Origin of the sequence: Aquimarina sp. AD1, assembly GCF_003443695.1 — a bacterium.
GTDB lineage: Bacteria > Bacteroidota > Bacteroidia > Flavobacteriales > Flavobacteriaceae > Aquimarina > Aquimarina latercula.
The window spans coordinates 3,266,200-3,496,885 of record NZ_CP031966.1 but is presented as its reverse complement, the minus strand read 5'-3'; the positions used below and the strand labels follow the sequence as shown (position 1 = coordinate 3,496,885).

196 protein-coding genes, 1 tRNA gene and 1 riboswitch (1 of these 198 cut by a window edge) are annotated in these 230,686 nt (G+C 32.4%); of the genes, 109 read left to right on the top strand and 88 right to left on the bottom strand.

Annotated features, from left to right (window positions below):
* The first annotated feature begins 117 nt into the window (after nucleotides 1–117).
* Complete coding sequence (locus tag D1815_RS15140) at nucleotides 118–1,503, top strand: S41 family peptidase (protein ID WP_118387958.1); 1,386 nt, start codon at nucleotides 118–120, stop codon at nucleotides 1,501–1,503.
* Nucleotides 1,504–1,519: 16 nt separating this feature from the next.
* Here D1815_RS15140 and D1815_RS15135 read toward each other — a convergent pair whose 3' ends face one another.
* The 3 genes from D1815_RS15135 to D1815_RS15125 all read right to left on the bottom strand — a co-directional run bounded on the left by D1815_RS15135 (nucleotide 1,520) and on the right by D1815_RS15125 (nucleotide 4,169).
* Complete coding sequence (locus tag D1815_RS15135; protein WP_027394790.1) at nucleotides 1,520–1,996, bottom strand: regulatory protein RecX; 477 nt, start codon at nucleotides 1,994–1,996, stop codon at nucleotides 1,520–1,522.
* Nucleotides 1,997–2,052: 56 nt separating this feature from the next.
* The gene (locus tag D1815_RS15130; RefSeq protein ID WP_027394791.1) at nucleotides 2,053–3,591 is read right to left on the bottom strand and encodes an Rne/Rng family ribonuclease; all 1,539 of its coding nucleotides are present in this window, start codon (nucleotides 3,589–3,591) and stop codon (nucleotides 2,053–2,055) included.
* A gap of 287 nt (nucleotides 3,592–3,878) precedes the next feature.
* The gene (locus D1815_RS15125; RefSeq protein ID WP_024768281.1) at nucleotides 3,879–4,169 is read right to left on the bottom strand and encodes an HU family DNA-binding protein; all 291 of its coding nucleotides are present in this window, start codon (nucleotides 4,167–4,169) and stop codon (nucleotides 3,879–3,881) included.
* 131 nt (nucleotides 4,170–4,300) lie between these two features.
* On the opposite strand from D1815_RS15125, the gene mutY reads away from it, so the two are divergent.
* From mutY to D1815_RS15100, 5 genes are all read left to right on the top strand, one after another.
* Nucleotides 4,301–5,353, top strand: coding sequence for an A/G-specific adenine glycosylase (gene mutY / locus D1815_RS15120; protein ID WP_118387956.1), 1,053 nt, complete (start codon nucleotides 4,301–4,303; stop codon nucleotides 5,351–5,353).
* A gap of 43 nt (nucleotides 5,354–5,396) precedes the next feature.
* On the top strand, nucleotides 5,397–5,861 hold the full coding sequence (locus D1815_RS15115) for a single-stranded DNA-binding protein (RefSeq protein ID WP_118387954.1): 465 nt from the start codon (nucleotides 5,397–5,399) through the stop codon (nucleotides 5,859–5,861).
* Nucleotides 5,862–5,885: 24 nt separating this feature from the next.
* The gene (locus tag D1815_RS15110) at nucleotides 5,886–7,211 is read left to right on the top strand and encodes a gliding motility-associated protein GldE (protein ID WP_162897367.1); all 1,326 of its coding nucleotides are present in this window, start codon (nucleotides 5,886–5,888) and stop codon (nucleotides 7,209–7,211) included.
* Nucleotides 7,201–7,779 carry a gliding motility lipoprotein GldD gene (gene gldD, locus D1815_RS15105; protein ID WP_118387952.1) on the top strand — a complete coding sequence of 193 codons (579 nt, stop codon included), beginning with the start codon at nucleotides 7,201–7,203 and terminating at the stop codon, nucleotides 7,777–7,779. Before D1815_RS15110 ends, gldD begins: the two co-directional genes overlap by 11 nt.
* A gap of 76 nt (nucleotides 7,780–7,855) precedes the next feature.
* The gene (locus tag D1815_RS15100) at nucleotides 7,856–8,731 is read left to right on the top strand and encodes a DMT family transporter (protein WP_118387950.1); all 876 of its coding nucleotides are present in this window, start codon (nucleotides 7,856–7,858) and stop codon (nucleotides 8,729–8,731) included.
* Between the two features lie 48 nt (nucleotides 8,732–8,779).
* Here the strand turns inward: D1815_RS15100 and D1815_RS15095 are convergent, their stop codons facing one another.
* Nucleotides 8,780–10,846 carry a pitrilysin family protein gene (locus D1815_RS15095; RefSeq protein ID WP_118390023.1) on the bottom strand — a complete coding sequence of 689 codons (2,067 nt, stop codon included), beginning with the start codon at nucleotides 10,844–10,846 and terminating at the stop codon, nucleotides 8,780–8,782.
* A gap of 17 nt (nucleotides 10,847–10,863) precedes the next feature.
* Entirely contained in the window at nucleotides 10,864–12,189 is a 1,326-nt protein-coding gene (locus tag D1815_RS15090; protein ID WP_027394798.1) for a pitrilysin family protein, read from the bottom strand.
* A gap of 170 nt (nucleotides 12,190–12,359) precedes the next feature.
* On the opposite strand from D1815_RS15090, the gene D1815_RS15085 reads away from it, so the two are divergent.
* The 7 genes from D1815_RS15085 (at nucleotide 12,360) to D1815_RS15055 (ending at nucleotide 20,120) form a co-directional block, all read left to right on the top strand.
* A complete protein-coding gene (locus D1815_RS15085; protein ID WP_118387948.1) occupies nucleotides 12,360–12,833 on the top strand; it encodes a DUF4199 domain-containing protein in 474 nt (157 codons plus the stop codon).
* Between the two features lie 96 nt (nucleotides 12,834–12,929).
* Nucleotides 12,930–13,622, top strand: a complete 693-nt coding sequence (gene rplU / locus D1815_RS15080; protein ID WP_027394800.1) for a 50S ribosomal protein L21 — start codon at nucleotides 12,930–12,932, stop codon at nucleotides 13,620–13,622.
* A 36-nt stretch (nucleotides 13,623–13,658) separates the two neighbouring features.
* A complete protein-coding gene (gene rpmA, locus D1815_RS15075; RefSeq protein WP_027394801.1) occupies nucleotides 13,659–13,919 on the top strand; it encodes a 50S ribosomal protein L27 in 261 nt (86 codons plus the stop codon).
* 93 nt (nucleotides 13,920–14,012) lie between these two features.
* Entirely contained in the window at nucleotides 14,013–14,348 is a 336-nt protein-coding gene (locus D1815_RS15070) for a hypothetical protein (protein ID WP_027394802.1), read from the top strand.
* A gap of 109 nt (nucleotides 14,349–14,457) precedes the next feature.
* A complete protein-coding gene (locus tag D1815_RS15065; protein WP_118387946.1) occupies nucleotides 14,458–16,047 on the top strand; it encodes a tetratricopeptide repeat protein in 1,590 nt (529 codons plus the stop codon).
* Between the two features lie 177 nt (nucleotides 16,048–16,224).
* Entirely contained in the window at nucleotides 16,225–19,092 is a 2,868-nt protein-coding gene (locus tag D1815_RS15060; protein WP_118387944.1) for a TonB-dependent receptor, read from the top strand.
* A 17-nt stretch (nucleotides 19,093–19,109) separates the two neighbouring features.
* Complete coding sequence (locus D1815_RS15055) at nucleotides 19,110–20,120, top strand: phytase (protein ID WP_118387942.1); 1,011 nt, start codon at nucleotides 19,110–19,112, stop codon at nucleotides 20,118–20,120.
* 116 nt (nucleotides 20,121–20,236) lie between these two features.
* On the opposite strand, the gene ahcY is transcribed toward D1815_RS15055, so the two are convergent.
* Nucleotides 20,237–21,553 carry an adenosylhomocysteinase gene (gene ahcY, locus D1815_RS15050; protein ID WP_027394806.1) on the bottom strand — a complete coding sequence of 439 codons (1,317 nt, stop codon included), beginning with the start codon at nucleotides 21,551–21,553 and terminating at the stop codon, nucleotides 20,237–20,239.
* Nucleotides 21,554–21,691: 138 nt separating this feature from the next.
* Between ahcY and D1815_RS15045 the strand changes: the two genes are divergently transcribed.
* The 8 genes from D1815_RS15045 to D1815_RS15010 all read left to right on the top strand — a co-directional run bounded on the left by D1815_RS15045 (nucleotide 21,692) and on the right by D1815_RS15010 (nucleotide 27,787).
* Nucleotides 21,692–22,321: a 4'-phosphopantetheinyl transferase superfamily protein gene (locus tag D1815_RS15045; protein ID WP_027394807.1), complete on the top strand. Its 630-nt coding sequence runs from the start codon at nucleotides 21,692–21,694 to the stop codon at nucleotides 22,319–22,321.
* A gap of 34 nt (nucleotides 22,322–22,355) precedes the next feature.
* Nucleotides 22,356–22,616: a hypothetical protein gene (locus tag D1815_RS15040; RefSeq protein ID WP_027394808.1), complete on the top strand. Its 261-nt coding sequence runs from the start codon at nucleotides 22,356–22,358 to the stop codon at nucleotides 22,614–22,616.
* Complete coding sequence (gene pnuC / locus D1815_RS15035) at nucleotides 22,600–23,232, top strand: nicotinamide riboside transporter PnuC (RefSeq protein WP_118387940.1); 633 nt, start codon at nucleotides 22,600–22,602, stop codon at nucleotides 23,230–23,232. The genes D1815_RS15040 and pnuC overlap by 17 nt, the downstream gene beginning before the upstream one ends.
* Nucleotides 23,193–23,762: an AAA family ATPase gene (locus tag D1815_RS15030; protein ID WP_027394810.1), complete on the top strand. Its 570-nt coding sequence runs from the start codon at nucleotides 23,193–23,195 to the stop codon at nucleotides 23,760–23,762. Before pnuC ends, D1815_RS15030 begins: the two co-directional genes overlap by 40 nt.
* Nucleotides 23,759–25,324, top strand: coding sequence for a DUF4301 family protein (locus D1815_RS15025; protein ID WP_118387938.1), 1,566 nt, complete (start codon nucleotides 23,759–23,761; stop codon nucleotides 25,322–25,324). The genes D1815_RS15030 and D1815_RS15025 overlap by 4 nt, the downstream gene beginning before the upstream one ends.
* Nucleotides 25,321–25,722 (top strand): alternative ribosome rescue aminoacyl-tRNA hydrolase ArfB, encoded by a 402-nt coding sequence (gene arfB / locus D1815_RS15020; RefSeq protein ID WP_027394812.1) that lies wholly within the window; start codon nucleotides 25,321–25,323, stop codon nucleotides 25,720–25,722. Before D1815_RS15025 ends, arfB begins: the two co-directional genes overlap by 4 nt.
* A 199-nt stretch (nucleotides 25,723–25,921) precedes the next feature.
* Entirely contained in the window at nucleotides 25,922–26,251 is a 330-nt protein-coding gene (locus D1815_RS15015; RefSeq protein WP_027394813.1) for a hypothetical protein, read from the top strand.
* Nucleotides 26,252–26,434: 183 nt separating this feature from the next.
* Complete coding sequence (locus tag D1815_RS15010) at nucleotides 26,435–27,787, top strand: sigma-54 dependent transcriptional regulator (RefSeq protein WP_027394814.1); 1,353 nt, start codon at nucleotides 26,435–26,437, stop codon at nucleotides 27,785–27,787.
* On the opposite strand, the gene D1815_RS15005 is transcribed toward D1815_RS15010, so the two are convergent.
* Nucleotides 27,784–30,219 carry a hybrid sensor histidine kinase/response regulator gene (locus D1815_RS15005; protein ID WP_108804855.1) on the bottom strand — a complete coding sequence of 812 codons (2,436 nt, stop codon included), beginning with the start codon at nucleotides 30,217–30,219 and terminating at the stop codon, nucleotides 27,784–27,786. The two genes, D1815_RS15010 and D1815_RS15005, sit on opposite strands and share 4 nt — an antisense overlap.
* A 317-nt stretch (nucleotides 30,220–30,536) precedes the next feature.
* Between D1815_RS15005 and D1815_RS15000 the strand changes: the two genes are divergently transcribed.
* The 9 genes from D1815_RS15000 (at nucleotide 30,537) to moeB (ending at nucleotide 40,126) form a co-directional block, all read left to right on the top strand.
* Nucleotides 30,537–32,720, top strand: coding sequence for a TonB-dependent receptor (locus D1815_RS15000; protein ID WP_118387934.1), 2,184 nt, complete (start codon nucleotides 30,537–30,539; stop codon nucleotides 32,718–32,720).
* Between the two features lie 63 nt (nucleotides 32,721–32,783).
* A riboswitch (TPP riboswitch) is annotated at nucleotides 32,784–32,881 on the top strand.
* A gap of 83 nt (nucleotides 32,882–32,964) precedes the next feature.
* Nucleotides 32,965–33,165 (top strand): sulfur carrier protein ThiS, encoded by a 201-nt coding sequence (thiS, locus tag D1815_RS14995; protein ID WP_027394817.1) that lies wholly within the window; start codon nucleotides 32,965–32,967, stop codon nucleotides 33,163–33,165.
* A 45-nt stretch (nucleotides 33,166–33,210) separates the two neighbouring features.
* Complete coding sequence (thiC, locus tag D1815_RS14990) at nucleotides 33,211–35,070, top strand: phosphomethylpyrimidine synthase ThiC (RefSeq protein WP_027394818.1); 1,860 nt, start codon at nucleotides 33,211–33,213, stop codon at nucleotides 35,068–35,070.
* A 76-nt stretch (nucleotides 35,071–35,146) separates the two neighbouring features.
* Nucleotides 35,147–35,755 (top strand): thiamine phosphate synthase, encoded by a 609-nt coding sequence (locus D1815_RS14985; RefSeq protein WP_118387932.1) that lies wholly within the window; start codon nucleotides 35,147–35,149, stop codon nucleotides 35,753–35,755.
* A gap of 7 nt (nucleotides 35,756–35,762) precedes the next feature.
* On the top strand, nucleotides 35,763–36,518 hold the full coding sequence (locus tag D1815_RS14980; protein ID WP_118387930.1) for a hydroxymethylpyrimidine/phosphomethylpyrimidine kinase: 756 nt from the start codon (nucleotides 35,763–35,765) through the stop codon (nucleotides 36,516–36,518).
* Between the two features lie 6 nt (nucleotides 36,519–36,524).
* On the top strand, nucleotides 36,525–37,151 hold the full coding sequence (locus D1815_RS14975; RefSeq protein ID WP_118387928.1) for a thiamine phosphate synthase: 627 nt from the start codon (nucleotides 36,525–36,527) through the stop codon (nucleotides 37,149–37,151).
* Between the two features lie 7 nt (nucleotides 37,152–37,158).
* Nucleotides 37,159–37,929 carry a thiazole synthase gene (locus tag D1815_RS14970; RefSeq protein ID WP_027394822.1) on the top strand — a complete coding sequence of 257 codons (771 nt, stop codon included), beginning with the start codon at nucleotides 37,159–37,161 and terminating at the stop codon, nucleotides 37,927–37,929.
* Entirely contained in the window at nucleotides 37,922–39,034 is a 1,113-nt protein-coding gene (thiH, locus tag D1815_RS14965) for a 2-iminoacetate synthase ThiH (RefSeq protein ID WP_118387926.1), read from the top strand. Before D1815_RS14970 ends, thiH begins: the two co-directional genes overlap by 8 nt.
* 30 nt (nucleotides 39,035–39,064) lie before the next feature.
* Nucleotides 39,065–40,126 (top strand): molybdopterin-synthase adenylyltransferase MoeB, encoded by a 1,062-nt coding sequence (gene moeB, locus D1815_RS14960; protein ID WP_027394824.1) that lies wholly within the window; start codon nucleotides 39,065–39,067, stop codon nucleotides 40,124–40,126.
* Here the strand turns inward: moeB and D1815_RS14955 are convergent.
* A complete protein-coding gene (locus D1815_RS14955) occupies nucleotides 40,123–40,557 on the bottom strand; it encodes a hypothetical protein (RefSeq protein WP_027394825.1) in 435 nt (144 codons plus the stop codon). The two genes, moeB and D1815_RS14955, sit on opposite strands and share 4 nt — an antisense overlap.
* Nucleotides 40,558–40,726: 169 nt before the next feature.
* On the opposite strand from D1815_RS14955, the gene greA reads away from it, so the two are divergent.
* From greA to D1815_RS14940, 3 genes are all read left to right on the top strand, one after another.
* Nucleotides 40,727–41,203, top strand: coding sequence for a transcription elongation factor GreA (greA, locus tag D1815_RS14950; protein WP_027394826.1), 477 nt, complete (start codon nucleotides 40,727–40,729; stop codon nucleotides 41,201–41,203).
* Between the two features lie 120 nt (nucleotides 41,204–41,323).
* Complete coding sequence (locus tag D1815_RS14945) at nucleotides 41,324–41,713, top strand: HIT family protein (RefSeq protein WP_118387924.1); 390 nt, start codon at nucleotides 41,324–41,326, stop codon at nucleotides 41,711–41,713.
* 1 nt (nucleotide 41,714) lies between these two features.
* Nucleotides 41,715–42,131, top strand: a complete 417-nt coding sequence (locus D1815_RS14940; RefSeq protein WP_118387922.1) for a thioesterase family protein — start codon at nucleotides 41,715–41,717, stop codon at nucleotides 42,129–42,131.
* Between the two features lie 7 nt (nucleotides 42,132–42,138).
* Here the strand turns inward: D1815_RS14940 and D1815_RS14935 are convergent, their stop codons facing one another.
* Nucleotides 42,139–42,498: a hypothetical protein gene (locus D1815_RS14935; RefSeq protein ID WP_027394829.1), complete on the bottom strand. Its 360-nt coding sequence runs from the start codon at nucleotides 42,496–42,498 to the stop codon at nucleotides 42,139–42,141.
* A 37-nt stretch (nucleotides 42,499–42,535) separates the two neighbouring features.
* Entirely contained in the window at nucleotides 42,536–43,750 is a 1,215-nt protein-coding gene (locus D1815_RS14930) for a HAMP domain-containing sensor histidine kinase (RefSeq protein WP_027394830.1), read from the bottom strand.
* A 136-nt stretch (nucleotides 43,751–43,886) separates the two neighbouring features.
* Between D1815_RS14930 and D1815_RS14925 the strand changes: the two genes are divergently transcribed.
* From D1815_RS14925 to upp, 4 genes are all read left to right on the top strand, one after another.
* Entirely contained in the window at nucleotides 43,887–44,762 is an 876-nt protein-coding gene (locus tag D1815_RS14925) for a flavin reductase family protein (RefSeq protein ID WP_118387920.1), read from the top strand.
* Between the two features lie 8 nt (nucleotides 44,763–44,770).
* A complete protein-coding gene (locus D1815_RS14920; protein WP_027394832.1) occupies nucleotides 44,771–45,145 on the top strand; it encodes a DUF3127 domain-containing protein in 375 nt (124 codons plus the stop codon).
* 243 nt (nucleotides 45,146–45,388) lie between these two features.
* Nucleotides 45,389–46,027, top strand: a complete 639-nt coding sequence (aat, locus tag D1815_RS14915; RefSeq protein ID WP_118390021.1) for a leucyl/phenylalanyl-tRNA--protein transferase — start codon at nucleotides 45,389–45,391, stop codon at nucleotides 46,025–46,027.
* 27 nt (nucleotides 46,028–46,054) lie between these two features.
* A complete protein-coding gene (gene upp, locus D1815_RS14910; protein ID WP_118387918.1) occupies nucleotides 46,055–46,708 on the top strand; it encodes a uracil phosphoribosyltransferase in 654 nt (217 codons plus the stop codon).
* 5 nt (nucleotides 46,709–46,713) lie between these two features.
* Here the strand turns inward: upp and D1815_RS14905 are convergent, their stop codons facing one another.
* Together D1815_RS14905 and D1815_RS14900 are read right to left on the bottom strand one after the other, a co-directional pair.
* Complete coding sequence (locus D1815_RS14905; protein ID WP_027394835.1) at nucleotides 46,714–47,124, bottom strand: ACT domain-containing protein; 411 nt, start codon at nucleotides 47,122–47,124, stop codon at nucleotides 46,714–46,716.
* Nucleotides 47,125–47,127: 3 nt separating this feature from the next.
* On the bottom strand, nucleotides 47,128–47,691 hold the full coding sequence (locus D1815_RS14900) for a DNA-3-methyladenine glycosylase I (protein WP_118387915.1): 564 nt from the start codon (nucleotides 47,689–47,691) through the stop codon (nucleotides 47,128–47,130).
* A 236-nt stretch (nucleotides 47,692–47,927) separates the two neighbouring features.
* On the opposite strand from D1815_RS14900, the gene D1815_RS14895 reads away from it, so the two are divergent.
* A complete protein-coding gene (locus D1815_RS14895; protein ID WP_199726704.1) occupies nucleotides 47,928–48,539 on the top strand; it encodes a thioredoxin family protein in 612 nt (203 codons plus the stop codon).
* Between the two features lies 1 nt (nucleotide 48,540).
* Here D1815_RS14895 and D1815_RS14890 read toward each other — a convergent pair whose 3' ends face one another.
* The 7 genes from D1815_RS14890 to D1815_RS14860 form a co-directional block, all read right to left on the bottom strand.
* Nucleotides 48,541–49,245, bottom strand: coding sequence for a hypothetical protein (locus tag D1815_RS14890; RefSeq protein WP_162144510.1), 705 nt, complete (start codon nucleotides 49,243–49,245; stop codon nucleotides 48,541–48,543).
* A gap of 33 nt (nucleotides 49,246–49,278) precedes the next feature.
* On the bottom strand, nucleotides 49,279–49,986 hold the full coding sequence (gene truB / locus D1815_RS14885) for a tRNA pseudouridine(55) synthase TruB (RefSeq protein WP_118387913.1): 708 nt from the start codon (nucleotides 49,984–49,986) through the stop codon (nucleotides 49,279–49,281).
* A gap of 9 nt (nucleotides 49,987–49,995) precedes the next feature.
* On the bottom strand, nucleotides 49,996–50,790 hold the full coding sequence (locus D1815_RS14880; protein ID WP_027394840.1) for an undecaprenyl-diphosphate phosphatase: 795 nt from the start codon (nucleotides 50,788–50,790) through the stop codon (nucleotides 49,996–49,998).
* Between the two features lie 62 nt (nucleotides 50,791–50,852).
* Nucleotides 50,853–51,116, bottom strand: a complete 264-nt coding sequence (locus tag D1815_RS14875; protein ID WP_027394841.1) for a DUF3098 domain-containing protein — start codon at nucleotides 51,114–51,116, stop codon at nucleotides 50,853–50,855.
* Nucleotides 51,100–51,504, bottom strand: a complete 405-nt coding sequence (locus tag D1815_RS14870) for a hypothetical protein (RefSeq protein WP_118387911.1) — start codon at nucleotides 51,502–51,504, stop codon at nucleotides 51,100–51,102. The genes D1815_RS14875 and D1815_RS14870 overlap by 17 nt, the downstream gene beginning before the upstream one ends.
* A gap of 5 nt (nucleotides 51,505–51,509) precedes the next feature.
* The gene (gene lgt / locus D1815_RS14865; protein ID WP_118387909.1) at nucleotides 51,510–52,343 is read right to left on the bottom strand and encodes a prolipoprotein diacylglyceryl transferase; all 834 of its coding nucleotides are present in this window, start codon (nucleotides 52,341–52,343) and stop codon (nucleotides 51,510–51,512) included.
* An 11-nt stretch (nucleotides 52,344–52,354) separates the two neighbouring features.
* A complete protein-coding gene (locus D1815_RS14860) occupies nucleotides 52,355–53,233 on the bottom strand; it encodes an ABC transporter permease (RefSeq protein WP_027394844.1) in 879 nt (292 codons plus the stop codon).
* Between the two features lie 308 nt (nucleotides 53,234–53,541).
* On the opposite strand from D1815_RS14860, the gene D1815_RS23705 reads away from it, so the two are divergent.
* From D1815_RS23705 to D1815_RS14830, 7 genes are all read left to right on the top strand, one after another.
* Nucleotides 53,542–53,679: a hypothetical protein gene (locus tag D1815_RS23705; RefSeq protein WP_155839740.1), complete on the top strand. Its 138-nt coding sequence runs from the start codon at nucleotides 53,542–53,544 to the stop codon at nucleotides 53,677–53,679.
* Between the two features lie 161 nt (nucleotides 53,680–53,840).
* Entirely contained in the window at nucleotides 53,841–54,773 is a 933-nt protein-coding gene (locus D1815_RS14855; RefSeq protein ID WP_118387907.1) for a ketopantoate reductase family protein, read from the top strand.
* 59 nt (nucleotides 54,774–54,832) lie between these two features.
* Nucleotides 54,833–57,646 carry a leucine--tRNA ligase gene (gene leuS, locus D1815_RS14850; protein ID WP_118387905.1) on the top strand — a complete coding sequence of 938 codons (2,814 nt, stop codon included), beginning with the start codon at nucleotides 54,833–54,835 and terminating at the stop codon, nucleotides 57,644–57,646.
* A 90-nt stretch (nucleotides 57,647–57,736) separates the two neighbouring features.
* Nucleotides 57,737–58,018 carry a SemiSWEET transporter gene (locus D1815_RS14845; protein WP_233557452.1) on the top strand — a complete coding sequence of 94 codons (282 nt, stop codon included), beginning with the start codon at nucleotides 57,737–57,739 and terminating at the stop codon, nucleotides 58,016–58,018.
* Between the two features lie 133 nt (nucleotides 58,019–58,151).
* The gene (gene ald / locus D1815_RS14840; protein WP_118387903.1) at nucleotides 58,152–59,267 is read left to right on the top strand and encodes an alanine dehydrogenase; all 1,116 of its coding nucleotides are present in this window, start codon (nucleotides 58,152–58,154) and stop codon (nucleotides 59,265–59,267) included.
* A 105-nt stretch (nucleotides 59,268–59,372) separates the two neighbouring features.
* Nucleotides 59,373–60,065, top strand: coding sequence for a zinc metallopeptidase (locus D1815_RS14835; RefSeq protein ID WP_118387901.1), 693 nt, complete (start codon nucleotides 59,373–59,375; stop codon nucleotides 60,063–60,065).
* Between the two features lie 77 nt (nucleotides 60,066–60,142).
* Complete coding sequence (locus D1815_RS14830; protein ID WP_118387899.1) at nucleotides 60,143–61,561, top strand: FAD-dependent oxidoreductase; 1,419 nt, start codon at nucleotides 60,143–60,145, stop codon at nucleotides 61,559–61,561.
* Here D1815_RS14830 and D1815_RS14825 read toward each other — a convergent pair.
* The 3 genes from D1815_RS14825 to D1815_RS14815 all read right to left on the bottom strand — a co-directional run bounded on the left by D1815_RS14825 (nucleotide 61,550) and on the right by D1815_RS14815 (nucleotide 64,800).
* On the bottom strand, nucleotides 61,550–62,893 hold the full coding sequence (locus tag D1815_RS14825; RefSeq protein WP_118387897.1) for a glycosyltransferase family 39 protein: 1,344 nt from the start codon (nucleotides 62,891–62,893) through the stop codon (nucleotides 61,550–61,552). The two genes, D1815_RS14830 and D1815_RS14825, sit on opposite strands and share 12 nt — an antisense overlap.
* Nucleotides 62,890–63,360, bottom strand: a complete 471-nt coding sequence (locus D1815_RS14820; protein WP_027394851.1) for an Lrp/AsnC ligand binding domain-containing protein — start codon at nucleotides 63,358–63,360, stop codon at nucleotides 62,890–62,892. The genes D1815_RS14825 and D1815_RS14820 overlap by 4 nt, the downstream gene beginning before the upstream one ends.
* Before the next feature lie 69 nt (nucleotides 63,361–63,429).
* Nucleotides 63,430–64,800, bottom strand: coding sequence for a saccharopine dehydrogenase family protein (locus D1815_RS14815; RefSeq protein ID WP_118387895.1), 1,371 nt, complete (start codon nucleotides 64,798–64,800; stop codon nucleotides 63,430–63,432).
* A gap of 153 nt (nucleotides 64,801–64,953) precedes the next feature.
* On the opposite strand from D1815_RS14815, the gene D1815_RS14810 reads away from it, so the two are divergent.
* Both D1815_RS14810 and pckA read left to right on the top strand, forming a co-directional pair.
* Nucleotides 64,954–65,337, top strand: a complete 384-nt coding sequence (locus D1815_RS14810) for a DUF423 domain-containing protein (RefSeq protein ID WP_027394853.1) — start codon at nucleotides 64,954–64,956, stop codon at nucleotides 65,335–65,337.
* 67 nt (nucleotides 65,338–65,404) lie between these two features.
* A complete protein-coding gene (gene pckA / locus D1815_RS14805; RefSeq protein WP_027394854.1) occupies nucleotides 65,405–67,021 on the top strand; it encodes a phosphoenolpyruvate carboxykinase (ATP) in 1,617 nt (538 codons plus the stop codon).
* Between the two features lie 105 nt (nucleotides 67,022–67,126).
* Here the strand turns inward: pckA and D1815_RS14800 are convergent, their stop codons facing one another.
* Entirely contained in the window at nucleotides 67,127–67,873 is a 747-nt protein-coding gene (locus D1815_RS14800) for a uroporphyrinogen-III synthase (protein WP_027394855.1), read from the bottom strand.
* Nucleotides 67,874–67,908: 35 nt separating this feature from the next.
* Nucleotides 67,909–68,562, bottom strand: coding sequence for a DUF4271 domain-containing protein (locus tag D1815_RS14795; RefSeq protein ID WP_027394856.1), 654 nt, complete (start codon nucleotides 68,560–68,562; stop codon nucleotides 67,909–67,911).
* A gap of 176 nt (nucleotides 68,563–68,738) precedes the next feature.
* Between D1815_RS14795 and D1815_RS14790 the strand changes: the two genes are divergently transcribed.
* Genes D1815_RS14790 through D1815_RS14780 form a run of 3 tightly spaced genes read left to right on the top strand, consistent with a single transcriptional unit; the run spans nucleotide 68,739 to nucleotide 71,352 of the window.
* Nucleotides 68,739–69,470 carry a polyprenol monophosphomannose synthase gene (locus tag D1815_RS14790; protein ID WP_118387893.1) on the top strand — a complete coding sequence of 244 codons (732 nt, stop codon included), beginning with the start codon at nucleotides 68,739–68,741 and terminating at the stop codon, nucleotides 69,468–69,470.
* 2 nt (nucleotides 69,471–69,472) lie between these two features.
* A complete protein-coding gene (locus tag D1815_RS14785; protein ID WP_118387891.1) occupies nucleotides 69,473–70,813 on the top strand; it encodes a dihydroorotase in 1,341 nt (446 codons plus the stop codon).
* A complete protein-coding gene (locus tag D1815_RS14780) occupies nucleotides 70,810–71,352 on the top strand; it encodes a DUF4296 domain-containing protein (RefSeq protein WP_027394859.1) in 543 nt (180 codons plus the stop codon). Before D1815_RS14785 ends, D1815_RS14780 begins: the two co-directional genes overlap by 4 nt.
* On the opposite strand, the gene D1815_RS14775 is transcribed toward D1815_RS14780, so the two are convergent.
* On the bottom strand, nucleotides 71,321–72,331 hold the full coding sequence (locus D1815_RS14775) for an NAD-dependent epimerase/dehydratase family protein (protein ID WP_118387889.1): 1,011 nt from the start codon (nucleotides 72,329–72,331) through the stop codon (nucleotides 71,321–71,323). The genes D1815_RS14780 and D1815_RS14775 overlap by 32 nt on opposite strands.
* Before the next feature lie 109 nt (nucleotides 72,332–72,440).
* Entirely contained in the window at nucleotides 72,441–75,353 is a 2,913-nt protein-coding gene (locus D1815_RS14770) for a CHAT domain-containing tetratricopeptide repeat protein (RefSeq protein ID WP_118387887.1), read from the bottom strand.
* Between the two features lie 243 nt (nucleotides 75,354–75,596).
* Here D1815_RS14770 and D1815_RS14765 point away from each other — a divergent pair, with 243 nt between their 5' ends.
* The 3 genes from D1815_RS14765 to tyrS all read left to right on the top strand — a co-directional run bounded on the left by D1815_RS14765 (nucleotide 75,597) and on the right by tyrS (nucleotide 78,301).
* Nucleotides 75,597–76,178 (top strand): RNA polymerase sigma factor, encoded by a 582-nt coding sequence (locus tag D1815_RS14765; protein WP_027394862.1) that lies wholly within the window; start codon nucleotides 75,597–75,599, stop codon nucleotides 76,176–76,178.
* A gap of 4 nt (nucleotides 76,179–76,182) precedes the next feature.
* Nucleotides 76,183–76,929 (top strand): tetratricopeptide repeat protein, encoded by a 747-nt coding sequence (locus D1815_RS14760; protein ID WP_118387885.1) that lies wholly within the window; start codon nucleotides 76,183–76,185, stop codon nucleotides 76,927–76,929.
* Nucleotides 76,930–77,005: 76 nt separating this feature from the next.
* A complete protein-coding gene (gene tyrS / locus D1815_RS14755; protein ID WP_027394864.1) occupies nucleotides 77,006–78,301 on the top strand; it encodes a tyrosine--tRNA ligase in 1,296 nt (431 codons plus the stop codon).
* A gap of 133 nt (nucleotides 78,302–78,434) precedes the next feature.
* Here tyrS and D1815_RS14750 read toward each other — a convergent pair whose 3' ends face one another.
* The 3 genes from D1815_RS14750 to D1815_RS14740 form a co-directional block, all read right to left on the bottom strand.
* On the bottom strand, nucleotides 78,435–78,884 hold the full coding sequence (locus tag D1815_RS14750) for a YHS domain-containing (seleno)protein (RefSeq protein ID WP_118387883.1): 450 nt from the start codon (nucleotides 78,882–78,884) through the stop codon (nucleotides 78,435–78,437).
* Nucleotides 78,885–79,128: 244 nt separating this feature from the next.
* Nucleotides 79,129–80,109 carry an acyl transferase gene (locus tag D1815_RS14745; RefSeq protein ID WP_118387881.1) on the bottom strand — a complete coding sequence of 327 codons (981 nt, stop codon included), beginning with the start codon at nucleotides 80,107–80,109 and terminating at the stop codon, nucleotides 79,129–79,131.
* A 126-nt stretch (nucleotides 80,110–80,235) separates the two neighbouring features.
* Nucleotides 80,236–80,565, bottom strand: a complete 330-nt coding sequence (locus D1815_RS14740; RefSeq protein ID WP_118387879.1) for a T9SS type A sorting domain-containing protein — start codon at nucleotides 80,563–80,565, stop codon at nucleotides 80,236–80,238.
* A 303-nt stretch (nucleotides 80,566–80,868) separates the two neighbouring features.
* On the opposite strand from D1815_RS14740, the gene D1815_RS14735 reads away from it, so the two are divergent.
* Complete coding sequence (locus D1815_RS14735) at nucleotides 80,869–82,275, top strand: MATE family efflux transporter (RefSeq protein WP_027394868.1); 1,407 nt, start codon at nucleotides 80,869–80,871, stop codon at nucleotides 82,273–82,275.
* 75 nt (nucleotides 82,276–82,350) lie between these two features.
* On the opposite strand, the gene D1815_RS14730 is transcribed toward D1815_RS14735, so the two are convergent.
* From D1815_RS14730 to D1815_RS14710, 5 genes are all read right to left on the bottom strand, one after another.
* Nucleotides 82,351–84,270, bottom strand: a complete 1,920-nt coding sequence (locus tag D1815_RS14730; protein WP_118387877.1) for a hypothetical protein — start codon at nucleotides 84,268–84,270, stop codon at nucleotides 82,351–82,353.
* Between the two features lie 26 nt (nucleotides 84,271–84,296).
* Nucleotides 84,297–87,146, bottom strand: a complete 2,850-nt coding sequence (locus tag D1815_RS14725; protein ID WP_118387875.1) for a TonB-dependent receptor — start codon at nucleotides 87,144–87,146, stop codon at nucleotides 84,297–84,299.
* 1,013 nt (nucleotides 87,147–88,159) lie between these two features.
* Nucleotides 88,160–89,323, bottom strand: a complete 1,164-nt coding sequence (locus D1815_RS14720) for a hypothetical protein (protein WP_027394871.1) — start codon at nucleotides 89,321–89,323, stop codon at nucleotides 88,160–88,162.
* A gap of 44 nt (nucleotides 89,324–89,367) precedes the next feature.
* Nucleotides 89,368–92,223: a TonB-dependent receptor gene (locus D1815_RS14715; protein ID WP_118387873.1), complete on the bottom strand. Its 2,856-nt coding sequence runs from the start codon at nucleotides 92,221–92,223 to the stop codon at nucleotides 89,368–89,370.
* Between the two features lie 382 nt (nucleotides 92,224–92,605).
* Nucleotides 92,606–92,965, bottom strand: coding sequence for a toxin-antitoxin system YwqK family antitoxin (locus D1815_RS14710; RefSeq protein ID WP_027394873.1), 360 nt, complete (start codon nucleotides 92,963–92,965; stop codon nucleotides 92,606–92,608).
* Nucleotides 92,966–93,482: 517 nt separating this feature from the next.
* Here D1815_RS14710 and D1815_RS14705 point away from each other — a divergent pair.
* From D1815_RS14705 to D1815_RS14695, 3 genes are all read left to right on the top strand, one after another.
* Nucleotides 93,483–95,870 (top strand): inorganic phosphate transporter, encoded by a 2,388-nt coding sequence (locus tag D1815_RS14705; protein WP_118387870.1) that lies wholly within the window; start codon nucleotides 93,483–93,485, stop codon nucleotides 95,868–95,870.
* A gap of 142 nt (nucleotides 95,871–96,012) precedes the next feature.
* Nucleotides 96,013–96,696, top strand: a complete 684-nt coding sequence (locus D1815_RS14700) for a response regulator transcription factor (RefSeq protein WP_027394875.1) — start codon at nucleotides 96,013–96,015, stop codon at nucleotides 96,694–96,696.
* Nucleotides 96,696–97,775, top strand: a complete 1,080-nt coding sequence (locus tag D1815_RS14695; RefSeq protein ID WP_027394876.1) for a cell wall metabolism sensor histidine kinase WalK — start codon at nucleotides 96,696–96,698, stop codon at nucleotides 97,773–97,775. The genes D1815_RS14700 and D1815_RS14695 overlap by 1 nt, the downstream gene beginning before the upstream one ends.
* Here D1815_RS14695 and D1815_RS14690 read toward each other — a convergent pair.
* Entirely contained in the window at nucleotides 97,713–98,768 is a 1,056-nt protein-coding gene (locus tag D1815_RS14690; protein ID WP_027394877.1) for a glycosyltransferase, read from the bottom strand. The genes D1815_RS14695 and D1815_RS14690 overlap by 63 nt on opposite strands.
* A gap of 307 nt (nucleotides 98,769–99,075) precedes the next feature.
* Between D1815_RS14690 and trmB the strand changes: the two genes are divergently transcribed.
* From trmB to D1815_RS14675, 3 genes are read left to right on the top strand one after another with little or no spacing between them, the layout of a single operon-like run.
* Nucleotides 99,076–99,750: a tRNA (guanosine(46)-N7)-methyltransferase TrmB gene (gene trmB, locus D1815_RS14685; RefSeq protein WP_027394878.1), complete on the top strand. Its 675-nt coding sequence runs from the start codon at nucleotides 99,076–99,078 to the stop codon at nucleotides 99,748–99,750.
* A 13-nt stretch (nucleotides 99,751–99,763) separates the two neighbouring features.
* On the top strand, nucleotides 99,764–100,399 hold the full coding sequence (locus D1815_RS14680; protein ID WP_027394879.1) for a LysE family translocator: 636 nt from the start codon (nucleotides 99,764–99,766) through the stop codon (nucleotides 100,397–100,399).
* Nucleotides 100,389–100,721, top strand: a complete 333-nt coding sequence (locus tag D1815_RS14675) for an MGMT family protein (RefSeq protein ID WP_027394880.1) — start codon at nucleotides 100,389–100,391, stop codon at nucleotides 100,719–100,721. Before D1815_RS14680 ends, D1815_RS14675 begins: the two co-directional genes overlap by 11 nt.
* A 22-nt stretch (nucleotides 100,722–100,743) precedes the next feature.
* Here D1815_RS14675 and D1815_RS14670 read toward each other — a convergent pair whose 3' ends face one another.
* Nucleotides 100,744–101,574 (bottom strand): outer membrane beta-barrel protein, encoded by an 831-nt coding sequence (locus D1815_RS14670; RefSeq protein WP_118387868.1) that lies wholly within the window; start codon nucleotides 101,572–101,574, stop codon nucleotides 100,744–100,746.
* Between the two features lie 196 nt (nucleotides 101,575–101,770).
* On the opposite strand from D1815_RS14670, the gene D1815_RS14665 reads away from it, so the two are divergent.
* The 3 genes from D1815_RS14665 (at nucleotide 101,771) to D1815_RS14655 (ending at nucleotide 103,812) form a co-directional block, all read left to right on the top strand.
* On the top strand, nucleotides 101,771–102,913 hold the full coding sequence (locus D1815_RS14665; protein WP_118387866.1) for an Mrp/NBP35 family ATP-binding protein: 1,143 nt from the start codon (nucleotides 101,771–101,773) through the stop codon (nucleotides 102,911–102,913).
* Between the two features lie 3 nt (nucleotides 102,914–102,916).
* Nucleotides 102,917–103,156 (top strand): NifU family protein, encoded by a 240-nt coding sequence (locus D1815_RS14660; protein WP_027394883.1) that lies wholly within the window; start codon nucleotides 102,917–102,919, stop codon nucleotides 103,154–103,156.
* Between the two features lie 101 nt (nucleotides 103,157–103,257).
* On the top strand, nucleotides 103,258–103,812 hold the full coding sequence (locus D1815_RS14655) for a hypothetical protein (RefSeq protein WP_118387864.1): 555 nt from the start codon (nucleotides 103,258–103,260) through the stop codon (nucleotides 103,810–103,812).
* Here the strand turns inward: D1815_RS14655 and D1815_RS14650 are convergent.
* The 12 genes from D1815_RS14650 to D1815_RS14590 all read right to left on the bottom strand — a co-directional run bounded on the left by D1815_RS14650 (nucleotide 103,809) and on the right by D1815_RS14590 (nucleotide 120,043).
* Nucleotides 103,809–104,936: an acyltransferase family protein gene (locus D1815_RS14650; RefSeq protein WP_199726715.1), complete on the bottom strand. Its 1,128-nt coding sequence runs from the start codon at nucleotides 104,934–104,936 to the stop codon at nucleotides 103,809–103,811. The two genes, D1815_RS14655 and D1815_RS14650, sit on opposite strands and share 4 nt — an antisense overlap.
* Before the next feature lie 109 nt (nucleotides 104,937–105,045).
* Nucleotides 105,046–106,224: an AraC family transcriptional regulator gene (locus D1815_RS14645; protein ID WP_118387862.1), complete on the bottom strand. Its 1,179-nt coding sequence runs from the start codon at nucleotides 106,222–106,224 to the stop codon at nucleotides 105,046–105,048.
* Between the two features lie 11 nt (nucleotides 106,225–106,235).
* Entirely contained in the window at nucleotides 106,236–107,132 is an 897-nt protein-coding gene (locus tag D1815_RS14640; protein WP_118387860.1) for a metallophosphoesterase family protein, read from the bottom strand.
* Between the two features lie 64 nt (nucleotides 107,133–107,196).
* On the bottom strand, nucleotides 107,197–107,631 hold the full coding sequence (locus tag D1815_RS14635; protein WP_118387858.1) for a hypothetical protein: 435 nt from the start codon (nucleotides 107,629–107,631) through the stop codon (nucleotides 107,197–107,199).
* A gap of 110 nt (nucleotides 107,632–107,741) precedes the next feature.
* Nucleotides 107,742–109,367 (bottom strand): hypothetical protein, encoded by a 1,626-nt coding sequence (locus tag D1815_RS14630; protein WP_118387856.1) that lies wholly within the window; start codon nucleotides 109,365–109,367, stop codon nucleotides 107,742–107,744.
* Between the two features lie 21 nt (nucleotides 109,368–109,388).
* The gene (locus tag D1815_RS14625) at nucleotides 109,389–110,537 is read right to left on the bottom strand and encodes an NAD(P)/FAD-dependent oxidoreductase (RefSeq protein ID WP_158594420.1); all 1,149 of its coding nucleotides are present in this window, start codon (nucleotides 110,535–110,537) and stop codon (nucleotides 109,389–109,391) included.
* On the bottom strand, nucleotides 110,537–110,980 hold the full coding sequence (locus tag D1815_RS14620; protein WP_108804918.1) for a hypothetical protein: 444 nt from the start codon (nucleotides 110,978–110,980) through the stop codon (nucleotides 110,537–110,539). Before D1815_RS14620 ends, D1815_RS14625 begins: the two co-directional genes overlap by 1 nt.
* A 6-nt stretch (nucleotides 110,981–110,986) precedes the next feature.
* A complete protein-coding gene (locus tag D1815_RS14615; RefSeq protein WP_118387853.1) occupies nucleotides 110,987–113,200 on the bottom strand; it encodes a LodA/GoxA family CTQ-dependent oxidase in 2,214 nt (737 codons plus the stop codon).
* A 16-nt stretch (nucleotides 113,201–113,216) separates the two neighbouring features.
* A complete protein-coding gene (locus D1815_RS14610) occupies nucleotides 113,217–115,472 on the bottom strand; it encodes a tyrosinase family protein (RefSeq protein ID WP_118387851.1) in 2,256 nt (751 codons plus the stop codon).
* 912 nt (nucleotides 115,473–116,384) lie between these two features.
* Nucleotides 116,385–116,702, bottom strand: coding sequence for a thioredoxin (trxA, locus tag D1815_RS14600; RefSeq protein ID WP_027394894.1), 318 nt, complete (start codon nucleotides 116,700–116,702; stop codon nucleotides 116,385–116,387).
* A gap of 180 nt (nucleotides 116,703–116,882) precedes the next feature.
* The gene (locus tag D1815_RS14595) at nucleotides 116,883–118,112 is read right to left on the bottom strand and encodes a multiheme c-type cytochrome (RefSeq protein ID WP_118387847.1); all 1,230 of its coding nucleotides are present in this window, start codon (nucleotides 118,110–118,112) and stop codon (nucleotides 116,883–116,885) included.
* Between the two features lie 50 nt (nucleotides 118,113–118,162).
* Nucleotides 118,163–120,043 carry a tetratricopeptide repeat protein gene (locus D1815_RS14590; RefSeq protein ID WP_118387845.1) on the bottom strand — a complete coding sequence of 627 codons (1,881 nt, stop codon included), beginning with the start codon at nucleotides 120,041–120,043 and terminating at the stop codon, nucleotides 118,163–118,165.
* Between the two features lie 311 nt (nucleotides 120,044–120,354).
* Between D1815_RS14590 and D1815_RS14585 the strand changes: the two genes are divergently transcribed.
* Nucleotides 120,355–121,902: a thiol-activated cytolysin family protein gene (locus D1815_RS14585; RefSeq protein WP_118387843.1), complete on the top strand. Its 1,548-nt coding sequence runs from the start codon at nucleotides 120,355–120,357 to the stop codon at nucleotides 121,900–121,902.
* 134 nt (nucleotides 121,903–122,036) lie between these two features.
* Here the strand turns inward: D1815_RS14585 and D1815_RS14580 are convergent, their stop codons facing one another.
* The 3 genes from D1815_RS14580 to D1815_RS14570 form a co-directional block, all read right to left on the bottom strand.
* The gene (locus tag D1815_RS14580; protein WP_233557521.1) at nucleotides 122,037–123,413 is read right to left on the bottom strand and encodes a hypothetical protein; all 1,377 of its coding nucleotides are present in this window, start codon (nucleotides 123,411–123,413) and stop codon (nucleotides 122,037–122,039) included.
* A 425-nt stretch (nucleotides 123,414–123,838) separates the two neighbouring features.
* The gene (dnaE, locus tag D1815_RS14575; protein ID WP_118387841.1) at nucleotides 123,839–128,224 is read right to left on the bottom strand and encodes a DNA polymerase III subunit alpha; all 4,386 of its coding nucleotides are present in this window, start codon (nucleotides 128,222–128,224) and stop codon (nucleotides 123,839–123,841) included.
* 249 nt (nucleotides 128,225–128,473) lie between these two features.
* Nucleotides 128,474–129,364, bottom strand: a complete 891-nt coding sequence (locus tag D1815_RS14570; protein ID WP_027394898.1) for a DUF6252 family protein — start codon at nucleotides 129,362–129,364, stop codon at nucleotides 128,474–128,476.
* 363 nt (nucleotides 129,365–129,727) lie between these two features.
* Here D1815_RS14570 and D1815_RS14565 point away from each other — a divergent pair, with 363 nt between their 5' ends.
* The 3 genes from D1815_RS14565 to D1815_RS14555 are packed head-to-tail and all read left to right on the top strand — an operon-like array spanning nucleotide 129,728 to nucleotide 131,514.
* Nucleotides 129,728–130,258 carry a 30S ribosomal protein S16 gene (locus D1815_RS14565; RefSeq protein WP_027394899.1) on the top strand — a complete coding sequence of 177 codons (531 nt, stop codon included), beginning with the start codon at nucleotides 129,728–129,730 and terminating at the stop codon, nucleotides 130,256–130,258.
* A gap of 14 nt (nucleotides 130,259–130,272) precedes the next feature.
* On the top strand, nucleotides 130,273–130,797 hold the full coding sequence (gene rimM, locus D1815_RS14560) for a ribosome maturation factor RimM (RefSeq protein ID WP_118387839.1): 525 nt from the start codon (nucleotides 130,273–130,275) through the stop codon (nucleotides 130,795–130,797).
* 3 nt (nucleotides 130,798–130,800) lie between these two features.
* A complete protein-coding gene (locus tag D1815_RS14555; RefSeq protein WP_118387837.1) occupies nucleotides 130,801–131,514 on the top strand; it encodes a tRNA1(Val) (adenine(37)-N6)-methyltransferase in 714 nt (237 codons plus the stop codon).
* A 107-nt stretch (nucleotides 131,515–131,621) separates the two neighbouring features.
* Here the strand turns inward: D1815_RS14555 and D1815_RS14550 are convergent, their stop codons facing one another.
* A complete protein-coding gene (locus D1815_RS14550) occupies nucleotides 131,622–131,933 on the bottom strand; it encodes a hypothetical protein (RefSeq protein ID WP_118387835.1) in 312 nt (103 codons plus the stop codon).
* A gap of 389 nt (nucleotides 131,934–132,322) precedes the next feature.
* Here D1815_RS14550 and D1815_RS14545 point away from each other — a divergent pair, with 389 nt between their 5' ends.
* From D1815_RS14545 to D1815_RS14525, 5 genes are all read left to right on the top strand, one after another.
* Nucleotides 132,323–133,501 (top strand): acyl-CoA dehydrogenase family protein, encoded by a 1,179-nt coding sequence (locus D1815_RS14545; RefSeq protein ID WP_027394903.1) that lies wholly within the window; start codon nucleotides 132,323–132,325, stop codon nucleotides 133,499–133,501.
* Nucleotides 133,502–133,587: 86 nt separating this feature from the next.
* Nucleotides 133,588–134,265, top strand: a complete 678-nt coding sequence (locus tag D1815_RS14540; RefSeq protein ID WP_118387833.1) for a glycerophosphodiester phosphodiesterase family protein — start codon at nucleotides 133,588–133,590, stop codon at nucleotides 134,263–134,265.
* Nucleotides 134,265–135,473, top strand: a complete 1,209-nt coding sequence (locus D1815_RS14535) for an NAD(P)/FAD-dependent oxidoreductase (protein ID WP_118387831.1) — start codon at nucleotides 134,265–134,267, stop codon at nucleotides 135,471–135,473. Before D1815_RS14540 ends, D1815_RS14535 begins: the two co-directional genes overlap by 1 nt.
* Before the next feature lie 2 nt (nucleotides 135,474–135,475).
* The gene (locus tag D1815_RS14530) at nucleotides 135,476–136,033 is read left to right on the top strand and encodes a DUF1697 domain-containing protein (RefSeq protein WP_118387829.1); all 558 of its coding nucleotides are present in this window, start codon (nucleotides 135,476–135,478) and stop codon (nucleotides 136,031–136,033) included.
* Between the two features lie 74 nt (nucleotides 136,034–136,107).
* Nucleotides 136,108–136,890, top strand: coding sequence for a hypothetical protein (locus D1815_RS14525; RefSeq protein WP_027394907.1), 783 nt, complete (start codon nucleotides 136,108–136,110; stop codon nucleotides 136,888–136,890).
* Nucleotides 136,891–136,982: 92 nt separating this feature from the next.
* Here the strand turns inward: D1815_RS14525 and D1815_RS14520 are convergent, their stop codons facing one another.
* Together D1815_RS14520 and D1815_RS14515 are read right to left on the bottom strand one after the other, a co-directional pair.
* Nucleotides 136,983–137,540 (bottom strand): TetR/AcrR family transcriptional regulator, encoded by a 558-nt coding sequence (locus tag D1815_RS14520; protein ID WP_027394908.1) that lies wholly within the window; start codon nucleotides 137,538–137,540, stop codon nucleotides 136,983–136,985.
* Between the two features lie 27 nt (nucleotides 137,541–137,567).
* Nucleotides 137,568–138,041 (bottom strand): TspO/MBR family protein, encoded by a 474-nt coding sequence (locus D1815_RS14515; protein ID WP_118387827.1) that lies wholly within the window; start codon nucleotides 138,039–138,041, stop codon nucleotides 137,568–137,570.
* Between the two features lie 100 nt (nucleotides 138,042–138,141).
* Here D1815_RS14515 and D1815_RS14510 point away from each other — a divergent pair, with 100 nt between their 5' ends.
* Genes D1815_RS14510 through D1815_RS14500 form a run of 3 tightly spaced genes read left to right on the top strand, consistent with a single transcriptional unit; the run spans nucleotide 138,142 to nucleotide 141,134 of the window.
* Entirely contained in the window at nucleotides 138,142–139,227 is a 1,086-nt protein-coding gene (locus tag D1815_RS14510) for a diphosphomevalonate/mevalonate 3,5-bisphosphate decarboxylase family protein (RefSeq protein ID WP_118387825.1), read from the top strand.
* A gap of 47 nt (nucleotides 139,228–139,274) precedes the next feature.
* Nucleotides 139,275–140,210 carry a mevalonate kinase gene (locus tag D1815_RS14505; RefSeq protein WP_027394911.1) on the top strand — a complete coding sequence of 312 codons (936 nt, stop codon included), beginning with the start codon at nucleotides 139,275–139,277 and terminating at the stop codon, nucleotides 140,208–140,210.
* A 15-nt stretch (nucleotides 140,211–140,225) separates the two neighbouring features.
* Nucleotides 140,226–141,134, top strand: a complete 909-nt coding sequence (locus D1815_RS14500) for a geranylgeranylglycerol-phosphate geranylgeranyltransferase (protein ID WP_027394912.1) — start codon at nucleotides 140,226–140,228, stop codon at nucleotides 141,132–141,134.
* A 67-nt stretch (nucleotides 141,135–141,201) separates the two neighbouring features.
* Here D1815_RS14500 and D1815_RS14495 read toward each other — a convergent pair whose 3' ends face one another.
* On the bottom strand, nucleotides 141,202–141,546 hold the full coding sequence (locus D1815_RS14495) for a hypothetical protein (protein WP_051336268.1): 345 nt from the start codon (nucleotides 141,544–141,546) through the stop codon (nucleotides 141,202–141,204).
* A 456-nt stretch (nucleotides 141,547–142,002) separates the two neighbouring features.
* On the opposite strand from D1815_RS14495, the gene D1815_RS14490 reads away from it, so the two are divergent.
* Genes D1815_RS14490 through D1815_RS14480 form a run of 3 tightly spaced genes read left to right on the top strand, consistent with a single transcriptional unit; the run spans nucleotide 142,003 to nucleotide 144,612 of the window.
* Nucleotides 142,003–142,959 (top strand): carbon-nitrogen hydrolase family protein, encoded by a 957-nt coding sequence (locus D1815_RS14490; RefSeq protein ID WP_118387823.1) that lies wholly within the window; start codon nucleotides 142,003–142,005, stop codon nucleotides 142,957–142,959.
* A gap of 48 nt (nucleotides 142,960–143,007) precedes the next feature.
* The gene (locus D1815_RS14485; protein ID WP_108804982.1) at nucleotides 143,008–143,847 is read left to right on the top strand and encodes a pseudouridine synthase; all 840 of its coding nucleotides are present in this window, start codon (nucleotides 143,008–143,010) and stop codon (nucleotides 143,845–143,847) included.
* 30 nt (nucleotides 143,848–143,877) lie between these two features.
* Nucleotides 143,878–144,612: a protein phosphatase 2C domain-containing protein gene (locus D1815_RS14480; RefSeq protein ID WP_118387821.1), complete on the top strand. Its 735-nt coding sequence runs from the start codon at nucleotides 143,878–143,880 to the stop codon at nucleotides 144,610–144,612.
* Here D1815_RS14480 and D1815_RS14475 read toward each other — a convergent pair whose 3' ends face one another.
* The 6 genes from D1815_RS14475 to D1815_RS14450 are packed head-to-tail and all read right to left on the bottom strand — an operon-like array spanning nucleotide 144,613 to nucleotide 149,911.
* Nucleotides 144,613–145,440 carry an alpha/beta hydrolase gene (locus D1815_RS14475; RefSeq protein ID WP_051336269.1) on the bottom strand — a complete coding sequence of 276 codons (828 nt, stop codon included), beginning with the start codon at nucleotides 145,438–145,440 and terminating at the stop codon, nucleotides 144,613–144,615.
* Complete coding sequence (locus D1815_RS14470) at nucleotides 145,430–145,873, bottom strand: hypothetical protein (RefSeq protein WP_027394916.1); 444 nt, start codon at nucleotides 145,871–145,873, stop codon at nucleotides 145,430–145,432. The genes D1815_RS14475 and D1815_RS14470 overlap by 11 nt, the downstream gene beginning before the upstream one ends.
* Nucleotides 145,870–147,249, bottom strand: a complete 1,380-nt coding sequence (locus D1815_RS14465; protein WP_118387819.1) for a mannosyltransferase — start codon at nucleotides 147,247–147,249, stop codon at nucleotides 145,870–145,872. The genes D1815_RS14470 and D1815_RS14465 overlap by 4 nt, the downstream gene beginning before the upstream one ends.
* Nucleotides 147,249–148,721 (bottom strand): cellulose synthase family protein, encoded by a 1,473-nt coding sequence (locus tag D1815_RS14460; protein WP_027394918.1) that lies wholly within the window; start codon nucleotides 148,719–148,721, stop codon nucleotides 147,249–147,251. Before D1815_RS14460 ends, D1815_RS14465 begins: the two co-directional genes overlap by 1 nt.
* Nucleotides 148,721–149,413, bottom strand: coding sequence for a glycosyltransferase family 2 protein (locus tag D1815_RS14455; RefSeq protein ID WP_027394919.1), 693 nt, complete (start codon nucleotides 149,411–149,413; stop codon nucleotides 148,721–148,723). Before D1815_RS14455 ends, D1815_RS14460 begins: the two co-directional genes overlap by 1 nt.
* The gene (locus D1815_RS14450; RefSeq protein ID WP_118387817.1) at nucleotides 149,414–149,911 is read right to left on the bottom strand and encodes a toxin-antitoxin system YwqK family antitoxin; all 498 of its coding nucleotides are present in this window, start codon (nucleotides 149,909–149,911) and stop codon (nucleotides 149,414–149,416) included.
* Nucleotides 149,912–150,139: 228 nt separating this feature from the next.
* Between D1815_RS14450 and D1815_RS14445 the strand changes: the two genes are divergently transcribed.
* Nucleotides 150,140–151,411: a sensor histidine kinase KdpD gene (locus D1815_RS14445; RefSeq protein ID WP_027394921.1), complete on the top strand. Its 1,272-nt coding sequence runs from the start codon at nucleotides 150,140–150,142 to the stop codon at nucleotides 151,409–151,411.
* A 285-nt stretch (nucleotides 151,412–151,696) separates the two neighbouring features.
* Entirely contained in the window at nucleotides 151,697–152,974 is a 1,278-nt protein-coding gene (locus tag D1815_RS14440; protein ID WP_118387815.1) for a sensor histidine kinase KdpD, read from the top strand.
* Between the two features lie 75 nt (nucleotides 152,975–153,049).
* Here D1815_RS14440 and D1815_RS14435 read toward each other — a convergent pair whose 3' ends face one another.
* Together D1815_RS14435 and D1815_RS14430 are read right to left on the bottom strand one after the other, a co-directional pair.
* Nucleotides 153,050–154,687, bottom strand: coding sequence for a 4Fe-4S dicluster domain-containing protein (locus tag D1815_RS14435; protein ID WP_118387813.1), 1,638 nt, complete (start codon nucleotides 154,685–154,687; stop codon nucleotides 153,050–153,052).
* A gap of 3 nt (nucleotides 154,688–154,690) precedes the next feature.
* A complete protein-coding gene (locus D1815_RS14430; protein ID WP_118387811.1) occupies nucleotides 154,691–155,992 on the bottom strand; it encodes an NAD(P)/FAD-dependent oxidoreductase in 1,302 nt (433 codons plus the stop codon).
* A gap of 309 nt (nucleotides 155,993–156,301) precedes the next feature.
* Here D1815_RS14430 and D1815_RS14425 point away from each other — a divergent pair, with 309 nt between their 5' ends.
* The 9 genes from D1815_RS14425 (at nucleotide 156,302) to D1815_RS14385 (ending at nucleotide 164,576) form a co-directional block, all read left to right on the top strand.
* Nucleotides 156,302–157,012 (top strand): DUF547 domain-containing protein, encoded by a 711-nt coding sequence (locus D1815_RS14425; RefSeq protein ID WP_118387809.1) that lies wholly within the window; start codon nucleotides 156,302–156,304, stop codon nucleotides 157,010–157,012.
* A 71-nt stretch (nucleotides 157,013–157,083) separates the two neighbouring features.
* A complete protein-coding gene (locus D1815_RS14420; RefSeq protein ID WP_027394926.1) occupies nucleotides 157,084–158,004 on the top strand; it encodes a hypothetical protein in 921 nt (306 codons plus the stop codon).
* Between the two features lie 86 nt (nucleotides 158,005–158,090).
* On the top strand, nucleotides 158,091–159,089 hold the full coding sequence (locus D1815_RS14415) for a glycoside hydrolase (protein WP_118387807.1): 999 nt from the start codon (nucleotides 158,091–158,093) through the stop codon (nucleotides 159,087–159,089).
* Nucleotides 159,090–159,183: 94 nt separating this feature from the next.
* Nucleotides 159,184–159,813: a hypothetical protein gene (locus tag D1815_RS14410; protein WP_118387805.1), complete on the top strand. Its 630-nt coding sequence runs from the start codon at nucleotides 159,184–159,186 to the stop codon at nucleotides 159,811–159,813.
* 68 nt (nucleotides 159,814–159,881) lie between these two features.
* Complete coding sequence (locus D1815_RS14405; protein WP_118387803.1) at nucleotides 159,882–161,144, top strand: POTRA domain-containing protein; 1,263 nt, start codon at nucleotides 159,882–159,884, stop codon at nucleotides 161,142–161,144.
* A 58-nt stretch (nucleotides 161,145–161,202) separates the two neighbouring features.
* A complete protein-coding gene (locus D1815_RS14400) occupies nucleotides 161,203–162,465 on the top strand; it encodes a POTRA domain-containing protein (RefSeq protein ID WP_118387801.1) in 1,263 nt (420 codons plus the stop codon).
* An 89-nt stretch (nucleotides 162,466–162,554) separates the two neighbouring features.
* Nucleotides 162,555–163,115 carry a TetR/AcrR family transcriptional regulator gene (locus D1815_RS14395; RefSeq protein WP_118387799.1) on the top strand — a complete coding sequence of 187 codons (561 nt, stop codon included), beginning with the start codon at nucleotides 162,555–162,557 and terminating at the stop codon, nucleotides 163,113–163,115.
* A 54-nt stretch (nucleotides 163,116–163,169) separates the two neighbouring features.
* Nucleotides 163,170–163,580 carry a nuclear transport factor 2 family protein gene (locus D1815_RS14390; RefSeq protein ID WP_199726716.1) on the top strand — a complete coding sequence of 137 codons (411 nt, stop codon included), beginning with the start codon at nucleotides 163,170–163,172 and terminating at the stop codon, nucleotides 163,578–163,580.
* A gap of 18 nt (nucleotides 163,581–163,598) precedes the next feature.
* On the top strand, nucleotides 163,599–164,576 hold the full coding sequence (locus D1815_RS14385; RefSeq protein WP_118387795.1) for an alpha/beta fold hydrolase: 978 nt from the start codon (nucleotides 163,599–163,601) through the stop codon (nucleotides 164,574–164,576).
* Nucleotides 164,577–164,808: 232 nt separating this feature from the next.
* Here the strand turns inward: D1815_RS14385 and D1815_RS14380 are convergent, their stop codons facing one another.
* From D1815_RS14380 to D1815_RS14340, 9 genes are all read right to left on the bottom strand, one after another.
* Entirely contained in the window at nucleotides 164,809–165,414 is a 606-nt protein-coding gene (locus tag D1815_RS14380) for an FMN-dependent NADH-azoreductase (protein WP_118387793.1), read from the bottom strand.
* 4 nt (nucleotides 165,415–165,418) lie between these two features.
* Nucleotides 165,419–166,288: an NAD(P)-dependent oxidoreductase gene (locus tag D1815_RS14375; RefSeq protein WP_118387791.1), complete on the bottom strand. Its 870-nt coding sequence runs from the start codon at nucleotides 166,286–166,288 to the stop codon at nucleotides 165,419–165,421.
* A 92-nt stretch (nucleotides 166,289–166,380) separates the two neighbouring features.
* On the bottom strand, nucleotides 166,381–167,247 hold the full coding sequence (locus D1815_RS14370; protein WP_118387789.1) for a helix-turn-helix transcriptional regulator: 867 nt from the start codon (nucleotides 167,245–167,247) through the stop codon (nucleotides 166,381–166,383).
* 75 nt (nucleotides 167,248–167,322) lie between these two features.
* Nucleotides 167,323–167,898, bottom strand: coding sequence for a YceI family protein (locus D1815_RS14365; protein ID WP_027394937.1), 576 nt, complete (start codon nucleotides 167,896–167,898; stop codon nucleotides 167,323–167,325).
* Nucleotide 167,899: 1 nt separating this feature from the next.
* On the bottom strand, nucleotides 167,900–168,388 hold the full coding sequence (locus tag D1815_RS14360; protein ID WP_118387787.1) for a hypothetical protein: 489 nt from the start codon (nucleotides 168,386–168,388) through the stop codon (nucleotides 167,900–167,902).
* Between the two features lie 7 nt (nucleotides 168,389–168,395).
* Nucleotides 168,396–168,797 (bottom strand): hypothetical protein, encoded by a 402-nt coding sequence (locus D1815_RS14355; RefSeq protein WP_118387785.1) that lies wholly within the window; start codon nucleotides 168,795–168,797, stop codon nucleotides 168,396–168,398.
* A 123-nt stretch (nucleotides 168,798–168,920) separates the two neighbouring features.
* Nucleotides 168,921–170,036 (bottom strand): AraC family transcriptional regulator, encoded by a 1,116-nt coding sequence (locus D1815_RS14350; protein ID WP_118387783.1) that lies wholly within the window; start codon nucleotides 170,034–170,036, stop codon nucleotides 168,921–168,923.
* Nucleotides 170,037–170,060: 24 nt separating this feature from the next.
* On the bottom strand, nucleotides 170,061–170,771 hold the full coding sequence (locus tag D1815_RS14345; RefSeq protein ID WP_118387781.1) for a TIGR04283 family arsenosugar biosynthesis glycosyltransferase: 711 nt from the start codon (nucleotides 170,769–170,771) through the stop codon (nucleotides 170,061–170,063).
* Nucleotides 170,772–170,798: 27 nt separating this feature from the next.
* Complete coding sequence (locus D1815_RS14340; protein WP_035086196.1) at nucleotides 170,799–171,512, bottom strand: DUF547 domain-containing protein; 714 nt, start codon at nucleotides 171,510–171,512, stop codon at nucleotides 170,799–170,801.
* Nucleotides 171,513–171,744: 232 nt separating this feature from the next.
* On the opposite strand from D1815_RS14340, the gene D1815_RS14335 reads away from it, so the two are divergent.
* The gene (locus D1815_RS14335) at nucleotides 171,745–172,965 is read left to right on the top strand and encodes an NADH:flavin oxidoreductase/NADH oxidase family protein (protein WP_118387779.1); all 1,221 of its coding nucleotides are present in this window, start codon (nucleotides 171,745–171,747) and stop codon (nucleotides 172,963–172,965) included.
* Between the two features lie 54 nt (nucleotides 172,966–173,019).
* Here D1815_RS14335 and arsM read toward each other — a convergent pair whose 3' ends face one another.
* From arsM to D1815_RS14300, 7 genes are all read right to left on the bottom strand, one after another.
* Nucleotides 173,020–173,988, bottom strand: a complete 969-nt coding sequence (gene arsM, locus D1815_RS14330) for an arsenosugar biosynthesis arsenite methyltransferase ArsM (RefSeq protein ID WP_027394943.1) — start codon at nucleotides 173,986–173,988, stop codon at nucleotides 173,020–173,022.
* Nucleotides 173,989–174,017: 29 nt separating this feature from the next.
* A complete protein-coding gene (locus D1815_RS14325) occupies nucleotides 174,018–174,830 on the bottom strand; it encodes a purine-nucleoside phosphorylase (protein WP_118387777.1) in 813 nt (270 codons plus the stop codon).
* Nucleotides 174,827–175,438: a TIGR04282 family arsenosugar biosynthesis glycosyltransferase gene (locus D1815_RS14320; RefSeq protein ID WP_027394945.1), complete on the bottom strand. Its 612-nt coding sequence runs from the start codon at nucleotides 175,436–175,438 to the stop codon at nucleotides 174,827–174,829. The genes D1815_RS14325 and D1815_RS14320 overlap by 4 nt, the downstream gene beginning before the upstream one ends.
* Nucleotides 175,438–175,938 (bottom strand): rhodanese-like domain-containing protein, encoded by a 501-nt coding sequence (locus tag D1815_RS14315; RefSeq protein WP_027394946.1) that lies wholly within the window; start codon nucleotides 175,936–175,938, stop codon nucleotides 175,438–175,440. The genes D1815_RS14320 and D1815_RS14315 overlap by 1 nt, the downstream gene beginning before the upstream one ends.
* A 109-nt stretch (nucleotides 175,939–176,047) precedes the next feature.
* Nucleotides 176,048–176,734, bottom strand: coding sequence for a DUF2064 domain-containing protein (locus D1815_RS14310; RefSeq protein WP_027394947.1), 687 nt, complete (start codon nucleotides 176,732–176,734; stop codon nucleotides 176,048–176,050).
* 2 nt (nucleotides 176,735–176,736) lie between these two features.
* Nucleotides 176,737–177,792 (bottom strand): arsenosugar biosynthesis radical SAM (seleno)protein ArsS, encoded by a 1,056-nt coding sequence (gene arsS / locus D1815_RS14305; protein WP_118387775.1) that lies wholly within the window; start codon nucleotides 177,790–177,792, stop codon nucleotides 176,737–176,739.
* A 60-nt stretch (nucleotides 177,793–177,852) separates the two neighbouring features.
* The gene (locus D1815_RS14300) at nucleotides 177,853–178,188 is read right to left on the bottom strand and encodes an arsenosugar biosynthesis-associated peroxidase-like protein (RefSeq protein ID WP_027394949.1); all 336 of its coding nucleotides are present in this window, start codon (nucleotides 178,186–178,188) and stop codon (nucleotides 177,853–177,855) included.
* Between the two features lie 719 nt (nucleotides 178,189–178,907).
* Between D1815_RS14300 and bglX the strand changes: the two genes are divergently transcribed.
* The 4 genes from bglX (at nucleotide 178,908) to D1815_RS14280 (ending at nucleotide 187,394) form a co-directional block, all read left to right on the top strand.
* The gene (gene bglX, locus D1815_RS14295; protein WP_051336335.1) at nucleotides 178,908–181,157 is read left to right on the top strand and encodes a beta-glucosidase BglX; all 2,250 of its coding nucleotides are present in this window, start codon (nucleotides 178,908–178,910) and stop codon (nucleotides 181,155–181,157) included.
* Nucleotides 181,158–181,160: 3 nt separating this feature from the next.
* Complete coding sequence (locus D1815_RS14290) at nucleotides 181,161–183,434, top strand: glycoside hydrolase family 3 N-terminal domain-containing protein (protein WP_118390015.1); 2,274 nt, start codon at nucleotides 181,161–181,163, stop codon at nucleotides 183,432–183,434.
* A 138-nt stretch (nucleotides 183,435–183,572) separates the two neighbouring features.
* Nucleotides 183,573–186,359, top strand: coding sequence for a LuxR C-terminal-related transcriptional regulator (locus D1815_RS14285; protein WP_118387773.1), 2,787 nt, complete (start codon nucleotides 183,573–183,575; stop codon nucleotides 186,357–186,359).
* 21 nt (nucleotides 186,360–186,380) lie between these two features.
* Nucleotides 186,381–187,394, top strand: coding sequence for a LacI family DNA-binding transcriptional regulator (locus tag D1815_RS14280; protein WP_027394953.1), 1,014 nt, complete (start codon nucleotides 186,381–186,383; stop codon nucleotides 187,392–187,394).
* A gap of 2 nt (nucleotides 187,395–187,396) precedes the next feature.
* Here D1815_RS14280 and D1815_RS14275 read toward each other — a convergent pair whose 3' ends face one another.
* Together D1815_RS14275 and D1815_RS14270 are read right to left on the bottom strand one after the other, a co-directional pair.
* Nucleotides 187,397–189,448, bottom strand: coding sequence for a glycoside hydrolase family 65 protein (locus D1815_RS14275; RefSeq protein ID WP_118387771.1), 2,052 nt, complete (start codon nucleotides 189,446–189,448; stop codon nucleotides 187,397–187,399).
* Nucleotides 189,449–189,644: 196 nt separating this feature from the next.
* Entirely contained in the window at nucleotides 189,645–190,676 is a 1,032-nt protein-coding gene (locus D1815_RS14270; RefSeq protein ID WP_118387769.1) for a LacI family DNA-binding transcriptional regulator, read from the bottom strand.
* Between the two features lie 701 nt (nucleotides 190,677–191,377).
* Between D1815_RS14270 and D1815_RS14265 the strand changes: the two genes are divergently transcribed.
* The 8 genes from D1815_RS14265 (at nucleotide 191,378) to D1815_RS14230 (ending at nucleotide 210,306) form a co-directional block, all read left to right on the top strand.
* Nucleotides 191,378–193,054, top strand: coding sequence for an alpha-glucosidase (locus D1815_RS14265; protein WP_118387767.1), 1,677 nt, complete (start codon nucleotides 191,378–191,380; stop codon nucleotides 193,052–193,054).
* A 288-nt stretch (nucleotides 193,055–193,342) separates the two neighbouring features.
* The gene (locus tag D1815_RS14260) at nucleotides 193,343–196,444 is read left to right on the top strand and encodes a SusC/RagA family TonB-linked outer membrane protein (protein ID WP_027394957.1); all 3,102 of its coding nucleotides are present in this window, start codon (nucleotides 193,343–193,345) and stop codon (nucleotides 196,442–196,444) included.
* A gap of 11 nt (nucleotides 196,445–196,455) precedes the next feature.
* Nucleotides 196,456–197,994: a RagB/SusD family nutrient uptake outer membrane protein gene (locus D1815_RS14255; RefSeq protein WP_199726765.1), complete on the top strand. Its 1,539-nt coding sequence runs from the start codon at nucleotides 196,456–196,458 to the stop codon at nucleotides 197,992–197,994.
* Between the two features lie 89 nt (nucleotides 197,995–198,083).
* Nucleotides 198,084–201,395, top strand: a complete 3,312-nt coding sequence (locus D1815_RS14250) for a VCBS repeat-containing protein (protein WP_162897366.1) — start codon at nucleotides 198,084–198,086, stop codon at nucleotides 201,393–201,395.
* A gap of 1 nt (nucleotide 201,396) precedes the next feature.
* Complete coding sequence (locus tag D1815_RS14245; RefSeq protein WP_118387765.1) at nucleotides 201,397–204,723, top strand: VCBS repeat-containing protein; 3,327 nt, start codon at nucleotides 201,397–201,399, stop codon at nucleotides 204,721–204,723.
* 22 nt (nucleotides 204,724–204,745) lie between these two features.
* Entirely contained in the window at nucleotides 204,746–208,012 is a 3,267-nt protein-coding gene (locus tag D1815_RS14240) for a VCBS repeat-containing protein (protein ID WP_118387763.1), read from the top strand.
* Nucleotides 207,996–209,393 carry a vanadium-dependent haloperoxidase gene (locus tag D1815_RS14235; RefSeq protein WP_118390011.1) on the top strand — a complete coding sequence of 466 codons (1,398 nt, stop codon included), beginning with the start codon at nucleotides 207,996–207,998 and terminating at the stop codon, nucleotides 209,391–209,393. Before D1815_RS14240 ends, D1815_RS14235 begins: the two co-directional genes overlap by 17 nt.
* A gap of 1 nt (nucleotide 209,394) precedes the next feature.
* Nucleotides 209,395–210,306, top strand: coding sequence for a hypothetical protein (locus D1815_RS14230; protein ID WP_118387761.1), 912 nt, complete (start codon nucleotides 209,395–209,397; stop codon nucleotides 210,304–210,306).
* Nucleotides 210,307–210,321: 15 nt separating this feature from the next.
* On the opposite strand, the gene D1815_RS14225 is transcribed toward D1815_RS14230, so the two are convergent.
* Both D1815_RS14225 and D1815_RS14220 read right to left on the bottom strand, forming a co-directional pair.
* On the bottom strand, nucleotides 210,322–211,245 hold the full coding sequence (locus tag D1815_RS14225; RefSeq protein WP_118387759.1) for a phosphatase PAP2 family protein: 924 nt from the start codon (nucleotides 211,243–211,245) through the stop codon (nucleotides 210,322–210,324).
* A 129-nt stretch (nucleotides 211,246–211,374) separates the two neighbouring features.
* Nucleotides 211,375–211,447 (bottom strand) — tRNA-Phe (locus D1815_RS14220).
* 197 nt (nucleotides 211,448–211,644) lie between these two features.
* On the opposite strand from D1815_RS14220, the gene D1815_RS14215 reads away from it, so the two are divergent.
* From D1815_RS14215 to D1815_RS14185, 7 genes are all read left to right on the top strand, one after another.
* On the top strand, nucleotides 211,645–212,376 hold the full coding sequence (locus tag D1815_RS14215; protein WP_118387757.1) for a type III pantothenate kinase: 732 nt from the start codon (nucleotides 211,645–211,647) through the stop codon (nucleotides 212,374–212,376).
* Nucleotides 212,373–213,620, top strand: a complete 1,248-nt coding sequence (locus D1815_RS14210) for a hypothetical protein (RefSeq protein WP_118387755.1) — start codon at nucleotides 212,373–212,375, stop codon at nucleotides 213,618–213,620. The genes D1815_RS14215 and D1815_RS14210 overlap by 4 nt, the downstream gene beginning before the upstream one ends.
* A gap of 16 nt (nucleotides 213,621–213,636) precedes the next feature.
* Complete coding sequence (locus tag D1815_RS14205) at nucleotides 213,637–215,010, top strand: lipopolysaccharide assembly protein LapB (protein ID WP_027394974.1); 1,374 nt, start codon at nucleotides 213,637–213,639, stop codon at nucleotides 215,008–215,010.
* Complete coding sequence (lptC, locus tag D1815_RS14200) at nucleotides 215,010–215,567, top strand: LPS export ABC transporter periplasmic protein LptC (RefSeq protein ID WP_118387752.1); 558 nt, start codon at nucleotides 215,010–215,012, stop codon at nucleotides 215,565–215,567. Before D1815_RS14205 ends, lptC begins: the two co-directional genes overlap by 1 nt.
* Nucleotides 215,568–215,577: 10 nt before the next feature.
* On the top strand, nucleotides 215,578–215,775 hold the full coding sequence (locus tag D1815_RS14195) for a hypothetical protein (RefSeq protein ID WP_081415691.1): 198 nt from the start codon (nucleotides 215,578–215,580) through the stop codon (nucleotides 215,773–215,775).
* Entirely contained in the window at nucleotides 215,775–217,043 is a 1,269-nt protein-coding gene (locus D1815_RS14190) for a hemolysin family protein (RefSeq protein ID WP_118387750.1), read from the top strand. Before D1815_RS14195 ends, D1815_RS14190 begins: the two co-directional genes overlap by 1 nt.
* A 289-nt stretch (nucleotides 217,044–217,332) precedes the next feature.
* Entirely contained in the window at nucleotides 217,333–219,408 is a 2,076-nt protein-coding gene (locus tag D1815_RS14185; RefSeq protein WP_118387748.1) for a peptidylprolyl isomerase, read from the top strand.
* 92 nt (nucleotides 219,409–219,500) lie between these two features.
* On the opposite strand, the gene galE is transcribed toward D1815_RS14185, so the two are convergent.
* The 5 genes from galE to D1815_RS14160 all read right to left on the bottom strand — a co-directional run.
* The gene (gene galE / locus D1815_RS14180) at nucleotides 219,501–220,517 is read right to left on the bottom strand and encodes a UDP-glucose 4-epimerase GalE (protein WP_118387746.1); all 1,017 of its coding nucleotides are present in this window, start codon (nucleotides 220,515–220,517) and stop codon (nucleotides 219,501–219,503) included.
* Nucleotides 220,518–220,610: 93 nt separating this feature from the next.
* Nucleotides 220,611–222,257 (bottom strand): solute:sodium symporter family transporter, encoded by a 1,647-nt coding sequence (locus D1815_RS14175; protein WP_108805035.1) that lies wholly within the window; start codon nucleotides 222,255–222,257, stop codon nucleotides 220,611–220,613.
* A 48-nt stretch (nucleotides 222,258–222,305) separates the two neighbouring features.
* A complete protein-coding gene (gene glpK / locus D1815_RS14170) occupies nucleotides 222,306–225,485 on the bottom strand; it encodes a glycerol kinase GlpK (RefSeq protein ID WP_118387744.1) in 3,180 nt (1,059 codons plus the stop codon).
* 223 nt (nucleotides 225,486–225,708) lie between these two features.
* Nucleotides 225,709–227,475, bottom strand: coding sequence for a glycoside hydrolase family 36 protein (locus D1815_RS14165; RefSeq protein WP_118387742.1), 1,767 nt, complete (start codon nucleotides 227,473–227,475; stop codon nucleotides 225,709–225,711).
* Nucleotides 227,476–227,504: 29 nt separating this feature from the next.
* A protein-coding gene (locus tag D1815_RS14160; protein WP_118387740.1) for a VCBS repeat-containing protein crosses the window boundary here: on the bottom strand, nucleotides 227,505–230,686 show its 3' portion. 181 nt of this gene lie beyond the right edge of the window; only the last 3,182 of its 3,363 coding nucleotides appear in the window; its start codon lies off the right edge, out of view — the gene reads right to left on this strand; the stop codon is at nucleotides 227,505–227,507.

Below are 230,686 nucleotides of genomic sequence, written 5' to 3'. Positions count from 1 at the left end.
TCTAGTTTTGAATCAAATCAAAGGTTGGATCAATTTATTTTGATTCAGGGATTAATCTGATGCAACTGATTGATTGTTTAATTGTCAATAGTGATATAATTCTTAAAATGTGATGTTATGATTTTAGATTTTTTTAAAAAGTATTTCTTAGTATTAATTATGGTTTTTTTAATTGGATGTAAATCAGATGATGATACTCCAGTAATTGAAGAAGATACTATAAATGGGTTTTGGTTAGCAGAAGATAAAGGGTATGTGATTGAGTTTACAGATGATCAAGACATCCTTTATAATGTAAATACTTCTGGTTGTTCAATTGCGGATGATAATTTTAAAATAGAAGAATTAGCAGGTCTTCAATTAGAGGTGCTAAATAATAATGAACTGATTGGGAGATCAGAATTAATAGCCTCAGATATTAAATTTATAAGGTTAGAGAATCAAAATGAATTTTGTTTAGCTGATCAGATTTCGGAGACTGATGATCCAAAAGTTAATTATGATCATTTCTGGAATATTTTTAATGATTATTATGCTTTTTTTGAAACTAGAAATGTGGATTGGTCGCAATACGAGGATTTAGGTGAACAAGTAACTTCCGAAAATTTTTATCAGATTATTGGGGAACTAGTTTTATTGCTAAATGATGGTCATGTTGCAATTGATGATGAAGAAAATAATATTAGTATAGATGCTGGTTTACCCAATTTATTAGAGCGATTAAATGCAGGATTAACAGGGGATTTAATTATAGATTCTGATGAAACTTATAATGTGCTTTATAATCAACGGTTAGAGATTATCGGGTTAAAATACCTTGGTGGAGAATATAAACTAGATGAGAGTGGAAATATTGCTTGGGGTATGATTAATAATAATGTTGGTTATATAAATGTTTTAGGAATGCAAGGCTATAGTGATGATGAAAGTACAGAATTACAGGTTTTGAATATTGTTCTGGATGAAATGATGGATGATTTTAAAAACTCTGGAGTTTCTAAACTAATAATAGATGTTCGTTTTAATGGAGGAGGCTATGATATGGTATCTGTAGAGATAGCATCTAGATTTATGGATCAAGAAAGATCTGCATTTTCTAAGAAAGCTAGGTTAGGAGATAGTTTTACCGAAACGACTTCCGTTTCGGTTAGTCCTAAAGGAGATTTTCAGTACACTGATGAGATTATTTTACTAACAAGTCCATTAACTGCTAGTGCTGCAGAAATTTTTACTCTATGCCTGAAAGATTTATCATACGTTACTATTGTAGGTGATAACACGAATGGAGTTTTTTCTGATATTTTGGTTCACGCATTACCAAACGGAGCATTTGTCGGATTATCTAATGAAATATATAGTGATGCGCAAGGAGTAATATACGAGTCAATTGGAGTAGGACCTCTTGAAGTAAACAGAGTTCCTCTATTCGCAAATGATGATTATTTAGAAGAAAAAGATAGTGGTATAGATAAAGCTGTAGAAATATTAAGTAATCGGAACTAAGTGGTGTTTTTTGTGATTAAAAAAGCTCATTAATTTTCTCAAAAACTAATTGGTTTTCCCACCCTCTATAGAGGAGATAATCAATTAGTTTTTTTCTTTTTTTGAAGGTGTCCGAATCTGTTATTGAATTAAATTTCTTTTCTGCCAAATCATGAAAAGTTTCCAGGTATTCATTTTCAGAGATTTCTTTTAACGCTACTTTAGTACAGTATTCGGATATTTGTCTGAATTTTAATTCTCTAATAATTCGTTGTTTACCCCATTTCTTAATTCGGAATTTTCCTCTTGCAAAACTTTTAGCAAAACGTTCTTCATTAAGAAAATTATGTTCCAAAAGGTGTAGAATGATCTTTTCTTTTGCCTCAGGAATCAGTTTCATAGTATTAAGTTTTTGAGAAACATCCTTATGACAACGATCTTGATAAGCACAGTAGTGCTCCATCTTTTTAATTGCTTCTGTAACGGTAATTGATTCGGGTGTTTTATGGTACATTATTACAAATATAATAAACAAAAAAACCCAGCCTACAATGTAAGCTGGGTTTCATTTTATTTTATCATTTCTCCGTCTTTATCGTGGAAATGATATTCTAAATACGTGTAAGCGTCTCTAGGTATAATTTTTACCCATCTTTTATGGTCCATGAACCATTTAGATCGGGCGGATGGAAATCCTTTAGTTAAAAAAGCTGCAATAAAAGGATGCGCGCTAAGCGTTAACTTTTTATGTTCTTTTTTAATTAATTTTTCTAAATCGACCTTTATTTTATCTACTAAAACTATTGGCGCCTCAACTTCGCCATTTCCTCCGTTAGGGTTTTCCTCACGGGTTTTGATATTCATTTCTGGTCGTACACGCTGTCGCGTTATTTGAATCAGGCCAAACTTACTTGGCGGTAAAATTTTATGCTTTGCCCTGTCGTCTTTCATCTCTTCACGTAAGTGGTTGAAAAGTGTTCTGCGGTTATCAGCATTATTCATGTCTATAAAATCGACTACAATAATACCTCCCATATCCCTAAGACGTAGTTGGCGTGCTACTTCGGATGCACTGATTAGGTTGACTTCTAGTGCAGTGTCTTCTTGGTTTTTGGCTTTGTTAGATCGATTTCCACTATTTACGTCAATGACGTGCATTGCCTCAGTGTGTTCGATTACAAGATAGGCTCCCTTACTCATGGATACCGTTTTACCAAAACTTGTTTTGATTTGTCGTTCGATACCATGTTTTTCAAAAACAGGTACTTTAGACGTGTGTAACTTTACGATAGATTCTTTTTTTGGTGCAATTTCTTGCAGATAATCTTTGATTTGGTTGTAGAGATCTTCTTCATCTACAACGATCGAAGTGAAGGTGTCATTAAAAACATCTCTTAATATAGAGGATGCTCTATTCATTTCACCTAAAATTTTTGATGGATGGGGTGCTTTGTATAATTTTTTACACATAGACTCCCAGCGACCCACCAAGTTTTGCAAATCTCTGTCTAGTTCTGCTACTTTCTTGCCTTCTGCTACAGTACGAACAATAATTCCAAAACCTTTTGGCTTAATACTTTTTACCAGTCTTTTTAGACGTTCTTTTTCTTCTGATGATTCTATTTTCTGAGAAATAGATACTCTGTTAGAAAAAGGTACTAATACAATATATCTACCGGCAATCGAAAGCTCTGAGCTAATTCGAGGGCCTTTTGTAGAAATAGGTTCTTTTACTATTTGTACTAATAGCGATTGATTTGATTTTAACACATCGGTTATTACTCCGTGTTTATCAATATCGTTCTCAAAAGGAAAATTCTTAAGAGAATAATCTTTTAATTTACCTGTGCTTACACGTTTAATGAATTTAAGTAAAGAAGATACTTGAGGGCCCAGATCGTGGTAATGCAGAAATGCATCTTTTTCATAACCCACATTTACAAATGCAGCGTTAAGACCTGGAACAGCTTTGCGGATTTTGGCAATAAAAATATCACCTACTGCAAAATTGCTGTCGTCTTCTTCCTTATGTAATTCAATTAGTTTTCCATCTTTTAATAAGGCAAAATCAGTAGAGGAACCAGATCTAATGATCAATTCTTTGTTCACTCTGATTAGATTTTTATCCACCTCGATATATTCGAGACAGATGGATTAAACAAATTTTTTCACAGGAATTTTATAATTCCGTTGAAATAAAGTCTTATAAAGGTAGTGATATAAGATACTTTATTTCGATTTCAAAGAACATTCTTAAATAGAAAAAGTAGTTAGAAAACTACTTTTTCTTATGGCGATTAGCTCTTCTTCTCTTTTTACGCTTGTGCGTAGCTACCTTGTGTCTTTTACGTTTTTTACCACTTGGCATAGTGCGTCTATTTATTGATTATTAATTGTTACTTAACTTCTACGTTAGTTTTTACACCTTCCACAAATACTTTTGCCGGTTTAAAGGCAGGAATATTATGTGCAGGTATTTTGATTGTAGTGTTTTTAGAAATGTTACGGCCAGTTTTTTCAGCTCTTGTTTTGATGATAAAGCTACCAAAACCTCTAAGGTATACATTATCACCGCTCTCTAAAGAACTTTTTACTTCTTCCATAAAGGTTTCAACAGTTGCCTGAACATCTCCTTTTTCAATTCCTAGTTTTTCTGAAATTTTTGCTACAATATCTGCTTTAGTCATTATATTACCTATTTAGGGGTTTTTAAATTTTCAAGGGGGCAAATATAGCAATTTAAAATCCAAAATATCAATACTTAAGATGAAATTATCATCTTTTAAAGGTTTAATTTTACAAAACTTACAATTTTCACATGATTTTTTATAAAAAACTCATTACGTGGTACTTACAAAACAAAAGATCGATGCCATGGCGAGAAACAATCGATCCATATCACATTTGGTTAAGCGAAATCATACTTCAACAGACGCGAGTTGCACAAGGATTACCATATTATTTGTCATTTACCGATCAGTATCCTACTGTTTTTGATTTAGCAAATGCAGAAGAAGAACAAGTGCTAAAACTATGGCAAGGATTAGGTTATTATTCTAGAGCCAGAAATTTACATGCTACTGCGAAATATATAGCAAATGAGCTTAATGGTATTTTTCCTTCTAACTATAATGATTTATTAAAACTAAAAGGTGTGGGTGATTATACCGCCAGTGCTATAGCTTCGATATGTTATAATGAAGTGGTTCCTGTGGTAGATGGTAATGTATATCGCGTTTTATCTAGATATTTTAATATTAACACTCCTATTAATAGTACTCAAGGAATTAAAGAGTTTAAGAAAATTGCTTTTGAGTTAATTGATCCAGAGCAACCCGCTACCTATAATCAGGCGATTATGGAATTTGGAGCGTTGCAGTGTAAGCCACAAAATCCATATTGTATCGTTTGTCCATTAAATGATAGTTGTGAGTCATTAAATAAAGGAACAGTTACATCATTACCGGTTAAATTGAAAAAAACTAAAGTCAAGAAAAGATATTTCAATTACCTGATATTTTCTGTCAGTGATCAATATACTATTATTAAACAACGAACAGGCAAAGGCATCTGGCAGAATTTATACGAGTTTCCACTGATAGAAAGCGAGAATGACGTAGACCTTGATTATATAAAAGAACATGTTCTGTTTAAAAGTTTATTAGGAGATTTATCTTATGATATCACTTGCTATGAAGAAACATTTAAAATACATAAACTTTCGCACCAGCACTTATATACTCGATTTTATATCATAAAAACCAACAAAAAGCCCAAAATCAATACTGAACTAGAGCAGGTTAAAATAGATAATATTCGCGAATATCCAGTTCCTATATTATTAGGTAATTTTATAGATAGCTTTTTTTAGGTATGATGCTTTTTTATTACATTTACTATAAATAATAAAGGATATGTCTGGAACGTTGAATAAGGTAATGCTTATTGGTCATACAGGAGATGAAGTAAAGATGCATTATTTTGAAGGAGGAAACTGTATTGGCAGATTTCCGCTGGCAACTAATGATTCTTATGTAAACAAAACCACTGGAGAGAGAGTTACTTCTACAGAATGGCACAATATTGTGGTGCGTAATAAAGCAGCTGAAATCTGTGAAAAATATTTAAAGAAAGGAGATAAAGTATATATTGAAGGTCGTCTTAAAACTAGAAAATGGCAAGATGAACAAGGAAAAGATCGATATAATACAGAGATACAGTGTACCGATTTTACATTTTTGACTCCAAAAACGGAAGGACAACAATCCGAAACAACTGCAAGCAGTCAGCCGGTAAGTAATGCAAACCCTTCAGTAGGTACAACACAATCGATATCATCCCCATCTACAGAAATGGAAGAAGATGATCTTCCGTTTTAATATGTTTAACTAAACCGCTATAATTTGGATCCTGATCCCGAACCTTTATTTGTTTTATTTGTTGCTTTTGATTCCATGCAGGCAATTAATTTACTTGCCCTTATTTTACTATTGATTTGTTCTGCTTTAATCTCGGGTAGTGAGGTTTCTTTATTTTCGCTTACTCCCTCAGATCTTAAAATAGAAGGAGAAGAAGAAACTGCAAATCAAAAGATAATATCAAAGTTATTAAGTAGGCCAAAGAAATTGTTAGCTACAATATTAGTGGCTAATAATTTTATAAATATTGCTATTGTATTACTCTTTGATGCTTTAGGAGAGATTTATTTTAAAGATCTTGATATCATTTGGTGGGGTTGGATGGATGTAAGATTTGTTGTAGAGGTAATTATTGTAGCATTCCTTATTTTATTATTTGGAGAAATTTTACCAAAGATATATGCGAGTAGAAATAAAGTGAAATTTGCCAATTTTATGGCAAGACCATTAAGAATTTTGGACTGGGTTATTACTCCGATTAGTTTACCAATGAGAGGTGTGACGATACGAATTCATAATAAATTAGGTAAGCAGAAATCTAATATCAGTGTTGATCAATTATCACAAGCGTTGGAGTTAACCTCAGACACCGATACTACTTCTGAGGAGAAGAAAATTTTAGAAGGTATTGTTTCTTTTGGTAATACTGATACTAAACAGGTAATGAAACCTAGGATAGATATTTTTGCCTTAAATCGCGATATGAAATATACCGAGGTTATTCCTGAAATTATAGAAAAAGGATATTCTCGTATTCCAGTATATGAAGATAGTATTGACAAAGTTATTGGTATTCTTTATGTAAAGGATTTATTGCCTTATATCAATCATAAAGATTATAATTGGGTAGATCTTGTAAGAGAACCTTATTTTGTTCCGGAAAACAAAAAGTTAGATGATTTGCTTAATGATTTTAAGAATAAAAAGAATCATTTGGCAATTGTAGTAGACGAATATGGTGGAACAAGTGGTTTGATTTCTTTAGAGGATATTATTGAAGAAATAGTTGGGGATATTAGTGATGAATTTGATGATGAAGATTTAATATTTTCTAAGTTAGATGATCTCAATTATGTGTTCGAAGGAAGAACTTCTTTAAAAGATTTTTATAAAGTATTGAAGTTGGAAGATCAAACAGTTTTTGAGAGTAAAAAAGGGGATGCAGAAACGATTGCAGGATTGCTATTGGAGATATCCGGAAGCTTTCCTAAAAGAGGAGATGTAATTGTATTAGAAGAATATGTTTTTAAAATAGAATCTCTAGATAATAAACGTATCAAAAGGATTAAATTAACGATTAATGAAGAGTAAAATATATAATTTTTTTGTGATTGCAGTTGCAAGTGCTTTATGTTCTTGTGGTGGAGATGTTTTACCAAAGCCTAAAGGAATGTTACGGTTGGCTTATCCAACACCAAAATATGAAAAGGCTTCACTAGATTGTTCGTATACTTTTGAGAAGAATAATATTGCAAATTTTAAAAAAGCTAAAAACAATAAAGAATGTTGGTATAATATAGATTACCCGAAGCTGAATGCAACTATTTATGTTTCGTATTACAATGTGGATAAGAACTTAGATTCGTTATTAAGAGATGCACAAAACTTAACACAAGAACACCATATTAAAGCTGATGGAATAGATCAAAAAGATTTTATTCTACGAGAAAAAAAAGTTTATGGAAGCATTTTTGAGGTTACAGGAAATGCTGCTTCTTCTTGCCAATTTTATGTAACAGATAGTCTTAATCATTTTGTTTCTGGTTCAGTGTACTTTAAAGTAAAACCAAATTATGATTCCATTCTTCCTGCAGCGAAATATTTAAGAAATGATGTTGTTCATTTTATGGAAACAATTCAATGGGAAGAAGAACGCTAAACGTTCGTTAATTTTTCTACATAAAAGAGTATCGCTTGTTTAATTTTATTGATTTTTGCAGCTTATAAAATGATCGATGCAAAACTCAAAACTAAAATGGATATATCTTGCGATACTTTCGCTAGTATGGGGTAGTTCGTTTATATTAATTAAGAAGTCGTTGATAGGTCTTACTCCTATGCAGTTAGGGGCTTTAAGGACTCTGTTCGCAGCAATTTTTTTATTCCTGATTGGTTTCAGAAGTATGAAAACCATTAAGAAAGGAGAATGGAAGTGGATTGTTATTTCTGGTTTTTTAGGGACATTTATTCCGGCATTTTTATTTGCTTTTGCAGAAACGGAAATAGATAGTGGTATTGCTTCTGTTCTTAATTCTACAACTCCGCTTGTTACCTTAATATTAGGGGTGCTGCTATTCTCGATTCGATTTAGTAGAAATCAATTAATTGGTGTTGTCGTTGGGTTAATTGGATGTTTGGCTCTTATTTGGGAAGGAGCTTCTATAAATCCTAATCAGAATTATTGGTACGCAGCGTTAGTGCTTTGTGCTTCGGTTTGTTATGCAACCAATGTGAATATTATAAAACGTTATATGCAAGAAATTTCTCCTATGGCGATAGCTAATGGTAATTTTATTGTGTTAGTAATTCCTTCTCTTGTAGTGTTATATTATTCTGATTTTTTTAATAATACGGTAATAAGTAATCCAGAAGTACATACGAGTTTGATGTATATTTCTATTCTTGCAGTAGTGGGAACCGGAATTGCTAAGGTTTTATTCAATAAATTAGTTCAAATGAGTAGTCCTGTTTTTGCCACTTCGGTAACGTATACAATTCCGATAGTAGCTTTAATGTGGGGGTTGCTGGATGGCGAAGAATTTTCTTTTTATCAAGTAATTGCTGCTGGGATAATAATTTTAGGAGTATATATCGCTAATCGAAAAAAATAAAGGCCCGTTTATTAGAACGGACCTTTATAAATAAGTGAGTTATAGATTTTATTTAAAATCTTCTTCTGTTACTCCTTCGTTAATTTTAATTTCTGAAACATTAAAATCAAACTTCTGTGGACCAGCAGATATTGACATTGTATGAGGGAATTTGATTCCATTAACTTCTTTGTAGTTGCTATATCCAATTGTAGAAGGTATTTTTTGACCTCCTTGTTCCTGGATTACAATATCTTTTATTTTTAATCCTGTTTCTGTATCGAAATAAGAGGTTCTCTTATCGCTTATTTTAACTTTATAAGCTTTACCATTTTCGTAAGGTTCAAGACCTTCTAGTTTAGCATCTGTATTTTTTAGTTCCGGGAAAGGGTATATTTCTTTTTTTGCATCAGCAATCTGAGCTTCTGTATAGTCAATTTTTTGACCTTGAGCCATAGCATATCCTTTAGTACCGTCGAACACATTTTTGTTTACAGAGTTGCCTCCAAATAATATATCAGTAAGCGTTTGGTTTTTCGAAGTAACTTTAGATATCATCTGTAGTGTTGCTCCTCCCATAGATGCTTCGGCTGTAGTGAAGGTAGATTGTACTGCTGTCAATTTATCTTTACCGCCAATAGCTTTTAAATAATTATCTAAAACTGACTGGGCAGTAACTCCCTCTGGGGTAGCTGCATTGTAATCAGGTTTTTCAGTTTTGTTTCCATATTTGTCAAAATATAGAACAGGAATTTTCTTTCCTTCGAAGCTAATTTTTTCTAGGTTTTCTAGAACATCACTTCCTTTACCAACTAATACAATTCTAGCTTTGTCTAGATTAAAATATTTGTTAGCAATCCTTTTAATATCAGCTTTGCTAACTGCGTTGATTTTTGCAATAAAAGTTTCGTAAAAATCTTTTGGAAGATTTTGAGTTTTGATATCAATACTTCTTGCTGCTATTGTTCTATCATTTTCGGAAGCTAGAATAAAGTCTCCTAAGAATTTTGCTTTCGCATTTTTTAATACTTCGTCATCTACATCTTCAGTTCTGATTCTTTTAATTTCTTTTAGAGTTTCTACAACAGCACTATCTGTTACCATATTTCTTACTTTAGCTGTAGCTCTAAATAGCGTTTTAAAGTTTTTGTTTCTTGGTAATGTAGATCGTCCTCCATATGTGTACCCGTGCTCTTCTCTTAGGTTCATATTGATATAACTACCAAATGACCCTCCTAAAACATAGTTAGCTACCAATGCAGCGTGATGATCTTCGTCAGCCATCTTTAGATTAGAAACGCTCATTACAGCCATTTCTGTTTGTACAGCATTCGGCATATCGATAAAATTGATCTGTCTGTATTGCGCGTCTTTAACTTCTGGCATTCCAAAAGAAGGAGCTTTTCCAGCTTTCCAAGAAGTAAAATTCTTTTCTACTAATTCTTTAGCTTTATCATTACTGATGTCTCCACTAATTACCATATATGCATTTGCAGGGACAAAGTTGTTTCTGTAGTATGTTTCTACATCTGCTAAGGTGATATTATTAATTGTTTTTTCTGTAATATACTCTCCAGCTGGGTGATTTTTTCCGTAACCAAGAACGCTTCTTACTCGATCAGCAACCGCTTCTGCACTATTTTCTCCTGATTTAACACCTTCGATAAGTTTTTTCTTTTCAAGGTCTAGTTCCTCTTGCGTAAAGTTTGGATTTAAGGAAGCTTTTGCAAAAAGTTCGATGATTCGATCAGAATATTTAGATAAAGATTGCGCAAATCCACCTGATGCTCCAGTATTGATGAAAGCACCAAGAAAATCGACTTCCTCGTTAAAAGCATCTTTGCTAATTTTTTTAGTCCCTTTTCCCATTATTTGGGATACAATTCCTTCGATTCCTGCTTTATCGCCTTCGGCATTTGGTGGGTTATCTAATGATAAGCTAACTGTGATTCTTGGTAGTTTTTTGTTTTCTACAACAAGAACGGTAAGTCCATTGCCCATTTTAAATGTATATGGCTCTCCTAAATTTATAACAGGAGTAGGTCCTGATTTTGGCATTTTTGATCGATCTATCTGTGCTTGAGCACTTATTGCAACCAATAAAAAAGCTATGATAAAGGTTATATTTTTTTTCATTTCTGTATTCATTTATATTATTTGCTTGACTCCGGTAAGTAGTCAAGATTAAGACGTTGATTTTTATTCAGATATTTCTTAGCAACATTTTGAATGTCTTCTCTGGTAATTGATCTGTAGATTTCAATTTCTTTATTGATAAGATTAGTATCGTCATAAAGCATGTTGTAACGAGCCAGTGAATTTGCAATTCCTTCGATACTGGAGTTAGAGTTTACGAAGTTATTTTCAAATTGATTCTGAAGTTTTTTGAATTCTCTTTCAGAAATTAGTTCATTTTGTAACTTTTCGATTTCGCTATCCATTTCTGCTAGAAGTTTATCTAAACTAACGTCCCCAAGAGGTAAAGCACCCATTAGGTAAGTACCATAGTCTTCTTGAGAATCCGTAAAGGCAATTACCTGTAATGCCATTTTTTTATCCTCTACCATGTTTTTCTGCATTCTAGAGCTGTTTCCTCCTGTTAAAATAGTAGAAATATAATCTAATACATAGGCATCTTTTTCAGTTTGCTTAGGTGTTCTGTAAACTAATACTTTTGCAGGGATTTGGATGTTTGCATCTTTTTCTACCGCAGTGATTTCTGATGTGATAGGATCTTCTACTATTGTCGTTCTTGTTATTTTTTCTCCATTATTTTTAATAGATCCAAAATAATCCGAAATCATTTTCTTAGCATCTTCAATTTGGATATCTCCGGCTACTACTAAGGTTGCATTATTTGGATTATAGTATTTTTTATTAAAAGCTACGAATTCATCAAGTTTAGCAGCATCAAGGTCTTCCATACTTCCGATCACAGATTGACCATAAGGGTGTTTTTTGAATAGATATTTATTTATACCTGTCTTGTAAATAATTTTACCATATGGTGCATTATCTATTCGTTGTCTTTTTTCTTCCTTTACTACTTCATTCTGGGTGTCTACTCCAATTTTATTGATTACAGGATGTAGCATACGTTCAGACTCCATCCATAACCCTAGTTCTAGGTTGTTAGAAGGTAATGTTTCGTAGTAATAAGTTCTATCCTGAGTAGTGTTAGCGTTGTTTCTTCCACCGTTTGCAGAAACGATATCAAACCACTTTCCTCTTTCTATGTTTTCTGTCCCTTCGAATAATAGGTGTTCGAAAAAATGAGCAAAACCAGTTCTTCCTTTTTCTTCATCTTTTGCTCCTACATGATACATAACACCTACAGTTACTACAGGTGCTTTATTTTCTTGATGTAAAATTACATGTAGACCATTATCTAAGTCATATTCTGTAAATTCTACTTCCTGCGCACTTCCGGAAATTCCAATCAAGAGCGCACAAGCGATTGTGTAAAGTTTATTTTTCATTAGTAATAATTTTGTTTATTGAATTTTTGCAAAGATCGCATTTTGTTATGATTTTAACGAAAAAGAATTTTATCGACCTAAAGTACTTGTTTTTAATAAATTAACAGTTCTTTAAGCCAAAGAATGACTAATTATCCATAAATTTCTGTTAAATCTAAATAATAAAAATTATGAAAAAGTCTACAATTCCCGTTAGATATGGTTCTTTAATCGCAGTAGGGCTGATTGCGTATTTTCTAATTTTATCATTATTTGGGGTGCAAACAAATCCCGTTTTTAGTTTAGGTAATGGAATAATTGTTGCTTTTGGATTGTATAAAGCTATGAAAGATTATAAACTCGAAAAGAGAAGCGAATTTGAATATCAAAAAGGCTTTATGGCTGGATTGTTCACAGGGTTCAATGCTACTCTTATTTTTACTATTTTCTTTGCTATTTATGTTACCAATATAAATACTAATTTTCTTCCAGAAATGCTAGCTAATTGGAGTTCGCATTACCATGTGGGTGTAGGAATAGTAGTGTTTGTAGCAGCTATTATGGGTTTTGCAACTACCTTTGTCTTAACATTGTCTTTTATGCAATTATTAAAAGAAAGCTGGAACATAAAAAAAACTCATAATTCTCCTCCTATAAAAGCGTAAAATATTTGTCAGTTAATTAATTAGCAGTATATTTGCATCCGCTTATTTTAGATAAGTGATAGTTCTTTATATAAAAAATTAATTAAACGTTACGCTATGTACGCAATTGTAGAGATAGCAGGGCAGCAATTTAAAGTTGCAAAAGACCAAAAAGTTTTTGTTCATCGTTTAGCAGGAGAAGAAGGAGATAAAGTTTCTTTTGACAAAGTACTTCTTACTGCAGATGGAGACAAAGTTACTTTAGGCGCCCCGGCTATAGATGGAGCTCAAGTAGGAGCAAAAATCACAAGACACCTTAGAGGTGATAAAGTTATTGTTTTTAAGAAAAAGAGACGTAAAGGATACCGTGTTAAAAATGGTCACCGTCAATCTCTTACTGAAATCGTAATTGAAAGTATAGTTGCTTCTGGAGCTAAAAAAGCTGCACCAAAGAAAGAAGCTAAGAAAGCTGCACCAAAAACTGAAAAGAAAGTAGAAGCTAAAGTTGCTGCTCCTAAAAAGGAAGAAGCACCAAAGAAAGCTGCTCCTAAGAAATCAGCTAAAGCGGATGATCTAAAAAAGATTGAAGGTATCGGACCAAAAATAGCTGAAACTTTAAAGGCTAATGGAATCGTTACTTTTGCTGATCTTTCTAAAGCAGATCCTAAGCAAATTGCAGAGTTCATTAAAGACGTACGTGGAAATCACGTTCCTGATACTTGGCCTAAGCAAGCTGAAATGGCTGCTGATGGTAAGTGGGACGAGTTAAAAGAATGGCAAGATAAATTAGACGGCGGGATTGAAAAATAATTTCCGTTATTATTAACGATATAAAACCTTAAGAAAATGGCTCATAAAAAAGGAGTTGGTAGTTCTAAGAATGGTAGAGAATCAGAATCGAAACGTTTAGGTGTTAAGATTTTTGGTGGACAAGCTGCCATAGCCGGTAACATCATTGTAAGACAAAGAGGTACGGCACACAAACCAGGTGAGAATGTTTATGCTGGTAAAGACCACACATTACACGCAAGAGTAGATGGTGTAGTTAAATTCACTAAGAAAAAAGATAATAAATCTTATGTTTCTATAGTTCCTTTTGAAGCATAAGAATATTTTCCTTTGTAATAAAGATGAAGCCCTTTTCAAATTAATTTGAAAAGGGCTTTTTATTTAAACTATAACTCTTAAACTATAACTCTTATGAAATTATCAAAGCATAAAATTTTGTTCTTTTTTGTTTTTCTATTAATCACAAGCATAGGAATATCCCAGGAAATACCAAAATACGATTATTTAGAAATCATCGTAGTCCAAAAAGCTAATAATAGTGGGCGAGTTAAAAGGGTGAAAGTACAAGAGCAAAGATCATTGGAAGGTAAGCAGATTACGATTAAGGAAATCGAAGATTTAGAAGGGACTTCTGATTTGTTAAACTATATGAATGCTGCTAATTGGGAGTTCGTAGATCGTCAATCTGTGGTGTCCGAAGAAAATGATCCCGTATGGATGAGTTATATTTTCCGAAAGAGGAAATAAAAGACTAAGGTGTAACATAAAAATAATATCTAAATAACATTCTATAATAGGTGTATCACTAGATTTATAAGATTTTTACTTTTTAGTAAGAGTTTTGTAATAGATTGTTATGAGACAAGAATTGTCATGGTTACTTATATGTATATTGTTAATCATTTCTTTTTGTAAAGTTGTTGCACAGGTTGATAATAGTTTAGAAAAAGATAAGAAACAGATTAATGATGCATTGCAGGTTTTAAGAGTAGAGTTAAGAACTGCACAGAAAAAAGGATCACCTATTAGTATTGCTGAGAAGTATTTTCTTTTAGGTAGCTTTTATCAAAATGCAAGAGTATATGATGAAGCTTTAGAACAATATAATAAGGCTCTAGTTTTAATTGAAGAGAAAGACACTCTTTTTGTCCTTCTGAAAAACGAGATAGGTAACATATATCTCTCTACAAAAAATTTTCCTAAAGCCAAGCAGTATTTTAATCAGAGCAAATTAATATCCTCTAAATTCGGATATAAAAAAGGAGTAGCTATTGCTAAAAGATTGCTAGGGTCTTGTTTTGAAAAAGAAGGCGATTACCTTAGCGCTTTGCAATATCAAAAAGAGAGTCTTAAAATATTCTCGGAACTTCAGAATATTGAAGGTGTTGCTGTTGTAAATGAAAACTTAGGAAGTATATACGAAGATTTAGAACAGTATGATGTAGCTTATGAATATTTTAAAAAGTCAAATGAGTACTTTGAAAAAATGGATAAGGCTGGAAAAATCAGTGTTTTTAATAATCTAGGAGATATATGTAGAAAAACTGGAAATTATAGTAAGGCTATCGAATATACCAATAAAGCGCATCAATGGGCACTGTATTTTCATGATAAATATCAAATTAAAAGCGCTCACAAGGATCTTTCTAAAACTTATAACCTTATGGGAGATTTTAAAAAAGCTTTTGATCATCTTTCCAAAAGTGAAAAAATTAATGAAGAGCTTATTCTGTCTGAAAACATTAATCAACTAAATACACTTCAGGTAATTTATGAAACCAAACGAAAAGAAGCTCAAATAAGTACATTATTGCAACAAAAAGAAATTAGTCGTGCTAATCAAAATCTGTTATTAGTTAGTTTAGCTGCTATTATGTTAATTGTAAGTGTCCTATATATTTATTATCGAAAGAAAGGGAAAGAGAGCTTAAAAATTCAGGAGTTTGAACAAAGAACTTTGAAAGCAGAATTAGAGAAGAAGGAGTTTGAAGAAAAAAACTTACAAAGGGAAATTCACTTAAAGACATCTACATTATCCAGATATAGCCTTCATTTGTCTCAGAAAAATAAAATTTTATCTGATTTGTCTTCTACCCTATCTAATATAGCGGATAGAAAAGGGATAGATGTAAATACCAATATAAAACGTATAGTAAAAGAGATTAATTTCAACTTAAAGCAAGAAAGAGAATGGGACGAATTCCATAATTTTTTTAAAGAGATTCATCCAGATTTTATTAAGAGATTATCCCAGTTATCTGAAGACAAACTATCACCTTCAGAATTGCGTTTAGGGATGTTATTACGACTCAATTTATCTTCAAAAGAAATTGCTTCCATTCTTAGAGTTACTCCAGATAGTGTAAGAGTAGCTCGTTATCGATTACGAAAAAAATTACCTATCAATCAGAAAGAAGAGTTGGTTAATTTTATGATTGCTTTGTAATAAAAACCAGAAAAATACACTGTTCTTTTAGTCTATGTTATTGTAATGTAAATAAATCTTAATTGTTGCCTTGTTGTTTATCGTTATTAAGAAAAATGTTTATCCTTTGTTGCTTTACGTTTTTAAAGTAAAACATTGTGTAGTAGTAGTTTTATAGTGATTTTAAAACACTAACAAATGACACCAATCAAATTACTAAAATTAGTATCTGTAACGCTCATTTTCTTTTTGAGTATACATTTTGTACATGCTCAGAAAGGTTCTGTTAAAGGAATTATTACCGATGAGAATGGAATTTCCATGCCAGGAGCTTCTATTATAATTAATTCGATAAACAAAGCAACCATTTCTGATTTTGACGGAAAGTTTACACTTATAAATATAGAGGAAGGTAGTTATATGATCTTAGTGAAATATCTTGGATATGCTGATTTACAAAAAAAAGTAAATGTCTCTTCTTCTCGAACTACTTTTGTCTCTTTATCACTACAAGCAGAAGGTGTTCAATTAGATGATGTTACTATTTCGGCTTATGGAAATAGCGGGCAAGCAAGAGCTTTAAATACGCAGAAGAATAATATTAATATTACTAATGTAGTATCAACGGATCAAATAGGAAAATTTCCTGATGCTAACATTGGAGATGCGGTAAAGCGTATTCCAGGGATAACTATGCAGGTAGATCAAGGAGAGGCACGAAATATTATTGTAAGAGGTTTATCTCCTCAGTTAAATTCTGTAACATTAAATGGAAGTAGAATCCCTTCTGCAGAAGGTGATAATAGAAATGTACAAATGGATTTAATACCGTCCGATATGATTCAAACCATAGAGGTTAATAAGGCAGTAACTCCCGATATGGAGGCGGATGCTTTAGGAGGGTCTGTTAATCTAGTAACTAGAACAGCTCCACAAGGGTTTAGGCTTTCTGCTACCTTGGGTTCAGGAATTAATTTCATTACAGATAAAAGAATATTAAATGGTTCCTTTTTAGTTGGAGATCGATCTAAAAACAAAAAGTTTGGATGGATGTTATCAGCATCAATTAACGATAATGATTTTGGGTCTGACAATATCGAGGCGCAATGGACAGATGAGTTTGAGTTTTATACAGGTGTCGATGATGCTGATGGCGAACCAATATTAGATGAGGTTTCTGTAAATCCGTATACTAATGAATTTCAGATAAGAACATATCTCGTTCAGAGAATTAGAAGAAGTTTTGCAGCAAATTTTGATTACGAATTTGATAATAACAATTCGATGTATCTGAAAACAATCTATAACTGGCGCGATGATAGAGAAAATAGGTTTCGTTTAGAGCATCAAATGTTAGATGCGGAAGATATCGAAGCAGGCGATTTTGAGGTGGTAAATGGAAATCTTACCCGTTTTCCTGTCGAAGTAGCGCGACAAACGAAAGGCGGAATAGATAATAATAGGAGTAAAAATCGAAGATTAGAAGATCAGCGTATGCAGAATTATAGTTTAGGTGGAGATCATTTGTTTGGGAATGTTAAGATAGATTGGATGGCCTCATTTGCTAAAGCATCGGAGGAAAGGCTTAATGAAAGATATGCGGAATATCAATCAGAATATAGTATAATTAATGATAACTCTGATCCAGAATTTCCGATATATACGCCTGTTAATAGTGCTGATGCTAATGATGTATCTGCTTTTGAATTTGGTGAGATTACCGAAGAAAATCAATATACAGAAGAGCAAGATATTAACTTCTTTGTAAATGCTGAATTATCCTCTGATTTTTTTGGTAATGGTAATGGAACTATAAAGTTTGGAATACGAAGTAGATTGAAAAGTAAATTAAGAGATAATGACTTTTTTGAATTTGATTTAGAAGGAAGTGTTCCTACGTTGGGAAATGTTCCTACCCGTAGTTATAGTGATCCTGATTTTCTTGCTGGAAGTCAATACCAAGCTGGATTATATGCAGATGAAAGATGGTTGGGAAGCCTTAGTCTTGTAGATGGAGAATCGGTTCCTGATGAGTTTTTAAGAGCTAATTATGATGTAGAAGAAGATGTGTTGGCAGGATATCTTATGGCGAATCAAAAGCTTTCAGAAAAGTTTAGCGTATTGGCAGGTATTAGATTAGAACATACCAAAATTAATGCTACTGGAAATCAAATTGAAGATGAAGAAAATAGAGTGGGTGAAGTAACAGAAGAGCAATCATATATAAATGTGTTGCCAGGAATACATTTGAAATATGATCTTAATTCGCAAACCGTTTTTAGATTTGCTTGGACCAATACATTAGCAAGACCCAATTATGTTGATTTAGTGCCGTCTCTTGATGTATTATTTGGGGATGAGGAGATTGTTACAGGTAACCCTGATCTTGACCCAACTACTTCTATGAATTTTGATGTAATGGCTGAACATTATTTTAAATCAGTTGGAATATTATCTGGAGGTTTATTTTACAAAAAAATAGATAATTTTATTTATACTTTTAGAGGAGAAACTGAGGATGATCGATTTGGTACAGGTACAGAGGGGTTTGATATTTTTCAGCCACTTAATGGAGAAAAGGCTTCTATTTTTGGAGCAGAGTTATCTATTCAACGTCAACTAGATTTTTTACCTGGTTTTGCTAAGAATTTTAGTGTATATCTTAATTACACATTTCTTACTTCTAGTGCAGATGGAATCCGAAATGAAGATGGAGAAGAACGATCAGATCTCGATCTTCCGAATACATCACCAAATATGTTTAACGGATCTTTAGGATATAACAACAATAAGCTAAGCTTACGATTGTCTGCCAATTTTTCTGATGCATATATAGATGAGATAGGTGGAAACTCTTTTGAAGACAGGTATTATGATAAACAGTTTTTTCTGGATTTTAATGTAAGCTATGCAATTACGAAGAATTTAAGTGTTTATGCAGATTTAAATAATATTACCAATCAACCACTACGTTTTTATCAGGGAATATCAGAAAGAACAATGCAGGCAGAATATTACGAAAGACGCCTTACTTTTGGTTTGAAATATGATCTTTTTAAGAAATAATACAGATACTTTATTTTATGAAAATTTATAGACTAATTCTTGTAGTGAGTGCTTCACTTATTATTTCGTGCGATAAAAAAGAACCGTTAATCAAACCAGATTTGATTACAGAAAAAGTGTTATATGATACTGATGACCCTGCAATATGGGTTCATCCAACTGATCCTTCGAAAAGTATAATTTTTGGAACCGATAAAGATACTAATGGGGCTATTTATGCCTTTGATTTAGATGGGAAGGTAATTCCTGAAAAAGTGATCAGAAATATAAAATACCCAAATAATATCGATTTGGAATATGGATTTAGGTTAAATGATTCTACTACAACAGATATTATTGTTTTTACTGAAAGAGAAAAAAATCAAATCCGCTTATTTTCGGTTCCTGATATGAAACCACTTGATGATGGTGGTTTTCCTGTTTTTGAAGATGAAAAAAATCTAGAGTTAAGAAGGCCTATGGGAATAGGTTTGTATAAAAATCCGGATAACCTTAGTGTTACCGCAATTGTAAGCAGGAAATCAGGCCCCGAAAATGATTACCTCTACCAATATCAATTGGTAAGTGATAGTTTGGGAGTACACGCTAAGTTAGTTAGGAAATTTGGAAAGTTTAGTAAGCAAAAGGAGATAGAAGCAATAGCTGTAGACGATGAGCTTGGGTTTGTGTATTATTCTGATGAAGGTGTAGGTATTAGAAAATATTATGCAGACGTTAAGATGGGAAATGAAGAATTAGCTTTTTTTGGAGGTGAATTTTTTAAAGAAGATATTGAAGGTATTGCGATTGCTTCCAAAGAAAATGGTCAGGGTTTTTTAATTGTGTCTGATCAGCAAAAGGGACAATTTAATGTTTTCTCTAGAAAAGATAATAGCTATATTAAGGCTATAAATTTAGGAACTACGGCAACAGATGGGTGTGATGTAGTTACAATTCCCTTGGGTACTACTTTTACAAAGGGTCTTTTTGTTGCAATGAATGAGCAAAAGGATTTTTATTTCTACGATTTAAGTAGATTGGGGTTGTAAACTATTTATAGTTTAAGCTGATAAAAAAACTCCTTGTCTAAAACAAGGAGTTTTTTATAATATATTCCTGCTAAAAACTTAAATTCAATTTTAAGTAGAGGAATTATTATCTGATTTTAGTATCTGTAATGTTCAGGTTTAAAAGGACCTTCAACAGTTACACCAATATATTCAGCTTGATCGTTTCTTAATTCTGTTAATTCTACTCCGATCTTTTCTAAGTGTAATTTTGCTACTTTTTCATCTAAATGTTTTGGTAGCATATATACTTCATTCTTGTAGCTTTCACTGTTTTTCCAAAGCTCAATTTGTGCTAATGTTTGGTTTGTGAATGAATTACTCATTACAAAACTTGGATGACCAGTAGCACAACCAAGGTTTACTAAACGGCCTTCTGCAAGAATGATTACATCATTTCCGTTTACATTATACTTGTCAACCTGAGGTTTGATGGTATCTTTAGTGTGGCCATACTTTTCGTTTAACCAGGCCATATCGATTTCATTATCAAAATGCCCAATGTTACAAACAATAGCTTTGTCTTTTAAGGCTTCAAAATGTTGCCCTTGAACGATATCTTTATTTCCAGTAGTAGTAATAACAATATCACTATTTCCAATAACCGTTTCTAGTTTCTTTACTTCAAAACCGTCCATAGCAGCTTGTAATGCGCAGATAGGATCAATTTCGGTAACAGTAACTATACTTCCTGCACCTTTAAAAGAAGCTGCAGTACCTTTACCAACATCACCATAACCACAAACAGTAACTCGTTTTCCTGCTAGCATCACATCGGTTGCTCTTCTTATTGCATCTACTGCACTTTCTTTACATCCGTATTTGTTATCAAATTTAGATTTAGTAACAGAGTCATTTACATTGATAGCGGGCATTGGTAATGTTCCGTTTTTTACTCTTTCGTATAATCTATGAACACCTGTTGTAGTTTCTTCTGATAAACCTTTAATTCCTTCAGCTAATTCCGGATAACGATCTAATACCATATTTGTTAAATCACCACCATCATCAAGAATCATATTTAATGGTTTGCGATCTTCTCCAAAGAATAAAGTTTGCTCAATACACCAGTCAAATTCTTCCTCGTTCATGCCTTTCCAAGCATATACAGGGATCCCTGCATCAGCAATAGCAGCGGCAGCTTGATCTTGTGTAGAAAATATGTTACAAGAACTCCAAGTAACCTCTGCACCAAGAGCTTGTAATGTTTCTATTAACACAGCAGTTTGGATAGTCATATGAAGACATCCTGCGATACGAGAACCTTTAAGAGGTTGTTCGTCTTTATACTCTTCTCTAAGGGACATAAGACCTGGCATCTCAGCTTCTGCTAGTTCGATTTCTTTTCTTCCCCAGGCAGCTAATGAAATGTCTTTAACTTTGTAAGGAACATAAGGTACTGTTTTGGTACTCATAGTATCTGTTTTATGTTTATGAAGTGCAATAATTTTAGTATTTCGCACTAAATTATTCTAAATTCGTCTCCTGAAAATCAAGATACTGATGTCCTGAATTTCAGTTTGCAAAGGTACATAATAACTTTAAGAATTCACATGCCTCTTTACAAAACTATAACAGTAGATGATAGTACTAATATATTGATTTGGAAGATAGAAGAGTCTTTTGAAACGCTGTCGGAAGGAATTAAGTTAACAGATCATTGTCAGAATCGCGTTGATAATATGAAATCTGATATGCATAGAAGAGGGTTTATGAGTGTCCGTCATTTATTAGCAGTTTTTGGATACAATGATCACGATTTATATTATGATGATTTTGGTAAGCCACATCTAAAAGATGGAAAGCAAATTTCAATAACACATTCTTACGAGTATGCAGGAATTATTATAAGCGATAAACTTGTGGGTATTGATATTGAAAAACAACGCGAAAAAATTCTTAGAATTGCTCATAAGTTTGTAGATTCTGAACAAGATTTTGTAAATCAACAAGAGGACAAAACCCGAGTGTTGACCGTTATTTGGGGAGCAAAAGAATCCTTATATAAATTATATGGTACTGCAGGGTTGAGTTTTGAGCAAAATATACACATCATGCCATTTGATCTAAATATGCCTTTTACTGCAGGCAGTATTCATTATAATGAAACGATTAGTCATTATGATATAACTTTTTTAGAATTTGATGGGTTTACCTGTGTATATGCTTTGCCCTATGTCTGAGTATAAGAACTAGAATTTTTGAAAATTTGACAAGATGCAGATATCAATAGAGTTAACACTTACCCCTTTACAAAATGATTTTGAAGAACACATTATTAAGTTTATAAAAAGACTTAGAGATTCAAAATTTATAGTATTAGAAAATCCTTTGAGTACTCAGGTATATGGAGGTTATGATGAGGTAATGCCGTTTTTAACTAAAGAAATTAGGAAAGCCTTTGGGGATATGGAGCATGTTTTGGTTTATATGAAAATGGTGAAAAGTAATAGAAGTGACTATGAGCCAAATTTTTGATTTCCTTTTCGGACAATATTCGGAATATTCTACACTAGATATTTCTTTAGAAGTTATTGCAGTATTATTCGGGATAGCAAGTGTTTTTTTTGCTTGGTTTAATAAAATATGGGTATATCCTACCGGATTAATCAGTACTTCTATTTATGTATATTTACTTTTAAAATGGTCGTTATTGGGTGATATGATGATCAATGCATATTATTTTGTGATGAGTATATATGGTTGGTATATATGGACAAAGAAAATAGATGAAACAAATACAACTCCCATTTCTAGAGCAACTTCTACAGAAAAGAAAATAGAATTTTTAATTTTTATTGGTACTTTAATTTTTGTATTTGTTGTTTATAGAACATTTGATAAATGGAATGATTGGACCGCATATGTAGACACATTGACAACAGCAATATTTTTTGTTGGGATGTGGTTGATGGCAAGAAGAAAAATAGAGAATTGGATTTTTTGGATTATAGGAGATATTATTTCTATTCCTTTGTACTTTTATAAAGGGTTTACTTTTACCAGTTTTCAGTATGTGATATTTACATTTATGGCAATTCAAGGATATTTAGCATGGAAGAAAAGCTTAGACAAGAACCCAGTGACTGTATAAGAATTGTATTATTTGGCCCTGAATCAACGGGTAAAACTACTTTATCCAGACAATTGGCAAATCATTATAATGTTTCTTGGGTGCCAGAATATATGAGAATATATCTTCAAGATAAATGGAATAGACTTAAAGAAGTTTGTGTCTATGAAGATTTGATTCCCATTGCTACGGGACAAATGAAGTTAGAAAATCAAATGATTAAAAAAGATGATCCAATAATCTTTTGTGACACAAATCTTTTGGAGATTAAAGTCTATTCTGAGGCTTATTATGATGGATTGGTCCCAGAAGTTATAGAGAAATTTTCGCTAGAAAACACATATGATTTGTATCTTTTAACTTATATTGACACTCCTTGGGTTCCGGATGATTTAAGGGATAAGCCGGATCAGAGAGAAGAGATGTTTTTGAATTTCAAAGAATCTTTAGAAGAAAATAATTGTAATTATGTTACATTAAAAGGAGATCCAGATACTCGTTTTAAGAAAGCAAAAGTTATCATTGACCAATTAATAAAAGAAGCAAAGTGAATATTACGGATAAGGATATTAAACTAATAAGATCAAAAGAATTAACTGTAGAAAAAGTATTATCTCAGATAGAGACATTTAAGAACGAAATTCCTTTTGTAGCCTTAAGAAGCGCAGCTAGTTTAGATAATGGAATTTTAAAATTTTCTGAGCACTATCAATCTGAGTTAACTAAATTATATGAGTCAAGATCTGCTAATCTAAATACAACCAAATTTGTTCCTGCTTCTGGAGCCGCAACGAGAATGTTTAAGGAATTGTTCAAGTTTTTAGATAATTATGAGTATCAAAAAGAAAGTTTAAATTCATATACCAATCATGAGAAAGCTAATGCAATTCGGCTTTTTTTAATAGGACTAGAGAAGTTTCCTTTCTATGATATCGTTATGCAAAAAGTGAAAAGTGCTTACCCTAATTTTGCATCACTCTCAGAAGGGCGACAGCTTCATATTTTTGTGGAAATGATGTTGAAGGAAAAAGGATTGAATTTTGGGGTATATCCAAAAGGGTTGTTGCCATTTCATAAATATACGAATAGCATATCGACTTCTTTTGAGGAACATTTGTTTGAAGCTGCTGGATATAATAAAAATATGAATGGTGATTCTAAATTACATTTTACCATTTCTAAAGAACATTTAGACGCTTTTAAAGATGAATTCGAGAGAATTAAGAAAAAAGTAGAAGCAGAGACTGATACAAATTTTATAATTACATATTCTTTTCAAAAATCAGAAACAGATACGATTGCAGTAGATGAAAATAATGAACCATTTAGAAAAGAAGATGGCTCGTTGTTGTTTAGACCAGGAGGGCATGGAGCCTTAATAGAAAATCTGAATGATTTAGATTCTGATATTATATATATTAAAAATATTGATAATGTCGTGGTTAGGAAATATCAAGACGAAGTGTCTGGGTATAAAAAGGTATTGGCTGGTAAGTTAATTGAGATTCAGGATGAAGCGTTTAGAATATTAAATGCAATTGATAAAGAAGCTCCTACAGAAGCGGAATTAAAGGATATCAAGAAGTTTTTGGTGGAACAGCTTAATGTGAGATTGCCTTTGGATTTTGATAAGTTTTCAGAAAATTATAAACTTCAATTTTTAAAAGAATCATTAGATAGGCCTATTAGAGTTTGTGGTATGGTAATTAACGAAGGAGAACCTGGTGGAGGGCCTTTTTGGATTAAAAAAGAAAATGGAAGACTGGTTTTACAAATTATCGAAACACCTCAGATAAACTCCGAGGACAATAGACAGCAGGATATTTTAAAAAGTGCTACTCATTTTAATCCAGTAGATTTAGTTTGTGGCGTTCGCGATTATAAAGGGAATAAATTTAATTTATTGAATTTTGTAGACCCAGATGCTGGATTCATAACGACAAAATCACTTAATGGTAAGGTTTTAAAAGCATTAGAGTTACCAGGTTTGTGGAATGGAGCTATGGCAAATTGGATTAGTGTTTTTGTAGAAGTTCCGCTAACTACTTTTAATCCTGTTAAAACCGTAAATGATTTATTAAAGTCAGCACATCAAGTAAAACTTTTCTCGTGAACACTGCTATCATAATTAATGAATTAAAATTTAAAGCGGTTAGAAGTTCTGGCGCAGGAGGCCAGCATGTTAATAAGGTGTCTTCTAAAGTTGAGCTTGTTTTTAATATTTTGGATTCTAAAGGGTTGACTGATGAAGAAAAATTAAGAATTACTCAAAAGTTGACTTCAAGAATTACCAAATCTGGTGAGCTCATTTTAAATTGTGGGGATACTAGAAGTCAACATAGAAATAAAGAACTTGTAATTAGTAGATGTTTGGATATTTTAAAAGCAAGCTTGCTTGCTCCTAAACCAAGAAAACGGTCTAAACCCACTAAATCTTCTATTAAAAAACGATTAGAAAGCAAAAAAAGACAAGCTTTAAAAAAGTCTAATCGTAGAAAACCACTGTTGTAATAATAATCGTATTAAAAGTGTGTAAAATTTCTACACTTTTGTGTGGATTTTACAAATTTCTACAGTTTTTTATTTTCGCAGAAAATACTTAAACACCTGTAATATAGTATTTTAAATCATTTTCTTTTGCTATTTATTTTTTGGAACAATTATTCCTATTTATAATACCGTAAGACCAGTTTTTACAATAATTATAAAAATGAAAAATTTACAAATGATCATCGCGATAGTAGTTAGCATTATATCAGCACAAGGAGTGATAGCTCAAGATGAGTTGGCTGAAAATGACGGATGGGAATTTATGGATTATGAATATGAAGTACAGGAGTATGCAGAGATCGAAATTGTAGAATTACCAATGTCAATTCAAGATGCTGCTGCAAGAGATTTTGAAAACTTACGTATACACAAAGCCTACATTTCAAAGGATAATACTTATAAAATTATTCTTAAAGGTAAAGATAACTACACTAAAGTTGTATTTGCTAGCGCTAATGGCGAATGGATAAAGCCAGACGACAAATCTTAAATCTAGGGGTAGAAAAGGATATCGTTTTGCAACCAAAAGACGATATAAAGTTGTTTAGTGCTAAAAAGAGACCCAATCCCAAGGGTCTCTTTTTTATTTTTTACGTTTCTTTGATGTAGAGAATTATTAAATGTTTTTAATGTTTAATTTTATGTAATACATTTAGAATTAAATGATGTCAATATGTCCAAATTACTGATTGTTGAAGATGATGTTGCTTTTTGTACAATGCTTAAAACTTTTTTGCAGAAAAAAGGATATGATGTATCTACTTCATTTTCTGGTAGCGAAGCAGTTTTGCAAATTCAAGAGCATACATTTGATGTTGTACTCACTGATGTAAGGTTGCCGGATAGAGATGGAATTACCTTATTAGAAGATATTAGAGCGAAAAACCCAAAGACTCAAGTTGTAGTTATGACGGGTTATGCAGAAATTAATATGGCAGTTAGTGCTATTAAGCAAGGTGCTTTTGACTATGTTTCTAAGCCATTTAATCCAGATAAGATACTTCAGATTATAGAAAATGCTTTAAAAGCTGATACTAAGGAGCTAGAACCAAATAGAAATAAAGATTCTAAGAAGAACGATGTAGTTATTGCTAATAATAATTCTTTTGTAAAGGGAATTAGTGATGCTTCTAAAAAATTAAATGAATACGTTGCATTGGTAGCACCTACGCGTATGTCTGTGCTAGTTATAGGGGATAGTGGTACAGGAAAAGAATATGTGGCAAGTAGTATCCATAAAGCTAGTAAAAGATCGGATAAACCTTTTGTTCCTGTAGATTGTGGTGCAATTCCGAAAGAAATAGCTTCAAGTGAATTTTTTGGTCATATTAAAGGATCTTTTACAGGGGCAGTAAATGACAAAGTAGGACATTTTGAAGCTGCTAATGGAGGTACTCTGTTTTTAGATGAAATAGGTAATCTTAGTTATGAATTGCAAGTTCAGCTACTTCGGGCGTTACAAGAACGAAAAATCAAGCCAGTAGGTAGTAATAAGGAAATAGAGGTGGATATTAGGGTTATTGCTGCTACTAATGAAGATCTAAGTAACGCTGTTAAAGAAGGAGAATTTAGAGAAGATCTGTACCATCGACTAAATGAATTTTCGATAAAAGTCCCTCCATTAAAAGATAGAATAGAAGATTTGATGCTTTTTGCGAATTATTTTTTAGAAGAATCTAATGTAGAACTAGATAAGCATGTAGTAGGTTTTGCGGATGAGGTATTGGATACTTTTAAAAAATACGATTGGCCAGGAAACTTAAGGGAGTTGAAAAATATTGTAAAGAGATCAGTTTTGCTATCTCAAAATGAGATGATAACTATGGATATACTACCTAGTGATATAGCGTATGCTTCTCATAATTCTAAACAAACGTACGGTTTGTTTAAAAATCAGAATGAACAGGAGTTGATTTTGGATGCTTTAGAAAAAGCAAATGGCAATAAGGCTAAAGCAGCACGTATGTTGGATATCGATAGAAAAACACTATACAATAAGTTAAAACAATACGATATAAGTCTTTAGTTTTTGACTTTTAATTTATTGATTAAATCTTCTATTTTGTGTATTCCTTCTTCCGTAAGTGAAAGTATTTTATTAGGTGTGAACTCGTAATCGTCTTGATGTTCTAAAGTGTTTAAAATAGGAACAATTTCCCTTGCTTTTATTTGCTTAAACATGGGTAACATTTTATGAGCTAATCTTTTAATTTGTTCAAAGTCTTCATTACTAATGGCAGATTTTAATTCTGTTATGTGATCTATTGTGCTATTGCAGAAAGTTTCTAAAATAGCATATAGAGATTCTGAATCTCCTTGAGCAAAAAGCATTAGATCGTTTAATGAGTAATTGGCGTCTTTTTCTTGATCAGACGTGTTATTTTCATACCCAAGATCTACATCGATGGTTTTAATTTTTAAAACACCTGCGATTAAATCTATTAAAGCTTGTGGAGCATATGGTTTACGAAGGCTTCCAGAAAAACCTGCATCTTCATATTCTGATAAAGAAATTGCAGTTCTACCTGATAACGCAATAATTGGTAAATCGTTATATTTAGAATTATTCTGAATTTCTTTTAGTAGTTCAAAACCATCCATTTTAGGCATTTGTATATCGGTCAGAATTAGATCGTACTCGTTTTTGTTTAAAAGCTCCAATGCATCTATTCCATGTTCTGCTATATCATACGACAACCCTATTAGTGATACTACCTCACTAGTTAAATCTAATTGACTAAGATCATCATCAACGATAAGCACTTTTTTATTAGTGAAATGCTGAATTTCTACAGATTCATTGTCTTCTTCTGTAATTTGAGTTTTAGCAAGTTCAATAGGTATACAAAATATAAAATTACTTCCTTTTTCAACTTCACTCTCTAACTTGATTTTTCCATTAAGTAGTTTGATTATTTTTTTGGTAATTGCTAGACCTAAACCAAAACCACCATATTTTTTTTCCGTATCGTCATCTCCTTGGGAGAATTCTTCGAAAATGTATTTCTGTTGTTCCTTAGTAATTCCAATACCGGTATCTTTTACAGAAATTACAAGCTCCTTTTCCGCAAGACCGTTTTCAGTTATTTTACCATCTATAGTAATTGAACCTTGATCAGTAAACTTATAGGCGTTGTTTAATAAGTTAGTGAGAATTTGTTTGATTCTAAATGGATCTCCTAAGTACTGCTTGTTTAGACTTTTATCCACGTTTATAAAAACCTCTAGGTTTTTAGTATCGTTCACAGGGATGATACTGGTAATAGTATTTTCTATTAACTTTTTAGGAGAAAAAGGTAATTCTTCTATAACCATTCTACCAGCCTCAAGTTTAGATAGATCCAAGAGATCATTTACTAAATGAAGAATATAATCAGAGGATTTTTTTAGATGTCCTAAATAGTGTTTTTGTTTATTAGTTAACCCTGTTTTTTCTAATAAATCGGAATACCCAATAACTGTATTTAAAGGAGAGCGAAGATCGTGAGTCACTGTGTTTATTAACGATTCTCTAGTTTTTAGTAAAGTTTCTTTATAGGTCTTTTCTGCTTCTAATTCGTTTCGATATTTCTGACTCTTTGATACATCTTTGGTGATCAAAAAGAGAAAAGTAATAGCGATTATTAAGCTAATTGCAGTAATAATTATAATGAATTGAGCAGTTTTATCAAGAATATTATTAGATCGTTCTAGTTTCGCCACATATTCCTTTCGCTCATTATCTTCTATAGCAGCCATCAAATCTCGAAGCTGTCGAGTAATAATTTGATCGTTCTTTAAGAGTTTATTTTCTCTAGCTTTGATCTGTCTTTGGTATCTTCTTTCTTTTTCCTCAGCATCCGAAAGTGCCTGATAAATAGATCTGGCAATAGAATCAATAGTTTGATTGGTTAAACGCTCTTCATTATCTTTTCTTGTATATTCTAACCAAGCTATGATAGCCTCTTTTTTTTGAGGACTATATTTTCTAAAGCGTTTATCATAATCGGTATAATTCCCAAAATTCTCATTCTTCTTTAGTTGGTCCATTACATTTTCCTGCAACCCTTTTTCTTTACTTTGCTCATATATTGCAATAAGTTTCTCAAAGTTTTGGTTTTTATTGTCAATTAAAACCTTAATGCTGTCAATTTTTCTGGATTGTAATGTGTCAAGAGACATTGTACTAACTCTATCTATGGTACTTATAATAGAATCAATTTTTGTTTTATAATTTTTGAATTTCTCTGTATCTGAGGTTTGGATGATATTTCTTGTTAGACTTTCTGCCTCGTAAAGACCGGTTATGGCTTCGCCAACTAAGAAAAGTTTTTCATTGTTATCATTTTTAATTTTAGTGATTTCAGAATAATTGCTAAACTGCCTGTAGATCACCCAAAAAGCAATTACTGCAAGTACAATTGCCAGTGTGTAACCAGCAATTATTTTTAACGTAATAGAACGTTTTGTATTTTTCATACTATACTAACTTCAAAAAAACAGAAGCATTGTTTTTATCTTTAATAAAGTTACAATAAATCAATTAAACATAGTACTTTTGCGGCAAAATCTCAAAGGGGTGCAACGTCTTAAAAAATAATTTTTTTAGACAAAGCTGAGATCATACCCGATGAACCTGGGCAGGTAATGCTGCCAAGGGACGCTAGAAGTTATTAATGTCCTTGGATAATAGTACTTTAGGGAATAATAATTATGCTTTTTATGCAGTGTAATTATATTAAACTAATTTTAATCGTTGAATAATTACTCCTTTTATTCGTATCAATATTTTACGAATGAAAAACATATTGTTTTATCTCATCATCTTTTTATTGAGCCTACAGATCTCAGCTCAGGAAAAGCAAAAAGATTCCATAACCAATAAAGTTGAAAAACTGGATGAAGTTCTAGTTAAATCTGTTCGTGTTGATGCAGATTCACCAATAACACATTCTAATCTTTCTAAAGAAGAATTGGCTACTCGTAATCTTGGTCAGGATATACCAATATTACTTAACTATTTGCCAGGCGTTGTAACTACCACGGATGCAGGAGCAGGAGTCGGGTATACATATATTAGAGTGAGAGGTAGTGATGCATCCCGAGTAAATGTTACTTTAAATGGAATTCCTTTTAATGATGCGGAGAGTCAAGGTACCTTTTGGGTTAACCTACCTGATTTTGCATCTTCTGTAGAAAACTTACAACTTCAGCGTGGAGTTGGAACTTCTACCAATGGTTCTGGAGCCTTTGGAGCTAGTTTAAATCTACTAACGGATGCTGTTTCCGAAAATGCAAATGCAGAAATTTCTAATTCATTTGGATCTTTTGGTACAAGAAGGCATAATCTTAAGTTTAGTACTGGATTGCTCAAGGATCATATAGAAATTGCGGGTCGTTTATCGGCAATTGCATCTGATGGATATGTCGATAGAGCATCATCGGATTTGAAATCATATTTTTTACAAGGTTCTTATGTAGATGAAAATACATTAATTAAGGCAGTTGCTTTTGGAGGGCATGAAATTACATATCAATCTTGGTTCGGAATAGATGAAGCAACTCTAGAAAGTGATCGTACTTTTAATCCTGCAGGTCAATATACAGATGAGGACGGAAATACACGTTTTTATGATAACGAAGTAGATAACTATAAACAAGATCATTATCAATTACACTGGAACCAGAAATATAATAATTATTGGTCTACTAATGTGGGACTTAATTATACGTATGGTAGAGGGTTTTTTGAGCAGTACAAGGAGGATGAAGATTTTGCTGATTATGACTTTACTCCTATTGTTATCGGTGGTGAAACTATCAATACTACAGATTTAGTTCGTCGTCGATGGTTAGACAATGATTTTTATGTAATTAATGCCACCGCTAATTATAAGAATAATAATTTGGATGTTGATTTTGGTGCATTTTATAGTTTTTATGATGGTGATCATTTTGGAGAAGTAATTTGGGCACAAAATGCTGGAGGATCAGAAATCAGGGATAACTATTATTTCGGTAATGGAAAGAAAAATGAGTTTACCATTTTTGGGAAAACTACCTATAGAGTTAACAATAAATGGAGCGCATTTGTAGATTTACAAGGACGTTTTGTAGGGTATAAAACAACTGGTTTAACATCCGATCGAGTTCCATTAGAAGTAGATGAAGACTATGATTTCTTTAATCCAAAATTGGGAACTACATACCAAATCAATGCTTCTAATCAATTATATGCATCTTATGCAAGAGCGAATCGAGAGCCAAGAAGAAGCGATTTTGAAAATGGAATTAACAAGGCAGAAAAACTTAATGATATCGAATTAGGTTGGAGGTTTAATAAAAAGAGAACGATAGTAAATGCTAATTTATATTACATGTGGTATAAAGATCAATTAGTACTTACCGGAGCATTGGATGATGTAGGAGCACCTATAAGAGCTACAAGTGGAGAGAGTTATCGTTTAGGGATAGAAATTGATGCCGATATAACTATTACGGACAAATTTATTGTAAAGCCTAATATAGCTATTAGTACCAATAAAAATAAAGATTTTGTAACTTCTAGAGATGGTAGTTTAGTAAATTTAGGAAACACTAATATTTCTTATTCTCCAAATATAGTAGCAGGGAGTATGTTTATATATCAACCTGTAAAAAACCTTCAACTTGGATTTCTTTCTAAATTTGTTGGAGAACAATATATGGGTAATATAGATAGTGAAACCTCTAAATTGGATAGCTTCTTTATAAATGACCTAAACGTAGTATATGAGATCAAAAACATACCAGTTTTTAAATCTATTGTGCTAACAGGTTTAGTGAATAATATTTTTGATGCAGAATATGTGTCTAATGGGTATTTCTTCACTTTTGATGATGATTTTAGTAATCCAGGAACAGTTACAACGGTTGAAGGAGCAGGATTCTATCCACAAGCTGGAATTAACTTTTTACTCGGAGCAACATTAAAATTTTAAGTTAAAAAACCTAGAAAACTAATATTTCTTAGTATAGTTTTCTGGGTTTTATTATTTTTATCAAATGAACTTTAGGGGTGACTTCTTATTATGGAGTCTGAGAAATACCCTTTGAACCTGATGCAGTTAGTACTGACGAAGGGAAAAGTTAATCTCATTTCTTATATGATAAGATATATAAGAATATGATTTTCTTCTCAAAGAACAGGTTTTACCTAAAGTTTATGGATTTAAATCTAAATAAATGACCATAAACGTTAATAATCAAAAGCAAATTATTTCAGAAAATAGTTCGATAGATTTTCTATTAGAAGAGCTATCACTTTCTAAAAACGGAATTGCTATTGCTATTAATAATCAAATCATAACCAAAGATACTTGGAGTGATACCATCGTTAAGGTAAATGATAATGTTACCATCATTCGTGCTACACAAGGAGGATAAATAAAATACTAACTAGGCTTACTAAAAAGTTAAAACGACTTACTTATGAAGAAAAAAGATACTGCACCACAGGAGGGGAAAATAACAACAACTCCTTTTCCAAGTTCTAAGAAGATCTACGTAAATGGAAATATCCATCCAAAGATTAAAGTGGCCATGCGAGAAATAGAGTTAAGTGATACCGTAGATTCGATGACTCGTAAGAAAACACCCAATGAATCAGTAGTAGTATATGATACCAGTGGGCCATATACCGATCCGAGCAAAGAAATTAATGTGCATGAAGGGATTGAGCGTATTAGAGAACAATGGATTTTGGATCGTGGAGATGTAGAAGAATTGGATAATTTTTCTTCAGAATATTGTAATCAACGTCTAAATGATGCAAGTTTAGATCATCTTAGGTTTAACCATTTAAGAAAGCCTAAGAGAGCAAAAGCAGGAAAGAATGTTTCCCAAATGTATTATGCTAAGCAAGGAATCATAACTCCTGAAATGGAATATGTTGCTATCCGAGAAAATCAAAAAATTGAAGAAGCTACCAGAATTGCTAATCAACATCCAGGTCAAGATTTTGGAGCAAGTATTCCTAAAAAAATTACAGCAGAGTTTGTAAGAGAAGAAGTAGCTAGAGGAAGAGCAGTAATCCCTTCTAATATAAATCATCCAGAAGCAGAACCAATGATCTTGGGGCGTAATTTTTTGGTAAAGATAAATGCCAATATTGGTAACTCTGCTACAACTTCTAGTATAGAAGAAGAAGTAGAAAAAGCGGTTTGGGCTTGCCGTTGGGGAGCTGATAATATTATGGATCTTTCTACAGGTCAGAATATTCACGAAACACGAGAATGGATCGTTCGTAATTCTCCAGTACCAATTGGTACAGTGCCTATTTATCAAGCTTTAGAAAAGGTAAATGGAAAAGCAGAAGACCTTACTTGGGAGATTTTTAGAGATACTTTGATAGAGCAAGCAGAACAAGGAGTGGATTATTTTACAATACATGCGGGTGTACGTTTAGCATATGTTCCTATGACAGCAAAAAGAGTTACAGGAATTGTTTCTCGAGGAGGTTCAATTATGGCAAAATGGTGTTTAGCACATCATAAAGAAAGTTTTTTATATACTCATTTTGAAGAAATTTGTGAGATTATGAAATCCTACGATGTAGCCTTCTCTTTAGGAGATGGTTTACGTCCAGGGAGTATAGCTGATGCTAATGACGAAGCACAATTTGCAGAATTAGAAACGCTAGGTGAATTAACAAAGATTGCCTGGAAACACGATGTACAAACTTTTATAGAAGGACCAGGGCACGTTCCTATGCATATGATTAAACAAAATATGGATAAGCAATTAGAAGCTTGTGGAGAAGCACCTTTTTATACATTAGGTCCTTTAACAACTGACATTGCACCAGGATATGATCATATAACATCAGGAATCGGTGCAGCAATGATCGGTTGGTATGGTACAGCCATGTTATGTTATGTAACTCCTAAAGAACATTTAGGTTTGCCTAATAAAGAAGATGTTCGCGTTGGTGTGATTACCTATAAGTTAGCAGCTCACGCGGCTGATTTGGCAAAAGGACATCCAGGAGCACAACATAGGGATGACGCATTGAGTAAAGCCCGATTCGAATTCCGTTGGGAAGATCAATTCAATTTAGCTCTAGATCCAGAAAGAGCCAGAGAATATCATGATGAGACATTACCGGCAGAAGGAGCAAAGATTGCTCATTTTTGTAGTATGTGTGGTCCAAAATTTTGTTCTATGAAAATCTCACAAGAAGTACGTGATTATGCTGCTCAAAAAGAAATTGATGATCAGAAAGCTCTAGAAGAAGGAATGCAGGAGAAAGCAGAGGAGTTTAAAGAAAAGGGAAGCGAAGTATATCTATAAGTATAAGTTGTCGGGCATTGAGTTTCTGTAATTATGATACTCAATGCTTGATGTCCAATTACCTGACACCAAAAAGATGATTATAGTATTAACATCAGAAAAACCAATTCCTAACGAAGCCAATCAGATTAATCAATTATTTAAAGCTGGTTTAGAAATATTACATCTTCGTAAACCGACTTTTACGATTGATGGATATCGATCTTTGTTAGATTTAATAGAGGCTAAATATCATAATAGAATAATGACGCATCAGTTTCCCGAGCTTACTCAAGAATATAAATTAAGAGGGATTCATTTACAAGAGCAAGCACGTATTGATCTAGAAGATGCATTAGAAGTTACTATTAAAGTTTATACTAATAAAGGGTTTTCTGTGACAAGTTCTTTTCATTCTAAAGAGGATATTGAAGCATGTAAAGCAGATTTCGAATATGTTTTATTAAGTCCGGTTTTTGGATCAATTTCTAAAGCAGGTTATGAAGGGAAAGGTTTTGATGTAAATGACTTGAATCATACCATTATCGGAATGGGAGGAATTAATGAAACTACTTTACAAAAAACCTATGATTTAGGATTTAAAGGAGTTGGTGTTTTAGGTGGTATTTGGAATACTGAAGATCCTATAAATAGTTTTTCTAAAATACAGGAAGCAAATAATATAGTGTTAAAAGACACGATTTAGATTCTATATGCAAAATCGTCCTAATGTACTTACAATTGCCGGTTTTGACCCTTCTTCGGGAGCAGGATTAACAGCAGATATTAAAACTTTTGAAGCTTTAAAATGTTATGGAATAGCAGTTTGTACGGCAAATACTATTCAGAATGACAAAGATTTTGAGGCATGTCATTGGATCGAAGAACAAATTATAAAGGATCAGATAGAAGTTTTATTGAAAAGATTTAAGATTGATTATGTAAAAATCGGAATTATCCAAAATTGGAAAGTACTTCTTGATATTATTGACTTTCTATTAGAGAAGAATAGTAATATGAAAATTGTCTTAGATCCAGTTTTAAAATCAAGTTCGGCTTATGATTTTCATGAGCTTTCAATTGTAGCACCTGAATTCGAAGAGATATTAGATAAAATATATCTTTTGACTCCAAATTATAGTGAAATTAATGCTTTTTATCCTGATAAAACTATTGAAGAAACGATACAACATATTTCTAATAAAACGAATGTATTGCTAAAAGGAGGCCATCGAGAAGAAATGCTGGGAAAAGACGAATTATTTACCAAGCAGGGAACTTACTTTGTATTAAATCCTAAAAACAAAAACATAACTGAAAAACATGGAAGTGGTTGTGTATTATCATCAGCTATAACAGCATATTTATCTCAAGGTTTTCCGTTATTAAAATCCTGTTATAGAGGAAAGCAGTACATAGAAAAAGTACTAAGTTCTAACACCTCGCTTTTGGCGTATCATAAATTCTAAAATATAATGACTACACTACAATATATCTCTCAAGGCAAATCTCCACAAGAACATTTACAACATATTGGGGAAGCATGTGAAGCTGGTGTTCGATGGGTACAATTACGTTTAAAGGATATGGATCCTGCTACGGTATTAAATACGGCTTTAAAATGTAGAGAAATCTGTGATCAATATGCAGCTGTTATGATTGTTAATGATAGCGTAAGCATAGCAAAAGCTTCTCAAGCTGATGGTGTGCATTTGGGATTAGAAGATATGAATCCTAAAGAGGCGAGAACTATTTTAGGAGATAATTTTATTATCGGAGGTACCGCTAATACATTACAAGATTGTATAAAACATAAGGAAGATGGAGTGGATTATATAGGACTAGGACCTTTTAGACATACCGATACCAAAAAAAAGTTAAGTCCAGTATTGGGGTTAGATGGATATCAAAAAATTATTTCAGAATTAGATGATCATAATACGCCAATAGTTGCAATTGGAGGTGTTGAGCAGAATGACATAGATCAAATTTTAGATACTGGAGTAAACGGAATTGCTGTCTCAGGAATGCTTACAAAGCAAGATGATTTAGAAGAAAGAATAAAAAATATAAAAAAGCTAATGGCTATAACCGAAAGCTAAAAACACAATGGATACATTAAAAATTGCAGACAAACAGTTTTCGTCTAGGTTGTTTACCGGAACAGGGAAATTTAGTTCATCGGATCAGATGAGAGAAGCATTAGTAGTTTCTGAGAGTGAGTTGATAACTGTGGCACTTAAGAGAGTTGATGTTACAAATGAAGATGATGATATACTGACTCATTTAGATCATCCAAGAATTAATTTATTACCAAATACTTCTGGAGTTAGAGATGCTAAAGAAGCTGTTTTTGCTGCTCAGTTGGCAAGAGAAGCTCTAGAGACGAATTGGATTAAATTAGAGATTCATCCGGATCCAAAATATTTATTGCCAGATGCTATTGAAACATTAAAAGCGGCAGAAGAGCTCGTAAGACTTGGTTTTGTTGTGATGCCTTATATACATGCAGATCCTGTTTTATGTAAACGATTAGAAGAAGTAGGTACGCAATGTGTAATGCCCTTAGGAGCGCCAATAGGAAGTAATAAAGGATTAAAGACATTGGATTTTTTAGAAATAATCATAGATCAGAGTAATGTTCCTGTAATAGTAGATGCTGGTATAGGTAGTCCATCTCATGCAGCTCATGCAATGGAAATCGGTGCTGATGCAGTCTTAGTAAATACAGCTATTGCTGTTTCGGAAGACCCAGTAGCGATGGCTAAAGCTTTTAAAATGTCGGTTGAAGCAGGTAGGTTGGCATATAAAGCTAAATTGGCTCCAATCAAAAAGCACGCAGAAGCAAGTAGCCCTTTAACAAGTTTTTTGAATGACTAGTTTCAAACACATATTTGACCAATATGATTGGGACTCCGTCTTATCCGATATTCTTAGGAAAACTGAACGGGATGTTCAGAAAGCTTTAGATGCAAATAATAGGACTATTGAGGATTTTAAAGCTTTAATTTCTCCAGCTGCTAAACCATATTTGGAACAAATGGCACAATTGAGTTATCAGGTTACAAAGAAACGGTTCGGAAATACCATACAAATGTATGCGCCCATGTATCTAAGTAATGAATGCCAAAATATTTGTACGTACTGTGGTTTTAGTATGACTAATAAAATACCTCGTAGAACTTTATCTGATCAGGAAATATTGAAAGAGGTAGCTTTTCTAAAATCAAAAGGGTATGATCATATTCTTTTAGTTACAGGAGAAGCAAATAGAACCGTAGGTGTAGCATATATTGATAATGCTATTAAACTAATACAATCTAAATTTGCTAATATCACTATAGAAGTACAACCATTAGATCAAGAAGATTATGAGTTGTTGATTGATAGTGGTTTATATGCGGTTTTAGTATATCAAGAAACATATCATAAAGGAGAGTATAAAAAACATCATCCGAAAGGAAGAAAATCAAATTTTGATTATCGATTAGAGACTCCAGATAGATTGGGACGCGCAGGAATTCATAAAATAGGTCTAGGTGCTTTATTTGGTTTAGAAGATTGGAGAGCTGATAGTTTTTTTACTGCTTTACATCTGCAGTATTTACAGAAGACGTATTGGAAGACCAAATATTCTATATCATTTCCCAGGTTGAGACCTCATAGTGGTGGATTAGAACCAAAAGTTGAAATGACAGATGCTGATTTAGTGCAGTTAATCTGTGCATTCCGTTTATTGGATGAGGATGTAGAGTTATCTATGTCTACTAGAGAAGGTGAAATTTTTCGAGAAAATATTGTGAATCTAGGGATTACTTCTATTAGTGCAGAGTCTAAGACAAATCCTGGAGGCTATGCCGTAGAACCTCAATCACTAGAACAGTTTGAAATTTCTGACGAACGTTCTACGGAAGAAGTAGTAATGATGTTAAAATCTAAAGGGTTGGAGGTAGTTTGGAAAGATTGGGCTCATAATTGGAAATAAATTGTAATACCTTTATAGTTTGTTCGTAAAATGCTAGATAAAGAAGAAAAAATACAATATAGCCGTCATATTTTATTAAATGAGATAGGTTTAGAAGGCCAAGAAAAATTAAAGTCAGCTAAGGTTTTAGTGATTGGCGCAGGAGGATTGGGCTGCCCTATTTTACAGTATCTTACTGCTGCCGGTGTTGGCACTATTGGGATTATAGATAACGACGTTGTTGACCAAACAAATCTTCAAAGACAAGTTTTATATACGGTAGATGATATTGGAAAATCAAAAGCTAAGGTAGCTTCAGAAAAATTATCAAAACTAAATCCTTTTGTGTTTTTTAAAGTATATGAAGAGAAATTGGATAATGATAATGCATTAGAACTTTTTTCCGAGTATGATATTATCGTAGACGGAAGTGATAATTTTCCAACTAGGTATTTAGTAAACGACGCGTGTGTGATTACTGATAAGCCGTTAGTATTTGGTTCTATATTTAAATTTCAAGGACAAGTTTCTGTATTGAATTATGAAAATGGTCCTACATATCGATGCTTATTTCCTAACCCTCCAGAAGAAGGTGCTGTTCCAAATTGTTCGGATATAGGAGTTTTGGGAATATTACCCGGAATTATAGGCAACCTTCAAGCAAATGAAACTATTAAAATAATCGTTGGTATAGGAGAAGTTTTAAAAGGGAAATTACTCTATTTTGACGCCCTTACCTTACAACAGCAAATATTAAGCTTTAATAAAAATGAAAATATCTATATAGATCAATTGGTTGACGACTATGATTTTTTCTGTGGTATTAAATCAAATACTTTCAAGGAAATTTCTGCTACCGAACTAAAGAAAAATTTAGAAAACTATCAAATTCTAGATGTTAGGTCTCAAAAAGAATTTGAGCATTATAATATTGGAGGTATTCATATCCCTTTAGATACGATATCCACCAAAACTTCTGAGCTAAACAATAAAAAATCAATTGTAGTTTGCTGTCAATCTGGTTTACGTAGTAAAAAAGCGATCGAAATTATCCGTGAGTATAGGGATGACCTTCATTTAATTAATCTAAAAGATGGTTTGTCCACCTATTAATTAGAAACGACTAAAATATTTCCTTCTCTTCTAATTTGATATCTTAAAAGAGGAAACCCTCCTTCTCCTTCTAATTGTTGTCCATTAATAATTTCATAAGCATTATCATTTCCACAATTAGATTCAGCTCTAATCCCTGTTACGCTTAATGCAGAGCAGCTACTAGGAGTGATATTAGGATCACTCAATTCAAAAGCAGAATACAAAGTGTTATCTATATTATAAATAATAACTCCTTTTATCCCTACTCCTTCAATTCTGATTACTTCGAAGTTTCCAGGAAATTTAAGCTCGTTAAATTGTGGCAAGTCTAAATTTACCGTATGATTAAAACCAATAGAAGGGAGATTAGGATTATTAGAACGCCCATCATCGTTACTACAGGAGAGAATAAATACTGAAATAAAAACTACTAATATTATCTTTTTCATTTTTTGTTGTATTAATAATAAAGAAAGATATTCTTTACTAATCCAAGTGCAATTTTTTAAATGACCAAATTAAGTAAAAATGTGATTCGGTATTATTTTTTATTATATTTGTTTATAGTTAAAGTCCCATAGCCGTGGGATTTTTTGTATTTATATAAACGATGAAGTTATGAGCAAAGTATCTTATTACACTGCAGAAGGGCTAAAAAAGTTAAGAGACGAATTAAATAACCTTAAAGATATAGAGAGACCAAAGGCGTCGCAGGCTATTGCAGAAGCTCGTGATAAAGGGGATTTAAGTGAAAATGCTGAGTATGATGCGGCCAAAGAAGCACAAGGGTTACTAGAGATGAGAATTTCTAAATTAGAAGCAACATTATCTGGAGCGCGTTTAATTGATGAATCTCAATTAGACACCTCAAAAGCATTAATACACTCTACAGTTAAAATTAAAAACCAAACGAATGGCGCACAAATGACATATAAGTTAGTTGCGCAGAGTGAGGCTGATCTTAAAACAGGTAAGATATCTGTTGATTCGCCTATTGGAAAAGGTCTTTTAGGAAAAAGTGTGGGAGAAGTAGCAGAAATTCAAGTCCCTAATGGGATTATGAAATTTGATGTTGTAGAAATTACACGAGAGTAAAATATTACAGGTAGTTACGAAAACCTTTCTTAAAAAAATGAGAAAGGTTTTTTTATGACCTTTATTTTGCCAGAAATATCCTATATTCCGTTTTAATAAACCAACTAAAAGTTTTAACGGATGTCTACCCTGTTCACTAAGATTATTAATGGCGAAATACCCTCTTATAAAGTCGCTGAGGATGAGCATTTTTATGCTTTTTTGGATATAAATCCAAATGCAAAAGGGCATACCTTATGTATTCCTAAAAAAGAAGAAAACAGAATATTTGATCTCGATGAAGAAACTTATATCGAATTAATGCGTTTTTCTCGAAAAGTAGCTAAGGCAATTGAAAAATCTGTTGTTTGTAAGAGAGTTGGTATTGCAGTAGTAGGTCTAGAAGTACCCCATGTTCACGTTCATTTAATACCGATTAATGAAATGAAAGAGATGACTTTTCAATCGAAAGTAGCCATGACCAAAGATGAATTTGAAATATTAGCCGAAAAGATTCAATCGAATTTATAAAATGAGTACTACTTCAGAATTTAAATTGTCGCTACAATTAAGAATTGATTGGAGTGAAATGGATACGTATCAGCATGTAAATAATGTGAATTTCATGAAGTATATGCAAAGTGCTCGCGTTCAGTTTTGGGAAGTTTCTGGATTGGCCAAATTACATACCGAAACTAAGAAAGGACCGATGCTTGTTTCTACAAAATGTGATTTTAAAAACCCACTTTTCTTTCCTGGAAATGTATTGATTAAAACCAGAGTAACGTTTATAAAAAACTCTAGTTTTGGATTGTATCATGAACTTTATAACGATAATGAAGTATTATGCGCTATAGGTAATGATGTAGCCGTTTGTTTTGATTTTAATATAGATAAGACTTTTAGTATCCCAGATGAATTACGAGAAGTAATGAGTCAATATGAGTAATACAATATTACATTTGAAAAAGTTCTGGACGTAGAAGAAATATACCTAATACAACTCCTATAACAATTACTAAAGTAACTATTAGGTAAAATAACCCAGTAAATTTAATTCCTGATGGTTTTAGGTTAATGGTTTTTTTGTGATAATTATATACTCTTTCGATATCATCTGTCCAACGTCCTGGAAAAATAGTAGTTTCACATTTTTTGCAATCCATGCTTTCAATAACTTCTTTCTTAGTTTTGACAAAAAGTTTAGAAAATGATTTCTTTTGCTTAAATGAAAGTAATAAGCTTTCTGTAGAATAACATTCAGGACAATTATTATTTAGAACAGTTTCTTTTAAAACAATATACTCGGTTTTCACTTTATAAGGTTTGTAGCTTATAACGTTTATAAGAGAATTATGTTATACTAACAGTATCAGATTTACTTAATGTAATCTGAAAAGTAGTGCCCTTGCCTATTTCCGATCTTAAAACTCTAATTTTACCAGAGTGATAATCCTCAATGATTCTTTTAGCTAGCGAAAGACCAAGTCCCCAACCTCTAGTTTTAGAAGTATAACCAGGTTCAAATATTTTAGTAAACTTACTTTTAGGAATTCCCTTTCCCGTATCTGTAATTCTAATGTATACTCGTTTGGAGTCCTCTGATAAATCAATATTTAAATCCCCTTTACCGCGCATGGCATCAATTGCATTTTTAACTAAATTTTCAATAGTCCAGCTATATAACTGAGAGTTTAAATGAACCGGAATTGGTTTTTCAAGTAAATTAATTGAAAAATTAATCAACTTAGAACTTCGAGATTGTAGATAAGTATATGCTTCACTCGTTTCTTGTACAATGTCTACTTCTTCTAATTTGGGAATAGATCCAATTTTAGAAAAACGCTCTGTAATAACTTTTAATCTAGAAATATCTTTTTCTATTTCTACTATATATTCGGGATTAACATGTTCTACTTTTAAAATTTCATTCCATCCAACTAAAGAAGAAAGAGGTGTTCCAATTTGATGAGCAGTTTCTTTAGCCATACCTGCCCAGAGCTTATTTTGTTCGCTAGCTTTAGAGGTGGTAAAGAAGAAATAAATAACACCAATTAATAGAAAGATTATTAAAGCAATTGCTATTGGGTAATATTTTAATTTATTAAGAATAGAAGAATTTCCATAATACACATATTGCACCGTTCCTTTAAGATCTAATACTATCGGCTCATTTTCAGATTTCATTCGTGCTAAATAATCAACGAGTTCTTCTTCAGTAACATTGTCTGGCAGGTTAAGTGTGGTACTTGCGATATTTATTTCTCCTGATGGACTTTTAATAAAATCACCTTCAGAATTTGTAATTATTGTTGGAATAGTAGTGTTGGTACGATTAATAAGGTTAGATAATTCTAAATATTCATCTAGACTTAAATCACTAGATCCGTCTATTCCAGAGCTACTTAATGCCTTAAACGACTGCGCCCAAACTTGCATTTTAATATTTTCATCCTTTTTTAATCGTTGAAGAAATAAAGATGTGTTCCATAGTACAAGACCTGTAATTACAAGAACCGCAAATATTATAAAGTAACTAGCTAGATTACGTTCATCAGAAAAATTCATAAAAAATGTGTTACCAAACTCTAAATATAAACGTTTTAAAACTAATTTATTGTTTCTAAACTAAGGTAAGTAAAACCAATCGATTGAAGCCTAAGAGCTATAAAGTTTAAGTATCTTTGTGTAATAGATTTTATTTATGATACGTATAGATCCCTCAGAAGTTTCCACAGGAAAATTACATGGAATGATGCTTGGAGCAATTGGCCCTAGGCCTATCGCTTTTGCAAGTACTATCGATGAAGATGGTAATCCTAACCTTTCGCCGTTTAGTTTTTTTAATGTTTTTAGTGCTAATCCGCCAATTCTTATTTTTTCGCCTGCAAGAAGAGTAAGAGATAATTCGACTAAGCATACTTTAGAAAATAGCATAGCTTCAAAGGAAGTGGTTATCAATATTGTTAATTATGATATTGTTCAGCAAATGTCATTGTCTAGCACTGAGTATCCTGAAGGTGTAAATGAGTTCGATAAAGCTGGTTTAACGATGTTGCCATCCGAAAAGATAAAATCGTTTAGAGTAGCAGAAGCTCCTGTTCAGTTTGAGTGTAAAGTGAATGAGATAGTTTCTTTGGGGAATGAAGGAGGTGCTGGGAACCTTGTTATTTGCGAAGTGTTACTAATGCATATTAAAAAAGAGATACTTGATAATGATGGTAAGATTGATCAATATAAAATTGATCAAGTTGCTCGTATGGGTGGTAATTGGTACACAAGAGCCAATATGGGTATGTTTGAGGTTCCAAAACCTTTAAGTACCATCGGTATAGGTATAGATGCTTTGCCCGATAATGTAAAAAATAGTACTGTGTTTACTGGAAATGATTTAGGAAAATTAGGTAATGTACAGAGAATACCTACAAATGTTGAGGTTCAAGATTTTGTTAATAACAATACTGATATTAAGGATAAAATTCAGGATGCTAACCTAATAGAAATTCATAAATTTGCACAGCAGTATTTAGATATGGATGATATTTATACTGCCTGGAATATTTTAGCAGCAATACAATAATTAAAAAGATGGAAGTACAAGGTAAAGTAAAGATGGTCGGTGAGACACAAACTTTTGGAAACAATGGTTTCAGAAAGCGTGAGATAGTGGTTACTACAGAAGAACAATATCCGCAACATATAATGGTAGAGTTTGTTCAGGATAAATGTGATTTATTAAACAGCTTTCAGGTAGGTCAAGATGTAAAAATAAGTATCAATTTGCGTGGTCGTGAATGGGTGAATCCTCAAGGAGAAACTAAATATTTTAACTCAATCCAAGGATGGAGAATAGAAAACTTACAGGCAGCTGCTCCTTCTGGTTCAGCTCCTATGCCACCAGCAGATGCGTTTGAACCTGCAACAAACCTTAAGGAAGAAGATCATGATGATTTACCATTTTAGGTAAATCAATACATATAGATTAGCACTAGGCTTGTCCTAGTACCTAGTATAAAAGTAAAAAGTCCGATACATTAGTATCGGACTTTTCATATTGTGGTTTTAGGTTAACCTTTTAATAAAACTCAAAAAAGCAATGATGAACAAAATTTATCTTAAAAGGTTCTAACAAATATTGCGATTTTTTTGGTCAATTCAAACAACTAATTGATATTTAACGTTGTAGAAACGTTAGAGCATTCAGATTTGTATATACTTAATGATTCCATAGATTTTCCACCCGTATCTGCGACTAATAAAGACGGGTTATTGGCGGTAGGAGGAGATCTTTCTATCCCTAGATTGTTACACGCATACTATAATGGTATTTTTCCTTGGTATGATGATGATCAACCAATTTTATGGTTTAGTCCTGACCCCAGAATGGTTCTTTTTCCGGAAGATCTTAAAATTAGTAAAAGTATGAGAAAACTACTTCGAAAGAATTCCTTCGAAGTTACTTTTAATAAAAACTTTGACCAAGTAATTAGTAATTGTGCAACTATAAGTCGTCCTGATCAATTAGGTACTTGGATAACATCAGATATGAAACATGCATACACATTACTTCATCAGGAAGGTTACGCAGTTTCTACAGAAGTATGGCAAGGGTCCGAATTAGTAGGTGGTTTATATGGTATATGGTTAGAAGACAAAAAAATATTTAGTGGAGAGAGTATGTTTTCTAAAGTAAGTAATGCATCTAAATATGGGTTTATTAAGTTAATTGAGTTTTTACAGATAAAAGGAGTGCAATTGGTAGATTGTCAGGTTCACACGGATCATTTAGAAAGTTTAGGAGCAAAAGAAATCCCAAGAGATGCTTTTATGGAATATTTAAAGTAGTTTTATATCTATTAAATTTTACTTAGTATGATTATTCACAATCTTGAAACAGAAAATTCTATTTTAAATCAATTTATTGGTGAAATTAGGGATCAAGTGATCCAAAAAGATAGGATGCGTTTTAGAAAAAATATAGAGCGCATAGGAGAAGTTTTAGGTTATGAGTTAAGTAAAACTTTAGAATTCACTACAAAGAGTGTTCAAACGCCACTAGGCAATAGAGAAATTTCTGTACCAGAAAAAGCATTGGTTTTATGTTCTATTTTACGAGCAGGTTTGCCCTTACATCAGGGACTGCTTAATTATTTTGATACTGCAGAAAATGCATTTATATCTGCTTATAGAGATCATGTTGATGATACTGATGATTTTGAAGTGATTGTTAATTATCTAGCATCTCCTTCTTTAGAAAATAAAACACTGTTATTAGCGGATCCTATGCTTGCCACAGGAAAAACATTAGAGAACACTATAAACGCTATGAAAAGTCATGGAGAACCAAAGCAAATTCATATCATATCTGTTATTGGCTCTCGCAAGGGTGTAGAATATATTAAGGATGTTTTTCCAAAAAATACGCATCTTTGGATCGCTGCCATAGATGAAGAATTAAATAGTAAAGGTTATATTATTCCTGGATTAGGCGATTCTGGGGATCTATCATACGGAGTGAAATTATAGAGTAATCAGTTTTTATTCGGATAGTTTTGCGATAATCTTTTAAGAATCTCAATTGTTTTTTCTGCATCCTTCGTGTTAACGAAAATGTGATCGTGATAATAACCTGCGATCACGTTGCAACTTATTTCATTAGCTGCTAATTCTGCAGAAAAAATTGCAGTAAACCCAATTGCATCAAGAGAAGAAAGAATTTTTAGTGTTATCCAAGAGGCAATAAATTCGTATTTTAAGTTAAGATTATCAGCTGTTTCGCGTTTTAAAACTAGTGTAATTCCTTTTTGTTCTTTGAACTCACAGATAATATCTTTTCTTTCAATTAAATCTGTTGTTTTTACTGTTGTAAAAACATACACTCCAGGTTGTAGTTCTGGAGTCATTTTTTGAATCAGTGTGGTTAAATTCTTTTCGCCAGCCATTTTTTAAACTTCATTGTATCTAAAACAATCTACAGTGTGATCATTTACCATTCCGATGGCTTGCATAAATGCGTAAATAACCGTTGATCCAACAAACTTGAAACCGCGTTTTTTTAAATCTTTACTAATAATATCAGAAATTTCGGTGGTAGCAGGGCATTCTTTATGATGGTTCCTTTTATTTACAATAGGTTTGCTGTCTATAAATCCCCAGATATAAGAGTCAAAACTTCCGAACTCTTCTTGGATTTTCATGAAATTTTGAGCATTGGTAATTGCGGAATTTACTTTTAGTTTATTTCTAATAATCCCTGCATTTTGAAGCAATTCTTCTTTTTTAGACTCATTATATTGGGCTACGATTTTATAATCAAAGTTGTCAAAAGCAACTCTAAAATTTTCTCGTTTTCTAAGAATGGTAATCCAGCTTAATCCAGCTTGAAATGTTTCTAAAACTAAAAATTCAAATAGAAGACGCTCATCGTGTAGAGGAACTCCCCATTCATTATCGTGATAGGATTCATATAAAGAATCTCCAATACACCAACCACATCTATGTTTTTCCATGATTTGATTTTTGATTTTTTAAAAATACATTATTCTAGTATATATTTTGAATTGATAGGAAATTGTTTTTTTATGAATTCAAAGTTGTCATTTACTGAAAAAGATAATTTTATCTAAATAATAAATGAAGCATAAAATGTATTTTTGAAAAGCTATTTGGTTATTCGTTATAGCACACTATTTGTAAGTTTTAAGCTTTTATATCGTCCTATTGTGTAAGATATAAGCAAATAATCATGGATACAACTACAATGACAATAAATGAATTAATAGAAGGAGGAATAGAGAACTCCTATTCTTATCAAGAATATAGAAATATAGTGAGCAGTTTGTTAGCTGAAGGAAAATCAACCGGACATGAACAATCTGATGCACTTACTAATTATAGTATGTTAAATGATCGTAGAATGAAACGATTAGATAAGACTATAAAAATTAATGAAACCATAGCCAATACAGTTTCAAAAGCGGAAACAAATATTACTTGGTTAGTACTAACAGAAGGTTGGTGTGGTGATGCTGCGCAATCCTTACCAGTAATCAATAAGCTTTCTGAGATGAATGAAGGGATTGATCTTAGGATTGTATCCAGAGATGATAATGATGAGTTAATGAATAATTTTCTAACTAATGGTGGAAAATCCATACCTAAGTTAATAGCATACAATAAGGATACCAAAGAAGTAGTTAGTACTTGGGGACCAAGACCATCTGTTGCTACTAAAATGGTAAACGATTATAAAGAGAAGCATGGAGGTTTAGATCCACAATTTAAACAAGATTTACAAGTTTGGTATAATAAGGATAAAGGACAAAATGTGGCAGAAGATTTGGTGAAATTATTATAGTTTACCCTCCATAATTGAAGTAATAGGTAATAAATCCTTTTTGTTCTTTTAAATCTGAAGAAGAAAATAGAGCATCTTGCGCATAGTCCAAAGCATTGTCAAAAAGACATTCATTCCTAGTAGTGGATTTCTTTTTGTCAATTTTTGCATCAGTTACATAACCGTTTTGGTTCACCTCAATTTTTACAACAACTTTTCCGCTTCCATTACAGGTATAAATCGGATTAGGGATATCCTTTTTTTCTCTTCCTTTTAAGGTAAAGGTAACGGAGCTATTTCGATTGTTTACCTCTTCAGTAATTGGTTTTTCTTCTTTTTTTGCCTCAGGAACTTCTTCAGTTGTGATGTCTTCTTCAATTGCCTCTTGTCCTTCGGTAAGTTGATCACTGTTGGAGGTTTCTTCTGTTGCTTCTGCAGTTTCGGTAAGGGATTTTATTCTTTGTTCGAAATCTTCAGAATCCTCAAAATCTTCATTAAAGGCATCATGAGTCCTTTTAGAAGCTATCAATTGTCGATCTTCTTCTTGGGGAATTTCTGGTTCTTCTTCTTTGGTAAGTTCTTCCATTAATTCTTCTGGAATTTCCATAAGAATCTCAGATTGTTCCTTTTTCTTGTTGACCATGTTGATATTATAGAGTGTCAAAACGAAAATACCCATCAACATTGATGTGATTATTAAGGCTTTATGTCTTTCTATAAATTCCATAGGTATCTATAACTACTTTTCTGTTACAATATTTTATGCGGTTTCAATTTCTGTACGTAGCTGTTTCTCAAATGTTTCTGGACTGATAGCATCATGTACCGAGAATTCACCTATTTTAGTTCTTCTTAAAACACTTAGGTGACCACCACTTTTCAATGCTTTTCCAAAATCGTGTGCTAATGATCTAATGTATGTTCCCTTTCCGCAAATTACTTTAAAATCTACTTCGGGTAATTCTATTCTTGTAATTTCAAATTCTGTAATTGTAATTTTTCTAGATGCGATTGTTACTTCTTCTCCTTCTCGAGCATATTCATAGAGTCGTTTTCCATCTTTTTTTAAAGCAGAAAAAACAGGAGGATATTGTTCGATTTCACCAATAAATTGTTTTGTGGTGGTGTGTATTATTTCCTCCGAAATATGATCTATAGGAAAAGTTTGATCAACTTCTGTTTCTAAATCATAAGAAGGAGTGGTTGCTCCTAGCGTAATAGTTCCAGTATATTCCTTGGTTTGCCCCATAAATTCTTGTATTCTTTTTGTGAATTTACCGGTACATATAATAAGTAATCCAGAAGCAAGAGGATCTAAAGTTCCTGCATGTCCTACCTTTATTTTCTTAATCCCAAAATTTTTACGAATTAACCAACGAAGTTTGTTAACAACCTGAAAGGATGTCCATTGTAAAGGTTTGTCGATCAAAAGGACTTGACCGTCTTTATAATCTTGTTCGGTTAACATTATTGGGGGCTATTTAATAAAACCAAAAATGATGGCTACAACGCCAACAATAACACAATATAAGGCAAAATATGATAATTTACTCTTTTTTACTAAAGAAATCATCCAAGTACAGGCAAAAAGGCCTGATATAAATGCAGCAATGAACCCAAGAATTAAAGGTGTATTGTTTTCTGCAGAAAAATTTAAATCTCCACTCAGTAAGTCTTTTCCAATTTTACCAAAAATTAATGGAATTACCATTAAGAAGGAAAATCGAGCCGCTTTTGTTTTGTCATTACCAAGTAATACAGAAGTAGAAATGGTAGCACCGCTTCGGGAAATTCCAGGTAGCATAGCAATCGCTTGCGCGATTCCTATAACAAATGCATTAGATGTAGTAACTATCTTATTAGTATCCTTAGCTTTATCAGCTAGCCATAAAAGGATTGCGGTAATAATTAACATAAAACCTACTAGAAGAATATTTCCTCCGAAAAGTTGTTCCAATTGTTCTTCAAAAAATAAACCAACTAATACTGCGGGAATCATTGATACTATAATTCTTAAAGAAAACATGGTTTCATCATTCCTTTTGAATTGTAGAAGACCTTTGATAATTTGAAAAATATCTTTTCTAAATATAACAATAGTACTAAGCGCAGTTGCAAAATGTAAGACTACTGTAAACAGTAATGATTCTTCTGGGACACTTTCATCACCAAGAATAGCTTTGCCAAGTTCTAAATGGCCACTAGAAGAAACAGGTAAGAATTCTGTAAGCCCTTGAATAACACCTAAAATAATCGCATCAATAGTTTCCATAAGGAACAATTTGTAAATTTCGATGCAAATATATAATTACCAGAATAGAAATTGTTTGTTTGTTAGTTTTTCTTCTTGTCAGGATTCAATAAAATAGCGTAGACCTCAATTCCGAAACCAATTAAAACGACCATAGGAGCTAATCGGATTCTTCTAAAACTATAGATGTCAGGATTAAAAACGTTGGGATCGTCACTTCCTCCTCCTGCCATAAGAATAAATCCTAGTGCAATTACTGCAATTCCGATAGCCATTACTACATAGTTCTTTTTACCAAAAACAAAATCCGGTTTGTGCACTGAAGTATTGTTAGAATGTTTGCTCATGAATGTCGTTGTTAATTTCATTAAAAATTACCTGATCATCAATCATTAGTTTAGCTATATGTCCCATGATCTTGTCAGGTGTAAATATAGTCCATCTATGAATAGGATACAAAACCACTTTTTTATTTAGTATTTGATCTTGTAACTTTTCTATAGTTAATCCATATTCTAATCCACGATTGATATAATAGTAATGAGGATCGTTTTCTAAAGTGATGGCAATATCAAAACCACTTCGTTCTTCTATTTTTGAAACAACTCCTGTTATTTTTATTACATCATCTGGTTGTACATTTTGTATAGGTTTAAAGGTTTGAAAAGCAATTGTTATAAAGACTATAAAAAGAACAAAAGCACAAGCAAACCAAATTTTCCCTAATTTTTTCATACGCTTTAAGTTTGAGAAGCAACTACTTCTCTTTTGTTGATTTTCAAAATAATTAATATTGCACCAGTAATAATAAATGGAATACTAAGCATTTGTCCCATGTTTAATACCATACTATCCTCAAAAGCTACCTGATTCTCTTTAGAAAATTCTATGATGAATCTAGCAGAAAACATTAAAATCAAAAATATGCCAAATACAACTCCATTTTGGTTAAAGAATATTTTCTTTTTATTTATAAACCACAGAATTACAAAAATAGTTAGAAAAGAAAAGGCTTCGTACAATTGAGTAGGGTGTCTAGCGATTAAATCATCTTTCATAAAAACAACTCCATAATTACTATTGGTTGGTTTGCCATAGATTTCTGAATTCATAAAGTTGCCAAATCTAATAAAAGCACATCCAATAGGAATTACAATGGCTATTTTATCCATAATCCATAAAAAAGGTAGTTTGGTCTTTTTTATAAAAATTGTAATGGCGATTAAAATTCCAATTGCACCACCATGGCTAGCAAGACCTGTAAAACCAGTAAAATTCCAACCATTGGAGGATATTTTAAATGGGAGGAAAATTTCTAAAGGGTGTTGCGAGAAATATTCAAAATCGTAAAATAAACAATGTCCTAATCTTGCACCTACTAGCGTGCCAATAAATATATAGTTAGCAAGTGTATCCAGGTTTTTTAAAGAAATGTTTTCTGTAATAAATACTTTTTTTAGAATTCGGTAGCTTAATAGCAGTCCTATTACAAATAACAATCCATAATATTTTAATGGAAAAACACCAAAAAGAGTTGTGATTTCTGGGTCAACGTTCCAATAAATTGGTTTCATGAATTTACTCTTTAATAATATAATTCATCAGTTCTCAGATTTAGGAAACGTTGGGTAGCAAAAAAAGTACTAATCCAGGTAATTAAAATTCCAATCCCAAAAACTCCTCCGAACAAACCTATCAATAATATTTTATCACTAAGCAATGTTAGTTCCGGAAAAGCCTTGTCTAAATAATATAAAACTACAGCAACACCAATTAGAGCAACAATAGCACCTATCATTCCTAAACGAACACTTTTCCAGACAAAAGGTTTGCGTATAAATCTTTTCGTGGCTCCTACCATCTGCATAGTCTTAATAATAAATCGTTTAGAATAAACGGAAAGTCGTATAGAACTATTAATTAAAAGTACTGCGATAAAAGTAAAAATCCCACTAATTAGTAATACCCAAAAGCTTATTTTCTTGATATTATCATTTAACAAAGAAATTAGAGGCTTATCATATGTTACTTCGTCAACAAAATCTTTTTTGGTAATAGTAGTAGTAATTTCATCAATTTTTACTTGATCTACAAAGTCAGCTTTAAGATAAACATCAATTGAATTTTGTAAAGGATTATAACCAAGAAAATCCATAAAATTCTCTCCTATATCTTTGCTGTGCTCTTCGGCCGCTTCTTCCTTAGAAATGTAGGTAGTTGATTTTGTGTATTCTGCAAGTGCTAAACTTTTTTCCATCTGTTTTATCTCTACTTCTTTTGCAGTATCTTTTAAATAAATGGTAAGTGCAATTTTTTCTTTAAAGTGATCAGCTACTTTTTTAGTGTTTAATACCAAAAGCCCTAATAAACCTAAAAGGAAAAGTACCAGAGAGATACTAATCACCACAGAGAAGTAAGAGGATATTAGTCTACGCTTCTGATATTTTTCGAAAGATGAGCCCATAGAGATTTGTTTTGCAGGTAAAAATAATAAATTAATCCTGTTACTAAAATAGGATCTCGGTATTAAGAGGTGTAATTAATTTTTACTATTTGGATAACGAATAATAAGAGTAAAAATTTTTCGGTTTCAACTATATGTTTGTCTAAAATGTCTTTTGGATACTAAAACTCTGTCAGGTTATTTTATTTTGTTTCGTAATTCCACAGATTTAAGTAGAACTTCAACATTAAATAAACCAAAACGCTCAATTGTTAATATGTGATAAGATTGGGTGTTAAATTTATAATTCACTAAAACTTAAAACCATTATGAAAAAAGACATCAAAACGTTAAAGCTTAAAAAAACAAAGATTTCTTTACTTAATTTAAATAAGATTAAAGGAGGAGGAATTAGTCTAGCAAGTCGCAGAGCACTCTGCCATACTACTGCTTCTCAACTTTGTTAAAGTAAAGTTTTTTATTAAGTGATAAAATGGTGGTAATTGATATTATCGCCATTTTCTTTTTTTGAAATCTTAATAAAGAGTATATTCCGTACAAAGGAATTTTAATAATGGTCTAATGCTTAAATTAGGGATTGCCTCATTTGATCAAATAATCCATAAATATGCATACAGTAATTATTGGTGTTGGTGGTGTTGGAGGATATTTCGGAGGTAAAATATCTCATTCTGGACAAAAAGTATCTATGATTGCTAGAGGAACCCATCTTCAAGCAATACTTAATAATGGATTAAAGATTAAAAGTATTGATGGCGATTTCGAAACTAAGCCTTTTCTTGTAACGGATGATATCAAAAAAGTTGATAAGGCGGATCTGATATTGATCTGTACTAAATCTTGGCAGGTTATAGAAGCTGCAGAACTTATTAAGCCAATGCTAAAAGAAGATACTATTGTAATTCCCCTTCAAAATGGCGCAGATAATGCTGAAAAAGTAATGTCTGTCATTGATCCAAAATATGTTTTGGGAGGGTTGTGTAAGATTTATAGCAAAATTGAATCTCCTGGAGTTATTTCACATTTCGGTCATGCTCCAGAGGTAATTTTTGGAGAATTAAATGAAAATACTTCGGAGCGTTTATTAAAAGTAAAAGAAGTTTTTGATAAAGCAGGGTTTAAGAATAAAGTTTCAGAGAATATTCAAGGAGATATCTGGAGTAAATTTATGTTCATTGCTACCGTTAGTGGTTTAGGAGCATTAACTAGAGCGACAATAGGAGAAATGTATGCGCATCCAGAATTGAATAAAATGCTTAGAAATACTGCTCTGGAGATATATCAAGTCGCTCTAAAAAAAGAAGTTGCAATGCCACCAAACATTGTAGAAGGAATTATGAATTTTATTGGTAAACAGCCATATACTGCAACAGCCTCTACACAGCGGGATATTATGGAGGGTAAGTCTTCAGAGTTAGATAATTTTAATGGATTTATTGTAAAAGAAGGTAAAAAACTAGGCGTAGAGACACCTACAAACGCATTTGTTTATAGTTGTTTACAACCAATGGAAGCAAAAGCTAGAAAGGCTAAAAACTAAGATAAAAAAGTATACTTAACTCGCATAAAATCGTAAATTTGCGGTCTTAATTTCAGATCATGAGTTACGATTTTAATACGATTGAAGCCAGATGGCAAGCCTATTGGGCAGAGAATGGAACGTTTAAAGCTGAAAATAACAGCGATAAACCAAAATATTATGTACTTGATATGTTCCCTTATCCGTCAGGAGCTGGACTTCATGTTGGGCATCCATTAGGATATATTGCTAGTGATATCTATGCTCGATATAAACGTCACAAAGGTTTCAATGTATTACATCCGCAAGGATATGACTCATTTGGGTTGCCAGCAGAGCAATATGCTATCCAGACTGGGCAACATCCTGCAATCACTACCAAGGATAATATTGCTAGATATCGTCAACAATTAGATAAAATTGGTTTTTCTTTTGATTGGAGTCGAGAAGTTAAAACGAGTGATCCTACATTTTATAAATGGACACAGTGGATTTTTATTCAGCTTTTTAATTCTTGGTATGATAATGATGCTGATAAGGCAAGGTCAGTTTCTGAATTAGAACAATTGTTTTCCGAAGAAGGAAATACAAATATTAATGCAGTATGTGATGATGATGTGATTGTTTTCACGTCTGAAGGTTGGAATGCTTTTTCATCTAAAGAAAAACAAGAAGTATTATTAAAATATAGATTAACCTATCTTGCCGAAACAGAGGTGAACTGGTGTCCGCAATTAGGAACAGTGTTAGCAAATGACGAAATCATTAATGGAGTTTCTGAACGTGGTGGTTATCCGGTGATCCGCAAAAAGATGACGCAATGGAGTATGCGTATTTCTGCATATGCACAACGTTTAATTGACGGATTAAATACGATTGATTGGCCGCAGCCTCTAAAAGATTCTCAAACAAATTGGATTGGTCGTTCAGAAGGAGCAAGTGTAACCTTTAATGTAAAAGATCATGATGAGGTGATTGATGTGTTTACTACGCGTCCTGACACTATTTTTGGTGTTAGTTTTATGACATTGGCTCCAGAACATGAATTAGTTGCTAAAATTACTACTCCAGAACAAAAAGCCGAAATTGAAGCTTATATAGAAGCTACAGCAAAACGTAGTGAACGTGATCGTATGGCTGATGTAAAAACAATCAGTGGGGTTTTTACAGGTGCTTACGCAGAGCATCCATTTACAAAAGAACCTGTGCCAATCTGGATTGGCGATTACGTGTTAGCAGGATATGGTACAGGAGCTGTAATGGCTGTACCTTGTGGAGATCAACGTGATTATGATTTTGCAAAACACTTTGATATTGATATTCCTAATATTTTTGAAGGAGTAGATATTTCTGAAGAAGCGTTTGCGGATAAAGACAATACCATCATTGCTAATTCTGATTTCTTAAATGGATTAAAGTATAAAAAAGCAGTAAAAACTGCGATTTACGAATTAGAAAAGTTAGGTCAAGGAAAAGGTAAAATTAATTATAGATTGCGTGATGCAGTATTTAGTCGTCAGCGATATTGGGGAGAGCCGTTTCCGGTGTATTATGTAGACAGTATGCCGCAAATGATTGAGCTAAAACATTTACCAATAGAATTACCTGAAGTAGAAAAATATTTACCAACCGAAACAGGTGAACCGCCATTAGGTAGAGCAGATGTTTGGGCTTGGGATACTACTAAAAATGAAGTCGTATCTAATGATTTTATAGATCATGATACAGTTTTTCCTTTGGAGTTAAATACTATGCCGGGTTGGGCGGGAAGTTCGTATTATTTTAATAGATATATGGACCCTAATAACGAAGATGAGGTTTTTTCACAAGATGCAATTAACTACTGGAAAGAAGTAGATCTATATATAGGAGGAAGTGAGCACGCAACTGGTCACTTATTATATGCGCGTTTCTGGCAGAAATTTTTATTTGATAGAGGAATTGTTCCTGTGGATGAATTTGCGAAGAAGCTAATCAACCAAGGAATGATTTTGGGCACTAGTGCTATTGTTTATAGGATCAGTGGCACGAATAAATATGTTTCCAAAGGATTGAAAGATCAGTACGATGTAGAGGAACTTAGAGTGGATGTTAATATGATAAATGCATCTGATGAGTTATTGCCTGAGGATTTAAAAAATTGGCAACCGCAATTTAAGGATGCAGAATTTGAACTTGAAAATGGTAAGTACATTGTCGGGAGAGAGGTAGAAAAAATGTCCAAAAGATGGTTTAATGTAGTAAATCCGGATGGTGTTTGCGATCAATATGGAGCCGATAGTTTACGATTATACGAAATGTTCTTAGGGCCATTAGAGCAAGCAAAACCTTGGAATACAGCAGGAATTACTGGTGTACATGGATTTTTAAAGAAATTATGGAAACTATACCATAATGGAGATGCTTTTGGTGTAACGGATGCAGAACCTACAAAGGATAATTTAAAGACCTTACATAAAACCATTAAAAAGGTAGAAGAAGATATAGAGAACTTTTCTTTTAATACTTCGGTAAGTACCTTTATGATTGCAGTAAATGAATTAACTGCTCAGAAATGTAATAGCAAAGAAATTTTAGAACCATTATTGATACTAGTTTCTCCATATGCTCCGCATATAGCAGAAGAATTATGGAATAAATTAGGTCATAATGAATCTATAGCTACAGCTGCTTTTCCAATTTTTGAGGAAAAACATTTGGTAGAAAGCACAAAACAATATCCTATATCCTTTAATGGTAAGATGCGTTTTACAATGGAACTTCCTTTGGATTTAAGTAAAGAGGATATTGAAGCTGCAGTTATGGCACACGAAAAAACACAACAACAATTGGATGGACGAACACCTAAAAAAGTGATCGTAGTGCCAGGTAAGATTGTAAATGTTGTTGGGTAGTTCTTAGAAAGAAATTTATGTCAGTCTGAACCTATCGAAGACTTTTATGTTGTAACACTTCGACAGGTTCAGTGTGACTATAATAAGTTTATGACTTTTTTAGTAACAGATATGATCAACTCGGTAGAAATTCTTGGATTTGTTGCAGCAACTTTGACTACAGCTGCTTTTTTGCCACAAGTGTATAAAACCTGGAAGACTAAATCTGCAGAAAGTTTATCACTGTCGATGTTATTAATTTTTGTGATCGGAGTATCATGTTGGTTGGGTTATGGTCTTTTGATAAAAAGTTTACCTATAATTTTATGTAATCTGATTACTTTGATATCAGGCTTTTTATTACTCTATTTTAAAATTCGCTATAAAAACTAAAGAAAACTACCAATCCTGATTGTTTTTTAACAAGTTTTGCTAAGTTTTGTTAAATTACGGATAAGATATTTTTTAAGTGTATTTTATTGGTTTATTTCAAGAAAACTTCTATTTTCGACCCAAAAATAAGAATATGATAATTGGTGTTCCTAAGGAAATCAAGAATAACGAGAACAGAGTAGGTGTTACACCTGCTGGTACGATGGCGCTCGTTGGACATGGTCACACTGTTTTCATTCAGCAAAATGCTGGTCTTCAGAGTGGTTTTAGTGATGAAGAATATATTGAAGCTGGTGCAAAAATATTACCTACTATAGAAGAGGTGTATGCAACGGCAGAAATGATTATAAAGGTGAAGGAGCCTATAGAACCAGAATATAAATTGATCAAGAAAGATCAGTTATTATTCACATATTTCCATTTCGCATCAAGTGAGCCTTTAACAAAAGCTATGATTGAGAGTGGATCCGTTTGTATCTCTTACGAAACAGTAGAAGATCCTGATCGTAGTTTGCCATTACTTACACCGATGAGTGAAGTAGCGGGACGTATGTCGATCCAACAAGGAGCTAAATATTTGGAGAAACCATTAAAAGGAAGAGGAATTCTTCTTGGTGGTGTGCCTGGAGTTGCTCCAGCTAAGGTATTAGTTCTTGGTGGTGGTGTAGTAGGTACTCAAGCAGCTAAGATGGCAGCAGGAATGGGAGCTGATGTTACTATTCTTGATATTAGTATGAAAAGGTTACGTTATCTTGATGATGTAATGCCAGCTAACGTAAATACTGAATTCTCAAACGAATATACAGTTCGTAAACATATAAAAACGTCTGATTTAATTATTGGAGGTGTATTAATACCAGGAGCAAAAGCACCTAAGCTTATCACTCGTGATATGCTTAAAGATATGCGAACAGGAACGGTATTGGTAGATGTAGCTGTAGATCAAGGCGGGTGTTTTGAAACTACAAAACCAACTACACATCAAGATCCAGTTTATATTATAGATGATGTGGTGCATTATTCTGTAGCAAATATGCCAGGAGCAGTACCTTATACGTCAACTTTGGCACTTACAAATGTAACTTTGTCATATGCTATCCAATTAGCAAATAAAGGTTGGAAAGCAGCTTGTGCAGATAACGAACCTCTTAAAAAAGGATTAAATGTAATCAATGGAGATGTTGTGTATCCTGCTATTTCAGAAGCATTTAACCTTCCTCTGGAAGATGTAAATAACTATTTAAGTTAAACTCGACTTATTGGCTAACTCAAGTTTATTTAACTGAAAACCTCGTCTTTATGGCGAGGTTTTTGCTTTTATTGTTGTAAATTTAATAACAAAAAGTTTTTAATTATGATGGGATATTATGTAATAGCAGGGGTTATCTTCTTAGTAAGTTCTTATGTTAGTAATAAGCTAAAAAGTAAATTCAAGCATTATTCTAATGTACACTTACAAAATGGAATGAGTGGGGCTGAGATTGCTCAAAAAATGTTGGATGATAATGGGATACGTGATGTAAAGGTTATTTCGACTAAAGGACAATTAACGGATCACTATAATCCGAGAAATAAAACAGTTAATTTAAGTGAGGTAGTGTATAGCCAAAGAAATGCAGCCGCTGCAGCCGTAGCAGCTCATGAGGTGGGTCATGCAGTGCAACATGCAACAGCATATAGTTGGCTTACAATGAGGTCTAAGATTGTTCCAGCTGTAGGTATTGCTAGTAAGTTGTCGAACCTTGTTATCATGGTTGGTTTAGGATTATCTTTTACAGGTTCTTTACTTGGAAATACAATCTTTCTAATTGGTATTATTTTGTTTGCAGTGACTACATTATTCACTTTTATTACACTTCCGGTGGAGTATGATGCTAGTAATCGTGCTTTAGCTTGGTTAGAAGATAATAGAATGGTTAATCAAGAAGAATATAATGGTGCAAAAGATGCATTAAAATGGGCGGCAAGAACTTATTTAGTAGCTGCTTTAGGATCCTTAGCTACATTACTTTATTTTATATCCATGTTTTTAGGTAGAAGAGATTAGGGAATATAGAAAGATATTAGCCTTTGTCTTGTTTTTATTTCAGTATCTTTTGGCACTAATTTTATATATAAAATAAATTGGTTAAAAAGGTAATTATCATTGGTGCTGGACCAGCAGGATTAAGCGCTGCGTATACGCTAAGTAAAAATGATATAGATGTGGTGGTTTTTGAGGCATCTCCTAATATTGGAGGAATGTCTAGAAGTTTTGATCTTTGGGGACAAAGAGTAGACTTAGGGCCGCATAGGTTCTTTTCTAAAGAACCTAAAATCAATAATTTTTTTGATGAAATAATAAAAGAAGATTATACATTGGTAAGTCGTCTTACACGTATATATTACAAAAAACGTTTTTTTGATTACCCTCTTAAATTGTTAAATGTACTGAGTAATCTATCAATTGCTACCATTTTTAGTATTCTATTTTATTATGGAAAACAGCGCATATTCCCAATTAGAAATCCGGAAACCTTCGAAAAATGGGTTACTAATCGTTTTGGAAAAAAGCTATATACTATTTTCTTTAAATATTATACAGAAAAATTATGGGGTATACCCTGCTCTAAAATTGATGCCGATTGGGCTGCGCAACGAATAAAAGGACTCTCTTTGTTTGAAGCGGTATGGAACGCTTTTAAAGGAAATAAAGGAAATAAACATAAAACTTTGGTGGATGAGTTTTCATATCCGAAAAATGGTACAGGTACTCTGTATGAGCGTTCAGCAAGTTATGTCGAAGATAACGGTGGAGTTATACATAAAAATAAACCTGTTCAGAGTATTGTTATAGAGAATAATCAGTGTAAAGGAGTAATAACAGTAGATGGAGAGAAACACGAAGCCGATTATATAATATCATCTATGCCGCTAACCTCTTTGCTCAAAGGAATAGGTTCTGTTCCGAAGTCGGTTTTAGACGCCTCTAATAAGTTATATTTTAGAAACACAATTTTGGTGTATTTAGAGATAGATAGAGATGATTTATTTGAGGATAATTGGATTTACGTGCATTCTCCAGAAGTTAGACATGGGAGAATTACCAATTTTAGGAATTGGTGTCCAAGTTTAAATAAAGGTAAAAACAGCACTATTCTGTGTTTAGAATTTTGGGCTTTTGATGCAGACCCAATATGGAAAGAAAAGGATCAATATCTTAGCGATATAGCTATCAAAGAGCTGAAAACTCTAAAATTAATAGGAGAGACAGAAATAATAGAAAATACCAAGATTGTACGAGTTCCTAAATGTTATCCTGTATACGAAATAGGATATCGTGAGCATCTTGATGTTATAGAAGATTATCTTATTGGGATAGACAAATTAACTCCAATAGGTAGATATGGTGCTTTTAAATATAATAATCAGGATCATTCTATTTTAATGGGAATCCTAGCAGCAGAGAATATCGTAAACAACACCAAAATTGATTTATGGAAAATTAATACAGATACAGAATATCAGGAAGATGGCGAAGTTAAGGATGTATTAATTCAATAATTTCTTTCTTTTTTTCTCTGTGTAGTAACTCTTTAGTGAAGTTGTTAAATTACTAAAGCCTAATACGGATATAACTAAATAACTAGGCAGAATAGGTACGAAAAATCTTGAAGCTCCCAAAGGACCTGTCAGTGCAACGATATATAAAATAATAAATAATATTGTTGCTAATATGAAACTTGTTTCACGATAATTCTTTATCCAAAACCAAATAAATCCAACGCCTTTTAAGAGGTTAAAAATCAAAATAATACTCAAGATAAAAAGAAGGGGTATCGGTTGGTTTTTTAGAAAGGTTATTGCTCCTCGAATACCTTTGTTATTAATATGGTGTAGTAGACCAATTTCTGGGTTCTCAGAATGCATTTTGAAAAAATTAAATAAATCAAATCTACCCGGATCTATAAATATTCGTACACATCCTTTTGCGTGAAATATACCGTAGCCTACGATGTCATCTTTTAGATACGAGATCACCTCTCTTTTTATAAAATCTTGTTGCTTTTTGTAACTATTAATTGCTATTGCATCTTGTTTGATTTGATCAGAAATTGTTTTAGCTTTTTCTGCACCGAATTTATTCTCATGAAAGTATTTCAGATTCCATTCTAATAAATTAATGTTCTGAATGCTTGAAAAATCAGTGCTTCCGGTTCTTTTAAAATTCCATGAAGAGTATAAAATAAAAATTAGGATTGGTAGGATAGCGCTAAGAGGGCTAAATCGGATTTTGGTTTTTTTATATAGTAAATAGGTGATAAGAATATTAGGAACTATAAATAAATAAAAAACAGGTTTTGTTAGAAACAATAGTATTATAACTATTTGATACCAAAGGATATTTTTCCAAGAAGGGTTTTTTAAGCACTGATGCAATCTATAGACGAGCAGTACTATAATGAATTGAAAAAAAATCTCACTCATTATAAGATTGCTGTATATGAATTGATTTATAGATGTAATAATAAAAAAGAAAAATAGACCATTGTTTATTTTGAAATTATTTTCCTCAAACACTTTTTTGATCAGTAATATGCTGCATATGGAAATAAGATTTTGACACAGTAATATCCCTATTTTGGTTTTTAAAAATAAAGAAGAGATAATGATAAATATACTATATAAAGGAGGTCTTTTTGTATAATGTCGGTAATCTATAGCGTCATTCAAATCTCTTGAGTAGAATTCGAAATCAGTTAAAATGTTCTTAGCTAATTCATAATATTCATAGGAATCCATTAAGAAAAAATCTCCAATGAAAATTTTTATTATCAAGAATAAAAGATGAAATCCTATTAAGCCAATAGTAAAAGGACTAATCTTGATTGTCATATTTTGATCTGTCTGCTTATTTGTTGGTCTAAAGATATAAATGTTTCGGTTCTTGAAACACCTTCGATGGCTTGTATTTCTTTATTCAATACATTCATCAAGTGTTCATTATCTTTACAAAGGATTTTAATAAAAATCGACCAATTTCCAGTGGTGTAATGGCATTCGATAACTTCAGGGATATCTTTTAACTGTCTAACCGCTTTAGGGTTGCTGACAGCTTTATCTAAGTACACTCCGACAAAAGCCATAGTCTTGTATCCTAATATTTTTGGATCGATAATAAATTTAGATCCTGCGATAAGACCTGAAGCTTCTAGTTTTCTTAATCTTTGGTGAATAGCAGCACCCGAAATACCAATTTTTCTGGCAATTTCGAGGATAGGTCTTCGCGCATCTTCCATAAGGTTACGAAGAATCTCTTTGTCTATACCGTCTATTTTTAGATTACCATATTGGCTTTTCATAAAGGTATATGATTACAATTATTAACCAAAAATAGAGGATAAGATTTAGAATTAGGACTTTTTTTAGAATTATCCTTTAACACCATCAGGATTATATCCTAGGTATTCACGCTCTTTTTCATTAAATATAATTCCGTACTCTTCTAGTTCTTTTAGTATAGGTGCGTATATTTCTTCGGTAATAGGTATTTGTACTCCGGTAGATGTGATTTCTTTATTTAGTATTTTTAACGTTGCCATTGCCACAGGAAGTCCAACAGTTTTTGCCATAGAAGTATATTTTTGATCTTCTCCAATGCTAACCATCGTAGCGTCTATTTGTTTACGCTCTCCATTAAGTTCATATCCAAACTTATGGTACATAACAATCATATCTTTATCACCTTCATCTAATGTCCATTTGTCCATTAAAATTTTTTGTAAGATCTGTGCTGGTGTTGCATTAGGAATCCCGACTTTTTTATCAATGTTAAAAATGTCGAGTTCTAATAACTTATCCCATATGATATCATCTTGATCGATTTTTAGATAATGGCGTAGCTTTAATTCTACTGAATCTGTCGGTGAGTATGCTAGAAATGAGTTTGTGAAATCACGGTAACTCATTTGTTCTGAGTTGGTTAAGGTGTAATCATCTGCGGTCATTCCTAATTGTACAAAAATATTCCAAGCTTTAGAAAACCCTACTCTTCTTATTGTACCACGGTACAAAGTTAGAATGTCTTCTAAGCCATATATGCTTTGGTATTTTAATGAATTTCTATTCGCATATGCTTCAAAACGACCATATTTTTCTACTTCTAGAAATTCTGTCCTTCTAAATAGTTTATGATAAGGGATGTATTTGTACGTTCCTTCTTGAAGAAATTCTGCAGCACCTCCTTGTCCTGCAACTACCACATTTCTGGGGTTCCAAGTGAATTTATAATTCCAAAGATTAGTGTCGCTTTCTGGGGCTACAAGTCCTCCGGTAAAAGATTCGAATAAAATTATTTTACCTCCTTGATTTCTTATTCTATCAATCACTTGCATAGCACTCATGTGATCAATGCCAGGATCTACTCCGATTTCGTTCATGAAGATAAGTCCTTTTTTCTTCACTTCTTCATGCAGTTCTTTCATTTCCTGGCTCACGTAAGAAGCAGTTACCATTGATTTTTCTAATCTTAGGCAATCTTTGGCAACTTCAATGTGAAATCGTGCAGGTAACATGGAGACTACAATATCTGCACTTTCGATAGCTTTTTTTCTAGAGTTTTGATCAAAAACATCTAGTGTAATAGCCTTGGTATTAGGGTGATTAGCAGCTAATGCTTTTGCGTTTGTAAGAGAAATGTCTCCAATGGTAATATCTAAATTTTCAGAAATAGATTTGTCCTGAAAATATTTGATTAAAACTGCTGTTGATTTACCTGCGCCAATGACTAGTATCTTTCGCATATCTAAATATTATTTTGATAACTTTGATGCGAATGTAGTAAATACATCAAAAAGTAAGTTCTCTATTTTGGCGTATTCATTATATTTTGAGATAAAATTTGTCTAAAATTCATTTTTTATTTAAAAAAATGATCAATTATTGCTGAAAAAGGAATGAATAAAACAATTTTGATTACCGGAGGAGTTGCGGCTTTATTAGCCGTATTGTTAGGGGCATTTGGAGCACATGGATTAGAGAAAATGGTAGATGGGGGTAATATCGAATCCTTTAAGACGGGTATTCGTTATCAAATGTATCATGCGATTTTTTGTATTATTTTAGGTAACATGACTATAATACAAGATGTTGCCAAAAAACGTGTTTTTTATTTCATCTTAATAGGAATGATTCTTTTTTCTGGATCAATTTATCTTTTGGTCATGGATGAATTATTAGGAATTTCTTTATCAAGTATTGGTTTTATTACACCTTTAGGAGGGTTAATGTTAATTTTTGGTTGGATTTTCTTTATAATTTCCCTTGTTAAGATTAAGTGATTTTTTTGACGGTTGGTGTAGTTTTTATTTATAATTTTGTCAAACATAACAAACACAACATATTTTTATGGAACCACTGTATCCAATTACGAAAACGATTTCGTTAAAGCATTACGGTATTGAAAATGCAACAATACGCTACCAGTTATCTCCAGAAGAGCTTCAGGAAGAAACGGTGCAAAAAGAACAGGGAAAACTTACCAAAAATGGAACATTAGCTGTTAACACGGGTGAGTTTACCGGTCGTTCACCAATGGATCGTTTTATTGTAAAAGATCAAATAACCGCCGAAAAAATTTGGTGGGGTGATATCAATATTCCTTTCGAGCCAGATGCTTTTGATGCGCTGTATGATAAAGTTATCTCATACCTTTCCGGTAAGGAGATATTTGTAAGAGATAGCTATGCTTGTGCAGATCCCGATTATAAATTAAACATAAGAGTGATCAATGAGTATCCTTGGTCTAATATGTTTGCTTATAATATGTTTCTTAGGCCAACAGAAGAGGAGTTAAAAGAGTTTGATCCAGAATGGACGGTGATTAATGCTCCGGGTTTTATGGCTGATGCATCTGTTGATGGTACACGCCAGCATAATTTCGCAATATTAAATTTTACAAAAAAAATAGCACTTATTGGTGGAACTGGATATACAGGTGAGATCAAAAAAGGTATTTTTTCTGCATTGAATTTCATATTACCGGTATATAAAGAGACGCTTCCAATGCATTGCTCAGCTAATGTTGGTGAACAAGGAGATACAGCTATCTTTTTTGGTCTTTCTGGAACAGGTAAAACTACATTGTCTACGGATCCTAATCGTAAATTAATTGGAGACGATGAACACGGATGGACAAAAGAAAATACTATTTTCAATTTCGAAGGTGGTTGCTATGCAAAAGTAATTGACCTTTCTGCAGAAAAAGAACCAGAGATATATGGAGCCATTAAAAAAGGAGCGATTCTGGAAAATGTAATAATGGATAATGATGGAGAGGTTGATTATGCAGATACTTCAATAACTCAGAATACACGAGTAAGTTATCCAATTTATCATATTGAAAATATTCAGGAGTCTTCTATTGGTAAAAACCCAAAGAACATATTCTTTTTAACTGCTGATGCATTTGGTGTAATGCCTCCTATTTCAAAACTAACTCCAAGTCAAGCCGCATATCATTTTATATCGGGGTATACGGCAAAAGTTGCTGGAACTGAAGCTGGAGTTGTTGAACCGACACCTTCTTTTTCTGCTTGTTTTGGTGCGCCATTTATGCCATTACATCCTGCTAAATATGCAGAAATGTTGGTTAAAAAAATGAAGGATACTGGTGTAAATGTATGGTTAGTAAATACAGGATGGACCGGTGGACCTTATGGTGTTGGGACTAGGATTAAGCTAAAATATACACGTGCTATGATTCAGGCGGTTCTTAATGGTGATCTAGGATTATATTCTTATGACAACTATCATATTCATTCTGTGTTTGGAGTTGCTCAGCCAAGAGAGTGCCCAGGAGTTCCAACAAAATTACTTAGCCCAAGAGCAACTTGGGATAATGATGAAAAGTATTATAAAACTGCATTTAAGTTAACAAATGCATTTAGAGAAAATTTCAAAAAGTTTGAATCATATGCAAATGAGGAGATCCGTAGAGGAGGTCCACAACGATATGGTTTTTAGGAATAGATAACGAAAAAGTAATTTTCGGAAATAAATAAAGCCAGGAACTTAAATTCCTGGCTTTATTTATTTTACTAACTATCTAAATAGATAATTAGTATATGTTTATTTTTTATTTGCTTCTTTAATGTATTTCTGTAAAGCCATAGTCATTGAAGGTGTTTCTGGAGTTGGAGCTTGTATGTTTACTTCCAAATTATGTTCCTTAGCAGCTTTTACTGTAGAATTTCCAAAAACGGCAATACGTGTATCGTTCTGTTTGAAATCAGGGAAGTTTTCAAATAGTGATTTTATCCCAGAAGGGCTAAAAAACACTAAAATATCATAAAATACATCTCTTAAGTTAGAAAGGTCACTAACTACTGTTTTATAAAAGATAGCTTGCTTCCATTGTACTTTTAAATTATCTAAAGTGTCTGGAATTTCTGGCTTTAATTTATCGGAAGAAGGTAATAAAAACTTCTCATTTTTATATTTCTTAATCAGAGGAGTTAACTCTTGAAAAGTACGTTTACCCACGTAAATCTTTCTTTTTCTGTAAACTACATACTTTTGCAAGTAATAAGCAACTGCTTCACTCTGACAAAAATACTTAAGAGCGTCAGGAACTTTAAAACGCATTTCTTCAGCGATTCTGAAAAAATGATCTACAGAGTTTCTGCTGGTAAGTATAATCGCGGTGTATTGCGATAAATCTACTTTTTGTTGTCTCACTTCCTTAGCATCTACGCCCTCTACGTGAATAAACGGTATAAAGTCAATTTTTACCTTTTCTTTCTCCTCAAGTTCGAAATAAGGCGAATTTTCTACTTTAGGCTCTGGCTGTGAGACCAAAATCGTTTTCACTTTCATATATAGTCTTTATTTCTAATACGTCATCCTAATAATTATATAATTAGCTTGTACAGCATAAAATAGGGTGCGATTTCAAGAGCGCAAAGATACAAAATAAAATAAAACAAGTTGTTTAAAATGACGTTTTCATTCCTTCTGTATACAGAAAAAAGTATGATTAGGTTTAATAATAGTAAAGAAACTATCAAAACAATCATAACAATTTTTGAAGGTTTCACACTATAAACGAATAATAAATTAAGAGGTAATAAAATAACCCCCAAAAAATTACGATATGATATTTTATAGAATAAATAATCTTCAATTAAAGTTTCTATTGAAAATATTGTTGAAATGATCTTTTCAACTAAAATTTTACAGATAAACACAAAAAGGTAAAGAGAAACAATTTTAAAATAGAGCATCATATCAATAGTATCTCCTTGCCATTGGAAAGCTTCTATACATAAGTATGCAAATAGAGATATAGAAAGAATCTGTGCTAGAATAAGAACTGAGTTGAAAAATGTAGAAAGTTTATTTCCTTTTTGATTAACAACTATATATTTATTAGTATTAAAAAGCATTATAAATTCAGAAAAACGAATAGAATTTATAAGTTTAGCAGATGCTAATAACGTAATTGATACCATAATTACTATGGTGATCCAATCTGTCGAAATAAGTTCTCTTGCAATAAATTTCATACTCTTCTAAAGGGGTAAAATTAAGTCATAGGTATAACATAATAAAATAAAGTGTTGTAAATAAAGATGCAACACTAATTTTTTAGGATAGTTATATAAATAAACAATAATAATAGCCTTAAAAACTAAAAATAATCTAGTGATTATTTAGTTATATTTGCCTGAAAACAGCTTAGATGGTGGATGCCGTAGTAATTATTCCTACCTACAATGAGATTGAAAATGTGGAGCGTATTATAAAAAATGTGCTTGCACTCCAGCGTGATTTCGATATTTTGATTGTAGATGATAACTCTCCAGATGGTACAGCAGCAAAAGTTAAGGAGCTACAGGAAGAGTATCCGGAACATTTGTTTTTATTAGAAAGAGAAGGTAAGTTGGGGCTGGGGACAGCTTATATAACTGGATTTAAATGGGCATTAGAAAGATCTTATGAATATATTTTTGAAATGGATGCAGATTTTTCACATAATCCAAATGATTTAATAAGATTATATAATGCTTGTGCTAAAGGTACATCACAGGTGGCGGTAGGATCGCGATATGTAACAGGTGTCAATGTTGTTAATTGGCCAATGAGTAGAGTGCTTTTATCTTGGTTAGCATCAAAATATGTGCGCTTTATTACTGGAATGAATATTCATGATACTACTGCAGGTTTTGTTTGCTACAAAAGAGAAGTTTTGGAGAAAATTAATCTAAATAAAATAAAGTTTGTTGGATATGCTTTTCAGATAGAAATGAAGTACAAAGCATATTTGTCAAAATTTAAAATAAAAGAAATACCCGTAATATTTACGGATCGAACACGTGGTACCTCTAAGATGAGTAAAGGAATTATTTCTGAAGCTGTTTTTGGAGTTTTACGAATGAAATTAAAGAGTATGTTTAATAGTTATGAAATATGATCATGAATAGTGTATTGATTAAGAATACTAATATTGTTAATGAAGGAAAGATTTTTAACGGAGATGTATACATAGAGAATGGTTTCTTTAAAGAAATAGCTTCCCAAATTAGTGCTAAATCTCCAGATGTGCAGGTGTTTGATGCAGAAGGAAAATATCTTTTGCCAGGAGTTATAGATGATCAAGTTCATTTTAGAGAACCAGGGCTAACACATAAGGCCACGATAGAGACAGAATCTAGAGCTGCTATAGCAGGAGGAATAACCTCTTTTATCGAGATGCCAAATACAAATCCACAGACAACCACCATAGAAAAGCTTGAAGAAAAGTTTGATATAGCAGCTAAAACTAGTTATGCTAACTACTCTTTTATGTTTGGGGGTACAAATGATAATCTCGAAGAAATATTAAAGGTCGATCCGAATAATGTAGCAGGTCTTAAGTTATTTTTAGGTTCTTCTACAGGGAATATGTTAGTGGATAATCCTGAAGTGTTAGAAAAGATATTTTCATCGACGGACTTGTTAATTTCGGTACATTGTGAGGATGAGGAAACGATTAAAAATAATACTGCAATATATAAAGAGCGATATGGAGATGATATTCCCATTGATATGCATCCCATAATTAGAAGTGAAGAAGCGTGTTATTTATCATCTTCTAGAGCTGTTGCTTTAGCTAAAAAAACCGGAGCGAGATTGCATGTTTTTCATCTTTCTACGGCAAAGGAATTAGAGTTATTTACAAATAAAATACCATTAAAAGATAAAAAAATCACGGCAGAGGTGTGTATACATCACCTTTGGTTTTCTAATGAGGACTATAGGCAAAAAGGTACTTTGATAAAATGGAACCCAGCTGTGAAAACTCCAAAAGATAGAGATGCTTTGTTTCAAGCACTGCTTGATGATAAATTAGATGTGATTGCTACAGATCACGCTCCACACACTAAGGATGAAAAAGACAATGTATATACAAAAGCGCCTTCAGGAGGGCCATTAGTGCAGCATGCATTACCTGCGATGTTGGAGTTTTATCATAGAGATAAGATTTCTTTAGAAAAAATTGTAGAGAAAATGTGTCATAATCCCGCGATCTTATTTCAGGTTGAGAAGAGAGGCTACATTAAAGAAGGGTATTGTGCTGATGCGGTTTTAGTAGATCTAAATGCTCCGTGGACTGTTAATACCGATAATATAGCATATAAATGTGGCTGGTCGCCATTTGAAGGAACTACCTTCAAATCAAGAATTACTCATACATTCGTCAATGGAAGTTTAGTATATAAGAATTTTAAATTTTATGATGTTAAAAATGCGCAACGATTAACTTTTGATAGATGAAAAAGAGCTTAGTATATAGTGTTTTTGCAATCATTTTGGTTAGTTTTTCTTGTCAAAAATTAAACTCGCCTGATAAACCTGATAATCTTATTGCAGAGGACAAGATGGTTGAAATACTTACCGATATTGCCTTTGTAAAAGCTGCAAAAGGAAGTTATAAAAAGGTTTTTGATATCCAAAAAATAAACCCGGAGTCGTATATTTTAGAAAAACATGGGATTGACAGTTTAGTATTTGAAGCCAATAATAATTGGTATACTAGTCAGTTGGATCAATACGAAGAGATTTTTAAAAAGGTGAAAAGCAATATAGAGATCTCAAAAATTAAATTTGAAAAGCTAAAAAAGGAAGAGGATTCACTAAAAAAGATATCAGACTCTATTAAGAAAATAAAAAACGAGATTAATGATTATAGAGTTTTGTCTGAAGATTTGGATGAACTAGAATCTATTAAAGAAGAATTAATGGACGTAGAAAAAGAAAATGCTGTAAGGAAAAGAACCAATCCTAGTGCTGTTTCTGGAAAAAAGAAGCAGTAGTCTCAATAGCTTTTTCCATAGGAGTAAAACTATAGGTAAGTTCTTTTTTTATCTTATCATTTTCATAAAAGGAATTAGAGAAAGCACTTTTTATAGAAGACTTAAATATGGTTCTTTTTGTTTTAAAGAATGTATGACTGAACTTTTGTAAGTAAATAGCAACTTTCATTAAAAATGGAGATACTTTCTTTTTGGGAGAAGGTTTATTAAGTGCCTTAGCAATCATTGAGAATGCACTTTTAAAGCTCAAGTTTTCTGATACTAATATGTATCGCTGATTTTTTATTTCACTATTCATAAGTCGATGCATTATTTTTACTACATCATTTACTGCGACATATCCTGTGGTGCCTGTGGTATAGAATTTCATTCCTTTATGGATTTTCTTAAATAAATATCCACTTCCAGAATTATAGAAACCACGACCAATAATAATACCTGGATTTACAATTACAGTATCTAATCCTTCTTGTGTGCCACGCCAAACTTCCATTTCGGCACCATATTTTGTAATAGCATAAACAGAATCAGAAATTTCTGGATTCCACTCCGAAGTTTCATTAATTGGTTTTTGTAAATTGTTTTCGCTTATTGTTGCTATGGAACTTACATAGCAAAGCTTCTGTATATTATGAATCAGTGATAAATTTACAACATTAGCAGTGCCTTGTATATTAGTTTTACGAAGTTTTTTATAGTGAGAAGGATTAAATGATATCATAGCTGCACAGTGGTATACGTGAGTAATTCCATCAAAAGCGTTTGTAAGATTAGGAATATCATTAAGATCGCCTTGTACCCAATCTATAGTGTCAAATATATTTTTATCTTCAGGTTTACAGCATTGAGCAAATATATTTTTTGCATATTCTTTTTTATCAATTGTTCTGTATAATGCACGTACGTGCTGCTTTTCTTCTACTAGTTTAATTAATAAATGAGTGCCTACTAAGCCTGTAGCTCCGGTAACTAATATCATAGTTTTTATTCTATAATACTAATGTAAACAATTAGTGATTAATAATAAGTTTGGTTTGTTAAAAAGTAGTAACCTTTTTAGATGAATAGCGATTCTAGTTATTAGAGTTTTATAAAGTCTGTTTTTTCTTTTTGTACCAAAGATATCCTAGAATAAGTAAAATAAGTATTGAAAAAATAGTTATCGACCAATACCAATTATAATAGCGGTTAAATTGAATCGGAGTAGTGTCTCCTAAAACATAAAAGCCTCCCCAATAAAAGGGATGTATACGATTTATATTGGCGTTGTTTAAGTATTGAAGTTTTGCTTGTTGTAACGCTTCTGATTTACTCATGCCTTCTTTTAAATTAGTATAAAAATGTTTCATTAAATCAGGTGTGGTTTGATCAGATACTTCCCAACTGCTCAATAATAGACTTTTAGCACCAGCGTATTGGAACGCAGTTCCAAGACTCATAATGCCTTCGCCTTTGGCGATTTTTCCTGTTCCAGTATTGCAGGCGCTGAGAACGGTGAGTTCTGCAGGGATGTTTAATGCAAATAATTCGTGGCTATGTAAAAGATCATCTTCTATAGAATCATTACTTTGAGTAAAAAAGAGTTTAGAGTTTTCAGGTTTTTCGTTATCAACCTCACCGTGTAATGCAAGATGCAGAATATTATATTGACTCACATTTTTTTTAAAATTCTTTTCTACAGCTTCTAATCCATAAAAGTAGTTTCCATTGATGATGTTTGCAATTGATTTGATTTCTTTTCGAGTTCCAGGAAGATCGTTTTCATATTCAGTAAGAGCAGATAAGCTAATAGTATTTGAGTTTTGTTGATCATTGCTATTAGAGAAAGAAAATGCTAAACATTCCTTCTGCATTTGCTTGAAATTGAAAACACTTTTTTCTCGTGGTGCTAGCAATAAGTTAGCAGAGTTTGCATACGAAATTACATGTTCTTTCAATAAATATGATAACTCTTTTGGATTGTTAGAGTCATCTTTCTTGCTTAATAATAAATCAAAATTAAGATGCCATAAAGCTCCATCTGGTACAATGATTAATTCGCCCCCATTAAATAAATGCTTTAAAGGCGCTATTAAATTCTTATATAAATCATAAGCAACCGTTTTATATTCTAGTGTTTGCTTACCTGTAATTGTTCTCCTAAATTCTTTGATTTTTTCTTCTAATTCGGGACTATTTAGTTCCTTTACTTCTATTTTGTTTTTGGTAATTATAAATGCATAAATGATATCATCGGATACAAATAATTCCAATAAAGTAGTGTTGTTTTTTAGTGTTTTTTGAATATCATCAACTAGGATAATTGTATTTTGATATTTCAGTCTATGATATTTGGGATAGTTGTTTTTTATAATGATGGTTAATGAATCTTCTATATTTTTTAAGCGAAATAACTTGTTCTCATATTCTTGAATTCTTGAATTATTTGTAACGGATTTGGATTTTTCTTCTATGATTCTAGATTGGTAAAACGCTCTTTTAATTCTTTGGTTTTTTTCTAACTCTAATAATTCTTTAGATAATCCTGCAAATTCTTTTGTTTTTGATTCGTTGATTAGATCTTTAAGTGTGTTGGCTTTGCTTTTCTCGATATAGTAAATTATCTTTTCAAGAATTTGTTGTTCCTCTATTTCTTTATAAAATAGGAATTGAGTTTTTATAGCATCAGAATAGACTTCTCTTGCACTGGAGGCAAATGCTATTTTATCTTGATAATTCTGATAAGATTTTCTGATGTAATCGATAAGGATATCTGCTTCCTCATATATTTTTAGGCTGATACATAAATCTTCTATGTTTTCATTTTCAATATATTTAGATTGTAATGTTTTTGCTTTTCCATGAAGAACGGTCAGCAGTAATTTTAAATCATAAAACTTGCTAGGATCAAAAAAGGTTTCATCATTATTAGATGATTGATCTTTTTTGTTTGCAATTACAGCTTTGTTATAATAAGTGATAGCTGTGTTAAAATCCTTCTTTTTGTCATACGCTTTGGCAATATTATAATAGAAGTCAGATGTAAGTAAATGGTTTGTCCCATATGTTTCCTTAAAGGTGTCTAATCCCTTTTCATAATATTTAATGGCTTCTTCAAATTTCTTTTTTCTGATATAAATACTAGCGATTCTTAAGTTCAGATTTACAATTTTTGGATCGTTTAGATCTAAAATTGTAGAGTAGGCTTCAAGGGATTTTTGATAATAATCTAGAGAGAGGTCATATTCTTTTTTACGGCTATATATATCCCCTATATCAGAATAAAGTTTAGCGACTCTTAAGCTATTTTTACCATATGCGTTAATGTATATATTTATACTTTTATTGTAATAGGATAATGATTTATCATACTCTTTTTTATTGCTATAGAGCACTCCAATGTTTTGGTAACTTTTTCCATTTTCTATATAGTTTTTACCAAATAATTTAACACCTATTTTTATACTTTTGTTATAGTATTCAATAGCTTTAGTGTTTTCTCCTTTCTTAGTAAAAACAATTCCTATGTTGTTATATATGAAACAAATCATATCTTTTTTTCTGAGATGTTGAAATGTAATTAAGGACTTTTCATAATTTTCTAAGGCTAAATCATATTGGAATAGATTTTTATAAGTAACTCCGATGTTTAAAAACCCGTAACCTGCATAAAAATGATACCTTCCGTATCTTTTGATGGCAAGATTTAAAAAGGTTTTAAAATAATCAAGAGCAATTTCATGTTGTCCAATATTTTTATAGATAAGACCGATTCGATCGTAATAAATAATGGTTTTTTCATGATTCTGTCCATATATTTTAAGTTCAACATCCAGTGCTTTTTTAAAATAAATAACAGAGCGCTCTAGTTTCTTTTCTGCTAATAGTGACTCTGCTTTTTTTAAATATTTGGCAGCTAAAATACTATCCTGAGCTGATTGTGCGGAAACTTTGTTAAAAGGAATGACAAGAATAAAAAAGCATAAGATCTTTAGATTAAAAAGATATTCTAGTCGTTCCATAGATTACAAGATAGGCAAATGGTGATTAACTTATTCCACCTCTTTATATAATAACTGATTATTTTAAGTTAAGAAAAGAGGATGTTTTTGAAAATTGTCTTAAAATTGTTTTTTATAAGATTTCAATCAAAAATAGATAACGTTATCTATTTATTTATAGCATAGAAGGTAAAAATGTTACTTTTACTAATAAAATAAAATTTAAAATAAAGGTAACAGATTGCCGTTTGATGACATTAACCTATGAGTATTAATGAAGAACGAAAAATTTTAGAAGGAATTGCAGCAGGAGATGCTAAGGTTATTAAATCTTTCTATAAAGACAATTATAATTACATTAAAGGATATATCTTAAAGAATTCTGGAGATGATGTAGATGTAGAAGATGTATTCCAGGATGCAATGATAGTTATTTATCAGAAACTTAAATCAGGTACATTAGAGATGAATGTTTCGATACGAACGTATCTCTATGCAGTATGTAAGAATATTTGGAGAAGTAGATTACGAAAGAAAAAGAAATTAATTGTAGATAATGATGCAATAGAAGCTAATGAAGAAATAGAAGCGTCTATAGCAGAGGACATAGAAAATAAGGAACGTGAGCATGTATACAGGAAATATTTTCTTAAATTAAGTGATAGTTGTAAAGAATTACTAAATCTGGTTTTTGATGGAAATAGTATGAAAGAGATCGCAAATATCACAGGGTATTCTGATGGATATACAAGGAAGAAAAAATTTGAATGTAAAAAATCACTTCTTGAAAAAATCGAAAAGGATCCCATGTATAAGGAGTTAAAAATAACTTCGTTAAAAGAATAATGGTATGGAAAGGACTCAGGAATTATTTGAAAAAATAGAAAGATATTTAGATAAAACATTATCCGAACAAGAAGCAATTGCTTTTGAAACGGAAATGGCTACTAATCCAGAACTTAAACATGAAGTAGAGAAACACGAAGAATTGCACAAAGTTTTAAGTGATACAGATGTGTTGGATTTTAAAAAGAAATTACAAAAAATTGGAGAAGAAGTAAAAAATGAAAAATTAGAAGATACTAAAACATCATTTTTCCCATATTTAAAAATTGCGGCTTCTATAGTTGTGATTATTGGTGCTGGAACATTATTATGGAATACTTTTAATTCATCTAATGATTTTTCTAATTTATATGGATCTTATTATGAATTATATCCAGTAGAAGATGCTACAAGGGGAAATGCTCTAGCACAATTGGATATTATTATGAAGAATTATGCTCAAGGTAATCATGATGTGGTGGTAGAGAAGCTTGAAGAGAACACTTCCTTAGTTACTTCAGAACAATTAGAACTTTATCTAGGAAATAGTTATCTCCATATGGGAAAAGAAAAAGAAGCGCTATTACAATTTGAAAAAATAAAAGAGGAAAGTAAATATCACGAAGGAGCTAGTTGGTATCGAGCTCTTACTTATCTTAAGTTAGGAAATACAGATACTTCTATAGAAATCTTGAATGAAATTATCAAATTTAATGGAATTTACAAAGAGAAAGCAATACAACTGAAAGGAGATTTAGAATCGTTGTATTAGAAATGATTTCTTAATTATTCATAGTAGTATATAATCCATATTTCTATCTTTGCCGGATAAATTGAATACTACTAAAATGGCCGTAAACTTTATAGAAGAACTACGCTGGAGAGGAATGTTGCATGATGCCATGCCTGGAACAGAAGAATACCTAATGGAACAGATGAGAGCTGCATATGTTGGGTTTGATCCCACTGCAGATTCTTTGCATATTGGGAATTTAGTTCCAATTATGTTGTTAGCACACTATCAACGAGCGGGTCATAAACCATTTGCTTTAGTTGGAGGTGCTACTGGAATGATCGGAGATCCATCTGGTAAATCTGCAGAGCGTAATCTCTTAGACGAAAAAACATTACGCCATAATCAAGAGTCAATAAAAGGACAGCTAGCTCAGTTTCTAGATTTTGAAAGCGATGCCGCTAATGCTGCAGTTTTAGTAAATAACTATGATTGGATGAAAGACTTTTCATTCCTTGACTTTATTAGGGATGTAGGTAAACATATCACGGTAAACTACATGATGGCTAAGGATTCTGTAAAGAATAGAATTTCTTCGGAGTCTTCTGATGGAATGTCTTTTACAGAATTTACATATCAATTGGTACAAGGATATGATTTTTTACATTTGTATAAAGAACATGATTGTACACTACAGATGGGAGGTAGCGATCAATGGGGTAATATCACTACAGGTACCGAATTAATTAGACGTATCGGTAGTGGAAAAGGATATGCTTTGACCTGTCCATTAATTACAAAATCGGATGGATCTAAATTTGGTAAATCTGAAGGAGGAAATGTTTGGTTAGATGCTAAAAGGACATCTCCTTATAAGTTTTACCAATATTGGCTAAATACCAGTGATGAGGATGCAGAGAAGTATATTAAAATTTTTACATTTTTGACTAAAGATGAAATTGAAAATTTGGTTACTGAACATGCCGAAGCACCACACCAAAGAATTCTTCAGAAGAAATTAGCTGACGAAATTACAATTATGGTGCATTCTCAGGAAGATCTTGATAATGCTATTAAAGCTTCTAATATTTTATTTGGAAGATCTACTTCTGAAGATTTAAAAGGGTTAGATGAAGCCACATTTCTAGACGTTTTTGAAGGAGTTCCACAAGCTGAAATTTCTAAGAGTATGATTGCTGATGGATTGGATGTAATTGGTGCGCTAGCTGAGCATACGGGTTTTTTAAAATCTAATGGAGAAGCTAGAAGAGCGCTTAAGGAGAACTCTATTTCCGTAAATAAAGAAAAAATCAAAGAAGGGTATTCAATAGCTACTGAAGATCTCATTAATGATCAATTTGTATTATTACAAAGAGGAAAGAAAAACTATTTTGTGATTAGAGCAGTATAAGCTTTTTGCACTCATATTAAATAACATAAAAAACAAAGCCTACCAGAATTTCTTCTTAGTAGGCTTTGTCAACTAACCAATCAATTATTGAAAAAAACTTAGCGTTCTATATTGTTTATCGAAACTTATTCGATTATTTTTTCGTTTTTATTTTTTGCCAATTCACATCGGCTTTTTCTTTTAATACCACAGCACCTTCTTCATTCCATTTTGTCAATGTATTTATTCCCCAAGAATTGTAGAATAAGTACAGTTTACCATCTCTAATTTCATAGGTTTCAGGATCAATGTCTACTTTTTCTGCTTTTGCTCCAACCGCATAAGCGCAGTATCCTCCGTATTGTGGGATAAACTTTTCTGGATTGCTTTTAAATTTCTCCAGATTGGATTGACTTACAAATTTATATTTTGCATTATCATAGGTTGCCGTATATTTACTATCACCCTTTGTCGCTTTATTATTAAAGTATTCGGTAACATCATATCCTTCGGCTACAAATCCCTTTTTTACATTATAATCAACTTGCTGTGCTGAGACCGTTGTAGCTAATCCTAAAAACAATAAGACTATGAACTTTTTCATTTTATGCAATGTTTTTTTGTTGTTACATCCATTCAGTCGTTAAAAAAACAGAACATTACAATTTTAACATAATTATAAGTTTTTTAGTATAGTTGAATACAAGTTCTATGTATTCTCAATCTAAAATTTCTTTCACTTATAAATACGTTTCATAAAAGTGAAAGTTGCATAAAAAACAAAAGTTTTTTAAAAATTGTTCTTTGTGATTTTTTAAGTAAATAGATGATATATAAAAGAAACCAGGTTATAGCGCCATTAAGTTGCAACCTCTAATATCACTGTTGTCAAATCGACCGAGAATTTCAAAACTTCCGTCATCATAGGTTTTTCCGAGGTCTTGTGTAGCAATAAACGAACATGAATTTATGTTTGCCAAGTCAATAATATTAATTCCTCCTGTTTTATTCGTTTCTAGGGGAGTAAGTGCGTCCTCAGGATCTCGTGTAGAAATGTTCATCCATGGTGGACAACGAAAAAGACCATCACCTTTAGAATATGCTTGAGATAATAACTCTGTCATGCCGTATTCACTATGGATTTTAGAAATACCAAATCCTTTTTTTAGAATTTGATGCAGTTCTTCACGAATGATCTCTTTTCGTCGACCTTTCATTCCTCCCGTTTCCATAACAATAGTATTCTCATTAAGTTGAATATCGTTACTTTCGATAAGATCTAATAAAGCAAAAGAAACACCAATCAATATAATTTTTTTATGTTCTTTAGTAAGTTCTTTAAGGGTCGTGATAAGCTTTTTAGTTTCATCAAGGTAAAAACCACTATTCGTTTGTTTACTATCCTTAATTAATTTATCCGCCATATATACTAGAGAGGAACCTTCGCGTTCTAGATATGATGGTAATAGTGCCAATATTGTATAGTCTGTTATATCTCCATAAAAGTGTTTGAATCCTTTAGAGAAGCTGTTTTCATAAATACCTAAATTGGTTACATAGTGTTTACTTGTACTACTACCAGTTGTTCCACTACTAGTAAAAACTTGTTGAACGTTAGAAGGTGAGCTAGTAATTTTTTCTTGTTTAAAAAACTCTACAGGTAGGAATGGGATTTCTTTACTTGTGGTAACAGCGCTTTTGGTAATTCCAAGAAGATTACAAAAACGTTGGTATACCTGACAATTAATATATTGATGTTGAAATACTCTTATCGCCATTTTTTCAAAATCCTCATTATTTCGAATCGTAAAAATTGTCTCAGAGAGCATATAGGCGTATGGAGGTTATTTTAAAACAAAGGTATAAAAAAACACACTACATAAAATAGCGTGTTTGTATGTTATAAAAACTGGCTTTATTAAATATTTTTATTACTACTAATAAAATATTACCAATTATTGTCTAATTAATTTTTTAGAAAAATCTTCTTCTCCGATCTTAATTTTTAAAACATAAACACCAGGAGGTAGTGATGAAATATCTAACTGCTCTTTAGTTGTGATTACCTTAAATAATACGGTTCTACCTAAAACACTATAAACTCTACAAGTCATTGATTTCCCAGATTTAGAGGTAATATTAAGAATATTACCAGAAACCGGATTTGGAAATACTTGAACTTCTTCTTGATCGTCTGTTTTTATAGTGGATTGTGCACTAACTCCTGTAGAAAAGGAGAGTACAAAAAGGCCAGTAAGTATGAGTAGTAAGTAGATTTTTTTCATAAAACTTTATTTTGGGACTATAAAAGTACAATATTTTATTAATAATTGAGTTAGGGTTGTCGTTTTTAAATGTTAAATCTCTACAAAAAAACCATTTTATTTTCATAATTACGGTTTTACCATTTTTAAATCCTTGTTTTGATTTTTGTAGTTTCATAAAAAAAGTAGATATTTGTTTATTATGAAGTTATAAAGAATTATGTACGTCTTTTTGGAAATATCGGTCTCGATATTATATAGCTAGAGAAATCTTCTTTAGCCAGTTTCCATTTATATCTTTTTTTCAACGTAATTCTTTTATTCATGACACAAAATAAACTTACTCCCACCAAACTGTTCTCATATTTTAAACTAGCCGTTAGCGGCAAAGAACAACAATTTACGTCCGGAAGTATCCGTAAGGCGGTTTTTATGCTTGCAATTCCTATGATCTTAGAGATGATGATGGAATCTATTTTTGCTTTAGTTGATGCATACTGGGTTTCTAACTTAGGTGCAAATGCAATTGCTACTGTAGGTTTAACAGAATCCGTGATTACTTTAATTTATGCAGTGGCAATTGGACTCAGTATGGGTGTTACAGCTATCGTTGCTCGAAGAGTGGGAGAAAAGGATATTGAAGGAGCTTCACAAGCGGCAGTTCAATCTATCTTTTTAGGAATTTCTGTAGCGGTAATTATTAGTATAATAGGGATACTTTATCCGAAAGAAATTTTAGCTCTTATGGGTGCTGAGGCAGATTTAATAGCTGATGGATATGGGTATACTCAGGTTTTATTAGGAGGAAATATAACAATTATGTTATTGTTTTTGATTAATGCGGTTTTCCGAGGAGCAGGAGATGCTTCTGTTGCTATGAAAGTTCTAATAGTTTCTAATTTGTTAAATATTATTCTGGACCCACTTTTTATTTTTGGTTTTGGACCAATACCAAGTTTTGGTGTGCAGGGAGCTGCTATTGCAACAACAATTGGTAGAGGTAGTGCAGTATTATTACAACTTGCAATTCTTTTCTTTGGGTGGAGTAAAATTAAAGTAACTTTTAAGGATATTGTTCTTAGATCGAAAGTGATGATTAATTTAATTAAGGTGTCTCTTGGCGGGATTGGTCAGTTCATTATAGGTACTTCTAGTTGGGTATTTTTAATGCGCATTATGGCGGAGTTTGGGAGCGAGGTACTTGCAGGGTATACTATTGCAATCAGAGTATTGATGTTTACATTAATGCCATCATGGGGAATGAGTAATGCGGCTGCAACATTAGTAGGGCAAAATCTAGGAGCGGCTAAGCCAGATCGAGCAGAACAATCAGTATGGAAAACTGGGAAATACAATGCTTATTTTATGATTGTTGTATCTGTACTATATTTAATTTTTGCAGAGGTAATTATCAAAATTTTTAGCAGTGAGCCTGAAGTGGTAAAATATGGAGCTTTAAGTTTACGAGTAATTGCAGCAGGTTATGTGTTTTATGCATATGGTATGGTGATTATTCAATCTTTTAATGGAGCAGGAGATACCAAAACACCAACTATTATTAATTTCTTTTGCTTTTGGGTGTTTCAATTACCATTCGCCTATTTGGCTGCAATAGTATTGGATTGGGGAGCTATGGGAGTTTTCTTAGCAATTACATTTGCAGAAGTGTTAATTGCTGTTGTTGGAATTATATGGTTTAGGAAGGGCACTTGGAAATCAGTAAAAGTATAAACAAAAAACACCCTCAAATTTGAGGGTGTTTTCTATATAAGATGAGATTTTATCTCTTTCTTTTATAATTTAGTTCTATAAAGAAGTTGCCCAAGCAAAATCAGCTGCTACTGTCGTAGAAGTACTATATGTTGTAGCTTCTGCTGCATCAGCACCATCAGCTTGTAGGTTAGAAGCTGGCGCGCTATCTCTAAAATCAAACTGAGTATCAAATCCAGTTAATGAAAGACCAGTAATAGTTGCTCCAGAGTTGTTTTTGATTTGTATCCCTGTTCCTCCCATTGTAGAAACTGCAGTAAAGTTAACCAGTGTTGGGTTGTTATTTACACCATCAGCTTCGATGGCAGTAGAGAAATCAGCGATGGTGATGTTTACGAATGTGTTCGTAAGTGTACCGTTCCATCCTTCAGTCCAGTCTACAGCATCATCTTCAAGATTTTCTGCATAGAAATTAGTCATGTTTACAGTTCCTCCGAAGAATTCAACTCCGTCATCAGAACCTCCGATAACAGCAACGTTAGTAATTGTAGTTCCACTACCTACTGCATAAAGAGTTAAACCATTGAACTGAGAATCAGCATTGATCTGAGCACCTGTATTTTTAAGAACTAAGTAATTAATAGTACCAGAATTATCTGTATCGTTAGTACCACCATAAACAAGACCACCTACTTCAGCAATAGCGTTTACTCCTTCAGTAGTAGTAGCGTCACCACAAATAAGCAATCCACCCCAAGCTTGACCGTCATTTGACTCCATTACTACTGGATTAGCCATTGTTCCCTGGATATCTATAGAAGCTCCTTTTAATACAGCTAAGTAGTTTGCAGTTCCAGACTCAGAAGTAATTGTAGTTCCAGCTGGAATTGTTAAAGTAGCACCATTACTTACTAAAACAGGTCCACTTATTTCGTATGCTACAGAAGCATCAAGCGTAAGATTGCTAGAAATAGTAGCAGGAAGTACATTACCAGAACCAGTTCCTGCATCAATTACCCAAGCAAATAAACTAGCGTTTGTAGAAGATGTACTAAATACAGCGTCATCAGCAGTATCTGCATCAGCTCCGTCAATTTGTAAGTTAGAAGCTGGAGCGCTATCTCTAAAATCGAAAGATGTATCAAATCCAGTTAAAGTTAAACCGTTGATAGTAGCACCAGAATCATTTTTGATTTGGATTGCGGTTCCTCCAGTAGAAGAGATTGCAGTAAAATTAATAAGTGTTGGGTTATTATTTGCACCGTCTGCTTCGATAGCAGTGGAGAAATTTGAGATAGTGTTTAGAACATATCCGTTAGTAAGTGTTCCATTCCAACCTTCTGTCCAGTCTACAGCATCATCTTCATTGTTTTGTAAGTATAAGTTATTTACATTTACGGTTCCTCCAAAAAATTCAACACCATCATCCGTACCATTGATGATACCTACGTTGTCGATAGTAGTTCCAGAACCTACAGCATATAATGTAAGGCCATTGAATTGTGAAGTTGTAGTAATTTGTGCACCAGCATCTCTAATGATTAAATAATCGATATTACCAGAACTATCAGTGTCATTATTTCCTCCATAAATAAGACCTCCAACTTCCGCTATTGCATCTGCTCCTTCTGTAGTCGTAGCATCACCACAGATTAATAAACCACCCCAAGCTCCTGCTGTACCATTAGAACGCATAATTACTGGATTAGCTGCTGTTCCTTGAACATCAATATCAGCTCCTTTCAATATTGCCAGATAATTATCTACTCCTGGTTCTGATACGATTTCAGTACCTGCAGGTATAGTAAGAGTAACTCCTGATGCAACAGTTACAGTTCCTGTAATTGAATATTCAATACTAGCGTCTAATGTGCGATCTTCACTGATAAGGCCATTTAGGATAGAATCATCAGTTGGAATTATTGGTCCACCATTGTCATCATCACTACCACAGGAAACTGAAAGTAATCCTGTGATTAGTGCAAAGCTTAATAATTTACTTAACGTTTTCATCATTGTTTATATTTAATTAAAATAAAGTTTTAAAATTTATAACTAACACTTAAAGAAGTGTTTACTCCTGTAGAATATGATAAGATGGTATCTTCAAATTGATCCCCACTTACAACTTCCTGAATAAATTGTGTTCTTTCTATTGTAGGGTTTAATAAGTTTTTAGCAGTTAATCCAATGCTCCAATTGTCATTTATCTGTTTGTTAGCGATAAAGTCTAACGTAACAAACCCTTTTTCTATAATTTCACCATTGAAGAAAACATCTGGTTGCTGTTGGTTTCTAGGAGCTCCTAAAGCAAAAATCTTATCCGATGTATAGTTTCCTGTAAGTGTAAGTTCATATGGGAATTCTTCACCAGAGTTAAAAGTTAAGGATAGGTTAGAGATCCAATCAGAAGCTCCTTCTAATCCAATTTCCGTTCTGTTCCCATACTTAAAGGTCTGTTCAAGAGTTCCGTCTTCTCTAATAACATCTTTTAAATCCTGCACGTGATCTAAATAAGATATGTTTCCACTAAGTCTTAAATTAGGATTTGATTCTCGTTTCTTAATTATATATACTCTTCCTTCTAGTTCGAATCCTAAAATACGAGCTCTATCACCTGTATTGAAGTAAGAGAAAATATCCTCTCCTCCTCTTTGTAATCCACGGTTTATAGGGTCTTCTATTCTCTTATAGAAGGCACTGAAGGATATTAACTCATCATTTTCTGGAAAAAATTCTACTTTAAAATCTACGTTATAGTTCTGAGATCTTTCTACATTAGGATTTCCTTGAAATACCTGACCAACTTGAGATACGTACTGGAAAGGTGCAATTTCTTTAAATTCAGGTAATGTTTGTCCTAAACTTCCTGAAAGACGTAATGCTAATTTTTCGTTTACGGAATACTTTAAGTTCAAGTATGGGTAGAAATTATCGTATTCTTTATTTGAAGATCCAATTCTTGCTTGTCCTGTAAGAGGATTTACAAAGTTTCCTACATCAAAGTTAACATCGATTTCATCTTTCTGATAACGAACACCAACTTGTGCCGTGAACTTGTTAAATGTTCCTGTAAAGTTTGCGTTTCCAGAGTAAGAAAGAAGTTCTGCGTCATAAGTATCTATTGGCTGCGTATTAAGTTGTAGTGCACCAGTGTCAAAATTTTGTTGAGTGAAGATATCACCTAAAGCATCTATTGAGGTAGGGTTGATTTCTACATTACCTTCTTCAACTCCGAAAAATTGAGATAAGAAATCTCTGGTTTTATTTCTAAAATCTCCACCTACATTTAAGACAAAAATGTCTTCTTCATCCTCATTTTGCTTAAGAACCCATTTATCAGAGATTCTAGCATTAATTTCTTGATCGGTAATTTCTTGAACAGATTTTCTTTGCTGAAACCCTCCGGTAAATCCAAGTTCTATAATCCCATCTTCGTTCTCAGGTGTATTTGGGTTGTCATTAAGAATATTTACCTCATTACGAATTCTATTAGGTTCATTAGCTACTAAATAATTAAATCCCGCTGCCCATTCTAAGTTATTCTTTTCAGAAAGTCTATGTTCTCCAATAAGCTGCGTTGCGGAAAGAAAAGTATTCTTTATATTTTGATCTCTAAGAAACTGAGATCCTTCTTCAATATTATCTAGTTCTTCGAAAAACTCTGTAGTACGTTCACGCCCAGCTTCTAAGGTTTCTTCAAAAACTTTGTTAATGACAAAACTGTTAAAAGATAGTTTATGATCATCACTAATCTTATATTGACTGTGTAACATTGCTGTGGAGTTAACAGTACGTAACCAACGTCTTAAATCATCTTCTGGTACGATATCTCTTAAGTTCCCTTGATCATATTCTCTAAACAAACCTTCTCTATATTCGTGATCAACGGATTGACCTCCACTGAAATAAAGTTTAAGATTTCTAGCTTCACCTAATATTCCTCCAATATTAAATCCAAATCCATAGTTAATAGGTGCAGTTGATTCTGTTGTGTTCCAAGACTGTTGGGTTAAAGCGTTTACAAGATTATTAGCTTCAAATTCACGGCTATATATTCCTAAGGAAATATCATTGTTATTAGCTGTTGTCTTAAAATTGCTAAAAATATCACTATCTGCAGCATTCGAATTAACTCCTGCACTAACACTTACACCAATATCTTTGGTTTTTGTAACCTGTTTAGAAACGATGTCGATATTTCCAGAAGCAAGATCCGCCGAATTAGAAGGAGCAAAGGTTTTACTTATGGAAACATTTCCAATAAATCTTGTTGGGAATAATTCTAAGTCTATATTTTTTTTGTCGATATTGTCGGAAGGTATCGGTAATCCATTAAGAGTAGTGCTTAGATAACGATCACCTAAACCACGTACATAAATATCTCCAGATCCTTCTGCTTTAGATACACCAGATATTTTGGTGGTAGCTGCGGAGGCGTTAGATACTCCAAGTCGTGTTAGTTGTTCTGCTCCTATACTCTCTTTTATTTGAACTGCATTTTTTTGTTCTAATAATAAAGCTTCTTCTCTTTCTCTACTTGTTTGCACTTTTATCACGACTTCTTCAAGCGCTGCTGCAGTAGCGCCAAGAGCAGTGTCAATTACAGTTACCTTATTAGGCTCTATAACTACATCAGGAATACGTAACGTTTCATATCCTGTAAAACTAAATTCTAAGGTGTATGTTCCTGGAGTGATGTTAGTGATTTCATATTTTCCATCAAAATCCGAGGATGTACCTTGAGTTGTACCTACAATAACAATATTGGCAAATGGTAATGGTTGGTTGTTTACTTCTTTATCTAGAAGTGTTCCGGCAATGGATCCGGTTTCTTGTGCAAAATTTAATCCAAGATAAAACAGTGCGATAACTGTGAAAAATTTTCTCATTTCGTGTCCTTAAAAAATCTGATACAAATAAATACGGTTTTACAGTAAGAAATCTTATCCTACTATTATCCTTAGTTTAAGGGATTGTAATTTGGTATAAATGAGAGAAAAGTTGTTTTTAGTACTCTTTTTTGTTTTGTTTTACCGATTAAATATTAAAAATAAAATACTTATAATCAAGTAGTTAAAATATATTTCGCTTTACCTGCTAAAATTGATTTTGTTTTTTGAAAATCACAGGAGCAGATTACGTTAATTTGTATAAAACTTTACAAAAAGATTATCTTAGTGTTAAATGGGGGCTATTTTAGATTTTTGGGTTAACAATCAGATAAACTCGTGCTAACTATACTTAATATATTTTTGTATTTTTTTAGGAATTACCTTAAAATTCTCTAGCATTTATAATAGTCTTATTTGTAAACTCTTAAAAAAGCTTCTTTTTAAGAGTCTAATAAAAAAAGAGAAGGCTGAAGAGAAACATTATTGTTGTTGGATAATAATGATCTTCCAGCCTTCTACGAACACGTATCTTTATATCAATCGAATATCTTCTGATTCTTAAAGAAACTGAACTGATAATTTTGTATTTGTTTAAATATTTTTTTGGGATAAAATCTGAAAGCAAATTACAGGAGTTTAGCTGTGATTTGTTTTAACTTATTATTATTCTTGAATTAAGGAAGTGTAACTTTTACCGAAAAGTAATAGATAGGTTTGATTTAGGTTTTTAGCACTGTGATTTGTTTTTTTTAGATTGCATCGAGAATTAATTGTTTGTTTTTCAGTAGGTTTTGTTGCGTTTACTGGTTTTGAGCGTGTTTATTATGATATTTTAATAATAGACTTTTTTATTTTTAATTATTAAAAAAGTATTATCTCAACGTTAAATGGCATTAAACTTTCAGAAGTGCTTTACAGTTATTTAAAATAAGATCTCGTAAAAAAAAGCATCTTGAAAATCTTCAAGATGCTTTTAAATAGCTTATAATTAGCTGAATTCTTATTTCGAATTAGTTACGAGTCCATCCAGAATTCCATGAGTTGTAATCTGCACCGGTTCCATTACCAACGCCAGTGATTACATCTGCTTCTCCAAAAGTGGCTCCAGTATCATTTTTAAGAGTAAGAGTAATATCATCAAAAGTGATATCTGTAACAGAAGTTTCATCACTTAATACACCGTTTCCAGTCTCGGTATCATCAAGGTCAAAACCTTCTGCAAAACCTTCTAATAACACATTGGTAAATACAGCTCTTGTTCCAGCACGTAATCTGATAGCTTCATTCTCATTAGAAGAACCAAGTCCATTAATGGTTAGGTTTGTAACTGTAGGAGCAGACCAAAATACAGGGTTAGAGTTGTTTCCGATATCTGTATTAAAACCATCACCTTCTATTCCTTTGTCATGAGATTGTCTGTGCTCGATATATACATTTGTTAAAGTTCCTGTAAATCCTTCAGTCCAGTCTACAGAATCATCCTGCGAACCTACAACAGATATGAATGAAGCGTTAACCGTTCCTCCAAAAAACTCTACTCCATCATCTGCTCCTTCAAAAGCTTGTATGTATTCTATCGTAGTTCCATTTCCTACTGCGTAGAATGAAAATCCATTATTTTCTGAAGCTGCATCCGCTGCACCACCAGAATATTCGATACGAACGTATCTAAGGATCCCTGAGTTGTCATCTACTACACTACCACCGTATGGTAATCCTCCAATTTCGGAAGTAGAAGTTGCATCTCCTCCAACAACGGAGTTTATAGGTGCTTTACCTAATAAGATTAAACCTCCCCAGTCTCCAGGGTTTGGAGTTGAGGTAGCAGAAGTAAATACAATTGGGTTAGAAGAAGTTCCTTCTGCGTTGATTATTCCTCCTTGTAATACAGCGATGTATACATCAGATCCGGTTGCTGCACGTACAACTACACCAGGCTCTACAGTTAATGTAAAACCTTCAGGAACTATAAGTGCGCTAGTAAGCGAGTACTCAGTATTTGACTCAAGAGTAAGGTCTTCTGTAAGAGTACCTCCTATAACTTCACTCGTAGGATCAACTGGAGAACCATCACCATTGATGTTAATCGTTATGTCTGATGTATCGTCACTTGCACATGCTGCGAAAAGCATTGCAATGACAGTAATTTTTAAAAGAAATATGTTTGCTTTCATGATTTTTATTTTAATTAATTGTATTCGTGTTCGTTTTAATTGGGTTAAAATGTATATTTAAATTGTAATCCGATATTCACTCCTCTTTTATAACTAGACAGCGCAAATTCATCTATTGGATTGATTTCATTAGTTGCATTTCTACTAAATGGAATGCCTAAAGTGGTAAGTACATCTTCAGATATTGTAGCGTTTTCTCGAACTCTTTCAATCGTTGGGTTCAACAGGTTTTTAACACTAAGGTTAATTTCAAAGTTGTCACGTACTTTGTTTTTCCAGACGAAATCTAATGTCGGCACTCCCTTTTCAACTATGTTTCCTAATTGCCCTGCTCCTAATGCATCGATACGATCAGAAAAATAAGAAAACACAAGGTTTGCTACAGGCTTATAATCTCCAAAAGTTGGCGTATAACTTACATCAGCATTGATCAAAAATGGTGATGCACCTTGTAGTTGATCAGAATCTCTATTAAAATTGGTATTGAAGGTTCCTGAAACAGTTTTTAAATCTTGTTTTGTAGCCGTATACGTAACATTTAGACCTGCAGAAAGAAGACTTTCTTCTTCAGTGTTTACTAACAAAGCTTTGCGTGCTTCTAATTCAAGACCAAAAACTTCTGCTTTGTCACCTGTTCTAAAGAAACGTTGTGTTCCTGTAGCATCATTCGCAGATACTAAGTTTACAGGATCATTAATTTGTTTTGCAAAAGCAGCAATAGAAAATATCTGCCCTCTATTAAAGAACCATTCGTATTTTAAATCTAGATTGATAATAGAAGAGAATGCAGGATCATTTAATAGGTCTGGATTACCACCGATACGATCAGTTACATTTTCATATACAAATGGAGCAACCTCTTTAAATTCTGGATTAGAAACGGTTCTACTCACAGAAAAACGTAAATTTTGATCCTCGTTTAATGCATATTTTACATTTAAACTAGGTAATAAAAAAGTCTCTGTTGCCTCATTACGTCCAGGATTGTTAAATGCAAGGTTGATTACATCGTATTCAATGCTTTGTTTGAATGATTCTACACGCAATCCAGGAACAAATGTCCATTTCTCTCCGTATTTATAGATTGCATTAGCATATAAGGCGTGTATATCTAAGTTTCCAGTATAAGTGTTTTCTGGAAGTCCCGGAAGGTTTGTGTTTCCTAATCCGGCTGAAGGATCTAAAGCATTTATCACTACTGTGTTATAGGTAACACCCAGATTATCAATATTAAAAATTGAATTAAAATCATTAACATCAGTAACTTCTGTTCTCGGTTCAATAATACTTAATCCAAAACGTTGATTATCAAAATCACGTTGTTTTATACGTCCATTGTACCCAAAATTAAAGGACAAATTTTCTGATTGCTCGTACGCTACGTTTATACGACCGTTCCATTCTTGGTCTTCGATATTTTGAAAATAACGTTGGTTATCAAAATCTACGTTACGGAAAAGAACTGGGTTTGTAGTTGGATCATTATCTAATGCCAGGTCAAACTGCTCTAATGCAATACGCTTTCTATCTGGTTGACGAGCAAGAACACTGTTAAAACCAATTCCGTAATCTACTTTTATTTTTTCATTAATATTACTAACTCCAGATAGTTGATTCACATAAATCATGTCTTGTTCGAATTGAACATTTTGAGTAAAAAAACCAAAATCGTCAATATCTGCAATAGTATTTCTGTTAAATCCATTACCGTCGATTCCAAAACGACCTACTTCATCTGTTGCATCATTAATAAATAAAGAAGTAAACTTTATTCTATGATCTGGATTAATTCGATATACAATATTTGCCATTGCAGTAGTAGTACGGCTATATTCAAAGCTTTCAGCATCTCTAAATATTTGATTCTCTGCGGCAGTTACATTTGCCGCTTGTCCTCTTGCGTATTCATAACTACTTCCAAAAGAAGCGGTTCCAAAGATGCTTAGTTTTGATTCCTCACCAATTTCCCAGGATTTTCCTGCAGTTATGGATCCAGAAAGTCCAACCGGTCCTTCTGATGAAACTGGATCAATACCGTGAGATAGTACAACAGCAAATGGATCATTTTTATATCTATTGTAAAATCCAAAGAATCCCGTTCCTTCACTTTTTACGAACTTTTCTCCGATTGCAGCTGTGTTTATTGTATTACCTAGGTCTACATTAATATATGCTTTTCCGACATGTTCTTTGGCAATAATATCTACATTACCTGCTGCAAAATCACCATAAAAATTAGCAGCATATGTTTTGCTTACACCGATATTCTGAATAACATCAGAAGAGAAAAGCCCAAGATCTATATTTTTCTTATCTACATTATTTGCTGGTAATGATAAACCATTAAATGTTGTGTTCAGGTATCTGTCTCCGAGACCTCTAACATAAACATTACCTCCACCTTCTTGTTTTGAGATTCCAGAAATTTTGGTAACAGCTCCAGCAGCGTTACTCACACCTTTGTTCGAAAGTTCCTGAGCTCCAATACTTTGTTTCTGAACTACGGCACCTTTTTGATCTAAAAGAAGTGCTTGCACACTTTCTTTTTTTCTACTAGTTGTCTTAATAACAACTTCATCTAAGGCTGCTGCACTAGCACCAATGGATGCGTTTACAGTAGTAGTTTCATTTGGTTTTACGATAACTTCTTTTTCAAGTGTTTCGTATCCAACAAAACTAAATTCTACAACGTATGTTCCAGGTTCTAAATTTTCGATAGTGTATAGACCATCAAAATCTGTAGTAGTACCTTTACTAGTTCCTTTGATTAAAACATTAGCAAAGGGTAATGGTTGACTGTTTGCTTCTTTATCAAGCAAAGTACCGGCTATAGAGCCGGTTTCCTGCGCACTAACTATTCCAACAACGAATAGTGCACAGAGAATAACAATATTTCTCATAACGTGTTCTAAATTCGGTGCAAATAACGTTAGCTATTGTTACCTGTGCGTTACTTAGAAATTAAATAAGAGTAATTATAGTGTTATGTAATTGTTACCTAAAAAGGATTGATAAGATTATTGTGATTAGTTTTTAGGAAAATGATTTTTGTATAAAGTGTTAATTTATAAGGTGTTTAGAGGTGGTTTGTTTTTGTTTACCTAATTGTTAAGAAGCGTGCTATTTGTAGTTTATGTAAATTTATTTTTAAAAAATGAATTTTGAATTCTGTCTATAAACTTCGAAAAGGAAATGTTTTTTTTAGTTTTATTGAGATGTGTATAATAAAAAAACGCCCAAAATTTCTGAGCGTTTCATATTAATTATATTGGCAAATTTTACTTATTGTTCGTAATTAACAACAACGTCGCTTTTGTTAGACCAAGTTGTTACAGAAGCGATAGAGTTATCTGAATAATTTACTTCTGATAGTTTTTCACCTTTCCAAAAGAACCATTTTCCAGTTTTCACTCCATTATTATATTGTCCCATAGCGATTTTCTTTCCAGATACATCGTATGATTTCCATTCTCCGTGTAACTTTCCTTCTTTATTGTAAAATCCTTGTTGACGGATTTCACCATTATCATAAAAGTAAGTTCCTTTTATTGAGTTTCCTTCTTTTTCGAAAGTAGGTTTCGCATCTTGAGCCATCATCACTCCAGAAAAAAGGATCGCAAATGTTAATAATAAATTCTTCATAATATATTTTTTAATTGGGGGATTCTTAATGATTACATTACAAATGTAACACTAATTTTACTTTTAAGCAACATTTGCATAACATTAAATTAACATTAAACCCATAAGTATTTGAAAAATAACAAATTACAATGTAAACAATATTATATTTGTTAATATTCGAAGTTGTAAATTGAAAAAAATGAGTGGTTTAATTAAGTTATATGTATTGGGGATATATAAAGTTAAACTTCGATAAGGTCAATTTTTTGAAGTGTTGATTTCTATAAAGGTTTCTCAAAACTAGTATATAATAAGGCCTGAAAAAACATTGCTTTAAAACTGATTAAAGTTTTTAGTAAGAAGGTGTTTTTTAAAAGTTGATTTGCATAAATGATATTCGTCTTGAGATGATTATGATTTTAATCATAATCAGGATGCACATCATTTTTAGAATAGAGAAAAAAGATAACATTTCAATAACATACGACTAGATTATTAGTAACATTTTTGTGGTTTATAAGATTGTAAGAAAAATATGAACGACATTTATATTTTAATGATTGTTGCGCTAGCTATTTTAGCTATCGCTGATTTAGTGGTTGGGGTTAGTAACGATGCGGTTAATTTTTTAAATTCTGCGATAGGATCTAAGGCGATTTCTTTTAGAACTATTATGATTGTTGCTAGTATAGGAATAGCTGCAGGAGCAATATTTTCCAGTGGATTAATGGAGGTTGCTCGTAAAGGTATTTTTGTTCCTGGCGAGTTTTATTTTGATGAGATCATGATCATTTTTATGGCGGTTATGATTACCGATATCTTGCTATTGGATTTTTTCAATACTTTAGGTATGCCAACATCAACAACGGTTTCTATAGTATTTGAATTGTTAGGAGCTGCAGTTTGTGTCGCTTTGATTAAGATTGCTGCGGATGCCGATCTATCCTTCGGAGATTTAGGAAATTATATCAATACTAAAAAAGCAGGTGAAATTATTGCAGGGATTTTACTCTCAGTAGTGGTTGCATTTTCTATAGGAGCAATTGTTCAATATGTGTCCCGATTATTATTGTCTTTTAATTTTGCTAAAAAAGCAAAATGGGTAGGAGCATTGTTTGGAGGAATTGCATTAACGGCAATACTTTATTTTATTTTTATTAAAGGTATTAAAGGGACCAATTACGCTAAATTAGTAATTGATACATTTTCTAATGACACCAAACTAGGGTTTTTAGAATGGGCTAACTTGTATTTTGAAAGTTCTTATGAGACGGTTAAGGAGTTAGCAAAAGCAAAGAAAGACTTGTTTATCATAAATGCAGAAACTGGAACGATATCTACAACACTTAGAGGTTTTTTAGAAACTAATGTTTTGTTTATAGTAGTTGCTGGATTTGGATTATTATCCTTGATCTCTTATGTGTTTATGAGCTTTTTAAAAGTGAATATATATAAGTTGATTATAATAGTGGGAACTTTTGCGTTAGCGCTTGCTTTTGCAGGTAATGACTTGGTTAACTTTATAGGTGTTCCAATAGCTGCTTGGGAAGGGTATCAAATGTGGAGTTCTTCTGGAGTTCCAGCTACTGAGTTTTTGATGTCTTCATTAAGCGGTAAAGCAGAAACACCAACCTTACTTTTATTAGGAGCAGGACTTATTATGGTTTTAACACTTTGGTTTTCTTCGAAAGCAAAAAATGTTGTGAAGACTTCGATTGATTTATCGCGTCAAGGAGAAGGAGATGAGAAATTTAGTCCTAATTTTCTTTCAAGAGGTGTGGTTAGAGGAACGGTTTTTATTTCTGAAGTTATATCATCAATTACACCTGCTTCATTTAAGAAGTTTTCGGATAAACAGTTTGAACAAGTAGCGGCTCCTGTAGTTGCTAGAAAAGAAGATCTTCCGGCATTTGATATGGTAAGAGCTGCTGTAAATCTTATGGTCGCAGGAGTACTGATTTCTATAGCAACTTCTATGAAACTACCGCTGTCCACAACCTATGTAACATTTATGGTGGCAATGGGTACCTCATTAGCAGATAGAGCTTGGGGAACGGAAAGTGCCGTGTATCGTGTAGCAGGAGTGTTAAATGTAATTGGAGGTTGGTTTTTTACAGCAATCAGTGCATTTTTGGCAGCTGCATTAATAGCATTTTTGATCAACTTTAATCAGCCGATTATGACCGGTATTTTATTGTTGGTAGCAATTATACTGTTGGTAAGAAATACTATTAGATATCGCAATAAAACCAGAGCAGATAAAGCAGAAGATAGTCTTAAGAAATCAGAGAGTAGTTCTATCCAAGGAGTGATTGAAGAAAGTGCTGGTAATATTAAATCTTTTGTAAATAGAGGGAATAAAATTTATAGTAGTACCGTAGATAGTTTAGCAAAATATGATCTTGCATCTCTTAAAAAGAGTAGAAAAGGAATTGCTAAATTAGAAACTGAGGTCGAAGAATTAAGAGATAGTATTTTCTATTTTATTAAAAACCTTGATGAATCAAGTGTAGGAGCTAGTAGTTTTTATATTTCTATTTTAGGTCATTTAGAGGACATTACTCAGTCTTTAGATTATATCTCTAAAAACAGTCATAAGCACGTAAATAATAATCACAAAAAACTACGATTTAACCAAATCAAGGATCTTAAAGAAATCGAGGATCAGTTACAAGAATTTTTTGTTAGTATCAAGAATATTTTCGATAGTAGAGAATTTAATGGTCTAAATAGTATTATTGAAGAAAAGCAAGGATTGTTTACATTAGTAAATGATAAAATTAATAAACAAGTAGAACGAACAAGAACAGAAGAAAGCAGTCCTAAAAATACAACGCTTTATTTTGGACTTCTTATGGAGACGAAAGATCTTATAACGGCTACTATGAATTTGCTAACTACTTATAGAGATCATCAAGATTAATTATTGAATCAATTTTATTAAGTTAACTTAATGTTATGCTTATGAAATTTTTACGTTAGTTTATTGTTTCCTGGATAAATGTTTATCAATACTTCATTTTAACCTTAGTATATTTACGAGAGTGAAGTAATTCAATAAGAAAATGAATAAAAAAGATATTACAATTTTACTAGTAGATGATGAGCCGGATATTTTAGAAATAGTTGGCTATAACTTAACTGCCGAAGGCTATAACGTCTTAACGGCAGAAAATGGTAATGAAGCTGTTAAAATTGCTAAGAAGAAAAAACCGCATTTGATTATCTTAGATGTGATGATGCCAGAAATGGATGGTATAGAGGCTTGCGAGCAGATTCGTAAAATACCAGATTTACAAAATACAATTATTACTTTTCTAACAGCTCGTGGAGAAGATTACTCTCAAGTGGCAGGATTTGATGCCGGGGCAGATGATTATATAACCAAACCTATTAGGCCAAAAGTATTGGTTAGTAAGGTAAAAGCATTATTGCGTAGATTAAAAGAAGATGACTCTAATGATAATGTTGTTAAGATAGGAAATCTTGTTATTAATAGAGATGAGTATAAAATTGTAAAGGATAAAAAAGAAATAATATTACCAAGAAAAGAGTTTGAATTACTATCTTTATTAGCCTCTAAACCGGGTAAAGTCTTTAAAAGAGAAGATATACTTGATAAGGTTTGGGGCAACGAGGTAATTGTAGGCGGACGTACTATTGATGTTCATATCCGAAAATTGAGAGAAAAATTAGGAGATGAAAGTTTTAAAACAATAAAAGGAGTCGGCTATAAGTTTGTAGTATAATGGCAGAAAATTTTAAGAGATCGTACAGGTTTGCATACCTGTCATCTTTGTACATAACGTTATTATTAACGCTCTTAGTGAGCGTTTTTTTATATACCCAAAATCAATTTAATTTACTATTTATAGCAGGTTTTATTTTGCTGTGTTATGGGATATGTTTTCTTATTATACAATATCGTGTTCAGAAATTTATTTATCGAAGGGTACGAAAGATATACGATGATATTGAAATGTTGGATATGGATACTTTAGGTGAAAGTCCAGTTACGACGGATATGAAAACGTTAATTAAGGAAGTCGAAAAATTTGCTCAAAAACGAAAAACAGAAATAGAAAGTCTAAAGGTTAGAGAAGATTATCGTAAAGAGTTTATGGGTAATGTTTCTCATGAGCTTAAAACTCCATTATTTACAGTGCAAGGATATATTCTAACACTGATTGATGGAGCGATGAATGATCCTGCGATTCTGGATAAATACTTAAACCGTGCTAATAAAGGAGTAGAACGACTTATCTATATCGTCAAAGATTTGGATATGATCACTAAATTAGAAGTGGGAGATTTAAATCTTAACTATACTAATTTTGATATTATAGAATTGGTGCAAAGTGTTTTTGATCTATTCGAAATGAAGGCATCAAAAAAGAACATTGCTTTGACTTTTGATATGAATTATCAAGATCCAATAATTGTTCATGCAGATAAGGAAAGAATCCAGCAGGTACTGTCCAATCTGATCGTTAATTCTATTAAGTATGGGAAAGAAGATGGTACAACAGAAGTAAGTATAGAAAATCTAATTAAAAATAAAGTAATCGTTAGAGTAACGGATAATGGCGAGGGTATTGCCCAAGCGCATATTCCAAGATTGTTCGAGCGTTTTTATCGAGTAGATAAAAGTGGTTCTCGTAAAGAGGGTGGTTCTGGACTTGGCCTAGCGATTGTAAAACATATTATCGAAGCACATCATGAACGCATTTATGTAGAAAGTGATTATCGAATAGGAAGTGAATTTTCATTTACTTTGGAAAAAGTGAAAAAGTTCCCTGTAGTCGATGTCGGTGCTAAAACTACTTAACCCTTTATAAGCATTTAAATCATATAATTTCTTTAGTGTAAACTCATTTTGCTTGCAACTGGGAACCAGCTTATTGTTAGTAAGTCGTTCTGCCAGGTATTCTTGTTCAAATTGACCCGGCGTAGGTATAAAAAAGGCTTTTTTCTTTAATTTAGCAAGATCCATTACGGTTGTATATCCTGATCTGGAAATTATGATGTTACTACTGTTAATAGTGTTTTCTAAGGCTATTCCGGTAAGGTAATTATGTATGGTGATATTGTTTTTAATATAGGTCTCTTGATTTTCTTCAATAATACCTCTTACAAAAACTATTTTTTTATCACTACGTTCAAATTCCTGAAACAGTTTTTCTTCTAACATGGTACGTTGCGGTTCCGGCCCAGATAATAGTACCATAATATCATATTTCTTAGGTAAATTTTGATAATTAAATCTACTTAAAGGGCCTAGGTAAGTAACAGGAATGTTACTGTGTTTTGGATGACCTAGTTCTCCACTTAAACTTGGATCATCCGCCATATCAGGAACCCAACAAACATCAAATTTCTTAATATATTTATTATGGATTTTTGTACTAATGGAGGTTGTTTTACCACTTAGAACCGTAAGCTGATGGGTAATAAATACAGATGGTAGGCTTTTATATCTAACTCCCATTCTATTATCGGATATAATACCATAAAAATCATCAGATTCTACAATACGTTTAGTCGCTTTTTTTTCGGCTGTAATTGCGTGCGCAATTTTCGGGCTATTAAGCAACATCTTTAGTTTAAAATTACTAGCTTTTTTAGAATATTCTATATTATAGGAAGGAATTTCTTCTGTTCTTAATTCTGGAAACTCTTTTCTTAATAAAGCTAGTGCTGCTCCATCAGAGGCTATAACAGGCTCGAAACCTTCGTGAATTAAGGCATGAATTATCGGAATACAGCGGGTTGCATGACCTAAACCCCAATTAAGGGGTGCTACAAGTACTTTTTTACTCAAAATCTAAGGTTTTGTAAGTTAATCATTCAAAAATTGCTAGTGCTATTTTAAAATTAATAGTATTCTTCTAAGTATATATTTCCTTAATTTTACCAAAAAATTATGTTTAGGTTAGTGCAATAATCTTTTCATAATATTAAAGATGTATAAAAAGGGTGAAATCAACAATACAATAGCGTAATGGATGTATTGTATATGTTTTTAGGTAGTTAGGATTGATTCTTTTTAATGAAGAAAAAGAAATCAAGACTTATATGTAACATAAAACAAGTTAAATAGTCAAATACATATAGAAGAAGATAAACAGGTGGGAAGTAAGAATAAATTAAAAAGGTTTAATGAGAATAGGAGTTTTCAGAATGTAGTGGAGCCTACAAGAGAGGAAGTACTTAGTAATTCTCTGGGATTTAAAGGGAAATGGAGAGAGAAGTTTTTCAAAAACGAAAACCCGATTATATTAGAACTAGGATGTGGTAAAGGGGAGTATACTGTTGGATTAGCAGAAAAATATCCTGATAAAAATTTTATTGGAATAGATATAAAAGGTGCTCGGTTTTGGAGAGGAGCCAAAACAGCTATTGAGAAAGAGATGAACAATGTTGCTTTTATTCGAACTCAGATAGAATTGGTGGATCATATTTTTGATACAGGAGAGATTGATGAGATTTGGATAACTTTTCCTGATCCACAGATTAAATACAAGCGTACAAAACATCGAATGACCAATCATGATTTTTTACAACGCTATAAAAAAATTCTTAAAGAAGATGGAATAATGCATCTTAAAACTGATAGTGAATTTATGCATGGGTATACGCTAGGATTATTACATGGAGAAGGTCATGAAGTGTTGTATGCTAACCATAATGTATATCATCAAGAAGGATCTCCAGAAGCAGTAACTTCCATTCAAACTTTTTATGAAAAACAATATTTGGAAGAAAATAAACCTATAACTTACATTCAGTTTAAAATTACCTAATTGCGTCATCGATTTGGAAACTACTAAACTCTTTCTCGTTACTTTTTTTGCATCCCTGGTGGGAGTTATTCCTCCAGGATTAATTAACATGACTGTAGCCAAGACATGTTTAGAAAGAGGTAAGAAAAATGGTATCTTAGTGGCAATCGGTGCTTCTGCGGTGGTTTTTATACAAGCTTTACTAGCTATTTTACTCGCAAAATATATATTTTTTAATCCTTATGTAAAAAATATGTTGCTCAGAACAGGAGCGGTAATATTTTTCTTAATGGCTATTTATTTTTTTGTAAAAGCAAAACAAAGAAGAACCAAGATTAAAGTATATAAACATGCGGGTTCGCGTAGTCTTTTTAAAGGAATGATGATGTCTCTTGTAAATGTGTTACCAATACCCTATTTCTGTACTATAGCAGCAGCAATGAGTGTTAGTGGAAAGATACAATATGATGCATTGAGAATCGTAGCTTTTGGGATTGCGGCGGGAACAGGAACTTTTGTAACCTTATATTTCTATGTGCTTTCTTTTCTTAAAATAGAAAAGAAGACAGCTTCTATAACTAAGTATTCTAATTATTTTATGGGAATACTAATGTTGGTTTTGGTTATGCTAACTTTAGCTAGAATAATTTATACTTGGGATGAAGGATAAGAATGATAATTTTTTTGATAGAGTTTACGAAGTAGCAAAACTAATTCCTTATGGAAGAGTAACTTCCTATGGTGCTATTGCAAAATATCTTGGAGCAGCAAGAAGTGCGAGAATGGTGGGTTGGGCTATGAATGCTTCTGGTAAACAAGAAGATGTACCAGCGCATAGAGTGGTAAATAGAAAAGGAATTTTAACTGGAAAGCATCATTTTGATGGAACAAACTTAATGCAACAGTTATTAGAAAATGAAGGTGTTGAAGTAATTGATAATCAAATACAGAATTTTGAAAAATTATTTTGGGATCCTATGGAAGAATTATAAATTTCGTACTACTTCCTATTTCTTAAATAAAAACTCCTAAACCAACAGAAAACGTAGAAAAACCAATACCACCAATTCGTAGGTATTCATATCCTCCATTAAATTTAAATTGGTTGATATGATAGTTAAGCAATGCATTGAACTTATCTGAAGAGCGCGTATTAATTAAAGATTGGTTATAATTTAGTTCTATACTTAGTGGTTTTGCAAAAAAGTATTCTGCTCCGATAGCATAGGTAAATCCTAATTCCTCTACATCTCCCGAAATATAGGTAGCACCCATACCCCAATAGGCATTAAATTTTTCTGTACGAACTCTATGATATTTTGCTAGAAATGTAAATGTAGCAAGAGAATTATCTCCAAAAAAAGTATTGTTCTCCCATAATTGCAGGTAATCCGCTTCAATACTAACTCTCTTTAAAAATCTAAAATCCGCATTGATATGATTACCATATAGTTCATTGTTTTCAGCGACAAATCGATTGGTTAAGGTAATTCTAGAAAGGTTAGTGTCTCCATCCCAATTATATGCATAGTTTCCTCTATTAGAGCTGTGATAAGGATATTTAGTAATAAATGCATTACTAGCAAGATGTTCTTTTTCTGTAGGACTTTCAATTAAACCATAATAGGTTGCATATAAACCCATTTCTATAAAAACCATAGCTAATCCGCCCCAAAGAGAATTATCTTCATAAGAGGAACTGGACGATGTTCTAGATCTGGAAGATGATGAGTAATAGTTGCTGCTTTTAGTCAATCCTTTTTCTGCTTTTTCTAGTTTTCCTTGACCAAAGGAATGGAATGAAATGATGATGCATAGTAATGAGAAAAAAAGTGTTCGTTTCATAAATAATGATTGATTTAATCTAGAAATTCTAGTTTATCACAAATCATACCATTAAAGCATATAGGTATATTGTTACTCATGATATAGCCATAGGAGATTCCAATGTTTATAGGTTTTAGAATCTTAACTTTTAGACCTATCTTTGCCTTCAGAATCATTCTATATTGATTCGTTTTTAGAAAAAGGAAAAATACACATGAAGTTAGAAAAATCAGAGATATTAAAAGCTTTGGAAACGATTACAGTTGCTGGAGAGGGAAAGAATATGGTGGAGAGCGGTGCCGTTAAAAATGTTATCACTTTTGGAGATGAAGTAATCGTTGATTTAGAATTATCTACTCCTGCATTGCATATTAAGAAAAGAGCAGAAGTTGATATTATGAAAGCTATTCATGAAAAGGTATATGAAAAAGCTAAAATAAAAGTAAATATTAAAGTAGAAGCCCCCACTCCTAAACAATCAGAAAAAAATGTAATTAAAGGAAAAGCAATTCCTGGTATTAAAAATATTATTGCTGTTGCTTCTGGTAAAGGAGGTGTTGGCAAATCTACTGTGACTTCTAATTTGGCAGTAACCTTATCAAAAATGGGATTTAGCGTTGGGCTATTAGATGCAGATATCTATGGACCATCTGCTCCGATTATGTTCGATGTAGAAAGAGAGAGACCATTATCAGTAAAGGTTGGTGATAAATCCAAAATGAAGCCTGTAGAGAATTACGGAGTAAAAATATTATCGATAGGATTTTTTACGCAACCCAATCAAGCCGTTGTTTGGAGAGGTCCAATGGCAGCAAAAGCATTAAATCAGATGATTTTTGATGCCGCTTGGGGAGAATTAGATTTTCTATTGCTGGATTTACCTCCAGGAACAGGTGATATTCACTTATCGATTATGCAATCTTTACCGATTACAGGAGCAGTAGTAGTTAGTACACCTCAGAATGTAGCACTTGCCGATGCTAGAAAAGGAGTAGCAATGTTTCAACAAGAAAGTATTAGCGTACCTGTACTAGGTATTATAGAAAATATGGCATATTTTACTCCAGAAGAGCTTCCTAACAATAAATATTATATCTTTGGTAAAGAAGGAGCTAAACATCTTGCAGAAGATATTGAGGTTCCGTTTTTAGGAGAAATACCCTTAGTACAAAGTATACGTGAGGCAGGAGATGTAGGTCGACCTGCAGCATTGCAAACAGCAACTCCTATAGAAAAGGCTTTCGAAGAATTAACAAGAAATGTTGTTCAGGAAGTTGTGGATAGAAATGAAAACCTTCCACCAACAGAGGCGATAAAAATAACAACAATGGCAGGGTGTTCTGCAGTAAAAAAATAGAAAATGACATCTGAAGAATTAAAGATTAATGTAGAGAAAGCACTAGATGAAATTCGTCCTTTTTTAGAAAGTGATGGGGGTAATATTTCATTAGTAGGTATTGAAGATGATAAAAGAGTCAAAGTTCAGTTGGAAGGAGCTTGTGTTGGTTGTAGTGTAAATCAAATGACTTTAAAATCAGGAGTTGAGATGACTATCAAAAAATATGCTCCTCAAATCGAGGAAGTTGTAAACATCGAATAAAGGTAGATGTAATAAATTTTATAAGTATATGCTCAAGAAAAATAGTTTTCTTGAGCATATACTTTTTAGTTTCAATTCTAAAAACCTAAAGAGGGATAGTAATGAAAAAATTAGTTTATCTACAGATTATTAGTTTTGGATTATTTTTTTTAATTACAAGTTGTAGATCAAAAACTACAGAACGTATCGATATAACAAATACGTTATTAGGAAATGATACGCATTTAGTAGTCGAAAAGACTAATAAAAGTACTACTCATAGAGGTATTATAACAAATTCTAATTACGGTACTACTCATAGTTATAGCTATAAGCTTACCGTTAATAATGGAGATGTTAATTGGAATGGAGGAACAGCAGAGCCCAAACATCTTCTTTTTTGTAAAGATTCTACATATATTCATTATCTAAAAGAAAAATATATCTCTATAAAATCTAAAGATTCAGCTGGTAATATAGTAGAAAAAGATGGTTATTATGAGGTTCAAGACGTGTTCGAAGTTCATGTAGATAAGCGTTATTTTTTCAAATTCTTTGGAGATGAATATTGGATAGAAATCCCATTAGAAAGCTATAATCTTAAAAAAGGATCGTGCACAGAATACACGGTCCCAAATGACAATGAACTAACAATACCTAATACCTCAATAGACTAATGATTATCTTTTTTTAGTCCAAAAAGTGGTTGCAACAAAGGAATCTTCAATATCAGGAAATGATAGATTACCCAACTTCCTAAAAAAGTCCCTACTACCATTACAATAAATTTTGGGAGTATATTCCATTCTAAATTCATTAAATAATACCCAATTATAATCGTGATTGTTTGATGCAGAATATAAAAAGGATATACTGCTCTATTGCAATAAGATAGAATTCCACTCTTTCTATTTAAATACTTTGCAGCATAACCAAATAACACTAATATCCAAGACCATAAATTAGTTACTTTAACCAACGCTTCAGTAAAGTGAATAAGAAAACTGTCTTTTCCTTGTATCCATATAAAAAGCTGAATGGAAAAGGCAATAATACCAATAACTAGTGCTTTAGATTTTATATTCTCGATCGATTGCCAGAATTCTTTACCAATAGCTATTAATATAAAACCAAATAAAAACAAGGTCATAGAGTTAATAAAATTGAACCAATCATCAATTAGGGCATGCGTAATATCAAAGAAAGGTTCTATTAAAGATTCTATTAGATATAATGGTATAATAAATAGATATAATCCATAGGGTTTTTGAATTTGTTGTCGTATCCAATTAATGAATCGTGATGGATTTCTCTTAATTCTTATAAATAAAGGAGAAAGAATAATGGAGAATATTAATAAGTATGGTAAAAACCAAAGATGATGCCAGCTGATATTTCCTTCTGGATAAACTCCAATAAAAGCTTCTGTTGCTAGATAAGAAAAATAAGATCCAGTAAATTGATTTGTAGCCAATCTTTCGAAATAAATCTGAGGAGGTACTATTACCAGCATACCAAATATCAATGGAATACCAAGTCGTAAGCATCGCTCTAAGTTGAACTTTGATAAACTTCGTTTAGATAATGCGTAATAAGTTCCCATGCCTGATATGACAAATAGTATAGGTAAACGCCATTGATTTAAAAATAGCATTGGCCAACGCATTCCTTCAGAAATTTCATTGTTTTTAATATGCCATCCCCAAGGAACAAAAAACATCCCTACGTGATAAAAAATGAGTAAACCAAATACAATAACCCGTAACCAATCTAGGTCGTAACGACGAATATTTTTGTCCATATCTTTTGAAAAATTTGTTTTTCCAAAAGTGAAATATTTCTTTTCGAATTGGATTGAAAATTAATCGAATTATGTGCAGAATTGTAATTTTAGACATTTTATTCTACGGTCAAGTAGCTTTTTTTAGTGTAACAAATGCTTTAGGAGACATAGCTACATGTTTTCTGAAAGAATTGTAGAACGTTGATTTTGAGTTAAATCCAACAGAATTTCCTATAGCTTCTATAGTTAAGTGACTGTAATTAGGGTCTGTTAAACGTAATTTGGATGTTTCAATTCGGTACTGATTAATAAAATCATTAAAATTAAGTCCAGTAGATGTATTGATGACTTGGGATATATAATTAGAGCTTGAATTTAGCTCTTCTGAAAGTTTTTTTAATGAAGCGGAACTTTGTAGGTAAAATTTATCCTTTTCTATAAATTCTTTGATTTCCTCTATCGAGATCTTTTGATCTTTAAAACTAGAAGTTTCGTATTTTTCAGCAATCCATGTGTTTTCAAAAAACCTAGATTCGGACACCATAATTAAGGCAATTATAATAACCGTAAAATTTACAAAAACCGTTATGTAGTGATCTCCCGAATCATCTTCATAATTCAAATAAATTGAAAAAATTATAATAAAAACGATCAGAAATGAAATAACTAAATTACGAGTAAAGGAGTATTTATTATGAATCGTTTTTCGGCTAAGACTTGTGTTTTGTCTTCGTAAATAGAAGTAAAGGATTCTAAATGATAACAGGATGTATATGGTAAAACTTGCAAGAATTAGCCATCTAAACTCATCTTTGATCAAAAGGTAACTATAGTCTATATTGTTGGGGACGGACGCTGTTTTTAATTTTGGAAAATATGCGTTGAGATAGGCATTGAGTTTAATCGAATCAGATTGAAGATAGTATTGCAGCTGAGAAATACCATACAAAATAGCAGGAATTAGATGCAATCCACTATGTTTTAATGCGATCCTTTTTCGCTTTAATAAGGTATAAACAAATAGATATATGCTTGGCCCTAGAATAAGTACTAGAGGCTCACTAGAATCATTAAACCCAATGGTATATTTCATTAAACCGGTATAACATAAAAAGTTATCCAGTGTAATAGTGGCTTGTATAATAAGGAATAGTGCAAGAAACCGAAATGCGATGTTTTTTTTATAGCTTCGTAAAAGAATTACAAAACTCAACAGGAAACCTATAGTGATTCCTAAAAACATGATATAGGAAAAAACGTCGTGCCGAATTGGAATCTGATCGAGTATTTCGTTTAAATCCTGCATTATTAACTATGTTATTCTGTAATAAAATCAGTTAATTTTTGAGGTCCTTCCAGTGGAACTCTAATTATTTTTAGAGAGCCATCTTCTGTAGTAGCAATTTGCCATTTTATCAAGGTGATACAACCGTTTTCTATTTCGATTCCAGTAATTGATCTTGGATGTACACAACTACCATCATTAAATAGGGCTAATTCGCCCGCTTCAGGAAAACGAGGACGATGCGTATGACCAATAATAGTAAACTGATTTTTTTGATTAGCAATCCATTTCTTGATTCTTCGCTCTACCTTGATAGTTTCTTTATAATTTTTGGCAGGACTTGTAGGGTCTGCTATTCCTACCACTTGTAGAGGTTTCCATAAAAAACGAACCAAAAATCTATTAATTCTCCAACCTACATAATTCATGAAATCTGCTTGATGTCCGTGTAATAAAAAAATCTCTTGATTGGATGTTGTATGTTTTAATATAATAGCTTCTTGGAATATTATATCCGGAAAAAGTGGTGTTTCTTTATTTGTTTTTCGATCAAAATAAGAGCTTAAATATTTTTTCACATATTTTGGATCTCGATATACCATATCATGATTTCCCCAAATCATTTCTAGTCTATTTTCAAAAAAGAATTTCTGTAATAACTCATAGACATTTTTATGAGCTCTAAGAATGATTTCGAAATTAAGATTTTCCCATAGTTCATCTCCATCTCCTAATTCGCAGTAGGTATATCCTCCATTATAATAGTGCTTTAGTGCGTGAAAATAGATGTTTCTATTATTAGCAAAGTCATCTGCAAAACTATTGTCGCCTCGATGACAATCGCTAAATAAGATGAACTTAGAACTGTCATCAAAAGAAATAACTTTTGCATTTTTATAAGCACGATCCAGACGGGATTGGGATGACATATACAGTACTTTTTGTATAAATATACAATACTATATGTTTTTATGGGATACTATTTAATAAATATTAAGGATGACTAAGTACTTGTTTTTTCTTTAAATGAAAATTACTTAGAATCATTAAAAAAGCAACTATATATAACCACCACGTTTGACTGTAGTTGAGGTAATAGGTAAGAAGTAAAATAGATAGTCCAAAAGTGTATAGAAGAATATTAATCCAAGATTTATTTTTGTAATGTCTCCACATTAAGACTATACTTCCTGATAAAAATATAGTAAGAATAACATACTTCCATTTAGAATTATAGTCCAATTTGCCGAGTCCAATAAAACTAAAGAAAGAAGCATAAGCTGCCCAACAGAAAGCGCATTTTGGAAATAAAAAAAACACAACAGCAGATAGAATATTCAAAACATTAATTTTCTTGGTATGTTTACCAACCTGTTTTGTAGAAACTTCTGTATTACAAGAACAAGAGTTTTGTTTAGAATAGTACATTTGCTGCTGCGTTTTTAAAGTTAAACTTGATTTTGGGCAAAAAGGGTATTTAATTTATTAGAATAAAGTCTTATGTTTTTTGATATAATTTAACTTCAGTATATATTAGATTAGTTAGATGGTTTTTTAGGTTTTCCTTCTTCCCATTTCGCTTTGCCTAGTAGCCAACTAAAATCACCACTTAATTGATCTCCCGATGTTAATTTTCCATTTTTGTATTCATAGATTCCGGCACTAGAATGACAACCCATACAACTTTCTGTACCAAAAATGGTAATGTCACTAGCAGGATTTCCCTCCATTAGGTTAGAGGCTGATTGGTTTCCTGACTGAAAAAAAGTTTCCATAGTAATATTAGTCAGCAAGGCCAGATTCGGATTACCACCAGGTTTATTGACTACAGAATTTGGGACCTTGTATCCACTTTCTGTATGATTTCCAGGGAGTACATTTTGATCTGTTGGATATTGAGTGTCAATTAACTGATAATATTGCCAAACACTCTTTTGTTGTTTAAAATAAGCTTGCATTTTTTCATTTACTCGAATTACTCGCACAGGAATATCTACCATACGTTTAGCTTGAGTTTTCATAACATCACTATTGGCAAAATACTTACTAGTTTTATTATTCGAAATAGTCCAAAAATCTCCGTGTATTCCTTTGTTATGTGTATAGGTTGTGCCACCATTAGTTACATCAATATTCACAGGACATATTTCGCAGTTAGGATTTGTAAGAGAAGGAGGGATTACAGTTGTTTTTCCATCTTTTTCGATTACATTTTGATCTAGATTGTCAATATGTTCAAAAGTGGACCATACCCATTGCTTTCCAGTTGGAGTTTTTTGACTAATATGAAAACCGATCATACCCAAATCCTTTTTGACTAAAGAAGAACCATCTGGGCCAATAATATATCCTTCTTCCTGATAGTATCGATCTTTATGATCGCTATCGGTAAGGATTTTCCATGCAAATTTAATTTCTATAGCACCAAGTTGTTTCTCGTCATAATTACCTTTAGGAAAATCTGCGATTACTCCATTTTCAGAAAATTTGGTTTGTCCATTAATATTATAGAGCTTATTTGTAATAATATAATCAAACTCTTCCTTATTCATTAATACTTCATATACCACTACATTCCCATTTTGATCAAAAAGTTTTCCTGCAAAAGCCTGGTCTACTTCATCAGCGATATCGAAATTTTTTGGGGTTGTTGGTGTCCTAGAAGAAAGTACTACTCTAGCGTTTGTATTAGTAAGAACATCATTAGATAATCCTAATCCTGAAGCAGTTCTTGGACTTCCCCAAGGTGCAGGTGTTTTGCCGTCTGAGCGGTATACCTGAAAAGCTTCTTTCCATCCTAACCAAGTTGGTTCCCCTTTGTCTGTAAATTTTGGTGTTGGAGCTCCCTTGTCATTTCTAGGCCACATAATTGCTATAAAAGCTTGCCAACTGTATTCATTAAATTTTTCGTTAAGCTTAAATAGTTGGTTTTTGTCTTTAAGCTTTTTTTGAACTATTGGATTTACATCTACAGGGATATCAGCAGAAAATTTTACTGGAGGAGGTATTTTTTTGTAATCATCATTATTTATGGTTATTTCTGCTGTATCATTATTTTCTTCCACAGTTACTTTATCGTTACAGCAAAATAATATAAATGAAATACATAAAATAGCTATGACTCGATTCGTATTCGATTTAAAAAGTTGTAATGCATGTTTCATAATATGAAGGTTTAAGGTTAATTAGTTATAGTTGATGTTTGTGTGTCTTCTTTTCCAAAAAGGAGATGAGGTAAATCGACTTTCCTGGTTATAATATTCTTGTCTCTTTTTCTGGTATCCTAGATAATCATTTGTTATGATTTGTTGATATTTATGTAATCCAGATCGGTTACCTTTTAAATCATCTAAAGTTGCGTAGGCAGCAAATTGACTCATAGCTAAAGATTTAAAAATTCCTAAAGATGAAATAGGGTCATAACTAGATGCTGCATCACCTACTGCTAGCCAAGAGTTGCCTACTACAGAACTTAAATATTGTGTGTGTGCTGCGACCACTCTAGGTTCCGAAAGTTTTTTTGTTTTGAGTGTTCTAGAATAGGTGTAACAGGAATTATAAAGCAGTTCGTTAAAAACAGTTGTTTTTTTTAATTGCATTTCATTGGCAATGTCAGTATCTGTCATGTATCCAATTACAAGTGTTTTATTTGGTAAAGTAGCGCTGTACCACCAACCGTATGGATCAGATTCTACGCAAGTTCCATTTCCTAACCTAGATTTATTTTCATTTTGATTAGAAATATCGTAAAAGCGATAAATCCCAACCATTTGATCTTCCTTTATTTTAAAAGTTTTTTGAAGGCAAGAAAAAGCAGCTTTTTTTCCTGTGGCGTCAATTACGAAGCTGCATTTTATGGCAGTTTGTCTTTTCTTAGTGTTAATTTGTAGGTGCCAATAGTTTGAGGTCTTTTCTGAAGATATTACGCTTGTCTCGAAATAGGTAAAGACTCCTTTTTTTTTAGTTTCTTTAATCATAAATTGATCAAAAACTATCCTATCTAAATGCCATCCATATCCATAAGGAGAATATATATATTCATTATGATATAATTCTGAAGAACCCCAAGCTGCAGAAGTTCCGTATGCATTGATGAAATTACATTTTAAAAAGGATTTCCATATGCCTAAATTTTGTAATTGTTGAGATGCGTGTGGCGGTAATGTTTCTCCTATTCTATAGGAGGTTGGGTCTTCAGTTTTTAGTTCAGAAGCACGCTCGATAATTGCAATGTTTAGGTGTGGAGCTTCATTTTTTAAAGAAATAGCGGTAGCACATCCAGCAACACCTGCGCCGATTATAATTACATCATATGTGATAGCGTCGTTGTTCATTAACTTGGATCTTGTTTTACAGCGATCCATTGAGCAACTACTCCAGCTGGAGCTGTTGATTTTCCGTTTGGTCCCGTTGGATGTGGTATTTCTCTAACAATTGATCCAACAATAGCTGGTCGCTGATCTATACCGTTCATCCAATTTGGTACATAGTATCCCAAATAATTATAGATCCATTCGGCACCACCTACAATTCCTTTTCCTTGAAACTGAAGTGTAAAAGGATTTCCATATCCAATACTACCTGTTAGTTTAAGTTCCCATCCAGGACCGTATATTAAACCATCTAAGGTCTGCATAGGCGCTTCGTTTATTTTAATATTTCCTCTTCCAAATTCTAAAGAATCAAAATCTGCATCTAGATCAGGATTGCTTAGAAAACTTCGATACGTCCATGTTCCGGTTAGGATTTCAGGAACTGAATTAATTGGTGTGTTCATAATGTCTTAATTTCTGTTATTTTCCTTATTAGATTCTCCAAAACTTTGCCCTAATACACGATCTCCTGGTTTTACAGGTTCTCCTAAAGCTTCATTATTACGTTCTATCTGATAAAATTGTCTTGTAATTCCGGTTCCTTCAGTTATTAAAAACCCTAGGTCTTTCCAGGCTTGAACCATTTGTAAATCTCCAGCATTGTTATTAGGGATTCCAGATGCCCAATAAACCTGTGGACCATTTGGAGATTCAGGCACTACAATAGGCCTGTGAGCAGGCCACCAAGGAATGTTATACGCTATTTGCTGTTCTACCGGATCTCCAACGGATTCAGGATAAATAGTATTCCATTTTTCATAGGTGGTATTTATATTCTGAAATGTACATTCATGAAAATCTGCTTGCCAAGGAATTCCTATATATTTGGTAAGATCCCCTGGTTCTAGACCTTTAGAAAGGTTTGGAGCTGCACTGCCATCTTGATTGGCAATAGGTTGAGGAAGGCTTAGTCCTCCTGCTATATATGTAGCGTGTTTGATTCTATACGGTTCACTATAGATGGCAGGATTATCTACAATCCAAGAGAGTTCTCCTCCTGGACAAAAAGCACCGCCTAAAACATTACTCAGTACACCTCTGTCAATTCCAATCCCAGTTTTAGGCGGACTAGACCAAGGATTGGTGCATTTTTTATTATTTTCTCCCCACTCAACACATTCATTTACAAATTTTCCGCTAGCCCATTGTTTTAAAAAGAATAATTGTGTTTCTGTCATGGATAGAAACTTTTGAGGAGCAGTATTACTAAGTGGATTATCACCACAAAGCATTGGCATTAAACGTGGTTTGTTTGAAGTAGAATTATAATTGCCTTCCACTTCATAATCGTTTAGTTGATCGGTTTGCCTCATAATCCCTAAAATAAATTGCCTTAATCTGTAATAAGGATCTTTTCCATTTTCTGGAGGAATAGAAAGTGTTTCATAATTCAAATTTCCTCCAGTTCCTCTATTATGTGGGTCTCCACCTCCAAAAAAATCAAAAACAAAAGTGTATTTGAAGTCATCAGGCCTTCGTAATTGAGGCCATAATTCTTTGTAAAATTTTGGATAATAATCTGGGTTGTATCGGGCTTCGTTTCTCCAGATGTCTAGCTCTTCTGGAGTTTGTGGGTTATTGTTTTCTTTGGTGAATGGAGGTACTCCGAAGACTTGTGGATCATATGCCATTTTACGAACAAAAAGATCATACATCTTTTCGTCCATTGTGATCATATCTTCCATTTCAGGAACATATCGTGGATAACCAACCACAACCCAAGCAGGAACCTGTACGTCCATAGTTCCAGTAGTTTTGGTTTTTATTTCTTTATCACCTTCATAAGTAATATCTGTGAAGGTGTACTCGATTTTTGCAGTCACAGGTCCATCTGAAATATCATCAAACCAGCCATTGTTATTAACAAAACTTTCTATAACAGGAGTTTTTGTGGAACCGGAATTTCCATTTCCTCCTAATACAATCAATCGGATGTTTTTTTCTTGCTCATTCACTAATAAACTACCTAATGTTTCTATAGAATTTGGTTGTATATCCGAAGGAGGAAAAGTTTGTGGATATGATACTTTTTTATATTTACTAATATCCATTTTTTTACTTTCTGAACCGAATTTGGCAAAAGCACCTTTATTATTTTTAAGGTTTACTGTTAGTGGTCCTGGATCAATAATCAGTTGTCTTCTTAAGTCTGGTTGCGTAACTTCAGGATTTCTAAGAGGATGATTAGGTGCATATCCTTGCTGTCCATTTGTTTCTTGAAACTCATACCAAGAAGCTTTTTTGTTAGCTAAATGTACTGTCCAATCAATGTCGGTTACTTTTCCTTGGACTATCCGAGGAGCTGTTACAGCAGTTTGATATACAAAATCATAAGTTCCTCCTATTTTAATTTCTTCTCCTTGAGTATCTTTTTCGCTTTTATAAGCAAATACTCTAAACCTTGCTGCTTGTTTTTTAATTTTAGAAAGATCACTACTGTCTTTAAAAGAGCTTACTCTTATCGGATTTCCTTTTGAGTCTTTTTGTTCTCTTCCCATTTCATCACAGGCAATAGGTAATGTCCCAGGTTGCTCTGGAGTAAGGTAGAAGTCATCCTCTGTATTACCAAGTCTTGCAATTCCAATACTTGGATGAATTTTAAAAGTAGTATATGTGTTGTCCATTATATGTTGCTTTTATTTAGTCCATGAAGTTTAAGGATACACCATCGATATATACCGCATTATCAATCTGTTTTCCATCAATACCTAAGATCACTAGTTGTATTGTAATATCTTTATCGCCATTGTTTAAGACGCGTTGTACAGCATCGGTAGCATTAATTTTATAGTTTCTGGGTTCATGGTGGTGTAGTTGTCTATAATCAAATTGCCTTGTTTTGTCCAGAGGTAAATTACAATGTCCTGGACCTCCATAACAGCTTCCGTGAAACGTAGAAATTTCTTCTACAAAGTGTTCATTCCCATTAGTAGGAGTGTCGATAGTAGCCTTAGGTGAGTTTAAGAATACTCTGATATGAGCATTTTGTAGATTTCCTCGTTGTACTCTATGAATTTTAATTTCTGCTTTGCGATGCGTATCTAATGTATTTGAAGAAACTTTAGTCGGTGCGCTATTAAATTTTATTAATCCTACTTTACTTGATACATTATAAAAGACAGAATCTTTCATATAGGTATATCCTAGTTTTTGAATACTCATAGTATCCTGAACTGTCATAGACCACGGTGCTAGAACCGCATTCATTTCCTGAGGAGTTCCAGTATGTAATTCCTGCCATCTAGCCCATAATCGATCAACATTAGAATGATGTGCCCAAAACAACGGATCAAAAGCCGTTATTCTATTGTCTGTCATCCATCCATATATTGGATTTTCCTTGCTTTGAGGATCAGGAGTTAGCTTTAACTTTTGGTATATTTTTTTCCATTCATCACTATTATCTGGATAAGTAGGATTCGTGCCACCAGAGAAGTTATGCATACCATTATGTACTTTTTCCAAAGATCCATAATGATGATCGTATGATGGTCCTCCTCCAAAATCACCAAAGTTATCCAATGAAAGAAGTAAATTGATGTCATCTTTTGTTGGGTATTGAGAAAGCGGCCCCATAGATCCTGGCCATCGATTCGGGAACCATAATGGATTAGTTTCTTTTAAAGTGTCGTAAATGATTCTTATTTTGTCTGACCATACAGCTACATTATTTACATTGATAATTTCATAAGGGATTCTGGCAGCTTTTAAAAAACGTAGACCAGAATTGTATATGGTACCTTTTTTTACAATTTTTTCTAATGCAGAAACTTCTTTTTTATTTAGTATGGATTTACCTTCAGAATTTTTTTGATCTTTTAATTTGTTTAATCCTTTTTCGGTAAGGTAACAACCATAGGCTTCTGGCAGTATTCCTAGATCATATTCCTTATTGTTAAAGGTATTTTTGTTCTGATCTGCATAGTCAGTCCATGACCAATATGGCAAAGCAATATTCGGGTCATAATCTTGTAGTTTCTGCTCGAAAAAATATAAATATAATCGATGCCAAGTGGTAAATTGCTCCCATCCATGCTGACAAGAATCTGTATGAATCCTTGCCCAATAGTCAAAACTTCTTTCATCTTGCCAATAATCCGTATATTGAAACATACAGTTCAGCGCTTCTCTAAACGTTTTTAGTTCTTCAGAAGTTAGCGAGCTTACTTCTTTTCTGATAGTTAACCCTTTATTATCTCGATGATCCTTATTGGTTTTATTGGTGGATACTTGATGGAGTAATTCTCCTTTAGCAAGTGCTACATGATTATTGGTAGTAGAGGCCCTTAGTATTTCTGATTGATTATTTTTTTCTTCCTCTAGAGTTAAGGGACAATCAGCATCTATCCAGTTAGCAATGGTCTGTATTTGATCCGTTGAAGCAGAGGCATCTGCATCCCATAATAGTTTTGGGAAAATACTATCATCAAATGGATATTGACCTTTAAGTCCTATAATAATTGCAGAATTATCACTTCGTTTTTTAGTAGGATTATTGCCACCGCCACCAGAACCTCCTGATGGCCAGCAATCTCCTATCGATTCTAATGTAGGCGGCTGTTGCACAGCAGTTACGGCTGGTTGCAATGACGCTGTGTCGGAGATCTTTTTTTTTGATCCGCAGCATCCTGGATTATTATTAGCGGGTTGTTTTGATGAGATTGATGTAGACGATGAACTTTTAGTTCCACTACATCCATTAGAGTTTTGATTAGAATCATTATTATCTTTTGGCGCAATTAATCGTTGTCCATATAAGGAGGCCGTCATAAAAGTTTCTGGATCTAACCAAAAAGCATGTAACCCTTGATAACTAGGAACTGTTTTTCCTTGTAATAAATTAAGGATTTCTTTTACCTGTTCATATTGAGATTTTATTTTCTTTTTACCAGACATAATAGTGAGTTATATTTTAGTTAAGCCCTGCTTCTCAAAGCTATATATTTAGGGGAATTTTTAGTATAGGTAGAAACACCTGTTTTATCGTTTTTAATTCGTGTTTAGTTTTAAATACAGGGGTTTTTACGCTTTTTATTGTTTGAAATAATGATGGAGATTTGAGGAAACACCTCCTTATATTTTTTTAAATTCTAAATAACAGGTCTAACTAAAATTTAATGAAATTTCAGATCGCGAAGATGTTGATATTGTAATTATTTCTGGTCTTTATATTGCATATCAATTGATTAACAATACTGAGTATAAATGAAAAACATTGTTATTTATGAGCTTCTTAATCGAACGGGTGGTCGATTACAATCAGATTTGATTCCTATTCGTGGAGATCATAAGGTTTCTTATGGAAACGGGATTTGTAATTTTTAAGATCTTCCACAAATCGATTTATTTAAAGAAGAACAAGGAAGGATGCGATTTAATATATGATAGAGGAATTAAAGATTCTTAATGGAGCATTTAATATATGTGATGAGATTGTTCCCTTTCTTATGACAAGTTCTGATTATACTAACAGGTTTTGTATTAGAGTACATAGTTTTTCACTAACAGAAGCAAGAAAACAAATGGATTATTGTTTGGGGTTGCTAATGTTTGATTTGAGAAACAAAAGCGAATGTAATTAAATATAGCGCGAATTAATGGTTACAGTCATCTACCTAAGTAAGAGAATTTATACAGTTTTCATATAATCAAACAATTTTGATGTATATTCTGATTAATGGTGTTATTATTAAATTTCCACGTATCGCTTCCAGTACAATAACGAAAAATAGATTCATTATTTAATAATCTAAAATCAAAAAAGCCACATGTCTATGTGGCTTTCTCTATATGAAAAAATATACTTTTTTAGATTAAAGAATCTAAAGCTTCTGCATAAACATTCTTAGGAGAAACACCTACTTGGCGACCAACTACTTCTCCATTTTGAAAAACTAATACAGTAGGGATATTTCTTACTCCATATTTTGCCGCAAATTCTTGATTTGCATCTACATCTACTTTACCTACTACTGCTTTTCCATCATACTCTTCGCTGATTTGTTCGATGATAGGACCTACCATTCTACAAGGGCCACACCATGCTGCCCAAAAATCAACTAATACCGGTTTATCACTCTTAAGTACTACTTCATCAAAAGTAGCATCTGTTATTTCTAATGCCATAGTTATTTATTATTTAAATTTTTATTCATTTTTAATTTCACAAAATTAGTCAATAATTCTCCCAAAGCTTACAGTCATAATATTAGTTTTGACTATAGGGGTATTGAATTTGCTGATACCCAAATATACTATTAAATTGTTCTGACTTAGAATAATTGTTTTTATTATTTTATTTACTGGTTAATTATTCTTCAGGTTATAGATGCCTATAAGATGTGTTCTAACATCAACAGAAATTTCTTCATTTTTTGAAATCTGTATCTTCATAGTTTCACTTTTTACTAAAGGCATATGACATTGGATGCAGTTATTTCCCATTTTTTTAATTTCATTGTTATCACCAGAACAATTGATTGGTTTTGATAACGATGTATGGCAATCCATACATTTTTGGTTAAATGAAGAGATGTTTCCTCTTTCCTTTTTATGAGGGTTATGGCATGTAGTACAATCAAGAGAATTGCTATTTGTAAAACATTTACTAGCTTTTAGTAAACCGTATTGATTTCCATGTACATCAAGATCTTTTAAACTGGACTCGTCGTAATCAGGAAATGAAAACTTCTTTAATGTATCTCCAATTGCAAAAGAAAATGCACGTTCTGTGGTTTCTGTTCTTAAGCCAGAATGACATAGCGCACATGCATCTAATCTTTGCTGTCGAGATAAAGAACTATATTTTATAATATGTTTAGCAATTTTATCCGTAGGGTTTTGTTTATGATATACTAGGTGTTTCTTTACAGGGCCGTGACATCTTTGACAATCAATACCATAAACAAAGTTCTTTTTGTGAAATTGATTACTGTTTTTGTCTCCCGTAATATTTTGCGCGTATGTAGTGTGACATTCTAAACAACGTTCTAATACGGGTCTTGCTGGAGCTAGTTGATCTGGAGCTCCTGGGCTATTAATCCAACTATCCGTGGGAGTAAAATAAGATGCCTGTAGTTGCAATAAATTATTGTTATTCCACATTAAATATGATTGTCCTTTAGTTCCGGAACCTACTACAATATCCATTTTGGCAGAGTAAAAGGGAGTGTTTTGATTATTAAATACGGGTTCTTGGTAAAACCCAGAATCTTTTTTAATAAAGTTAAAAGTAACTTTGTTGTTTAATTTTAATGTGTTTTTATTTTTGTCAAAACTACCTTTTATGGTGTTTTTATTTGCAGTTTGCAAGGAGTTAAAATGTGCTGTTTTATAATGGTCCTCCACTATTTGAGCATGGCATTCTACACAAGTTGCAGAATCTATAAAATCCATTCCGTTGATATGAGTGGCAATTGGAGTAATCGCTATATATTCGTTTGTGTTATTTGATGTTTTTGTAGATAAAGAGAAATAGCTAATAGTGCCAACTAGAATAATAATAACACTACTTATGTATAAAATACGCTTTTTCATAAAATTTTTAGAATATCATACAAGATAGGGTAATTTAGTGTTTAATAAATTTATAAGGTGTTCAAGAATTGATATAGATCCGTTTCTTTATCTAAATTCAGTTTCTTTTTTAAACGATATTTTGATTTTAATACGCTATCCGGTAAAACATTCAGCATGGTAGCAATTTCTTTGGTAGTAAGATTCATTCTTAAAAAAGACGCCAATCGTATTTCTTTTTCGGAGATTTCCGAGTAGATTGATTTGAGTTTATTATCAAAGTTGTTATGTACATCTGCGAAATAAGATTTAAACACTTCCCAATCTTTGTCTTCAGCGCTTTCTTTTTTTAATAATAATACCAAGCGTCTGAATTCTACTTTAAAAAGTTCTGGTGAGTTTTTAATACGTTCGAGGTTTTCTTTTAATTCCTGAATGAAACTATTCTTTTGCACTAAATGCAGCGTTTGCGAAGTCAGTTCTTTCTTTTTGAATTCGATTTCTTGTTTGTAAATTTCTTCTTGTTTTTCGCGCTCTATTTTGTTCTTTTTTATTCGTTGTTTAAATCCGAAGAATAGTAAGCCGGAGACAGCTATAAACGAGATCATACCTCCAGCATATAATGTTTTACGAAGATTGCTGATTTCTACCTGTTGGTTTAGGTTTTTTATTTCTTCTTTTTGCAAAGCAATCGCAGCTTCTTTTTTTTCGGTTTCATATATAATTTTGAGTTCCTCTATCTGCTGTGACTTTTTAGTATTGAATATGGTATCACTTATTGTTTTTAAATTTTTAAAATCACTTAATGAATTTTTAAAATCCCCAAGCTTTTCATAGGATTCTGATCTATTAAAATAGCCTATTTGTAGGTTTCCTTTTACACCGATTTCTGTGGCTAGTTTTATAGATTTATTTAAAAAAGCCTTAGCTTTAATTGGATTATTTATAGAATTATATGTTTTACCCAGATCATTTAATACTTCAATAATTTTATTTTTGTTATCTGTTTTTTGTAATATGGATAAACTTTGATCAAGATAGGTAGTTGCTTTTTTGTATTGTTTTATTCCCGTATGGGCTTTTCCAAGATTATTCAAAATTGTAGCCTCTAAGGTAGTTACTCCCATTTTCCTAGAAATAGGTAAACCTTTGTTTAGGTATTTAATTGCATTTTCATAATCTTTTAGATAAAAATATGAGTTGCCAATATCATTTAACGCTTGAGATTCGTATAATCTGTCGTTTTTTTCTTTGTAAATAGTAAGTGCTTGCTTATTATATTCTATGGATTTATCATAGTTTTTTAAGTAAGCCTCTATACTGGCTAAATGATTTAAAGCATCAGCTTTTCTAATTTCATCATTAATTTGCTCAAATATTCGTAAACCTTTTAAGGTTTCTCTTAGTGCTATATTATAGTTTCCTTGATATAAATTTATTGAGCCTATAAAATCGTAAGACATACCTAGTCCTGAAGAATCATTTAATTTGGTTGTGTAAATTTTAATATTTTCATGCAAAAGTTCGATTGCTTTTTGATAGTTTCCAGAAGAGTATTCCAAAATTGCAATTCCATGATTTACTCCTGTTATACCATCAAAATTTTGATTTTGATCATATATTTTGAGAGACTTTAAGTAAAATGTTTTTGAAGAGTCAATCTTATCTGTATTACTATAGTAAACAGCTAAATTGTTAAGTCCTTTAGCTATTCCTTTAGAGAAGTTGATTTTTTTTGAAAGCTCCAATTGTTCCAATGCATATTTTTTTGCTTTTTCCTGATCATTATAAAGGAAGTGGTCAAACAATGAATTAATTGTAATTGCTTTGATTGAATCTTCTTTTTGTGAGTGATATATGTTTAGCAAACTATCTAATTTTTTATCATTTTGGCTATATATATCCTGAAGACTAAAAAGAAATATGAACAGTATAAGAGTATAAAACTTCATAAAAGATGGTCATTTAGTTTCCATCTAAGTTAGGTAATAAATAGTGTAATTAGATGGTTCTGTCCATTTAGGAAATAGACATTTCTTTAATTAAAAGGCTTTTGAAATAGATTTTCTCCCTTACTATGAATCATTCAAACTATTGAAAACATTGAGAAATGTACCCTGTGAACCTACAATTAAACAAAAGAGAATAAGCTTGGGTAACTTATTGATTTTTAATGCATGTCCATACTTTGTCCATACCGAAAATTAGGCAAAAGGTGAGTTTTAAAATAGTTTTGACTCGTTGAATCAAAAAAACATAAATCATGAAAACTTCAATTTTAAAAATGCCCCAAGCGTTTATATTAGTTAGTTTAGTATGTTCTTGTATCGCATGCAGTTCTTGTAGTAAGGATGAAGATGCTATTCCAGGAGAACCTACTAATCCCGAAGCGAATACTATTAATGATTTTATTAATAATCTTGATTATGATGCTAATCAGTTATTGGGTGTTGAAGAAACTGGTGGAGAAGCATTATTGAAAACGCCAGGCGAAACTACTACGGATAACTCTTACGATACTGGAGTAGAAACAACCTGTGTTCGTGTAGATTATAATCTCAAAGCGAATTTCGAAGATGTGGCAATTCTACGACCAACTAGAGGAATCATTTGGCCAGGAGCATTAGTGGTTGGAAATGAATCTATGAGAGATGGTTTGCCAGAAGCATTTACCTTAGGTAGAGCACCAATGACAATCCGTTTAGATCTGCCAGGTATTGGTGAAGCAGGAAATATTAGAGTAGAAGATCCAATAAATTCTAATGTACAAGCTAAAATTGATGAAGCATTAGAATATTGGAATGCCAATGCCTATGATGAAGGATACACAAACCCATCTAATTCTTCTTATGCTGCAAGTACATCGTATAGCTCTAAACAAATGAGTTTAGAAGTAGGGATGAATACGGAGTGGGCAACAGGAGATGTTTCTGCACAGTTCAATTACGAAACTACATCTACCAGAAGAGTTGCTATTATGGTGTTTAAACAAGTTTTTTATACAATAACGATGGATACACCTGATAATCCAGCAGTTGTTTTTGGAGCTGATGTGCCCTTATCAAGAATAGAAGCTGCATTTAATTCTGATACTCCACCAGCATATGTGCATTCGGTAAATTATGGTAGGATTATTATGTTTAGAATGGAAACCACTGCCGAGGCTACAGAATCAGAGTTAACAGGAGCTTTTAACTATGCAAGTGGGGTAACGAATGCATCTGGAGATGTAGAAGCAAAATATAAAGAAATATTGAATGAGTCTAATATTACCACAGTAACGATTGGAGGGAACGCTGCAGTGGCTTCTGAAGCAGTTTCTGCTCAAAATTTCGGAGACTTACAATCTATTATTAAAGGAGAAAATGCGGTATATAGTAGGAACAATCCAGGAGTGCCTATAGCGTATACTATACGATTTTTAAAAGACAATAGTCTGGCTAAAATGGGGTATACTACAGATTATGTGGCATTAAATTGTACTACTGCGAAGCGTGAGCATAATCGAATAGTATTTAAGAACACAGTAGTTGATAATTTTAGAATAGGCATTGAATATAAAATAAAAGATGGAGCTAGTGTTCCTTATGCGAATATTGTTTGGGTGGAAAATAAGGTAGATGGGGAGAATACTACAATTACTCCACCAGATGGTGCTTACGATATTTATTATTATATAGATCGAGCAAAAGCGGGTACCGGTTATGAAAACAAATGGACGGATAATATAGGAGGATATGTTCACGATTATGAAGATTGTTTTGAATCTTATCGAGATTTCTTGGAAGTGAAAGTAAGAACCTGCCAATAAAAAATAGCATTATCCTTTTGTAAAGTCGGTGTCTAAAGTTGTGATTCAACAACTTGATGCCGGCTTTTTTTGCAAAAAAAAGCTCAGCACCTATAGGTTACTGAGCTTTTTCAAAAGGTTTATAAAAGTTACTACTAATTATTTGTAGGTATTCCTATTTGAGTACCAATAACACTAGCATCAGGTTGTGTAATAACAGGACAGTTGATAATGGCTCCTGTAGCCGTTAATAGATCTGATAACGAATTTGCCAATGGGCTAGGATTTGCATTTCCTCTAAAAGGAATTAGAACTCCTTCTTCGAGAAGTTGATTTACTTGGTCAAAACTTCTTAAGATTGGACGATCTGATTCTGGAATTGTAAACTCAGTTACATGTGCATCCCACATAGGAGCATATCTTGTGTCTCTAGGATCTATTGGAAATGTATTTGTGGGATCTTGTACTTGTTGATCACTTAAAGAAGCCGTATTTAAGCCTTGTACCCCAAAACCATCAGTATCAGTTGTTCTACCATTTGCTGTAGGACTAAATGGCAACATGGACCCTCCTGGGAATAGACCAAATGTTGGTAAATTAGCTAACCTTGGAGCAAAAACTCCTAATTCTATAGCTGCAGGTCCTGGATCTGACGTGTCAGTAACAATATGAAAATAGTATGGTTTACCGGCTTGCCATCCATCTAAAAGTTGCATTACAACTGATGCCTGATCAATAGCTAAATTAGGATTGTTTAAGTCGTCTTGATCTTCGATACTATTTCCGTTTGGATTTGGAATTCTATCATGGATACCAGTACTGTTAGCTACTAATTGTGCGTTAACAACTACACCACTTGGTAATACTACATAAGAAGACCATTTAGAATCTGCAATAGCACCAGGGTTAGCTTCTGCAGGAGGGAAACCGAATAACAATCCATCAGGCGCTCCAGCTACTAATGATCTTTTTGGAGAAAAATCTACAGATCCTTCAAAAACTAATCTTCCGTTACGATTAAAATATGCTTTTTGCTCTCCTCCAGACCCTACTGATGCGGCCATTCTAGGAGAAAAAATAACACCTAGTTTTTTGGCCATAAATTTGTCAGAAGCTTCTGTAATTACATAATACCCTTTTCTAAGGTTTCCATCAGGCAATGTTTCCCAACCTTGAAACATTGGAAATCTAGCTGTAGGTCCAGCAGGAACAACTGATCTGTCAATTCTATAATCAATTCCTAAAACACTAGGTAAAAAAACATTTTGTGATTCTGTAAATCTAAGTGCGGGGTTAAATACATTAAATGGGGTTCCTCCATCTTTACGAATGGTAGTTAAAAGAATTTTAGCTTCTTTTAGCGCTCTTAAAGATTGAAATAGTCCTTTAGATTGAGCTTCTTTTTCTAAAGCGTCTTCAGCTGTTTCACTCGTTGTTAATTGTTCTTCAGTAACCACAGTGTCGTCTGTGCTACAGGCCATAAATAATGAGATAGTGAAAATACTTAAAAGTATGGTTTTAAAATTTTTCATTTTTTGTGTTTTTAATAGTTATATTCTGAAAAAAATAAATAGAAAAACAATTGGCCAATCGTTTTATATAAGGGTCTTAAGATCTTACCTAGTTTGAGACGACATCGATATTTTGTACTTACAGGAGGTAATGTTAAAATGAGAAAAATAATACTTTCGAAACCAAAATAAATTTATGTAAATAACTGATTGTTAGTACTTTGTTTTTAATTTCAGCAAGGATAATTATTTTTTAAAATTAAGTTTTTAACAAATAATTATTATATTTTTTCACTTTTTAAGAGTGTGTGAAAATTTTGTAAGTGTTAGGTAACTAACATGTGGTATTGTTATTTTTGTTTTTTTTATAGGAAGGTTTTTTAGATTTTCTGTTTTATAAAGAATCTAAAAATCTCTAGTTATAAAAAAAGGAATTACTATAAATTTTAATTCAATTTATAGTATACAGAATCGTTTTCTAAAGCGGTTAGTAATTCTGGAGAAATATTAACTTTTTGTTTTCTACTTGGCATATGTAATTTTAGTTTTTCCGCCATTTCGAAGATTACAAAATTCAACGTATGATTCCCAGAATGCTCGGTTAATAGTTCTTTTAAACCATCAATACGCTTATCAGAAAGGTCATTAATATCTAATTGTATTGTTAGTTTTCTGGCATACGTTTCCATAACATCGTGTAATAACTGAAAGCTATTAAATTGTATTCTTGGATCTCCTTTTTTACCAGTATCTCGATTTACCCAGCCTTCTTTAATAAAAGCTTTCGCATAAACAAAAGTACTTTGTACTAGAAATGGTCTGTGTTTCAGGTAGTCTTCACCAAAAATTCTAAATTCATGGGCGGTATTATAATCTTCGATAGTAAAGGTTGCCCAACCTTTTCCGTTTTTAGAAGTTCGATGCTCTACACCAGTAATTACACCTCCAAATGAGATTTCTCGGTTCAAGTTATTTTCTAAATCCGCAAAATTTAATAGCGTTCCATTGCAGAAATATTTCATTTCGTATTTAAAATCATCTAATGGATGACCAGATAAATAGATTCCTACTACTTCTTTTTCTCTGGCAAGTTTTTCCATGGTTCCCCATTCTTCGCAAGGGGGAACTACAGGTTCAGGTATTTGTACATCACTAGCTTCTCCGAATAAGCTTACTTGAGAAGAGTTTTCATTTTCTTGATACTTAGATCCATATTTCATAGCTTTCTCAAGAAACGTAACGCTATCTCCATCTTGATGAAAATATTGACCTCTATGTGTTTCTAAGAATGAGTCGAAACCTCCTGCAAGCGCTAGACTTTCAAATGCTTTTTTATTGGCAGCACGCAAGTCAATTCGTTTTGCCATGTCAAAAATAGATTTGTATGGACCATCCTCTTTTCTGTTTTCTACAATAGTAGCTACAGCTCCTGTTCCTACACCTTTTATTGCTCCCATACCAAATCGAACAGCACCATCTTTGTTTACAGAGAACTTTCTGTAAGATTCGTTAACATCTGGTCCCAATACATCTAATTTCATGCGTTTACATTCTTCCATGAAAAAAGTAACTTGCTTAATATCGTTCATGTTATTAGAAAGTACAGCAGCCATGTACTCCGCAGGATAATGTGCTTTTAGGTAGGCTGTTTGGTAGGCAATCCAAGCGTAGCAGGTAGAGTGGGATTTATTAAATGCATAGGCAGCAAAAGCTTCCCAATCTTTCCATATTTTTTCTAATTTGTCTTCGGCGTGACCCTTTGCAGCGGCTTGTTCAATGAATTTTGGTTTCATTTTATCCAAAACAGCCTTTTGCTTTTTACCCATCGCTTTACGAAGTACATCGGCTTCACCTTTAGTGAAATCCGCAAGTTTTTGGGATAGAAGCATTACTTGCTCTTGGTATACTGTGATTCCGTATGTTTCTTTTAGGTATTCTTCGCAGGCTTCTAGGTCATATATAATTTCTTCGGTACCGTGTTTTCTATTAATAAAACTAGGGATATATTCTAAAGGACCTGGACGATACAACGCATTCATTGCGATAAGATCAGCAAAAACAGTAGGTTTAAGTTCCTTCATGTATTTTTGCATTCCCGGAGATTCATATTGGAATACTCCAACTGTTTCTCCTCGTTGGAACAAAGCATAAGTTTCTTCATCATCTAGTGGGAAATTCTCTGGGTCGAGATCTACATCATGTTTTGCTTTTACAATTTTAACCGTATCTTTTATTAGAGTTAGTGTCTTTAACCCTAGGAAATCCATTTTTAGTAATCCAGCATCCTCTACAACAGAATTGTCAAACTGTGTACAGTACATGTCGGAATCCTTTGCTAAAGCAACCGGAACAAACTTTGTAATATCATCGGGTGTAATAATGACTCCACAAGCATGGATTCCTGTATTTCGTACTGAACCCTCGAGTATTCTTGCTTGATTTAAGGTTTCAGCTTCTAAGTCATTCCCTTCAGCAATTTTAAGAAGTTCGTGTACTTTTTCTAGCTCATCACTTCTAAACTTCTTTTTTAATGTAGCTTCATCTACTCCAAATATTTTACCTAGTTTGGACATGTTAGGGATCAATTTGGCAATACGATCTGAGTCTCCAAGAGGTAGATCAAGTACACGAGCAGTATCCCTTATAGAAGATTTTGCTGCCATAGTACCATATGTAATAATTTGCGCTACTTGATTGGCGCCATATTTTTCAATCACATAGTCCATTACTCGTCCACGTCCTTCATCATCGAAATCAATATCAATATCGGGCATACTTACACGATCCGGATTTAAGAATCTCTCAAAAAGTAAATCATACTTAATTGGGTCTAGATTAGTAATCCATAAACAATAGGCAACGGCAGATCCTGCTGCAGACCCTCTTCCTGGCCCAACAGAGACTCCCATATCTCTTGCGGCGCGTATAAAATCTTCTACAATTAGGAAATACCCAGGGTATCCTGTTTTTTCAATTACCTTTAATTCAAAATCTAGTCTTTCATCTATAGAAGGAGTGATTTCTCCATATCGTATTTTTGCACCTTCATAAGTGATATGTCTTAGATAGGCGTTTTCTCCTCTTTTACCTCCGTCTGCCAGATCTTCTTCGAATTGAAATTTTTCAGGAATATTAAATGCTGGTAAAAGTACATCTCTTGCTAGTACAAAAGGCTCTATTTTGTCAATAACCTCTTGTATGTTAATAATAGCTTCAGGAAGATCTTTGAATAAATTTTTCATCTCCTCAGAAGATTTAAAATAATATTCTTGGTTTGGTAGACCGTAGCGATATCCTCTTCCTCTACCAATTGGCGTAGCCTGTTTTTCTCCATCCTTTACACATAAAAGAATATCGTGGGCATTGGCATCTTCTTTTTCACAATAATAAGTATTGTTAGAGGCAATGGTTTTGATATTGTGTTTTTTGGAGAAATCTATCAGAACTTGGTTTACACGATTTTCATCCTCTTGATTATGGCGCATAACCTCTATATACAAGTCATCTCCAAACTCTTCTTTCCACCACAATAAAGCTTCCTCTGCTTGTTTTTCGCCAATGTTTAATACTTTACTCGGAACTTCTCCATAGAGGTTTCCTGTGAGTACAATGATATCCTCTTTATATTGTTTAATGACTTCTTTATCAATTCTTGGTAAATAGTAGAATCCATCTACAAAACCTATAGAAGACATTTTTGCTAAATTGTGATATCCATTTTTGTTTTTGGCAAGTAAAACTATTTGATAACCGTTATCTTTTCTCGTTTTATCTTTATGATTTTCACAAACAAAGAATTCAACACCCACGATTGGTTTTATTTCTACACCTGTAGGTTCTTCGCCGTTTTCTATAGCTTCTGCATTTGCTGATTTTACACTTTTATTGTGATTTGTAACAGCAGAAACGAAATGAAAAGCTCCCATCATATTAGCATGATCTGTCATCGCTACTGCTGTCATTTTATGTTTGGCAGTTTCTTTTACTAAATCAGGAATACTAGTGGTTGATTGTAAAACGGAAAATTGAGTATGATTATGCAGGTGTGCGAAGTTTACAGAATCCAGGGCGGCAATATTATCCTTAATTTCTTGTTGAGAAATATCAGAACCACCTTGTTGATTCAGTGCTTCCTGTATTTTTTGAGAAGCTTTCTTTAGATTTATGTGCTTAAGACCTATTAATTGAATAGGCTCTTTATTAATTTCTTTAAAGTTTTGGAAATAATCTGGTTGTACGTCAAGTTCTTCTTGAGTAAAAACTTGTTTACGTATTAGTTCCAGAAAACACCTAGTGGTAGCTTCTACATCAGCTGTTGCGTTATGTGCTTCTCCAAATGCAGTTCCAAATAAATACTGATGTAATTCTGTTAACGTTGGAAGTTTAAATTTTCCTCCACGTCCTCCGGGAATCTGACATAAGCTAGCAGTAGTTTCTGTACAGGTATCCAGAACGGGTAATTCTTGTAGTGCATTGTCAACACCAAGTCTGTAAAACTCAGCTCCCATAATATTAACATCAAAGCCAACATTCTGACCTACAACGAATTTAGTTTTTGATAAGGCGATATTAAATTTCTCTAAAACTTCTTCTAGAGTAATACCATCTTGTTCTGCTAGAGCAGTGGAAATCCCATGTATTTTTTCTGCGTCATAAGGAATGTTAAATCCTTCAGGTTTTACTAAATAATCTTGATGCTCGATACAGTTCCCCATTTCATCATGTAATTGCCAAGCAATCTGTATACACCTTGGCCAATTATCAGTGTCACTTATAGGAGCATCCCAGCGTTTAGGTAAACCTGTGGTTTCGGTATCAAAAATTAAATACATAAAAAGATCAGTTTCGAGAAAGTTCAAGCTTCCAAAGGAAGTGATTCACAAAAATAACCAAAATGATAGGTTACATTGGTTAAAAGTTATTCAGATTTATTAACTATTAATGTCTGAAGTATTCTTTGTGATATTATTAAAGATGAAGAAAACATAAAAGGTGCTGAATAAATACCAATACTTGTAGTAAGTAAAAAGCGTTCACTAACTGGGTTAGTGAACGCTTTTCGAATTATAGTTGAGTTGTGATTAATATCCGTACTCAAAACGTCCCTCGGTAACAACTACTCCACTTGTAGTGGTGAATTCAAAACTACCACTGATACATTTTGTTTCAGTATCATGAGAAGTTATTGTCAATGTTCCGGAGACAGCTGATGCTTTATCATTGTATAAACTGTAAGTAGCACTGTAAGCGCCTGATCCAGTTAAAGAATGCTCTCCAACAGTTACGTCAATAGGGAAAACAATCGTTATTTCTTCATTTTCATTACTTGCTTTGATCAATATAGAAGGATTGTTTACTCCAAATGGTATAGCATCGTGATCATCAGTAATCATTTCATTACCATTAATCATAGCGACTAAAGAAGCATTGAGTAGACAAGGATTTATTTCTGGATCTTCTTCCTCTTCCTCTTCTTCAACATTTATGATAATTTCTTCCTCCTCTTCTTCTTGTACTTCGGGAACAAAATTTTCAATTGGTAATCTGTAAAACCATCCATTTCTAAAACTTACGGATTTACCATTTGTTCCTTTTAAGTCTTCAAAATAGAAATTACCAGAAACTTGATTGTTGTAGATTTCTGTTATTACAATTTGTCCGTTGCTTATTCCATTCTCCGAAATAAACTTTATGTCATTTTCTTCAAAACTTACAGTATTAATAGCTTGTTGTTCTAGTCTATAGGTTCCTACGTCTGTTGATGAAGTGGTAAAACTTATAGATTCAGTACCTGTATTACCTACAATCACTAATGTGCCATCATCATGGATTATAGCTTTCTTGATCTCTGGTCTAAATAATTTTCCGTCAATAGTAGCTTGTAAACCGGGTGTGTTAACCTCGATATCAGTAGTACAAGAATTAAGAAAAAGGCATATAATTGCCAGTATTGGAGTAATTTTTTTAATCATACGCTTGGGGCTTTAAAAAATCTAGATACAGATAACTGTAACTAAAATTACTTATGCAAACATATCATGAAAATCTGTATAAAACAATTTTTTAGCAAACAAAATCACTTTTTTAAACGATTAATGTCAAAATAATATCGATGAAATACACAAAAAATAATATTTAACGTTCAAAAAGTAAGTTTTTACGGTTTTTGATTTATGTTACTTATTTGCTTTCAAGAGTTCGTTTTTTAATAAGACTGGTATTAGGTAAATTTCTATTAGAATTAAAGATTAATTATTTTGAAGCTAATTTGCTAAAAATGATTACATTTGCGCACTTAATTATAATCGGGGTCGAGTACCCAAAAATTAATTCATATGTCTGTTAAAATTAGATTACAGAGACACGGTAAAAAAGGAAAACCTTTTTACTGGATCGTAGCAGCTGATGCTAGAGCAAAAAGAGATGGTAGATTTTTAGAAAAAATCGGTACTTACAATCCAAACACTAACCCAGCAACAATTGACTTAAATGTAGATGGTGCTGTAAAATGGTTACAAAATGGAGCGCAACCTACTGATACCGCTAGAGCTATTTTGTCTTATAAAGGAGCAATGCTAAAAAACCACCTTGCAGGAGGTGTTAGAAAAGGAGCTTTAACTGAAGAACAAGCTGAGGAAAAATTCAATGCTTGGGTTCAGGAAAAAGAAGGTTCTGTAACTGCTAAGAAAGATTCTCTAGCAAAAGCAGAAGCTGATGCAAAAGCAAAAGCTATTGCTGCAGAAAAAGAAGTAAACGCTAAGCGTGAAGCTGAAGCCGCTGAGGCTGAGGCTGCTGCAAAAGCGGAAGAAGTTGCTGCACAGGCAGCAGAAGAAGTAACTGAAGAAGCTAGCAACGAGGAAGAATAGTTGCATTACTAACGATGAAGAAAGAAGATTGCTTCTATCTAGGCAAAATCGTAAGCAAATTTAGTTTTAAAGGTGAGGTATTGATAAAACTTGATACTGATGAACCTGAAAATTATGTAAAAATGGAATCAGTTTTTATTAATTATAATAAAAACTTGGTTCCATTTTTTATAGAAAAAAGCTCACTTCATAAAAGTGATTTGCTTCGAGTGAAATTTGAAGATGTAGACTCAGAAGAGGATGCAGATGATCTAATGAAATCAGAAATATACTTACCCTTAAATCTTTTGCCAAAACTGGAAGGAGATAAATTTTATTTCCATGAAGTGATAGGTTTTAAGATTGTAGATGCTGCTTTTGGGGAGGTAGGTGTTATTAAGCATATAAATGATAGTACTGCTCAAGCTCTTTTTGAGATTGATCGTGAAGGTATTGAAATATTGATACCAATGAATGATGAATTTATAGATAAGGTAGATAGAAAAACAAATACAGTTTTTGTACGTACTCCAGAAGGATTGATAGATCTATATCTTTAATATATGTCTAAACCATTTCGTTTTAAACAGTTTACTGTACATCAAGATAGGTGTGCCATGAAAATAGGAACTGATGCTGTTTTATTAGGGTCTTGGGTTCCTTTATCAGATAATGTGTCTTCCGTCCTTGATGTGGGAACAGGAACCGGTGTGATTGCTTTGATGATGGCTCAGCGTTCTTATGCCGAGATTATTGATGCTGTGGAGATTGATGCTGCTGCATATGAACAATCAGTGGAAAACTTCGAAGCTTCTGATTGGGGTGATCGTTTATTTTGTTATCATGCTTCTTTTCAGGAATTCTTTCAAGAGATCGATGATAAATATGATTTATTAATTAGTAATCCCCCATTTTATACTGATACTTATAAAACTGAAGATGCTACTCGTGCCATAGCTAGATTCGAGGATGCGCTTCCATTTGAACATCTTTTTATAGGAGCTTCCCACTTACTTTCTGAAAAAGGTAAGTTTGCGGTTGTGCTGCCTTTTAAAGAAGAGAATAACGCCATAAACATTGCTAAAAGTGCGGGATTGTTTCCTGAAAAGATAACAAGGGTTCAGGGAAACCCTTCTTCTGATATTAAGAGAACTCTGTTGTTGTTTGGTTTTGATCAAGTTGATTTCGAAGAAGATATCTTGGTTGTTGAAACTGATAGGCATCAGTATACTTCTAAGTATATAGAGTTAACTAAAGATTTTTATTTAAAAATGTAAATAAAAAAGAGGAGCTATAAATAACTCCTCTTTTTCCAAATTCAATCACTCTACGAAGTTTAGTCTATATTTCTATAAACAAACACTCTTAAAGATTTTTAATACGGTTAACTTTTGCCAATCCAGTTTCCTTCAGCATCACATAATACTTCAACTGTTTCACCATCTTCTTTTGTAAGTTCTAATTTAAACTCAGATGCATCTTCTTTTGCAGCAGCTTTACTTATCGTTGCACCTGCAAAATCTTTTGCCACAGCGTCAAGTACTGGTTGAGGTAAATTTTCAACAGCTAATTCGATATATTTTTCTTGAGTAATAACTTCTACAGTTTCATCAGAAGATGTTTCCTGTGCATTTATATTCTGAGTTCCTAATAAAAGTCCAAAAGCTAATACTGGTAATACAAATAAATTTTTCATTTTGTTTTTAGGTTTTAATTATTCTTTATTTCGATGATTAGTTAATTGGAATAACTATGCCAGAGGATGTTTTTAGACAGTTTTGAATTTAAAATACTGATAGATAGTGTTTTAAATAAAATATTAATAATGTTAAGGGTATCTAAAATGTGTAGAAATAAAGTGAGTAATGCGGAAATTTGCAACAAATTACTTGGGTTCTATACTTATAGATTACTTTGTATACATTGTGTCAACAATTAAATTTTACCTATAAATTATCCTCAGTGTTTTATAATATATTTTAAGAAGTCAAAAAAAATTGGTTGCTCTTTTTTCATTAATTACATTTGTTAGCGGTTTAATAACCATAATTTTGAAAATAGTATAAAATATAAATAGAAAATATAATGAAGCCCGATCTTTTTGAAGCACCAGACTATTATAATTTAGATGAACTTTTGACCGACGAACATAAATTGGTTCGTGATGCTGCTCGTAGTTGGGTAAAACGAGATGTGTCTCCTATTATAGAAGAATATGCGCAACGTGCAGAATTTCCTAATCAAATTATTAAGGGATTAGCAGAAATAGGAGCTTTTGGGCCTTATATTCCAGAAAAATATGGTGGAGCAGGACTGGATCAGATTAGTTACGGCTTAATTATGCAGGAAATAGAGCGAGGAGATTCTGGAGTACGTTCTACGGCATCAGTGCAATCTTCATTAGTGATGTATCCAATTTGGAAATATGGAACTGAAGACCAACGAAATAAATACCTTCCTAAGTTAGCGTCTGGAGAATTTATGGGATGTTTTGGGCTTACGGAACCTGATCATGGATCTAATCCAGGCGGGATGACAACTAATTTTAAAGATAAGGGAGATCATTATTTACTCAATGGGGCAAAGTTATGGATATCAAATGCTCCTTTTGCAGATATTGCTGTAGTTTGGGCAAAGAATGAAGAAGGAAGAGTTCACGGACTTGTTGTAGAAAGAGGTATGGAAGGTTTTTCTACACCAGAAACACATAATAAATGGTCATTACGTGCATCTGCAACTGGAGAGCTTATTTTCGATAATGTAAAAGTGCCAAAAGAGAACTTATTACCAGGAAAAAGTGGATTAGGAGCTCCGCTAGGTTGTTTAGATTCAGCTCGTTTTGGGATCGCTTGGGGAGCAATAGGGGCAGCTATGGATTGTTATGATACCGCATTACGATATTCTAAGGAAAGAATTCAGTTTGATAAACCAATTGGAGGTACTCAGTTACAGCAAAAGAAATTGGCAGAAATGATTACTGAAATTACTAAAGCGCAGTTACTAGCTTGGCGATTGGGAGTGTTAAGAGAAGAAGGAAAAGCTACCTCTGCACAAATCTCTATGGCAAAGAGAAATAATGTCGATATGGCGATAAAAATAGCACGTGAAGCTAGACAAATTCTCGGAGGAATGGGGATTACAGGAGAATATAGTATTATGAGACATATGATGAATTTAGAGAGTGTAATTACCTATGAAGGAACTCATGATATTCATCTTTTGATAACTGGTATGGATATAACAGGAATTGCAGCGTTTAAATAATTGATAATTTAAGGAAAACACAAACGTCTTGAAATAGTAAGATGTTTTGTGCTAATATTTTTGTGGTTTAGAAAATAGTTTTAATTATGAAGATAATTGGACATCGTGGAGCAGCTGGATTAGTTGCAGAAAACACAGTAGAGTCTATAGCTGAGGCTTTTAAATATAATGTTGACGGAATTGAAATAGACATTCATAAATGTAAATCAGGAGAGCTTGTTGTAATCCATGACGAAACCTTAGAGAGAACAACAAATGGTAAAGGGAAAGTTTCTGAATTTACTTTACAGGAATTGAAAAAATATAGAACAAAAGAAGGGTATAGAATTCCAACACTTAATGAGGTGCTAGATTTTATAAACGCCAAATGTATACTTAATATTGAGCTAAAAGGAATTGGAACTGCTGGTCCAGTCATGGAGCTTTTAGAACGACGAATAAAAGATTCAGATTGGGATTATGATGATTTTATCTTGTCTAGTTTTGATCATTCTCAGCTGTTTCAGATAAAATCGAAAACTTTCAAGTTTAAATTAGGGGTTTTGACGGAAAAAAATATTCCATCAATACTTAAGGTTGCAGAAGTACTAGAAGCATTTTCTGTCCATCCACCAATACTTTCTTTACAAAAAGAAGAAGTCACTTCAGCGAAGAACAATGGGTTTAAAGTGTATACATGGACCGTAAATGATTCGTCTAAGATAAAGTCGTCAAAAACTTGGAAGGTTGATGGTATCATTACAGATTTCCCTAATTTTGCTTAATGCAATATGATTTCTTAATAATTGGTGGAGGTGCCGCAGGGTTTTTTACAGCTATAAATGTGGCAGAAAAGAATCCTAAGCTTAAGATAGGGATTCTAGAAAGAGGGAAAGAGGTCTTATCCAAAGTAAGAATTTCGGGAGGAGGAAGATGTAATGTTACTCATGCAGAGTTTGTTCCGGATGAATTAAGTAAGAATTACCCTAGAGGAGAGAAAGAACTTATAGGTCCTTTTCATACTTTTATGACTGGTGATACTATAGAATGGTTTAGTAGTCGTGGAGTAGAATTAAAAATAGAAGACGATGGAAGAATTTTTCCTGTTTCTGATTCTTCACAGACTATTATTGATTGCTTCCTTTCAGAAGCAAAAAAACTTGGTATTGAAGTTTTAAAAAATCATGTGGTCAAAAACTTTCATAAGGAAGAAGAAATTTGGAAGGTAATTACGAATCAAGGTGATTTTGAAGCTAAAAAATTAATGTTAGCTACTGGAAGCAATCCTAAGATATGGACAAAACTTAATGAGTTAGATCTTAAAACTATTGATGCCGTCCCATCATTATTTACATTTAATATAAAAGATAGTAGAATTAAAGAATTGCCAGGAATCGCTACAGAAGCTTCGGTGGCAGTAAAGAATTCCAAATTGACTAGTGATGGTCCTCTGCTTATTACGCATTGGGGTATGAGTGGTCCCGCTATACTTAAATTATCTGCTTGGGGCGCGGTAGAGTTGAATTCCTATCAGTATAATTTTGAGATTATTGTTAATTGGCTACAGGATTATACTAAAGAAGAGGTGGTAGATGTGCTAAAATCACTAAAAAATAAAAACCCTAAGCAACAGGTTTTTAAATATGCTCAATTTGAATTACCAAAAAGGTTATGGCAAAGCTTAGTTCTTACGTCTGGGATACATAATACTACTCGATGGGCAGATATTAATAAATCTCAATTATTTAAATTATCAGAAGAATTGACTCAAGGAGTTTTTAAGGTCAAAGGGAAGAGTACCTTTAAAGAAGAGTTTGTTACCGCTGGTGGAATTGATCTTAAGGAGATTAATTTTAAAACTTTTGAAAGTAAGAAATATAAGAATCTATACTTCGCTGGAGAAATATTAAATATTGACGCAATTACAGGAGGGTTTAATTTTCAGAATGCCTGGACAGGTGCGTATATTGCTGCTCAAGCTATTATATCTTAAATATGAATACATACATAGTCTTATTGAGAGGAATTAATGTTGGGGGTCATAAAAAGATTAAAATGGCTGATCTTAAACAGCTTTTTTTAAACTTAGAATTTACTTCGGTGGTTACATATATCCAAAGTGGTAATGTTATTGTTCAACATAGTTCAGAAGATATTCGATCGTTAGAAATGAGAATTAGAGTTGGTATTGAAGAGCGGTTTGGTTTTGATGTCCCTGTTTTGATGATTACTTATGAAAAATTAGATAAGATACTTAAGAATAATCCATTTATTGATAAAATAAAAGATGATGAGCTTGAAAGTAAAAAAATGTATTTTATGCTTCTATATGAGCATCCAGATATAAAAGTTTCAGAAGAACTGTCTTTAGTTTCGTTTGTTCCAGAAGAGTTTAGTATAACCAAAGATGTAGTCTATTTATTCGCTGCAAATGGTTATGGTAAAACAAAGCTTCACAGTAATTTCTTTGAAAAGAAACTAAAGTGTCAAGCCACAGCTAGAAACCTTAAAACAATGAATAAATTATTGGAATTAAGTTCTTTATCTAAATAAGTTGTATAAATACTTCTCGGAAATCTGTGTAAAATTTCGTATATTAAAAAGGTTTAACCATTACCTTATACACTATGAAAAAAATTACACTAATACTTATTATCGTTTTTATCTATAATAACGCATATGTTGCTCATGCGAATGACAAAGAACCTATAAAAAAATTATTGATGGATTATATCAATAAGATTAATGATTTAGAAAGAGGAGCAAAAAAAAATAGTGTTTTATATCTATTTGATGAGAAATATAGTGGAAATACAGTTTATGTTAATCTATCAGGAGCTTTGGTAAGAAAAGATTACGATAAAAAGAATATTTCTTCGCAATTGGATGATATCATTAATGATGATAATTATAGTTTTAAACTTACATTGGACAAAGTTGTTTTTCAAAACCAAAAAGAGAATGCAGGAATCATTTCTGCAGTGGTTAATTTTGAGTCATTTATAGATAAGAAATTAGCGGAGAGGGGAACCATGTTGATGGACTTGGTGGGTGTAAAAGTTAATGAGAGGTGGAGGATTGTTCAAAATAATATGGTGAGGGTTTCAGAAGCAAAAGATATAGGAGAATGTGTTTGCTATATGTATGGAAATGGAGACACTAAATTTGTTACAGAAGTTTATTTTCCTGCAGGATTAGAATACGATCAAAAATTAGAGTCTTTTCAGATTACTAAAAAGGATGGAGTAAGAGTTATTAAATCCCATAGTGATGAATTTTCTTGGAAAGGAAACGGAGGTGTCTATTATAAAGGTAAGTCTATAGGAAAGACAAAGGAACCCAAAAAAGCAATACAAGCAGCGGTTAAAAAATTATATAAAGATTCCTGCGTAGATGTAATATTTAATTAGGCTAGCTCATATATAATACAATAATAATAATAAAAGTATCCTATCGATATATGTCTGTAGGATACTTTTATTATTGTTGTGTTTTTTTTAAATCAATCTCTAAGAAACCCTTTCCAGGATATTTCTATTGCTTGATTAATATGTTTATCTAATAATTTCACTTTTTCATTTTCGTGAATTTTTACTAGGGATACGACATTTCCAAAAAACAATTCTTCCATAACCATGGAGTTATATGATTTGAATACTTTTTGCCGAATACCTGATTTAAAATAATTCTCGATCTCCCCATAATATTGTCTCGCTTTATCTTTTAAGGATTGTGGAATTTCTGGAGATCTTGCAATCTGTTCAGAAAACACAAAAGCTAATGGGTTGTTCACGAAATAATGAAATAGATTAAGCCACATAATTGAAAACTGCTTTTTAATATCGTCCTCAGGGACATTACGCATAACAACAGTTCCAAAATCTTGAGTAAGCATTAAATAGAGTTCCGTAATAATTTCCTCTTTATTCTTAAAATGGTGATATACAGTTCCATTGGCAACACCAGATTCTTTAATAATTTGCGAAAGAGAAGTTGCCCGTATTCCTTGTTTTGTGATTAATTCTAAAGTTGTCTGTAAGACAATTGACTTTTTGTTCATAAAAATTTTTATTCCTTCATTCTTGGTTTAGTTAAGTTGCCAAATAGCAAAATTCAATGCAGTTGCATAAGCAACCCATATCAAGTAAGGGATAAGTAGGTAAGCGGCTGTCGAGTTAACAACTTTAAACCACCTGATTGTAAACAATAAAAGGATAAACAGGGCAAGTATATCCACAAGTGCAATCAATGGATTACGTAATCCAAAGAAAAAAATGGACCACGCAGCATTGAGTAAAAGTTGAAACCCAAAATGATATAACGCAGTTTTTACCCATTTATGATAAAAACCTTTACTCCAAACAATTCCGGCAGCAATTCCCATCATAATATATAGGACTGTCCATACTGGAGCAAAGAGCCAATTTGGGGGCGTAAAGGAAGGTTTTTGCAGTCCTGGATACCAAGTGGTAATCGATGTTTGCGTAGCAATACTACTGAAAAAACCAATTACTAAGCATAACAAAACGGCAATACCAATACGCAGTATTTTTTTTTTCATTCGAATTAGTTAGTTAAATACTAAAATAGCAATTTATTTTTACTAGCTTACTTTTAAAAGCATATAACAACTTATCTTTGCCAAAATTATTTTTTACGTTATGGGTGATTATAGTCAGTTTGTCACTAAAATATCTTCTGTAGTTCTTAATAAAGGATCTATTTCTTGTACATCACCGAGTAATATTGCCTTAGTGAAATATTGGGGAAAACGACCAGTGCAATTACCAGAAAATCCTTCTATAAGTTTTACGTTAGATACTTGTAAAACTGAGACCATATTAAGATATGAAAAATTAGAAAGTATTTCTGAAAATTTTCAATTCGAGTTGTTTTTTGAAGGAAAACCCAAACCAGATTTTAAACCAAAAATTCAAAGTTTTTTTCAAAGAATAATTACCTACGTTCCTTTTCTTAAGCAGTATAAGTTTATAATAGAAACAAGTAATACATTTCCTCATAGTAGTGGAATAGCTTCTTCTGCAAGTGGGATGAGTGCTTTGGCATATTGTTTAATGCAGTTAGAAAAACAGCTAAACCCTGAGATGACCGGCGACGAGTTTGTTCAGAAAACTTCCTTTTTATCTAGATTAGGATCAGGAAGTGCTAGTAGAAGTATAGAAGGGCCGATTACAGTTTGGGGAGCGCATAAAAATGTAGAAGGAAGTAATGATGCATATGCAGTAAAATTTCCTTATACCATTCACGAAAATTTTAAGAATTATCAAGATACTATTCTTCTTGTCGATAAAGGAGAAAAACAAGTGAGTAGCTCTGTTGGTCATGATTTAATGCATGGCCATCCTTTTTCTTCTGAAAGATTTAAACAAGCAAACGAAAATATAGATAAACTTAAAAGTATTTTAATTTCCGGAGACTTGGATAAGTTTATTGAAGTGGTGGAAAGTGAAGCATTGACCTTGCATGCAATGATGATGACTTCTTTACCTTATTTTATTCTTATGAAACCAAATACATTATCTGTTATTAATAAGATTTGGGAGTATAGAAAAGAGACAGGATCTAAAATTTGTTTCACCTTAGATGCTGGAGCAAATGTTCATATATTATATCCAGATTCGGAGAAGGAACAGGTAATCGACTTCATTAAGAGAGAGTTAGTTGTATATTGTGAGAAAGGACAGTATATTTGCGACAAAATAGGATTAGGTGCTAAATTGTTGTAACTTTATCCTAATTAGTTAGACAAATTGGATATAAGGAATACGAACAGATGAAAGGACCACTTTTTTACTCTAAGATATTATTGTTTGGAGAATATGGTATAATTAAAGACTCAAAAGGGCTTTCTATACCCTATAATTTCTTCAAAGGAGCTCTAAAAGTATCTGATAATCCAGATGAAGAAGCGACTAAATCCAATAAAAGTTTAATTGATTTCACTAGTTATTTAGAAAGTGTTCAAGATAAAAATATCGTAGAATTCGATTTAGAAAGGTTGAAAAACGATGTGGCATCTGGGATGTATTTTGATAGTAGTATTCCTCAAGGATATGGAGTAGGAAGCAGTGGAGCACTTGTAGCAGCAATTTATGATAAATACGCTACGGATAAGATTACGGTTCTAGAAAATCTTACCCGAGATAAATTGTTGAAGTTAAAAGAGATTTTCGGATTCATGGAATCATTTTTTCATGGCAGTAGTTCTGGTTTAGATCCTTTAAACAGTTATTTAAGCCTTCCTATTCTAATTAATTCTAAAGATAATATAGAACCTGCAGGAATTCCGTCGCAAAGTGTAGATCATAAAAAGGGAGCTGTATTTTTATTGGATAGTGGTATTGTAGGAGAAACTGCTCCGATGGTAAGCATTTTCATGGAAAGCATGAAGCAAGAGGGATTTCGATCAATGCTTAAGAATCAGTTTGTTAAGCATACCGATGCTTGTGTTGATGACTTTTTGAAAGGCGATATAAAATCATTGTTTTCTAATATTAAACAGTTGTCTAATGTTGTTTTAGATAATTTTAAGCCAATGATTCCTAAGCAGTTTCATGCATTATGGAAAAACGGAATAGAAACTAATGATTATTATCTTAAACTATGTGGTTCTGGAGGCGGTGGTTATATATTAGGTTTTACCCAGGATTTTAATAAAGCCCAAACTGCATTAAAAGATTATAAATTAGAAGTGGTATACAACTTTTAATAGATCTACAGTAGGATGTTTTCTAGAAAAAATAAACTCATCCTACTCAAATTATTGAGTCTATTTTCTATTGTTAGAGGATATAATGTGCTCATTATTGTTTTAGCACAATATCTTACTTCCATCTTTATTCTAGCTCCTCACATTCCTTTAAGAGAAGTGCTTTTTGATGCGAACTTATTTGTTATTGTTTTAGCATCTGCAAGCGTAATTGCAGCAGGATATATTATCAATAATTTTTATGACAGGGAAAAGGATCTTATAAATAGACCTCAGAAAACAATGTTAGATCGTTTAGTAAGCCAACGAACTAAATTAACTGGATATTTCGTGCTTAACTTTCTTTCAGTAATATTAGCTAGTTATGTTTCTTTTAAAGCGGTATTGTTTTTTTCTTTGTACGTCTTTGGAATATGGTTATATTCTCATAAGCTAAAAAGAATGCCGTTTCTAGGTAATTTCGTAGCATCTACGCTGTCAATTACTCCTTTCTTTGCTGTGTTCATTTATTATAAAAACTTTGATGAGGTGGTTTTTGTTCATGCTACCTTTTTGTTTTTAATGTTAGTGATGAGAGAAATGGTCAAAGATCTTGGGAATCTTAGAGGCGATGTAGCTCAAAATTATAAAACGATTCCAATTATTTATGGAGAATCAGCTTCGAAAAAAATGATTAGTTTATTAGTGTTAGCTTCGTGTCTGCCTATTTATTTGCTACTTACAAAATATGAAGTAGGCTATATGTATCTTTACTTTTATGTTTGTCTAACATTATTGTTGCTATTTCTAATAGCGTTATGGAAATCAGATGGAAGAATACATTATGTTTGGTTGCATAATATTTTAAAATTAATCATTGTATCTGGAGTATTTAGTATTATACTAATTGATGTTAATATGATACTGGATAGACTTCTTTGGTAATAAAAAAAAGCAGCTATATCATTCGGATATAACTGCTCTTCTAAACAAGGTTTGTTTTGGTAAGTTTTTAAGCTTCAGGGTTTAATACTTTTAGCTTAATCTTAAATACTTTGTTACCAGTTTTGATAGCGTCAGTGTCAACTTTTTTGTAGTTTAATCTAGACTTTACGTACTGTTCTATTGCCTGTTTTTCTGAATCTACTGTAAGGATTACAATTTCTCCTTTAGCATTTAAGATAAATTCAATGTTAGCTTTAATTTCGTTACTCTCTAACCTAATTTCTGGTCTGTCTAATAAAAGAGCAATTTCGTTTCTTAGTTTTTGCTCTGAAGTTTCTTTAGTGTTTTTGTCATTTGCAAAAATTTGAGTTGTTGCTAAAATGGCTACTACTAATACAATTAATTTTTTCATTGTTACGTGTTTTTATTTGAGTTATAAAATTTTATTTGTTTTAATTTTACAAGACAAATGTAGAACCGATACGTAATTATTTTTGAGTTTATATTTTATTAGAATGTATTGCTAAGTTTACCTTTGCGTAAAAAAGAGAACGTTTTAACATAAATTGAACTTTGAATAATATATACTTTTTATAAGTTTACTTTGGGAGTATTTAGGAGGATTGATTTTTTTGATGTTAAATTCTCAAGTCTTAATCTTATTGCGATACGAATAATTGAATTTTTGGACCTTTTTTAATGTTACCATAATGTTAAGTAATGGTTTAACCGTAAAGCGATTTTTAAGATTTAAGTATTTGAAAATCAATTTTTTGAATGTTAATTATTCGTTAACTAAACTCTTAATAATTTGTAAACATTAACTATAAATCTGGATAAATTTAAAAATCAATTTTAGACATTCTTTATGAAGGATCAATTACTTACTGTGGCTTTAGCTCAGATATCGCCAGTTTGGTTGGATAAAAGGGCTACAATAGAAAAAATAAAAAAATCAATTATTGAAGGGGCACAAAAAAAGGCAGAGCTTATTGTTTTTGGAGAAACGTTACTGCCTGGATATCCTTTTTGGGTTTCACTAACCGATGGAGCTCAGTTTGACAATAAGATCCAGAAAGAAATTCATGCTCATTATGCTCAGAATGCAGTAGTTATAGAGCGAGGAGATTTAGACGGAATTTGTGATTTAGCAAAAGAGAATAGTATAGCAATCTATTTAGGTGTTATCGAACGACCCTTGGATAGAGGAGGTCATAGTTTATATGCATCTTTAGTATATATAAATGGGGATGGAGAAATTAAATCTGTACATCGTAAGTTACAACCAACTTATGAAGAAAGATTAACTTGGGCTCCTGGAGATGGTAACGGGCTTCGGGTACATCCACTTAAAGCATTTACAGTAGGAGGTTTAAATTGTTGGGAAAACTGGATGCCATTACCTAGGGTAGCATTATATGGACAAGGAGAAAACCTACATGTCGCAGTTTGGCCAGGAAGTGATTATAATACTAAAGACATTACTCGTTTTATAGCAAGAGAATCAAGATCTTATGTTATTTCTGTATCTAGTTTAATGCGAAAAGAGGATTTTCCTTCTACGACACCACACCTAGAAGAAATTTTGAAAAAAGCTCCTGATGTTTTAGGTAATGGAGGTTCCTGTATTGCTGGTCCGGATGGAGAGTGGATTTTGGAGCCTGTGCTTCATAAAGAAGGCTTGCTAATAGAAACTTTAGACTTTAATCGTGTATTGCAAGAACGCCAGAATTTTGATCCTGTAGGACATTACTCCCGACCAGATGTAACGCAGCTTAATGTAAATAGAGAGCGTCAAAGTACTGTTTGGTTTGGTGAAGAATAGTTGTCATTTCTAAAAACGAAACAACTATCTTTGCAAAAAATGTAAGATATGAGTCGTGGTGACAATTCCAATAGAGGAAAAGGAAGTGGAAGACAAGGTGGAAAACCTAATAGAAAATCATATAGTAAAGGTAAGGCTCCCATAAAGGGCAATAATAATTCACCTAAGAAGATTTCTGATCCCGATCAAATTCGATTAAATAAGTTTGTCGCTAATTCTGGAGTTTGCTCTAGAAGAGATGCCGATTTGTATATACAAACAGGAAGTGTTTGGGTAAACGGGAAACCAGTTACCGAAATGGGATATAAGGTTAAATTAACAGATGAGGTTAAGTTTGATGGTCGATTAATCACACCAGAAAGAAAAGAATATGTGTTGCTTAATAAGCCTAAAGGTTTTGTGACTTCTACAAGTCCGGAGAAAACAAGAACAGTAATGGATTTAGTTGCTAATGCATCCAAGGCAAGATTAAAACCAGTAGGTAGATTAGAACGAAATACCACAGGTTTGTTACTTTTTACTAATGATGTAGATTTAGAAAAGAAGTTAACTCATCATAAAACTGGAGTTCGCAAAATTTTTCATGTAGAGTTGGATCGTAATCTAAAGTTCGAGGATTTTCAGAAGATAGAAAAAGGTGTGCGATTAGAAGAAGGTTTTATTTCGGTAGATGAGATATCTTATATAGAAGGAGCTGCTAAAAATGAAATTGGGATACAATTAATGTCTTCAAAAAACGGTATCGTAACTAAACTTTTCGAACATCTTAATTACGGTGTTGTAAAATTAGATAGAGTTATTTTTGCTGGATTAACTAAAAAAGATCTGCCTAGAGGTCACTGGCGAATACTTACAGAACAAGAGGTGATTAATATGAAAATGATGTAGAATTTTTTTATTTTCGCGGAGTATACATTTATGAAGATATATTCTGCACTTAAAATAGGTAACTTTCACACAAATTATTGCGAAGATTTTTTAATAAAAGAACAGCTTAGTTCAAATCGATTTATGATTGCTGTGATGGACGGTTGTACTATGGGAAAAGAATCTGTATTCGCATCAATTCTTATAGGAAAAATTCTTAGAAATGTAGCTAAAGAGAAGTTTTATACGGATTTTATAGAAAGTGATTCTTCTGAGTTAGTTTTATGTTTAAAAGAAATCCTTCAAAAACTGTTTAATCAGCTTAAAGTATTTAAAAATAGTTTAGGTATCGAAACAGAAGAATTATTATCAACCTTAATTATTGGAATAGTTGATAAAAAGACTTCTACTGGTGAGTTTTTGACAATTGGAGATGGTTTAATTTGTTTTGATAATAATGTTGTCGAATATGAACAAAATGATAAACCAGATTATTTGGGATATCATTTAAATGAAGATTTTAATTCTTGGTATTTATTACAAAAACAAAGACTATCTATAAAATCCTTTAAAGATTTGTCTATCTGTACAGATGGTATTTTTTCTTTTAAAAATTTTAAAAACAAAAAACATCAGAAAAAAGAAATGGAGATTATTCAGTTTTTATTGAAAGATAAGGCAGGAATTGAATATGACCACTTTCTAGAAAAGAAAATTCAAGATTTAGAAATTAGAATGGACCAAACTCTAACAGATGATCTTGCTATTATTAGAATTATTGTATGATTAATACCTCTCCAACAATTCCTTTAACTCGTCATAATATTGTTTAGAAAGATAAATACCATTATGACCTGCCCCTTTAATAAGTGTAAGTTCAATTTTATCCGGATATAATTGCTTTAATCGTTTAGAATGCTCTTCTGGTTTAATCAAAAAGTCTTTGGAACCATGAAAAACACGAATAGGAGAATTGACTTCTCCTAAAAACTTATAAGACGGGATTTCATAGTTAATTAATGATTGTGGAACAGGTGCTATATTAGCTATGAATTCATTCCAGGCGTAATATGGCGCTTCTAAAATAAGAAGTTTAGGATTATTTTTTGCTGCGGTATATGATGCAAATCCTGTTCCTATGGAATACCCTAATATAATAACGTCTTTTTCGTCATATCTAGTTAGGGCATAATCGTATATTTTTTGAGCATCGTGATAAAGTTCTGATTCTTCTTCATAGAAGCTGTCGCTTTTACCATATCCTCTATAGTCTACGAATAAAACGTCAAATTTATTTTCTGTATATAAATACGCTCGCTCTCCCCATTCATGAATAGCTCCTGCATTACCATGAAAATATAATATTAACCCTTTGCTAATAGAATCTGTTTTAAATAATAATGCATTAAGATTGATATTCTCTTCTACAGCTATGTTGATCTCTTCAAACGGTTGATCAAAGGAATACGAATAATCTTTGTCTAATACTTTTGGATTGAAAAAGAAACGTTCCTGTTTCACATATAAAAAGATATATATAAAAAGGATCAAAATAATAATGACTCCTGCAAATCGTAATAATCTACGTGCTATTTTTTTAAAATTAATTTTCAAGATATTGTTTCGTATTTTTTAGTACAAAAAGGGTTTTTGTCAATTCTGTAAAAAGTGCAAAACCTTCTTCTTTTTTATTAAAAAGCTTGATAGTGTTCGCTCCAAATAATTCTAATATTTTATTATTTGATAAAGAGTTAAAATTTATAAAGAAAGTATCTCCAGAATGATGTTCAATTTCAAAGTTTCCCTCATCTACTTTTTTTGAATCTTTGAATAAAGTAAATTGATTTTGTGTAATTTCAAGTTGATAATCACAATCTAATCTAGTTGAATTAAACTCGCAAAAATGTCTATCCGTTCTATATTTACATAGATCCCAGTTATTTTGTAATAATTCTGTAATGGTTGTAGTATCTTGAGAAAACGAAAAACTACTAACAAGTACTGTTATAAGTAGAAAGTGTAGTTTGCTATTTAGTTTAAAACTCAAGTATAGATAGATTTTAATGAAACTTTTGAAGTGTTTTTTAATACTTCAAAAATAAAAATACCAAATACAATACTATATTCCAGAGCAACAAACCATAAATTTTCTTTAAAATCAAGGTTGATATACGCTGTGTAGCTGCATATAATAAGAAATGACCACCAAATAGGAAATCTATAATTAGTGAATATACAAAGTGATAAAGGAACTGCTATATACCATGGATGAACGGTAGTTGACAAGAAATAATAACTACAAATACCAATAACCATAACGGTAATTAATTCTGATGTCTTTTTGTTTTTTCTAAAAAACGTAAGAATTAATAGAATTCCAATAACGATTAATGGTAATATCTTTCCTACCGTGCCAATTATATTCCAACCAATGGTTTGATACCCAATCCAACGAATAATGTAATAGATACTCGCATTAAATTCGAAGTTCTGAAACCAAAGACTAATGGTTTTACTAAAGTTTGCTATAAACTCTGCAGATAAAAAAGGAGTAAATAGAAGTACAGTAGTTATAATAACAATACTATAAAAACCAATAAGTTTAAAAAAACGATATTTAAGTTTAGATGTATTAAATCCTGTTATGAATTTTTGAAAGAACAAGGGTAAAAAGAGCAAGGGGATTAATTTTACAGATACAGAAAATGCCAGTGCCATTGCTGCCCAATACCAATATCCCTTTTGCAATAAATACAAGGACCAGATAATAAAGAATATCATGACTGCCTCAAAATGTAAGTTTCCGGCAAGTTCAATAATAACAAAAGGATTTAAGATATACCAAAAGATTCTATGCTCTGGTATATGCAACATTTGCAATAACTTTCTTCCAAAGAAAAAAGTACCAATATCTGCCAAAATGATTAATAACCTCAGAACAATTGCCGCACCTAAAATGCTGTTTCCAGAAAAAACACCAGCGATAACATAACAAAATTGACTTAAAGGAGGGTAATTCGTATAATGACTGCCATTAAGAGTGCCCATACCATTATATAATTTTTGTGCTTGAGCAATTGGGGCATTACCTTCTGCAATCCATGTTTCAGGTAAGGATAGATAAGGGTTAAACCCTTCCAATAACATTCTACCATCCCAAATGAATCTATAAAAATCTTGAGATAGATTTGGTATTGCAAAAAGAAACAATATTCTAAAAGCTAAAGCAATACCTGCTAATAGTTTAATGTTACCAGAATTAATTTTAATGATTCTATAGGAGATAAAAAATAAACCAACCCATAAGGCAGACATTTTTATGAAATCAATGCGTTCTAATTGATAGGCAAACCCCCAATAAAATATGGTACAAATGAATACTAGTAATATGGAAAACTTATTGTATTTCCATAATTCATTCATTATAATTTAGAAGTAACTGATTTAAAGAAAACAAATCCAAATCCAAGAAATAACATGATATGAAATAAAAACAATCCAAAATCCTGTAGTTTAAAAGCACTGTATAAAGCAAATGCAAAGTAGCACATAAGTAAAGCTTCAATAATGGTGTTTCCAGAAATGTTCTTGTTTACGTATTTATTTCCTTTCCAAGAATCTTTTAGCGTATTGATATTAAATTTTGGAGTTCTAACAAATTCACTTTTCTTTCCAAAATGGCCTTCTAAAACTGCCATAGAATTGTGTACAGAGAATCCCATAGCTATAGAAAAGAAGGTGAAAAACATTTTTATATATTCTATGAAATTCCAAAAACCGCCATTATGAATTTTCTTGAATGTATGCCAATAACAGAAGAAAAAGATCACAGTACTTAATGCAAAAAAGGCAATTACATTAAAGTACCAGCTAAACATTGGATTACTGTTTTTTATATACATTACAGGAACACTTAATACTGCAACTAGTAATACTAATAAAAACATGCTGCTATTTAATAAGTGAAAGAAACTATGAAATTTAGTTTTAAAAGGAACGGTTTTATCTTTAAGCATTTTCCAATACAATTTTTGGAAATTTTCTGCCGCACCCTTATTCCATCTAAATTGTTGGGAGCGAGCTGCACTAATAACAACAGGTAATTCCGCTGGAGTTTCTACTTCTTCAAGATATTTGAATTTCCATTTTTTTAGTTGGGCTCTATAACTAAGGTCTAAGTCTTCTGTCAGTGTATCACCTTGCCAATTTCCTGCATCCTCGATACATTTTTTTCTCCATACTCCTGCAGTTCCATTGAAATTAATAAAGTGATCTTTATAATTTCGTCCTACTTGCTCCATAGTAAAGTGAAAATCCAATGCAAATGCCTGAATTTTAGTTAACATAGAGTAATTTCGATTAATATGTCCCCAACGAGTCTGTACAACACCAATATTTTCTTTTTTGAAATAAGGAATTGTCTGAAGTAACCATTTTCTTCCAGGTAAGAAATCAGCATCAAAAATTGCTATGAATTCTCCTTTGGCTATTTTTAATCCTTCTTTTAGAGCACCTGCTTTAAATCCTGTTCTATCTTCTCGGCAAATATGCTGAATATCTAGCCCCGTTTTTCGCAGTTTCTCTATATGAGTAGCTGTAGTATGCACAGATTCATCTGTAGAATCATCTAATACCTGAATTTCTAACTTATCCTTTGGATATTCTAATAGAGCAATATTATCCAGTAATCGTTCCATTACATATAGTTCATTATAAACCGGTAATTGAACTGTTACATAAGGGGTTTCTTCTTCTTTAGAAAGATCAAAAGTAGGACATTTGTCATCCAGTTTGCGTGATTTGAGATAGTTGAAAAGTAAATTCAACTGTGCTAAACTGTACAAGAAAATTATTAATAACGCTAATGTATAAATAACAATGATAGCAATATCCATTACGCAAAGCTATATTTAAAAATCCAACTTAAAATCTTAACGCCTGCAAAGATAGCACCTTTTATGGTTCCTGAAACTTTTGAGACACCTATTCTCTTTTTGTATCGAACCGGAACTTCTATATAGGAAAAATTTCTTTTTATTGCTTTTAACTGCATTTCTACAGTCCAGCCATACGTTTTATCCTGCATATTCAGTTCTAAAAGCTTATCATATTTAATTGCTCTAAAAGGTCCAAGATCCGTAAATTTTGCACCAAAAAACAATCTCATTAAGCTCGTTGCAAGCCAATTTCCGAAAATCTGAGGGATCGTCATTGATCCTGATTCCCGTAATTTTTTATCTCTAGCACCTATTACTATATCAATATCTTGATTTATTATAGGTGCAACTATTTTTGTCAATTCTTCAGGGTAATCACTAAAATCACCATCCAGAAAAACTATGATTTCTGGAACATCTTGTTGTGAGGCAACATAATCAAGCCCCTTTAAACAAGCATACCCATATCCCATTCTTTCTTCCTTTAATACAGTAGCTCCAGCCTGTCTTGCTACGTCTTCGGTATTATCTGTAGAGCTATTACTTACCACAATTATTTCAGAAACTATATCAGGAATTTCATTAATTACGTGGCCTATAGAGTCTTGCTCATTAAAGGCAGGTATGATTACTTTGATTATGGGATTCATTTATAGCGAAGCGTTGGGGTTGTCTTTTTTGAAGCTAAAAACATCTGTCCATTCTCCGGTTTTCTGATCGTCAATGTATTTTTCTGCTTTAAAAAGCTTGTCATTTTTATATAAAAGGCAATACCCGTTTTTTTGATTATTTTTATATTGATACTTTCTAGTAATACGATTTTTCTTATTACTTGCGGCAATATCGTAAATAATCCACCATTTTTCTGCTTTATCGTTTATAAAATGCCCTTCTTTGATTAGTTTATTGCTTGATGAGTAGAAATACCAATATCCTTGTTTTTTATTGTTCCAAAAATGTCCCTGTTCAGAAATAGTACCGTTAGGGTAATAAGAATACCAATAATCTATTTTCTGACCATCCATTTTCCAACCTTCGGATTTGATAGATCCATCATTGTAATATTCTTTATGATATTCTTTTTCTACAGAAGTTTGAAAGGAAAAGGATATAAAGGAAATAACAATATAAAGTATGTATTTCATCATTTTAATCATTGGTTACGTGCTTAGACGAAAACTATTAGAGATACCTACAAATTATTTTAAAAATCTAAATCAAGAGAGTTTTTTATGTGCGTATAAAACTTACTTTTTTTGAATTGTTTATGTGAAAAAATGTATTTTATCGATGATTTTGGTATATTTGTCGATAAATAAAAAAGATTATATCATTTTATTTTTCTTTTTTTATTTAAAAAAAATATAATCGCATTTATGAAATTGAAGCTATTAGCATTTGATAGTACCTGGAAATATGATAGAGTATTAGCACCTTTTTTTTGTGTGATACTTCCAGCTACCGCGCTTCATGGTTATTTAGAGTATTTAAATACTGGATTTAGTTTGTATTTCTATAGAGATATTACTAATATTATCATTCTTACCTTAGGATTAGTAATACTTAAACTTAATCTAATAACAAAAAAGGAATTAATCGTAATATCCTTATATACAATTCGAATTGCGATTGATTACACTTTTATTGTTGGTTATTTTGATTCCAGTTTTGCGTTTGAATACAATTTTATACATGTTCAAATGATTTTTGCTACGGTCATATTTGCTGCGGGTACGTTGATACATGCAAGGCATCTTTTTATACTAAATACGATGAATATTTTATTCATTATTTGTTGTGCATTAACAATTGGCAATGAACATTCGGTTATGAGATTTATCTTTTGTGGAGTTTTGGTTTCGGGTGGTGGATTTATAGCCTATGCAGGTAAAAAATTTGTACAATCACTTTTTAGAAAAATTAGGTCTGCAAGAGTACTGATAGAAAAGCAGAATATTGAATTAAAAAAAATGAATGCTACAAAAAATCAATTATTTAGAATTATTGGTCATGACTTAAGAACCCCCTTTCATCAAATGAGTCTGCTAATTGACCTTATTTCAGAAAGTAAGGATGAGAATGAAAAGTTGCAATATCTTAATCTTATAAAAGAATCAGCTACTCAAGGAAACGAACTTTTGGAAGATCTGTTAAGTTGGGATGAGAAAGATGTGGATCATAGTGATATAAACTTAGATGAGTTTTCAATTGCTAAAATTGTAAATAAGACTTTCGAGTTTTATAAATTTAATAGCAATGTTAAAGAAATCACGTTGATCAATGAGGTACCAGAAAATATAAAATTGAGAATAAGTAATTCTATGATGGAAACTATTTTTAGAAACTTAATTGGAAATGCCATTAAGTTTTCTCATCCAAAATCGAAAATCATAGTTAATTGTAGTATTAATAATGGCCATATTGATTTATCGGTTGTGGATAAAGGTGTAGGTATAAGTTCCGAACAATTAACGGTGCTATTTTCTGATCAGGTTAAATCAACATCTGGAACCGCCGATGAAAAAGGAACTGGCTATGGATTAGGAATTGTAAAAAAACTTGTAGAACAACAAAAGGGGTCACTTTCAATCGACAGTGAATTGAAAAAAGGAACAAAAGTAGTACTCACTTTTCCTTTGGTAGCTTAACACTTCCAAAAATAGTATTAGATTACTTCTTTTTCCTACAAATTAAGAAAGAATTTTTGATCACTTCTTTAAGTTTAGATCGTTTCTAACTCGACAATATTCTTTATTGTTGATATTTATAAGCTGATAGAAAAGTTAAATATTGATTGATTTTTTCTTACCAAATGTAGTTTTTTTATCAAAAAATGTGTATTTCATCGATTATTTAGTTGTTTTTAACGATAAATAAATAAATTTCACTATATTGAGATAAGTTTTAACGGGGCTAAATAAATCGATGTTAATATGAATAGCACATCTAAAAAATTACCCGGATTCTTTCAGTTTGATAAGGTTTTGTTTACGGTAATGTTTATTGCATTACCAGGAATAATACTTGATGGCTTAGTTGAGTTTAACGAAGCTGGATTAAGTGCTTATTTTAATAGAGCTGTTGTTACATTTTCTATAGTTACTCTTGGTTTAATATTGCAGAGAAGCGGTTTTATTAGAAAATCAAAACTACTTACCTTATCCGTATATACTATCGTTTTAGGTATGATGTCAACGATATTTTTTGGCGTAGATGATCCTAATTTCATATTTGAATCATTTTTCCTAAAAGTAGAAGTAATTGTATCTCTTTTATTTTTTGCAGTAGGTATGTTGGTGCATTTTAGGCATATTATCTTCTTGCTAACGATTAATTTTCTTTTCATAGGATTATGTATGTTTTATTACCCTAGCTTTCCTTTAGAGAAGTTTGCTTTTTATTTTGTTATTGTTAGTGGTGGTGGTCTTATGGCATATTTCTGTCAGCGTTTACTTGTACAGTTATCTAGAAAAGTTAAAGAAGCAAATAGATTGATAAGCATCAAGAATGAAGAATTAAAAGAAATGAATCAATCCAAAGATGATTTGTTTAGGATTATAGGTCACGATCTTAGAACTCCATTTTATCAACTTAGATCATTAATTGACATGGTAGATGAAGTAGAGAATGATGAAGAAAGAAATGAGATACGAAATATGATAAGACAAGCTGCTGATAAAGGAAATAATTTGTTGGAGGATTTATTAGAATGGGGAAACATTTACAAAAAACAATCACAAGTTTTATTGGAGACAAAAGAGATTTCTGTCATAGTAGATAAGGTTTTTGCGTTTTCTGATTTAAAAACAAAAAATAAAGAGATTAGTCTAATAAATAAGTTGCCTAGAGATTTAAAAGTAACAATAAACCCAGCAATGATGGAAACTGTAATGAGAAACTTGATAGCAAATGCCATTAAATTTTCGCACCGAGGTTCAGATATTATTGTAAAATCGGAAAAAATAGGTGGACAGGTAAGAATAGCTATAGAAGATAAAGGAATCGGAATGTGTAATGATAGTCTTTATAATCTTTTTGAAAAAGAAAGAAACAATTCTACTACTGGTACAGAAAATGAAAGAGGTACAGGATTTGGGTTAAGTATAGCTAAAAAACTAGTAGAAAAACAGAACGGAGTTTTAGAAATAGAGAGTGAATACAACAAAGGAACAACGATTAATTTATATTTTCCCAATACAATGAGTGCCTAATTTATGAACTAAACTTTTGTAAATAAAAAAACAGCCTATCTAGGCTGTTTTTTCATACTATTGATGTTTTTGAATTTATTTATTATTCACATAATCCATAAGATCGACATCATTGCCTAATAGAATCTCGTTAGAATTGATTCTTCCATCTAAGTTATCGTTCTCTAATTTTAATACACCTCTTGGACATACAGCAGAACAAATACCACATCCTACACAACTTGATCGTACAATATTCTCTCCTTTTTGAGCATACGACCTTACGTCGATCCCCATTTCACAATACGTAGAGCAATTACCGCAAGAGATACATTGACCTCCATTAGTAGTAATTCTAAATTTAGAAAATAATCTTTGTTGTATTCCTAATATCCCTGCCATTGGGCAACCCATACGACACCAAACTCTATTTCCAAGAATTGGATAAAATCCAGTACCAATAACACCAGAGAAAATAGATCCAATACCAAAACCATAAAAAGCTCTAAGCGCACTATCTCCAGTATAGCTGTTATTGTTTAGGCCAAATGAGAAGTATTTAGCCTGAATTTGTATTTGACTTAAGTCTACAAAACTGATTAAAACAAGAAATGCAATAGTAAATATGAAGAAGCCAGTTGCTCCAGCAACAGCACTTTTGTTAAGTTGCTTTCTTTTATAATAAAGAATACCTGCAAAAAGTAAGGTTAAAAATACTCCTACACTTATTAAAAATACATTTTTTGTAAACCAGTATTTAGTGGCATCATATCCTAAAAAGGTTGAAATTGTTGCTACAGTCATGATAACTGAAAACACTAATACCGTGTGGATCATCCATCTTTCTATTTTCCATGCTTTTACACTCTTATCAGATAATTGACGGAAAGAATCCCCTGCAGTTTCTGCAAGTCCTCCACAGCCACAAACCCAAGAACAGTACCATCTTTTTCCATATTTGTATGTTAACCAAGGAGAAATTACAAACACCATTAATACGGCTAAAATTAAGAAGAATAAACCAATATTTTGTGCATTAATAAATTGATCTACTCTCCATTGTTCAAACGCATAGTAATTAAGCGGCCACATATTTTTTAGATCATTATAAGGTAAAGAAAATGTATCAGAGTTTAAGCGAGCCATTAATTCAGGAATCACAAACGCAAATGCGGTTTGGAAAAATATTACACTCACTGTACGTAATTGTTCATAGCGGTTATGTTTATACTTCATAATAAACTTTATTCCAAACCCTATGATAGCGATGGTATACAATGTCCCATATACAAACCACTGACTTGCTTGTTCATTTTTAAAAGCATAACTCAATGGATCGAATAAAGCGATTAAGCCAGTATTAGCACCATCTACTCCTTGCCCTAGTCCTAATAAATCAGCAAAAAAGTACAACACAACATAAAAACCTGTAAGTACTATTCCTGCAATCCAGGCAAGGACTCCTCTTGATGACATAGAATTAAACCAAACTGCATCATTTTTTATACCTTCTAATTTTTTGTCATATGCACCTTTAGAGAAGATAACAATACCTATAGTTATAGCTGATAATGATAAGGTAAGCCAAGTAGCTTTATTAGGTAAATTGAGATTAAAGGTAGCTAGTAATAATATAAGTAGTCCAGTCATTCCAACTAGAACACCAATCTTTTGTTTTGTATTTAGGCTCTTAGGAGGTTGTCCTGTTAATGCCATGTTTCTTTCTACTGCCATTGTTTATGCGTTTATTGTTTGTTGCTTTTGGAAAGCATTTAAAATATCTTTTTCGAAATGTTTGAAGAATTCAGGATTAAAATTGGCTTCTAATAAATTGGAGATGACATAGTCTACATCTCTTTTTTCAGTTAACCATTTGTCAAATACCTCGTGACGCATTCGAATCCCAAAAGTGTTTATTCCTAGAAACTCTCTAGTTTCTTTATGATAAGAAACGGTAACACATTTTGTATCATCTTGATGTATCCAATGGAATTGTTCTTCATATTCTTGAGGTCTACCAAATACCCATCCATATGTTTGATATTCGATGTCCAAGAATTTGGCACTATTAAACCAGTGACTAGGCTTATACTCTAGTTTATTTCCACAGATCGTTTGTGCAACAGTTTCGCCCATCATTCTTCCGGTATACCATACTGCTTCTATTGGTCTTCTGTTTCCAATAGCTTGGTGTTGTTCTGCACAATCACCAATAGCATATATGTTAGAAATATTTGTTTCTAAGAAACGATTTACTTTAACACCTCTTCCTAATTCAATTCCAGAATCTTTTAAGAAATCTACATTGGGAGATACACCGGCGGTAAGCCCAACAACATTGCAGGCTATTTCTTCTCCTGTTTCTTGAATGATTATTGACTTCACTTTTCCATCTTTATCAGAAATGATTTCTTTTAGATTGGAACCTAAACGAAGGTCAATGTGATGATTCTTTATATGTCGGTTAATCATTCCGCTTTCTCCAGCAGGAAGAACGCCATTCCAGAAACTATCTTCTCTTACTAAAAAAGTAACAGGGATTCCTCTAGAGTTAAGCATTTCTGCTAATTCTATTCCGATTAAACCACCACCAACAATAACAGCTCTTTTACAAACTTTATTATTAGGAGCATATTTTTCTAAATTTTCAAGATCCTGTTTATGATACATTCCCATAACACCATCTAGATCTTGACCTGGCCATCCAAATTTATTTGGTTTAGAACCTGTAGCAATTATTAGTTTATCATACTGCAGACTTTCTCCATCTTCAAAAATCAATTGATTTTTTTGGTGATCTACTTTCGAAACAAACCCTTTCCTTAATTCAATACGATTTTTTTCCCAAAACCAATTTTCATAAGGTTGTGTATGTTCGAATTTCATGTGTCCCATGTATATATACATCAACGCAGTACGAGAAAAGAAATAATCTGTTTCGGCAGATACGAGAGTAATCTTTTTATCAGACATTTTCCGGATATGCCTTGCAGCAGTAACACCAGAAATTCCGTTGCCGATAATTACAATATGTTCCATAGAGGTGTGTGTTAGTTGATTTTCAATTTTAGTTCTTAAAATGAAGCTTCTGTGCGTAAGTCGTTTATAAATATAAGAACTTAACCAACATTAATAATTTAGAATTAATCTAAAAAGCTAAGTTTTTGTAAGTTTTAGTAAAGAATTCGAACGATGATTTTCTTTATAAATGAATAAAAAATTCTTTCAAACAAATTGAAAATAATTTGTAAGTAGCATATAGACGCTCCGACTCAATGCCCGTTACCAAGGTAAACTTAACTTGTATTAAACCAACTTCATAATAAGAAGTTTTTAAAACTTAAAACAATGAAAAAGATAATTTTTATAATGACTTTGCTAATGGTTACTGTTAGCTTTTCGCAAAGCACAACAGAATTTTTCACCAAATCTGATGCGTTTTTTAAAAAACATGTAACAAATGGTAAAGTAGATTATAAAGCAATAAAAAGTGATCCTAAGGAATTGGATGGGTTATTGGATATAGCTGCCAACTTAAGTGTTTCTAAGAGTGATTCTAAAACTTTTCAAGCATTTTATATTAATGGATATAATTTATCTGTTATTAAAGGAGTAATTAATAATTATCCAACAAAATCACCACTTAATATCAAAGGCTTTTTTGATAAGATTAAATATACTTTAGCGGGTAAATCAACAACATTAAATGATTTGGAAAATAAGATTCTTAGAAAGAATTTTCCAACCGAAGCACGTTTTCACTTTGCACTGGTTTGTGCTGGGTTAGGTTGCCCTCCAATAATTTCAGAAGCTTATACTCCTTCGCTTTTAGAAAAACAATTACAGCGTCAAACAACGATAGCATTAAACAATCCTAACTTTATTAAAGTAAAAGGAAAGAAAGTACAACTTTCTCAAATTTTCGAATGGTATAAAGGAGACTTTACTCAAAATGGTTCAGAAATAGACTACGTAAACCAATTTAGAAAAGAAAAAATTCCTGCGAATGCAAGAGTATCATACTACCCATATAACTGGAGTTTAAACGTAGCAAAATAATAATAAACCTATAAATAAGGATAACAAGTAATCCAATAAACACTTAATCTAATAATAAACATATTTAAATCATGAGATTAACTAAGAATATAATAACCGCACTTTTTTTATTACTAACCGTAAGCTTTGGATTTGCGCAAGATGATGATGCAGAGGATAATGGTTCTGTAATACAAAATCTTACTCCTTCAAAATTGATAGGAAAAGGACAAGTAGATGTTAAATGGTTTAATAATCTTTATACACAAACTCGTATTGCAAATGCTGATGGAGATGTATCTTCTGCTGATAGAGAAAACTTCTTTACTTCGACATTAGATGTTTTCTATGGAATTTCAGAAAATAGAAGAATTACTGTAGGTGCGATTATTGAATTTAGATCTAATACAATAGGAGACCGTGGTGCTTTTGATGTCTTTAGTTTTGATGGAGAAAGTGGATCAGCAAGAAGTGGTATTACCAGTATCGCTCCAAGTGTAAAATTTGTCCCTTTTAAAAGTCTGAGTAATTTTTCTGTACAAAGTAGCTTGGTGATTCCGACAATAAAAAGTGAGTTTGATGATGGTGTTTTCTTTGATCAAGATGGGTTTGTTTTTCAAAACAGATTCTTTTATGACCTTGCTTTAGGTAATAGTAATAAGTGGCAGCTTTTCTTTGATCTAAATACTGAATATAATTTTGGTAAGGACCTTGAGTTTAATAGCGATGGCAGATCGGAAGGTAGTTTTGCAAATGACAGCTTCCGTCTTACTCCTGGAGTGTTCTTAAGTTATTTTCCGAGCTCTAAGTTTACAGCACAAGTATTTGTACAACATTTTCAACTTATTGATTTAAATAATGATTTTGAGCAAGACCTAACTGCAGTAGGAGCAGGAGCAAAATATCAACTCACAAAATCGCTTAATATTGAAGCATTATGGAGTTATTTTGCAAGAGGAAATGATTCTGGTCTTGGAGAATCATACAATATAGGTTTAAGATATGTATTATAGAAAACAAACATTTAGCTTAGGTTTAAGAGCAATGTTTTAAGCACTATAAAATATAAATTGTATTTTCAGCGGTATAAAAAATAATCATGAAACGTTTTTTTATACTGCTGATTAGTATTTGTTTTTTGAACTGTTCTGGACAGCAATCTAAAATCAATGGAGTTAGTTTTGTCGCATCACCAAAAGAGATTAATGAGACAAATATAGATCCTGTAGTAAAAGTAAATGCAAATTGGGCTGCTGTGATGCCATTTGGATTTGTGAAAAATTTGAAAGAACCATCAGTTGTTTTTAATACAGAAAGGCAATGGTGGGGGGAGAGAGCAGATGGAGCAGAGCGTACCATTGAATTACTAAACCAAAAAGGGATTAAAGTCATGCTGAAGCCGCAGATTTGGGTTTGGCGAGGTGAGTTTACGGGTAATATTTCTATGGATTCCGAAGAGGATTGGAAAACCTTAGAAAGCTCTTATGAAGGGTTTATTATGCTGTATGCTAAATTGGCTCAAAAATTAAATGTTCCAATATTATGTATTGGTACAGAATTGCACACTTTTGTACAGAAAAGACCCGAATATTGGAAGCAGTTAATACAGAAAGTTAGATCTGTTTATGAGGGTAAGTTAACCTATGCGGAGAATTGGGATCAGTTCGCAAATGCTCCTTTTTGGAATCAATTGGATTATATTGGTGTAGATGCTTACTTTCCGGTTTCTGAGAGTAAAACGCCTAGTGTAGAGGAGATGAGGGAAGGTTGGCAAATGCATAAAAACGAGATAATAGCATTACAAAAAACAATAGAAAAACCTGTTTTGTTTACAGAGTTTGGATATAGAAGTATACATTATACAGGAAAAGAACCTTGGGCTTCTAATAGAATAAAGGGGAATGTAGATTTAAAAGCTCAGAATAATGCGTTAACAGCGTTATATGAGGAATTCTGGAAAGAGCACTGGTTTGCTGGTGGATTTCTTTGGAAATGGTACCATGACCATGATAAGGTGGGAGGAGAAGATAATAATAGATTTACAATACAGAATAAACCATCAGAAAAGTTAATACAAACATTGTATAAAGATGATTAAAACCAATTATATCGTATTTATCTTATGTTGCATTCTATTGGCTTGTAATAAAGATCAAAATACGATTTTATTGGATTAATCTCTTACATCTTTAGTGGCTTTAAATGAAATAGAAATTGATAATGTAATTGCGTGTGCTTCGGGATCTCAATCAGATGAAGATGTCATTATTGCGTATGTATATCCAAGACCTGGAGCAACGGATATTAGATATTTTGAAACAGCAAATATAGAAGCTGATAAAAATGATTATCAAAACTATCAACAGGTAATGATAGCACCAACAGATATTTTTAACGGATATCTAAAAAAATTCACAAGAACTACAATTGAAGAAAAGTGGGTAATTATTACGTTTTTTGAAAATGAAAAATTGCATTTATCAAATCCAATTAGATTAAAACATCTAACAAAACCTACAGAGTTTACCGATGAAGTGGTTGTAAATACAAATAGTGAAAATATGCCAATATTTAATTGGGAAGACGGAATGTTTAATGATAATAAGATATATTTTCAAGTAATTTCTGATACTGATGATGAATTGCTTTCTGGAACCTATACTTTTCAAAAACAATTCCAATATTATAAAACGGATAATGTAGTTTTAAATATCACCCAAGAAATTCCACCACAGTTAGACGCAGCTAATTCATATAATTTTACCCTTATGGGAGTCAGTGAAGATAATTGGGTGAATTTGTTTATTCAAAAAAGATTCTAGCCTTAACTTTATTTAATCTTTTATGTAAGATCATAACATGTTTTTCGTCTACGAGTGTAAAATATGTTATGAAGAAAATCTTAATAGCACTGATTTTCTTTGTGTATCAAGGAAGCTTTTCTCAAGATGCTCTAGTATCAGAATTACAAATTACAGGACTAAAAAGGACAAAAGAATCCTTTATTAGGAAATTAGTTAAGGTAAAACTAGGATTGGTATACGATTCTCTGAGGGTAGCGACAGATATAGAAAGACTTAAAAGACTTCCGGGTATTGCAAATGCAGAAGCAATAGTGCAAAAAAATCAAGGATCAGAGTATCAAATTATCTATACTATTGAAGAAAATTTCACCATTATTCCAGGGCTTAGTATAGCAACTGACAACAATGGGGAATTTGCATATAGGGTATCCCTTTTTGAGTTTAACTTATTCGGAAGAAATCAAATATTAGGAGGGTTTTATCAACGAGATGTGTTTGATTCTTATGGTGGATATTGGGAAGCTCCTTACCTTTTTACAAATAAATTTGGTTTTGGTATTAATTATAAGAATCTAGTTTCTCAAGAGCCTATTTTTCTTGACAATGATAATACGATAAATTATAAATTCGATACAAGAGCTTTCGAAGTTAATTTGTTATACGAATTTAACTTCCACCATAAAGCGCAGGTTGGAGTTAACATCTCTAATGAAGAATATAATTTTATAGAAGGAGATTTACCTTCAGAAATCCCTACACGCCTTTCTGCTAGTAAAATTGCTTACAGAGGAGAGTATGAGTATAACGATATTGATATTGATTATCAGTATGTATCTGGTTTGAGAAGCCTTTTGGATTTTCGATTTGTTACTGGCGGCGATGGTCTTTTAGATGATTTTTTTATCGGTAGAAACGATTTCGAATATTTTAAAAGAGTGGGTAAGTTAGGAAATTGGGCTAATCGCCTTAGGTTAGCATATGCTTCTAACGATGATACTCCATTTGCACCTTTTGCTGTAGATAATCAATTAAATATAAGAGGTGCGGGAAATACTATTGATAGAGGGACTGCGGCAATAGTTTTAAATACCGAGTATAGACACACGCTATATGAAAAAGGTTGGTTTGTAGTTCAGAGCAATGTTTTTATTGATACAGGTACCTGGAGAAATCCAGGAGGAGAACTCGTGGAGTTAATAGATGGTAGTACACTAAGATTTTACCCAGGAGCGGGCATAAGATTGATACATAAAAGAATTTTTAATGCGGTTTTTAGGTTAGATTATGGATACGGAATTGGAAATGATGCAACCAATGGTATTACCTTTGGGATTGGACAATATTTTTGATTTGCAGTGCAATAAGGTGTACCTTTGTTATAAAATTGCTTCAAATATTTAGAACTAAATGCGAAAAAGACTCACTCTTGTCTTCCTAACCTTTTGTTTTTGTTTTTTAGGAAATGCTCAGAAAAGAAATATTTCTGAAATAGTAATTCAAGGAAATAAAAAGACAAGAACAGCGGCAATTATAAAATTGAATTCTGTTAGAGAAGGGGAAGTATTAGATTCTATTAAGATAGAAGAAGATATTAAACGGTTGAAACGATTACCTAGCATTGCGCACGCATATTATCAAGTTCACGAAAAAGAGAATGGTTATCAAGTAGTTTATGGAGTAGAAGAAAACTTTACTATAATTCCGAGTGCTAATTTATACACTACTAATAATGATGAATTTGCATTTAGAGTAGGCTTATATGAGTTTAATTTATTAGGGCAGAATGTCACTTTAGGCGGGTTTTATCAAGATGATATTTATAGCTCTTTTGGATTAAATATAAGAGCTCCATATTTATTTACTAACAAGTTTGGTTTGGCATTTAATTACCAGAATCTTACTACACAGGAACCTGTTTTTCTAGATAATGGTACTGCGGATTATAAATATAATAATACGTCATATGAAGTTTTAGGATTGTATCAATTTAATTTTCGAAATAGAATAGAATTAGGTGTAAATTATTTTAATGAAGATTATACATATAGAAATGGAGCTACAGGACCTAATGTGCCACTTGATTTTGATGTAAATAAAGTACTGTTCAAATTGATTTATGAGTATAACAATTTAGATTATTATTTTCAATATGTCTCAGGATTTAGAAGTGTGGCAAACTTTCAATACGTAATTAGTACGGAAAATGTGTTACCAGATTTTTTAATTGGGTGGAATGATTTTATGTATTATCATCGAATTGGTAAAAAAGGAAATTGGGCATCTAGATTGAGAGTAGGTTTAGCAACCAATGATGATTCTCCTTTTGCACCTTTTGCTGTTGATAATAATCTAAATATTAGAGGGGTAGGAAATACAATTGATAGAGGAACTGGTGTTATTGTTTTGAACACAGAATATAGGCATACTTTATATGATAAAGATTGGTTTGTATTACAAAGTAATGTTTTTGTTGATGGAGGTAGTTGGCGAAATCCTGGCGGAGATTTTGGGGACTTCGGAGATACTCAAAATTTCAGAGTATATCCAGGAGTAGGATTGCGATTTATACATAAACGTATTTTTAATGCAATCTTTAGAATAGATTATGGATATGGAGTTACCGAAGATGCTACTAATGGATTTGTATTCGGAATAGGGCAATATTTTTAATAATCAAAAATTAGTTTTTTTGTTAAAAACAAGTTAATTAATTACCGAACGTTTGGTAAAAAACTAATTATCTATATATTTGCTATGTTATGAGACCAGTAAAAGTAGAAGATAAACAGTTGATGGAGGGCCTTAATCAGGTTTTTAGATCTAAAGGGTATGAAGGAGCTAGTCTAAACGAATTGGCAGAAGGTGCCGGTTTAAAAAAAGCAAGTTTGTATCATCGATTTCCCGATGGTAAAAAACAAATAGGTTTAGCTGTATTGTCTTATTCTTCAGATTGGTTGCAAACAAATCTTTACGAAGTACTTTTGGATAAAACTAAAGAGCCAAAAGAAAGGTTAGAATTAGTATTGCAAAAAATAGGTGAGTTATACGATCAAGGCAAAGAAACTTGCGTGTTAAGGTCACTATCTATGGAAGCTGGAATGGAGATCTTTGGAAGAAAAATAAAATCAGAAATGGAATCCTGGATTCAACATTTTTCTGATTTCGGCTTAGAGTTTGGCTTAGATAAGCAAGCATCTTCTAAGATCGCCAGAAGAGGCCTTATTAGTATACAAGGAAGTTTAGTGGTGTCTAATGCAATGTCTGATAATTCATTGTTTTTAGAGACTTTAGAAGAAATAAGAAAATATTATATACACTAACACATTTTTTTAAACAATAATCATACCGAACGTTCGGTAATAAATAAAATCATCATGAAAAAAAAGTATCCTTTACCTCCTTTTACAGAGGAGACAGCAAAACAGAAAGTACAAATGGCAGAAGATGCCTGGAACTCAAAAGACCCAATTAAAGTGTCTAAAGCATATAGCGAAGATACCGAGTGGAGAAATCGGAATCAATTTATTAATGGAAGAGAAGAAGTACAAGATTTTTTAACCGATAAATGGAAGAATGAACAGGAATATAAATTGAAAAAAGAACTGTGGGCTTTTACAGAAAATAGGATTGCTGTACGATTCGAATATGAGTATAAAAATGATCAGGAACAATGGTTTCGAGCTTATGGTAATGAGAATTGGGAATTTGATGAAAACGGACTTATGAAAAAGAGATACGCTAGTATCAATGACCTAGATATAACAGGATCTGAAAGAAAATTATAATTTAAATAAATACACAAAATGAAAATTCAAACAACAAAACATCTAGTTTTAATCCTAATATTTGCCATTACGAGTAGCATGTTAGGGTCTGATTTAAGCTTTATTAGTAATGATAATATAGTTACTGAAGCGTATAGTGTGAAATATAAAAAAATGAATGTAGATGGAGTACAAGTAGCCTATCGCGAAGCGGGTAATCCAAAAAATCCAGCAGTGGTATTATTACATGGTTTTCCTGCTTCTTCACATCAATATCGAAAGGTATTAAATCAATTATCCGACGAATTCTATTTGATAGCACCTGATTATCCTGGTTTTGGTAATAGCGACTTACCCAGTGAAACAGATTATGAATATACATTTGATAATCTGGCGAATACTATTAATACATTTTTAGAAAAGTTAGAAATAACTTCATACGCATTAATGATTCAGGATTATGGCGCTCCTATAGGATTTAGGATAGCTACAAAACATCCAGAAAGAGTAACCGCAATTATCAATCAAAATGGAAATGCTTATGAGGAAGGATTAGGGCCAGCTTGGGCTGGTATTCAGGCTCTTTGGAAAGAGAGAAATGAAAAAACAGAGAAAGCATTGTTACCTGCTTTTTCTTTAAAAGGATTAAAATGGCAATACACTCATGGAACCAGAAATTCCGAAAATATAAATCCAGATACTTGGCATTTGGATTACTTACGGTTATCTAGACCTAATGCACATAAAATTCACATAGATTTATTTTATGATTATCGAAATAATTTAAAATTATATCCCAAATGGCAAAAATACCTTAGAGATAATCAACCACCAATGTTAATTGTTTGGGGCAAGAATGATGCCTTCTTTCCAGAAAGTGGGGCAGAAGCTTTTAAAAGGGATGTGAAAAATATTGATTATAATATTTATGATACTGGACATTTTGCCTTAGAGGAAGAAAGTAAATCGATTATCAAGAAAATTAGATTTTTCCTTAAAAAAAATGGAATTAAATAATAGCTACAAAATAGAACAAGGATCTAGTTGATAAACTAGATCCTTGTTTCATTATTATTCAAATATACCTGAAATACACATATGCGTTTCTCTTGTTCGTAAACAACAACCATTTGGTAAAGGATACCCACCACAAGATTGACATTTTTGAGCGTCAACAGGATTAGGACAAGCTCCAAGATTACCTCCATTTACAGACTTTTGTTGATCTTTGCTAAGAGTTTGAGCGTTTTTACAATTTATTTATGATTTCAGAAATTGTTTGCTTTGAATGTTTAAATACTTCTTCATTCATAGTGGTTCCTTCTATTGGCAAAAAGGTTACATCAGTTATTCCAATAAGACCTAGAACTGTTTGTAAATAGGGTTGAAGAAAGTCTAAGGCTTTCATTTCAGTTGAGTTATATACTGCTCCTGCGGAGGTTATGATATAAGCTTTTACATTTTTGACTGTACCATAAAATTGACCTTGCTCATCTATCCCAAAAGTACTATTAATCCTAACGATGTGGTCAATCCAAGCTTTTAAGGCAGATGGAATACTAAAGTTATACATAGGTGTGCTTATGAGTAAAATGTTGGTTTCCTTTAACTCTTCAATGAGTTGATCAGATAATTTTGTAGCACTAATTAATTCGTCATTAAATTGTTCTTTAGAACTATAAAATCCTTCAATTGTTTTTTGATGTATATGAGGTATTGGAGTATTTATGATGTCTCTAGTTATGATTGAACCTTTTGGATTATTTTTTTGCCAACGTTGCTGAAATTGATCTGCTATTTTTCGACTATCTGAATTGTCTATTCTAGAACTGGCATCTATTCTTAGTAATTTCATAGTTTTATTTTTTAAGGTTTAAAAATTCATATACTGCGCTAAAATCTAGATCTCCATACCCATGTTGTTTTGCTTGTGCATAGATTTCCTTCGTAATTGTAAGATTAGGGACCGCTATATTTTGCTCATATGCACAAATAGTGGATAGGTGTAGATCTTTTTGTATCCACTTTAAGGGGAAATTTGTTTCATAATTAGAGTTTTCAAGTTTTGAACGGATTGCTGACATTACGGGAGGAACAACAGGTGTGCTTAGTAGTACATTGAATAATGTTTCTTTTTCTAAACCCATAGCTTCACCCATCACTAATGCTTCTGAAAAAGCAACCATAGATTGTCCTAATAATTGATTAATTAGCATTTTCATAGCAGCACCCATTCCTACTTTTCCTAAATGCAATGTCTTTTTTCCCATAATATCAAGTAAGAATTTAGTTTCAGTAACAGAAGCTGAATCGCCTCCTACCAAAAAGAGTAATTCACCGCTCTCAGCAGGAGCTTTCGTACCTGCTACTGGAGCGTCGAGATAACGAATTCTATGTTTTTTTGCGATGATATCCATCTCCTTGGTAAATGATGGATTTACCGTGCTGCAATTAATCCAAATACTATTATCCTTAAGAGAAGAAAGAAAACCTTTGCTACCAAGAGCAACTTCTTTGACAATTTCTGGAGTAGATAGCATTGTGATTAAAACATCTACGTTTTGTGCAACTTCTTTAGGGTTTTCTGCCCATGTTGCTCCATTATCCAGTAGATGGTTTGCTTTTTCTTTGGTTCGGTTGTATACAATAAGTGAATGGCCGGCTTTTTGAAGATTAGAAGCCATTCTACTTCCCATAATACCTAATCCTATAAATCCTATTTTATTCATTTGTATATGTTTTAATTCTTATACAAATGTCACAGAAAGTGAAAAAAATAAGTTTTCGAAAAAACTAAAAGCTGTGTTTTTCGATCAAAAACTTAGATCATAATGTCTTTTCGGTATTTAATTTGAAATTGCTTAGGAGAAATATTGAATTTTTTTTGAAATGTCTTAATGAAATGTGGGGTGTTTTCGTATCCAACTTGTCGTGCGATACTTGTAACAGAATCGTTAGTGTCTTTTAATAAAAAAGAAGCTTTTTCTAACCGTCTTTCGGTCAGCCACTTTTTAGGAGAAATACCAAATTTAGATTTAAAATCTCTTCTAAATGTCGAGATACTTCTTCCAGTAAGATAAGAGTAATCTTCAACGTCCAGTGGTTTGTCAAAGTTGTTATTCATAAAAGTCCGAATGTTTTTTTTAGCTCTTTTTTTTAATTGAAAAAGCTTTGACAGAAATTCACTCCCTTGTTTCGAGATACTGATCAAATGCAGTAGTTCTAGTAGTTTTGGTCTTGTGAATTGATGCTGATTTTTACCTCTGTATAGGGTAAGAAGAGTATCTGTAAAAAGTCGCAGATTTTGATCATACTCTAGTACTAAATTTGTTGAGGTATCTTCCTTTGTAAACACTTCGAAATTATTCAAAAATTCATCTGTGATTTCTTCATCAAAGAAGAAAACAATTGCTTCGAAAGAGTTATCCTTAGGGATAATATCTGATATCATATACAGTCCTCTTGGTAAAAGAATGATTTGATTTTTTTGAACTATGGTTAAATCACCTTCTGGGGTTTCTACTTGTAATCCTCCATTTAGTACTAATGTTAATGCGTGAGAAGCTAAATACCTTTCATTCTGAAGATCCGCTTGTTTTACATTTTTTAGAATTACACAAGAAAGACCGTCTATTAAAACTTTTTCTATTCTAGGATGTTGATAAAATACTTGAGGAACTACTTTCATAACAAGCGAAAATCAATAGAATGTATATAATTAAATAGCGGCTTTTTATAAAAGTAGTGATTTTCGGTCAAAAGTTTAATCAGAATCGAATTTCAGCTTACCTTTTAGGATAAATTCATCTGCAATTGCATTTTCTTTCATACGTTTAAAAATACTTGGAGAGTTATGATTAACTCCATATTTAGTTCTGTCAATTGTATGATTAAATGTAATAGTAATTCCAGAGTCATTGTGTTCTATGTTAACAGGAATACGTTCCAGGTTTGTTTTTCCTTTAATAGTCAGTTTACCTTGTAGAATAGCTTTATGATTTTCAATCTTTGTCGTTTTTTCTAGAGTAAATATAGCTTTTGAATATTTTTTAACCTCAAAAAAATCTTCGTTTTTTAAATGATTTTTGAGATCGTTATTTTCATGATCTAAACTTTTCATATCAATGGTAATATTCATAGCGGATATTACAGTATCACTTATAATCATCGCCCCTTTTTTTGCGTCAATCGTGCCTTTTAGAGAATAAGAATTAAATGCAGCTTTACCTGTCCAGAAAAATGTCGATTTTTTTGTGTCTAATTCGAAACTCTGGGCATTTATACTTTGTAATCCTAATAGTAGAAAAAATACTACAGATATAATTTTTAGTGTTCTCATTTTAATTCAGAAGTTTATTGGTTGTTTCTATTTTTTGATATCCGCATACAGTTTCCCCATCCTTGGTAATGCCTATAAAGTACCACATAGCCCATCCGCCAAAGAGAGAACTATCTGTTCGCCAGTTTTTTGTCCAAGTATATGGTTGAAACTGTTTCATCACTTCTTTTTTAGTACCAAAGTTTTTATTTAATTCTTTTAATGGATATGATTTCCTAAGATTCCAAGTGTTATTGTAGAAAAGATAAGCACCATATTCTATGATTTTAATCTCATTTTCTTTACATAGGATAGCTGTGTTATGTTTCCAATAAAATCGATTATCAATCTTAATTGCATCAATTTTTTTTGGAAAGTTATTTACTTCAATTGCCTTACGAAGTGTTTTTAACTTATCAGGTAATTCTTCATTTATGGGAGTTCCATATTGTATTTGTGCGGTCAATGAATTTAAGGTAGATGCTACTAATAGTACAATTATTATTCTCATAGCGTTATTATTTAGTTTTTTCTGCAATCCAAACTGCTAAAAAGCCTCTATCCACAGCATGAGTAGAACCGTATAATTTTCCGTTTTTATAGTAAAAGCTTGTGTTATAACTTCCGCTATTGTCACCAGATATCAGAGAAACATAAACAACATCTAATTGGGTATTAATTCTTCCTTCTTGTATTTTAACTCCTTCTCGATAAAATGTACCGTGTACAGTTTTGGAGTTGATTTTATCAATACGCATTATAGCAAAATTAGAGTCTGTTTTATCCTGAGGACTCATGTCTAATTTCCATTCACCTATTAATAGTTGTAAGTCCGTATTATTTTCTTGAGAAAAGGTGGAGAAAGAAATGATGAAAAGAAAGAGTATGCTTACTTTTTTTAAAATTGCGAAATGTTTCATTTTTTCTGATTTTAGGATTTGTATGAGACAAATATTGACCAAATGCAGAAAAAAATCGTTTCAATTTGCTAAATGAGACGGATTTTAGATAAAAACAAGGTTTCAATTAAAAAATTGAAACTTTTAAAACTTTGTTTTTAGAGCGCTAGGAGGTTTTCCTGTAATTTTTTTAACGGTTCTGTTAAATGAAGCTTTAGAATTAAAACCAGCATCATAGGCTAAAGCCAGCAGTGTAAGATTATCATTTTTAGGATTATCAAGTAATCTCTTTACTTCTTTAAAACGAAGTTCGTTTATATAATCAGTAAACTTTTTTTGGTAGATTGTATTTAAACATCTAGTGACTAAATACGGTTTTACAGAAAGTTGCTTTGACAATGAAGCTAGGGTAAGCTCTGGATTTTTGAAAAGCTGTTCCTCCTTCATTTTAATTTCTAAGGTTTTACGAATGTTTTGTAGCTGCTCTTTCTCTTTGTCAGAAATGATTGTAATTTGTTTGAACGCACTTTCTTTTCTTCGAGCAAAACCCTCTAAACCTAACCAATAGGTAATAATTGCCATGCCTATAAATACGGGGTGTCCGTAGAAAAAATTACTTGCAAAATTGAAGAAGAAAAAATCGATTAATATCCCAACCACATAAATGATAGAAAATATTTTCATTACTAAAACAACTCTTTTTATCCAGTCGAGTTTTTCTTCAAGAATTTTATATCCTTCTACTTGTATTGTATTACTAAGTATTTTTTCAGCTTTAATACTATAAAAAACAATTAGTGCTCCAGAAACAATAAACATAGTAGGGTAATGCATCCATACTACATATCCCCAATACCCTAACCAAGAGAGGCTCTCCCGAGTGCCATCCCAGTAAAAGTTTTGCGCTTTTATAAAAAAGCTCCAAGTAAATTCTATTAGTACAGGAAGGAAGTGAATCCAATCTTTTCTTAAAAATTTGAACTTAGGATTAACGTAACTTTTTATAAAAAAATATATAAGCGTTCCATATATCCAATTGTATTCTAATAGTATATGATACCAAAAATCATATCGTCCTAGCCCAAAAATATTTAAGGTCTCTACAATTAGGCGATAAGAGAAAAAGAATAATATAGTGGCAAGAAATCGATTAGCCAAGTAGTGTATTCCATGTTTTTGCCATAAAATAATACCAAAAATGATTCCTTGTATGGCACCAATACATAATAATATAACCAAAAGTATCTCTAACGTTTCCACTGGATTAAAGATAAAGAAGAAGATTTAAGAAACAACTTTTTCCTTATAATATCGATACAAATCTTCTGATGAAGCTCCTAGCCATCTTCTCATATGAATATTTAGAAAGTGATATTGTAATCGCCAAACACCTACTTCTCTATAGCGTCTTGCAGAAGTAATAACATATTTAGGGATGATAACAAATTTATCAATAGCAAAAAGGCGGTCTACTAAATCGTTATCTTCATAAACGATATAAGCTTCATCATATCCATCTATTTCTTTAAATAATGAAGCTGTAATGAATTGACTTTGATCTCCTCCACGACAACGCTTACTTTCGAATTGAGTGAGCCAACCTAAGAATCGAAGCCACCAATGTTCAGAGTCAAATTTCATTCTAAAACAACCGGCTTCATTGCCTCCATGAATTTGTTGGATAATATCCTTATCATAGCCATCAGGAGGAAAAGAATCTGCGTGTAGGAAATAAAGTATTTCACCAGAAGCTGCTGCAGCTCCTGTATTCATTTGTTTAGCACGACCTTTCTCTGAAGATACTAATTTAATAGATGTTTTTTGTGTATTTGCGAAATCTGTAACAGTTTTTCGAGATTCATCCACACTTCCTCCGTCAACTACTATGATCTCTTTAATGAAATTTGGGGAGGAAGAAGTTTGTATCAAATGGGAAAGCAGCTTACAAATTGTAGCTGCTTCATTAAGAATAGGAATTATGATAGATATTTTCAAAAGGGAACTATTATTTAAAATATAAAATTACTCATTTAAACTCCAATCGTATTTCTTGTATCCTTTCTTTTTTTGTTTGTCAATCTTAACTTCTGAATATTTGTTGATAAACGCTTTCGCATCTTCACCATCAACTTTAAAATCTTTTTTGAACCAGCTGAAGATTTTAGATACTTCTACTACTTCTTCGGTAATCGTGTTTCTTTTAGGGTCATTAATGAAATTCTTGGTTAATGTTTCCAGCGCATTATCCACATTTCCAGCAGTAAAAGCTCTATTCCATACAATAGGACAAGAGTAAGAAGCACAATTAATAGCAAAGTGGATTCTAGGATCTCCTAGTTTTCTAAGAATCTTGTGTTCTAATTCGTTTAAACTATGTAATACTCCATTAATTTTAAAAAACTGTCTTCCCCATGGATCTTTAATGTCTTTTATACTTTTTAGAGGGTAGTTATCTATAATTAATTTTATAGTATACGCATTGTATGCATTAATCCAATACGCTAGTTTTTCTTCTTTACTCCAAGAAGATGTTGGTGGATTATCAGAGAGATAAGTGAAATATTGATAAAGTTGGGAGCTATCTCTCATAAAACCTTTATAATCAACTTTACCGTCTTCAGAAACATTAATTAGTAAAATTTGATCCCAAATAGCGTGATCAAGTTTTTGTTGCGCTTTTGTTTGAAAAGAGAAAAATGTAATTAATATGAATACAAATATTTTTGGGGTTCTCATTTTTATAATCTTTTAAATATATCCAGATGTAAGTGTTTTTACAAATGGTTAAGTAGGTTCAACTTCTGTTTGTTTTTTGTTTTCCAAATAACCAATACTATATTAAATATTCGTTAAATACTTGATCTTAGTCCAAAGTTTATGCCACTCCTTACAAAGATAGTTATTGCTATTTTTTTTACGTTGCAGGTTAGTTGCTGATTCCGTATTATTGTAATCGAACTATTTTTATATGATTAGTACAGGTTTTAAACTTCCTTGTGGGGTTACATTGAGCAATAGATTAGTAAAATCTGCAATGACAGAGCGGATTAGTAATAGCAAGTTTGAACCCACAAAAGGTCATGAGCGGTTATATAGAGATTGGTCCAAAACTGGAGCGGGTTTATTAATAACAGGTAATGTGGTTATAGACCGAAAACATCTAGAATCTGCAGGAAATGTATGTTTTGATGATGAAAAAATGCTTCCCAAATTAAGATCCTGGGCACAAGAAGGTAAAAAGAATGGGAATCATATATGGGTGCAGATTTCTCATTCAGGAAGACAAACAAATAGGTTTGGCACGAATAGTCCTTTAGCACCTTCTGAAGTGCAATTGAAAAAGTTAGGGCTTTTTGGGAAACCTAAAGCTATGACTAAAAAAGACATTCAGGATGTAATTGAGCGTTTTGTGAATGCCGCTAGAATTGCCAAAGAAGCTGGTTTTACAGGAGTTCAGATCCATTCTGCTCATGGGTATTTATTAAGCCAGTTTTTATCACCTCACACTAATGTTAGGTCTGACAGTTGGGGAGGTGGTATCGAGAATCGAAGTCGCTTATTGCTTACTATTATTAGAGAGGTTCGAAACGTAGTTGGGGTTGATTTTCCAATTTCTGTAAAATTAAATTCTGCTGATTTTCAAAGAGGTGGATTTACAGAAGAAGAGTCGTTGGAAGTAATAAAAATGTTAGACGAAGAAAAAATTGATTTACTTGAAATATCGGGAGGAACTTATGAGAAGCTAGCATTTTTTACCATGAATGAAGAAGACTCGGAACTTAAGAAAAGTACTAAACAAAGAGAGGCTTATTTTATTGATTTTGCTAAGAAGATTAGGGCTATTAGTAAATTACCCTTAATGATTACAGGAGGTTTTAGATCGTATGATTTTTGTAATGAAGTTTTGATCAATGGAGAGGTAGATCTAGTTGGTATGGCGAGGCCATTTATAACAAATAGAGAAGATATTCCAAAATTCCTAAAAGGTGAATTACCGGATCTTAAGAACCTAGTTCTAAGGACTGGTTTAAAACAATTTGAGGATGCAGCAGAAGGTGGTTTTTATGCCAGACAGATTATAAGATTTTCTAAAGGCAAAGGTTTGAAAACTACTATGAACCCTTTATGGTGCTCAATGTTTTTGATTTTATATGAATTCAAAAAAGCAATGATAAAAAAGTTGTTTTAAAAGAAATATCCCTAAAACCATTGTTTTAGGGATATAATTTATGATTTTATTGTATTAGCAACATCCACCACCATCGTAGTGATATGTGGATTCACTAATATAAATATCATTTCTTCCTAAATCAGCAAGCGCGCCAGCAGTTTTGTCGCAAATTGCGATTGGTTGATTTTTTAGTAGAACATGTCCTTTTTTATCATCAAAATAATCTTCATCACCATAATAAATAGCTGCTTTCCCTGTAAAGATACAAGGCCCATCTTCTGGCATTGGATCTTTGATTGCAGCTACTTCTATAGATTCTATATAGATTAGTTCTTCCGTTTCATAATTTTTAGGATCTAGAATACGATATGGTTTACGAGCTCTAATTTCTATAGTTCCAAAACCAACATCGGTCAATGCTTTTACATATTCTGCAATTGGTAGACTACCACTAAGACATAGCGCTCTTAATCGTTCATCATTTCTAAGCGTATCATTCATTGGTTGTTCACAGGTAGGGTCACTCATTACTAATCTACCATGAGGTTTTAATACCCGATACATCTCCTCAATTGCTTTTTTTAGATCTTCTGCCTTAAAAATATTGAATAAACAATTTTGGGCAGCTACATCAATACTATTATCTTCTACCGGAAGATTTAGTGCATCACCAAATCTTAGATCTACAAAATCACTATTAAACCATTCATTTTGTTCTTCAGCCTCTTTAAAGTTTTTATGAGAAGCATCTAACATTTCTTGAACTACATCAATACCGATTACACCACTTTTTTGGCGTGAGAAATATGAGAATTGTAATAATTCCATTCCTCCTCCAACACCGACATATAAAACTTTTGGATTATTAGTTAAATCACGAGCATTTACAGTACTTCCGCAACCATAATTCATTTCCTGCATGATTTTTGGAATTTTTAATCCAGGTAATTCCCAAATAGGATTTGTAGTACAACATAATCCTATATCCGGAGTCAATGCTGCTTCTTTATATACATCGTGTGTGGTTTCTAAATAACTCATATTCTTTTTTCTTTTTAAAGTGGGGTTTTTTATAATGACTTTATTAATTCTTTAAATAAAAGAATCATTTCTGGTTCAGCTTTTCCAGCCATCGCAATAATCTCATCGATATCAACTGGTTTTAGATTATCAGGATCACATTCATCAGTAAGAACAGATACAGCTGCAACATTCATTTCTAAATGATTAGCTACAATTACTTCTGGAACAGTACTCATACCAACAGCATCCGCACCAATTATTTTTAAATAACGATATTCTGCACGAGTTTCTAGCTGTGGGCCAACTACAGATGCATATACACCTTTATGTAAGTTGATGTTATTCTCTTTTGCTATTACTTCCAGTTTATTACTGATCTTTTGATCATAAGGAGCACTCATATCTGTAAAACGTGTTCCTAATTGCTCAACACCTTTAAATGCTAACGGGGAACCTCCCTGAAGGTTTATGTGGTCTTCTATAAGCATTAATTCTCCTTTTTTGAAGTTTAAATTAATGGCCCCAGAGGCATTAGAAACAAGAAGTGTTTTGATTCCTAATTCATTCATAATTCGCACTGGATATGTCACATCTTGTAGCGAGTATCCTTCATATAAATGAAAACGACCTTGCATCACTACTACATTTTTACCTTCTAGTTTTCCATAAATTAGTTTTCCTTTATGAAATTCTACTGTAGCTGTTGGGAAATTAGGGATGTGATTGTAGCTTACTTCTTTGAGAATCTCTATTTGTTCTAATAACTGCCCTAGACCTGTTCCTAATATGATACCTATTTCAGGATTTTCAAACCCTTTTTGTTGTAAGTATTCAGTTGTTTCTTTAATGTATTTAATCATTTTGCTAAGCTTAATAAATGTTGAAAAACGGAGATGTCTTTGATATCTTCATAATAATCTACATCATTACGTTCTTCTAATAATTTGACGTTAGTTTGTTGTATATCGTTTAATGTATTTTGTAATACTGTATTTGTCCCCCAGGATTTATTTTGAAAAACTTTTGAATTCAAAGATTTCATTCCGAATAAATAATAACCTCCATCTTCTGCGGGACCTATTACATACTCATTATTTTTTAGAGCTTCGAAAGCATTTTCTATATCATGCTGACTTAGATCGTACATATCACTGCCTATTATGATTATGTTTGTATATCCCGATTCAAAACCGTTTTGGAAAGCGTTGTACATTCTAATTCCAAGATCTTTTCCTTCTTGTTGTTTTTTATTATATATGGTTGGATCCCAAATATCGTTTTGGCCAATTCTTGTGGAATAATGTACTTCTTTTGTAACCGAAAGATTTTTGGTAATAGTTACGGTATGATCTAATAATAGCTCATAAACCTCTAGAGCGGCTTGATTTCCTATAGTAGCAGCTAAGCGAGTTTTGCACTTACCTAATTCTGGATTTCGAGTAAAGATCATTAATAGGTTCTTTTCCATCACTTTTTATATACTTTTTTTCCTTTATGTAACCATTTCCCCCATTGTCTGGAAAATGCATGTATTTGGTTTGTTTCTTCTCCTTTAGCATTAATTACTTTATGATCCTTATTTTTCCATTCAAAGATCCCTCCATATAAATTATATATATTATTGTAACCTGCTTCTTTTAGTTTTTCTGAGATATCTTCTGATCGTATTCCTAAGCTGCAGTAAACAACAATTTTAGATTTTTTAGGAATGTTTTGATCTGATAAGAAATCCATGTTAAATTGATCATACCCTACATGTATAGCTCCTTTTAGATGACTTGTTTCGTATTCAATAATTTCCCTTGCATCTAATAAAATAACTTTGTCTTTTATGGTACTTAATTCTTTTACTGAGATGTATGGAATACTTTCATTATTATATTGGTCAAGTAATTCTTTAAGCGAATTCTGACTAAAAACCAAAAATGGTGATATAATAAAAGTTAGTACTACAATTATTGTTTTCATATAACATATGTTACCTGCCGTAACATTACATTGTATTATTAAATATGGACTTGTTTTCTAAAAGTTATTGACAACTTTTTTATGAAGAGAAGGCTAGAGTAATAATTAATTAAACGTAAGCCCTGAAAGAAGGTGATCCTTTATTGTAAAAAGAGGAGAGTAGATAAATGTCTTTTAGTTGTTTACTCCGATCGAATATCTCTTTTTTTGTATTTACAATCTGAGATATTATAGTTGTAAGAATTCTAGAGAACTTAGTACTTAGCTTAGCTATAATTTTTAGATCTTCAAGTGAATCAATATCATGTAAAACTTCGAGTCTAGTCACTTCAATTTTTGAAGTATTTATCATAATTGATAAACTCTTAGCTAGTTTTTTTGATTGCCATGGAAGTTCTAAAAAAGTACTTAGATTGAATTGAGATTTATGCAATCCCATTAGATAAAATCCTCCATCGGAAGATGGACCTAAAACAAATTTTTTATTTTCAAGTTGTTTAGCACTATCTAATAAATGGTTTTTATTAAGGTGAGGAGTGTCGTTTCCTATTGTAATTACATTTTCATATCCAAGTGCATAAGTGTCTTGAATTGCATTCACAAAACGTTCTCCGAAATTACTGCCATTTTGATTTTTTTCTGTAAATATAAAAAAAGGAAGTCCTGAGCTTTCTACTACCCTTAGTGTTTTTTTAGTAAGTTCAGCAAATAGTTTTTCACCACCAATAATAGGTTTGTTTAGAAGCTCTTCTTTAGAAGAGTTTGCAAAAACTAATATGGCAGTTTTTTTATTCATATTTATGCTACAGTCCCTTGACAACTACTTCCAGCTCCGGCAGTACAGCCATAACAGTGTTGTGAGATAATAATATTTCTATTTTGGAGTAATTCTTCATTATACTCGCTAATATGCTTTACTTTACTAGCTACTTTAAGATCTAGCATTTGGTTAAAATCACAATCATATAACCAACCATCCCAACTAATAGAAATAGTATTGGTACACATTACATTTGCTACGGCCGACGGATTATAAGCTTCTACTAATGCGTACATATAATCTTCATAATTTTCAGAAGCAATTAAATAATCCAGAAATCTACTGATCGGTAAATTAGTAATTGCAAACAAATTATGAAAGTGAATTCCAAAATCTTCTATAAGAGCTTTTTTAAATTCTTTTTCCATAGATGCTTGATCACCTGGTAAAAAGGCACCAGAAGGATTATAAACTAGATCTAATCTAAGACCACTGTCTGGCATCCCATATCCTCGTTCGTTAAGTTCTTGCAGTGCTTTTATGGATTTATCAAAAACTCCATCTCCACGTTGTTTGTCAGTTTTTCCTCTGGTCCAATGCGGCATGGAAGAAACGACATGCACATTATGTTTTTTAAAGAAATCGGGGAGGTCATAGTATTTTTTATTCGCTCTAATGATAGTTAAATTACTACGTACGATAAAATCCTTAATTCCTGCTTTACTTGCTTCCTCGACAAACCATCTAAAATTAGGATTCATTTCGGGCGCTCCACCTGTGAGATCTAATGTGTGTGCCCCCGTTTTTCTTATGACTTCTAAGCATTGTAGCATAGTTTCTTTGGTCATAATTTCTTTACGATCAGGTCCCGCATCCACATGACAATGTTCACAGACTTGATTGCACATATATCCTACATTGATCTGTAGAATTTCTAATTTATTGGGACGCAGTGAATTATGTCCAATTTCTGCAATTTTATCTGCAAACTTAGGTAATTCTCCATTAGCAAAAATTCCATTATTTAGAATTTCTAATTGTCTGTGAGAGTCTGCTAGTTCGTTATTTCTATTTTTGAGTGACTTAGTAGCCATATATTATTTTTATCATTGATAATACCGCGTTATAAGATTACCATATTTATAGTAAACATTTTACATCGATAGTTTTTCATATTTATTCATCATTTGTACGCCGTGTACCAAAGTTGCACCACTTTCTATGGCGGCTCCGGTATGGACTGCTTCCATCATTTCTTCTTTGGTTATACCTTTTTGAAGTCCATCCTTAGTGTAAGCATCAATGCAATAAGGACATTTTACCACGTGCGAAACAGCAAGTGCTATTAAAGATTTCTCTCTAGCGGATAGTGCACCTTCTTCAAAAACTTTTCCGTAATAATCAAAGAATTTTGTTCCTAGCTCTTCACTCCATTCAGTTATTTTTCCAAATTTTCTAAGATCCGCAGGATCATAATATGTTTTAGACATATGTTGTCGTTTTTAAGTTACAAGCATTTACTATTAGTCGTGCAATAAGAATCAAAACTTACAATAAATCTCAAATTATTTAATAAAGACTAAAGTCAACATTATGAAGATAAAATAAAAGTTAATGTTAAATAATTAAGTGTTTTTGTTATAAAATATTTACAGTCAGCTTATAAAAACAAATTGTTTTAAAAACCAATAATGTTTTAATCTGTTTTCATTTTTAGAGGTTTTTGACTTTACTTGTTAAGATATTAAGGTGCTGTTTTGTTTTATAAAAAGTATACTATTGTTAATAGAAACTATAAAGTGGTTTTAGATAAAATATTTATTTAATCTATATTAGGTTTGATTTCCTAGATATTACTTCTTTTTAAAATTTTAACACTTTAAAAACATAAACAACTGATTTACAGATATTTTTTTAGATATTTTTGAATTTACAACATTCCATGTTTATTACATGTACATAGAATGTTAAGATTGATAGATTAGTTTAAAATACAATGTAATGTTGTAGCTTTATCAATATTGACAACAAAAAATCTAAAATATTTATTTACTCTTCATAGTGTTTTTAAGTAAATATTTATTAAGAAGATTTGAAAGATAGAATTGTAAATACATTTATTGCTAAAAATTAAAAGATAAGTATAGTGAAGGATTGTAAAAAATATAACTTTAGGGGTGTAGGTTTAGTTATAGTGGGGCTTTTTTTAATGATACCGAAATATAGTTTCTCCCAAAATAAGAAGGAAAAAGAATCTTCTGATCGTATAGAAAAGAAAGTAGATTCTTTGATAGCTATTATGACGCTAAAAGAAAAAATTGGTCAGCTTGTATTATATAATGGAAGCTGGGATGTAACGGGTCCACCTTCTGATGTAGGAAATAAAGAAAAATATGAAAAACTTAGAAATGGTGAAGTGGGAGCAATGCTTAATGCTACTTCTGTAGCGGGAACTAAGGAATTACAGAAAACGGTTATTGAAAATTCGAGGTTAAAAATTCCATTACTTTTTGGGTATGATGTGATCCATGGTTTTAAAACTATTTTTCCAATTCCTTTAGGAGAAAGTGCAAGTTGGGATCTAGAGGCAATAACGAAATCTTCGTCTATAGCAGCAAAAGAAGCAACAGCTTCTGGAATAAATTGGGCATTTGGGCCAATGATGGATATTTCTAGAGATGCTCGTTGGGGTAGGGTTATGGAAGGAGCTGGAGAAGATCCTTTTTTAGCTTCTAAGATTGCGGTTGCTAGAATTGAAGGTTTTCAGGGAGATGATTTGTCTAAGAATAATACACTAGCGGCTTGCGCTAAGCATTTTGCTGCATATGGATTCGCAGAAGGTGGTAGAGATTATAATACAGTAAGTATTGGAGAGTATGAATTACATAATACTGTGTTGCCTCCATTTAAGGCTGCTGTGGATGCAGGCGTTGCTTCTATGATGAGTTCATTTAATGAAATTGATGGTATACCAGCAACAGGACATAAAGGATTACAGAGAGATATTCTTAAGAAAACCTGGGATTGGGATGGATTTATAGTTTCGGATTGGGCTTCTATTGCAGAAATGATATTTCATGGATACGCAAAGGATAAAACACATGCGGCAGAATTAGCAATGAAGGCTGGTAATGATATGGATATGGAAGGTAGAGCTTATGAAGCAGGTTTAGAGCAGTTAGTAAAACAAGGAAAGGTCGATGAAAAATTAATTGAAGAGGCCGCTAAGCGAATACTTAGAGTTAAGTTTAAATTAGGGTTATTTGATGACCCATTTAAATATTGTGATGAAAATCGTGAGAAAAAAGACATTTATACTAAGGAGCATTTAGAAGTGGCTAGAGATGTAGCAAGAAAATCTATTGTTTTGCTTAAGAATGATAAGAATATTCTACCACTTAAAAAAAACATAAAAAGTATTGCTGTAATAGGTCCGTTGGCTGATGATAAGGATACTCCTATAGGAAGTTGGAGAGGTATGGCAACACCTAATTCTGCGGTGTCTCTTTTAGAAGGGATTAAATCTGCAGTAGAAAAAACTACTAAGATATCGTATGCAAAAGGAGTTGAATTAGGTGTAGGTGAAAGGAGTTTTGTGAGAGACTTAAAAGTGAATAGAGAAGATTTTAGGGGTATTGAAGAAGCAGTAAAAGCGGCTAAAGATGCAGAGGTTGTAGTCTTAGCTATTGGAGAGGAAGCTTTTCAATCTGGAGAGGCAAGAAGTCAAGTAAGTATTGAATTAACAAAACCGCAGCAAAAATTATTCAAAGAGATTTATGCTGTAAACAAAAATATAGTTGTTGTACTTATGAATGGTCGGCCTATGGCAATCTCTAATGTGGCAGAAAAAGCACCTTCTATCTTAGAGACATGGCATTTAGGTTCAACATCAGGGAGTGCAATTGCTGATGTGTTATTTGGAGATTATAATCCTTCTGGTAAATTACCGGTCTCTTTTCCTAGACATGTTGGGCAATTACCTATATACTATAATGTAAAGAATACAGGAAGACCAGTTAATGCCGATGGAATGGTGTTTTGGTCGCATTATACTGATGAAAAGAATGACGCATTATTCTCTTTCGGACATGGATTAAGCTATACTAAGTTTAAATATAAAGACTTTAAAATAAGTTCGTCATCTTTTACTACAGGAGGAGATTTGTCGGTCTCTGTGACAGTTACTAACGCAGGTGAACGAAAAGGGAAAGAAGTAGTTCAGCTTTATATTCGAGATTTATTTGGAAGTTTAACGCGTCCGGTTAAAGAATTAAAAGACTTTAAAATAGTAGAATTAAATCCTAAAGAAAGTCAGACGGTAACTTTTAAAATTGATGAAAAAACAATTCAGTTTTATACTGCCAATAAGAAGTGGGAGGCAGAACCTGGAGATTTTAAAGTATTCGTTGGAGGTAGTTCAAAAACAGATTTAGAAATTGATTTTTCTTTTAAAAAATAAATGATGCGAAAATTATATATAATAGTGCTGGTACTAATAGTAATCAGTTGTGATTCTGAAGTTAATAAAAAGAAAAAGGAATCGGTGAGAGAAACTCCTGCAATGAATACAGAGATAGATAACAAAGTAGCTTCATTACTGTCAGAAATGACTCTGGAAGAAAAGGTGGGGCAAATGACACAAATCACACTCGATGTGGTTACCAAAGGCGACAATCAGTTTAGTTCGGCACAACCCTATGAGTTAGATTCTGCATTAGTTCATAAAGCTATTCATACTTACAAGGTAGGCTCAATACTTAATACTCCGGGAGTACCGTTATCTAGACAAGATTGGTATAAAACCATTAAAACTTTCCAAGATGAAGCGGCTAAAACTCCTAGACAGATTCCTATTATTTATGGGATTGATGCAATTCATGGAGTAAATTATACTATCGGAGCAACGTTGTTTCCACAACAGATAGGATTGGCAGCAACATTTAATAAAGATTTGGTAAGAGAAGCGGCAAAAATTTCTGCATATGAAACTAGAGCATCCTCAATACCTTGGAATTTCTCTCCTGTTTTAGGATTAGGAAGAAATCCGTTGTGGCCTAGGTTGTGGGAAACATTTGGAGAAGATGTTTACTTAGGCAAAACAATGGGTGTTGCCATGGTAGAAGGTTATCAAGGAACTCTTGGAGATCCTAATACGGTTGCCTCTTGTATGAAACATTATCTAGGATATAGTGTTCCACTTTCTGGCAAGGATCGAACACCAGCTTGGATACCAGAGAGAGAACTAAGACAGTATTTTTTACCTGCGTTTAAAGAAGCTGTAGATGCAGGATCAGTAACGTTAATGATTAATTCTGGAGAAATTAATGGAGTTCCAGTACACGCTAGTAAATTTTTATTGACAGATGTGCTTAGAGGTGAATTAGGTTTTCAAGGTATTGCTGTTACAGATTGGGCGGATATTAACTATCTACATACTAGACATAAAGTTGCAGAAACAATTAAAGATGCTATTAAGATATCAGTTAATGCTGGTATAGATATGAGTATGGTTCCACATGATTTTGAGTTTTCGGAATTATTAGTGGAATTAGTGAAAGAAGGAAGTGTTTCTGAAGAAACAATTAACGATGCGGTTTCCAGGATATTAAAAGTTAAAATGCAATTAGGGTTGTTTGAAAACCCTGTTACGGACCCCAAAAAATACCCTGATTTTGGATCGAAGAAATTTGCTGAGGTTAGTAAAAAAGCAGCTCTAGAATCTTTCACGTTGTTAAAAAACAACAATAATATTTTGCCTATAGCAGAAAAGTCTAAAATATTGGTTACTGGACCAACTGCAAATACAATGAGATCACTTAATGGCGGATGGTCTTATAATTGGCAGGGTAGTGAAGCTGATAATTATGCAAAAGATAAAAATACTATTGCTGATGCTTTTACAAAATCAGGTAATACTACATTTATACAAGGAGTATCTTTTGACGGAGAAAATAACATTAATGAAGCTGTGAAAGCCGCAAAACAAAGTGATGTGATATTATTGTGTTTAGGTGAGAATTCTTATACAGAAACTCCAGGAAATATAAATTCTATACTGTTGCCAAAGGATCAGATAGAATTAACCAAAGCATTAGCTAAAACCGGAAAGAAGATAATACTTGTTTTGTTAGAAGGAAGACCAATCATTTTTAATGAAATAGAACCTCTAGTAGATGCAGTTTATATGGGGTATTTACCAGGAAACTATGGAGCTGATGCTTTAGTAGATTTATTGTTTGGTTTAGAAAACCCATCTGGGAGATTACCAATAAATTATCCTAAGCACCCTCATGCTTTTGTGAATTATAATCATAAACACTCTGATAATATCGCTGTTCCAAATTATTATGAATCGGATTATGATCAGCAATATGAGTTTGGTGATGGGTTGTCTTACACTAGCTTTAAGTATAGTGATTTGTCATTAAGTGCTACTCAAATGACGCAAGATGGATCAATTAAAGTATCTGTAAAAGTTACTAATACTGGAAATAGAAAAGGAAAAGAAGCTGTGCTTTTGTTTGTTAGTGATCTCTATGCTAGTATTACACCAGAGGTTCGCGCCTTAAAAGGATACGAAAAAATAGCTTTAAATGCAGGAGAGTCTAAGGTAGTTTCTTTTACAATTACAAAAGACGAATTGTCTTTTGTAAACGAGAGTTTAGAAACAATTGCTGAATCGGGAGAATTTGAAATTAGTATTGGAGATTTAAAGAAAAAATTTGAGCTTAAATAATTATCAAGATTTAATATTTGCATTTTGTTTAAAATGAATATTGATAGCTTATTAATATTTTACAAACGTATAGTTTGTGTAATGTGTTAAGATTTTAATGGTATATTTGATAAGCTTACTGATGTAAAAACTTGTCTAATGTGTCGTATTTCTATTATATTTTACTTTTTAGTTGTTTCGGGTTTTTCCCAGTCTATAAGCGATAAAACACTTCCTAAAATAACACACTATGATACTAAGAATATGGGTTTTAATGCTCAATCTTGGGATGTTAAACAGGATGAAAATGGTTTAGTTTATATAGCTAATGGGAATGAGGTCTTGGTGTTTGATGGAACCGATTGGACATCAGTAGCTACAAATCCTGAAATGGTAAATAGAAGTTTATTTGTTAAGAATAAAGACACTATTTATTTTGGTGCAGATGGACATCATGGTATGTTAATTAATAATGGTTATGAAGATTATAAGATTCAACCTTTAAGAAATAACAAAAAAGATGTTGCTGCAGATATTGAAGAGTATTGGAGAACTCATTTCATTAATAAAGAGATTGTTTTTCAAACTTTCAGGAATTTGTATGTTAATCAAGGGAATATTATTACGAAAATCCCAGCTCCATATCGATTTAAGTGGAGTTACAACATAGATAATCAGATATATGTTAATGATCTTAAATATGGTATTTTTCGGTTAGAAGAAACCAATTTGATTCCTGTAGTAAGTGATCCTGATATAAATGAGAATATCATTGGAGTTACAAAGGTTAATCAAGATTTAATTATTATAACAGATACAAAGGGACTTTTTAAACTTCAGGGAGATCAATTGATACCTATTAGTTTTTCTGATTCTAATGATATTCAAAAAGCTCAGATATTTTCTTTTCTTAAACTTAAGGATAATAGAATTGCATTGGGAACGGTTTCTAACGGACTGTATTTGTTAGATTTAAATTCTGGAGAAACTCATAATATTAATAAAAGAAATGGGTTGCAAAACAACACAATTCTTTCTATTTACCAGGATTATGAAGATAATCTTTGGTTAGCCTTAGATTATGGAGTGGATTATGTAGAGTTAAATTCTCCACTTACGTATTACTATGATTATTATGGAGAGCTTGGGACTACGTATGCCGTGGTAAAAGAGGAAGGTTTATCTTACCTAGGAACTAATCAAGGCTTGTATGTTGGGAATAAAATAAATTCTAATACTAATGATGAACTTGAGTTGTTACTTAATGGCCAAGTTTGGAATATAGAAAAGGTTGATGACAAAATATATGTTGGTCATGATAAAGGAGCTTATTCATTAGAAGGTAAAGTTCTGACAAGAATGGGTGAAGATTTAGGAGCTTGGAATTTTAGAAAATTTAGGATTTCCGAACAAGAGGAATCTTTAATATCTGGAAATTATAACGGAGTTTCTTTGTATCAAAAGAAAAATGGAGAATGGGAAGGTTATAAATTAGCAGGATTCGAAAAGTCAGGACGTTATCTAGAAGTGGATGAAAACAATAATGTCTGGATTGCATTAGGGAGTAATGGTGTTTTCAAGTTTAATTTAGATTATGAAAATAAACAATTAAAAAAGCTTGGTTTTTATCCTATAAGTGATTTTGATGGAAACAGATTATCACTTTCTAAAGTGGAAAATAAGATTGTAATTACATCTAATTTTTATTCTTACACTTATTCAGAAAATACTAATAACTTCAAGAAATCCGAGATAGGAGTTGATAGAGGGTATGCGCCTCGTATCTATAAAAAAGGAGATGAAACTTGGTATTTAGATAATGATAAAGTCGTTGTAGAGGATTCGCAGGGATTAACGGTGCTTCATGAATTAGAAGATCAACTTGTTCCGGATGTAGTTAATGTTTTTTCCTTAAGTAATGCTCATAAAGTTATACCTGTTTTTAATGGTTTTGCTATGTATTCTAAGAATAAAAAAACAATTAAAGAAGGTATTAAGAGTGAAATTTTAATCAGAAATTTTGTTTCTGTTAATAGTGGTAAGTCGTATAATTTTGATGATAAAATACCTTTTTCAGATAATGATCTTAAAATTAATTATGCATTACCTATCTATGGTCAAGAAATCGAATATCAAACTCGTTTAAACGATAACGAATGGAGTGAAAATACTACTGCAACTGAAAAAACATTGTTTAATCTTAAAGAAGGAGATTACACCTTTAAGATTAGAGCCAAATATAATGGAGACTTTAGAGAAAGTAATTTTAGTTTCACCATAAAGCCACCTATTTATAGAACAAATTGGGCATATCTTTTATATCTGTTGTTGTTTTTATTACTAGTTATTTCGGTTATAGGAATTAATCGGTATAAAATGAAAAAGCAAGAGCGAATTCTGTTAGAAGAAAAAGCTAGAAAACTTAAAAAACAAGAAGAAGAGCATCGCGCTCAGAAATTAGAACAAGAACATAAGATTATTGAATTGAATAACTCTAAGCTTCAAGATGAGATAAAAGCTAAGAGTAGAGAGTTAACTCAAATTGCATATGTTAACCTTAATAAAAATAAAATTTTAAAGAAAATAAAAGACAAAATTGTTAAGGTACAAAATGCTTCTGATCAAAAACTTCCAACTAATAGCTATAATGAGTTGGTTAGATTAGTAGACTATTATATTACAGATAAAGAAAGTAAGCTGTTCGAGATTAATTTTGATAAATCACATCAAGAATTTTACGAAAAACTTTCGAAAAATTATCCTAACCTTACTTCAAAGGATTTAAGGTTATGTGCGTACTTAAAAATGAACCTTTCTTCAAAAGAAATTGCACCGTTATTAGGAATTAGTTCACAAAGTGTCGATGTAAGCAGGCATAGATTAAGAAAAAAGCTTAATTTAGGCTCCAAGGATAATTTGACTAATATCCTTATAAGTCTTAAGTAAGGATTTCTAATCATTAAGGTCATGAGAAAAAAGGTTACCCTAAAACAGCTGGCAAAAGAATTGAACTTGTCTATTTCCACAGTGTCTAAGTCATTAAAAAATGATTCAGAAATAAGTCAGAAAACCATCAATAGAGTTCATGAGCTTGCTAATTTTTATAATTATAAGCCTAATGCGCTAGCGGTAAGCTTAAAAAGTAATAAAACCAATACGATTGGTGTTCTGTTGCCAGAGATTCTTAACCATTTTTATGCTAAGGTTTTATTTGGTATTGAACAAGAGGCGTCTAAAAATGGATATAAAATAGTTACCTGTATAACAAATGAATCTTATGAAAAAGAGGTCGAATATGTAGAAATGCTTAACTACAGTAGTGTTGATGGTTTTATCCTAGCGCTAAGTAAGGAGACGCAAATGCTTAATAAATTTGATCATTTTAAAGATTTAAAAAGAGATAATGTGCCATTAATCATGTTTGATCGGGTAAGTGGTGAAGTGGATTGTGATAAAGTGATCGTTGATGATAAGCATGCTTCAAAAACAGCAATTAAACATTTGATAAAGACGGGATGTAAAAACATAGCTGTAATATCAACTATTTTTGATCTTAGTGTTGGTAGACTAAGGTTAGAAGGTGCTCGAGAAGAAGTTTCAGTAAATGATGGGGTTACTTTAATAGAACTGCCAGTAAAAAATATTGAAACAGAAGAAAAAGAGATAGAATCTTTTATTAAAAATAATAAAATAGATGCAGTACTCGGATTGGATGAAACTGCTGCTGCTGTTGCAATAAATATGTCCAATAAGTTAGGATATAAGATCCCAGATGAAATCTCTGTAATTGGCTTTACAGATGGTATATTATCTAAGCATTCATATCCTAAATTAACTACAGTTTCTCAGCACGCAGAAGAGTTAGGGTCGAAAGCAGCAAAAATGCTGCTTGATAGAATATCGGACACCTCAGAAAATAATTATAAATCCAATACAGAGATCGTTAATACCTCGCTGATACTAAGGGATTCTACTAATTAGTGTTATTCAATTATAAATGTTTTCTTTTCTGGACCAACTCCAGTAATCGTTAATTTTTTCCAAGCAGCTGGTAATATTGGTTTTTTTTGGATAATTCCGTTATCTGTAAGATGTAGTCCTCCGAAACCGAAAATAACAGTTTGTAACATTCCTCCCGCTCCAGTTGCAAAATATGGGTTGTTACTTGTAGCAGCTTCTGCTAATGCTCCAAAAGGAGGTCTTTTATTTGGTTCATAACTTCGTTTAAAAAGCCTGAAAGCATTTTCTGCATCGCCTAAACGAGCATAAATAACAGCAAATACGCTTTGAGCCATCGCCGGTCCTTCTTCGGCAAGTTTAGGTTCATAATAAGATAAATCTTTTAAAATTGTTTCTTTGTCAGTAACGATGTCAAGAGGATACGATAAAAGATTAACATCTGCTTGTTTTATTCTATCTCCGGAGTATGTGCTGTGTTCTTTGGTGGTTCCGTCTTTAAACTTATGGATGATAATTTTATTTGCTACCTTATTCCAGGTCTTATTTGGAGTAATGCCAATTTCAATGGCTGCAAGTGAAGCATATTGCAGGCAAGTTATTGCGGATCCATTGGTAAATGCATTGTCGTCAATATTAGATGCAAATTCATTAGCCCCTACTACGTTTTTAATCGAAAACGAACCATCGATATTTTTGGTGGCACGACTTACCCAGTAATCAGCAACTTCTTTTAATAGTGGATAACCTCTTTTCTTTAGCCATTTTTTATCTTTAGTTACTCGATAATAGTTCCAGAAAGCAATTCCAATATCTGCAGTGATATGATGTTCAAAGGTTCCTGTTAATGCCCAAGGAGGAGTAGCTTCTTCTCCTGTATCATCACTTTCCCAAGGAAACATTGCTCCTTTATATCCAAAATTAATAGCCTTTCTTTTTGCTACATCCAATCTATCGGATCTGTAGTTTACTAGAGAGCGAGCAATATCTTGATTTAATACTAATAATGGTGGATACATCCATAATTCTGTATCCCAAAAAATATGGCCATTATACCCTTGTGAACTTAACCCCATTGGAGCAATACTAAGGTCGGAATCACCTCTGGAAAATGCATATAAATGATACAAAGCTAATCGAACATCAAGTTGCGATTGCAAATCTCCTTCAATAATGATATCACCTTGCCATAAATCGTTCCATAATTTTTTGTGTTGAGTTAATAGATCTTTTCTAGGAGTTAATAAGTTGAAAATTACAAAGCGTTCACTTTCACTTTGAGGATCAAAAAAATCTTGAGTGGAGCATTGAGCGGCGGTCCAAGCGAATTTGTAATTTTCTCCTTTGGATAGTTTTTTTTCAAAAGATAATTGGTTATCGTATTCAGAGATTTTATTATGTGTTAGTTTAGGGCGCTGATTTTCTTTTCCAGAGTTAATGTCGTGCCATATAAAAGTAGCCGAAGTTCCAACCGTGTGTTTGCCTAATCTACTTTTAGCGACTGTTTGTAGAATTGGCATGGTTGTTTCTGCGTCTTTTAATATTCTAAAAGTACTTAAAGGGTTTTTATATTCTTTGGGAGTATTAATTTTTCCGATCGCTTTAAAATTAATGTTTTCGGATGATTTTATTTCAAAATCGATGTAACCTGAATATGGGACATTTCTTAGAGCATATATAGTGTATGATACTTCTGCGATAGAGTTGTAGTTAAATGTGGTAGTGAAGCTGGCTTCTTTCATATTTAACGTTTGTCTCCAGTTGCTAATATTATCATTATCTAACTTCGTGTTATTGATGTATAGATCAAGATTTCCAAAATTCATTCCTAATAGAATTCTACTAACTCCAAGAGGTGATTCTTTATCATAGACATTGTTTAGAATTACTTTGTCAGTTGCTAATATATTTGAAGATGGTAAAATACCAATTCTTCCATTTGCTGCTACGATACCAGTGTAATTTGAGTTTTCCTTGGTGGTTAATGCCCATCCCTCTTTTTGAGCATTGACAGGGTTAAGAATAAAAAGAAGTAATAAAATTAAAATAAGTGAATTTGATGAAATCTTAAATTGCATAATGCGGTGATTTTAATAAATTGAGTTATAAGTATTTTATAATAAATGATTTACTCAATTTACTAAACAAGATTTAAAAATTAAGATCAGATGTTTAAATACAATAAAACAACCGCTTGTATTATTATATTTTTCGAAAAACAGAAGATTTGTTTAAAATTCATCAATACTTTTAGAAGTTTACTTTGTTAGTTTTTTAAGTGCTTTCTCGTTCTGTTAATTTTGTTTCTAACTTAATTATTGTTTTTTTATGATCGATGTCATCGGGTTCATTAAGTTGTTTGATTAAGAGTTCTGCCGCCTTTTGCCCCATTTCAAAACTAGGTTGAGATACACAGGTTAAAGTAGGAACAAATACTTCTCCAGGACCTAGGTCACCAAAACCGATTACTGCAACTTCATCCGGTATTTTTTTTCCAATTTTTAATAATGTCTTCATTGTTAAGAGCCCATAGTTATCTGTGCAAGCAAAAACAGCATCTGGAGAGATTTTTAGACTACTAAAAAAATCAAGAATTTCTTTGTCTTCAAATTCTCTGTCTAATGAATTACAATGTAATACTAATTCATTATATAAGGGAACATTGTAATTTTTCAATGCAGAAATGTACCCTTTATACCTATCCTGAAATACTTTCTTTTGTTTAATACCTCCGATAAATGCGATTTTTTTGTTCCCTTTTTTGATAAGAAATTCTACAGCTTCGTAAGAAGCTTTTTCATCATTTATCATAACATGATCAGCCCCAGAGACCTCTTCTCTTATGTTGTCAAATAGTACAATTGGCATTCCTTTGTTAATGAGGTCGTTTAGGTGAGCAACGTTCTCTGTTTCATGAGTCGGAGATAGAATAATTCCATCTACAAGACCTCTTTCAAATGAAATCAAGTTTTCCTTTTCGAATTTATAAGAATTTCTGGAAGAACTAATTAGTATTTTATAATTATGATTTCTTGCGTATTGATCAATACCTCTACATACCTCAATAAAGAATGGTTCATCATATCTAGGAATTAGAACCCCTATAATATTAGTTTTTCCTGAGCTAAGACTTTTAGCAATTTGGTTTGGCATATATCCCATAACCTTTGCCATTTTAAAAACTTTCTCTTGAGTACTTTTCTTTACCCTAGGGTTTTGATCTAATGCACGAGATACAGTTGCAATAGAAATATTAAGCTTCCTTGCGATATCCTCAAGTTTTATTCTTCTTTTTTTAAAACCCATTAAAATTAATATTAAAAAATTATCAATAAATCTCTAATTTGACTAAAAAAACAATAATACAAACGTTTGTATTATTTTAATAGAAGATTTATTTCTCTTGGGTGTTATTTGTTATGTAAATTGTAATAACGTTAAGCTTATAAACAATAGATACGTTTAGATCTATTAAATTATAAGGTTATACTAAACTTTTCCCCCAAAATAAAATGTTCAGACTTTTAGGTACGAACTGCTTATGCTAATTTATAATAAATAATATTAAGGCGTACGTTTTTTAAGAAATTGAAATGTAGTTTGATAAGATGATTATGAGTTGTTTTCTTAGGATTGTATAGAAAATTATTAAGTATATGTCTATATAAAATCTATACTTAATCGATAGCTTTCTTTATTTTTTGTTTTTATATAAACCCTTTCTTTTTTATATAAAACACTGATAAATAAGCTTTTAAAATGATAAAAACCTTGATTTTAATTCATTGTATAGGTAATGTAAAGATTTGGATGATTGAAATTCTATACGAATAATGTTGTAGTTTTGGTAATCAAATGGTTTAATAAATATGAATATCGATATTTTTTAACTGTTTTTTTATTGAATCTATTAATACGTTGTTTTTTTGACGAATTTTAAATGTAGAAATATCTAAATTCTTTAGTAAGTAAGAGTAAAGATTGTTTAAAAATTAAAAAAATGTTAAGTGAAGCTTACTTGGTTTAGAAAAGGAACGATTTATCAAATATACCCTCGAAGTTTTAATGATAGTGATAATGATGGTGTCGGCGATCTTAAAGGTATAATAGAAAAGTTAGATTATATAAAGAGTTTGTATGTTGATATTATTTGGTTGAGTCCAATTTTTAGTTCTCCAAATGATGATAATGGATATGATATTAGTGACTATTGCTCGATTATGCCTGAGTTTGGTACTATGGAGGATTTCGATGAATTGTTGAAAGAAACACATAAAAGAGGGATGAGATTAATATTGGATCTCGTAGCAAATCATTGCTCAGATGAGCATAACTGGTTCGAAGAAGCTAAGAAATCAAAGAATAGTCCTTACAGGGATTATTTTCATTGGAGAAAACCAGGACCAGATGGGGGAGTTCCTAATAATTGGAAATCATTTTTTGGAGGAAGTGCTTGGGAGTTAGATGAAGCCTCTGGGGAATACTACCTACATTTATTTACAAAAAAACAACCAGATCTTAATTGGGAAAACCCTAAGGTTAGAGAAGAGATTTATAATGCAATGAGGTTTTGGTTGGATAAAGGAGTAGATGGATTTAGGATGGATGTAATTCCTCTAATCTCAAAACCACTAGGGTATCCAGATGCACCTGATTTTGGGTTTAGAAAAATTATTGAAGAAGTGTATGCTAATGGCCCTACAGTTCATAAATATTTAAAAGAAATGAATGAAGAGGTTATTAGTAAATATGATGCATTTTCGTTAGCGGAAGGAGTTGGTATAGATGATAGTAAAGCTGGACTTTATGTCAATGAGGATAGGAATGAATTAGACATGTTGTATCATTTTGATATTTTAGAATGTACCATAGTCAATGGGAAATTTGAAGAAGTTTCTCCTTTTAATTTAATTCAGATGAAGGAGATTTTTAAAAAATGGAGAGATGCAGTACATCGAACGGGATGGATTGCAAATGCGATGGGGAATCATGACTTTGCTAGAATGGTATCTAGGTTCGGAGATGATAATAAATATCATTCAGAGTCTGCAAAAATGTTGATAACAATGCTGTCTACACAAAATGGAACCTTAAACATTTATCAAGGAGATGAGATTGGTATGACCAATATATCCTTAAATAATATTGATCAAGTAAGAGATGTGCAGTCTTTAAATTTTTATAGTGAGAATCAATTGACAAAAAGGTACTCAGAAGATCTAGCCCTACAAATGATTAACAAAGAGGGACGAGATAATGCTAGAACTCCAATACAATGGAATGATGAGATAAATGGAGGGTTTTCTTTAAATGAACCTTGGCTTAAGTCAAACCCTAATTATAAAAATATAAATGTTAAAAATCAAAATCATGATTCTACTTCTATACTAAATTTTTACAGGAATTTATTAAAAACAAGAAGGGAACATGATGTGTTTGTATTTGGTGATTTTGAAGAAATAGAGTTTGATAATCCTAATTTGTATATCTATAAAAAAACATTGGGAGAAGATAAAATAATGGTATTACTAAATTTTAGTAGCTCTGAAGAATCTTATTATTATGGAAGTCGGAGCAGTATTGCGAATGGATCTAAGGTTCTTATTAATAATTATGATGACCTATTATTAGATGATAAAAGTATTGTTTTAAAGCCGTATCAAGGGGTGATATTGGATTTATGATGAAATAAACATATAGCAAATATGAATCGAGTAGAAAGTGAAATTAGTTTTTGTTTGTTAGCGAAGGAGTTTTTCTGATAGAAATTCCTTTATAAGAGGTAACATAGGGGCATCTTAAAATTATAACTTTTGTTTTCAAATATTTATTTGTGGTTATAATTCTGTCAATTGTTCTAGTATGACTGGGATGCCCCTGTTACTTAATCTTTCAAGAAAGATTCAGATTTTTAACGATAAAAGTAATAATAATTAACAACTAAATATTTAAATTTAATCAAACTCTAAATTATGAAAAGTATGATACTTAAAAAACTCATGTTTCTTTTAGTATTTATCTCGGGGAATATGATGTTTGCACAGATCACAGTTACAGGGGTGACTTCGGATGCAAACGGACCCATACCTGGGGTAAATGTCCTCGTAAGAGGTACTACCAATGGAGCGATTTCTGATTTCGATGGAAACTTTACTTTAAACAATGTGGCAGAAGATGCTACCTTGATTTTTAGTTATGTTGGATTCCAAACGAAAGCGGTATCAGTTAATGGTAAAACTGTTATCAACGTTACCTTAGCAGAAGATGCTGCCGAATTGGAAGCAGTTGTGGTAATTGGATATGGTACTCAGTCTATCAAAGATGCTACTGGGGCAGTTGCAGTTATTAGCTCTAAGGACTTTAATCAAGGGGCTATTGCTTCTCCAGAGCAGCTTATTCAGGGTAAGACAGCAGGAGTTCAAATTACGCAAGCAAGTGGTGAACCAGGGGCAGGAGTGTCCCTTAGAATTAGAGGTACTACTTCCGTTCGGTCGAATAATAATCCTTTATTTGTAGTAGATGGAGTTCCTTTGGCAGGAGATGATACAGCGGCAGGTGGGAGTGATTTAGGTATAGGAACTAGTTCCGCTAGAAATCCTCTTAATTTCTTAAATCCTAACGATATTGAAAGCGTAAGTATATTAAAAGACGCATCTGCAACTGCAATTTATGGATCAAGAGGAGCAAATGGTGTTGTTATTATTACAACAAAGGCAGGAAGAGGCGCGAAAGGAGGGCTGTGGGAGTTTTCGAGTACTTTAAGTGTTGCTAAAACAAGAAAAAAACTTGATTTATTAAACAGAGATCAATTTTTAAATGCAAGTGCGGATTTTGGAAATAACCCAAGTGATTTAGACTTTGGGGCAGATACAGATTGGCAAGATGAAATTTTAAGACAAGCAGAATCTACTATAAATAGTTTGTCATATTCTAATAATTACAAAAATGGAAATGTTCGTGCATCCTTTGGATATGGAAACCAGGTAGGGATTGTTAAAAAAAGTTCATTAGAAAGAATCACCGGGAGAATTAACGCTACACATAGATTTTTTAATGAAAAGCTAAAATTAAATCTTCAAGGTACTCTATCAAGAGTTAATGATGAGGCACCTCCAATTAGTAATAATGCAGGATTCCAAGGAGACTTATTGGGTGCAGCTTATAGTGCTAATCCAACTTGGCCTGCTACTCCTAATTTTGACATAGGTGGAACAACAATTAATCCACTTAATTTATTAACAAATACTCAGAATGAGACGAATACAAATCGTTATTTGGTTAATTTTTCTGCTGAATATGAGATTATCCAGGGATTAAAAGCTAAAATAAATCTTGGATACGATAATTCGGAATCAACCGCCATCGGAGTAATATCTCGAGATGTTAGAAATATTACTAATGGAGGAACTTCAGGTAATGGTAGAGCAACTGTTGATGATATAGAAGTAGAGAATAGATTAATGGAGGCTACCTTAACATATAATACCGAAATAGGTAATTCTACTTTAGAATTGTTAGGAGGTTATTCATATCAAGATTTTGGAAGAAAAGGAAGAAATGTGCAAGGATTTGGTTTTTCAAGTACAGATTTAGACCAGATTGGAGAACAACTAGAAGCCGCTGCAAATGCAATTGAAGGTAATATTGAAGGGTCGTTTCAACAATATGCGGTAGCTCCTAATGACGCTTTTATTAATAGGCTTTTTCCTGATATTGTAACTGAAGATATTACAAATATTCCTAATATTGCTCCTACCACAGTTATTGGTGACACTTTTGATTTTACGGATGAATTGCAATCCTATTTTATTAGAGGAACATATACAATTGCTGATAAATATATTTTAACAGCAACAGCAAGAGCGGATGGATCTTCTCGATTTGGTCCGGACAACAAGTTTCGTGGAATATTTCCATCAGGTGCATTTGCTTGGAAATTGGATAAGGAAGATTTTATAGGGGATGCTTTTTCTACACTTAAGTTACGATTAGGATTTGGTGTTACAGGAAATCAAGATGGCTTAGGTTTTGGTAATTTTACATTCAGACAAAGATTTGGTGGATTAGGGATTCAGCAAAATGGTGATGTAAATAGAACCGGTGCTGGTTTTGTGTCATTTGCAAATACCAAATTGAAATGGGAGACAACTACACAAACTAATGTAGGGATAGATTTTGGGTTTTTTGGTGATAGATTAACTGGAACTGTTGATTTATATTATAAAGATACAGAGGATCTTTTATTACAGGCTGAAACTGCTCAACCAAGTCCAACACCATTTACTTTTACTAATGTTAATGGTAATGTGATTAATCAGGGAATTGAATTTTCTATTAACTATGCAATAATTGAACAGGAAGACGTTAGTTGGGATTTTGGATTTAATATTGCGTATAATAAGAATGAACTTCAAAATTTTACAGGAACAATTCCTACAGGAGCATTAAATGGTCAGGGGTTAACAGGAGTTAATGTACAGCGTCTTGAAACAGGTCGTCCTTTAGCTTCATATTATTTAAGATTATTCGAAGGGTTTGATGAAAATGGACAGGGGGTATATACCAATGGGGTGGATTTTAGAGATTTTGTCGATAAGAGTGCCTTACCAGAATATAATGTTGGTATAAGCACTTCTTTTAGATATAAAAACTTTGATGCATCAGTGTTTTTTGCAGGACAGTTTGGTCATTACATCTACAATGCTACAAGAAATGCGTTTTTTACAGCTGGTTCTATTGGAGCAGGGCGTAATGTGACTACAGATGTTATTGGTAATGGAGAGGATAGATCAAATGCTCCAGAACCTTCCACACAGTTCTTAGAAAAAGGAGATTTCCTAAGATTGCAGAATGCTAGTCTAGGATATAATTGGCCATTATCGGGTGAAGGACTTTTCAAAAGCTTACGTTTATTTGTTACTGGACAAAATTTATTTGTAATAACAGATTATAGTGGCTTGGATCCTGAAGTTAATGTGGCAGCAGGAGCAAATGGAATTCCTTCTTTGGGAATTGATTATACATCATTCCCAAGACCCCGCGTATATAATTTTGGTTTTAATGTAACGTTTTAAAAAAAATGATCATGAAAGAAAAGAAAATTAAATTTACATTATTGACATTACTGTCTATAATGTTGTTAGCTTCATCTTGTACGGATTTGGAGATAGAAGGAACTGACTCGATAATAGTAAATCAAACAGGAGAGTTTACAGGAGTTGATGCGAATTCAACAGTTGTTGGGTTAATTGGAACTTTGAATGGTCAAATAGGAGATCAAGCTAATTTATATGCTTTAAACGAGGTAACTTCTGATGAACTTTTAGTGCCTACTAGAGGTACTGATTGGTCTGATAATGGTCAATGGAGGGTTCTTCACGAACATAATTGGGGGACCTTAAATCAATTTGTCTTGAATACTTGGAATAATTTGAATGCTAATGTATTTACGGCAACAACAGCTATTGATCCGTTAAGTAATGCAACAAATGCAGAGTTAGCTCAGGCTAAATTTATTAGAGCTTTTAATATGTTTTGGATAATGGATATGTATGGTCAAGTTCCTTTTAGAGATCCTAAAGATCCTTTGGAGCAAAACCCTTCTGTTTTTTCTAGAATCGAAGCTTTAGATTTTATAATAACAGACTTAACAGAAGCATTACCAGATTTACCATTAGTTCAAAATATTGAAGGAGAAAATTTTGATTTAGCTACCCAAGCTGCTGCACAATATCTACTAGCAAAAGTAAGATTAAATGCACATATTTATAATGGGACAGGAACACCTAGTACAGAAGACATGACAGCTGTGGTAAATGGTATAGACGAAATAACAGCAGATGGCTTTGCATTGCAATCAGGTTATTTTGATATTTTTAAGTCAGATGCTGATACGGAAACTATTTTATATTTTGGAGCAGGTATAGGTAATAGAATTTGGAATGGTTTACATTATAATCAAAATGCTCCGGATCAAGGAGGAGGTGGTTGGAATGGTTGGTCAACTTTGGCTGAATTCTATGATCTGTTCGAGGGTGATCCTAATACTAATATACCAGGGAGTGGACAAGAAGAAAGAAGAGGGTTTGTGCCGACTGATGGATCTAATTTAGGTATTGGTTTTGGATTTTTGATTGGTCAACAATACGACGAAAATGGAACAGCCTTAACTGATAGACCAGGGAACCCTCTAGTTTTTACAAGAGATTTTGTTGGAATAGTAGGTAATGATGAAAACAACGGAATAAGGACCATTAAATATCATCCTGAAAATGGATCTTTCGAACCACATCAAATTGTATATCGATATGCTGATGCGCATTTAATGAAAGCAGAAGCATTATTTAGAATGGGAAATACTGGAGATGCATTAACTATGATTAATGAATTGAGAACGATAAGAAATGCAAATCCTTTAATAGATTTATCAGAACAAGATATTCTTGACGAACGTGGGAGAGAATTGTATAAAGAATTCTGGAGACGTAATGATCTAATTCGTTTCGGAAAGTTTGCGGATACTTGGGGGCTTAAAAGTAGTACCGACGAATTCAGGGCATTGTTTCCTATTCCTGCTACTGCGATAATATCTAACCCTAGTTTAGTACAAAACCCTGGTTACTAACATATTAAATTGCTAAGATTTGTTAGAGTAGAGCCCTTCAAAAATTGAAGGGCTCTATTAATTAATATATTCAAATTTAGATATAACAATTGTCCAATTATTTAAAAAATATCAGTTGTAGCTTACTGCTAGTAATTATATTAATTTCTTGTAAAAAGGATAAGGAGCGTCATTTTTTTGAGTTATTGTCTGAAAAAGAAACAAGTATTTCATTTAGCAATAATTTAAAAGATACTCCAGATCTTAATATTCTTACATATCTCTATTATTATAATGGAGCAGGTTTGGCAGTTAGTGATTTTAATAATGATGGTTGGGAAGATATATATTTTGTATCTAATCAAAATGAGAATCAATTATATATTAATCAGAAGAATTTTCAGTTTAAAGAAGTTACAACAAATCTCTTAAAAGATACTAATGGTTGGTCTACTGGTGTAATAGCTGTAGATATTAATAATGATGGATTACAGGATATATATGTATGCAAAGTTGGAGATTATAAAAGTTTAAAAGGAAAGAATAAATTATTTGTAAACCAAGGTCTAGATAACGATGGTGTACCAGTTTTTGAAGAACAAGCTTCGCTTTACAATCTCGATATCTCCAGTTTTTCTACTCAGGCTAGTTTTTTTGATTATGATTTAGATGGAGATTTAGATATGTATTTATTAAATCATTCCGTGTATCCTAATCGTAGTTATGGAAGAGGTTCTAAACGTAAACAAATTGATTCTCTTTCTGGTGATAGATTATACAGAAATGATGATGGAAAGTATTTTGATGTTTCTGCAGAATCAGGAATTTTTCAAGGTGGTATAGGCTATGGATTAGGAATTGCTACGGATGATATCAATAATGATGGATATCCAGATATATATGTTGGTAATGATTTTTTTGAAAATGACTATTTATATATCAATCAAAGAAATGGAATTTTTAAAGAAGTAATTACTTCTAATTTTTCTAAGATTCAGCATACATCTCATTATTCTATGGGTGTCGATATTGCAGACATAAATAATGACGGATGGACCGATATCCTATCTCTAGATATGTTGCCAGAGGATCTTAGTACGTATAAATCATCTGGAACTGAATATGGTTTTACTATTTACAACCAATATCTTAAAAATGGTTATAAACCTCAGTATATGCAGAATGGATTACAACTGAACCGAGGAGGAGAAGGTTTTAGTGAAATTGCATTTTTTGCTGGGATAGCTGCTACAGAATGGAGTTGGGCACCCTTAATTGCAGATTATGATAATGATGGGTTTAAAGATGTCTTTATCTCTAATGGAATTAAAGGAGCTACTAATGATATGGATTTTATAAGTTTTATTGCCAATGATAATATTCAGAAACGTATAGATAATGGTATGACCAAAGAAGATTTGGCTTTAATTGATGAACTGCCAAATAAAAAAACTACCAATTATTTTTATCGTAATAATGGTGATTTAACTTTCGAAAATGTATCCAATCAATGGTCCAAAAATATCCCATCATATAGTAATGGAGCTGTGTATGCAGATTTAGACAATGATGGAGACTTAGATATTGTTACTAATAACATTGATGGTAAGGCTTTTGTTTATCAAAATCGTGCAGATACCTTAATGAATCATAATTACATAAGATTAAAGTTAAAAGGAATTGGGCAAAATTTAAATGCAATAGGAGCAAAAGCAACTATATTTTCTGAAAATAGATTGCAAACTTCTAGTGTTAACCCTTTTAAAGGATATTTGTCTTCTGTGTCTCAGATTTTACATTTTGGTCTGGGAGATAATAAAGTTGTTGATTCTATTAAGATAGCATGGCCTAATGGCGATAGTTCTGTATATACAAGCGTAGAAATAAATAGTACCATATCTTTAACTCAAAATAGTACAAATACTTCGCTGGAAATTTTTAAAGAAAAATTAAACGTTCTTAGAAGAGAGCCTAAACCTATTAAATTTAAGCATCAAGATTATGAAACTAAAGATTTTAGTTTAGAACCTTTGGCTCCATATGCAGTATCTAATGAAGGGCCTCATATATCCATCATGGATATAAATAAAGATGGATTAGATGACTTTTATACTCCTGGAGGGAGATTTAGATCTGGAACGATTTTTTTACAGGAAAAGTCAGGAACTTTTAAAGAAACAGAACAACCTGATTTAGATGTGTATAAAAAATATGAAGATATTGATCAACATTTTTTTGATGCAGATTCGGACGGTGATTTGGATCTAATCACAGTTTATGGAGGTAATGAAAATTATGCGGGATATGAGTCGAGTCCAGTTTTGTTTGTAAATAACAAAGGTAAATTTGAAGAGAGTTCAAATGCTTTTCCGGATATTAAAATGAATGCCTCGGTTGTAATTACTTCTGATATAGACAGTGATGGTGATGAAGATATTTTTATAGGTAGTAATAGTTTAACTGGGTTCTACGGAAAATCATCTAAAAATTATCTTTTTCTAAATGATGGAAAAGGTAATTTTATAGAAGTTACTTTAGATATGGCACCAGATTTATATACTATTGGATTAGTATATGATGCAAAATTTATTGATGCTAATAATGATGGTTATCAGGACTTAATAGTAGCTGGTCATTATATGCCTATTACTATATTTATCAATGATGGAAAAGGAAATCTTCTTAAAAAGAATATTCATTCATTGAGTAAAACACATGGTTTGTGGAATTGTATATCAATTGGTGATATGGATAAAGATGGAGATATAGATATTATTGCAGGAAATTGGGGACAAAATAGCAGGCTAAAGGCTTCTTTAGAACAACCAATTCAGTTATATTTAAACGATTTTGATAATAATGGTAAAGTAGATCCAATAGTAACTTATTTCTATCAAGGAAGAGAAACTCCTATAGCTACTAAGGATGAATTGACTAAGCAAATACCAGAGCTTAACAAAAAGTTTTTGTCCTATAAAGCTTTTTCTGAAGCGGATTTTAAGGATTATTTTTCAAAAGATAAAATAGATCAAGCAGAAAAAAAACAAGTGTATATGCTTACTACAACATATTTTGAGAATAAAGGAGATTTAGATTTTGTAGCATATGATTTGTCTTGGGAAACGCAAATTTCTTCAGTTCATGATATATTAATTCATGATATGAATGAGGATGAATATCCTGATATAATTCTCGGGGGAAATACTTATGAAATTAGTACCCAATTGGGTAGGTTAGATGGATCATACGGAACTATATTATTAAATAATAAAAAAGGAGGATTTGTTAGTTCAGAAACTTTAGAATTGAATGTTAAGGGAGCGATTAGGTCTATTAAACCTATAAGAATAAAAGAAGAAGAATATTTATTGTTCGGAATAAATAATGATAGTATCCAGTTAGTCAAAAAGATAAAAGAGTAATATGAATAAATTTTTATATAGAAGTTTTATAATTCTTATCCTTTCATCTTGTGCGAAGGAAAAAATTGAGAAGTTAGAGATAGAACAAGAAGATACTTTGTTTACTAAACTAACTCCCGAAGAGACAAAAATTGATTTTGTAAATCAAGTCGATAACGAAAAAGACTTCAATATTTTTACATATAGAAATTTTTATAACGGAGGAGGAGTAGCGATTGGCGATATAAATAATGATGGTCTACCAGATGTATATCTAACTGCTAATAGAAAAGAGAATAAATTATATCTGAATAAAGGAGATTTTACATTTGAAGATATTTCTGAATCATCTAATACAACTGGAAAAAATTCTTGGTCTACCGGCGTAGTTATGGTGGATATTAATGCAGATGGGTTGTTAGATATTTATGTATGTAATGCAGGAAATGTAGAAGGTGATGACCAAAAGAATGAGCTTTTTATAAACAATGGTCCATCGGCAAGTACAGGAATTATAACATTTACTGAAAAAGCTGAAGAATATAATTTAGCTGATAGTGGCTTTACTACTCATGCAGCTTTTTTTGATTATGATATGGATGGCGACCTTGATGTGTATATACTAAACAATAGTTTTATACCAGTAAGTAGTTTGGGATACGTAAACAAGCGTAATCTTCGTGCAAAGGATTGGGATATTCCTGATATTCTAAAAGGTGGAGGAGATAAGTTAATGAGAAATGATAATGGTGTGTTTACAGATGTAAGCGAGCCCGCTGGAATATTTGGAAGTTTAATAGGTTTTGGATTGGGAGTAACTATAGGGGATGTTAATAAAGATTTACTTCCAGATATTTATGTGTCCAATGATTTTTATGAGAGAGATTACCTATATATAAATAAGGGTAATGGGATATTTAATGAGGAAATTAAGGATTGGGTAAAACACCTTAGTATTTCTTCGATGGGAGCAGATATGGCGGATATTAATAATGATGGATATCCAGAAATTTTTGTAACAGATATGCTTCCAGAAGACGATCAACGATTAAAAGAGACTAGCTCTTTCGAAAGTTATGATGTATATAAATTGAAGAAGAGTAGAGATTTCTACAATCAATATATGCAAAATTCGCTTCAACTTAATAATGGCGATAATACATTTTCTGAAATTGCTTTTTATAGTGGAGTAGCTAAAACAGATTGGAGTTGGGGAGCGTTGTTGTTTGATATGGATAATGATGGGTATCGCGATATTTATGTTAGTAACGGAATCTATCACGATCTTACAGATCAAGATTTCATGAACTTTTTTGCCAATGATATCATACAGAAGATGACGTTAACCGGTAAAAAAGAAGAAGTAGATTCGATTATTAATAAAATGCCATCTACGCCCATCCCTAATTATGCTTTTAAAAATAATGGAGACCTTACTTTTTCTGACCTAACAGATAATTGGGGATTTGATGAGCCAACTTTTTCTAATGGATCTGCTTATGGAGATTTGGATAATGATGGAGATTTGGATTTGGTGGTTAATAATTTTAATATGCCAGTATCTATTTATCAGAATAATAGCGAAGAAAAAGGAAATAATTATTTAAAAATCAAAATAGAAGGAGCTGATAAAAACACCTTTGGAATTGGTAGCGTAGTTGAACTATATACCAAGAATGAAGTTATAAGGCAAGAACTAATACCTACAAGAGGTTTCCAGTCTTCTATAGAGTATATAATGACTATTGGATTGGGTAAAACAAAGAAAGTAGATTCGTTACAGGTAATTTATCCTAATGGAAATGCGGAAGTTATTAAGGATATTACTCTTAATGCGTTAGTTCAACTATCTCAGGAAAACGCAAAAGAAAAATACGTAGCGCCAGAAAACAAACAAGATACTTTTTTTGAAGAAATAAGTAACACTTTAGAAGTGCATAAAGAAGATCCTTATGTTGACTTTGATTACGAAGGATTGATTTATAAAATGCAATCTAGAGAAGGCCCAGCTATAGCAATTGCAGATATTAATGGAGATGGTAATGATGATGTTTTTATTGGGGGTGCATATAACCAACCTGGCAAGTTATATTTTCAGAATGGAAAGGGTCGATTTACATTATCAAAATTCGAAACCGAAACATTTTTTGAAGATACCGTTGCTGTTTTTGAGGATATTGATGGAGATAAGGATTTAGATTTGGTAATAGGTTCTGGAGGGAACTTTAGAGGAGCCAGAACTGGTGTTAGAAGTTATATTAATGATGGAAGAGGATATCTTTCTCGAGGACAAATTATACTACCCACCCTTACTAATATCTCTACATTAGCTCCATATGATTACGATCAGGATGGAGATATTGATTTATTTGTAGGAAGTCATAGTGTTGTAGGAACATATGGAATTTCTCCACAGAGTTATTTTCTAGAGAATGATGGTAAAGGGAACTTTAAAGATGTAATAGCAAATAAAGCTAAAGAAGCTCAAACTATCGGAATGATAACTGATGCCACTTGGGAAGATATAGATGGAGACGGTAAAAGAGATTTAATTATTGTGGGCGAATGGATGTCTCCTAAGGTGTTCCTAAACGATGGTAATAGGCTGAATCTAATCAAAACAAATTTAGATGAAGTTTCCGGCTGGTTTAATACCTTAGAAGCTACTGATTTAGATAATGACGGAGATGTAGATTTGGTTTTAGGTAATAGAGGGTTAAATTCTATTTATGAATGTGGTAAAGAAACTCCATCCAAGATGTATATCAATGATTTTGATAATAACGGAACCATAGAACAAATTATTACGCAAACGATCAATGGTAAGGATATTCCAATACATCTGAAGAAAGAGATTACTGCACAAATCAATGTTTTGAAGAAGCAAAACCTCAAATTTTCTGAATATGCAACCAAGTCTATTGATGAACTGTTTTCTAAAGAGGTTTTAGATAATACAACTATTAAAACCGTAAACAACTTTGCCAATTTAGTAGCTTATAACAATGGTGATGCTACTTTTGAAATAAAAGAACTTCCTAAAGAAACACAATTATCTTGTATATGTGATATAGAAACTGAAGATTTGAACAAGGACGGTCACTTAGACCTTATTGTAGGAGGTAATAATTATAGTTTTAAACCTCAATTCTCCAGATTAGATGCTAGTCGAGGAAATGTTTTGTTAGGAGATGGGAAAGGAAATTTTAAAAACCAAAGATCTTCAGGGTTTTTAGTAGAAGATGAAGTGAGAAATATGCGTTGGGTGAAGAATAAATCGGGCCAAAAGTACTTGTTGGTGGCCATTAACAATGAAAAGCCTAAAATTTTTAAAGTAGATAATAAATAGTCAAAAGGTAGATTTTATACAAATGATCAAAAATATAATCATAGTAATTTTTGGGCTGTTGTTTTTATTTGGGTGTAAAAAACAAAACACACACAAAGGAGGATTATTTGATAAGATTACTTCCCAGGTTACAAATGTTTCCTTCCAAAACACACTAGTTCCTACAGAAGAATTAAATATTCTGGATTATCTATATTACTATAATGGTGCTGGTGTAGCAGTTGGAGATATCAATAAAGATGATCTAGTTGATGTGTTCTTTACTTCTAATCAAGGAGAAAATAAACTCTATCTCAATAAAGGGAATTTTCAATTCGAAGATATAACAGATAAAGCAGGAGTAAAAGGAAATTCCGATTGGAATACAGGAACGGTAATGGCGGATGTTAATGGAGATGGATATTTGGATATCTACGTCTGTGCCGTAGTTGGTCTTCAGGGATTAAAAGGAAAAAACGAGTTGTTCATAAATAATGGGGATAATACATTTACTGAAAAGGCTTCTCAGTATAAATTAGATTTTGAAAATTATACTACATCAGCGGCTTTTTTCGATTACGATAATGATGGAGATTTGGATATGTATTTGTTGAATCATGCCATCCATACTCAGAATTCTTTTGGTAGCGCTTCATTAAGAAATAAAAGAAGCCCAGAAAGCGGTGATAAATTACTTCGTAATGATGGAGAAGTGTTTACGGATGTGAGTGCGGCTGCAGGAGTTTTTGGCGGAGGAAATGGATATGGTTTAGGAATAGCAACAGCAGATTTTAACAATGATGGATATACTGATATTTATGTAAGCAATGATTTTCATGAAGATGATTATTATTATATCAACAAAGGAGATGGAACCTTTAGTGAGTCATTAAAACAAAATTTTGGTCATACCAGCCGTTTCTCTATGGGTAGCGATGTAACCGACATTAATCATGATGGCTATGCTGATATTCTTACTTTAGATATGACTCCAGAGGATGAAACAGTTCTCAAAGCTTCTGCAGGAGATGAGACCGTGGATATGTTACAAATGCGTATCAATCGATTAGGATATCATTATCAGTATGCACGTAATATGCTTCAGGTTAATAATAGGGATCATTTTACTGAAACCGCTTTGTTAAGTGGTATAGCTGCCACAGATTGGAGTTGGTCAGCATTGTTTGCAGATTATAATCAAGATGGAGAACAAGACGTATTTATATCTAACGGAATCCCAAAACGTCCCAATGATCTTGATTATATTAAATACATCTCTAACGAAAAAATCCAAGAAAAAATAAATAGTTCAAAGTTAGTGGATAATGAAGCTTTAAATATTATGCCTTCTGGAGAAGTACAGAATTGCATTTTTAAAGGAGATAAAGGGTTTAATTTTATAAATAAATCTTCAAACTGGCTTCCATTAGAAAATACAGCTTCTACTGGAAGTGCTTATGCCGATTTTGACAACGATGGAGATCTGGATATAGTAACTAATAATATAAATGCTCCAGCTTCTTTTTATCAAAATAAAACGAATGAAAAAAAGAAGTTTTTAAAATTGAAATTTGTTTTTAAAGACAAAAACAAACTAGGGATAGGGGCCAAAGTAATATCCTATCATCGGGGAATTGCACAGTACAAACAATTATTTACTTCAAAAGGTTTTCAATCTTCTTCAGAGCCTATGATTCATTTTGGGTACGATACGATTGCAGCTATAGATTCTCTGAAAATTATATGGCCGGATAATACGATTCAAGTAGCAGAAAATATAACTACAAATCAAACATTAACAATTAAATTGTTACACAAAAGAAATATTGTGAATTATGAAGAATTGTTTCCTAAAAATAAAGGTTGGTTTAAGAAAATAGATTCTATCCCTGGATTACAATATGTACATAAAGAAAATAATTATACAGATTTTAATCGCCAAAAATTAATTCCATATAAAATTTCTGATCGAGGACCAGCTACTGCAATAGGAGACCTAAATGGTGATGGGAAAGATGATATTTTCTTCGGAAGTTCTAAACTTGAAGCATCTAAAATATATATCCAAACCACTACAGGTTTTGAAGAACAATCCTCCGAAATTCTCATCGGTGATAAAAAGAAAGAAGATGTAGCTGCGATTATTACAGATTTTAATAATGATACGATAAAAGATTTATTGGTCTGTTCTTCTGGCGGCGAGTTTTATGGCAACTCTAAGGAGCTAATAGATAGATTGTATTTAAATTCAGATAAAGGATTAATAAAAGGTAGTTTTCCAGAATTATATGAACACGAATCGGTAATAAAAACTCATGACGTAGATAACGATGGTGATTTAGATATTTTCGTTGGAGGGTATGTGGTTTCTAATGATTTTGGTAAGATGCCAAATTCATACCTTCTGATTAATGATAAAGGAGATTTTACGATCAAAGAAAATCCTGATTTAAAGCAAGTAGGTATGGTAACAGATGCTGTTTGGGATGATTTTGATAGTGATGGAATAAAAGATTTGATCGTCATTGGAGAATGGATGTCTCCACACTTTTTTAAAAATGAAAATGGAAAATTAATAGATGTTACTGCTAAATTTTTGCCAAGAAATTTAAACGGTCTTTGGCAATCTATTATCGAATTCGATATAGATAATGATGGTGATAATGATTATTTGCTCGGTAATTTTGGACTAAATTCTAAGTTTACCGCTTCTTCAGACTTACCACTAAAAATGTATTATTCTGATTTTGATAAAAACAAAACAACAGAAACTATTGTTGCAATACCCAAGAATGGTAAATATTATACGGCTTTAGCATTAGATGAGTTATCAAGTCAGCTTAATTATCTCAAGAAAAAATTTACTACCTATACCAGTTTTGCAGGTAAAACTGTAGATCAAATTTTTGATAAAGATGCATTAGAAAATGCAAAGTTGTTTGAAGTACACGAACTAGCTTCTGGCTACTTAAAAAATGATCAAGGAACATTTTCATTTGTTCCTTTCGATAATTCACTCCAATTAGCTCCTATATTATCGATGTTAAAATATGATTTTAATAACGATGGAATAGAAGAAGTCCTATTAGCTGGTAATTATTTCGGAGTAATTCCATATCACGGAAGGTTCGATGGATTTGCAGGTGCTATAATAGGAAAGGATGCTTTACTAATTAAAGCACAAGAATTGGGGATTAACTTAAGTCAAAAATCAGTTAGAGGATTAAATATTATTAATTTTGTAAATAAGGATTATTTACTTATCACACTAAACAATGGAAAAGCAGAGATTTATGAAATGTTTCAATAAATGGAGCAAAATTAACGTAATAACTAAGGGTAAGAGTTTATTTTTAATTACTTCTTCCTTGCTTTTTTTAAACGCTTGTCAAAAAGAAGAAAAGCAGATTGTAATTACAGCTGAAGACTACCATAATGCAGTAGATAAAATCACAGAGGTAATGGTACATGATATTTTTTCTCCTCCTGTGGCAAGTCGTATATACAACTATGCTAATATAGCTGCCTATGAAGTGATAAGACAAGAAGGAAAAGATTATAATACCTTGTCAAATCAATTACATAACCTAAAAAATATTCCTGTCGCTGATACGACCAAACATATAAATCATAAACTTTCTGCTTTAGTAGCGTATATGGAAGTGGGAAAATCATTGCTTTTTTCCGAAGATCGAGTAGAAGCCTACAGAGATAGTTTATATGGTTCTTGGGAATTACAGAATGAAGAAACATTTAATGATTCTAAAACCTATGGTTTAGCGGTTGCGGAGCATATTAAGACTTGGTACGCTTCCGATAATTATGCACAAACTAGGACGATGCCTAAGTTTTCGGTTAATACAGAAGATCCTTCTAGATGGCAACCTACTCCGCCAGATTATATGGATGGTATAGAACCTCATTGGAAAAAAATAAGACCTTCTATTATTGATTCTTCTTCTCAGTTTAAGCCAGCTAGATATCCAGATTTTTCGTTAGAAAAAGATACACCATTTTATAAAGAATTGATGGAAACTTATGAGGTAGGGAATACGATAAAAGAAGAAGGAGAAAAATCAGAAAAATTAGAAATAGCTCAATTCTGGGATTGCAACCCTTATGTTTCGACACACAAGGGACATCTAATGTTTGCTACGAAGAAAATTACACCAGGAGCTCATTGGATAGGTATTTGTAAAATAGCATGTAAAAAAACAAATGCTGATTTTGCAAAGACTGTGTTTGCTTATACAAAAACTTCCATCGCAATTGCAGATGCTTTTATAAGTTGTTGGGATGAGAAATATAGAAGTAATTTGATACGCCCAGAGACTTTGATTAATCAACATATAGATGAAAATTGGACACCTGTATTACAGACACCACCATTTCCCGAATATACAAGTGGGCATTCTGTAGTTTCCGGAGCAGCGTCTACTGTTCTTACGGATATTTTTGGAGATAATTTTTCTTTTGATGATGATACCGAATTACAATATGGATTGCCTGTTCGTTCTTTTGTGTCCTTTAATCAAGCTGCTGATGAAGCTGCTGTAAGTAGATTGTATGGTGGGATTCATTATAGAGCGGCTATTGATTTAGGTTTAGATCAAGGACGTGCATTAGGAAGTTTTGTGGTACGTAAGTTAAAAATGAATATTTCGAACTCTGAAGTCGCAAGCTCTAACTAGTATGAAGAGGATTGTAGTTGTAGCTTTGGTAATACTAATAAGTGTTTCTGTTTGGTATTTATTTATAAAAAAATATGATTATCAAGTTTCTTTTAACGTCAAAGGTTCTCCAGGTAGTGTTTATCATCAGGTAATTAGTTGGGAGTCTTGGGGTAAAGATCCAAAGGCTAAAAATATTACCACTTTGGATACTACATTATTTAAGCAAGTGTCTCAAGCAGTAATAGTAAATGATACTATTATTAATCTGGATTGGACTTTAGAAAGTTTAAACGATTCTATAACAAAAATTAGAGTAGGCGCGATTTCTGAAGAGTATTCTATACAGAATAGAGTACGAATACTTATGGGTGAAACAATCTTTACTAGAGGGTTAAAAAAAGAGCTAAAGGTTTTTGGCAAGCTAGCTAATAATTTTGCAGATACTTTTAAAATAGAAATAGAAGGAGAATCCGATATACCTAGTTTAGCGTATTTATTTGTCTCGTCATCTTCTAGTCGTTTTGGTAAGGCAGGTATGATGATGAGGACTAATTCTGATCTTTATCCAAAGATATTAGAAAATAACCTAAAGGTTGATGGAGCACCATTTGTAAGAATTAAAGAATGGGATGTTTTAGATGATAAAATCAAGTTTGATTTTGGTTTTCCGATAAAGTACACGGATTCTCTCCCATTGAATTCATTAATCAAATTTGATAGATCATCTCCGCAAAAAGCCTTAAAAGCTGTTTTTTACGGTAATTATAGAAATAGTGATCAAGCCTGGTTTGCACTGATGGCTTATGCTAAAAGAAGAAATATTTCGATTGTAAAAAAACCTCTAGAAATATTCTATAATAATCCAATGCAAGATGGTAATGCTTCTCAATGGAAAGCTGAAATTTTCATACCTATTTCCAGTGAAAATTAATGGTTTTATTGATTGTTAGAACCTGCCAATTACTCCTAATTGACCTGCTCCAAGTCTAAGATCCCATTTAATCTTAAATTTCTTACTATCATAAACATATCTTTCTTTTTTGTTCAGGTAGTTATCAATTCCATCTACAATAACGACACTAAGAACAATACCAAGAGTCACATCAGTTAACCAATGGGCACCTTCCCATAATCGTGATACTGGTGAGATTAGACCCAAAGCGTAAATACCTCCTTTTATATAAGGGTTTTTGAATTGTTTGCTAATTGCATATGCAGTTGTAAATGATAATATGGCATGACCAGAAGGGAAAGAGTGGTAGTCAGCTTCACTACTATAGAATTTAAAAGCATCTTTACCTTTTCCTGTATGAGGTCTGGCACGACCAACTAGTGTTTTACTGACAGTTTGGATAATTCCACCTGCAGTTGCAGAAGCAATTAGTAATACTCCGGTTTTACGAACTTTTTCATTTTTTGTAATTAATCCAAAAGCATATATTCCTGTAGTTAACCCATAGTTTACAAGAGGTTTTCCAAAACGAAATCCCGTTTCTCTTATAAAATCAGGAACATCATCTCTTTGATCTGTAAAAAAATCATTCGCAGGTTCATCTATTAGGTAAAGAAGGGTAGTTCCTGCTACAATTCCTCCAAATGTGGCCCAATCCTTTCCTTTCCATCTAAAAGGTTGTGTGTATGCGTGTTTTAAACCTCCAAATGCAGAAACTCCATCATATTTTAGCATTTGCCAGCGAGTCATGTTGCTTTGTAAATCATTAGATTCATCTTCAGCATTCTCTTTAGGCGGTTCTTCAATGGATTCTTGAACCGGTTCTTTCTGATTCTCATTGAATTTTTCTTGAGCATGGGTGTTTTCTAAAATAAGAAAAAGTAAAAAGAAAGCAGGTAACACGCGGAAATATTTCATAGGAATAATTTGGTAAACAAAAATAATAACTTATTTGTAAACAAATGGTAAATGCAAAAAATTGAATCGTATTGTAGCTTTTAGGTGTAAAAAGCAAAAAGCCCAAACAATTAGTTTGGGCTTTAAAGGTGGTGCCTCCAGGAATCGAACCAGGGACACAAGGATTTTCAGTCCTTTGCTCTACCAACTGAGCTAAGGCACCTTGCTGTAAGCGGATGCAAATATAGAACGCTTTTTTTAATACTCAAAAGAAAAATTTAAAAAAATCGTTTTGTACTTTTACAAACTTTAAATAAAAGCACGTAATATCCTGTAATCTAGAAGTTGTGGATAATGGAAAAAAGATTATAATTTTTAAAGAAAAGTAGAATCGATTACTCAGGAAATAAAAATAAACAAATGAATCTCATTATTGATGTTGGTAACACTTCTATAAAAATAGGGGTTTTCGAGAAAGATTCAATTATTTACAAAGAAACATTGAAGTCAGAGAACTTCTCTAAGGTGATACAAAAAGTTTACCAAGACTATCCCTTAATCAATAATGCAATAATTTCTTCTGTAGCTACCATTAAGAAACAAGATGTAGTGATAATTAAAAATTTGTTTAATACTATTATTTTGGATCATACAGTAAGAATGCCATTTAAAAACCTGTATGCCACACCTACTACCTTAGGTGTTGATCGATTAGGTTTAGTTGCAGGCGCAGTAGGTCAGTTTCCAAAAAAAAATGTACTTGTTATTGATGCGGGAACATGTATTACGTATGATTTTAAAAATAAAGATGAAGAATATTTAGGAGGAGCAATTGCACCAGGTTTAAGTTTAAGATATGCAAGTTTGCATAATTACACTTCAAAATTACCGTTATTAGAGCTAGAGTCACCAAAAAATTATATTGGTGATACAACAAATCAGGCTATACATTCTGGAATTGTGAATGGTGTTTTGTATGAAATTGAGGGCGCAATTGCAGAATATTGCAACACTTACCCCGATTTAACAGTTATTTTAACCGGAGGAGATGCACATTTTTTGTCTAAAAGATTAAAAAATAGCATATTTGCCACCTCTAATTTTTTATTGGAGGGACTAAATCACATTTTAGCTTTTAATAACAGTCAATGATAAAGAAGATTTTAGTAGTCATTCTGGTAATAGTTACCAGCGTATCTTATGCTCAAGAAGGAACTTCTTCTCCTTATTCTTTTTATGGAATAGGGTTACAGAAGTTTAAGGGAACAGTAGAAAATAGATCGATGGGGGGATTGGGTATACTAACAGACAGTATTCACTTGAATCTTCAGAATCCTGCATCGTATGGAGAATTGAAATTAACAACATATACATTAGGTGCCAATTATAATGGTTTAAATCTAGATAATGCTGCAGGTGAAGATTCATATAAAGATAATGCATCTTTGGATTACCTCGCTATAGGTATTCCTGCCGGCAAATTTGGTTTTGGTTTTGGTGTACTTCCTGTTAGTTCTGTGGGGTATCAAACAAACTCATTTAATGATGATGGTTCTGAAAATCAGTTCCTTGGAACAGGTGGTCTTAATAAGGTGTTTGTTGCAGCTGGATTTAAAGTTAACGAGAATTTAAGCGTTGGTTTAGATATTAATTATAACTTTGGGAACATTGAGAATAAAGCAATTCTCAAGCGTTCAGAGTTAGAATTTGATACAAGAGAAATCAATAGTTCTGATTTGTCGGGAGTTAGTTTATCTTTTGGAATTGCCTATAAAAAGATGCTAACAGAGAAATTAGAGTTAACTACATCACTTGTATCCACTCCTTCATTTAAATTGAAATCAGAGAACAGTCTAGAATTAGCAACTGTGCAGGTTTTAACTAATGGAGCAGAATTAGTTGTAGAGCGACAAGATATTGCAGTAGAGGATAGAGATTTGGATCTTCCGGCAGAGGTAAAAGTCGGTGCAGGAATAGGAGAATCTAAAAAATGGTTCGTGGGGGCTGAGTATACATATTTTGATGCGAGTAAATTCGATAATAGATCGTTTACATCAGATAATGTTGTTTACGAGAATGCTTCAAAGGTGAAATTAGGAGGGTATTATATCCCTAAATATAATTCGCTAACAAGTTACCTTAATAGAATTGTTTATAGAGCAGGATTGAGATATGAGGAAACTGGTTTAAATATTAATGGACAAGCTATTAATGAGTTTGGCATATCTTTTGGAGTAGGGTTACCAGTTGGCAACTTATTCTCTAATGCTAATGTAGGTTTTGAGTTCGGAACAAGAGGAACTACCAACGCAGGATTAGTGAAAGAAGAATTTTTTAATTTATCATTGAGTTTATCCCTAAATGATAGATGGTTTAGAAAAGTGAAATTTAATTAACTACAATTATACAGCTATGAATACTAAAGTGTTATATACGATAGCAGCAGGATTAGTTTTAAGCGCTACAGGAGTTAGTGCTCAAGCTACTGACTGTGCGACTACGGCTTCTATTGCCTATGAGCACGCTAAAGTAAAAAATTATGAGGCCGCAGAAGCGCCTTTGTGGAAAGTAAGAAAAGAATGCCCTTCATATAGTGTTGCGACATACCAGTTTGGTCAGAAATTAATAGAGTCTAAATTAAAAAAGGCAGCTACTGATGGAGAAAAAACTCAATATGCGAACGAACTTATTGCCTTGTTAAAAGAAAGATATCAGTATTTCCCTGCTAAAACTCAAATAGGTGACATGCATTCTGATATAGGTCAGCTTATGTATGCTAACAAAATAGGGACAACAGATTCTCAATTTGCAGAGTTCCATAAAGCGTATACTGAGGATAAAGCTAATTTTAAAGGAGCGAAAAAGTTATATACTTATTTTTACCTACTAGTAGAGTTACAAGATGCAGGTAAGAAGGATCTTCAAGATGTATTTGATTTGTATGATGATATTACGGAGAAGATTGAAGAAGAAGAAAGTAAAAAAGCAAAAACAATCAGTACGCTTACAGAAAAAGAAGAGTCTGGAGCAACATTGAGTTCTAAAGAGAAGAGAAGTCTAAAAAATGCTGGAATTAACCTAAGAGCCTACAGTAAAGTAAAAGCTGGGATTAATCAAAAAATTGGAGCAAGAGCAGATTGTGAAAACTTGATACCTCTTTACTCTGGTCAATTCGAAAGTAAAAAGACTGATGTTAATTGGTTAAAGGGAGCTGCTGGTAGAATGTCTGCAAAAGAATGTACCGATGATCCATTATTTTTCAAAATGGTAGAAGCCCTTCATAAAGCAGATCCATCAGCGAAGTCAGCGAAGTATTTAGGTATTTTAGCGCTTAAGGATAAGAAAACATCTAAAGCACTAGAATATTTTAATCAGTCCGCACAATTAGAGACTAAAGCTAGTGATAAAGCAAATGTGTACTATCGAATTGCAGAGGTATATAGAAAAAGAGGAAGTTATGCTAAAGCAAGATCGAACTATAAAAAAGTATTAGCAAATAAGCCTTCTTTTGGTCAAGCATACCTTAAAATTGCAGCAATGGTTGCTAAAAGTGCTAATAATTGTGGTGATGATGTATTTAGTAAAAGAGCAGTGTATTGGTTAGCTGAAAGATATGCTAGAAAAGCTGGTAAGGTAGATCCTAGTTTAAAGAAAACGGCAGCAGGAACAGCAGCAAACTATAAAGCAAAAGCACCTTCTAAAACAGATATCTTTAATAATCCTGAAATTAAATCAGTAAAAATAGGATGTTGGATTGGTGAAACGGTTAAAGTGCCGAAGCTATAATGCAAAAAAAGAATTCATATATATTATTAAACTTTGTCACAGCATTTGCTGTGACATTGTTTTTTTCGTGTCAATCAAACACGTCCAAAACTAATAACTATCGTATTACTGAGGATGCTCCTATTTCAGAAGCTTTTGAGGTGAATTTAAAGTATACCGATTCAGGGAGACTTACTGCGATTCTTAGAACACCTAAAATAAAAGACTATACCAATAGAAATTTTGGGTTTCAGGAGTTTCCAGAAGGTATTGTTTTGGATATGATTGATCAAGATGGAAAAGTAAGTGTTGTAAAATCAGATTATGCAATATTCTATAAAGAAACAGGGCTTATTGATATGAGAGGAAATGTAGATATTAAGACTGCAGATAGTACTCATCTTATGGCACGTCAGTTATATTGGGATCAAAGTATTAACTGGGTATTTACTGATCAACCTTATAAAAGCATTCTTCCAGATGGTACTGTTAACGAAGCAGATGGTTTTGATGCTAATCAGGATTTTACTATCTTGAATTCTCGCATCAATGAAGGAATAATGTTCGTCGAAGAATAAATTTATAATGATGAAAATTTTTAGATTTTTTGAAATTGCTTATTTAGCTATTATGTGTTTTTTCCTGTATCAAGCGTATGAAGAATGGGGAAAAGAAGATAGTCGTAGTATTTTGTATCTATGTTTTGCTGGTGTGGCAGTTTTTATGTTTTTCTTCAAAAGAAACTTCAGAAAAAGATTTGATGCCAATAACAAGGACAATAATTAATGGAGCTACAAATTATAGTAATTGTACTTTCTGTTATTCTCTCCGCTTTTTTTTCTGGGATGGAGATCGCCTATGTTTCGTCCAATAAAATTCATATTGAAATAGAAAAAAAGCAAGATGGTTTTCTTGCTAATATTTTATCCAGGTTAACGAAAAGGCCGTCTAAGTTTATTGCCACAATGTTAGTAGGTAATAATATAGCCTTAGTGGTATATGGGTTTTACATGGGAGAATTACTCATGGGTTTTATTCAAGGGTATTATCCAGGCATGGCACCAAGTTTTAATTTGTTGCTACAGACTATAATTTCTACACTAGTTATTTTGCTTACTGCAGAGTTTTTGCCCAAAGTTTTTTTTCAGATTTATGCCAATACGTTGCTAAAAGTATTTGCGTTACCAGCTTATTTTTTTTATCTATTATTTTGGTTTATATCATCCTTTGTTATTTGGATATCGGATTTTGTCCTTAAGAAATTTCTTAAAACAGATGGGGATGAGGTGCAATTAGCATTTACAAAAACTGAATTAGGAGATTACATTAATGAACAAATGGAAACTGTCGAAGCACATGATGAAATTGATAGCGAAATTCAAATTTTTCAAAATGCACTTGATTTTTCGGACGTAAAATCTAGAGAGGTTATGATTCCGAGGACAGAAATCATTGCTATAGAAAAATCTCAATCCTTGGAAGAGGTTAGTCAACTTTTTATTGATACTGGTTTATCCAAAGTTTTGGTGTTTAATGCAACTATTGATGATATTATTGGTTATGTACATTCTTTTGAATTGTTTAAAAAGCCGAAGTCTATAAGATCTATTTTGTTGCCAGTAGTTTTTGTTCCAGAAACCATGTATGTTAAAGATGTGCTTAATCTTTTGACTAAAAAACACAAAAGTATTGCTGTTGTGATTGACGAATATGGTGGAACAAGTGGTATTATTACAGTTGAAGATATTGTAGAGGAACTTTTTGGAGAGATAGAGGATGAGCATGATTCTGTAGATCTTATAGAGGAGAAACTAGATGAAAATCATTATCGTTTTTCTGCTAGAATGGAAGTAGATTATATCAATGAAACCTACAAGCTAAACCTTCCAGAAAGTGAGTATTACGAAACACTTGGTGGAATGATAGTTAATCATACAGAAGAAATTCCAGAACGAGGAGATATTGTGAATATTGACTCAGTAATCATCAATATTATTGAAACTTCCAACACTAAAATTGAGATTGTAGAATTAAAAACCTTGTTAGAGGATTAATGATTCGTAAACAGACGTATATTTGATATCTGTCTTCTTATTATTCTTAATCAATTAGTTTTTTTTCGAAAAGCACTTATCATTATGTTGATAACAAGAAATACGTGTAGTGTTCTTTTAATCAAATAGATAAGTTTTGTTTTAAGGAGAAATTATTCACTAAAATTAATTGAAAGATCTATTCAAAAATAAAAAGCAAAAAAACTTGTAAAGACTTTCTGTCTTTAATTGGTAATATTCTAATAAAATGGTATTTTCGCCCACTATATTTCAATAAATTAAACTTAAAATGGCAGTTTTAAATAAAATCAGACAACGTTCCGTTTTCTTAATTGTGATTATCGCTTTAGCGCTTTTCTCATTCGTCTTAGCAGATTTGATTAGAAATGGTGGAGCTATTTCTCAAAAAGCAGCAAATATTATTGCTACAATAAATGGGAAAGAAATTGATCGAACTGATTTTGCAAGAAAAGTCGAGACAGCATCTAGAAATTTTGGAGGTAATGGATCAAATTTACAGACTGTAAATTATGTTTGGAATCAAGAAGTTAGACAGATCGTTTTTGATGGACAATTTGAAGAATTAGGAATTAGAGCTGGAGCAGATCAGGTAAATCAATTGTTAGAAGAAGGATTGGCAAATAACCCAACTTTTCAAAACGAAGCTGGAGTATTTGATAAGGCAAAGATGCAAGAATACGTTGCTAGTATTAAAGGAAATCCTGTAGCTTATCAACAATGGACAGACTATAAAATATCTTTGGGTAAAGGAGCTTTAGAAGAAACGTATCTAAATATGATTAAAGCTGGAGTTGGAGTAACTCTTAAAGAGGGAGAGCTAGCTTATAAGATGGAAAATGACGTTGTAGATATAAAATATGTTCAGCTTCCATTTTCTGGAATACAAGACACTGAAGTGAATGTATCTGATGCAGAGATTAAGGCCTATGTAGACAAGCATCCTGACTTATATCAGGCGGACGCTTCTAGAAATATGAGATATGTATTCTTTAAAGAAGAGCCAAGTCAGCAAGATGAAGATCAATTGATAGCAGAGGTAACTAAAGTCATAGAAGGTCTAAAAACTGCAGAAAATATTGAAGAATTTATTAACCTAGATAGTGGATCTGCTTTAAAGTATGAAGACCGTTTTGTTTTTAAGAAAGATTTACCAACTACTGTTAGTGATACTTTATATAATGTTCCGGTTGGAGAGGTTTATGGACCTTATAAGGATGGAAAATACATTAAAATCTCTAAAGTTGTTGCTCAAAAACAGTTACATGACTCGTTAAAGGCCAGCCATATTTTAGTGTCTTGGAAAGGTTTAGGTACAGCTGGTGATACTGAAAGAACTAAGGAAGAAGCAAAAACACTTGCAGATAGTTTGTTAAGCATTGTTAAGACTGATAAAACTAAGTTTGTGACATTAGCAAAAGATTTTTCTGCAGATACTTCTAATAAGGATAAAGGTGGAGATTTAGGTTATTTCCCTCCAGGAAGAATGGTACCGGCATTCAATGATTACATTGTAGATAACAATGTTGGAGATATGGGAGTAGTAGAAACTGCTTTTGGATATCATATCATTACTATTGAGGATAAGAAGAATGAACAAAAAGCTGTTAAGGTTGGGACTATCGCTAGAGAAATTGAAGCTAGTGAAAAAACTATTAACGATATTTTTACGGAAACTACTAAATTTCAAATTGCTACAAAAGATGCAGATTTTGCTGAGAAAGCAAAAGAGAGTGAATATAATGTTCTTCCAGTAAATAAAATAAGTGAGTTAGCAGAAAATATTCCAGGAATTGGTGCACAACGATCAATTGTTCAATGGGCATTTAAGGAAGAAACTAAGGTAGGAGATGTAAAACGTTTTGATGTTACTGGCGGATATGCTGTTGTACAGCTTACGGCAAAAGCATCTAAAGGAATCCAAAAAGTAGAAGACGCAAGTACTTCTGTAAAACCTATTCTTATTAAGGAGAAAAAAGCTGAAATGCTTAAAAAGAAAATTTCAGGAAGTACATTAGAAGATATTGCTAAAAATCAATCTCAAACAGTTAAGACTGCTTCCGCATTAAATATGAAAACACCTACGATAAGTGGAGCGGGAACAGAGCCTAAAGTTGTTGGTGCTGCATTTGCTTTAGAGAGTGGTCAAGTTTCTGAACCAATTGTAGGAAATAATGGAGTTTATGTGGTTTCGATAACAAAGAAAACTCCTGCTAGTGGATTGGACACATATATGAGTTATGCTGCACAAGAATCTAAGACACAAGCCAACGCAGTTAATTCTAGAGTGTTTAATGCTTTAAAAGAAGCTGCTGAGATAGAAGATAAAAGAGCTAACTTCTATTAATAAAAGATTTAGTAAGAAGATATTTTAAATAAAAAAATCCTGAAGAAATAATCTTCAGGATTTTTTGTTTAGTATGATTAAATTTTAAGGTATTATTTTCGCACTTTTTGTTCCCATTTCCAGGCAGAAGATAATGCTTCATCAAGACTGCTCTTAGCGTTCCAGCCCAATTCGTTATTTGCTTTGTCTGTATTTGCATAAGCAGCAGTAATGTCACCTTCTCTTCGGTCTACAATTTTGTAGTTTAATTTCTTATCAGATACTTTCTCAAATGACTGTATAACCTCTAGCACAGAACTACCAGTTCCTGTTCCTACATTAAATACCTCATAATTAGAAGTGTTATTATTTTTTATTAGACGTTCTAAAGCTACTACATGTGCTTTTGCAAGATCTACTACATGTATATAATCTCTTATGCAAGTTCCGTCTTCCGTAGGATAATCATCACCAAAAACCGAAAGTTGTTCTCTAAGTCCAATTCCTGTTTGAGTAATAAACGGAACTAAGTTTTGTGGAACTCCAATTGGTAATTCTCCAATCTCTGCAGAAGGATGGGCTCCAATAGGATTAAAATAACGCAATGCGATCGCGTTTAAGTTTGGTTTTACTTTACAAGTATCTTTTATAATTTCCTCACCTATTTGTTTTGTATTCCCATATGGAGATTCTGCAGTTTTAACAGGAGCATTTTCGGTAATAGGTAGCTCATCTGCTTGTCCATACACAGTGCAAGAAGAACTGAATATAAAACTAGTTTTGTCTTTTTTCTGTAGTTCTTTAAGAATATAAACTAGAACGCTTATGTTGTTTTCATAGTATAATAAGGGATTTTCTACACTTTCTCCTACAGCTTTTGATGCGGCAAAATGAATAACTCCTTCAATTTCAGCGTGGCGATTAAAAAAATCTTCAACTTTATCCTTTTCTCTAAGATCGAAATTTTCAAAAATAACTTCTTTCCCTGTAATAGTTTTAATGCCCTTTAAAACTTCTGTAGTAGAGTTTGAGCAATTATCGATGATGACAACATCATATCCTTCATTTTGTAATTCTACAACGGTATGCGATCCGATAAACCCCAATCCACCGGTAACTAGTATTTTCATTTTTTTGTTTTCAAGAGTTTTTACTAAAGTATATTGTAAAGTTACTACAATATGATATATAACTAAAAATAGATTAGGAATAAGTTTTAGTAATTAGAAAATCAAATATGTACTCACTACTAAAGCTGTAATAATCCCTCCAGTGATCAAAGCATATTTCCAAGGAGTAGTGTCTATAACATCCGTGGTAATAGGTGTGTAAATTTCTGTTTTTGGTTTTAGTACTCCAATGATCAGCATGATAATTACATTGATTACAAATAAGATACCCATAATATGTAAAAAATGAGGATATGCTTCAGCTTTTATAATGGCTAATTGATCTACATCTGTAATGCCATTAATAGAAGCTTCTACTAAGGCTTCATTTGTAAAATAAGGGCCAAGAATGAGTAAACTTATTAAGTACATAAGTACTCCTGCAATTAGGACTATTTTAGCACCGATAGCAGGAACTTTTTTTGTTAAAATACCAATGATAACAACCGCCAAAATAGGAACACTTAAACTTCCTAATGCCTGCTGGATATAGGAAAACAATCCTTCTGGAGCATTTGCTATAAATGGTGCAATGGTCATGGAAATTATGGCTATAATAAGTCCAAATAATTTTCCAGCTTTTACTGTTTGAAGTTCATTAGCATTAGGCTTAAAGAATTTTTTGTAAAGGTCAAATCCAAATAGTGTGGCGCTGCTATTTAATAAACTATTAAAAGAACTTAGAACAGCTCCAAAAAGAACAGCGGCAAAAAAACCAAGTAACGCAGGAGGAAGAACTTTTCGCACTAATTCTGGATAGGCTTGATCTGCAGAATCAAGTTCTCCATTAAAAACATTCCAAGCAATAATTCCAGGAAGCACAACAATTATTGGTATCAAAAATTTTACAAAGGCAGCAAGCATCATACCTTTTTGCCCTTCTTTTAAGCTTTTAGCACCAAAAACACGTTGTAATATAGATTGATTGGTTCCCCAATAATACATTTGAGCAATCATCATTCCTGTAAAAATAGTTCCTACTGGGATTGATGAAGTAACTCCTCCAGTTACATTAAATTTATCTCGATTTTCTGTCCACAAAGTTTGTACACCATTCATCATGTTTCCATCACCAATTAACTTCAATCCGAAATATGGGATCAATAACCCGCCTATTAATAAACCTATTGCATTTATAAGATCCGACACGGCAACAGCTTTTAATCCTCCGAAAATTGCATATATAACCCCAATCAATCCAATGCTCCATACACAAAGCGAAATAGTAGCAGATTGGGATAGATTTAATAAAGATGGTAAATCAAACATAGTGCTAAATGCTAATGATCCAGAATAAAGGATTGTAGGTAGCAACACAATACTAAACGCAATTAAAAATAAAACAGATAGTATTGCTTTTGTGTTTTCGTCAAAACGTTTTTCTATAAATTCTGGAATGGTGGTAATACCAACTTTCATGTATTTTGGTAATAACCATATAGCTGTAAGTATCATAGCAATAGCAGCTAGTGTCTCCCAAGCCATTACCAGAATACCTTCTGTAAATGCTTGACCATTTAAGCCAACAATTTGTTCTGCCGATAAATTGGTAAGTAATAATGAACCTGCAATAGTGATAGCACCAAGACTTCTGCCTCCTAAGTAATACCCATCAGCAGATTTTTCGTCTGTACTCCGAGTTTTCCACCAAGCATATATTGCTACAAGTAATGTAAATCCGATAAATGATAATATGCCCATACAAGTTTTGTGTTAAATTGATAAATCAGATGATTATATGTTTTTAATTTAAGCAATTTCTTGCTCATAATAAGTGGATGCATCCTGTAATAACAAATCTAGGTATTCATTTTCCTTTGCCAGACGTTGTTCATCCCAATGTAAATATTTTATAAGATCTTCTTGTACTAATGATCGATATCGACGAACACTATTAATATCAAAATAGAGTCTACCGGTTCGTCGCACAAAAAAATCTGCCAAACCGTTTATCATCTCATGATGTACGCCATACCAGACTTCTGATCGTATTAATTTTTCTTCAATAGAATCGTTTAAAAAGTAACCAACTTTATCAATAATAGTATTAGCTTGTTTGCCATATGTAGTGGCTAAATACCATCCGTAGTATTCATCCTGTATATTTAGATCTTTTAGCTGTTGATTAATTTCTAGAAGATATTTATCCACTTCTTCAGTATCTTTTAATGGATCATTAGTAAGTGGTATATTTTGTGTATGTGATTTTGAGAATTGTTCTCTTTTTTTGGAGCTCATTGTTTTAAGAACTGCATCAATAACACGTTGCGCCATTTTACGATACCCTGTTAACTTTCCTCCAGCTATTGAAATCAATCCTGTTTTAGAAATAAATATTTCGTCTTTTCTGGATAATTCTGAAGGGTCTTTGCCGTCTTCGTGTATCAGTGGTCGTAGTCCAGCCCAGTTAGACTCTATATCATCTACAGTTAGTTGTACAGAAGGGAACATATTATTAACCGCGTCTAATAAGTATTGAGCATCTTCTTGTGTAGCTACTACCCGGTTTAAATTAGCCTTGTAGTTGGTATCTGTAGTTCCTACATATGTTGCGCGACCTCTGGGGATAGCAAAAATCATTCTTCCATCGGATACGTCAAAATAGATAGCTTGTGTAAGAGGAAATCGTTCTCGCGAAAAAACAATGTGTACACCTTTTGTAAGGTGTAAATACTTGTTATTCATAGAGTGATCTTTTTCTCTTAATAAATCCACCCAAGGACCTGCTGCAGAAACATAGTTTCTGGATTTTATAGTTATTTTTTTATTCGAATTATATTCTAAACACTCTAAACTTTTTATTTTTCCTTCAGTATCATAGTTAAAGGTAGTCATTTCGCAATAATTGATGATGTTTGCTCCATATGAAGCTGCTTTTTTAAGAAGTTCTACGGTAAGTCTCGCATCATCTGTACGATATTCTGCATAATAACCACCTCCAGTAAGTCCATTTTTATTTAATAAAGGTTCCTTGGCAATTGTTTCTTCAATACTTAGCATTTTTCGTTTGTCATCTCCTTCTACATTTGCTAAAAAATCATATACTTTGAGTCCGATTGCAGTCATCACCTTTCCATACGTACCTCCTTCTATTAAAGGTAATAACATTTTTTCTGGAACGACTAAATGAGGGGCAAGTTTATGAACCATAGCACGCTCACTTCCTGATTCTTTTACCAAACCTATTTCCATTTGTTTTAGATATCGTAGTCCACCGTGAATCAGTTTTGTAGACTTATTACTGGTTCCGGATGCAAAATCGTTTTTTTCTACCAGGCATACTTTTAAGCCTCTCGAAGCTGCGTCTAAAGCAATTCCGGCTCCGGTCACACCACCACCAATAATAAAGAGATCATATTTGGTAGTTTGTGCTTTTTGTAATTGTATGTGTCGGTCTAGAATAGAAAAACGTATAGGACCTTGTTCTTTTACAGATAGCATTTTTGCATTGGTAGATTTTGTGCGTTCTACTGCGTCCTTCCATCCACTATATTTTCTACTTCTTTCGTGTTCATTAATCTGGGGTTTAAACTTAGTATCGACAATTCTAATTCTGGAAATGTCTTTTTTAGTCCAAACCCCAGCTTTTATTCCTGCCAGGAATGCAGCACCAAGTGCTGTAACTTCTAACATTGCTGGTCGATCAACCTCTACATTGAGGATGTCAGCCTGAAATTGCATCAAATAGTTGTTAGCAGATGCGCCTCCATCTACTTTAAGTTCTTTCATTAGCTTACCACTATCTTCGACCATAGCATCTAATACATCACGAGTTTGGTAGGCTAAGGCATCTACAGTAGCTTTTATAATTTCATTTTTACCGGAATCCAATGTTAGTCCATATATTGCTCCTTTAGCATTCATGTCCCAATAAGGAGCTCCAAGACCGGCAAAAGCAGGAACAACGTACAAACCTTTAGAAGAGGGAGTAGATATACAGATCTCTTCTGTTTCAGAAGCTTTAGAAATGACTTGCAATTTATCACGAAGCCATTGTACAGAAGCACCCCCTACGAAAACACTACCTTCGAGCGCATATTTGATATTATCTTCAGGAAGACTACAACATAAAGTTGTTAATAAGCCATTCTTAGAATGGTAGGCTTTTTTTCCTGTATTTAATAATAAAAAACAGCCTGTGCCATAGGTGTTTTTAGCAATTCCTGATTTATAACCACCTTGGCCAAATAAAGATGCTTGTTGATCTCCGGCAACTCCATATATCGGAATCTCTTTTCCTTGATAAGAAATATTTCCAAAGTCTGATGATGAATATTGAACTTTGGGTAACATTTCCTTAGGAATGTCTAATGCATTTAACATAGTTTCATCCCATTCTAATCGTATGATATTATATAACATTGTTCGAGATGCGTTGGAATGATCCGTCACATGTCTTGATCCATTTGTAAATTTCCAAATTAGCCAGGTATCAATTGTACCAAATAGCAGATCTCCTTTGTTAGCTTTTTCTCTTGCCCCTTCTACATTGTCTAGAATCCATTTTAATTTTGTGCCAGAAAAATAAGAATCAATTACCAAACCGGTGTTCTTAGAAACATAATCTTCTAAACCAATAGACTTAAGATTTTTACAAATGTTAGAAGTTCTTTTGTCTAACCAAACAATAGCGTTATGTACTGGTTTCCCTGTAGTTTTATCCCAAACAACTGTTGTCTCTCTTTGATTGGTGATTCCAACACCAGCGATTTGATCAATACTTATTTTAGATGTAGCTAATACTTCTTCAAAAACGTTTTTTTGATGTTGAAAAATTTCTTCAGGATCATGTTCTACCCATCCAGATTGAGGATAATGTTGTGTTAGTTCTTTTTGAGAGATGCCACAAATACTGCCATTATTATCAAAAATAATAGCTCTAGTACTAGTTGTTCCTTGATCAAATGCAATGATATATTTTTTATCCATCAGTGAATAGTTGACTTTGTTTTTATATACTTTCTTGGTTGATGATTTCTTTGTGATCTTCTAAAAAAACAATGTTATTTTTAGAAGATTGGTCAATTGATTATAAATATCTGAATTATTAAAGCAATTGAAAAGATAATTACGAACTAAAAAAAATGCAATCGTTTGTATTATTTTTTATAAGGTATATTGATGATTTTATTGATTTTTTTAATGAAATCATTTAAGATCCGGTGTTTTTTTCTAATCTAATCAATCCACAAACTGGAGCTTTTATCTGAACTACTCCAATGAGAATCATTAAGTTACATTCGTGTGTTATTTTTCCTGTACAATCGTAAGTCGTACAATGATATGCTCCATAATTTTTATCACTGTTTAGCACAATTTTAGTAACTAATTGACCATTGATGATGTCAATTTTATTTGTAATTTCATTAAAATCAACTATATAGTTATCAAACACTCCTATAATTGTATGATCATTTAGAGAAGATTTGAGTATTGGGTAATTAGCCAAAGGTTTTTGTGGTATAAAGTTTCCTTTAAGAAAAATCTGTGAATGATTTCTCCAATAGTGAGTATAAAAATGTATCATAGATAATTCTTCTGATGTTGCTTCTTGTAGTAATACAGAAAGTTGTGGAACTCCAAATAAAATATTTACCAGTTGTAATGCTTTTATTTCTAGAGGTTCCTCTTTATGATAGGTAAACATATCACTGTGTACAGCAGTATCTCCACAAATCATCTTGATATCGGTGATACGTACGCGATTCATTAAAGAATCACCTGGGCAATCAAAAGCCCTAAACATATTTCCATATTTTCGCATGGCTGGACCGGTATATTTTTGACGAAATTCGATTACAACTTCTTGATTGATTGCGTGTAGGGAACTTATGATGTCAGTCATTAATCGATCAACAGCTAGATTTACGGAGGAATAGTCTCTTCCGTTTTCTTTGGTTAGTTTGGTGCTAGGGTATACTTTGAATTCATCAATAAAATCTAGTTTGAATCCATCAATTCTCCACATGTTTAAGGCATTTACATATAAATTTATTAGGTATTCTCTTACTTCTGGATATCTTGGGTCAAATACGGGAGCCCAACGATGTTCTTCTGTAAGGAATTTACCTTTAAATTTTTTATAAGCTTCTGATTTTTTACCACAAAAAGGAACAGAATACCATAAAGCTAGTTTCATTCCTGTAGCGTGAATTTTGCTCACAAAATGTTTCATTTTAGGAATTCTTTCTGGATACCAATCTCCAGTATAATCATATCCTCTATTTTCATCCTTGGTTTGCCATCCATCATCAATGATTATTAGTTCATACCCTAAATCAGATGCAATTTTACACTCCTCAATAAGGGTTTCTATATTTAGTTTTTGATGGAACTGGTACCAAGTAGAATAAACAGGGACTTTTGCTAAATCAGGGACCGTAACTGGGGTAAGATTTTCGAAACTTTCCCACCATTTCCCTACGTTTTTTAGAGATTCTGAAAAAGATTGATCACTTTGATCTATTCTTAGTTGTGCATTGTAATTAGAAATTGAATGATGTCTTTCTGTAAAAAACGATATGTGACAATAGATACAGTTATCTTCTTCTCGATATAAGGCATTAAGTTTTTTGGTGTTTATTGCATCAGAACAAGCAAAGGTGATAACGTTGTTGTCGTCATGGCCAAATAATGAAATTACTGGAGAATCAACAGAAATTCTTGATTCCATATGATCCAATTCCCAATCATCCATGATTCTTTTTGCAAAATCAGTAGTAGGTTTCCAAACACCTTTGATATTAACCGCGGGAATCTTCCATTTAAAGGTTACCGTTTGGGGTGTAAATGTAGTTTTGGATGTGAAATTTATATTATATATAGTGACTCCATTTTGTTCTTCAAGTAGCGTTATGTCAACTTGAAAATCTTTGGACTCTTGTATTACCTCGATATTATGAGTAATTACTTCTTTCATTCGTTTTTATTCTTTATTGTTTGGTAAAATCAGTTTTTTGCCAAAGCATTTCTTTTTTTACTCTGTATTCGATATACCATTGTACTATCATTATTTTGTGTAGCAAGAATTAATTTTTCATTGTTCCTGTTTTGCATAGAAATAATATGATTAGATTGTTTGGGGACAAGAAAACCTGTCTTATTATTCTTTGTAGGGATGAAACCTTTTTCTGATCCCTTTAAATAGATTCCTATTATGGCATCGTGTCTGCCATAACTTGCTTCTGCGGAATAATCATTCCCCACAATCAACACATCTTTAAAACCATCCTGATCAATATCCTCTACAAGAAAATTATTGATAGGAGATTGTTGACAAGGTTCAGGTAAAAACGTGACTTTGAAAGTATTGTTACCTATGTTTTCTGCATAAATAGATTGAAATATATGAGCGCTAAAAGTTTCTTCTTCTAAATTATTAATATTCAACAATTCTTTAAAATTAGCTTTAGCAAATTCATTATACGTTGGGTATTGTTTCTTTAAACTCACTAATTGTTTCATGACGTCGTCCCTAGTGTGAATTGGTTGCAATGATAATCCATTAGGTGTCTTGAAATACTGCGCTAGCAAGGGGTCAATACTTCCGTTATTGTCAAAATCTTTTTTGTACACATATACGGCTTGATTAAACATTGGCTTGATGTATCCGTTGATACCTTGATTACCTGCAAGTATATCTTGATCACCATCGTTATCAATATCTGCAAGTGTAATACTGTTCCACCAACCAGACATATTCAATGTGTTTCCTTGCGTATCTATCCATTTTATAGGAATTTCTTTTGCTTTGTTTGTATCGATTTGATATATAGAAATTGGCATCCACTGTCCAACTACAATAAGTTCCTTAGTTTTATTATTGTTAATATCCGCCCAGGTAGCATCTGTTACTATTCCTGATCCAGAAAATGGAATGTTGTTGTTTATGGAAAGATTGCCTTTTTGATTAGTGATTAAATAGCTAGGAGTAGAAAGTGGATATTTCCCTGTTAATACACTGCCTCCAACAAAAATATTTTGTATACCCGTATTATCAGTGTTGTCTGCTGTCACACAAGCTGTATTTGTTATTATTTTGGAAAGAGTTTTAGTTTCACTTATTAAAAAAGAACCAGTTCCGTCATTAATGTATATTCTGTCTTTTAATAGTTCGTCATTATTTCCAGCATCAGTTCCACCACTACCGATGTACAAATCTTTGTCTCCATCATAATCTATATCAATAAATAAAGCCGCTGTATCTTCGTATTTAGTGTCAAATTTCTGCTTAGGTTTATAAACACCATTTTGGTTTTCGCTAAAAAGAGTGCCAGAAAAACCTTTACTGCCACCAATAAAGATTTCTTCACCTTGTTTATTGTCTACGTTTTCACTTATAATGCATGGACCCAAAGAATTAAATTGATGACTTAATAAGGATTGTTGTAGGTAGTCATTTAAATAGTTTTCGGTATGTGCAAATGAAAAGGTACTGATATCTTTTTGAAATAAAAGATCAGTTTCTTTTTCTGAAGGATTATCAAAAGAATTTTGATGATCAATAATTATAAGTTGGTTCGATGGAATATCTTTTTTATAACTAATAGCACCATTAGGCCATAGTATCTTTAATGAATCAACTTTTTCTGAATGCAAACCAAAGTGAATAATTGGCTCTACAGAAGATAAATATCCTTTGATGGTGGATTGATATTGTGTTTGTTTAGTACCATTATCCCACAAGGTAATTTTTGCCCCAATTCCATTTTTATTTTTATCTGTTCCTTTTAGTTTTACTCTTAAAAACTTCTTGTTTTTTTCCGATATATGATTTTCTAGTATAAATGCAGGACTATTTATATTGTTTACGATTAAATCTAAATCTCCATCTTGATCTAAATCTGCGTAGGCGGAGCCATTAGAGTAGGAATTTTTCTTATCTATCCATTGAGAGGAAACATCGGTAAATTGAGCATTACCTTTATTTTCATAGATTACATTCGGAAGATGAATTCCTGGAAGTTGTTCAATTAGATTTTTGGATTTTTCTTTTCTAGCATTTGGTGTTCCAAAGATGTTATTATGTCCAGAATAATTAATAAAATCAAGATCTGTAATGTCTTTAACATAACCATTTGTAATGTAAATATCTTTATTTCCATCATTATTGTAGTCTGCAATTAGTGGTGCCCAACTCCAATCTGTACTGGCAATGCCAGAAGCGAATCCAATTTCTGATGCTGGTAATATTTGACCTTTGATAAGGCCATTATGAATTTGTAGTGTATTGTGAACATATTGCGGAGTATATCCATTTCTTTTGGATAATAAATATTTATCATAATTGTTAGAAGCTAACATTTTCTTTTGTCTCTGATAATCATTAGGCAACATGTCTACCACCATAATATCCGGTAATAAATCATTATTAATATCTGCTACATCAACTCCCATTGCATTATAGGTTTGTTTTGATAAAACCTGTTGGTTCATTTCGCTAAATCCAAGATGAATTCCGTTACTGTTTTTACCCTTATTGATGTACAAAAGGTCATTGGTAATAAAATCATTACTAATGTAGATATCGGGTAAATTATCGTTATTAAAATCATTAATAGCTACTCCTAATCCAAATCCTTTATGAGTGATACCCATACTATCTGAGACGTTAGAGAAAAATATTTGATTCGTATTTTTTAAAGTTTTGTTTTCTAATAAGTAATCGGATAAATGTTTAGGTTGATAAATTTTGGGTATAGGAGTATTTCGATCTCTTTTGGTATTACCATTATGAACAATATATGCATCTAAATCGCCATCTAAATCATAATCAAAAAAAACAGTTTGTTGGCTATAACTGCCATCATCTAGTCCATAGATTGAAGCTTGTTCTTTAAAATGAGGGATTCCCTTCTTACTTAAACCTTGGTTTATAAACAATAGATTATTACAATCATTATTACAATTACTTCCACCAACATTAAGATAGATGTCATCCAACCCATCCGCATTGATATCTATAATACTTACCCCGGTTATCCATGAATTTGTTTTAAAATTAGATTCGATAGAAATATCTTTAAATTTTAAATTACCTAGATTTAGATATAACTTGCTAGTTACTTGATTTCCGGTAAAAATAATATCCGACAATCCATCTTCATTAAAATCACCAATACCGACACCAC

Bases quoted from the DNA above. Each gene is read 5' to 3' on its own strand.
- D1815_RS14545 (WP_027394903.1), top strand. From the start codon at position 132,323: ATGAAGCCCGATCTTTTTGAAGCACCAGACTATTATAATTTAGATGAA.
- D1815_RS14900 (WP_118387915.1), bottom strand. From the start codon at position 47,691: ATGGAAAAACATAGATGTGGTTGGTGTATTGGAGATTCTTTATATGAA.
- D1815_RS14610 (WP_118387851.1), bottom strand. From the start codon at position 115,472: ATGTCTGGTAAAAAGAAAATAAAATCTCAATATGAACAGGTAAAAGAA.
- D1815_RS14845 (WP_233557452.1), top strand. From the start codon at position 57,737: ATGACTTTTTTAGTAACAGATATGATCAACTCGGTAGAAATTCTTGGA.
- D1815_RS14275 (WP_118387771.1), bottom strand. From the start codon at position 189,448: ATGCAATTTAAGATTTCATCAAATTCACTTATTTTAATTTTATTACTT.
- D1815_RS14760 (WP_118387885.1), top strand. From the start codon at position 76,183: ATGGAAAGGACTCAGGAATTATTTGAAAAAATAGAAAGATATTTAGAT.
- D1815_RS14385 (WP_118387795.1), top strand. From the start codon at position 163,599: ATGAAAATTCAAACAACAAAACATCTAGTTTTAATCCTAATATTTGCC.
- glpK (WP_118387744.1), bottom strand. From the start codon at position 225,485: ATGGATAAAAAATATATCATTGCATTTGATCAAGGAACAACTAGTACT.
- D1815_RS15040 (WP_027394808.1), top strand. From the start codon at position 22,356: ATGCAGATATCAATAGAGTTAACACTTACCCCTTTACAAAATGATTTT.
- D1815_RS14235 (WP_118390011.1), top strand. From the start codon at position 207,996: ATGAAATGTTTCAATAAATGGAGCAAAATTAACGTAATAACTAAGGGT.
- ald (WP_118387903.1), top strand. From the start codon at position 58,152: ATGATAATTGGTGTTCCTAAGGAAATCAAGAATAACGAGAACAGAGTA.
- D1815_RS14230 (WP_118387761.1), top strand. From the start codon at position 209,395: ATGAAGAGGATTGTAGTTGTAGCTTTGGTAATACTAATAAGTGTTTCT.
- D1815_RS15100 (WP_118387950.1), top strand. From the start codon at position 7,856: ATGCAAAACTCAAAACTAAAATGGATATATCTTGCGATACTTTCGCTA.
- D1815_RS14165 (WP_118387742.1), bottom strand. From the start codon at position 227,475: ATGAAAGAAGTAATTACTCATAATATCGAGGTAATACAAGAGTCCAAA.
- D1815_RS14570 (WP_027394898.1), bottom strand. From the start codon at position 129,364: ATGATTAAAAAAATTACTCCAATACTGGCAATTATATGCCTTTTTCTT.
- D1815_RS14585 (WP_118387843.1), top strand. From the start codon at position 120,355: ATGAAAACTTCAATTTTAAAAATGCCCCAAGCGTTTATATTAGTTAGT.
- D1815_RS14550 (WP_118387835.1), bottom strand. From the start codon at position 131,933: ATGAAAAATTTATTTGTATTACCAGTATTAGCTTTTGGACTTTTATTA.
- D1815_RS14880 (WP_027394840.1), bottom strand. From the start codon at position 50,790: ATGGAAACTATTGATGCGATTATTTTAGGTGTTATTCAAGGGCTTACA.
- D1815_RS14785 (WP_118387891.1), top strand. From the start codon at position 69,473: ATGAATAGTGTATTGATTAAGAATACTAATATTGTTAATGAAGGAAAG.
- D1815_RS14975 (WP_118387928.1), top strand. From the start codon at position 36,525: ATGACTACACTACAATATATCTCTCAAGGCAAATCTCCACAAGAACAT.
- D1815_RS14660 (WP_027394883.1), top strand. From the start codon at position 102,917: ATGACATCTGAAGAATTAAAGATTAATGTAGAGAAAGCACTAGATGAA.
- thiS (WP_027394817.1), top strand. From the start codon at position 32,965: ATGACCATAAACGTTAATAATCAAAAGCAAATTATTTCAGAAAATAGT.
- galE (WP_118387746.1), bottom strand. From the start codon at position 220,517: ATGAAAATACTAGTTACCGGTGGATTGGGGTTTATCGGATCGCATACC.
- D1815_RS14400 (WP_118387801.1), top strand. From the start codon at position 161,203: ATGCGAAAAAGACTCACTCTTGTCTTCCTAACCTTTTGTTTTTGTTTT.
- D1815_RS15065 (WP_118387946.1), top strand. From the start codon at position 14,458: ATGAGACAAGAATTGTCATGGTTACTTATATGTATATTGTTAATCATT.
- D1815_RS14455 (WP_027394919.1), bottom strand. From the start codon at position 149,413: ATGAATCCCATAATCAAAGTAATCATACCTGCCTTTAATGAGCAAGAC.
- trxA (WP_027394894.1), bottom strand. From the start codon at position 116,702: ATGGCATTAGAAATAACAGATGCTACTTTTGATGAAGTAGTACTTAAG.
- pnuC (WP_118387940.1), top strand. From the start codon at position 22,600: ATGAGCCAAATTTTTGATTTCCTTTTCGGACAATATTCGGAATATTCT.
- D1815_RS14405 (WP_118387803.1), top strand. From the start codon at position 159,882: ATGAAGAAAATCTTAATAGCACTGATTTTCTTTGTGTATCAAGGAAGC.
- D1815_RS14520 (WP_027394908.1), bottom strand. From the start codon at position 137,540: ATGAACAAAAAGTCAATTGTCTTACAGACAACTTTAGAATTAATCACA.
- D1815_RS14645 (WP_118387862.1), bottom strand. From the start codon at position 106,224: ATGCAGGATTTAAACGAAATACTCGATCAGATTCCAATTCGGCACGAC.
- greA (WP_027394826.1), top strand. From the start codon at position 40,727: ATGAGCAAAGTATCTTATTACACTGCAGAAGGGCTAAAAAAGTTAAGA.
- D1815_RS15090 (WP_027394798.1), bottom strand. From the start codon at position 12,189: ATGAAAAATAAACTTTACACAATCGCTTGTGCGCTCTTGATTGGAATT.
- D1815_RS14245 (WP_118387765.1), top strand. From the start codon at position 201,397: ATGAATAAATTTTTATATAGAAGTTTTATAATTCTTATCCTTTCATCT.
- D1815_RS14240 (WP_118387763.1), top strand. From the start codon at position 204,746: ATGATCAAAAATATAATCATAGTAATTTTTGGGCTGTTGTTTTTATTT.
- D1815_RS14730 (WP_118387877.1), bottom strand. From the start codon at position 84,270: ATGATGAAAACGTTAAGTAAATTATTAAGCTTTGCACTAATCACAGGA.
- D1815_RS14640 (WP_118387860.1), bottom strand. From the start codon at position 107,132: ATGTCATCCCAATCCCGTCTGGATCGTGCTTATAAAAATGCAAAAGTT.
- D1815_RS14205 (WP_027394974.1), top strand. From the start codon at position 213,637: ATGAATACTAAAGTGTTATATACGATAGCAGCAGGATTAGTTTTAAGC.
- D1815_RS14945 (WP_118387924.1), top strand. From the start codon at position 41,324: ATGTCTACCCTGTTCACTAAGATTATTAATGGCGAAATACCCTCTTAT.
- D1815_RS14705 (WP_118387870.1), top strand. From the start codon at position 93,483: ATGAACGACATTTATATTTTAATGATTGTTGCGCTAGCTATTTTAGCT.
- D1815_RS14955 (WP_027394825.1), bottom strand. From the start codon at position 40,557: ATGAAAAAGATAATATTAGTAGTTTTTATTTCAGTATTTATTCTCTCC.
- D1815_RS14210 (WP_118387755.1), top strand. From the start codon at position 212,373: ATGATAAAGAAGATTTTAGTAGTCATTCTGGTAATAGTTACCAGCGTA.
- arsS (WP_118387775.1), bottom strand. From the start codon at position 177,792: ATGGCTACTAAGTCACTCAAAAATAGAAATAACGAACTAGCAGACTCT.
- D1815_RS14795 (WP_027394856.1), bottom strand. From the start codon at position 68,562: ATGAAATTTATTGCAAGAGAACTTATTTCGACAGATTGGATCACCATA.
- lgt (WP_118387909.1), bottom strand. From the start codon at position 52,343: ATGAAACCAATTTATTGGAACGTTGACCCAGAAATCACAACTCTTTTT.
- D1815_RS14445 (WP_027394921.1), top strand. From the start codon at position 150,140: ATGAAATTGAAGCTATTAGCATTTGATAGTACCTGGAAATATGATAGA.
- D1815_RS23705 (WP_155839740.1), top strand. From the start codon at position 53,542: ATGAAAAAAGACATCAAAACGTTAAAGCTTAAAAAAACAAAGATTTCT.
- D1815_RS14620 (WP_108804918.1), bottom strand. From the start codon at position 110,980: ATGAACACACCAATTAATTCAGTTCCTGAAATCCTAACCGGAACATGG.
- D1815_RS14415 (WP_118387807.1), top strand. From the start codon at position 158,091: ATGAAACGTTTTTTTATACTGCTGATTAGTATTTGTTTTTTGAACTGT.
- truB (WP_118387913.1), bottom strand. From the start codon at position 49,986: ATGTTAACCGAACAAGATTATAAAGACGGTCAAGTCCTTTTGATCGAC.
- D1815_RS14395 (WP_118387799.1), top strand. From the start codon at position 162,555: ATGAGACCAGTAAAAGTAGAAGATAAACAGTTGATGGAGGGCCTTAAT.
- D1815_RS14820 (WP_027394851.1), bottom strand. From the start codon at position 63,360: ATGAAAAGCCAATATGGTAATCTAAAAATAGACGGTATAGACAAAGAG.
- D1815_RS14435 (WP_118387813.1), bottom strand. From the start codon at position 154,687: ATGGCAGTAGAAAGAAACATGGCATTAACAGGACAACCTCCTAAGAGC.
- D1815_RS14800 (WP_027394855.1), bottom strand. From the start codon at position 67,873: ATGAAAGTGAAAACGATTTTGGTCTCACAGCCAGAGCCTAAAGTAGAA.
- D1815_RS14425 (WP_118387809.1), top strand. From the start codon at position 156,302: ATGAAAAAGATAATTTTTATAATGACTTTGCTAATGGTTACTGTTAGC.
- rpmA (WP_027394801.1), top strand. From the start codon at position 13,659: ATGGCTCATAAAAAAGGAGTTGGTAGTTCTAAGAATGGTAGAGAATCA.
- D1815_RS14750 (WP_118387883.1), bottom strand. From the start codon at position 78,884: ATGAAAAAGTTCATAGTCTTATTGTTTTTAGGATTAGCTACAACGGTC.
- D1815_RS14190 (WP_118387750.1), top strand. From the start codon at position 215,775: ATGGAGCTACAAATTATAGTAATTGTACTTTCTGTTATTCTCTCCGCT.
- D1815_RS14765 (WP_027394862.1), top strand. From the start codon at position 75,597: ATGAGTATTAATGAAGAACGAAAAATTTTAGAAGGAATTGCAGCAGGA.
- D1815_RS14325 (WP_118387777.1), bottom strand. From the start codon at position 174,830: ATGATTAAATACATTAAAGAAACAACTGAATACTTACAACAAAAAGGG.
- D1815_RS15045 (WP_027394807.1), top strand. From the start codon at position 21,692: ATGCCTCTTTACAAAACTATAACAGTAGATGATAGTACTAATATATTG.
- thiH (WP_118387926.1), top strand. From the start codon at position 37,922: ATGACTAGTTTCAAACACATATTTGACCAATATGATTGGGACTCCGTC.
- D1815_RS15055 (WP_118387942.1), top strand. From the start codon at position 19,110: ATGAAAATTTATAGACTAATTCTTGTAGTGAGTGCTTCACTTATTATT.
- D1815_RS14335 (WP_118387779.1), top strand. From the start codon at position 171,745: ATGATTAGTACAGGTTTTAAACTTCCTTGTGGGGTTACATTGAGCAAT.
- D1815_RS14430 (WP_118387811.1), bottom strand. From the start codon at position 155,992: ATGGAACATATTGTAATTATCGGCAACGGAATTTCTGGTGTTACTGCT.
- D1815_RS14895 (WP_199726704.1), top strand. From the start codon at position 47,928: ATGGATACAACTACAATGACAATAAATGAATTAATAGAAGGAGGAATA.
- D1815_RS14500 (WP_027394912.1), top strand. From the start codon at position 140,226: ATGTTTTCTAGAAAAAATAAACTCATCCTACTCAAATTATTGAGTCTA.
- D1815_RS14940 (WP_118387922.1), top strand. From the start codon at position 41,715: ATGAGTACTACTTCAGAATTTAAATTGTCGCTACAATTAAGAATTGAT.
- D1815_RS14860 (WP_027394844.1), bottom strand. From the start codon at position 53,233: ATGGGCTCATCTTTCGAAAAATATCAGAAGCGTAGACTAATATCCTCT.
- bglX (WP_051336335.1), top strand. From the start codon at position 178,908: ATGATACCGAAATATAGTTTCTCCCAAAATAAGAAGGAAAAAGAATCT.
- D1815_RS15010 (WP_027394814.1), top strand. From the start codon at position 26,435: ATGTCCAAATTACTGATTGTTGAAGATGATGTTGCTTTTTGTACAATG.
- D1815_RS14970 (WP_027394822.1), top strand. From the start codon at position 37,159: ATGGATACATTAAAAATTGCAGACAAACAGTTTTCGTCTAGGTTGTTT.
- D1815_RS14740 (WP_118387879.1), bottom strand. From the start codon at position 80,565: ATGAAAAAAATCTACTTACTACTCATACTTACTGGCCTTTTTGTACTC.
- D1815_RS14590 (WP_118387845.1), bottom strand. From the start codon at position 120,043: ATGAAGTTTTATACTCTTATACTGTTCATATTTCTTTTTAGTCTTCAG.
- D1815_RS14875 (WP_027394841.1), bottom strand. From the start codon at position 51,116: ATGAGCAAACATTCTAACAATACTTCAGTGCACAAACCGGATTTTGTT.
- D1815_RS15000 (WP_118387934.1), top strand. From the start codon at position 30,537: ATGAAAAACATATTGTTTTATCTCATCATCTTTTTATTGAGCCTACAG.
- D1815_RS14225 (WP_118387759.1), bottom strand. From the start codon at position 211,245: ATGAAATATTTCCGCGTGTTACCTGCTTTCTTTTTACTTTTTCTTATT.
- D1815_RS14720 (WP_027394871.1), bottom strand. From the start codon at position 89,323: ATGAAAGCAAACATATTTCTTTTAAAAATTACTGTCATTGCAATGCTT.
- D1815_RS14905 (WP_027394835.1), bottom strand. From the start codon at position 47,124: ATGGCTGGCGAAAAGAATTTAACCACACTGATTCAAAAAATGACTCCA.
- D1815_RS15015 (WP_027394813.1), top strand. From the start codon at position 25,922: ATGAAAAATTTACAAATGATCATCGCGATAGTAGTTAGCATTATATCA.
- upp (WP_118387918.1), top strand. From the start codon at position 46,055: ATGATTATTCACAATCTTGAAACAGAAAATTCTATTTTAAATCAATTT.
- D1815_RS14315 (WP_027394946.1), bottom strand. From the start codon at position 175,938: ATGAAAACAATAATTGTAGTACTAACTTTTATTATATCACCATTTTTG.
- D1815_RS15125 (WP_024768281.1), bottom strand. From the start codon at position 4,169: ATGACTAAAGCAGATATTGTAGCAAAAATTTCAGAAAAACTAGGAATT.
- D1815_RS14535 (WP_118387831.1), top strand. From the start codon at position 134,265: ATGCAATATGATTTCTTAATAATTGGTGGAGGTGCCGCAGGGTTTTTT.
- D1815_RS15135 (WP_027394790.1), bottom strand. From the start codon at position 1,996: ATGTACCATAAAACACCCGAATCAATTACCGTTACAGAAGCAATTAAA.
- D1815_RS14540 (WP_118387833.1), top strand. From the start codon at position 133,588: ATGAAGATAATTGGACATCGTGGAGCAGCTGGATTAGTTGCAGAAAAC.
- D1815_RS14185 (WP_118387748.1), top strand. From the start codon at position 217,333: ATGGCAGTTTTAAATAAAATCAGACAACGTTCCGTTTTCTTAATTGTG.
- D1815_RS15115 (WP_118387954.1), top strand. From the start codon at position 5,397: ATGTCTGGAACGTTGAATAAGGTAATGCTTATTGGTCATACAGGAGAT.
- D1815_RS14745 (WP_118387881.1), bottom strand. From the start codon at position 80,109: ATGCTCTCTGAGACAATTTTTACGATTCGAAATAATGAGGATTTTGAA.
- mutY (WP_118387956.1), top strand. From the start codon at position 4,301: ATGATTTTTTATAAAAAACTCATTACGTGGTACTTACAAAACAAAAGA.
- D1815_RS14505 (WP_027394911.1), top strand. From the start codon at position 139,275: ATGAAAGGACCACTTTTTTACTCTAAGATATTATTGTTTGGAGAATAT.
- D1815_RS15085 (WP_118387948.1), top strand. From the start codon at position 12,360: ATGAAAAAGTCTACAATTCCCGTTAGATATGGTTCTTTAATCGCAGTA.
- D1815_RS14835 (WP_118387901.1), top strand. From the start codon at position 59,373: ATGATGGGATATTATGTAATAGCAGGGGTTATCTTCTTAGTAAGTTCT.
- D1815_RS14580 (WP_233557521.1), bottom strand. From the start codon at position 123,413: ATGAAAAATTTTAAAACCATACTTTTAAGTATTTTCACTATCTCATTA.
- thiC (WP_027394818.1), top strand. From the start codon at position 33,211: ATGAAGAAAAAAGATACTGCACCACAGGAGGGGAAAATAACAACAACT.
- D1815_RS14985 (WP_118387932.1), top strand. From the start codon at position 35,147: ATGATTATAGTATTAACATCAGAAAAACCAATTCCTAACGAAGCCAAT.
- D1815_RS14595 (WP_118387847.1), bottom strand. From the start codon at position 118,112: ATGAAAAAGCGTATTTTATACATAAGTAGTGTTATTATTATTCTAGTT.
- D1815_RS14980 (WP_118387930.1), top strand. From the start codon at position 35,763: ATGCAAAATCGTCCTAATGTACTTACAATTGCCGGTTTTGACCCTTCT.
- D1815_RS14495 (WP_051336268.1), bottom strand. From the start codon at position 141,546: ATGAAAAAATTAATTGTATTAGTAGTAGCCATTTTAGCAACAACTCAA.
- D1815_RS14555 (WP_118387837.1), top strand. From the start codon at position 130,801: ATGTCTAAACCATTTCGTTTTAAACAGTTTACTGTACATCAAGATAGG.
- D1815_RS14450 (WP_118387817.1), bottom strand. From the start codon at position 149,911: ATGATGAAATACATACTTTATATTGTTATTTCCTTTATATCCTTTTCC.
- D1815_RS15005 (WP_108804855.1), bottom strand. From the start codon at position 30,219: ATGAAAAATACAAAACGTTCTATTACGTTAAAAATAATTGCTGGTTAC.
- D1815_RS14420 (WP_027394926.1), top strand. From the start codon at position 157,084: ATGAGATTAACTAAGAATATAATAACCGCACTTTTTTTATTACTAACC.
- D1815_RS14460 (WP_027394918.1), bottom strand. From the start codon at position 148,721: ATGGATATTGCTATCATTGTTATTTATACATTAGCGTTATTAATAATT.
- dnaE (WP_118387841.1), bottom strand. From the start codon at position 128,224: ATGTATTTAATTTTTGATACCGAAACCACAGGTTTACCTAAACGCTGG.
- D1815_RS14270 (WP_118387769.1), bottom strand. From the start codon at position 190,676: ATGGGTTTTAAAAAAAGAAGAATAAAACTTGAGGATATCGCAAGGAAG.
- moeB (WP_027394824.1), top strand. From the start codon at position 39,065: ATGCTAGATAAAGAAGAAAAAATACAATATAGCCGTCATATTTTATTA.
- D1815_RS15095 (WP_118390023.1), bottom strand. From the start codon at position 10,846: ATGAAAAAAAATATAACCTTTATCATAGCTTTTTTATTGGTTGCAATA.
- D1815_RS14490 (WP_118387823.1), top strand. From the start codon at position 142,003: ATGAAGGATCAATTACTTACTGTGGCTTTAGCTCAGATATCGCCAGTT.
- D1815_RS14890 (WP_162144510.1), bottom strand. From the start codon at position 49,245: ATGGAATTTATAGAAAGACATAAAGCCTTAATAATCACATCAATGTTG.
- D1815_RS14525 (WP_027394907.1), top strand. From the start codon at position 136,108: ATGAAAAAAATTACACTAATACTTATTATCGTTTTTATCTATAATAAC.
- D1815_RS14285 (WP_118387773.1), top strand. From the start codon at position 183,573: ATGTGTCGTATTTCTATTATATTTTACTTTTTAGTTGTTTCGGGTTTT.
- D1815_RS14715 (WP_118387873.1), bottom strand. From the start codon at position 92,223: ATGAGAAATATTGTTATTCTCTGTGCACTATTCGTTGTTGGAATAGTT.
- D1815_RS14370 (WP_118387789.1), bottom strand. From the start codon at position 167,247: ATGAAAGTAGTTCCTCAAGTATTTTATCAACATCCTAGAATAGAAAAA.
- D1815_RS14310 (WP_027394947.1), bottom strand. From the start codon at position 176,734: ATGAATAAAAAAACTGCCATATTAGTTTTTGCAAACTCTTCTAAAGAA.
- D1815_RS14380 (WP_118387793.1), bottom strand. From the start codon at position 165,414: ATGAAATTACTAAGAATAGATGCCAGTTCTAGAATAGACAATTCAGAT.
- D1815_RS14855 (WP_118387907.1), top strand. From the start codon at position 53,841: ATGCATACAGTAATTATTGGTGTTGGTGGTGTTGGAGGATATTTCGGA.
- D1815_RS14790 (WP_118387893.1), top strand. From the start codon at position 68,739: ATGGTGGATGCCGTAGTAATTATTCCTACCTACAATGAGATTGAAAAT.
- D1815_RS14290 (WP_118390015.1), top strand. From the start codon at position 181,161: ATGCGAAAATTATATATAATAGTGCTGGTACTAATAGTAATCAGTTGT.
- gldD (WP_118387952.1), top strand. From the start codon at position 7,201: ATGAAGAGTAAAATATATAATTTTTTTGTGATTGCAGTTGCAAGTGCT.
- D1815_RS14355 (WP_118387785.1), bottom strand. From the start codon at position 168,797: ATGAAACATTTCGCAATTTTAAAAAAAGTAAGCATACTCTTTCTTTTC.
- D1815_RS14635 (WP_118387858.1), bottom strand. From the start codon at position 107,631: ATGTACTATTCTAAACAAAACTCTTGTTCTTGTAATACAGAAGTTTCT.
- D1815_RS14630 (WP_118387856.1), bottom strand. From the start codon at position 109,367: ATGAAACATGCATTACAACTTTTTAAATCGAATACGAATCGAGTCATA.
- D1815_RS14280 (WP_027394953.1), top strand. From the start codon at position 186,381: ATGAGAAAAAAGGTTACCCTAAAACAGCTGGCAAAAGAATTGAACTTG.
- D1815_RS14700 (WP_027394875.1), top strand. From the start codon at position 96,013: ATGAATAAAAAAGATATTACAATTTTACTAGTAGATGATGAGCCGGAT.
- D1815_RS15030 (WP_027394810.1), top strand. From the start codon at position 23,193: ATGGAAGAAAAGCTTAGACAAGAACCCAGTGACTGTATAAGAATTGTA.
- rplU (WP_027394800.1), top strand. From the start codon at position 12,930: ATGTACGCAATTGTAGAGATAGCAGGGCAGCAATTTAAAGTTGCAAAA.
- D1815_RS14390 (WP_199726716.1), top strand. From the start codon at position 163,170: ATGAAAAAAAAGTATCCTTTACCTCCTTTTACAGAGGAGACAGCAAAA.
- D1815_RS14655 (WP_118387864.1), top strand. From the start codon at position 103,258: ATGAAAAAATTAGTTTATCTACAGATTATTAGTTTTGGATTATTTTTT.
- pckA (WP_027394854.1), top strand. From the start codon at position 65,405: ATGGAACCACTGTATCCAATTACGAAAACGATTTCGTTAAAGCATTAC.
- D1815_RS14360 (WP_118387787.1), bottom strand. From the start codon at position 168,388: ATGAGAATAATAATTGTACTATTAGTAGCATCTACCTTAAATTCATTG.
- D1815_RS14775 (WP_118387889.1), bottom strand. From the start codon at position 72,331: ATGATATTAGTTACCGGAGCTACAGGCTTAGTAGGCACTCATTTATTA.
- arsM (WP_027394943.1), bottom strand. From the start codon at position 173,988: ATGAGTTATTTAGAAACCACACACGATGTATATAAAGAAGCAGCATTG.
- D1815_RS14375 (WP_118387791.1), bottom strand. From the start codon at position 166,288: ATGAATAAAATAGGATTTATAGGATTAGGTATTATGGGAAGTAGAATG.
- D1815_RS14195 (WP_081415691.1), top strand. From the start codon at position 215,578: ATGAAAATTTTTAGATTTTTTGAAATTGCTTATTTAGCTATTATGTGT.
- D1815_RS14870 (WP_118387911.1), bottom strand. From the start codon at position 51,504: ATGAAAAAATTAGGGAAAATTTGGTTTGCTTGTGCTTTTGTTCTTTTT.
- D1815_RS14810 (WP_027394853.1), top strand. From the start codon at position 64,954: ATGAATAAAACAATTTTGATTACCGGAGGAGTTGCGGCTTTATTAGCC.
- D1815_RS14625 (WP_158594420.1), bottom strand. From the start codon at position 110,537: ATGAACAACGACGCTATCACATATGATGTAATTATAATCGGCGCAGGT.
- leuS (WP_118387905.1), top strand. From the start codon at position 54,833: ATGAGTTACGATTTTAATACGATTGAAGCCAGATGGCAAGCCTATTGG.
- D1815_RS14320 (WP_027394945.1), bottom strand. From the start codon at position 175,438: ATGGAAAAGAACCTATTAATGATCTTTACTCGAAATCCAGAATTAGGT.
- D1815_RS14930 (WP_027394830.1), bottom strand. From the start codon at position 43,750: ATGAATTTTTCTGATGAACGTAATCTAGCTAGTTACTTTATAATATTT.
- D1815_RS14340 (WP_035086196.1), bottom strand. From the start codon at position 171,512: ATGAGAACCCCAAAAATATTTGTATTCATATTAATTACATTTTTCTCT.
- D1815_RS14510 (WP_118387825.1), top strand. From the start codon at position 138,142: ATGGGTGATTATAGTCAGTTTGTCACTAAAATATCTTCTGTAGTTCTT.
- D1815_RS14530 (WP_118387829.1), top strand. From the start codon at position 135,476: ATGAATACATACATAGTCTTATTGAGAGGAATTAATGTTGGGGGTCAT.
- D1815_RS14480 (WP_118387821.1), top strand. From the start codon at position 143,878: ATGAAGATATATTCTGCACTTAAAATAGGTAACTTTCACACAAATTAT.
- D1815_RS14515 (WP_118387827.1), bottom strand. From the start codon at position 138,041: ATGAAAAAAAAAATACTGCGTATTGGTATTGCCGTTTTGTTATGCTTA.
- D1815_RS14920 (WP_027394832.1), top strand. From the start codon at position 44,771: ATGGAAGTACAAGGTAAAGTAAAGATGGTCGGTGAGACACAAACTTTT.
- D1815_RS14650 (WP_199726715.1), bottom strand. From the start codon at position 104,936: ATGGACAAAAATATTCGTCGTTACGACCTAGATTGGTTACGGGTTATT.
- D1815_RS14665 (WP_118387866.1), top strand. From the start codon at position 101,771: ATGAAGTTAGAAAAATCAGAGATATTAAAAGCTTTGGAAACGATTACA.
- D1815_RS14695 (WP_027394876.1), top strand. From the start codon at position 96,696: ATGGCAGAAAATTTTAAGAGATCGTACAGGTTTGCATACCTGTCATCT.
- D1815_RS14365 (WP_027394937.1), bottom strand. From the start codon at position 167,898: ATGAGAACACTAAAAATTATATCTGTAGTATTTTTTCTACTATTAGGA.
- D1815_RS14735 (WP_027394868.1), top strand. From the start codon at position 80,869: ATGACACAAAATAAACTTACTCCCACCAAACTGTTCTCATATTTTAAA.
- D1815_RS14440 (WP_118387815.1), top strand. From the start codon at position 151,697: ATGAATAGCACATCTAAAAAATTACCCGGATTCTTTCAGTTTGATAAG.
- rimM (WP_118387839.1), top strand. From the start codon at position 130,273: ATGAAGAAAGAAGATTGCTTCTATCTAGGCAAAATCGTAAGCAAATTT.
- D1815_RS14825 (WP_118387897.1), bottom strand. From the start codon at position 62,893: ATGACAATCAAGATTAGTCCTTTTACTATTGGCTTAATAGGATTTCAT.
- lptC (WP_118387752.1), top strand. From the start codon at position 215,010: ATGCAAAAAAAGAATTCATATATATTATTAAACTTTGTCACAGCATTT.
- D1815_RS14300 (WP_027394949.1), bottom strand. From the start codon at position 178,188: ATGTCTAAAACATATTATGATCCTGCGGATCTTAGAAAATTTGGAAAA.
- D1815_RS14670 (WP_118387868.1), bottom strand. From the start codon at position 101,574: ATGAAACGAACACTTTTTTTCTCATTACTATGCATCATCATTTCATTC.
- D1815_RS15070 (WP_027394802.1), top strand. From the start codon at position 14,013: ATGAAATTATCAAAGCATAAAATTTTGTTCTTTTTTGTTTTTCTATTA.
- D1815_RS14615 (WP_118387853.1), bottom strand. From the start codon at position 113,200: ATGGACAACACATATACTACTTTTAAAATTCATCCAAGTATTGGAATT.
- D1815_RS14255 (WP_199726765.1), top strand. From the start codon at position 196,456: ATGAAAGAAAAGAAAATTAAATTTACATTATTGACATTACTGTCTATA.
- D1815_RS14780 (WP_027394859.1), top strand. From the start codon at position 70,810: ATGAAAAAGAGCTTAGTATATAGTGTTTTTGCAATCATTTTGGTTAGT.
- D1815_RS14175 (WP_108805035.1), bottom strand. From the start codon at position 222,257: ATGGGCATATTATCATTTATCGGATTTACATTACTTGTAGCAATATAT.
- D1815_RS14710 (WP_027394873.1), bottom strand. From the start codon at position 92,965: ATGAAGAATTTATTATTAACATTTGCGATCCTTTTTTCTGGAGTGATG.
- tyrS (WP_027394864.1), top strand. From the start codon at position 77,006: ATGGCCGTAAACTTTATAGAAGAACTACGCTGGAGAGGAATGTTGCAT.
- D1815_RS14565 (WP_027394899.1), top strand. From the start codon at position 129,728: ATGTCTGTTAAAATTAGATTACAGAGACACGGTAAAAAAGGAAAACCT.
- D1815_RS14770 (WP_118387887.1), bottom strand. From the start codon at position 75,353: ATGGAACGACTAGAATATCTTTTTAATCTAAAGATCTTATGCTTTTTT.
- D1815_RS14485 (WP_108804982.1), top strand. From the start codon at position 143,008: ATGAGTCGTGGTGACAATTCCAATAGAGGAAAAGGAAGTGGAAGACAA.
- D1815_RS15060 (WP_118387944.1), top strand. From the start codon at position 16,225: ATGACACCAATCAAATTACTAAAATTAGTATCTGTAACGCTCATTTTC.
- D1815_RS14725 (WP_118387875.1), bottom strand. From the start codon at position 87,146: ATGAGAAAATTTTTCACAGTTATCGCACTGTTTTATCTTGGATTAAAT.
- D1815_RS15140 (WP_118387958.1), top strand. From the start codon at position 118: ATGATTTTAGATTTTTTTAAAAAGTATTTCTTAGTATTAATTATGGTT.
- D1815_RS14465 (WP_118387819.1), bottom strand. From the start codon at position 147,249: ATGAATGAATTATGGAAATACAATAAGTTTTCCATATTACTAGTATTC.
- D1815_RS14215 (WP_118387757.1), top strand. From the start codon at position 211,645: ATGAATCTCATTATTGATGTTGGTAACACTTCTATAAAAATAGGGGTT.
- D1815_RS14675 (WP_027394880.1), top strand. From the start codon at position 100,389: ATGAAGGATAAGAATGATAATTTTTTTGATAGAGTTTACGAAGTAGCA.
- D1815_RS14260 (WP_027394957.1), top strand. From the start codon at position 193,343: ATGAAAAGTATGATACTTAAAAAACTCATGTTTCTTTTAGTATTTATC.
- D1815_RS14815 (WP_118387895.1), bottom strand. From the start codon at position 64,800: ATGCGAAAGATACTAGTCATTGGCGCAGGTAAATCAACAGCAGTTTTA.
- D1815_RS14925 (WP_118387920.1), top strand. From the start codon at position 43,887: ATGATACGTATAGATCCCTCAGAAGTTTCCACAGGAAAATTACATGGA.
- ahcY (WP_027394806.1), bottom strand. From the start codon at position 21,553: ATGAGTACCAAAACAGTACCTTATGTTCCTTACAAAGTTAAAGACATT.